General features: G+C 55.2%; 172 protein-coding genes, 5 tRNA genes and 2 pseudogenes (1 of these 179 cut by a window edge). 44 read left to right on the top strand and 135 right to left on the bottom strand.

Going from position 1 to position 230,686, the window contains the following annotated elements:
- Nucleotides 1–1,255 carry the 3' portion of a flippase gene (locus OZX72_RS01695; protein ID WP_277158728.1) on the top strand. It extends 248 nt beyond the left edge of the window, so 1,255 of the gene's 1,503 nt are visible here — the last part of the coding sequence; the start codon falls outside the window, past its left edge; it ends in the stop codon at nucleotides 1,253–1,255.
- Between the two features lie 308 nt (nucleotides 1,256–1,563).
- Here the strand turns inward: OZX72_RS01695 and OZX72_RS01690 are convergent, their stop codons facing one another.
- The 5 genes from OZX72_RS01690 to OZX72_RS01670 all read right to left on the bottom strand — a co-directional run bounded on the left by OZX72_RS01690 (nucleotide 1,564) and on the right by OZX72_RS01670 (nucleotide 8,037).
- Nucleotides 1,564–2,670: an acyltransferase gene (locus OZX72_RS01690; RefSeq protein ID WP_277158727.1), complete on the bottom strand. Its 1,107-nt coding sequence runs from the start codon at nucleotides 2,668–2,670 to the stop codon at nucleotides 1,564–1,566.
- A gap of 25 nt (nucleotides 2,671–2,695) precedes the next feature.
- Nucleotides 2,696–3,679, bottom strand: a complete 984-nt coding sequence (locus OZX72_RS01685) for a glycosyltransferase (RefSeq protein ID WP_277158726.1) — start codon at nucleotides 3,677–3,679, stop codon at nucleotides 2,696–2,698.
- Nucleotides 3,679–4,818, bottom strand: coding sequence for a glycosyltransferase family 4 protein (locus OZX72_RS01680; RefSeq protein ID WP_277158725.1), 1,140 nt, complete (start codon nucleotides 4,816–4,818; stop codon nucleotides 3,679–3,681). Before OZX72_RS01680 ends, OZX72_RS01685 begins: the two co-directional genes overlap by 1 nt.
- 55 nt (nucleotides 4,819–4,873) lie before the next feature.
- The gene (locus OZX72_RS01675) at nucleotides 4,874–6,121 is read right to left on the bottom strand and encodes a hypothetical protein (RefSeq protein WP_277158724.1); all 1,248 of its coding nucleotides are present in this window, start codon (nucleotides 6,119–6,121) and stop codon (nucleotides 4,874–4,876) included.
- An 80-nt stretch (nucleotides 6,122–6,201) separates the two neighbouring features.
- Nucleotides 6,202–8,037, bottom strand: a complete 1,836-nt coding sequence (locus OZX72_RS01670; RefSeq protein ID WP_277158723.1) for a DUF4012 domain-containing protein — start codon at nucleotides 8,035–8,037, stop codon at nucleotides 6,202–6,204.
- A 180-nt stretch (nucleotides 8,038–8,217) separates the two neighbouring features.
- On the opposite strand from OZX72_RS01670, the gene OZX72_RS01665 reads away from it, so the two are divergent.
- Nucleotides 8,218–9,942, top strand: coding sequence for a sugar transferase (locus tag OZX72_RS01665; protein ID WP_277158722.1), 1,725 nt, complete (start codon nucleotides 8,218–8,220; stop codon nucleotides 9,940–9,942).
- A 378-nt stretch (nucleotides 9,943–10,320) separates the two neighbouring features.
- Entirely contained in the window at nucleotides 10,321–12,096 is a 1,776-nt protein-coding gene (locus OZX72_RS01660; RefSeq protein ID WP_277158721.1) for an MFS transporter, read from the top strand.
- Nucleotides 12,097–12,252: 156 nt separating this feature from the next.
- Here the strand turns inward: OZX72_RS01660 and OZX72_RS01655 are convergent, their stop codons facing one another.
- The 13 genes from OZX72_RS01655 to dapE all read right to left on the bottom strand — a co-directional run bounded on the left by OZX72_RS01655 (nucleotide 12,253) and on the right by dapE (nucleotide 26,754).
- The gene (locus tag OZX72_RS01655) at nucleotides 12,253–12,930 is read right to left on the bottom strand and encodes an HNH endonuclease family protein (RefSeq protein ID WP_348519667.1); all 678 of its coding nucleotides are present in this window, start codon (nucleotides 12,928–12,930) and stop codon (nucleotides 12,253–12,255) included.
- A gap of 438 nt (nucleotides 12,931–13,368) precedes the next feature.
- Nucleotides 13,369–14,064, bottom strand: coding sequence for a 50S ribosomal protein L1 (gene rplA / locus OZX72_RS01650; RefSeq protein WP_277143605.1), 696 nt, complete (start codon nucleotides 14,062–14,064; stop codon nucleotides 13,369–13,371).
- A 13-nt stretch (nucleotides 14,065–14,077) separates the two neighbouring features.
- Complete coding sequence (gene rplK, locus OZX72_RS01645; protein WP_277143602.1) at nucleotides 14,078–14,506, bottom strand: 50S ribosomal protein L11; 429 nt, start codon at nucleotides 14,504–14,506, stop codon at nucleotides 14,078–14,080.
- A gap of 660 nt (nucleotides 14,507–15,166) precedes the next feature.
- Nucleotides 15,167–16,072, bottom strand: coding sequence for a transcription termination/antitermination protein NusG (nusG, locus tag OZX72_RS01640; RefSeq protein ID WP_277158720.1), 906 nt, complete (start codon nucleotides 16,070–16,072; stop codon nucleotides 15,167–15,169).
- Nucleotides 16,073–16,102: 30 nt separating this feature from the next.
- Nucleotides 16,103–16,330: a preprotein translocase subunit SecE gene (gene secE / locus OZX72_RS01635; protein WP_277158719.1), complete on the bottom strand. Its 228-nt coding sequence runs from the start codon at nucleotides 16,328–16,330 to the stop codon at nucleotides 16,103–16,105.
- A gap of 29 nt (nucleotides 16,331–16,359) precedes the next feature.
- A tRNA-Trp gene (locus OZX72_RS01630) sits at nucleotides 16,360–16,435 on the bottom strand.
- A gap of 117 nt (nucleotides 16,436–16,552) precedes the next feature.
- Nucleotides 16,553–17,758, bottom strand: a complete 1,206-nt coding sequence (locus tag OZX72_RS01625) for a pyridoxal phosphate-dependent aminotransferase (protein ID WP_277158718.1) — start codon at nucleotides 17,756–17,758, stop codon at nucleotides 16,553–16,555.
- 102 nt (nucleotides 17,759–17,860) lie between these two features.
- Nucleotides 17,861–18,994 (bottom strand): glutamate 5-kinase, encoded by a 1,134-nt coding sequence (proB, locus tag OZX72_RS01620; RefSeq protein WP_277158717.1) that lies wholly within the window; start codon nucleotides 18,992–18,994, stop codon nucleotides 17,861–17,863.
- Nucleotides 18,995–19,382: 388 nt separating this feature from the next.
- The gene (gene obgE, locus OZX72_RS01615; protein WP_277158716.1) at nucleotides 19,383–21,086 is read right to left on the bottom strand and encodes a GTPase ObgE; all 1,704 of its coding nucleotides are present in this window, start codon (nucleotides 21,084–21,086) and stop codon (nucleotides 19,383–19,385) included.
- Between the two features lie 273 nt (nucleotides 21,087–21,359).
- On the bottom strand, nucleotides 21,360–21,611 hold the full coding sequence (gene rpmA / locus OZX72_RS01610) for a 50S ribosomal protein L27 (RefSeq protein ID WP_277158715.1): 252 nt from the start codon (nucleotides 21,609–21,611) through the stop codon (nucleotides 21,360–21,362).
- Between the two features lie 38 nt (nucleotides 21,612–21,649).
- Entirely contained in the window at nucleotides 21,650–21,958 is a 309-nt protein-coding gene (gene rplU / locus OZX72_RS01605) for a 50S ribosomal protein L21 (protein ID WP_277143582.1), read from the bottom strand.
- A 208-nt stretch (nucleotides 21,959–22,166) separates the two neighbouring features.
- On the bottom strand, nucleotides 22,167–25,286 hold the full coding sequence (locus tag OZX72_RS01600) for an Rne/Rng family ribonuclease (RefSeq protein ID WP_277158714.1): 3,120 nt from the start codon (nucleotides 25,284–25,286) through the stop codon (nucleotides 22,167–22,169).
- A gap of 277 nt (nucleotides 25,287–25,563) precedes the next feature.
- Nucleotides 25,564–26,754, bottom strand: a complete 1,191-nt coding sequence (gene dapE / locus OZX72_RS01595) for a succinyl-diaminopimelate desuccinylase (RefSeq protein ID WP_277158713.1) — start codon at nucleotides 26,752–26,754, stop codon at nucleotides 25,564–25,566.
- Nucleotides 26,755–26,874: 120 nt separating this feature from the next.
- Here dapE and OZX72_RS01590 point away from each other — a divergent pair, with 120 nt between their 5' ends.
- Nucleotides 26,875–27,816 (top strand): AEC family transporter, encoded by a 942-nt coding sequence (locus OZX72_RS01590; RefSeq protein ID WP_277158712.1) that lies wholly within the window; start codon nucleotides 26,875–26,877, stop codon nucleotides 27,814–27,816.
- A 20-nt stretch (nucleotides 27,817–27,836) separates the two neighbouring features.
- Here OZX72_RS01590 and OZX72_RS01585 read toward each other — a convergent pair whose 3' ends face one another.
- The 11 genes and pseudogenes from OZX72_RS01585 to OZX72_RS01540 form a co-directional block, all read right to left on the bottom strand.
- Nucleotides 27,837–29,459 carry a Maf family protein gene (locus tag OZX72_RS01585; protein ID WP_277158711.1) on the bottom strand — a complete coding sequence of 541 codons (1,623 nt, stop codon included), beginning with the start codon at nucleotides 29,457–29,459 and terminating at the stop codon, nucleotides 27,837–27,839.
- 166 nt (nucleotides 29,460–29,625) lie between these two features.
- Nucleotides 29,626–29,955, bottom strand: a complete 330-nt coding sequence (locus tag OZX72_RS01580; RefSeq protein ID WP_277158710.1) for a type II toxin-antitoxin system PemK/MazF family toxin — start codon at nucleotides 29,953–29,955, stop codon at nucleotides 29,626–29,628.
- Complete coding sequence (locus OZX72_RS01575) at nucleotides 29,942–30,220, bottom strand: type II toxin-antitoxin system RelB/DinJ family antitoxin (RefSeq protein ID WP_277158709.1); 279 nt, start codon at nucleotides 30,218–30,220, stop codon at nucleotides 29,942–29,944. The genes OZX72_RS01580 and OZX72_RS01575 overlap by 14 nt, the downstream gene beginning before the upstream one ends.
- A 121-nt stretch (nucleotides 30,221–30,341) precedes the next feature.
- Nucleotides 30,342–31,259 (bottom strand): annotated as a pseudogene (locus OZX72_RS01570) (homoserine kinase); the annotation flags it as partial.
- Between the two features lie 153 nt (nucleotides 31,260–31,412).
- Nucleotides 31,413–31,535: pseudogene (locus OZX72_RS09470) on the bottom strand (homoserine kinase); the annotation flags it as partial.
- An 88-nt stretch (nucleotides 31,536–31,623) separates the two neighbouring features.
- Nucleotides 31,624–33,027 (bottom strand): homoserine dehydrogenase, encoded by a 1,404-nt coding sequence (locus OZX72_RS01565; RefSeq protein WP_277158708.1) that lies wholly within the window; start codon nucleotides 33,025–33,027, stop codon nucleotides 31,624–31,626.
- Nucleotides 33,028–33,124: 97 nt separating this feature from the next.
- Nucleotides 33,125–34,741, bottom strand: coding sequence for a diaminopimelate decarboxylase (locus OZX72_RS01560; protein WP_277159325.1), 1,617 nt, complete (start codon nucleotides 34,739–34,741; stop codon nucleotides 33,125–33,127).
- 168 nt (nucleotides 34,742–34,909) lie between these two features.
- Nucleotides 34,910–35,320: a GNAT family N-acetyltransferase gene (locus tag OZX72_RS01555; protein ID WP_277158707.1), complete on the bottom strand. Its 411-nt coding sequence runs from the start codon at nucleotides 35,318–35,320 to the stop codon at nucleotides 34,910–34,912.
- 111 nt (nucleotides 35,321–35,431) lie between these two features.
- Nucleotides 35,432–37,342: an arginine--tRNA ligase gene (gene argS / locus OZX72_RS01550; RefSeq protein WP_277158706.1), complete on the bottom strand. Its 1,911-nt coding sequence runs from the start codon at nucleotides 37,340–37,342 to the stop codon at nucleotides 35,432–35,434.
- Between the two features lie 304 nt (nucleotides 37,343–37,646).
- On the bottom strand, nucleotides 37,647–39,734 hold the full coding sequence (locus OZX72_RS01545; RefSeq protein WP_277158705.1) for a hypothetical protein: 2,088 nt from the start codon (nucleotides 39,732–39,734) through the stop codon (nucleotides 37,647–37,649).
- A 71-nt stretch (nucleotides 39,735–39,805) separates the two neighbouring features.
- Nucleotides 39,806–39,879 (bottom strand) — tRNA-Arg (locus OZX72_RS01540).
- Nucleotides 39,880–40,159: 280 nt separating this feature from the next.
- On the opposite strand from OZX72_RS01540, the gene OZX72_RS01535 reads away from it, so the two are divergent.
- Entirely contained in the window at nucleotides 40,160–40,786 is a 627-nt protein-coding gene (locus OZX72_RS01535; RefSeq protein WP_277158704.1) for a hypothetical protein, read from the top strand.
- 361 nt (nucleotides 40,787–41,147) lie between these two features.
- Here the strand turns inward: OZX72_RS01535 and OZX72_RS01530 are convergent, their stop codons facing one another.
- From OZX72_RS01530 to OZX72_RS01520, 3 genes are all read right to left on the bottom strand, one after another.
- Nucleotides 41,148–42,122, bottom strand: a complete 975-nt coding sequence (locus OZX72_RS01530; RefSeq protein ID WP_277158703.1) for a tetratricopeptide repeat protein — start codon at nucleotides 42,120–42,122, stop codon at nucleotides 41,148–41,150.
- Nucleotides 42,123–42,346: 224 nt separating this feature from the next.
- Entirely contained in the window at nucleotides 42,347–43,363 is a 1,017-nt protein-coding gene (locus OZX72_RS01525; RefSeq protein ID WP_277158702.1) for a hypothetical protein, read from the bottom strand.
- Complete coding sequence (locus OZX72_RS01520; protein WP_277158701.1) at nucleotides 43,360–45,405, bottom strand: hypothetical protein; 2,046 nt, start codon at nucleotides 45,403–45,405, stop codon at nucleotides 43,360–43,362. The genes OZX72_RS01525 and OZX72_RS01520 overlap by 4 nt, the downstream gene beginning before the upstream one ends.
- Before the next feature lie 225 nt (nucleotides 45,406–45,630).
- Between OZX72_RS01520 and OZX72_RS01515 the strand changes: the two genes are divergently transcribed.
- On the top strand, nucleotides 45,631–46,599 hold the full coding sequence (locus OZX72_RS01515) for an FKBP-type peptidyl-prolyl cis-trans isomerase (protein WP_277158700.1): 969 nt from the start codon (nucleotides 45,631–45,633) through the stop codon (nucleotides 46,597–46,599).
- 113 nt (nucleotides 46,600–46,712) lie between these two features.
- Here OZX72_RS01515 and nucS read toward each other — a convergent pair whose 3' ends face one another.
- The 10 genes from nucS to metA all read right to left on the bottom strand — a co-directional run bounded on the left by nucS (nucleotide 46,713) and on the right by metA (nucleotide 56,285).
- Nucleotides 46,713–47,522: an endonuclease NucS gene (nucS, locus tag OZX72_RS01510; RefSeq protein WP_277158699.1), complete on the bottom strand. Its 810-nt coding sequence runs from the start codon at nucleotides 47,520–47,522 to the stop codon at nucleotides 46,713–46,715.
- 197 nt (nucleotides 47,523–47,719) lie between these two features.
- Nucleotides 47,720–48,013 (bottom strand): F0F1 ATP synthase subunit epsilon, encoded by a 294-nt coding sequence (locus OZX72_RS01505; RefSeq protein ID WP_277158698.1) that lies wholly within the window; start codon nucleotides 48,011–48,013, stop codon nucleotides 47,720–47,722.
- On the bottom strand, nucleotides 48,013–49,506 hold the full coding sequence (atpD, locus tag OZX72_RS01500; RefSeq protein WP_277158697.1) for a F0F1 ATP synthase subunit beta: 1,494 nt from the start codon (nucleotides 49,504–49,506) through the stop codon (nucleotides 48,013–48,015). The genes OZX72_RS01505 and atpD overlap by 1 nt, the downstream gene beginning before the upstream one ends.
- Nucleotides 49,507–49,514: 8 nt before the next feature.
- Complete coding sequence (locus OZX72_RS01495) at nucleotides 49,515–50,522, bottom strand: F0F1 ATP synthase subunit gamma (RefSeq protein WP_277158696.1); 1,008 nt, start codon at nucleotides 50,520–50,522, stop codon at nucleotides 49,515–49,517.
- A gap of 3 nt (nucleotides 50,523–50,525) precedes the next feature.
- Complete coding sequence (atpA, locus tag OZX72_RS01490; RefSeq protein ID WP_277158695.1) at nucleotides 50,526–52,154, bottom strand: F0F1 ATP synthase subunit alpha; 1,629 nt, start codon at nucleotides 52,152–52,154, stop codon at nucleotides 50,526–50,528.
- A gap of 86 nt (nucleotides 52,155–52,240) precedes the next feature.
- A complete protein-coding gene (locus OZX72_RS01485) occupies nucleotides 52,241–53,068 on the bottom strand; it encodes a F0F1 ATP synthase subunit delta (protein ID WP_277158694.1) in 828 nt (275 codons plus the stop codon).
- A gap of 63 nt (nucleotides 53,069–53,131) precedes the next feature.
- A complete protein-coding gene (locus OZX72_RS01480; RefSeq protein WP_277158693.1) occupies nucleotides 53,132–53,665 on the bottom strand; it encodes a F0F1 ATP synthase subunit B in 534 nt (177 codons plus the stop codon).
- Between the two features lie 58 nt (nucleotides 53,666–53,723).
- Nucleotides 53,724–53,951: an ATP synthase F0 subunit C gene (gene atpE, locus OZX72_RS01475; protein ID WP_277146158.1), complete on the bottom strand. Its 228-nt coding sequence runs from the start codon at nucleotides 53,949–53,951 to the stop codon at nucleotides 53,724–53,726.
- Between the two features lie 182 nt (nucleotides 53,952–54,133).
- Complete coding sequence (gene atpB, locus OZX72_RS01470) at nucleotides 54,134–54,949, bottom strand: F0F1 ATP synthase subunit A (protein WP_277158692.1); 816 nt, start codon at nucleotides 54,947–54,949, stop codon at nucleotides 54,134–54,136.
- A gap of 289 nt (nucleotides 54,950–55,238) precedes the next feature.
- Nucleotides 55,239–56,285, bottom strand: a complete 1,047-nt coding sequence (metA, locus tag OZX72_RS01465; RefSeq protein ID WP_277158691.1) for a homoserine O-succinyltransferase — start codon at nucleotides 56,283–56,285, stop codon at nucleotides 55,239–55,241.
- 117 nt (nucleotides 56,286–56,402) lie between these two features.
- Between metA and OZX72_RS01460 the strand changes: the two genes are divergently transcribed.
- A tRNA-Met gene (locus OZX72_RS01460) sits at nucleotides 56,403–56,479 on the top strand.
- Nucleotides 56,480–56,649: 170 nt separating this feature from the next.
- On the opposite strand, the gene OZX72_RS01455 is transcribed toward OZX72_RS01460, so the two are convergent.
- The 7 genes from OZX72_RS01455 to OZX72_RS01425 form a co-directional block, all read right to left on the bottom strand.
- A complete protein-coding gene (locus OZX72_RS01455; protein WP_277158690.1) occupies nucleotides 56,650–56,814 on the bottom strand; it encodes a hypothetical protein in 165 nt (54 codons plus the stop codon).
- A gap of 550 nt (nucleotides 56,815–57,364) precedes the next feature.
- Nucleotides 57,365–57,829 carry a hypothetical protein gene (locus OZX72_RS01450; protein ID WP_277158689.1) on the bottom strand — a complete coding sequence of 155 codons (465 nt, stop codon included), beginning with the start codon at nucleotides 57,827–57,829 and terminating at the stop codon, nucleotides 57,365–57,367.
- A gap of 227 nt (nucleotides 57,830–58,056) precedes the next feature.
- Nucleotides 58,057–60,618, bottom strand: a complete 2,562-nt coding sequence (locus OZX72_RS01445) for a glycosyltransferase family 39 protein (protein WP_277158688.1) — start codon at nucleotides 60,616–60,618, stop codon at nucleotides 58,057–58,059.
- Between the two features lie 22 nt (nucleotides 60,619–60,640).
- Nucleotides 60,641–61,534 (bottom strand): glycosyltransferase, encoded by an 894-nt coding sequence (locus OZX72_RS01440; protein ID WP_277158687.1) that lies wholly within the window; start codon nucleotides 61,532–61,534, stop codon nucleotides 60,641–60,643.
- A gap of 233 nt (nucleotides 61,535–61,767) precedes the next feature.
- Nucleotides 61,768–62,556 (bottom strand): hypothetical protein, encoded by a 789-nt coding sequence (locus OZX72_RS01435; RefSeq protein WP_277158686.1) that lies wholly within the window; start codon nucleotides 62,554–62,556, stop codon nucleotides 61,768–61,770.
- 355 nt (nucleotides 62,557–62,911) lie between these two features.
- Nucleotides 62,912–68,428 carry an LPXTG cell wall anchor domain-containing protein gene (locus OZX72_RS01430; protein ID WP_277158685.1) on the bottom strand — a complete coding sequence of 1,839 codons (5,517 nt, stop codon included), beginning with the start codon at nucleotides 68,426–68,428 and terminating at the stop codon, nucleotides 62,912–62,914.
- Between the two features lie 117 nt (nucleotides 68,429–68,545).
- On the bottom strand, nucleotides 68,546–69,610 hold the full coding sequence (locus OZX72_RS01425; RefSeq protein WP_277158684.1) for a hypothetical protein: 1,065 nt from the start codon (nucleotides 69,608–69,610) through the stop codon (nucleotides 68,546–68,548).
- Nucleotides 69,611–69,934: 324 nt separating this feature from the next.
- Here OZX72_RS01425 and OZX72_RS01420 point away from each other — a divergent pair, with 324 nt between their 5' ends.
- The 3 genes from OZX72_RS01420 (at nucleotide 69,935) to OZX72_RS01410 (ending at nucleotide 73,632) form a co-directional block, all read left to right on the top strand.
- Complete coding sequence (locus OZX72_RS01420) at nucleotides 69,935–72,055, top strand: maltotransferase domain-containing protein (RefSeq protein WP_277158683.1); 2,121 nt, start codon at nucleotides 69,935–69,937, stop codon at nucleotides 72,053–72,055.
- A 125-nt stretch (nucleotides 72,056–72,180) separates the two neighbouring features.
- The gene (locus OZX72_RS01415; RefSeq protein ID WP_277158682.1) at nucleotides 72,181–72,675 is read left to right on the top strand and encodes an inorganic diphosphatase; all 495 of its coding nucleotides are present in this window, start codon (nucleotides 72,181–72,183) and stop codon (nucleotides 72,673–72,675) included.
- Nucleotides 72,676–73,062: 387 nt separating this feature from the next.
- Nucleotides 73,063–73,632 carry a manganese efflux pump MntP family protein gene (locus OZX72_RS01410; protein WP_277158681.1) on the top strand — a complete coding sequence of 190 codons (570 nt, stop codon included), beginning with the start codon at nucleotides 73,063–73,065 and terminating at the stop codon, nucleotides 73,630–73,632.
- Nucleotides 73,633–73,640: 8 nt separating this feature from the next.
- Here the strand turns inward: OZX72_RS01410 and OZX72_RS01405 are convergent, their stop codons facing one another.
- Nucleotides 73,641–74,672, bottom strand: coding sequence for a hypothetical protein (locus OZX72_RS01405; RefSeq protein ID WP_277158680.1), 1,032 nt, complete (start codon nucleotides 74,670–74,672; stop codon nucleotides 73,641–73,643).
- A gap of 314 nt (nucleotides 74,673–74,986) precedes the next feature.
- Here OZX72_RS01405 and OZX72_RS01400 point away from each other — a divergent pair, with 314 nt between their 5' ends.
- The 5 genes from OZX72_RS01400 to ppdK all read left to right on the top strand — a co-directional run bounded on the left by OZX72_RS01400 (nucleotide 74,987) and on the right by ppdK (nucleotide 84,193).
- Entirely contained in the window at nucleotides 74,987–75,769 is a 783-nt protein-coding gene (locus OZX72_RS01400; protein ID WP_277158679.1) for a response regulator transcription factor, read from the top strand.
- Nucleotides 75,770–75,928: 159 nt separating this feature from the next.
- The gene (gene nth / locus OZX72_RS01395; RefSeq protein WP_277158678.1) at nucleotides 75,929–76,597 is read left to right on the top strand and encodes an endonuclease III; all 669 of its coding nucleotides are present in this window, start codon (nucleotides 75,929–75,931) and stop codon (nucleotides 76,595–76,597) included.
- 85 nt (nucleotides 76,598–76,682) lie between these two features.
- Nucleotides 76,683–78,209, top strand: a complete 1,527-nt coding sequence (locus OZX72_RS01390; protein ID WP_277158677.1) for an ABC transporter substrate-binding protein — start codon at nucleotides 76,683–76,685, stop codon at nucleotides 78,207–78,209.
- Nucleotides 78,210–78,309: 100 nt separating this feature from the next.
- On the top strand, nucleotides 78,310–81,060 hold the full coding sequence (gene valS, locus OZX72_RS01385) for a valine--tRNA ligase (RefSeq protein WP_277158676.1): 2,751 nt from the start codon (nucleotides 78,310–78,312) through the stop codon (nucleotides 81,058–81,060).
- A 487-nt stretch (nucleotides 81,061–81,547) separates the two neighbouring features.
- A complete protein-coding gene (gene ppdK / locus OZX72_RS01380) occupies nucleotides 81,548–84,193 on the top strand; it encodes a pyruvate, phosphate dikinase (protein ID WP_277158675.1) in 2,646 nt (881 codons plus the stop codon).
- 226 nt (nucleotides 84,194–84,419) lie between these two features.
- On the opposite strand, the gene OZX72_RS01375 is transcribed toward ppdK, so the two are convergent.
- The 12 genes from OZX72_RS01375 to rmuC form a co-directional block, all read right to left on the bottom strand.
- Nucleotides 84,420–85,466 carry a hypothetical protein gene (locus OZX72_RS01375; protein ID WP_277158674.1) on the bottom strand — a complete coding sequence of 349 codons (1,047 nt, stop codon included), beginning with the start codon at nucleotides 85,464–85,466 and terminating at the stop codon, nucleotides 84,420–84,422.
- Nucleotides 85,467–85,553: 87 nt separating this feature from the next.
- Nucleotides 85,554–85,907 carry a chorismate mutase gene (locus OZX72_RS01370; RefSeq protein ID WP_277159324.1) on the bottom strand — a complete coding sequence of 118 codons (354 nt, stop codon included), beginning with the start codon at nucleotides 85,905–85,907 and terminating at the stop codon, nucleotides 85,554–85,556.
- 229 nt (nucleotides 85,908–86,136) lie between these two features.
- Nucleotides 86,137–88,188: a transcription termination factor Rho gene (rho, locus tag OZX72_RS01365; protein ID WP_277158673.1), complete on the bottom strand. Its 2,052-nt coding sequence runs from the start codon at nucleotides 88,186–88,188 to the stop codon at nucleotides 86,137–86,139.
- Nucleotides 88,189–88,435: 247 nt separating this feature from the next.
- On the bottom strand, nucleotides 88,436–90,118 hold the full coding sequence (locus OZX72_RS01360) for an NAD(P)/FAD-dependent oxidoreductase (RefSeq protein ID WP_277158672.1): 1,683 nt from the start codon (nucleotides 90,116–90,118) through the stop codon (nucleotides 88,436–88,438).
- A 308-nt stretch (nucleotides 90,119–90,426) separates the two neighbouring features.
- Entirely contained in the window at nucleotides 90,427–90,741 is a 315-nt protein-coding gene (locus OZX72_RS01355; protein ID WP_277143495.1) for a DUF2469 domain-containing protein, read from the bottom strand.
- Entirely contained in the window at nucleotides 90,738–91,958 is a 1,221-nt protein-coding gene (locus OZX72_RS01350) for a GNAT family N-acetyltransferase (protein ID WP_277158671.1), read from the bottom strand. The genes OZX72_RS01355 and OZX72_RS01350 overlap by 4 nt, the downstream gene beginning before the upstream one ends.
- Nucleotides 91,959–92,114: 156 nt before the next feature.
- Complete coding sequence (gatB, locus tag OZX72_RS01345) at nucleotides 92,115–93,614, bottom strand: Asp-tRNA(Asn)/Glu-tRNA(Gln) amidotransferase subunit GatB (RefSeq protein ID WP_277158670.1); 1,500 nt, start codon at nucleotides 93,612–93,614, stop codon at nucleotides 92,115–92,117.
- Nucleotides 93,615–93,638: 24 nt separating this feature from the next.
- Nucleotides 93,639–95,180 (bottom strand): Asp-tRNA(Asn)/Glu-tRNA(Gln) amidotransferase subunit GatA, encoded by a 1,542-nt coding sequence (gene gatA / locus OZX72_RS01340; RefSeq protein WP_277158669.1) that lies wholly within the window; start codon nucleotides 95,178–95,180, stop codon nucleotides 93,639–93,641.
- Nucleotides 95,177–95,476: an Asp-tRNA(Asn)/Glu-tRNA(Gln) amidotransferase subunit GatC gene (gene gatC, locus OZX72_RS01335; RefSeq protein WP_277143481.1), complete on the bottom strand. Its 300-nt coding sequence runs from the start codon at nucleotides 95,474–95,476 to the stop codon at nucleotides 95,177–95,179. The genes gatA and gatC overlap by 4 nt, the downstream gene beginning before the upstream one ends.
- Nucleotides 95,477–95,707: 231 nt before the next feature.
- Nucleotides 95,708–96,499 (bottom strand): TrmH family RNA methyltransferase, encoded by a 792-nt coding sequence (locus OZX72_RS01330; protein ID WP_277158668.1) that lies wholly within the window; start codon nucleotides 96,497–96,499, stop codon nucleotides 95,708–95,710.
- 1 nt (nucleotide 96,500) lies between these two features.
- Nucleotides 96,501–97,181, bottom strand: coding sequence for an orotate phosphoribosyltransferase (locus OZX72_RS01325; RefSeq protein WP_277158667.1), 681 nt, complete (start codon nucleotides 97,179–97,181; stop codon nucleotides 96,501–96,503).
- Nucleotides 97,178–98,527 carry a DNA recombination protein RmuC gene (gene rmuC, locus OZX72_RS01320; protein ID WP_277158666.1) on the bottom strand — a complete coding sequence of 450 codons (1,350 nt, stop codon included), beginning with the start codon at nucleotides 98,525–98,527 and terminating at the stop codon, nucleotides 97,178–97,180. Before rmuC ends, OZX72_RS01325 begins: the two co-directional genes overlap by 4 nt.
- A 275-nt stretch (nucleotides 98,528–98,802) precedes the next feature.
- Here rmuC and OZX72_RS01315 point away from each other — a divergent pair, with 275 nt between their 5' ends.
- Entirely contained in the window at nucleotides 98,803–99,924 is a 1,122-nt protein-coding gene (locus OZX72_RS01315) for a hypothetical protein (protein WP_277158665.1), read from the top strand.
- A gap of 241 nt (nucleotides 99,925–100,165) precedes the next feature.
- On the opposite strand, the gene clpB is transcribed toward OZX72_RS01315, so the two are convergent.
- From clpB to OZX72_RS01245, 14 genes are all read right to left on the bottom strand, one after another.
- Nucleotides 100,166–102,799 carry an ATP-dependent chaperone ClpB gene (gene clpB, locus OZX72_RS01310; protein WP_277158664.1) on the bottom strand — a complete coding sequence of 878 codons (2,634 nt, stop codon included), beginning with the start codon at nucleotides 102,797–102,799 and terminating at the stop codon, nucleotides 100,166–100,168.
- A gap of 346 nt (nucleotides 102,800–103,145) precedes the next feature.
- Nucleotides 103,146–103,961 carry a fumarylacetoacetate hydrolase family protein gene (locus OZX72_RS01305; protein WP_277158663.1) on the bottom strand — a complete coding sequence of 272 codons (816 nt, stop codon included), beginning with the start codon at nucleotides 103,959–103,961 and terminating at the stop codon, nucleotides 103,146–103,148.
- A 271-nt stretch (nucleotides 103,962–104,232) separates the two neighbouring features.
- Nucleotides 104,233–104,568 (bottom strand): acylphosphatase, encoded by a 336-nt coding sequence (locus OZX72_RS01300; RefSeq protein ID WP_277158662.1) that lies wholly within the window; start codon nucleotides 104,566–104,568, stop codon nucleotides 104,233–104,235.
- A 48-nt stretch (nucleotides 104,569–104,616) separates the two neighbouring features.
- Complete coding sequence (locus OZX72_RS01295) at nucleotides 104,617–105,576, bottom strand: YggS family pyridoxal phosphate-dependent enzyme (protein ID WP_277159323.1); 960 nt, start codon at nucleotides 105,574–105,576, stop codon at nucleotides 104,617–104,619.
- Between the two features lie 294 nt (nucleotides 105,577–105,870).
- Nucleotides 105,871–106,710, bottom strand: a complete 840-nt coding sequence (gene trpA / locus OZX72_RS01290; protein ID WP_277158661.1) for a tryptophan synthase subunit alpha — start codon at nucleotides 106,708–106,710, stop codon at nucleotides 105,871–105,873.
- Nucleotides 106,711–106,811: 101 nt separating this feature from the next.
- A complete protein-coding gene (gene trpB, locus OZX72_RS01285) occupies nucleotides 106,812–108,011 on the bottom strand; it encodes a tryptophan synthase subunit beta (protein WP_277158660.1) in 1,200 nt (399 codons plus the stop codon).
- A gap of 149 nt (nucleotides 108,012–108,160) precedes the next feature.
- Nucleotides 108,161–108,970, bottom strand: coding sequence for a phosphoribosylanthranilate isomerase (locus tag OZX72_RS01280; protein WP_277158659.1), 810 nt, complete (start codon nucleotides 108,968–108,970; stop codon nucleotides 108,161–108,163).
- A gap of 11 nt (nucleotides 108,971–108,981) precedes the next feature.
- On the bottom strand, nucleotides 108,982–109,836 hold the full coding sequence (gene trpC, locus OZX72_RS01275) for an indole-3-glycerol phosphate synthase TrpC (protein ID WP_277158658.1): 855 nt from the start codon (nucleotides 109,834–109,836) through the stop codon (nucleotides 108,982–108,984).
- A gap of 104 nt (nucleotides 109,837–109,940) precedes the next feature.
- Nucleotides 109,941–110,987, bottom strand: a complete 1,047-nt coding sequence (trpD, locus tag OZX72_RS01270) for an anthranilate phosphoribosyltransferase (protein WP_277158657.1) — start codon at nucleotides 110,985–110,987, stop codon at nucleotides 109,941–109,943.
- 85 nt (nucleotides 110,988–111,072) lie between these two features.
- Entirely contained in the window at nucleotides 111,073–111,660 is a 588-nt protein-coding gene (locus OZX72_RS01265; protein ID WP_277158656.1) for an aminodeoxychorismate/anthranilate synthase component II, read from the bottom strand.
- Nucleotides 111,657–113,315 carry an anthranilate synthase component I family protein gene (locus tag OZX72_RS01260; RefSeq protein WP_277158655.1) on the bottom strand — a complete coding sequence of 553 codons (1,659 nt, stop codon included), beginning with the start codon at nucleotides 113,313–113,315 and terminating at the stop codon, nucleotides 111,657–111,659. Before OZX72_RS01260 ends, OZX72_RS01265 begins: the two co-directional genes overlap by 4 nt.
- A 327-nt stretch (nucleotides 113,316–113,642) precedes the next feature.
- Nucleotides 113,643–114,809, bottom strand: coding sequence for a glutamate--tRNA ligase family protein (locus OZX72_RS01255; protein WP_277159322.1), 1,167 nt, complete (start codon nucleotides 114,807–114,809; stop codon nucleotides 113,643–113,645).
- 149 nt (nucleotides 114,810–114,958) lie between these two features.
- The gene (locus OZX72_RS01250) at nucleotides 114,959–115,993 is read right to left on the bottom strand and encodes a DUF3152 domain-containing protein (RefSeq protein ID WP_277158654.1); all 1,035 of its coding nucleotides are present in this window, start codon (nucleotides 115,991–115,993) and stop codon (nucleotides 114,959–114,961) included.
- Nucleotides 115,994–116,644: 651 nt separating this feature from the next.
- Nucleotides 116,645–117,385 carry an MIP/aquaporin family protein gene (locus OZX72_RS01245; RefSeq protein ID WP_277158653.1) on the bottom strand — a complete coding sequence of 247 codons (741 nt, stop codon included), beginning with the start codon at nucleotides 117,383–117,385 and terminating at the stop codon, nucleotides 116,645–116,647.
- 601 nt (nucleotides 117,386–117,986) lie between these two features.
- On the opposite strand from OZX72_RS01245, the gene OZX72_RS01240 reads away from it, so the two are divergent.
- A tRNA-Lys gene (locus tag OZX72_RS01240) sits at nucleotides 117,987–118,060 on the top strand.
- Nucleotides 118,061–118,372: 312 nt separating this feature from the next.
- Here the strand turns inward: OZX72_RS01240 and OZX72_RS01235 are convergent.
- A complete protein-coding gene (locus OZX72_RS01235) occupies nucleotides 118,373–119,836 on the bottom strand; it encodes a family 1 glycosylhydrolase (protein WP_277158652.1) in 1,464 nt (487 codons plus the stop codon).
- Between the two features lie 333 nt (nucleotides 119,837–120,169).
- Here OZX72_RS01235 and OZX72_RS01230 point away from each other — a divergent pair, with 333 nt between their 5' ends.
- Nucleotides 120,170–121,594 carry an MFS transporter gene (locus OZX72_RS01230; protein WP_277158651.1) on the top strand — a complete coding sequence of 475 codons (1,425 nt, stop codon included), beginning with the start codon at nucleotides 120,170–120,172 and terminating at the stop codon, nucleotides 121,592–121,594.
- A gap of 335 nt (nucleotides 121,595–121,929) precedes the next feature.
- Here OZX72_RS01230 and OZX72_RS01225 read toward each other — a convergent pair whose 3' ends face one another.
- The 7 genes from OZX72_RS01225 to rpsF all read right to left on the bottom strand — a co-directional run bounded on the left by OZX72_RS01225 (nucleotide 121,930) and on the right by rpsF (nucleotide 129,274).
- Nucleotides 121,930–123,513, bottom strand: a complete 1,584-nt coding sequence (locus tag OZX72_RS01225; protein ID WP_277158650.1) for an MFS transporter — start codon at nucleotides 123,511–123,513, stop codon at nucleotides 121,930–121,932.
- A gap of 340 nt (nucleotides 123,514–123,853) precedes the next feature.
- Nucleotides 123,854–125,617 (bottom strand): pyruvate oxidase, encoded by a 1,764-nt coding sequence (gene spxB, locus OZX72_RS01220; protein WP_277158649.1) that lies wholly within the window; start codon nucleotides 125,615–125,617, stop codon nucleotides 123,854–123,856.
- Between the two features lie 206 nt (nucleotides 125,618–125,823).
- Nucleotides 125,824–127,242 carry an MFS transporter gene (locus tag OZX72_RS01215; protein ID WP_277158648.1) on the bottom strand — a complete coding sequence of 473 codons (1,419 nt, stop codon included), beginning with the start codon at nucleotides 127,240–127,242 and terminating at the stop codon, nucleotides 125,824–125,826.
- Between the two features lie 212 nt (nucleotides 127,243–127,454).
- Nucleotides 127,455–127,901: a 50S ribosomal protein L9 gene (gene rplI, locus OZX72_RS01210; RefSeq protein ID WP_277158647.1), complete on the bottom strand. Its 447-nt coding sequence runs from the start codon at nucleotides 127,899–127,901 to the stop codon at nucleotides 127,455–127,457.
- Nucleotides 127,902–127,917: 16 nt separating this feature from the next.
- Nucleotides 127,918–128,166, bottom strand: a complete 249-nt coding sequence (gene rpsR, locus OZX72_RS01205; RefSeq protein WP_277143412.1) for a 30S ribosomal protein S18 — start codon at nucleotides 128,164–128,166, stop codon at nucleotides 127,918–127,920.
- A 66-nt stretch (nucleotides 128,167–128,232) separates the two neighbouring features.
- The gene (locus tag OZX72_RS01200) at nucleotides 128,233–128,889 is read right to left on the bottom strand and encodes a single-stranded DNA-binding protein (protein WP_277158646.1); all 657 of its coding nucleotides are present in this window, start codon (nucleotides 128,887–128,889) and stop codon (nucleotides 128,233–128,235) included.
- Between the two features lie 88 nt (nucleotides 128,890–128,977).
- Complete coding sequence (gene rpsF / locus OZX72_RS01195) at nucleotides 128,978–129,274, bottom strand: 30S ribosomal protein S6 (RefSeq protein ID WP_277153481.1); 297 nt, start codon at nucleotides 129,272–129,274, stop codon at nucleotides 128,978–128,980.
- Nucleotides 129,275–129,929: 655 nt separating this feature from the next.
- Between rpsF and OZX72_RS01190 the strand changes: the two genes are divergently transcribed.
- Together OZX72_RS01190 and OZX72_RS01185 are read left to right on the top strand one after the other, a co-directional pair.
- The gene (locus tag OZX72_RS01190; RefSeq protein WP_277158645.1) at nucleotides 129,930–131,846 is read left to right on the top strand and encodes a hypothetical protein; all 1,917 of its coding nucleotides are present in this window, start codon (nucleotides 129,930–129,932) and stop codon (nucleotides 131,844–131,846) included.
- Nucleotides 131,847–132,249: 403 nt separating this feature from the next.
- Nucleotides 132,250–133,263: a ribose-phosphate diphosphokinase gene (locus OZX72_RS01185; RefSeq protein WP_277158644.1), complete on the top strand. Its 1,014-nt coding sequence runs from the start codon at nucleotides 132,250–132,252 to the stop codon at nucleotides 133,261–133,263.
- Nucleotides 133,264–133,631: 368 nt separating this feature from the next.
- Here the strand turns inward: OZX72_RS01185 and OZX72_RS01180 are convergent, their stop codons facing one another.
- Nucleotides 133,632–134,585: a hypothetical protein gene (locus OZX72_RS01180; RefSeq protein ID WP_277158643.1), complete on the bottom strand. Its 954-nt coding sequence runs from the start codon at nucleotides 134,583–134,585 to the stop codon at nucleotides 133,632–133,634.
- Between the two features lie 510 nt (nucleotides 134,586–135,095).
- On the opposite strand from OZX72_RS01180, the gene OZX72_RS01175 reads away from it, so the two are divergent.
- Complete coding sequence (locus OZX72_RS01175) at nucleotides 135,096–136,073, top strand: ribokinase (RefSeq protein ID WP_277158642.1); 978 nt, start codon at nucleotides 135,096–135,098, stop codon at nucleotides 136,071–136,073.
- A gap of 147 nt (nucleotides 136,074–136,220) precedes the next feature.
- Here the strand turns inward: OZX72_RS01175 and OZX72_RS01170 are convergent, their stop codons facing one another.
- Complete coding sequence (locus OZX72_RS01170; RefSeq protein WP_277158641.1) at nucleotides 136,221–137,024, bottom strand: histidine phosphatase family protein; 804 nt, start codon at nucleotides 137,022–137,024, stop codon at nucleotides 136,221–136,223.
- Nucleotides 137,025–137,334: 310 nt separating this feature from the next.
- Between OZX72_RS01170 and OZX72_RS01165 the strand changes: the two genes are divergently transcribed.
- From OZX72_RS01165 to OZX72_RS01150, 4 genes are all read left to right on the top strand, one after another.
- Nucleotides 137,335–138,378 (top strand): LacI family DNA-binding transcriptional regulator, encoded by a 1,044-nt coding sequence (locus OZX72_RS01165; RefSeq protein WP_277158640.1) that lies wholly within the window; start codon nucleotides 137,335–137,337, stop codon nucleotides 138,376–138,378.
- A 285-nt stretch (nucleotides 138,379–138,663) separates the two neighbouring features.
- Nucleotides 138,664–139,623, top strand: coding sequence for a nucleoside hydrolase (locus OZX72_RS01160; RefSeq protein WP_277158639.1), 960 nt, complete (start codon nucleotides 138,664–138,666; stop codon nucleotides 139,621–139,623).
- Between the two features lie 115 nt (nucleotides 139,624–139,738).
- On the top strand, nucleotides 139,739–141,085 hold the full coding sequence (locus OZX72_RS01155) for an MFS transporter (protein WP_277159321.1): 1,347 nt from the start codon (nucleotides 139,739–139,741) through the stop codon (nucleotides 141,083–141,085).
- Nucleotides 141,086–141,538: 453 nt separating this feature from the next.
- Complete coding sequence (locus OZX72_RS01150; protein ID WP_277158638.1) at nucleotides 141,539–142,372, top strand: YwiC-like family protein; 834 nt, start codon at nucleotides 141,539–141,541, stop codon at nucleotides 142,370–142,372.
- A gap of 251 nt (nucleotides 142,373–142,623) precedes the next feature.
- Here OZX72_RS01150 and OZX72_RS01145 read toward each other — a convergent pair whose 3' ends face one another.
- Together OZX72_RS01145 and OZX72_RS01140 are read right to left on the bottom strand one after the other, a co-directional pair.
- Nucleotides 142,624–143,178, bottom strand: coding sequence for a DNA-3-methyladenine glycosylase (locus OZX72_RS01145; RefSeq protein ID WP_277158637.1), 555 nt, complete (start codon nucleotides 143,176–143,178; stop codon nucleotides 142,624–142,626).
- Between the two features lie 148 nt (nucleotides 143,179–143,326).
- Entirely contained in the window at nucleotides 143,327–146,023 is a 2,697-nt protein-coding gene (locus OZX72_RS01140) for a phosphomevalonate kinase (RefSeq protein ID WP_277158636.1), read from the bottom strand.
- 451 nt (nucleotides 146,024–146,474) lie between these two features.
- On the opposite strand from OZX72_RS01140, the gene OZX72_RS01135 reads away from it, so the two are divergent.
- Complete coding sequence (locus OZX72_RS01135; RefSeq protein WP_277158635.1) at nucleotides 146,475–146,828, top strand: phenylpyruvate tautomerase MIF-related protein; 354 nt, start codon at nucleotides 146,475–146,477, stop codon at nucleotides 146,826–146,828.
- 173 nt (nucleotides 146,829–147,001) lie between these two features.
- Here OZX72_RS01135 and OZX72_RS01130 read toward each other — a convergent pair whose 3' ends face one another.
- The 8 genes from OZX72_RS01130 to ptsP form a co-directional block, all read right to left on the bottom strand.
- Nucleotides 147,002–147,763 carry a hypothetical protein gene (locus tag OZX72_RS01130; protein WP_277158634.1) on the bottom strand — a complete coding sequence of 254 codons (762 nt, stop codon included), beginning with the start codon at nucleotides 147,761–147,763 and terminating at the stop codon, nucleotides 147,002–147,004.
- 9 nt (nucleotides 147,764–147,772) lie between these two features.
- Nucleotides 147,773–149,344 carry a formate--tetrahydrofolate ligase gene (locus OZX72_RS01125; protein WP_277158633.1) on the bottom strand — a complete coding sequence of 524 codons (1,572 nt, stop codon included), beginning with the start codon at nucleotides 149,342–149,344 and terminating at the stop codon, nucleotides 147,773–147,775.
- A 276-nt stretch (nucleotides 149,345–149,620) separates the two neighbouring features.
- Nucleotides 149,621–151,237, bottom strand: a complete 1,617-nt coding sequence (locus OZX72_RS01120) for a C69 family dipeptidase (RefSeq protein WP_277158632.1) — start codon at nucleotides 151,235–151,237, stop codon at nucleotides 149,621–149,623.
- A 161-nt stretch (nucleotides 151,238–151,398) separates the two neighbouring features.
- Entirely contained in the window at nucleotides 151,399–151,956 is a 558-nt protein-coding gene (locus tag OZX72_RS01115) for a YbhB/YbcL family Raf kinase inhibitor-like protein (protein ID WP_277158631.1), read from the bottom strand.
- A 107-nt stretch (nucleotides 151,957–152,063) separates the two neighbouring features.
- Nucleotides 152,064–153,488 (bottom strand): PTS ascorbate transporter subunit IIC, encoded by a 1,425-nt coding sequence (locus OZX72_RS01110; protein WP_277158630.1) that lies wholly within the window; start codon nucleotides 153,486–153,488, stop codon nucleotides 152,064–152,066.
- Between the two features lie 119 nt (nucleotides 153,489–153,607).
- Nucleotides 153,608–153,904, bottom strand: a complete 297-nt coding sequence (locus OZX72_RS01105; RefSeq protein WP_277158629.1) for a PTS sugar transporter subunit IIB — start codon at nucleotides 153,902–153,904, stop codon at nucleotides 153,608–153,610.
- A 122-nt stretch (nucleotides 153,905–154,026) separates the two neighbouring features.
- On the bottom strand, nucleotides 154,027–154,467 hold the full coding sequence (locus OZX72_RS01100; protein ID WP_277158628.1) for a PTS sugar transporter subunit IIA: 441 nt from the start codon (nucleotides 154,465–154,467) through the stop codon (nucleotides 154,027–154,029).
- A gap of 80 nt (nucleotides 154,468–154,547) precedes the next feature.
- The gene (gene ptsP / locus OZX72_RS01095; protein WP_277158627.1) at nucleotides 154,548–156,215 is read right to left on the bottom strand and encodes a phosphoenolpyruvate--protein phosphotransferase; all 1,668 of its coding nucleotides are present in this window, start codon (nucleotides 156,213–156,215) and stop codon (nucleotides 154,548–154,550) included.
- A gap of 229 nt (nucleotides 156,216–156,444) precedes the next feature.
- Between ptsP and OZX72_RS01090 the strand changes: the two genes are divergently transcribed.
- Nucleotides 156,445–156,717, top strand: a complete 273-nt coding sequence (locus OZX72_RS01090) for an HPr family phosphocarrier protein (RefSeq protein ID WP_277158626.1) — start codon at nucleotides 156,445–156,447, stop codon at nucleotides 156,715–156,717.
- A gap of 136 nt (nucleotides 156,718–156,853) precedes the next feature.
- Here the strand turns inward: OZX72_RS01090 and OZX72_RS01085 are convergent, their stop codons facing one another.
- The 3 genes from OZX72_RS01085 to OZX72_RS01075 form a co-directional block, all read right to left on the bottom strand.
- A complete protein-coding gene (locus OZX72_RS01085; protein ID WP_277158625.1) occupies nucleotides 156,854–158,269 on the bottom strand; it encodes a PTS ascorbate transporter subunit IIC in 1,416 nt (471 codons plus the stop codon).
- Between the two features lie 85 nt (nucleotides 158,270–158,354).
- A complete protein-coding gene (locus OZX72_RS01080; protein WP_277158624.1) occupies nucleotides 158,355–158,654 on the bottom strand; it encodes a PTS sugar transporter subunit IIB in 300 nt (99 codons plus the stop codon).
- Between the two features lie 344 nt (nucleotides 158,655–158,998).
- Nucleotides 158,999–159,721, bottom strand: coding sequence for a histidine phosphatase family protein (locus OZX72_RS01075; RefSeq protein WP_277158623.1), 723 nt, complete (start codon nucleotides 159,719–159,721; stop codon nucleotides 158,999–159,001).
- Nucleotides 159,722–159,805: 84 nt separating this feature from the next.
- On the opposite strand from OZX72_RS01075, the gene OZX72_RS01070 reads away from it, so the two are divergent.
- Nucleotides 159,806–160,861 carry a LacI family DNA-binding transcriptional regulator gene (locus OZX72_RS01070; protein WP_277158622.1) on the top strand — a complete coding sequence of 352 codons (1,056 nt, stop codon included), beginning with the start codon at nucleotides 159,806–159,808 and terminating at the stop codon, nucleotides 160,859–160,861.
- A gap of 112 nt (nucleotides 160,862–160,973) precedes the next feature.
- On the opposite strand, the gene OZX72_RS01065 is transcribed toward OZX72_RS01070, so the two are convergent.
- The 5 genes from OZX72_RS01065 to topA form a co-directional block, all read right to left on the bottom strand.
- Complete coding sequence (locus OZX72_RS01065; protein WP_277158621.1) at nucleotides 160,974–162,125, bottom strand: DNA polymerase III subunit delta'; 1,152 nt, start codon at nucleotides 162,123–162,125, stop codon at nucleotides 160,974–160,976.
- A gap of 218 nt (nucleotides 162,126–162,343) precedes the next feature.
- Entirely contained in the window at nucleotides 162,344–162,970 is a 627-nt protein-coding gene (gene tmk, locus OZX72_RS01060; RefSeq protein ID WP_277158620.1) for a dTMP kinase, read from the bottom strand.
- A 120-nt stretch (nucleotides 162,971–163,090) separates the two neighbouring features.
- Nucleotides 163,091–163,363: a DUF4160 domain-containing protein gene (locus OZX72_RS01055; RefSeq protein ID WP_277158619.1), complete on the bottom strand. Its 273-nt coding sequence runs from the start codon at nucleotides 163,361–163,363 to the stop codon at nucleotides 163,091–163,093.
- Nucleotides 163,356–163,589, bottom strand: coding sequence for a hypothetical protein (locus OZX72_RS01050; protein ID WP_277158618.1), 234 nt, complete (start codon nucleotides 163,587–163,589; stop codon nucleotides 163,356–163,358). The genes OZX72_RS01055 and OZX72_RS01050 overlap by 8 nt, the downstream gene beginning before the upstream one ends.
- A gap of 551 nt (nucleotides 163,590–164,140) precedes the next feature.
- On the bottom strand, nucleotides 164,141–167,107 hold the full coding sequence (gene topA, locus OZX72_RS01045) for a type I DNA topoisomerase (protein WP_277158617.1): 2,967 nt from the start codon (nucleotides 167,105–167,107) through the stop codon (nucleotides 164,141–164,143).
- Nucleotides 167,108–168,696: 1,589 nt separating this feature from the next.
- Between topA and OZX72_RS01040 the strand changes: the two genes are divergently transcribed.
- The 4 genes from OZX72_RS01040 to OZX72_RS01025 all read left to right on the top strand — a co-directional run bounded on the left by OZX72_RS01040 (nucleotide 168,697) and on the right by OZX72_RS01025 (nucleotide 172,886).
- Entirely contained in the window at nucleotides 168,697–170,007 is a 1,311-nt protein-coding gene (locus tag OZX72_RS01040; protein ID WP_277159320.1) for an MATE family efflux transporter, read from the top strand.
- Between the two features lie 273 nt (nucleotides 170,008–170,280).
- Entirely contained in the window at nucleotides 170,281–170,790 is a 510-nt protein-coding gene (locus OZX72_RS01035; protein ID WP_277158616.1) for a helix-turn-helix transcriptional regulator, read from the top strand.
- Nucleotides 170,791–170,927: 137 nt separating this feature from the next.
- Entirely contained in the window at nucleotides 170,928–171,401 is a 474-nt protein-coding gene (locus OZX72_RS01030) for a MarR family winged helix-turn-helix transcriptional regulator (protein ID WP_277158615.1), read from the top strand.
- A 66-nt stretch (nucleotides 171,402–171,467) separates the two neighbouring features.
- Entirely contained in the window at nucleotides 171,468–172,886 is a 1,419-nt protein-coding gene (locus tag OZX72_RS01025; RefSeq protein ID WP_277158614.1) for an MFS transporter, read from the top strand.
- Nucleotides 172,887–173,055: 169 nt separating this feature from the next.
- Here OZX72_RS01025 and OZX72_RS01020 read toward each other — a convergent pair whose 3' ends face one another.
- Together OZX72_RS01020 and OZX72_RS01015 are read right to left on the bottom strand one after the other, a co-directional pair.
- Nucleotides 173,056–173,613, bottom strand: a complete 558-nt coding sequence (locus tag OZX72_RS01020; protein ID WP_277158613.1) for a type 1 glutamine amidotransferase domain-containing protein — start codon at nucleotides 173,611–173,613, stop codon at nucleotides 173,056–173,058.
- A gap of 121 nt (nucleotides 173,614–173,734) precedes the next feature.
- Nucleotides 173,735–176,182: a DUF6541 family protein gene (locus OZX72_RS01015; protein WP_277158612.1), complete on the bottom strand. Its 2,448-nt coding sequence runs from the start codon at nucleotides 176,180–176,182 to the stop codon at nucleotides 173,735–173,737.
- 293 nt (nucleotides 176,183–176,475) lie between these two features.
- Here OZX72_RS01015 and OZX72_RS01010 point away from each other — a divergent pair, with 293 nt between their 5' ends.
- Nucleotides 176,476–177,915 carry an ABC transporter permease gene (locus OZX72_RS01010; protein WP_277158611.1) on the top strand — a complete coding sequence of 480 codons (1,440 nt, stop codon included), beginning with the start codon at nucleotides 176,476–176,478 and terminating at the stop codon, nucleotides 177,913–177,915.
- Complete coding sequence (locus tag OZX72_RS01005; protein ID WP_277158610.1) at nucleotides 177,912–179,294, top strand: ATP-binding cassette domain-containing protein; 1,383 nt, start codon at nucleotides 177,912–177,914, stop codon at nucleotides 179,292–179,294. Before OZX72_RS01010 ends, OZX72_RS01005 begins: the two co-directional genes overlap by 4 nt.
- Before the next feature lie 223 nt (nucleotides 179,295–179,517).
- Here the strand turns inward: OZX72_RS01005 and OZX72_RS01000 are convergent, their stop codons facing one another.
- From OZX72_RS01000 to OZX72_RS00940, 13 genes are all read right to left on the bottom strand, one after another.
- Complete coding sequence (locus tag OZX72_RS01000) at nucleotides 179,518–180,489, bottom strand: HD domain-containing protein (RefSeq protein WP_277158609.1); 972 nt, start codon at nucleotides 180,487–180,489, stop codon at nucleotides 179,518–179,520.
- Nucleotides 180,490–180,571: 82 nt separating this feature from the next.
- The gene (locus tag OZX72_RS00995; RefSeq protein ID WP_277158608.1) at nucleotides 180,572–181,603 is read right to left on the bottom strand and encodes a LacI family DNA-binding transcriptional regulator; all 1,032 of its coding nucleotides are present in this window, start codon (nucleotides 181,601–181,603) and stop codon (nucleotides 180,572–180,574) included.
- A gap of 245 nt (nucleotides 181,604–181,848) precedes the next feature.
- Nucleotides 181,849–182,733 (bottom strand): carbohydrate ABC transporter permease, encoded by an 885-nt coding sequence (locus OZX72_RS00990; protein ID WP_277158607.1) that lies wholly within the window; start codon nucleotides 182,731–182,733, stop codon nucleotides 181,849–181,851.
- A 3-nt stretch (nucleotides 182,734–182,736) separates the two neighbouring features.
- Nucleotides 182,737–183,663, bottom strand: coding sequence for a sugar ABC transporter permease (locus OZX72_RS00985; RefSeq protein WP_277158606.1), 927 nt, complete (start codon nucleotides 183,661–183,663; stop codon nucleotides 182,737–182,739).
- A gap of 57 nt (nucleotides 183,664–183,720) precedes the next feature.
- Nucleotides 183,721–185,100, bottom strand: coding sequence for an extracellular solute-binding protein (locus OZX72_RS00980; RefSeq protein ID WP_277158605.1), 1,380 nt, complete (start codon nucleotides 185,098–185,100; stop codon nucleotides 183,721–183,723).
- Nucleotides 185,101–185,143: 43 nt separating this feature from the next.
- The gene (locus OZX72_RS00975; protein ID WP_277158604.1) at nucleotides 185,144–186,673 is read right to left on the bottom strand and encodes an alpha-L-arabinofuranosidase C-terminal domain-containing protein; all 1,530 of its coding nucleotides are present in this window, start codon (nucleotides 186,671–186,673) and stop codon (nucleotides 185,144–185,146) included.
- 298 nt (nucleotides 186,674–186,971) lie between these two features.
- The gene (locus OZX72_RS00970; protein ID WP_277158603.1) at nucleotides 186,972–188,516 is read right to left on the bottom strand and encodes an alpha-L-arabinofuranosidase C-terminal domain-containing protein; all 1,545 of its coding nucleotides are present in this window, start codon (nucleotides 188,514–188,516) and stop codon (nucleotides 186,972–186,974) included.
- 144 nt (nucleotides 188,517–188,660) lie between these two features.
- Entirely contained in the window at nucleotides 188,661–191,516 is a 2,856-nt protein-coding gene (locus tag OZX72_RS00965) for a KUP/HAK/KT family potassium transporter (protein WP_277158602.1), read from the bottom strand.
- Nucleotides 191,517–191,960: 444 nt separating this feature from the next.
- Nucleotides 191,961–194,504, bottom strand: coding sequence for a KUP/HAK/KT family potassium transporter (locus tag OZX72_RS00960; protein ID WP_348519671.1), 2,544 nt, complete (start codon nucleotides 194,502–194,504; stop codon nucleotides 191,961–191,963).
- 457 nt (nucleotides 194,505–194,961) lie between these two features.
- A complete protein-coding gene (locus OZX72_RS00955) occupies nucleotides 194,962–195,918 on the bottom strand; it encodes a TatD family hydrolase (RefSeq protein ID WP_277158600.1) in 957 nt (318 codons plus the stop codon).
- Nucleotides 195,919–195,928: 10 nt separating this feature from the next.
- A complete protein-coding gene (locus OZX72_RS00950) occupies nucleotides 195,929–197,242 on the bottom strand; it encodes an AAA family ATPase (RefSeq protein ID WP_277158599.1) in 1,314 nt (437 codons plus the stop codon).
- A gap of 273 nt (nucleotides 197,243–197,515) precedes the next feature.
- Complete coding sequence (locus tag OZX72_RS00945) at nucleotides 197,516–198,796, bottom strand: hypothetical protein (RefSeq protein ID WP_277158598.1); 1,281 nt, start codon at nucleotides 198,794–198,796, stop codon at nucleotides 197,516–197,518.
- A 183-nt stretch (nucleotides 198,797–198,979) separates the two neighbouring features.
- Nucleotides 198,980–199,642 carry a hypothetical protein gene (locus OZX72_RS00940; protein ID WP_277158597.1) on the bottom strand — a complete coding sequence of 221 codons (663 nt, stop codon included), beginning with the start codon at nucleotides 199,640–199,642 and terminating at the stop codon, nucleotides 198,980–198,982.
- A 187-nt stretch (nucleotides 199,643–199,829) separates the two neighbouring features.
- On the opposite strand from OZX72_RS00940, the gene OZX72_RS00935 reads away from it, so the two are divergent.
- Entirely contained in the window at nucleotides 199,830–200,756 is a 927-nt protein-coding gene (locus tag OZX72_RS00935; RefSeq protein ID WP_277158596.1) for a hypothetical protein, read from the top strand.
- Nucleotides 200,757–200,841: 85 nt separating this feature from the next.
- Here OZX72_RS00935 and rsmI read toward each other — a convergent pair whose 3' ends face one another.
- Nucleotides 200,842–201,738: a 16S rRNA (cytidine(1402)-2'-O)-methyltransferase gene (rsmI, locus tag OZX72_RS00930; RefSeq protein ID WP_277159319.1), complete on the bottom strand. Its 897-nt coding sequence runs from the start codon at nucleotides 201,736–201,738 to the stop codon at nucleotides 200,842–200,844.
- A 210-nt stretch (nucleotides 201,739–201,948) separates the two neighbouring features.
- Here rsmI and OZX72_RS00925 point away from each other — a divergent pair, with 210 nt between their 5' ends.
- Nucleotides 201,949–202,773, top strand: a complete 825-nt coding sequence (locus tag OZX72_RS00925; protein ID WP_277158595.1) for an alpha/beta hydrolase — start codon at nucleotides 201,949–201,951, stop codon at nucleotides 202,771–202,773.
- Nucleotides 202,774–202,970: 197 nt separating this feature from the next.
- On the opposite strand, the gene xylA is transcribed toward OZX72_RS00925, so the two are convergent.
- The 10 genes from xylA to OZX72_RS00875 all read right to left on the bottom strand — a co-directional run bounded on the left by xylA (nucleotide 202,971) and on the right by OZX72_RS00875 (nucleotide 220,325).
- Nucleotides 202,971–204,314 (bottom strand): xylose isomerase, encoded by a 1,344-nt coding sequence (gene xylA, locus OZX72_RS00920; RefSeq protein WP_277158594.1) that lies wholly within the window; start codon nucleotides 204,312–204,314, stop codon nucleotides 202,971–202,973.
- 322 nt (nucleotides 204,315–204,636) lie between these two features.
- On the bottom strand, nucleotides 204,637–206,949 hold the full coding sequence (locus OZX72_RS00915) for a glycosyl hydrolase family 65 protein (RefSeq protein WP_277158593.1): 2,313 nt from the start codon (nucleotides 206,947–206,949) through the stop codon (nucleotides 204,637–204,639).
- A gap of 572 nt (nucleotides 206,950–207,521) precedes the next feature.
- On the bottom strand, nucleotides 207,522–208,664 hold the full coding sequence (locus OZX72_RS00910) for a glycoside hydrolase family 172 protein (RefSeq protein ID WP_277159318.1): 1,143 nt from the start codon (nucleotides 208,662–208,664) through the stop codon (nucleotides 207,522–207,524).
- Between the two features lie 318 nt (nucleotides 208,665–208,982).
- Nucleotides 208,983–209,783 carry a carbohydrate ABC transporter permease gene (locus OZX72_RS00905; RefSeq protein ID WP_277159317.1) on the bottom strand — a complete coding sequence of 267 codons (801 nt, stop codon included), beginning with the start codon at nucleotides 209,781–209,783 and terminating at the stop codon, nucleotides 208,983–208,985.
- A 255-nt stretch (nucleotides 209,784–210,038) separates the two neighbouring features.
- Nucleotides 210,039–210,977 carry a sugar ABC transporter permease gene (locus OZX72_RS00900; protein WP_277158592.1) on the bottom strand — a complete coding sequence of 313 codons (939 nt, stop codon included), beginning with the start codon at nucleotides 210,975–210,977 and terminating at the stop codon, nucleotides 210,039–210,041.
- Between the two features lie 135 nt (nucleotides 210,978–211,112).
- Entirely contained in the window at nucleotides 211,113–212,420 is a 1,308-nt protein-coding gene (locus OZX72_RS00895) for an ABC transporter substrate-binding protein (RefSeq protein ID WP_277158591.1), read from the bottom strand.
- Between the two features lie 216 nt (nucleotides 212,421–212,636).
- Nucleotides 212,637–213,731, bottom strand: a complete 1,095-nt coding sequence (locus tag OZX72_RS00890) for a LacI family DNA-binding transcriptional regulator (RefSeq protein WP_277158590.1) — start codon at nucleotides 213,729–213,731, stop codon at nucleotides 212,637–212,639.
- Nucleotides 213,732–213,918: 187 nt separating this feature from the next.
- A complete protein-coding gene (locus OZX72_RS00885) occupies nucleotides 213,919–214,965 on the bottom strand; it encodes a class C sortase (protein WP_277158589.1) in 1,047 nt (348 codons plus the stop codon).
- 332 nt (nucleotides 214,966–215,297) lie between these two features.
- Complete coding sequence (locus OZX72_RS00880; RefSeq protein ID WP_277158588.1) at nucleotides 215,298–217,316, bottom strand: isopeptide-forming domain-containing fimbrial protein; 2,019 nt, start codon at nucleotides 217,314–217,316, stop codon at nucleotides 215,298–215,300.
- A 162-nt stretch (nucleotides 217,317–217,478) separates the two neighbouring features.
- On the bottom strand, nucleotides 217,479–220,325 hold the full coding sequence (locus tag OZX72_RS00875) for a hypothetical protein (protein ID WP_277158587.1): 2,847 nt from the start codon (nucleotides 220,323–220,325) through the stop codon (nucleotides 217,479–217,481).
- A 409-nt stretch (nucleotides 220,326–220,734) separates the two neighbouring features.
- Between OZX72_RS00875 and OZX72_RS00870 the strand changes: the two genes are divergently transcribed.
- The 5 genes from OZX72_RS00870 to OZX72_RS00850 all read left to right on the top strand — a co-directional run bounded on the left by OZX72_RS00870 (nucleotide 220,735) and on the right by OZX72_RS00850 (nucleotide 225,722).
- The gene (locus OZX72_RS00870) at nucleotides 220,735–221,094 is read left to right on the top strand and encodes a hypothetical protein (RefSeq protein WP_277158586.1); all 360 of its coding nucleotides are present in this window, start codon (nucleotides 220,735–220,737) and stop codon (nucleotides 221,092–221,094) included.
- A gap of 34 nt (nucleotides 221,095–221,128) precedes the next feature.
- Nucleotides 221,129–221,845 carry a VTT domain-containing protein gene (locus OZX72_RS00865; protein WP_277158585.1) on the top strand — a complete coding sequence of 239 codons (717 nt, stop codon included), beginning with the start codon at nucleotides 221,129–221,131 and terminating at the stop codon, nucleotides 221,843–221,845.
- 476 nt (nucleotides 221,846–222,321) lie between these two features.
- Nucleotides 222,322–223,146, top strand: coding sequence for a (Fe-S)-binding protein (locus tag OZX72_RS00860; RefSeq protein ID WP_277158584.1), 825 nt, complete (start codon nucleotides 222,322–222,324; stop codon nucleotides 223,144–223,146).
- Nucleotides 223,143–225,017, top strand: a complete 1,875-nt coding sequence (locus OZX72_RS00855) for a LutB/LldF family L-lactate oxidation iron-sulfur protein (protein ID WP_277158583.1) — start codon at nucleotides 223,143–223,145, stop codon at nucleotides 225,015–225,017. The genes OZX72_RS00860 and OZX72_RS00855 overlap by 4 nt, the downstream gene beginning before the upstream one ends.
- A gap of 3 nt (nucleotides 225,018–225,020) precedes the next feature.
- Nucleotides 225,021–225,722 carry a lactate utilization protein C gene (locus OZX72_RS00850; RefSeq protein ID WP_277158582.1) on the top strand — a complete coding sequence of 234 codons (702 nt, stop codon included), beginning with the start codon at nucleotides 225,021–225,023 and terminating at the stop codon, nucleotides 225,720–225,722.
- Nucleotides 225,723–225,952: 230 nt separating this feature from the next.
- Here OZX72_RS00850 and OZX72_RS00845 read toward each other — a convergent pair whose 3' ends face one another.
- A complete protein-coding gene (locus OZX72_RS00845; protein ID WP_277158581.1) occupies nucleotides 225,953–226,645 on the bottom strand; it encodes an L-ribulose-5-phosphate 4-epimerase in 693 nt (230 codons plus the stop codon).
- A gap of 341 nt (nucleotides 226,646–226,986) precedes the next feature.
- Between OZX72_RS00845 and OZX72_RS00840 the strand changes: the two genes are divergently transcribed.
- The 3 genes from OZX72_RS00840 to OZX72_RS00830 all read left to right on the top strand — a co-directional run bounded on the left by OZX72_RS00840 (nucleotide 226,987) and on the right by OZX72_RS00830 (nucleotide 228,417).
- A tRNA-Ala gene (locus OZX72_RS00840) sits at nucleotides 226,987–227,059 on the top strand.
- Nucleotides 227,060–227,221: 162 nt separating this feature from the next.
- Complete coding sequence (locus tag OZX72_RS00835) at nucleotides 227,222–227,539, top strand: hypothetical protein (RefSeq protein ID WP_277158580.1); 318 nt, start codon at nucleotides 227,222–227,224, stop codon at nucleotides 227,537–227,539.
- Nucleotides 227,539–228,417, top strand: a complete 879-nt coding sequence (locus OZX72_RS00830; protein WP_277158579.1) for a zeta toxin family protein — start codon at nucleotides 227,539–227,541, stop codon at nucleotides 228,415–228,417. Before OZX72_RS00835 ends, OZX72_RS00830 begins: the two co-directional genes overlap by 1 nt.
- A gap of 47 nt (nucleotides 228,418–228,464) precedes the next feature.
- Here the strand turns inward: OZX72_RS00830 and OZX72_RS00825 are convergent, their stop codons facing one another.
- From OZX72_RS00825 to OZX72_RS00810, 4 genes are all read right to left on the bottom strand, one after another.
- Entirely contained in the window at nucleotides 228,465–228,635 is a 171-nt protein-coding gene (locus OZX72_RS00825) for a hypothetical protein (RefSeq protein ID WP_277158578.1), read from the bottom strand.
- 29 nt (nucleotides 228,636–228,664) lie between these two features.
- Nucleotides 228,665–228,946 (bottom strand): type II toxin-antitoxin system YafQ family toxin, encoded by a 282-nt coding sequence (locus tag OZX72_RS00820; protein ID WP_277158577.1) that lies wholly within the window; start codon nucleotides 228,944–228,946, stop codon nucleotides 228,665–228,667.
- Nucleotides 228,936–229,196, bottom strand: a complete 261-nt coding sequence (locus OZX72_RS00815; protein WP_277158576.1) for a type II toxin-antitoxin system RelB/DinJ family antitoxin — start codon at nucleotides 229,194–229,196, stop codon at nucleotides 228,936–228,938. Before OZX72_RS00815 ends, OZX72_RS00820 begins: the two co-directional genes overlap by 11 nt.
- A 147-nt stretch (nucleotides 229,197–229,343) precedes the next feature.
- On the bottom strand, nucleotides 229,344–230,201 hold the full coding sequence (locus OZX72_RS00810; RefSeq protein WP_277159316.1) for an HAD family phosphatase: 858 nt from the start codon (nucleotides 230,199–230,201) through the stop codon (nucleotides 229,344–229,346).
- Nucleotides 230,202–230,686 lie beyond the last annotated feature (485 nt).

Below are 230,686 nucleotides of genomic sequence, written 5' to 3'. Positions count from 1 at the left end.
CAGAGAATGCGCAAAGGTTCGAAATGACCCTGAACAGTTAAGTCAGCTTGTTCAAGAACTTCTTACGATTTTATTGTTTTCAACTATCATTGTCTATGCAGCATTTATTATCGCAATTTTTTGTATTCCTCGAATGCGCCAAGATATGCCAACTATGCTCATCTTCAGCATAACCATCTGGCTTTCCGCCTGCGGCGTCGAATGGTTTTACCAGGCCATCGAGCAATATGCGTATATTACCGTCAGAAACCTAATTATGAAAGCCATCAGTCTAGTATTGATGTTTCTGCTTATCCACTCTGCAACAGACTATCGCGCCTATGCAGTCATTCTTGTTATCGGTTCATACGGATCCAATCTCGTCAACGTTTGGAGACTCCGTAAATTTGTCACTTTCAAGATGAATCGGAAGCTCAATCTACGTAAACATTTCAAACCAATGCTTTCATTCGCCGTCTCGAAAATTGCGTCAGGACTATATGCACAAATGGATATTGTCCTTGTCGGCTTCACATGCACGAACGTTGCGGTTGGCCTTTACCAACTTGTAGTAAAAATCAAGGGGCTTTGCGTTGGAGCCGTCAATTCGGTCAGTGATGTTATGCTTCCACGTCTTTCCTATTATAAATCAAATACTGATGGAGAAAAGCTAAAAGACTTAGTGGCAAAAAACCTGAACTTTCTAACGATTTTAGGTTTATCGCTAATGTCAATTATAGCTGTATGCGCTCAGCCAATAGTATTACTAATCGCAGGGACACAGTATGCACGTGCGACACCTGCCTTAATGGCGATCACACCAGTGATACTTTTCTCCGCTCTAAATTCTTTTCTTTCTCAGCTCCTAATTATTCAAGGACAGGAAAAAACTTACGCTTCAATCAACCTCCTCGGATTGATATGCAGCATCATAGTAGGTCTCTTGCTAATTCCTAGGTTTAATATCATGGGAGCTGCACTCAGCATCACGACCTCTGAACTGCTGACGCTTATCATACGAATAATAACAACAAAGGACATGCTTTTCGAAGTTCATTCAAAATTCGACATCGGGAAAATTTTCTTCGCCACGTTATTTTCTTTCGCTGCACTAGTCATCATTCACATCTTCGTAAGGCAATGTAGTAACATCGTTCAACTCATCCTGTGCACAACGACATATTTATGCGTTGATCTATTTATTCTCATCATCACCAAGGAAAAATTCATCACAAATACATTAGAACACGCTAAAAGCCGTCATTCCTGCTTTTAATGTTTGTTCTACGAGTCAATAGACACATCTGAGATGTTATTGTACCCAAAATTTACGTCAACCAATTCTTCGTTCTTAAAGTACGGTCCAATCTTTGATAACACTTGGAGACCTGCCACTTTGTAGATCAGTTCTTAAAGTCGAACGTACTCTTTTCCACGTGCGGTTTTCAAATCCGCCAAAATTCCTGCATACGTAATTTACACTATGCACGACCTACGGATAGAAAAATCGGAAATAGTCAAAGCCTTTTCATAAAACTCCACTACATTTTACATTCCGAATACTTCCATTCCCTATATATGAATTCATTTCATCAACAGCAGCCATTTTCTAAATAGTGGAATATAAGAAAGAACCCATACCGATACGAGAGATCCCAAATAACAAACAAAAACAAGCACGACAAAAAGAAAATATCCTGTATCGAGGCCAAACCAAGAATGAGCCATTGAAGATAGAGCTCGGAAAATCCAAAAATGCAGCATATAAACCCCAAAAGAAAGTTTTGAGACCCTTGCAAGGCAATAAGAGAGACGCGGTAATCCTGTCAAAAGCCCATTCAATTTATGCAATGCAAGAAACAGAAAAGTGGAACATACTATCACAAGAACATTGGTATAGAAAAAAGACTCATCCACTCTACGGCTCCGAGCCCATAGATGGAAAAGCAGCAAAGCGAAAAAGGAGAAGACAAAACCGGTCAAACACCATGGAGTCGAAAGTCTCTTATCAAGCTGCGATGAAAAATGTTGAATTCCAAAGCCAATAAGCAAATACAACATCCACACCGAACCACCCCAGGCATTTACTCCAAAAATATTCATTTCGAGAACACTAGAAAGTCCACTTCTCCCGCTCATTATCATTCTGACATAATTAGTAGTTGGTATTAGCGTACCTGTCAGCAACAAGCAACCCATCAATATATAGAGATATGCATGGCTCTTCATTGCGAGAAAGTGATGTAAAAGATAAGAAGTAAGAGGAATCCCGAGATACAACCCAAAAATCATTGGCAAAAACCAGAATGGGCCTTTAGGCACTTGCAAAAACAGTGCGATCTTAAGATAATATCGCGCCGGTTCAGTGGAATCAAATATCCGATCAAGTATATACCAGATAACATTCCACAACTCCAAACAAATGAACATTGGCAGGAGATTACGCTGAATGAATCGCAATAGATAATCAGAATTATAATCACGATCAACCATAAGATATCCAGTAAGAATAACAAATAGTGGAACTCCCAGTGATCCTATTTCCTGAAATACAGCCAACTGTGGGATTGGCACAGTAGAGGGAGCGATGTGTACCACTATGACGGACAATATCGCCACCACTCGTATACAGTCAAGTGCAGCATCGCGCTTTTGAACAATCAACTTTCCCTCACCTTTAGTCGTATCCAACACCCAACATTGTCAGGAATAAAATTCAAACTCGCCTAATACGCTTGAACACTTTGAAAGCGAGCCTGTAAAGAGGCAGGCTAAACACGAAAATAACGATCTGAAGCTTTTTGCTAGGTGAAGCATAGGATGATTGCATTACAAATCTCATATTGCTTCTCACCACGCGCTTAAAATGTCTCACACGTTCTTTCTCGCACTTTAAGTGATTCGTGATGCATTGATCATATTCAGTCAAGACCGATGATGCATATGCGACATGTCCCACCATCGCCATATCTGGATGCTTAGCCTCAAGAAATTCCAGCTGTTTTCTTGCTGCTTCTTCAAAATCGTAGTTGGCGGTTTTCCCTCTACTGATGCTGCCCGAACGCTGATAGTAGTTGTAGCAGGCTTCAGCAATGAAGGAAATTCTCCGCGCTTTATCAAGAACTTGAGGCATGACAAAAAAGTCTTCACTTAACTTACCGACTGGAAAACGCAAGTCTGAAAATAAATCAGCTCGGAATAGTTTGGTACAAGCACTCATGTCAAAGTAACGATAGATATTCATTTCAATAATCGCCTGATTGAAATCAAACACACAAGATTGCGCATCCTTGGTTTTGACCATAGTCTTTCCATCAGGGAAAACGTATCGGAATTGGCACACCGACAAGGGACAGTCATCCTTTTCCGCAGCCTTCAAAAGAAATTCATACATTTGTGATGTTATAGTATCGTCGCTGTCAACAAAACCGAAATACTCACCGTGCGCGATATCCAAACCGGCATTACGAGCCGAGGCAAGACCTCCATTTGTCTTATGAACAACCTTTATTCGAGAATCTTGCAACGCAAGCAAATCGCAGAGTTCTCCAGACCCATCTGTGGAACCGTCGTCAACGATTATAATCTCCAAATGCCGATAGGTCTGTTCTCTGACACTTTGAATGCAGCTAGCCAGATACGACTTAACGTTATAAACGGGTATAATCACGCTAATTAACGGTTTCCCTGTAGCTTCCATTAGTGTACCGCCTTCTTGTAAAGTGCTATTGTTCGTTCAACGACTTCATTCCAATTATATTTTTGAGTAATATATGAGCTTGCTTGGTTTTTATATTTATTGACAAGAACTGGATTATCGAGCAATTTTTGCAAGTGATCTTTCAAATCTTGGACAGAACCATGTTTAAATAACAAAGCATGGTCGCCAACAACATCAACGCATCCTGGAATATCAGAAACAAGACAACAATTGCCATAACTCATCGCCTCAAGTAAACTCATAGGCATTCCCTCAATATCACTCGGCAAAACATACACATACGCATTACTGTATAATTCTGCAAGAATATTACCATGCACGAAACCAGTGATTATTACGCGCTTATCTTGAGAAGCCAATCTTTCGATTTTTTCAAAGTAATCTTGCGAATCTGACGCGCCACCCGCAATCACCAATTTCACAGGCGTCTTTATTTGTTTAAACGCCCCCAACAAATATTCAATTCCCTTTTCAGGCACGATACGCCCAAGATAAAGTATGTATGATCCCTTTGTTAATCCAAAAGAATCGTATATACGTTGTGAAGGGACCGAGACTTTTGGTTCAATCCCGTTCGGTATTAACTGAGTTTGTCGATGATAACGTTGAATAAAATATTGTTGCGTATCACTGTTGAGAACAATAATCTCATCTGCAAAGTGGGCTATGATTTTTTCGCCTAATTTTATATAAGTTTTAGCGAATCCACCCCACTTTGCTCTTTTCCAATCAAGTCCGTGAACTGTCGCTACAGTGTGCACCCCAGCCAATTTCGCCAGTAAAAGCATTACACTGGGACCTTCTGCATGATAATGAATGACATCTGGTTTGAGCCTAATGGCCTTAAGCGTGGCAAAAAAAGAGGAAGTCAATGCCGCTAATCCCTTGAAATCAAGAGTTGGAACATAAATGACACGAGCTCCTTTGTAGGTAGTTTCTCGAGATTTTCCAGTGCTTTTTGCATCAAATTCACGACCTGCAACATTATGGCCTTTACGGTTAAAAACAACAACATCCTCACCTCGTTGTGCCAGACGAGCTGCAAGTTCTGTGACTACAACCTCGATTCCCCCCTCCCTTGAGGGGATACGCTTATGCCCTATATAACAAATTCGCAATAAAACTCCGACCCTTTAGTAGTCAATAGCATCATAAAGCCAATAGATAACTCCGTTATATCGTATCTTTTGGCACATACGGCAAATCTGTTGAACTACGAACATCAAATTCCTTGCCCTTCGAAAACGCCGCAAGCAGCAAATAACAGAAAACACCAAAAGCCACATGCATATTCACTACATAACTTTCAACGCACGCAGACAAGATAAAGATGCAAAGAACCGACAACATGGGCAAACGCATCGGAAATGTTTCCCTCACAAGAACAATAATCCAATGTAGCAAAATCAAGCAATAGCCAATTATGCCTAATATGCCGTTCTTAATGAGAACATCCAGTAAGGCCAACTCCATGGTACCGTTCCATCCAACGACCGATCTCACTGTCTTAACATATCCCAATTCAGGATTGCCAAATGCCATCTCGGCATTACCGAACCAAAGTCGAAAAGAATCATGAGAAAAATACGACAGATAATTTGTCAGTCCTCTGACTCGATATCCATAATTATCGCTTCGAACAATCAGATAGAGGGAAAAAATGAAAACCACTCCCGCTAAGGAGAAGAATCCTACGCCTAAAACACCATATTTGCCTTTACTTTTTAGAGAAGGAAGACCAAAAAGCAACACACAGAAAATCGGAATCAGCAGAATACAGGTTTTCGAGTAGGCAAGAATTTCCAAAACAACAATTACTGCTATCCAAAAGATATCGACTCTGTTACTTTTGCGATGACGATATTTTTGATAAATGACCAACCCTATAAAACTAGCCAAGAGATCAGCAGCGAAAAAATTCTTATACTGCAACCCACCTGTAAAACCTAGCGGTCCAGTGGAGATAACCTTTCCCCCGAAGGCTTCAACTCTTGATTCAGCCATCGGACTCTTCGTTATCAAAGCTACAAGTATCGATAAACCGCAGCCAGCCAAAATAGAGTAGGACACCAACCGCACATCGTCAAGATTTTTTAATAGGTCTTTACCGGCCGTCACCAGCAATACAATGACAACCATCGAAAAAATTAGACGCCCCTTGATAAGCAAAGGAAGATGTTGTACTGCAATACCAATCAGTAAAAAGATCGATGTCACCAACCCAAACAGTACAGTATTCCATTTAGCAGCAGAACGGCGACTTTTAATAAAACAAAAGCCAATCAATAGACATAACAACATTAAACTGGCATAGAATACAATACCATCGAGATTTCTGTCTTTCAGGAACATAGAATCGCTAAAGACCAAACTCATGAAGGCGAGAAACAGTCCCATCCGATAATTAAACTTGATTTTCACAGTTAACTTCCATCGCTATTTTCGCCATCTTAAAATTCTACCTTTCGCTGATTCTTAAGACAGATACCGGACAGGTATGCTCAATTTATAAATTTCACACCCGGCTCATCCCACCCCATCGGAGTTTGGTCCAAATCCAATTGAGTAGTCGACTTGGATGAAGTCGTCACATCAAAGGTGAATATAGCTGAAGTACCAGGAGCCAAATCCGCCACCGTAGCATAGACTGACTTACTATCCATAGTTTTTCTGCTCAGATTAGATGTGCTCGCCGTGCCTTTGACCTGAAGATTACTTATCAATCCGCCTGCCGGACCATAGATCAATGTCTTTTCCACTCCATGTCCTTGTGATTGACCTGCCTGGCCAAATCCGACGATATACGCAGGCAACGTTGCCAATTGCTCACGGGTAAGCGTATTAGTCATCGTGTATTCAACATGATACGTTTGTTGGCCTGCGGTACCACCACTAATCTTGGTTATCGTACTGGTACGGTGAATATACCAATCCATTTTCGAAGCATTTTGTTGCGTGACATACACGCCCACTTCAGGCTTCATCTCATTGCTAGGGCTCGAAGCAGTGTAACCGTTGGCGTTGAAGTTCTGCTCCATGGTCTGATCAAACGAATAAATGGAAAAATGCCTGTTTTTAGCCATATCGCCGATTATTGTGGAAATTCGTATGAGTTTTTGGAAGTTAAGTCCTTTGAACATACTGCCAACTGCCTGCGTAGATACCTCGTCAAAATAAGCATCTTGCTGCTTAGACGAATAATCTTTATATATAGTATTCAACAAAAATTCCGCAGTATTAGTGCCTGTAAGAACGCGTCCATCTGAAAGTTTCACATTTCCATTAACGGCAATGAGCTTCTGCAGAAATACGGGATCAACCATAACAACCCCGTCAATAGGTTGTTTCTTTCCCCAAGGAGTCCGGTTCCAGATAGCCTGCATAGATTGCGCAGTCCTCGCATTATCGGGATACACAGCTAAATCTCTAATATCAAACGACATGTTCAATGGTCCCCAATCATGGAACATTGCTTGTTCGTCGGCTGTTGGCTCACCATTGCCATAAGGGAAATATGCAGTATTCGGTTGAAAATCACCAATGGAAATCTGCCCGTTATTGGTAGTCATCAACCCAACAGATCCAACAAGCCCACCCGCAGAACGAGCCTCGGAAGTGGTCATGTTCATCATTGCAAAATAATGAGGCTGATTAGCACCAAGGAAGTCGGGAACAATTTGGAAAGTTCCTGAAAGTTGATCTACTTTCTTTGCAAGCGCGTTAAGCTTTATGTTTCCCGCAGCATAAGCATCACGCACTTCCCCGATGCGAGCTTTCTTCCCAGGAAGCTTACGGTAGTTGACGACCTGAGTTTGCATCGATGCGTCAGCTTGTTTCATTGTCTTCTGGGCTTGAATAATCGGTTGGAGATTAATCTTGCCATCGCCGGCACTCAAATTCGCCGACTTCAAAGAAGTGAACACTTGAATGAATTGCGGTACAGAATCATGGACGATCCCGTCTACCGAAGATGTCATACCTTGAACCGTCTTAATGTCATCGCCAACGACCGGAGCTTTAGCGGCGACATTCCATAATATACCGTGTGCAATATCATTGGCCTTCTGCGTCTCATTCTGCACTTGCGGCAACTTTTGGGAAACCTGATCAAGCGCATTCAAATCATTCGAACCAGAGAAGCCGCTGAGCATAGAAATGGCATTCTGTTCGTGCGTTTTCACTTCCTTGGCCTGAGAGTACATGACTTTTGCACAATAGCCGCCGATTCCAGCCACAACCAACAGCAATACGAATATCACCAATAACACCCATGCCCATATATGGTGATGTTGTATAGGCATGCTCGCCCGTATATGTTTACCTCTCGGCTCACGCATAATAAGTACCTCCGCTACAGCAACGAATTACCATTATCCCTCATCCCTATGAAATTCACATCCACACTACAAATTCTGCACATATTTGTTATACCTGTCTGGAAAAGGTGTTCGTCTACCAAACAGAAAACGCGTTAAATATTGAAAATGTGCATATCAAACCATGCATGTATTATATTGATGAAGGAAACAGAAAAGGGGATTATCCTGACGATGAACGATGACGCAAATCGCCTAAATAATGGGCTCATTCCCTCATCTTCTGATGATGCCGTCAAGCAAAGAAATCATTGCAAATCACGCCGTTTGATTTCCTCGTCGCAAAGCCAAAACGAAAAAAAGAAATCAACCGAGTCCGAAGATTTTTTCGACGGTTCGTATTTTTCTGCCAATGAATCGAAATTAAAAGGTAGAGCCTTTTTCGATTACTCACAGCCTTCTTGGGCTTATTTATATACTTCTTGTCTTGTCGCTCTTGATGTTTTGATGACAATTATTGGATCGATAATCACATTCCTTATTTACCCTGACAGCCACTTTTATTTGGAACGCCGTGCACCACACAACAACGCTATTCTGGAATTCATCCTGCTCGCTATATGCGCTTGGATTATCAGTCTGTTGATATGCGAAGCCTATTCACGGCACGTCATGGGCGAAGGATATGAACTATATAGCAAAATTCTCAAAGCGGCTTTGATTGACTTCGTCATGATTTGTACGCTCGGCTATATTCTCAAACTTGATATTCCACGTTCTTTGGCTTTTGGCGTCCCCCTGTTTACCGGTTGCCTGACACTGCTGGAACGCTGGCTCATGCGACGTGCCCTTCACTACAGTCGCAGAAAAGGTGAATTTGTCTATTCGACCATCCTCATCGGCTCACCAAAGGCGATTCATCAAGTTTGCAAACAACTGCAAGAGGATTCAGGCATCGGATACAAACCGATAGCCGTATGTCCCGTGGCTCTTGATAAATCAGAGAAATCCGCACAATCAAATACCCAGCATCTCATTTCGACTCCCTTCATTCCAGAAAATGAAGAGGAAGCCAAATTGAAGGTCCTTTCGGTAAATTCCCATCTTGCGGAAACAGCCAAAATTTTCAAGGCCCATACGGTCCTCATCACCGACGTGCTTTCGCACAATTCGGAAACGACACGCACGTTGTCGTTGGCGGTCGAATCAATGGGCATTGAACTCGCCATCGCTACTTCTGTGGCGGATCTCGGCGGGGCTTCCCTCCATTTCCGCAATGATCCGAACATGCCTATATTAACGGCAAAACTGCCACAATACACGACACGGGCACGCATACTCAAACGCGCAATGGACATTGCTCTTTCAATCGTCGCCATCATCCTCACTGGCATTCCGATGCTTCTTATCGCCTATATGATCCATCGAGAAGATAAGGGACCGGTGATTTTCTCACAAAAACGAATCGGCATTTTAGGCCGGCCCTTTATCATGTATAAGTTCAGATCAATGCGCCCCGACGCAGAGGAACTGAAAGCGAAACTCGCTAAAGAAAACGGATTGCAAGACCGATTCATTTTCAAGATGAAGGACGATCCGCGAATCACCAAATTCGGACATTTCATTCGTAAGACTTCACTTGATGAACTGCCACAGTTCTTCAATGTGCTAAAGGGCAATATGAGTCTGGTCGGTCCACGCCCTCCGCTGCCCGAGGAAGTGGCCAAATACGACACTCTTTATTCTTCTAGACTTTTAGTGAAACCCGGCATAACCGGCCCATGGCAGGTGTCCGGGAGGAGTGCGCTGAACAAAGAACAATCGGAATTCGCCGATGTCTCTTATATCCAGAACTGGTCGTTCACAGGCGACATCGCTATTTTGCTCAAAACTGTGATGGTAATGATACGCGGCACCGGCATGTGATTTTTGCTCGACTGATACAACCAGTTATCAAAATCCGTTGCAATTAAATAGATAAAATCAAATTGCGTTTTCGGGGTTTCATCTAACTGCTAAAGGTTTTCACAGTCATTCTCACTCATGAGCAGAACGCAATACACTTTCTTATTTTCTTCGGTAAACCGCACTATCCGTGCACAGCATATGATGCCATCTATGCAACATGTGACACTGCCATGTTCAACCATCCGGTTAATGGTGTAACCTGAACCGAGTTGACGAGGCGGTAGTGAATTTTTCTTCTACGCTGAAGTCATAATCGAGTGTTTTTGGATATAGTGAAAAACGTATGCAGGTAATAATAATGAAAATTTCAGCGCAACAAAGAAGGAGCGACTGATCGTGTCTGATTCCGTGCAAACACCAGCAAAATCTCCCTCCAGACGACCTTTGTCGCAAGCTCTCACCAAAGAGGAATCGTACATCGATGGACACCTGAGCCATGCGGCTTTCGTCTCTATCGCCATCCTGACTTTTATCACCTTCATTGGCAACTTCACTCAACTGCAACTGAGCGCCGCGCTGCCGACCATCGTCCACGAATTCGGCATCAACGTGACCACCGGCCAGTGGCTCACTTCCGTCATCCAGCTCGTGCAGGGCGTTATGGTGCCGCTCACCGCCTATCTCACCCGCCGTTTCTCAACGCGCCAGATCGTCATTACCTCCATGACCATCTTCACGCTGGGTTCGGTGCTGGCCTGGTTCGGCCCCAGCTTCATCCTCGTACTCGCCGGACGTACACTCGAGGCCATCGGCTCCGGCGTGATGTGGCCAGTGCTACAGATCATCGTCTTCTCGGTCTACCCGATGTCGAAGCGCGGCGTAGCTATGGGCACCGTCGGCGTGGCCATGAGCGTGGCTCCCGCCATCGGCCCGACCTTCGGCGGCTGGCAGACCGATGCCAACGGCTGGCGTTCCATCTTCGTTTCGCTGACCATCGTCGGAGCGATTGCGCTGGTGCTCGCCATCTTCTTCCTCCACAACTTCGGCGAGCGTGACAGCGAAGTCAAGGCCGACTTCTTCTCGGTATGCCTCTCCGTCATCGGTTTCGGCGGGCTGCTTTTCGGCTTCACCAACATCGAAGCCTATGCGTTCACCGCCCCGGTGGTCTGGCTACCGATGGCCGTCGGCCTGATCGGCATCGTCTGGTTCGTCGTCCGCCAGCTCAAAGGCGCCAAGCGCTATAAGGCCCAGCTCAAGGAGCTTCTTGCCGGTCTCGAAGAAAACGAACACCTGCAGGAAGAAGCGGATCGCCCTCAGAACGTGGCCGAGCTGCGCGCCGCCATCAAACGCTTGAAGGCCGATCCGGATTCCGCCGCCAAGCTCGAGGAACATTTCAAGATGCCCAAGGTGCGCGAGCAGCTCGAAAAAATCCGCAGACTGCAGCCGCCGCTGCTTGACCTGACGGTGCTCAAAAACAAAAACTTCCGCGTCGGCACCATCACTGCCGCAATGAGCTTCTTCGCCTTCAGCTCCATCACCGTCATCATTCCGCTCTTCATCCAGAACGACCGCGGCTATTCCGCCACGATTTCCGGCCTGGTGATGCTGCCCGGCGCCCTCGGACAGTGCATCTCTCAGTTCGGCGGCGGGCGTCTCCTCGATCGGTTCGGTGCACGGCCTGTGGCCATGATCGGCTCAATCACGTTGATGACCGGCACCATCATGATGAGTTTCATCGGCATGGGTGTGCCGATTTGGTGGGTCTCCATCTGCCAGTTCATCCGTCAGATCGGTATGGGCTTCGTCTTGATGCCGATTACGACCTGGTCGCTTAACTGCCTGACCCCCGGAAGCGTTTCCGCAGGCTCAGCCGTTACGAATACGGTCCGGCAGATATCTGGTGCCATCGGCGCGCCGGTTCTGGTCATCCTGATGGAAGAGTTCACGAAGGTCTTCAAGCCTTTGATGGGCTCCGGCCATCAAGCTGGCATTCTCGCCAATGTCTGGGGCATCAGGATGTCGCTGATCATCAGCTCGGTCATCGCCTTCGGCATGGTCATGCTTGTGGTCTTCGGTGTGCGTGGCCAAGGCGCCGGTTCCGCTCGCGACCTTGCCAACCGCACACTGCGTCACGTTCGTGTCCCCCGTATTCATCTCCACAAGCAAGCCTGATAAGTCATAGTTCAGCACTGGACTGCGAAATGCCGATGCACTTCATGAAATCGAAGATTGTGTATCGGCATTTTCATACCCGTTTCACTGTTCCACTCACTTCTCGTAGCTTGCAAGGGCTCGCAGCAAATTTGATCAGCATTTAGTTTTCCTTTTTCACTGTTTCGGAATCTGCTGGGCGGGACAGGTTCGCAGGACTTTGGAGATAGCTTGCTTTTCGGAAGTGGTTACCGTCAGATTGTATTTTTGTTTGACACCGACCTGACGGGCAACGTAGGAGCAACGAAATCTGCGATTCGCCGGCAACCAGTAGGCGGCGGAAGCGGAACCCTTCTGCTGGTTGGCAGGACCGTCGACGGCCAACAGGTTATAGGCATCATTGCCGTATCGCTGTTTCGTCGCCGCATCCCACTGGCTTGCTCCAGACTGCCAAGCGTTTTCCAACGCGACGACATGATCGATCTGCACCGCAGCACTGGTCTGCTTGCCGCGCACGAAACGGATCGACTTGCCGGTATATGGCTCCTGCAAAGCACCGGTTTTGACTTGACAGCCGCTCGGAGCCTTGTATCTGACGGCTGTCATGTCGCGTTTGAGGATGTCGTCGCGAATAGTGCAGCCGTCACCGTCGTCGTCGGTGGTGTTGTAAGCGAACGAATCCCTGTCGTAACCGCGGGTGCTTGGGTGATCGTCGACCGGCAACGTAGCCAATGCCTGGGCCACCGGGCCAGTCGCCACATACTGACCAGTCATCTGTGCAAGTGGCTTGCTTACTTTCGGCAGCACCAACCCGGTCGCGATTCCGATAAAGCAAGCGGCTACCAGCAAAATCACGAATCGGACCAGCAGACTGTCAAAGTTAATACGTCTCCGTCTAAAATGGGCACTACCACCGCTTCTGCTGCCATGAATAGCCCAATGGCCATAGTTGTTGGGTCGCGAACGAATCGCCTCTCTATTACACCAAATCATCATGTTTTGCCCTATATCTTTCTTCAATATTCCTTATCACAACATAAAGCGCAACGAAAGAATCACGTCTGTCATGATTTATGAATACAAAAATTCAGGGAAAAAAGCAAAATTCAAAGGACTTTTTAACGAAAAATCAAGATTTCTTGATAACACTCTTTGATGGAAAGAAACGACATAGAAAGATAAAGATTCGGATACAAAATGAAAGTTGCCCGGCACCTCTTTCGGGGTACCGGGCAACTTATCGATTCAACTACGCTTCAAACACTTTCAAGTGTTCCAGGCGATTCACACGCTTCAGGAAAGCGGCGCGAGGTCCAGCGGAACGCCGGGGCCCATCGTCGAGGTAAGTGTCGCTTTGGAGATGTAGCGGCCCTTCACGGTGGAAGGACGCAGGCGCTTGATCTCGTTGGCAACGGCCTGGAAGTTTTCTTCCAGAGCCTTCTGATCGAAGGACTTCTTGCCGATGATGAACGACAGATTGCCGTTCTTGTCGACGCGGAACTCGATCTTGCCGCCCTTGATATCCTTGACAGCCTTGGCCACGTCCATGGTCACGGTGCCGGTCTTCGGGTTCGGCATGAGGCCACGGGGGCCGAGCACGCGGCCCAAACGGCCGACCTTGCCCATCATGTCCGGAGTGGCGACCACGGCATCGAAGTCGAGGAAGCCACCCTGTACCTTGGCGACCATGTCGTCGTCACCGACCATGTCGGCGCCGGCTTCGGCAGCTTCGGTAGCCTTCGGGCCACGTGCGAACACGAGGACCGTTGCGGTCTTACCGGTGCCGTTGGGCAGGTTGACCACGCCACGGACCAGCTGGTCCGCCTTGCGCGGGTCAACACCCAAGCGGTAGGTGGCTTCGATGGTCTCATCGAAACCGCGCTCAGGCATGCTCTTCAGCAGAGCGATAGCTTCGGAAGCGGTGTACAGATTGCTGCCGTCGACCTTTTCGGCCGATTCACGATATTTCTTGGAATGCTTGTTAGCCATCTGTTTTCCTCCCTCAGCCTTCGACCGTGATGCCCATCGAACGGGCGGTGCCCGCGATGATCTTCATTCCGGCCTCGACGTCGCGAGCGGACAGATCGGCCATCTTGGTCTCAGCGATCTCACGGACCTGAGCCGAGGTGACGGAACCGACCTTGTGGGTCAGCGGGTTGTCGGTGCCCTTCTTGATACCGGCGGCCTTGAGCAGAAGCGCTGCGGCCGGCGGGGTCTTAAGGATGTAATCGAAGGAACGATCCTCATAGACGGTGATTTCGACAGGAACAACCTGTCCCATCTTGTCTTTCGTCGCTTCGTTGTAGGACTTGCAGAAGTCCATGATGTTGACGCCGTGCGAACCGAGGGCAGGACCGAGCGGCGGGGCAGGATTGGCCTTGCCGGCCTCGATCTGCAGCTTGATAAGCGCAGTGACCTTTTTCTTAGCCATAGAAATGGCTCCTTTTCGTTGTCCGTGCGGTAATGACGGTCGCCCACGACACCTTGCGATATATCGGATTTCAGCCGTTTTGGTTGTGGCGATCTTTCGATACACACAGACCAACCGCGACCAAACCTCGGACCAGCACACTGTCAATCCTCGGCAAAACCGTTGGTATATCAAGTGTCACGGGTCTCCTCCCGCAACTGATATTGCTGTGCTGTGCTAGCGGGTCTCCCCTCCAGACACAAGCCTTTCTATTATTCCAAGTAAGCACGACAATAAAACCGGCTATGACAACCACCCCGGCGTATCCTTCCACCACTTTTGAGGGCTTCCTTTTACCATGAAAAGTCAAGAAATGCGTCTTTCCCCGCACTCTGCACACATTTATGCGGGAAATGTCGTAAAAATAATTTCTAAATGCGTCTTTTCCCGCACAATAGTGAAAGTTAGTGCGGGAAAAGACGCATTTTGCAACATCGCAGATGAAGTATAACGTACAAAACGTAGCGAGGTAGAGTCATCAACTAGATTTAGTGGTCCAGTCCGTTCGCATGAGCAGAGCGGATCGCGCAAAATCGGAATGACTACTTTACACAGATACGAATGATGCCGCAGACCTTGCGACCTGCGGCATCATTATTTAAAACCTAAACGAAACGAGACTCAGACGATCTTCTCGACCTGGCTGAAACCGAGCTCGACCGGGGTATCGCGGCCGAAGATGGAGACCAGGACGGTGAGCTTCTGCGTGGTGGGCTCGACGTCGGAAACGGCGCCGGCCATCGTGGCGAATGGGCCGTCGATGACGGTGACCTGATCGCCGACTTTGTAGGAGACTTCGACTGTACGCTTCTTGGCTGCAGCAGGCTTGTCGCCGGCTTCCTTGAGTGCCTGAGAGGCAATCATCGGAGCCATCATCTTGACGACATCCTTGCGGCTCAGCGGCGCAGGTTCCTTGGTGGGACCTACGAAACCGGTGACGCCTTCCGTCTCTCGGACAATACGGCGGGCGTTCTCGTCGGGCCACATACGAATGAGCACGTAGCCGGGTACACGCACGCGAGTGACGACCTTCTTGCCCTTGTCGGTATGCTTCTCGACCTCTTCCATCGGCACTTCAATCTGGAAGATTTGATCTTCGAGACCATAGCTCTGGATACGGGACTCGACGTTGGCCTTCACACGCTTCTCATAGCCGGAATAGGTGTGGAGCACGTACCATTTGCCGTCCAAGCCGCGTAAGCTCTTGGAGAATTCCTTGACGGCCTTGGCGCCAGCATCGTCAGCATCTTCGCCTTCGGCGTTCGCTGCGCCATCAGTAGTCGCTTCAGTGGCGGTATCAGCCGTGTCGGAAGTGTTTTCAGACGCCTCATCAGTTGCCTCAGAACTCTCGACGGCAGCACTATCCGCAGAATCGTCGGAAGTGTTATCGGTTTCGCCTGCACTCTCAATGCCTGCAACGGCATCTTGCGCAGCGCTATCGACGCTGGAAGCCTCAGCCGCAGACTGATCGCCATTCGGCAAATCGGGCAATGCATCCAAGCCTTCGAGATTTACTTCATTATCCATGCTGTTAGTCACCTTTAAAATCGTTTATGCTCAGCCGAAGATCCAGAGGGTCAGTTTGCCGAGACCAAAATCCATACCCGAAACAAGCGCCATCAGCACGACCACGAAAATGAACACCGCAACCGACCAGCCGGCCAGTTCCTTGGCGGTCGGGGTGACGACCTTGCGCAGCTCGTCGATAACCTGCTTGATGAACAAGCCGATACGCATGAAAATGTTCGGCTTGACGCTCTCTTCAGCTTCGTGTGCCTTCGCCATATCCGTCCTTCGTTTGGCTTGTGATTACTTGGCAGGGAAGGCGGGACTCGAACCCACAACCTACGGTTTTGGAGACCGTTGCGCTACCAATTGCGCCACTTCCCTAGGTGAACTCTGTCCACGATACTCGAAGCACGAGACCATGCGACATAAACCGCCGAAGGAATAGTTTAGCCCATTTCTGCGGTTTCGTCCACTCCTCGTGTCGCGAAAAGCAGGCTTTCAGTTGACCCATTCCTTGAAACGACGCATGCCCTCGGCCAAATCATCGTCTGCGAGCGCGTACGAGAAACGCAGGAAGCCGGGAGCTCCGAAACCTTCTCCGGGAACAGCTGCAACGTGGGCTTCCTCGAGCAGCAACTTGGCCAATTCGGAAGAGGTCTTGGCGACGGAGCCGTTCTTGCCGAGCGGACGGTTCAACAATGCAGTGACATCGGGAAGAGCATAAAATGCACCTTTAGGAGTGCGGCAGGTGACACCATCGACGGCGTTGAGACCTTCGACGATGGCCTTGCGGCGCTTGTCGAACGCCTTGCGCATCGTGGCGACCGCATCAAGCGAGCCGGAGACCGCAGTAAAGGCCGCTTGCTGGCAAACATCGGCGACATTGGAAGTCATATGTCCTTGCAGTTTGGCCGCGGCTTTGGCAACCGGAACGGAACCGATAAGCCAGCCGACACGCCAGCCGGTCATCGCGTAGGTCTTGGCCACACCGTTCATGACGATAAGCTGGTCACGAACTTCCGGCACCACCGCTCCGATATATGCGGTCTTCTCTCCGTCATAGGTCAGATGTTCGTAAATCTCGTCGCTCAGCACCCAGACGTGATGCTCGACGGCCCACTCGCCTACCGCGCGCACGGTCTGCTCGCTCCATACCGCACCCGTCGGGTTAGAAGGCGTGTTGACGAAAATGGCTTTGGTGCGCGGCGTACGCGCCTTTTCAAGCGCCTCGACGGTCGGCTCGAAACCGTTCTCCGGACCGCTGAAAACCGTGACAGGCTTACCGCCTGCCAGTTTCACAGCCTCGGGATAGGTCGTCCAATAGGGAGCGGGAATGATGACTTCATCACCGGGATTGATCAGAATCTGCAGGGCCTCATAGACGGCCTGTTTGCCGCCGTTGGTGACAACGACCTGATCGGGAGAAATCTCGTAACCTGAGTCGCGCAGCGTCTTTTCGGCGATGGCCTTGCGAAGCTGTGGCAGACCCGGGGTCGGGGTGTAACGATGGTTCTTCGGGTCGCGGCAAGCTGCTGCAGCCGCGTCAACGATGTAATCGGGAGTCGGGAAATTGGGCTCGCCGGCACCGAAACCGATGACGTCGATGCCACTGGCTTTCATCGCCTTCGCCTTGGAATCTACGGCCAGCGTGGCGCTCGGCGCCACGGAATTGATACGGTCACTCAACGTTTGCCACTCTGCCATTTTTATCTCCCGCGTTTAATGGTCATTACTAACTTAAGACTAGACTGCTGTGGCGAATTGACGTATTCAACAAACGAAAACTGAGACGCGGAATAAGAAAGATTACAGCAAGACCAAATTATCCCGGTGAACAAGCGGATGGGCATATTCCTCACCGAGAAGACGCTTGAGCTGGGAAGTGTCGCGGCCCAGGGTGTGCGGAATTTCATCGGAATCGAAACTCGAGAGGCCCTTGGCGATATGGTTACCATCCTCGTCGTCAATCCAGACGGGGTCGCCGGCGGAAAAATCACCGTGAACTTCGAGCACGCCAGCGGCCAACAGGCTTGCCTTACCGCCAAGCACCGCCTTGATGGCACCTTTGTCGCCGACCAGCGAACCGCGCGGGTTTGCTGCAAAACCAATCCATAGACGGCGCGAGGAATCACGGTGAGATATCGGCGAGAAAGCCGTACCCGTCGGTTCGCCGTTCAATGCAACCTCGATATTATTGGCGCTGGTCAGCACGACGGGGATACCGGAATTGACTGCTATACGCGCGGCTTCGAGCTTGGTGACCATGCCGCCGCTACCGACCCCCGACGAACTGCCGCCCACCGAAACTTCGTTCAGAATTTCGTCTACGTTCGGTACGAAACCAACCCGCTTGGCGTTTGGTTTAGAAGGCGGGGCAGTATAAAGGCCATCGACGTCGGTCAGGAGCACTAACGCATCGGCGCGCACCAGATTGGCGACCAGCGTGGAAAGATGGTCGTTGTCGCCGAAACGGATTTCGTTGGTCGCCAGAGCATCGTTTTCGTTGACAATCGGCACCACGTTGAGGTCGAGCAGTCTGCGCAACGTGCGCTGGGCGTTGCGGTAGCGTGAGGCGTGCATCGTGTCATCGGCAGTGAGCAAAATCTGGCCAACATGCACACCATAATGCGCGAAACCTGTCTCGTAATGCTGCATCAAGACGCCCTGACCCACCGAAGCCGCAGCCTGCTGGGTCGAGACGTCGGCCGGCCTCGCGTCGAAACCGAGCGGACCAAAACCAGCAGCGATGGCACCGGACGAGACCAGCACCATGCGGGTGCCATTTTTGGCGTGTTGGGCCAAGACTTCAACCAGCGCGCCCACTTTATCCGTATCCAAATGCCCGGAAGGCTTGGTCAGCGAGCTTGAGCCAACTTTAACCACGACGGTCCGCGCGTCCGCCACCGTTTGACGAACCTGCGACTCACTTGCCTTGCCCATTGACTGCCATCCGTTTCATTTTTCGCTATTGTTCAGCCAGTACCAGCTTACCGGCTGAGATGATATCTCATGCGAGAGCAACCATAGCTATTGCAAAGGAATTCACCAACTTATAGCAAGTTGGTGTGGTGTACCAACGCTTTGCTTTATACGCAATGTCGCGCTTATACAATCGATTTGGTGCCAAACAGGCGCGTGACTGATGGTCAAGCATTATTGCAGCTCGATCACGCCCTGATGTCGTTGAACGCTTATTAGGAATTTAAGCACGTTTTCACTCGATTTTTGCGCTTAAAATGCTTTCGAACTGCACCTCTAGGAATCTAAGCATATTTTAGGTCGTTTTTGTGCTTAAAATCCTATTACAGTTCAACCTCTGTCTTGGCCATCAGACATCGCTCTCGCCCTCATTATCATCGGAATCATGACCGCCGAGAATCGCGTGCTCGTCGTGGCGGTCGTCGTCGATGCTCGGATCGGCCCAATGACCAGCAGTACGCTCCTGACGCATGGCCTCGCGCACGGCGGTTTTGGCATCCATCATTTCGTGATACTGGCGACGGCGCTCGGCGTTGGTACGGCGACGGACACGGTTGCCGTCGGCTCCGTCATCCAGACGCAAATCCTTTCCGCGAGCACCCAGCTGGGCGCCGTCGAGCATTTCCGCACCGGCGGCGATGGTCGGGTCCCAATCGAAGGCGACCGCGTTCTCGCCCTTGCCGATACGCACTTCGTCACCCGGCTTGGCCCCATGGCGACGCAACTCGTCCTCGACGCCCAAACCAGCCAAGCGGTCGGCAAGATAGCCCACGGCTTCGTCGTTGTCGAAATTGGTCTGGCGCACCCAACGCTCCGGCTTCGCGCCGGTGACAGTAAACCACACAGCTCCCCTGCGGTTGCTTTCGCGTTCGACATGGAAATCAAGCGAGGTGCCACGCTCATCATCGACACGACGGCGGCGACGCGCCGGCTGCTCCAACGGCTTGATGACCACACGTTCTTCGTCGCGTTCGGCCTCTTCCTTGGCCAACTTCGCACGCAGCTCGGTGACCATCTTGCCCAAAGCAAAGCCAAGCTCTTTGAGCCCTTCGTGTGAAGCCGTTGAGACGATGAAGGTCTTCAATCCCATCTTCTCGAATTCCGGGCGCACGAATTCCGCCAGTTCTTTAGCTTCGGGCACGTCGGCCTTATTGAGGATGATGACGCGCGGGCGCTCGGGAATCGGGATGACACCGAGCGGCAACTTGAGCTGGGCAGCATACTTCGCCAGCTCGTCTTCCAGCGCGTGGTAATCGGAAATCGGGTCACGATCCGGCTCCAGTGTGGCGCAATCGATGACGTGCGCGATGATTTCGGTGCGCTCGATATGACGCAGGAACTCAAGGCCCAAGCCCTTGCCTTCTGATGCTCCGGGAATGAGCCCCGGGACGTCGGCAATGGTATAGCGATATTCCTCAAGCTTGACCACGCCAAGATTCGGAACCAACGTGGTGAAGGGGTAATCCGCGATTTTCGGCTTAGCAGCACTCATCGCGGCAATCAGGCTGGATTTGCCGGCCGAGGGGAATCCCACCAACGCAACGTCTGCGATGGATTTGAGCTCCAAAATCACGTCGCGTTCCTCGCCCGGTTCGCCAAGCAGTGCGAATCCAGGGGCACGACGTGTCTTGTTGGCCAGCGCGGCGTTGCCCAAGCCGCCCATACCGCCTGCAGCTGCGACGAACTTGTCACCCACATGGCGCAAATCGGCCAGTTCGCGACCTGGATGCTTGGCCTTGCCTTGCGGTCCCTTGGCCTCGAAAATCACCGTTCCCGGCGGGACGGGCAGCACCACGTCGGCGCCTTTCGAACCGTCCTTGGTATCGCCCAAGCCCATCGTGCCGCTTTCGGCCTTGCGATGCGGGACGAAACGATAATCCAAAAGATTGTTGGCGTTGGCATCAGCCACGAAAATGACGGAGCCGCCATCCCCGCCGTTGCCGCCGTTCGGCCCGGCCAACGGCTTGTATTTCTCACGCTTCACGCCTGCGGACCCATTGCCGCCATCTCCGCCCTTGACATGGACGGTCACTCTATCTACAAAGTCTGTCATAGTTCCTTACCTTACCGGTGGGTATTCATCTTCCCATACCCCCACCGACGAGCCCCATAATTATCGTTTTGGGCAAAAGTAATTTCGAGCAATATAAAAATAAATAATGCATTACATTATCAAGTGTCGGTTCTGCCCCCCCCTGAAATCGAGGCAGACCAGCGCTTTAACAACCAGCGCTTTAACAATGATAACGACATTATCAATACACGCAAAAAGGCCGCACCCGCTGGGGTACGACCTTTTGATTAAAAGCTAATTAAACTCGGAATCTCACTCGGAGACTACGTCGACGACCTTGCGATCGCGGCGAACGCCGAACTTCACGTTGCCATCGGACAGCGCGAACAAGGTGTGATCCTTGCCGGTGCCGACGTTCTCGCCTGCGTGGAACTTGGTGCCACGCTGACGAACGATGATATTGCCGGCGACGACAGGCTCGCCACCGAACTTCTTTACGCCGAGGTATTGTGCGCTTGAATCGCGACCGTTGCGGGAAGCGGATGCGCCCTTCTTATGTGCCATTGTCTGTTCCTTTCAGTCTTTATTTACCGTGACTTCAATCAGGCGATTGCCGTGATCTTGATGACGGAAAGCGGCTGACGATGACCCTTGCGACGGGCGACACCAGTCTTGTTCTTGAACTTCTGAATGTTGATCTTCGGACCCTTGGCCTCATCGTCAACGACTTCAGCCTTGACGGAAACCTTGGCAAGATCCTTGGCGGCGAGCGTCACCTTGGCGCCGTCGACCACGAGCGCGACCGGGAACTCCACGGTATCGCCCTTCTTCGCATTGAGACGGTTGACCAGGATGACGTCACCGACCTCGACCTTTTCCTGATGGCCACCGGCCTTCACAATCGCGTACATATCTCGTTCCTTGCTATTTCGAAAGCTAAACTGCCCAGCACGTCTTCGACTTCCACGGCCAGACACCAGTCTTTTAGAGTACACCGACCCACGTACTAACGTCAACCAATATTAACGGCATGTCGGTACGTTATGGCCAGCCTGGGGTGTTGTGTTCCCGATTTCACAAAAGAACAGGTGAAAGCGGAATCAGGAACGTCAGGCTTCTTCAGTCCTTATCAGCTACAGAATCAGAAGACGAATCCGAATCGGAAGCTTCTTCCTTTTCCTCGTCATTGGCCGCCACCGCAGCGGCAGCGATTTGCGCCAACTTGGCCTTAACCGCAGGGCTCGACCCCTTCGGGGCCTGCACCTCAGGAGCGCTGCCGTGGCCGTGCTTGTTGGTGTGGACGAACGGGTCGCCGCCCTTCATCGCGTACGGATCGGCATAATCGGCGGAAATCGTAGGCTCGTCGTGAAGGATGAAGCCACGGCCCTTGCAGGTCGGGCACTCCTCGGAGAACGCCTCGACCAGCCCTTGGCCGATACGCTTGCGGGTCATCTGTACGAGGCCCAGCGAAGTGACCTCGGCCACCTGATGCTTGGTGCGGTCGCGCGCGAGGCATTCGACCAAGCGCCGCAGCACGAGGTCGCGGTTGGCGGGCATCACCATGTCGACGTAATCGATCATGATCATGCCGCCGATGTCGCGCAGACGCAGCTGACGGGCAATTTCCTCGCTCGCCTCGAGATTGCAACGGGTGACCGTCTCCTCAAGTGACTTGCCCTTGCCGATGAACCGGCCGGTATTGACATCGATGGTGGTCATGGCCTCGGTGCGATCGATGACAATCGAGCCGCCGCTGGGCAGGTAGACCTGACGTTCCATGCCCTTGCGCAGCTGGGAATCGATCTGCCACTTGTCGAAGACGTCCTTGCCCTGATGCTCCTCAGGGTCCCACTTTTCGAGGCGATCTTTGAGGTCGGGGGCCATCGTGTCAAGATATTCCTCGATGCGCTCGTAGACCTTGTCGCCTTCGACGATGAGCTTGGAGAAGTCATCGTTGAAGATGTCGCGCACCACGCGGATGGCGACATCGGGCTCGCCCTGCAGGAGCTTGGCACGCTTGCCGTTGTGATAAAGCTTGCGCTTGTCCTCGATCTTGCTCCACTGACGCTTGAGGTTCTCAAGGTCCTTCTTCAGCGCGTCCTCGCTGGCACCATCAGCTGCGGTGCGGATGATGACACCCATGTCCTTCGGCGCGATCTTGGAGACGATGGACTTGAGCCGGCCGCGTTCACGTTCGGGCAGCTTGCGGCTCACGCCGGTCATGCCGCCGGAGGGGACGAGCACGAGGAAACGACCAGCAAGCGTGACCTGCGAGGTCAGGCGGGCGCCCTTGTGGCCGATCGGGTCCTTGGTGACCTGCACCAGAACGGGATCACCGGATTTGAACGCGAGTTCAATACGGCGCGGCTGGCCTTCCAACCTCGTGGCGTCCCAGTTGACTTCGCCGGCGTAGAGCACGCCGTTGCGTGGCTGGCCGATATCGACGAACGCGGCCTCCATGCTGGGCAGCACGTTCTGCACGCGGCCCAAGTAGATATTGCCGACGGTGGCAACTTCCTGAATGTCAGAAACGTAATGCTCGACGAGCACGTTGTCTTCGATCACGGAAATCTGGGTATGCTGGCCCTTTTCGCGCACGACCATCAGACGGTCGACGTTCTCGCGACGAGCGAGAAAGTCCTGCTCGATCAGCTGGTTCTGACGGCTGCGTTCGCGACGATTGTCGCGGCGACGCTGCTTCTTGGCCTCGAGACGTGTAGAGCCCTCGATATCGGTGATTTCATCGATATACTGCTGCTTACGCGAACGACGCGAAGCGGCACGGCCCGAATCACGACCGGTTTCGCCTTCATCGCTCTTGGAACCGCGATGACGGCGACGCCGACGGGTCAGCGGTTGATCGTCGTTGTCCTCATCGGATTCGCGCCTGCGACGGCGACGGGTTTCCGTGCGGCCTTCATCATCGCGATCATTGCGATCACTACTGCTCTTGCGTCCACTACGGGAACCGCGCTCTTCGTTTTCGTCTTCATCATTGAGCTCGACATCGTCTCGATCGGCACGCGAGGAACGACTGCCACGAGTACGACGCGATGTCCGTTCACTTGATGAACGCTCGTTGCCACGTCCGCGACGTGTCCGCGTTCCAGATTGCTCGGCTTCCACATCGTCGATGGGACGATAGGTGATGTCATCGTCTTCGAGGTCTTCCTCAATCTGTTCGATTTCGTCGGCCGCATGGCGTTCTTCGGCATTGAGCCTGCGACGGCGGTGGCTGCGGCGCTCGGTACGCTCGGCGGCTTCCTCATCGTAAATATCATCCTCGTTTGAACGGCGCGAACGACGGACCACGCGAGAGGAGCCCTCGTTGTCATCCTCGTAATCGCGGTCACGGTCATTACCCCTGCTGCGCCTGGAGCTTGACCTGCCACGACGTTCGTCCTGCTCTTCATCCAAACGGTCATCGTCACGTTCGGAACCTCGGCGCGAACGGCTGCCACGCGTCGAACGACGTGATCCACGATCGTCACCCTCGCTATCTTCAACAGAGCGGGAACGGGAACGCCGCCGAGTCGTTTTCGGCTCTTCATCGTCGTCGTCCTCTCCCGGAAGCACTGGCTCCTGGAAAAGCAGCGACGTCATCGGACGAGGTGTGTGATGACTTTCGTGACCTTTGGGAAGGCCCTCAACGGCATCGATAACACGTTCTTCTGCAGTTTCGATGTTGGCTTCCGCCTTGGCTTCACTTGCGGACACCGAATCGGCAGACCTGCTGCGGGACCTTGCGCTACCGGTGCGTCGGCTACGGTTTGAAGAAACGGAGGATTCATTCGAATCCTCATCAGATTTACGGCTTCTTGTGCTCCGTCCATGCGCTGCGGACTCTTCGTTCGAGTCTTCGTCATCGCGAACACGGCTACGAGTACGGGTTCTTCTCGTTGTGTTGGCTGACGAAACGTTCGTACGGCGCGAGGAAGAGGTTGACCTTCTAGTACTTTTTTCATCCGCCTTCGAATCCGTGTCGACTCCGTCTTCTCCGGAGTTTTCCTCAGCCTCTGAGGATTTGGCGCTTTCGCGCTCTTCGACTTTCAACGCGACGTCGGCTCCGGCAGCGCCGGCACCACGCACCACGCGACGGCGAACGGTACGGCGACGCGTTGTAGACTCACTCTCCGCGGATGAGGACAAAGAAGGTAAATTGGTATCGTTTTGTTTGGCGTCGTCGACTTGGCCGACCCCGCCTCGGGTTACTCTGGGCACAATGCTCCTCGTCGACATGCTGCAATCATGTCGGCTTATCTGGCCGTCTACGGCTCTCACACCGCGCTCTCACCGCGGCCACGCAACACTCGCGCTCGTAGCCGGCAATCTAAAAGTCATACGTTCGTCACGGCGGACACCGGCACCCGCGGATAAGCACGCGAGGGGATCAACGCCATCGGAATTCGGCAACTTGCAGAATCACCAAATTTTATTATACGTCTATCACGAGTCAATAAGGAGCCAACTCCGTAAATTAACCGCCAATCCTCCACGTTAATAATCGATTGACTCGCTAACGCAACCATTCCTCAAGGATATCGGCGAGCAGTGTGAGCTGGCTTTCCGGTATCTGTTCGTCAGCCTTATGCGCCAACAGCGGGGAACCCGCGCCAAGATTGACCGCAGGGACTCCAATGGACGAGAAGCGGGCGACGTCGGTCCAGCCGAGCTTGGCCTGGGGTTTCAACCCGGTTTTGTCCTCGACCAACTTCGCCAAAGAACGCGCAAGAGGAGCATCCATGCCAGGGCGAGCTGAAGGCGATTCGTCCTTCATCTCGATATCGAAACCCTCGAACATACCGCCGGTGGCCTTGTGCTCACCGTTGCCCATTTCAGCACCGGCGTCGGCCCCCATCATCAACGCTTTGGCGGCGGTCAGATCCTTATCCGGAGCAAAACGATAGTTGACGTGGATGCGGCATTCATCAGGGATGACGTTGGTGCCCTTGCCCCCGGAAATCAGGGTGGCGTTGACGCCTTCGCGATAAGTCAGACCGTCCACCTCAATATCTTGTGGAACGTAGGCAGCAAGCCGGTCGAGGACTTCGGACGCCTTGTGAATGGCGTTTTCGCCCATCCATGCCCGGGCGGAATGGGCGGCGACGCCATGGGTGACCACGTCGAAACGCATGGTGCCGTTGCAGCCGCCTTCAATGCCGCAATCGGTCGGCTCGCCGATGATGGCGAAATCGCCCTGTATCCAATCGGGATGCGCCTTTGCCACTTTGCCGAGACCGTTCTTTTCCGCCACGACTTCCTCATGATCGTAAAAAACATACGTAAGGTCGTATTTCGGTTCCGTCAGCGTCGCCGCAAGATAGAGCATCACGGCATCGCTGGCCTTCATATCAGTGGCACCGCGACCGAACATCACGCGTTCGTTGGGATCCGCCTTCGCCGCCACATCATTTCGGATACGCTCGTCTCCGGGCTCGAGCCAGACTGGTGGGAAATTGTCGATGACCGGAACCGTGTCAAGATGGCCGGCAAGCACAACCCGCTGCTCACGCCCGAGCGAAGTCGAGGCGACTACCGTGTCGCCCATGCGATGCACCGTCAGATGCGGCTGTTCTCGCAAAAACGCCTCCACATCGTCGGTGAGCATCGTCTCGTCGTCGGAAACGGAATACGACTTCATCAATGTTTCAAATAGTGCGTCAAGCGCGGCCTTGCGCGTGGTTCCCTGCTGTATCGTCAAACTCATGGTTTCATCGTAGCGTGGGCGATACACGTTGTGAGATAAGTCTTCACAAATCATGGATAATGAGGCACTATATTAAGGTAAGCGTGGTTTTTATATTGGCCGCGGCCAAGGGAGAGATTTATGGGTTTGCTGAGCGCGATGCAAGGATTTGTGGTCATCGCCATCATCATCGGCACCGGCTACGTGGCAGCACGTTTCAACATCGGCGGGCCGACCGCTCAGATGGTCCTGAACCGATACGCGTTCTTCGTCACCAACCCGTTTTTGATGTTTGCCATCCTCTCCAAAGAGCCAATCCTGGAGATTTTTCACCCTTCGATCATTGTCGCGTTCTTCTCCGCGCTGGCCGTTGGCGTGCTTTTCCTGATTCTCAATAAGTTCTTCTACCATATGGGGCCCGCGGATGCGACGGTGGGAGCGCTTAATTCGCTGTATCTGAATTCCAACAATATCGGCCTGCCTATCGCCACCTATATTCTCGGAAATCCTGCGCTGGTTGCGCCGATTCTGGTGATGCAGCAAGCAATTTTCACGCCTATCGCGCTGACGGTTCTTGACTATACGACCACCGGTAAGATGTCACTGAAAAAAGCGTTGATGCAACCGTTGCACCAGCCGCTTCTCATTGGCTCGCTTGGCGGGATTCTCGTATCAGCCATAACCGCCTGGATTGGTTTCTATCCGATTCCGAAGTTCATTTATGACCCGGTCAATATGATCGGGCAGGCGGCGGTGCCGATGATTCTGATGGCGTTTGGCATGTCACTGCACGGCACGCGGCCGATGCAGAACAAGAGCTCGCGTTCCGCTGTCATCGGGGTGACGATTCTGAAGAACATCGTCATGCCGTTCATCGCCTTTTTGATCGCTTTCTTCATCATGGGCTTCCGCGGAAAGGTACTCTACGCCTGTGTCGTGCTCGCGGCGTTGCCCGCCGGCCAGAATGTCTACAATTACGCGGCCCGCTACAACGTCGGCATGACCTTCGCCCGCGACGGCGTGCTGATTTCCACGGTTTCCAGCCCGATTGTGATTGCCATTATCGCGGCGCTGTTGAGCTGAAACCGTTAGGAAACGAACTATTACCGATTGCGATAATCGTCGGCCAGAATGTTGAGGCGTTCGACGAAATGCGGCCAGTCGGCGTTCATCGCGGTCAGGAGCTTGCGCTTGGGGACCTCGCTGATCGGAATCCAAGCGATTTCCATACTTTCGTCGTCGTTGGGATGCGGATTGACCTCATGGCCCGGCTTCTCGAAGGCGAAAACCGTGGTATAGGCCCAAGGTCCGTGCTCCTCGCGATGGGTACCGACAACCTCGATATCCTCCGGGGTGATATTGGCTTCCTCATAGCTTTCGCGCAACGCGCCCTCGATCGGGCTCTCACCGTCTGCCAGCGCACCGCCGGGAATGCCCCAAGTGCCACCTTCCGCACTCCACATCGCGCGATGCTGCATGACGACATCGGTCACTTCACCGGTTTCCTTGCTGCGACGGGCGAGCAGGACACCGGCGGCACCGTTCAATCCCCAATGGCGACGGCCACAGGCACACTGCACCCAACCATCACCGGGTTGGTGGACGTTGTCTTTCGGCGGGACGATTGACACGGCTTGTGCCCTAGCCTCAGCTGCTTTGGCGGCAGCAACGACGGCTTTCGCCTTCATACTGGACTTGCTTTTGACAGTATCTACTTGAGATACGCCCATATCCGACAATGCTTTTTCATGAACTCCAATATTTCCAGCATTGACCGATACCGAATCGAAACTATCATTCGTTTCAGCGTTGTTCGCAGTTCGCGACTCGGCCTGCATTTGTAGTTTTGCTGCGGCAACTTTGCCCAGACCGGCGTTCCACAAATCCGTCCACGCAACGCCCATCTTTTCGACCATGCGGCGCAACAGCGGCAAACTCAAGCCGAGTACACCGCTAGGGTCGCCGTCGACGCCGTCGATGAAGGCTCCACCGAGACCTTCCAACGTGAAGCAACCGGCCACTTCCAGCGGCTCACCGGATGCGATATAGGCCTCGATGTCACGATCGGAATAATCACCGAAACGCACCGCGGCATGGCTCGAAGCAAGTTCTTGCCGACCTGTTGCGAAATCAATCAGGCAATGGCCGGTCCACAGCTCCCCCGACTTGCCACGCATCGCGCTCAGACGCTCACGAGCGACTTCCGGAGTATGCGGCTTGCCCAGCGCGACACCGTCGAAAAGGAACATGGAATCGCAGCCGATGATCAGCGGGCCGACTTTGGTATCGGCAAATCCCGGGTGCTCGGCCAAAGCCTCATTCATCGGCTCGGCTTCGACCGGCACGGAGACGCCGGAAAAATCACGAGTCAGTGTCGTCATGTCGCCGTTTGCGGGTTTTGCTGTATTCGGCTTGACCTTGGCTCCATCGTTCTGATCCTCGGCCTCAAGCGGATAGGCGGTCACCTGCTCACCGCTGGCGTCGCGAGCGGCTTGCGCAACGTGTCGATATGCCTGATAGACACTCTGCGCCTTGGCCTGCGCAAGAATCATCACGCGCTGCTCGCAGCTCAAATCTTCAACCACAACCCCACGCGACTTAGCCTCGGCGGCAACAGCGGCCGGCTCATCGACGTGCGAGACGTGGATGGTCGGGCTGATGCCGGCGGCATTGAGCACGTTGCGACGCGAAGGCGACTGCGAAGCGAGAATCAGCGGAATCGACATAACACTCCAAACATTTCGCCGGCAGTAACCGGCATAGAACGTAACTACTGCTACCCTACCCAAATTTTGCGCCGGATGTCAGGGCCAATCATATAAAACAAGAAATTAAAATAATGAATGAGCACAGATGAGCTTGGCAAAAGCCCAACGAATCATGTCACTATATTTAACGCAAAGCCAAGCCCAAAACCTTAGCCAAAGCAATATCTATATCTTTCATGTCCTGGCTGCCGACGACACCTATCTTTTTACCCAGCAATTCGCGATTGACCATGACGATTTTATCGGTCATGGCATAGCTCACCTTGTTGAGACCAGTGCGAGATGACGGATCAATACGCACTCGAGTCGGCATTTCGTCAGAATCGTACGATGTCAGCAGACATGTCACAACCGACTGAAAACCAGTTTCCTTGTCACTTTGCACAATCACTACCGGCCGAGGTTTACTGGCACATCCGTCGGCCCTCACCGTCCAGATTTCACCGCGTTTCATCCATCATCCTTCCCGCCATACGAGAGGCGAAATCCGTGGCCTCGGACTCGGAAACAAAAGGTTCGGCTTCGGCGATATCCCGTTCCAACGGCGTCAGACTTGCGCGGAAGGGAAGGCCACCGTCGCGCACAGATTGCGCCAGAAACATGTTGATTGCCGTTCCCATGTCGAGCCCAAGCTTGTCAAACAACTCAGTGGCCTGATCCTTAAGGCTTTTCCTTGTCCTGATCTGAATGCGAGAGATATCCTGTGCAGCTTGTGCCATTTTGACTCCTTATAACAAATTTATATAAACTATAGACCTAATTATAGTCATATATGAGTCACTTTGGCTCTTAAAAATCAAAACGTTGATTTCCTAATGGAATTTTTCAATCTCTGAGCTTTTATCCCTCAGACTCGAGCTCAACCTGAACACCTTGCGCACTGACGGGGAGATGGAGGACGCGCCAGTGACCGCTGTTGAGCTGGGCGGCGGCGACTTCGTCAATTTGCGCGGAGGCATCGCCGTAGTGAAGGACCAAAACGCACGGGCCGGCTCCCGAGACTGCAGCCGCGAAACCCTTGGCACGCAACGTTTCGATCAATTTCCAAGAAGGTTGCATCAGTCCTTTTCGATAAGGCTGGTGAAGTCTGTCTTGCGTGGCGGCGAAAAGCAGGGCGTTCGCTCTTGATGCAGGATTATTTTGGTTGGCGGCTTCCGCAGGCTCAGCTTTTTCGGATTGAGTTTCACCGACACTTGCCGGATTCATCGCGGCGGGGAGCAGCGCGACGCGCGAGATGTTGAATACCGCATCCTTATATGGCAGCTTCTGGGGCAGGGCCTCACGCGCCTTTTGCGTGGAAAGTTCGAAATCGGGAACAAAGACCGCAGCTGTCATGGCGCGGGAAACCGGATAGTTGACGGTATGAAAACCGGCACGTAATGGCTCGCCGCCGGGAATCCCTACGGAACCGACGCCTTCCGCGGTCTCGAAATTCCACGAAACCGTAAGGCCGCCGTAAACCGCGGGGGCAACATTGTCGGGATGGCCTTCCATCGAGGCAGCCATTTGGAAAATCGTCTCGCGGTTAAAATCGGCGTCGCCTTGGGCGAAAGCGGCTGCAGCGGCGATACCGGCGACGATGGCCTCGGCCGACGAACCCATGCCGCGAGCTTGCGGAATATTGTTTTGAGCCTCCAGAGTGAAGCCGAAACGACGTAGACCGAACGCCTCGCACGCGCGGCGGAATGCCGAAACCACAAGGTGCGTTTCGTCGCGGGGCAAGGTGTCCTCGCCCTCGCCGTGAATAATCACTTTGGCGGTGGTGTCTGAAAAAATGCCGGCGTTGCGGCGGCTATCCTGTCTGCTTGGATTACTTTGGTTGCCGCGACTACCGTGATTGCTCTGGTTACCCTGGTCGTCCTGGTCACCCCGATTACTCTGGTTATTTTGATAATCAACCAGCTCATTTTCATTGAGGGTAAATTTAAGCTCGTCGTGATAATCCAGCGCCAGACCGACGGTGTCGAAACCGGAACCGAGATTCGCACTCGTGGCGGGCACGCGCACCTTGACCTGCCGAACTTTCGGTGTCATCTCTGCCATAACCGTCTCCTCGCCTCGCGCCTACCTGTTATTGCCAAACGATAGCAACAGAATAACGCAGACTTTACGCAACCGAACCTTACATCTCACGCAAAATCGAAGGCTCTCCGATGACGAAATCGAATTTGCAGACATCATCGACCGTCTCACGCAATGTGTTTTCGTTGCACAGGTGGGTCACCACGCGCAAGGTCTGCAGCTCACCGGAATAGCCGGGGTCGTGCGGAGTGGGCTTCAAATCCTGGTTGATGCCGTTGATGGAGACGTTGTGGTCGGCAAAAGTCTTGGAAATCGCGGCGAGGATGCCGGGGCGATCGCAGACGCGGAAACGCACGGCAAACGCGGCGCGAGACACACTCAGCGGGGCCTTGGGCAGCTTCTGATACATCGAGATCTGCGGGCCGGTGCCGCCTTGCACGATATGGCGAGCGACGGTTACGACGTCGCCCATCACGGCCGAAGCGGTGGGAGCACCACCTGCGCCACGGCCATAGAACATCAGGTCGCCAGCAGCTTGGGCGTGTACGAAAGCCGCATTGTAGCTGCTATGGACGCTGGCAAGCGGATGATCATCGGGAATCAGCGCCGGGTAGACGCGCGCGGAAACACCGTCCTCTCCATTGACCACGACGGCAAGCAGCTTGATCACCTTGTGCTCGGCCTGCGCCAGCGCAATGTCGTCAGCAGTAATACTTGCAATACCTTCCATAGTGATATCGTCGATACTTACCGGGGTGTGGAACGCAAGCGAGGCAACGATGGCGGCCTTGTTCGCAGCGTCCTCGCCTTCGACGTCACCGGTCGGATCGGCTTCGGCATAACCTTTGGACTGCGCGTCCTTCAAAGCGACGTCAAAATCGAGGCCCTTGGTGGTCATTTCGTCAAGAATATAATTGGTGGTGCCATTGAGGATGCCGATAACGCTGGTGACTTTGTCGCCGACCAACGACTCACGCAACGGGCGAATCAGCGGAATCGCACCACCCACGGCCGCTTCGAAGTAGATATCGACGCCGTCTTCCTCAGCCGCGCGATAGATTTCCGGACCATATTTCGCCAGCAACGCCTTGTTGGCGGTGACCACGGAAGCGCCGCTGTCGAGCGCCTTCAAAACGAGGCTTCGCGCGGGCTCAAGGCCACCCATCAATTCGACCAGAATATCGCTGTGCGTGGCGACGTATTTGGTATCGGTGGTGAGCAGGGACTTGTCAATCCAAGGGAACGTGACCTTTTCGGGGTCACGGCAGGCGATACCGGAAATCTCAAGCGGCTGACCGATACGCTGCTGGAGTTCCTCTTTCTGCTCGGTCAAGATTCTGGCGACTTCAGAACCGACGGTGCCGACACCCAGCAGGCCCACGCGAATCGGAGTCGCGCTGTTGTGAATGCCTTTGCGCACAACGCCGGCCTCGACTTCACTACCGTCGTCTTCTGCTTGCCGCTGCACCGAACCACTTGCACCCACAACTCTCGCCTGACCCATACCGCTCTCCCGTTTCAACCGCTTTTATTGCATCCCAATTATGTAGACTCACCAATCCTAGGTAATGAATCCGACACCTGACGCAAGACGAATATTTTCAGCTCACGTCGAGGGAAAGGAGGTCATCGATGGTTTGGCGGCGCAGCATGAGATGGGCGTCTTTGTCGCTGACGGCGACCACGGCGGGGATGAGCGCCTGGTTGTAGTTGCTGGCCATCGTGCGGCCGTAGGCGCCGGTGACCGGGACGGCGAGAATGTCGCCACGCTTGAGGTCGCGGGGAAGGCGGCACTCATGGACGAGGATGTCGCCGGATTCGCAGTGCATGCCGACCACCCGGGCAAGCATGGAATCCTTGAGATTGCCGTTTTCGTCTTTCGCCCCGCCGCAATCGCGGTTGGCGAGCAGGGCCGTGTAATCCGCGTCGTAGAGCGCCGGACGGATGTTGTCGCTCATGCCGCCGTCGACCGAAACGTAGGTGCGTTCGTCAATCGGATTGCCGGCTTCATCTTTCGTGCCTTCCGGCAGCGCGACGCGCTTGATGGTGCCGACGCGGTAGAGCGTGACGCCTGCGGGGGCGACGATCCAGCGGCCAGGCTCGAAGGAAATGACTGGAGCCGGCATGCCGAGAGCCTTGTTGATCGAGGTGACGGCTTGTGCGAGACGGCCGAGTTCCGCGTCGATGTCCATGGAATCCTCGGCATCGGTGTAGGCCACGGAATAGCCGCCGCCCAAGTCGACCTCCGGCATCGTGTAGGCATCGGTGGCGTAGAAGGTCTTGCGCAGGAGCATCATGCGGCGCGCGGCCTCGATGAAGGCGTTCGCGTCGTGGATCTGCGAGCCGATATGCGAATGGATGCCAACCAGTTCGAGGTCTTCCTGACGCTTGTAAATGTCTTTGAGCACGGCGAGCGCCGGCCCGTCCGCCACGGCGTTCATGGCTTCGGCAAGTTCGCGGTCTTCGTCGGAGACCTTGACATGGCTGGTATCGTAGGGATATTTGACGGAATAATCGAGCTTGGGCTTGTACGGAGTATTCGCCGATGCTGAGGCCGACGAAGCGGAATCACCGGCAGTTCCAGCGCTCGACTTGTTTTTCTCATTGCCGAGCTTGGCAAGAATATCAAGGATTTCCGCTCCGACACCGGCCGGTAGCAGTGGCACACCGAATTTCTGGTCCTCGTGCGCGGTGGAAATATATTCGTGACCACCGGCGTGGATGCCGGAGGTGACGCGCAGCATCACGCGTGCTCGCTTGCCCAGGCGATGCGCGATGGCGGCGATACGGGCGGGTTCGTCCGGCGAATCGACGACAATCTTTGAGAAGCCCTCTTTGATGGCCAGCTCAATCTCCTCGTCAGATTTGTTGTTGCCGTGCAGCACGAGTCTGCGACCCGGAGCACCGGCCGCGAGCGCAATCTTGATCTCCCCCATCGAACAGGTGTCGACGTGCATGCCGGCCTGCGTGACGATGCGCACGACTTCCTTCGAAAGGAATGCCTTGCCCGCAAAACTGACGTGGGTGGTGTTGGTATTAAAGGCTTTTGCGGCGGCAGCGACGAATTTTTGCGCACGGGCGCGCACTTCGTCGGTATCAATCAGGTAAAGCGGCGAACCGAACTCGTCCAGCAACGAGGCTGCGCTGTGCCCGTGGAACGTCAGTTCGCCATCATTGTTGAACGCCGTCGCTTCCGGCCAAATCGGAGTGATGCCCATAATCCGCCTCTTTTTTTCGTCTGTCACAGTATTTTTAAGCTGTACATAACGATAGCGAGATGCAATGAAAATGCCGGAATTATCTCAATTTGAGGATTCGTTTATGGTGGTCACACAAAAACCGGCACGCAGAAAACGCTAAATAGTACAGGTTCGGCAAACAGGCATTCAGCCATTGCAAATCTGCATGGCGACGCCATCCGGCATGATTTTGAAGCCATGCTTTTGATAGAACGTCGCGTTTTTGCTTTCCTCCGGCATGACCTCGATGTAGAAGTAATCGGCGTAACGCTGCTTGACCATCTCGACCATGTGGCCGGCGATGCCCTGCCCCTGATATTCGGGATCAACCAATACGTAATGCATATAGGCCATCATCGAGGTGTCATCGAGCACACGAACCAAACCGACAAGCCTGTCGCCGTCCCACGCCGAAAAGACCGTGGAGGAACCTATCAGAGCCTTGTATAAACGTTCCGGATATTTCCCGGAAACCCAGTCGACGGAAAGGAAGAGACGCTCGACCTGACCCTGCGTGAAACTTTTTTCGTCTGTGAATTTGATGCCTTCGTTGGCCATCGTTCTCTCCTTTGTTTTGTTCTCCGCACATTCACGATATCCGACACCTACAAAAATCGGTCGCGTTATTCCACAATGGAAAACGTGACCGATTTGCTATATATTTGAGCGTCACATCTTGTCGGGTGCGGTGACACCGAGCATCGCAAGGCCGGAGGCGATGACGCGCTGGACGGCGTCGTTCAACTGCAGACGGGCTGCAGCACGGGCCGGTTCAGGATTCTTGGCGATACGTGCGGCCTCGAGTTTCGCAGCATCCTTTTCACGGGCTTCAAGGTCCGTAAGGTCCATCGGCACCACACGCTCAAGGTTGTACCACTTGTGGTACGTACCGGCGAGTGTTTCAAGATAGTGCGCGATCTTGTGCGGGGCGCGCAGGTCGCCGGCATCCGAAACCACGGACGGCCACTGGGCCAACGCACCGAGCACTTCGCCGTCGGCGGGGGTGTCGAGCAGCGACAGATCGACGAGATTCGCGTCAATCTTGGCGGCTTCGGCATTGCGATCGACATTGCAGCTGCGAGCATGCGCGTACTGCACGTAATACACAGGGTTCTCGTTGGTGTGCGAGGCAAGCACGTCGAGGTCGATGTCGACGCTGGTGTTGTAGTCCGTGCGGGCGAGCGAGTAACGCGCGGCATCCACGCCAACGGCCTCCACCAGATCGTCGATGGTAACGACGTTGCCAGCGCGCTTGGACATGCGCACGGCCTTGCCGTCCTTCATCACGTTGACCATCTGGCCGATAAGAATCTGCATGTTCTCGCCGGGCTTGTCGCCGAATGCGGCGCACATCGCCATCATGCGGCCGATGTAGCCATGGTGGTCAGCACCGAGCATGTAAATCGCAATGTCGGCCGGCGCGGAAGGTTTGCCCGCGCGGTGACGCTTGTTATAGTAGTAGGCGATGTCGGCGGCAAAGTAGGCATACTCGCCGTTGGACTTGATGATGACGCGGTCCTTGTCGTCGCCGTGCTTGGTGGAGGCGAACCAAGTGGCCCCGTCCTTCTCGTAGATGTCACCCTGCTCGCGCAGCTTGGCGATGGCTTCCTTCACGGCACCGTCCTGATACAAACTGTTCTCGTGGAACCACACGTCGAAATTGACGCGGAAATCCTTCATGGACTGCTGGATTTCGGCGAACATCATCGGCACCGCGCGCTTGCGGAACTCCTCGCGCTGCTCAGAATCCCCCTCGCCCAAGTCGTTGCCGTCCTTGTCTTTGCCGCCATCAACGCGCGGCAGGTTCAGCACATCAATATCGTCGACCTTGGCTTCAGCGATCACGCGGTCGGCAATTTCGTTGATATAGGTCCCTTTGTAACCGTCAGACGGAGTTTCCTCACCGTGAGCCGCGGCGACGAGCGACTTGGCAAAGCGGTTAATCTGCTCACCGTGATCGTTGAAGTAGTATTCACGCACCACCTTGGCGCCGTTGGCTTCGAGCACGCGGGCCATGGAATCACCGGTCGCAGCCCAACGTACGCCGCCGATGTGAATCGGGCCGGTCGGATTAGCTGAGACGAATTCGAGGTTGAGCGTCTTGCCACCCAAGTGGTCGTTCAGACCGAACTTGGTGGAATGGACGGTCTTCGCTTCAGTCTCAGTTCCAGCAGCTTCAGTATCGCTGTCCTTGCCCTTCCAAACCTCGACACCTTTATCGACCGGCTCCATCTCAATGCCCTGCTCAAGAATTTGCGAAACCACAGCCGCCGCCGAAGCGGAATCAAGCGTGATGTTAATGAATCCGGGCCCGGCCACCTCAACGGAAGCGATTCCATCCGCGTCCCGCAGCTTCGCCGCAAACGCCTCGGCCAGATTGCGCGGCTTCATCCCGGCCTTCTTCGCCAGCTGCATCGCCACATTCGACGACCAGTCGCCATGCGCACGGTCTTTCGGCCGCATAACCGCCAGCTTTTCAACCGCCGGAATCAGATCAACGGTCAGTTCACCGGCATCTCCCGCCGAAACCAACTCATGTGCAATATCAGAAATAAGTTCACTTAACGCTTCAGGATTCATGTTCCACAGTCTAGCGTGCCGAGTGAACCAACAGAACTTCAACCAAATGGCAGGTGCCAATCCAAGGAATAGAGATTTCGTTGGGAGCCGTTTACTAGGAAATCCTAATATCTTTCATCCCAAAATCTAAAAAGATAACACGAAAAGTTTCACTTATACTTACAACTTTCCATGAAAATCAGAAAAGTTTAAAGTGTGCTGAAAACTTTTGGCGGCAGAACGGATAGTTTAAAGTACAGTTAAAACTTTTCGATAATTGACAGACGGTTGAAAGTATATTGAAAACTTTTCTGCTCGGCGAGCTTTAGGACTTTGCTTGTTTGTCTGACTTCTTGACCATCGAAGAGACGGAGCCAATCGCCATAGGCGCCATAGCTAAGCCAAAAACCGCACAAAGGGCGAATTGGTTGTGCTGAACCAGTAAAAGAACCAAGAAGAGCAGTGAAACAACCATCAACGTAGTTGCCGAAATCCGCAAGAAACGATAGCCGCCCTCACTGAGCCGTTGCACCAATGCAATCAGCGAAATACCGGAAACGACGAACAGCAAGGCCTGAATCGCCAAACAAACCGCAGCAATCGCCCCTGCTCTTTCATCGCGCACATCGATGGCGAATATCAGCGCGAAACCAACTAGGAACAGCGCCGTACCGAAGCAGAGCAAAGCAAACTCGAAAACCACCATGCGCGAGGGCCGGTATTTCGTGCCTCCCGCATTCTGTCCGCAAAGCCCTTCCGAGTTTTCGTCTGTATAGAAAATATCGCTCCAGTCACCATGAGCGAGTGCACCATTGTCGCCGCCAATCGCCGCAACCTTCTTGCCAAGCCTGAAAGTCGGGACATAGAGCGTTGGCAGGCCGTCGTAAGCCGAACGCCTCGACTGCCCGGAAATGAACATTGCCGTGGATTGTTCGGCATCGTATGAATAGGACATGTCCAGTTCTCTGGCCAAGGAAACAGAACGCTGCAACGACCAAGCCATATCCGCCATTCTCTGCAAGGCCTGTGGATAGGTCTTGCAAGGCTGGGTCGGGTAGTAACCGCTTTTGATATTGGATATGGAATCGCAATACACTACATACCAAAGCCCGTCGCTTTTGCCCACGCACACGCGCCCAGGCAGTATTTTGCCGCAGCTGAAATATTCGGACGAGATAACATCCGCCACCCGTTCGGGCACCTTCCATTCCTCGCCACGATAAGTCTCAGCAAGGTTTGATATCGCAGCAGGTCTTGAAGCCCGGGGATCTTCCATCAGCAGCACCATATAAAAGACGGCGCTCGTCGGATTTAGAAAATTAGCAAGTTCTCCCGTTGAGTTGTCGGACTCAGGTCGCAAACGAGCAATGCGATACCTGCCACCCTCGTATAGCAGACGATATGAATCCCGACGTTTGGTGGCAGTTGCGCTTTCAACAGACGGGTTGGTTGGGCCGGTTGGACTGGTTGATCCAACGGAATCAGCCGAACCAGCCGAGGAATCAACTCCCTCGGGAAGACAATCAATAAACTGGTCACCTAGCAAGACGCGATACCCTCTGACTTTCGCTGCACTTTGCAAGGTGGCCAACCAATCTCGTTTGGCATTGAGTTTGGAAAGGATATGGGACTGGCCGGACTCGACGGAGACTCTGGCATTTGGGGAATTTGCGATTTGAGCGAGTTGCGGCGAATCGGCCTTATCCGGCAATTCTGGCGAGTTGGATTCGCTCGCGTCGCCGTTCTTTCGATCCAGCGCTGCAACACCGCCAATAGAAACCGAACCAACTGAAACGCCGTTCCTAGACTTCAAAGCATTTGCGTTATCAATCTGCCGCCCGTTTCCGTGTTCCATAGCGATAACGCTATTAGCCTGATGCTCGTTTCCGTGTTCCCACTGTGTCCCCGCACTCGCGCGATAGTATCCGTTGTGGAGCTTGAAGGACAGGACCACGGCCAGCAATGTAAACACTGCGGGAAGGACGCCAAGCGTTATGCTGAAATTCTCGTTGTCAACGATCCGTAGGTTCTGAGTATGGGACCTGTCGAAAATCGTTGCCGCTAACACTAGGAGCAAACCGAGCAAGATAGCTGGCACGCCGAACGTCTTTACAAGCGCGCTGATTGGTAAGGTAGCCCTGAAAATAGCCATAAATATGGCATAACACAGCAGAAAAACCGACATCACACCAAGAAGAACGAGCATGACTCTAGACAAAATATTCAGCGGACTGACAACAGCAAAAACGAGCGTCATGACGGCGCAAAACAGCCCAAAAACACCGCTCGCCAGTACCAGCAATCGCCGAATCAGTTGAAGTGGCCTTGCAAGAATATCAGCATTTTGAAAATAACGCTTTATTGCGGCTATCCGATTTCCCGACCGCACATCTTTGACACTGCCTGATTTCATTGCTGAAGCCCATCCTGGTATTTTAAAAGACTAAAAATCATTATACAACAGCGTACACTTTGCTGACTTTGTGGGCCCAACGGGATTCGAACCCGCGACCTTTCGCTCCGGAGGCGAACGCTCTATCCAGCTGAGCTACGGACCCAAACAACGGTTTAAAGCATAGCACCTCAGCCGACCAACGGCGTGGCCTCGACGGCATCGCTGATTGGTTTGCCAAGCATGTCACACGCTTTAACGACCTGCTTGCAAGACAGCCAAACAATTGTGTATCAACACCAATGCCGCATGACTTTGCGCCGCCGTACGAATACATATGCACACGAAACACTCGGGAATATTCATTTCCACAAATTTCTGCCGTTCCGAATCGCATATATGCACAAACAAGTGCACAATGCCGCCATCTCGTCTAGACTTGGAATATGTCTCCTGAAATGAACGACTTCGAATTCGACCGGCGGTTCTTCTGCCGGACCATGCCCGCAGAACTCGATGACGGCAGCGCGCCAACGCTTATCGTGCAGAGTTACTACGTTCATTCCGACAACTATGCGCTGCGCGTGCGACTCATCAGCCGGAAAGTCCGCATCGGGATGAACGCCGACACCGATGCGATGGCGGTGCTCGACCAATATCGGGACAGCTTCACCGAGGCATCCGTCGCCATCAAAGGCCCGTCCGTGGGCGGCACACGCTACGAGGCCGAGCGCGAAATCGACGCCAATATCGCAGCCGAGCTCATCAAGCGCGGCGGCCAGGTCATCATCAAGAACCGTTTCGCGGCATGGATCGGTGAGGACGGCTGGGACATCGATGTGTTCGGCGGATCGAACGCGCCGCTCGTGGTAGCTGAAGCCAAGCGTTCGAGGCCGGTGACAAACCTTATTATTCCTGACTTCTGCATCACCGAAATCACCGATCAGGCACGGTTTTCCAACGACGGGCTCGCTGGAAAACCGTTTGCGACCTGGAGCGAGGACTTCGACCACGAGCTGGCCGAACAGGGCCCACACTTCGAGCAGATCTACGGTCGTAATCGACACGAATAGACGACTGCTGGTGCATCATTCTGGCGTGACCGCGAAAAAGTGCATCCTAGCTGAGCCAAAGTGCACTTTTCCTACGCTCGCGCCACAAATGTGCATCCTAGTGAACCTTACTTGCACTCTTCTGATGGCAGCGTCACAAACATGCACTTTAGAGCAAATGCACCTCTGCGACAGTGGCGTCAGATAAGTGCGTTTTACCCAAGCCAGAACGCACTTTTCAGACAGTAGCGTCGGAAAAGTGCACCTTCACAGCAACAGCATCGGGAACATGCATACCACGGAAAGCAAAATGCACTTTTCTGACAGCAATGCCAGAAAAGTGCACTCTTACGGTATGGAAACTATAAGCAAACGGTGAATCTCAGTACATCAGCGTCGAGAGGCGGCGACGAGCGGCCTTGAGGCGCGGGTCGTCGGGCTCTGGGATGACGAAGTACTCGAGCAGACGCTTACGAACCGGCTCCAAGTCGGCCTTGTGGCCGGCGGCAAGGTAATCAAGCAAGCGCGAGAATGCATCCTCGATCTGGCCACCGATCATATCGATATCGGCGACGGCGAGCTGCGCGTCCACGTCGTCGGGATGCTCGGCCGCAGCCGCGCGGACCTCACGCACATCCGCACTGCCTGAACGGGCCAGCAGCAAAGCCTTGGAACGCTCCCGGGCAGCCAAGGTGTCGTTCGGATTCGCTTCGAGTACCTGAGCATAGGCCTCGGCGGCACCGGCGTAGTCGCCGTCGGCCGCAAGCTGATGGGCCTGCTGATGTTCGGGCGGCACCTGCTCGGCCGCGTCGGCTCCGCCCTCGCCGGCAGCAGCGTCGGCATCGGGATCGCCGGAATACGGTGCAGTGCCGGTGACGCCGGCTTGCTGGGCCAGCTGCACAATCTGCGGCAGCAAAGTATCGGTGATCTGCGTCAATTCCTCGTCGCTTGGCAGGCCCTCGAGAATCGGCATCGGCCGTCCGCCGATAAGCGCAAACAACGCCGGAGCGCCCTTAATCTGGAAAGCCTGGGCGATTTCGGGTTCCGCATTGATGTCGACGCGAGCAAGCTGCAGCTGCCCCTTCATCGCGTTGATAGCATCACCAAGCTTCTTGGCCATGGCAAACAGACGATCGTCAGTGGGAATCCACAACAGCAACACCACCGGATACGTGGCGGAGGTCTGCAGAACCGCCTGGAACGTAGCCTCGGTGACGTCGATGACGTAGCCGCCCGCGCTCGGTGCGCCGCCGGCCTGGCCCGGCTCAGCCTGTACCTGATGCTTGATGGAACTTAAATCGACTGCACCCGCCAATGAAATGCCCGGATTCGACTGAGGATTATTCGCTGCTGCCAAAAGTGCCTTCTTTCTCATTCAAGTCTCTGCGCTATTGCAGCACAAGACTCACTATCTGCCGAAACGTATATAACAATGTCTAATCTACCTGTCGCCCGCCACCGCAGAACACCGCTTTACCTGACGGCGGACCTCAAACAAGAGTCAAGAAAACCTACAACATCTCGACAATCCGTAGACAGCCTAAAGAACCTACAGCGACTTGATCTTAATTGGCGTACAGTTTAGACCGCTTCGACCTTGATGGGCTGGCGCTCGGCACCTACCGCGACCACCTTTTTGCCGGACTTGGCAGGTGGAACGTAGAAGGCCAGAACGTTGACATACGTCACTTTCATGGTGGCCGTAGCCTTACCCTGCCCGAACAGCGCACGTTCGGCGTCGCTGGCCGGCTGCGATTCGCGCCCTTCGCCGGCACTGCGCGTCCATTCCGAATTAATCTGTGCGACCACCAAATCGCCGCCCTCGGTGGAGCGCATCACCGAAATCCGGCCTTTGGCCGGTGTGAAGGTCTGCGTCTGCGTGCCGTGGTTGCGTTCCATACCCTGTTGGACGGTGGCGGAGAGCTTGGCGAGATCGTCGCGGAAATAATCGTTGCTGAATTTCGAAGCGAACTTGCTCTGCGTACCGTGCGTCAACACATCCGCGTAGTCGTCCACGGTCTGCTGCGGAGAAATCGGCAGCCCTGAATCGTCAGGAGAGCCCATACTGGCCCCGATCGACGGGATGGCGAACTCCGGCAGCTTTGCGCCTTGGAAAAGCCTGACGACACCCCACAGCTTGTAATTGCTGCGCGGACTGGCCTGGGTCATCACCAGAAGTCGCTTGGACTGCTGGTCCTGCGTGGTGGTGGTGATGGAGAACACGGAACGCGGCCAACCGGACTGGGTTGGAATGATGGTCTGCGCGATGTCTTTGGGGATGATGGCCTTGGGATCCATTGCACCGGTGGCCTGCGCAATCGCCAGTTCGCTGGTACGCACCTCGAGCGCCGGACCGGTGACCCGCGCGGAAAGACCGTCCGGGGTCTTGGCCTTGTCCGAAGTGTTAAGCGCGGCGAGAATATCCTTGCGAATTGTCTTTTCCTGCGCTTCGGTAATGTCGGGTGTCTGGGTGGATGATTCGGTTCCCTGCGGTTGCGGGGTCTGCTCGCCGCATGCAGCGACACCGACAAGAGTGGCCACAGCAAGCGCCGCAGCAGTCACTGTTTTCAACAGTTTTTTCGAATTTTTCGAGCTCATGCGTTTTTCCCGTCCCCTTGTGCATCCGACGTTCCGCTGGCTGTTCCTAAGCCGGGTTTGGCACTCTCGGCCTCGTCATCCGCCGTACCGTCGCCTGACGTTTCAGTAGAGAGACGAGCAAAATACTCACGAAGCGCGTCCTCCGAAATCACATCGGTTTCGGCCTGCTCGTGGGATTTGTCAATCAGTTCATCGGCACTTGAAGCCGTGCGGGCCTCACCATTTTGCGCGCCGGTATGGTGGGTATCACCAGACTCCGCACCGCCTTCCGAGTGGTCGAGTGAGACGGCCACGTTGGCATTGCTGTAATCGGCAGCTTCTTCATGCTCATTGGCATTGCTGTGGCTGTCGTAAGCGGCATTGTTGCCTTGATTATCGGTATTACCGAGACTATCGGTATTGCTGTGATTGCCGAAATCACCGGTATAGCTGAAACTGTCGGCAATGTCGTGATCACTGAGACTGCCCACACCGCCGTGCCTGGCAGCATGCCGCGAATGCCGGCCGAACGAAGTCGCCGATGTCGCGGCATCCGATACGGATTCCTGCTCCGGCTTGCCACGATGACGTGCGAAACGGCTTATGCCGTGATTGGTTTCATCCGTATTTGCAGTTTCAACATTTCCGGTTCCATGCCCAGAAGTTTCATCCATCGCAAACGCGGTTTGGCCAGAACCTTCCGGCTCGGCGTTTTGTGACTGGGCAGCGTCGGTTTCACCGGTTCCAGTTCCCCCGGTCTCATTTTTGCCGCTTTGGCTTTTGTCAAGGTCGCCGCCAATTTGCGTATGGGAGCCAAACGCATCATCGGAAAATACAGAAGCAGTATCCCTCTGAGATGCATCATCAGAAGCGGCATCAACGCCATCCTGCTGCGACGTTTCAGAGAATGTGCCGCTTTCAGGCTCGTCACTTTGGGCAACGCCTGTTTCGTTCCCCACGTTTTCGTTCGTATTATCCGTATTATTTTGCATCTGCATATCGGCCACAAGATTGCGCCTAGTCGGGTCAATGATGCTGGGAGCGGAACCATCCACGTTCGAAAGCACGCCTTCTGTGCCTGAACCGGACAGCAAAGAGCCGTCACTTGAAGAAGCATCCGTACCGTCTTCAGCTAAGCCCATCGCCGAGTCCGAAGCTGAACCCGCCAAATCGGAGGGCTGAATCTTATGCGACGGCCGATGGTTATGACTCGAGTGCGTCAGGCTCGTCTTGAGCACGGCGATGCTCCCCGTCATGGCTTCGGAAATGGAGACCTCTTCGGCCTTCGCCTTCTCGCGCAGCTTACGGCGCTTTTCGCGCTTGCGCCTGAACGATTCGTTGGCCATAATTGCGAAGAACGAGGCGCTCAATATCGTAAAGGCCACGCACACGCCGGCCGCGATGAAGAACGGCAGCGCGTGGTTGGGAACCTTATCGCGCACCCAATGCATGGTGATGTTCACGCTCGGTTGCGTCGACTTTTTGCTCGGCGCCCCCGTATCGATAATTACCACCTGATCGCTTTTCACATCATTGAGATTGAAGGCAATCGCGGAACCACCGCACTTTACGCTCGTCCACATGTCCGAGTTCTTGAACGCGACCTCATCGCTTCCTGATGTCGCGGTGATCTTTGGTCCGTTCGCAAGTTTGGTGGAAAGCTTCTTCCAGTTTTCCAGCCCGGTCACTCTGGTGTAATTTTGGCCTGCCAGCCAGCCAGTAGCGTCTTTGGCGTTGCCTAAAGCCACGCAGGTCTGTGTTGCGTCTTTATCAGATTTGGATGAGGCTTTTGTTGAGTTGCCTTGCGTAATTACTTTGATATTGACGGATTTGCCAAGCAGGTTCAGCATCCCGGAATCGGTGACAATATAACGTGTACCGGAAACCGAAGTGGTGGCGCTCACCTCGCGGGCCGGCTTCCAGACGGTCAGATTCAGCACGCCCAAAACGATGAACAGCACTGCGAGCAGCCCGAAAATCGGCGCGACGACGCCACGCATGATAGTCGCGTGTTTGGTCGGCTTTGCGTTGTGTTTATGCTGTCTATCGTGTGTTGAAGTCATATTGTCTTATATTCTACAGGGCCTATCCGATAGAAAGCTGGGAAAAACGTTGCCTGCCGCGCCCCGATTGGAATAATCCGTGTACACGAATCGTTATCAATCCTTGAAAATCCGGCGATAAGGCTTTCACCGATTCTTTTGTTCACAGATGAAAGCAACCGACATAATCCTTACAAAGCGATAGCACACAAGGTAAATCAGGGTTCAGGGCTAATGTTGTGAACCATGAGCAACAATCACTCGCGAAAATTCGACCGCATTCTCGCAGCGACCTGCGCCATCGCTCTGTCTTTCGGCATGGCCGCCTGCGGATCCGGCAACGACAATAACAACAAAGCCACCGATACCTCGAATGGCACACAAATGGCCGGAGTCAAGGCCACCGGAGAGCTCGGCAAAAAGCCGAAAATCACCTTCCATACCCCGATGAGCGTGGTCAACAATTCCTACGCCGTGCTGCAAAAAGGTAACGGAGCCGCGCTTCAAAAAGATAATCATATCTGCGTTCAGGGCGTCGCACTTAATGCCAAGGACGGCAGCGAGATGATGAGCACTTGGGAGAAGAACACGCCTGACTGCTCGATGGTGATGAACGAGGAAGGCACGGGCAAGACCTATTACAACGTGCTGAAGAACCAGAAAATCAACTCGACCGTGGCCTTCGGCGTCAACGACCACAACAAAGCCAGCACCTCTTACATCATGGCGATCACCATCGTTTCCCAGTCCAAACCGATGACCCGCGCCGAGGGCGACAAGGTTACCGACGTTCCCGCGAACCTGCCCAAGGTGACGCTCAACGAAAAGGGTGCGCCGTCCATTGATTTCAACGGCTACAAGCCCGGCAATGACCTCGTCGTCCAGCCGCTGATCAAAGGCAAGGGCCAGAAAGTGGCCGAGACCGATACCATCGATGCGCATTACACCGGCTGGGTGATGGACAAGGACGGCAAGCCCTCGAAGTTCGATTCCTCTTGGGATCGCGGCAAAGCCGCGCAGTTCTCGTTGCAGCAGGTCGTCAAAGGTTGGACCAAGGGCCTGGCCGGGCAGACTGTCGGTTCACAGGTATTGCTCGTCATTCCGCCGGACCTAGGCTACGGCAATCAGGCACAGTCCAAGATTCCCGCCAATTCGACGCTCTACTTCGTGGTCGACATCCTCTACGATTACGGCCAAATGCAGACCCAGCAGTAAGTCGGCTGATGAATCCAATAGATACATAACGGCAACAAAATTCCCGGACATTCCGCATTGTGTGGTGTCCGGGAATTTTTTATATCTACTTTACGTCTCTGTTTTAGTTTGTTTCAGAACAAACGCAAGCTGTCGTCGTCGGTACCCTTCATATCCTCGTAGTCGAGAATAAGGCAATCGAAGCCGCGCTCCGTGGCCAGGACTTTGGCCTGCGGGGTGATGGTCTGGGCAGCGAACATGCCACGGACCGGGGCGAGCAACGGGTCTTTGTTAAGCAGTTTTACGTAGCGGGTAAGCTGTTCGACGCCGTCAATCCCGCCGTGGCGCTTGATTTCGATGGCGACATGCTGGCCGTTGCCGTCAATGGCCATGATATCGACCGGGCCGACGGGTGTCGGGTATTCGCGGCGTACCAGCTTCGCACCTTTGCCGATGCGCTCGATCTGCTGGGCAAGATAATACTGGAGATGGTCTTCGACGCCGTCCTTGACCAGTCCCGGATCTTCCCCCAAATCGTAGGTTTCATCGGAATAGACGTGCTGCACCGTCACCTCAAGCACGTCGGTCGATTTCTGCGCGGCCACACGGAACACCTTTTCGGGCACCTGTTCGCTACTCTCGTCGATATCCGTGTCCACGGAACTTTGTGCAACGATGTCCCCATCCGTGTTCGCTGTCGCTTCAGTTTCTTCTTCATGATGTTCCGATACGGCCTCATCGTCGCGTTGTGGGTCACGTTCCGGCGTAACTTCCCTGATGGTGCAGGGCGCGGCCATCCAGTTGAGCGGCTTGTAAGAACCGAGTTCGGAGAAAATCAGCAGGCTCTGGTCGGCCTTGATCATGAGCACTCGCTTGGCCATAGGCAACGAGGCGTTGAGCCTCCCAGAATAGACGGCAGAGCAATCAGCAACAATAATTCGCACGTTGGCTACCTTACCCGAGCCTCTGGGCGAAACCCCAAAATCCGACTCATAATAATATATGACAACAATCAGTAACCGTCTGAACGAGCCAATCACTAGACAGCAAATATATATAGAAAAGACGGAGACACCGAATGTATCAGTGTCTCCGTCTTATTGACGAAAGTCGCCAACGGACTTGGCAGGGCTATTACTCGTTACTCGCCGGTTGCCGTCGGATCCTTCTTGGTGTCCACGCCGGTTTCGACGGCGACGGTCAGCGAGTTGGAATCGAAGGACGCGAACCCGTCGGTCACTTCGAAGCTGTGACGATTGCCGTCAACGTCAATGGCTGAAACCGTGCCTTTGTCGATCACCGTGAGAATCGGCTCATGGTCAGGCAGAAGGCCCATGCCACCCTCGCTCGCGGGGATGGAAACGGACTTCGCGACGCCTGTCCAAAGAGGACGGTCGGAAGCGACGATATTCACCTTCATCGTGGAGCCGGCCATCACGCATATTCCTTCTGCATGTCGTGCCACTTGTGCTCAAGGTCATCGATACCACCGATGCCGTTGAACGCCTGCTCAGGCAGTTCGTCGTATTGGCCATCGCAAATGCGCTTGAAGGCCTCGACGGTTTCGTCGGCAGGCACATACGAACCTTCCAAGCCGGTGAATTTCTTCGCGACATAGAAGTTCTGGCCCAGGAACTGCTGAATCTTGCGGGCGCGGTTGACGGTAGTCTTGTCTTCCTCACCGAGCTCGTCGATACCAATCAGGGCAATGATGTCCTGAAGCTCCTTGTTGCGCTGCAGAATCGCCTTGACGCGGTTCGCAGTGTCGTAGTGCTCCTGACCCACGTAACGCGGATCAAGGATTCGCGAAGTGGACGAGAGCGGGTCGACGGCCGGGTAGATGCCCTGGGAGGCGATGTCACGAGAAAGCTCAGTGGTCGCATCCAAGTGGGCGAAGGTCGTGGCCGGGGCCGGGTCGGTGTAATCGTCGGCGGGCACGTAGATGGCCTGCAGCGAGGTAATCGAGTGACCACGGGTCGAGGTGATGCGCTCCTGCAGGGAGCCCATCTCATCGGCCAGGTTCGGCTGGTAGCCCACTGCGGACGGCATACGGCCGAGCAGCGTGGAGACCTCGGAACCCGCCTGCGTGAAGCGGAAGATGTTGTCGATGAAGAGCAACACATCCTGGTTCTCGACGTCGCGGAAGTACTCAGCCATCGTCAGCGCCGTGAGCGGCACGCGAAGACGCGTCCCCGGGGGCTCATCCATCTGGCCGAAGACCAGTGCGGTCTTCTCCAAAACGCCTGCATCGCCCATCTCACCAATCAGATCGTTGCCCTCGCGGGTACGCTCGCCGACGCCGGCGAATACGGAGACGCCGCCGTGGTTCTGTGCCACGCGCTGAATCATCTCCTGAATCAGCACGGTCTTGCCGACGCCTGCACCGCCGAAGAGGCCGATCTTGCCGCCCTCGACGTACGGGGTCAGCAAATCGATGACCTTGATGCCCGTCTCGAACATCTTGGTGCGGCTTTCGAGCTGGTCGAAGGCCGGCGGGTTGCGGTGGATGGACCAACGCTGCTTGATTTCGATATGCTCATCGGGCTTCTTGTTCAGAATGTTGCCCGTGACATCGAACACATGTCCCTTGGTCACGTCGCCGACCGGCACCTCAATGGGGCCGCCCGTATCGGTGACCGTCGCGCCGCGCACGAGGCCATCGGTAGGCTTCAATGCGACCGCGCGCACCGTGGAATCGCCGATCTGCTGCTCGACCTCAAGGGTAATCTCCTTGACGGTCTCGCCTTCGGTGTTGCCCACGTTGCTGATCTTGACTTTCAGGGCATTGTAGATGTCGGGCAGGTGCCCCGCCGGGAATTCGGCATCAATCACCGAACCCTGGACGCGTGTAATGCGTCCAGCGTTCAGATCTTTCGGCTGGTCGGCGGAGGTCGCGCTGGACTGAGCCGTTGACTCGTTTTCTGCCATGTGCGTTCCTACTCTTCCTCTTTATTCAGCGCGTCTGCGCTGCTGATTATCTCAGTAAGTTCCTGGGTGATCGAGGCCTGGCGCGAAGCGTTGAGCTGGCGCGTAAGCGAATCGATCAAGTTATTGGCGTTGTCTGTCGCGGTGTGCATGGCGTTCTGACGGCTTGCCGTTTCGGAGGCGGCAGCGGTCAGCAGGCATTCGTGAATGCGGGACTGCACGTACTTCGGCAGAATCGCGTCGAGCACCTTGTGCACGTTCGGCTCGAAGGTATAGAGCGGTGACATCTGATCGGTTTTCGCCACCGATGTCACATCCCCAGCCACCGTGGCTGCCGCAGAGTCCGCACTACCGTTTTCGGACTTGGCGTTGGTGTCGGCAGGCTGTGCCGCTGCATCGCCATCGGCCTTCTGGTCGGTGTTGCGCACGAGCTCGACCGGCAGCATCCGCAGCACACGAACCTTCTGCACCACCATGTTCACAAATTCCGTGAAGATGATATACAGCTCGGAGACACCGCCTTGCGCAGCCGTTTTCATATAGTCTTCCAACAGCCGGTCGGCGATTTCCCTTGCGGTTTCCGCACCCGGCTGGTCGGTGTTGCCTTCCCACGTCGCCGCAATCTTGCGATTGCGATAATGATAATAGGAAACACCGCGACGGCCATAAACGTAAAGCAGAGGCTCCTTGCCCGCCTTATCAAGGCGCGCAAGCAACGACTCCGTCTCGCGGATGATCGACGAGGTATAGGCACCGGCCATACCGCGGTCCGATGTCAAGGCCAGAACGGCGACCCGAGGGTTCTTTTCCGTGGACTTGACAATCGGATGATCAATATCGGTATGTGCGGCCAGCGCCTGGACGGCATCGAAAATCGCGTCGCTGTATGGCTTCGCATTCAACGCCACGGTGCGTGCCTTGGCGATATGCGAAGAAGCGATCATCTCCTGCGCGTTGAAGATCTTGCCCAACGACGTGGTGGAGGCGATACGTGATTTCAATCCGAGTTGCGAAGCCATGGGTTACTTATCCCCCGCCACAATCTTTTCCTGCTCGATCTTCGTCGGCGTGGTGGCGACAGGCTTCTTCACAACCAACGGCTTACCAGCCTTGGTCACGTAGTTGCCACGATATTCCTCGACGGCCGCGTCCAAAGCCTTCTCCGTATCGTCGGTGAAGTTTTCGGTGTCGCGAATCGTCTTAAGGATATCGGTGTTGTGCTCGAGATAGTCCAACAAACCATGCTCGAACGGCAGCACGTCGGCGATATCCAGATCGTCGAGTTTGCCATGGGTGCCGGCCCACACGGAGACGACCTCCTGCTCCATCGAATACGGGGAGAACTGAGGCTGCTTCAGCAGCTCGGTTAAGCGGGCGCCACGCGTCAGCTGCGCCTTGGAAGCCGCATCCAAATCGGAAGCGAACATCGCAAAGGACTGCAACGAACGATACTGTGCCAGCGAAATCTTCAAAGTGCCGGAAACCTTCTTCAACGCCTTGGTCTGGGCCGCGCCACCGACGCGGGAGACCGAGATGCCGACGTCCACTGCGGGGCGCTGGTTGGCGTTGAACAGATCGGACTGCAGGAAGATCTGACCGTCAGTAATCGAAATGACGTTCGTCGGGATGTAGGCGGACACGTCGTTCGCCTTCGTCTCCACAATCGGCAGACCGGTCATCGAACCGCCGCCAAGGTCATCGGAGAGCTTGGCGCAACGTTCGAGCAGACGGGAATGCAGATAGAAGACGTCTCCCGGGTAAGCCTCGCGCCCCGGCGGGCGACGCAGCAACAGAGAAATCGAACGGTAAGCCTCGGCCTGCTTCGACAAATCATCGAAGACGATGAGGACGTGCTTGCCGTGATACATCCAGTGCTGACCAATGGCCGAACCGGTGTAGGGGGCGATGTACTTGAAACCTGCGGAATCGGAAGCCGGGCTGGCCACGATGGTCGTGTATTCCATCGCGCCTGCCTCTTCAAGGCTCTGACGCACGGAGGCGATGGTGGAGCCCTTCTGACCGACCGCTACATAAATGCAGCGGACCTGCTTCTTCGGGTCGCCGCTCTCCCAGTTGCTCTTCTGGTTCAAAATCGCATCGATCGCAATCGCGGTCTTGCCGGTCTGGCGGTCGCCGATGATGAGCTGTCGCTGACCACGGCCGATCGGTGTCATCGCGTCAATGGCCTTCAAACCAGTGGAGAGTGGCTCCACAACGGGTTGACGATGCATAACGTCCGGGGCCTGCGCCTCGAGAATTCTGCGGCCTTCGCTTTTGATTTCACCCAAGCCATCGATCGGTTTGCCCAGAGGGTCAACCGTACGCCCGAGATAGCCGTCGCCGACCGGCACGGAAAGCACCTCTCCGGTGCGCCGTACCTCCTGGCCTTCCTCGACACCTGCGAAGTCGCCGAGGATAACCACGCCGATCTCACGGGGATCAAGGTTGAAAGCCAGACCGAGCGTGCCGTCTTCGAACGTCAGCAGCTCGTTGGCCATGCAACCAGGCAGTCCCGTTACATGCGCGATGCCATCGCCGGCCGTGGCGACATAGCCCACCTCTTGGGTGGGAGTGTCGCTGGGCGTGTACGAATCGACGAAATCGTCGAGGGCCTTTCGCACATTCGCAGGATCAATGGTAAGTTCTGCCATGATCACTCCTTATTGATTAATTTGTTGACTGATAAGTCTTTGTACAGATGCTTTTTCAAGTATCTTATTTAATGGCGCTGTTCCACTCACATTTCCGTGGTCACTTTGCGGCGCAACTGCAAAAGCTGGGCGGCGACGGTGTTGTCCGTGACATCCGCTCCGATCTGCACACGCATGCCGCCGAGAACCGAGGGATCGACCGATGAATTGATATGCACCGGGCGACCAAGCTTGTTCGTATAGATCTCGGTAAGTCGCTTGATCTGCGTCTTGTTCAACGGTGTGGCCGTCGTGACGGTGACCATCGACTGACCCATATGGCGGGTGAACTTGGCGATAAGCCACTCCAGCGTCTCAAGGAAGCGGCGATGACGCGGATTGGCAACTGCATGTTCGGCCAATCTCATGGTCACTTTGTTGAGCTTCGCATCACCGAAGACCGCATGCAGGAGGTCAAGGCGCGCCTTAGCCGGTGCAAAGTCATCGGAAAGCTTGGAACGCAACACCGACATCTTGAGCAACGCGGAATGCATTTGTGCCAATTCGACGGAAACCGCAAGCGTGCTGTCGGTCGCATCAGCGTAATACATCATCGCGTCGACCGCGAAATCCTCCACGGCGTTGGCGATATCACTGACCCGGCTCCAATTGCGTGAGACCAAATCGTTCAGAATCTCCACCGTCAAGGGATCGGCCTGATCGGCGAGAATGGTCTTGATCAGCGCGACCTTGTCGGCGGTAGGCCGGGACGGGTCTGTGAGCGAACGCTCCACCTGTGCATCGTGGTCGAGCAGATTGGTGACAACGAACAGTTCCTCGCCGATTCGCCACGCGTCCGTTCCCTTCGCCCTCAACTTCGGGGCCAGAGAATCACGCGATGTGCGATCAGCGCTGATTGACGCTTCTCCTCGCATTGTTCACCTCACTTCCCTTGAAATCCTTGTGCTGCAACATATTCCGGCGATTGGCGGAACATGTCACTTCGTATTGTCCGTTTTCTTGTCGAGATCGTCGATCATGTCGTCGAGCATGTTGGTCTGCACGTCGCTGTCCTGAAGCTTGGAGCCCAAGATCTTGCCGGCAAGAGCCGTGGCCAAAGTCCCGACCTCGCTCTTCAACGTCACCATCGCCTGCTGTTGCTGCGAGGCTATGGAACGCTGGGCGTTCGTGGTAATCTGCTCCGCTTCCTTGTCCGCACGGGTGTGGGCGTCGGAAATGATCTTCGTCGCTTCGCTGCGTGCGTTGTCGGTGATCTTAGAAGCATCGACACGGGCATGGTTGAGTTGGTCCTCATACTTCTTCTTGGCCGAGTCCGCATCTTCCTTGGCTTTTTTGGCCTTGTCGATGTTGCCTTGAATCTTTTCGGCGCGCTCGTCGAAAATGGCGTTGAACTTGGGCATGAAGAATTTGTAGAAGAACACAGCGACTATGGCAAGAATGATCAGGGACCATACGATGTCATAGACCTTGGGAATAAACAGGTTGATGCCCTTCGAGGCAGCAAATGTCATCGTGATCTCCTTTCATCGTTCGTTTCTGTCATTGTTTTCGCTTGTTGCTGGTTTGCTTTTAGAGCACCAGAGCGGCGACGAAGCCGAGCAGGCCGAGAACCTCGACCAGAGCCAGGCCGATGAACATGATCATCTGGATCTTGCCGCTGACTTCGGGCTGGCGGGCCGTGGACTCCATGGCCTTGCCGAAGAGAATGCCGAGGCCGAGGCCCGGGCCGAGGGTGGCCAGGCCGTAGCCGATAACGCTCAGGTTGCCAGAAACCGCTGCGAGAGTGATGATATCCATTTGTTTTCCTTTCCAGTGCCGTGTCGGCATTAAAAAAACCGGTACAACTTTGGTTACTGCTTTGTTGCTTTGTTCAATTGTAAAAATTATTGTTTGCGGCTTGTGTCTTGCTTCTCTCGTCTTCACTTCAGGCGAGGCCGCAATGTCGTTTCAATCCGACTATTTATCTGATTATTCGTTGACTATTCGGCCTCCGGATAACTCAGGTTGATATAGACCGTCGCGAGAATCGAGAAGACGTAGGCCTGCAGGAAGGCAACGAAAACTTCGAACAGTGTCATCACGATGCCACCGAGGAACCACGCCGCACCAACAGGCACGCCGACCATCTTGTTGGCCGACTCGATCATCCAGAACTGTGCAAACGCCAGGCATGTGGCGACTGTAAGGTGGCCGGAAATCATGTTGGCGAAAAGTCGAATCGTCAGCGATGCCGGGCGGATGATAACCAACTCGAGCAGCTGAATCGGAGCCAGAAGGATGTAGACAGGCCACGGCACGCCAGGAGTGAAGCATTCGTCACGAATGTAGCCCCAAAGCCCCTTTTCGCGGCATGCGGCGATCCAATACTGCACCAGAACCCAGATGGCGAAGACCAACGGCATGGTGATTGTGGCCGTAGCGGCCATATTCGCTCCGGGGATGACCCCGAAGAGATTGAAGAAGAAGATTGTGAAGAACAGGGTGGTGATCATCGGCACATAACGTTTGCCACGCAACTCGCCCATGGTCTCGTAAACCACGCTGTCGCGTACGAAGTCCATGCCGAATTCGATCAGACCCTGCCAGCGGCCGGGAATGAGCTTGGCACGGGCCGCGGTGATGCCCAAAATGATGAGCAAGAGAATCGTAGCGACGATGCGGATGAGAATGATGCGGTTGATAGCGAATGGTGTGCCCTGGAAAAGAATCTCCGGAGGCAGGAAGTCGTTGACACCCGGCAAATCCGCGCCAGACGCCGACGCCAACAACATATTCGCGCCAACAGCTTCGATCATATGTCCTCCCTGATTTATCTCAGGCTTCCCAGTCTATTCCAATCAACGGAAATGAAGGTGTCGCTTTTCACAAATCGTTGCGAATTGCCAACAATCTCACTTCTTGGGCCTTTCGGGGGCAAGAAATCATGCCGGACTTGACGTACCCGACACGACCCTCGACTTCGAACGGCCGGTGACGATTGTACGTCGTTTCCCCGAAAAAATGTAAATCCTGTCACATTCACTGAAAATATTAGCGTTTACCGATAATCATCAACATCATCAAACAGTTTGATGTCGGAATATTTCAACTTTTGACGGCGTTCGAAATGAGCCCATATCCATCATTTTCGAGCGGTCTGAAGCAATCATTACGCGGTTCCCCCGGCTCATGTCGAATGGAACGGTCGGTGCCCAATTTCTTCTCTGCGCGAAGTTTTGGAACTTCCTTAAGGTCGTAGGGCGTGGTCTCGTAAACCCAGTTGAGCCAGTTGCGCCACAGCAGGTTCGCGTGGGCGCGCCAAGAGAAAAGCGGTTCCATCATGGGATCGTCATGCGGGAAATAGTTGGCTGGGAACGGCACATTGGTAAGGCCCTTGGCCTTGTCACGCTCGTATTCGTCGCGCAGCGTGTACTTGCCGTACTCCCAATGGCCGAGCACGAAAACCTCGGAAAAATCGCGAGCGGCAATCAGGCCGGAACCGGCCTGCGGGCCCCAGGTGAGGACCTGAAGGTCTTGATTTTTGGCGATATCGTCTTCGTTCATGCCCGCGACACGCGAATGCGGCTGCAGCGAGATTTCGTCAAAACCGTTGGTGATGAAGCAGTATTCGTCCTGCAAATATTGTGGGAACACGCCGAAAAGTTTTTCTTTGAAATTTTGTTTGCGGATGCCGTAACGATAGTTGAGACCGGCCATCGCGCCCCAGCACAGGTACATCGTCGAGAAAACGTGGGTCTGCGCCCAATCGAGAATCTGCGTAAGCTCGTCCCAATAATCCACCTGTTCGAAATCAAGCTGCTCCACGGGTGCGCCCGTGACCACCAAGCCGTCATAATAGTTGTCTTTGAACGCGTCGAAATTCTCGTAGAACTTCAGCAGGTGATCAGCACTGACGTGGGTGGACTCATGAGTCGAGGTCTTCATAAAATCGATGTCGACCTGCAGCGGAGATTTGGAGATCAGGCGCAAAAGCTGGGTTTCGGTCTCGATTTTCTTGGGCATCAAGTTGAGGATGACCAACTTCAGCGGGCGGATCTTCTGCTGCTCCGCTTCCGGCTTCTCGATGGCGAAGATCCGCTCGCTCTCGAGTATTTCACGCGCCGGCAGTCCGCTGGCAATCTTGATAGGCATGGTTCCATTATGGACGCACTTCTGGCCAGTTTCTGCCCTAATAGCAAAAAACGCGCCGAAAATTTGACATTTACGCCATTACCCGTAATCTAGATTATTGCTGTCTAAAACAGCCGTCGCGGGGTGGAGCAGTTCGGTAGCTCGCTGGGCTCATAACCCAGAGGTCTCAGGTTCAAATCCTGACCCCGCTACCAAAAGCCCGGAATCTCAACGATTTCCGGGCTTAATCATTTTTTGATAACGTCCCGGTGCGCTTAAACGTACGCTGTAACCCGAGACCTTGGGTTATGGGTCCGGAAAATAACCAGCACATTAGAAGGAAGTGCCCGACGCGGGTCGCCCCGCGCCGAGCTGACTCCAACGATTACTCCCGTCGATGCATCCAATACCTTGCGAGCACGCAACCCGTGAGAGCTACGAGCAGGATGTCAGCCACGGCGTTGTCCGCTCTGGCCGCCAACGCGGCGAGAAGCACTGCGAAGGCTTGGACGACTTCCGGGCCGTCAGAGTCCTTCCTATTTTTCAGCATGGTGATTCTTTCTATCATGCCGCGCCGCGATGGCGCGGCGAGGACGATACGACCGGATAGCCGCACGACCGCTTCCACCTTGGGTAAGAGGTTTCAGCGGTAAGCTCATCCTATCTTGAAAGAGGAATATCCCTATAAAAATATTATCCTGCTAAGGATTGGTTGCCCTGCATCGAACAAGTGAAAGAAAAATATTCCTATAAGGATGGTATACTTACGATGTCAGCTATGGCAACGGGTACCTTGCACGAACCATAAGGCGGGCAAAAAGCTTTTACCGCGCAAGGGTCATGACTGATAAGCATGTGATTCTAATGTTATGCCGCTGGCCCCGATGCTTGGAAACGAGCATCGGGGCCAAGGTGTATCTGCCGGGCGGATGGTCACAACAACCAAGCCAGCTTTTCAAACACTTCTTAAGGGCATAGCGTCACCGAAACATCTTCATAGACGAAGGTCTTAAATTTTCGCCATGGAGCTTGTTGACGCCGCACTTGCAGTTGCAGTCGTCTGCCTTTTAGTGTTGCCCGGCGCCTTTCTTTTCGTCAGCCTACTTATGCTCCTGGCCCGACTCGCCATCGGACTTCTCTGTAGCCTTGCGCGCAATCCTCTCATCCCCCGCCCTTGGCTTAGTCCATATGGAAACGGCCAAATCGACGACTACGACAAACGCAGGAACGAACATGTTGCCGATCGGATAAACCAGATTGATCAGCACCATAACCACCACGAGCACGACGGGATGGAGCAGGGTCGCACCCCATGAAACGGGATAGTCGATGTGAGTTTTGCGGCAAAAGCGACGATTAATAAAGACCTGCGGGAACGCACTGATCACAACGGCCAGAGTCAAGAACCCCACGATGCGATCGACAGAGTACGGAAAACGCATTACTTTCATAATAATCAGCGCAATCACTTCCGCGACAATGCAAGATATCAAATTGGCTATCAGCATCCCCGTAATTTGGTACTTGAACGCGATAGGCTGCCATTCTTCGTTGGAATCGGTCATTGCGCCCTCCCCTATTACCTCTTGGCCTTGCATCATTGCTTTGGCAAATGCGCACCAGCTTGCGCACTGCATTTGTCACCAAGTTTACTGCTTGAATATTCCACAGGCAATTACAAAATTAAAATCAGAGTAACCGCATATTCCGTCCATGACAAAACAGCCGGACCAATGGGTTTTAAAACCTGATGATCCGACTGCTCATTTGATTTTGGATAGGATTGCCTCCTTTACTTCGTGGCCTTGGGGGACGTCAGGTCGTAGAGGGTGACGCCGTCGACGGTTTGGGACTTGAAGTTGGACTTGACCCACGTGGCGATCTCTCTGGAAGCGTTGGAGCCGCCCATCTGCTTGCCGCCCATACCGCCGCCGCGACCATCGCCGTGCCCGTTACCGCCCATTTCGCGGCTGCCGATGTAGTAGTGAATCTTGCCCTCCTTGACATAACGCTTGAACTGCGCGAGCGTCGGGCTCGGATCGGAGCCGTTGAAGCCGCCAATCGGCATGACCGGCTTCTGCGTGGCCAGCTGGTAACCGGACGCGCTCTGCGAACCCGTGGCCGCAGCGATCCACGTGTATTTGTCAGAGTCTTTCATCAGCAGGCTTTTGAGTTTGCTGCCAACCGAGCTCGCGCCATCTCCGCCAAGCAGACCACCTGCACCGCCGTGACCGTTACGGGTGGCGCGCTGACCTCGACCGGACTGGCCGCTGAAACCGGTTTTACCGTTTCCGTTGATACCTTTGATGCCGCTGGTGGACGGGCCAACCTGTGCCGATTGGCCCCGAGTGCTACCCGAAGCGGAAGAACCATTGAATTTGTTCGAACCATTGGTGTTGTTCTGGTTATTCTGGCCGGGCATGCCGGCGCCAAAACCACCTTGGTTACCAGAGCCGCCTGGATTTTGACCCTGCTGGGCACCTTGACTTTGCTGACCACCGCCGGGCATAGCACCTCCCGGGCCGCCTTGACCACCTTGACCGCCAAAACCTCCGCGACCACCATGACCACCGCCAGGGCCGCCCATCGAGCCGGCAACCTCGGGCCCAGCAGTCACTATCGAACCGTGATGACCTGTAGCAACCGTATAGCCAGTCCATGCAGTCGGGCCGGCATAAAGCGCGACCGTGGCCAAAACGATGCCAATCAAACCGATTTTCCTGACTATCTCGCCTCCGTTGCCAGAACGCATGGCGTGCAGCGAACGTATCGGCAGCAGAGCGACGGTGGAAACCAGCAGTGCTAGCGTCGCTAGACCGCCGATGATAAGAACACTCGGGCGCAACCACGGTAGCCACGAAGAGCGCGACAGCAGTTGTGCGGCCCACAACGTATTGACGAGTACCAAAATCGTCGCGAACAGACGCGACCACAAGGCACCGCGCCGCTCCCAAAGATTCGTTACAGCCACGGCGACCATCACAGCAACCGCTGGGGCGAGTGCGACTGTGTAATACTGATGGAAGATACCGCCCATGAAGCTGAACGTCAACCAGGTGACGGCCAGCCAACCGCCCCAAACCATCACGCCAGCGCGCCGCATATCGGTACGACGGACGCGAATCGAAACGACGAGACCGATGAGGATGCCGGCGAAAGCAATGGGCGCAAGCCAGGAAATCTGGGTGCCGTAGACGCCGTCGAAAAGACGCGTGATACCGGTTTGGCCCCACATACCGCCGCCTTGAGTGCGACCGCCGTGACCTTGACCGCCGCCAGCGCCCGGTGCCCCACCAGGGACACCGCCCATACCACCGGTCATGGCGCTGTACGCATTGCCGAGTGTTTCGGAAATCTTGCCGCCAGTGGAACCGGTACCGGCGTGGGTGCCCGCGTGCCCCGCACCTCCGCCCCCAGGAACCACCGAACCTGTTTCGTTGCCGGTCAAGCGACCGAAACCGTTGTAGCCGAAAGTGAGTTCAAGGAACGAATTATTTTGCGAGCCACCAATATACGGGCGAGAACCGGCAGGAACGATGACGGTGAGCAGGACCCACCAGCCGGCGCTGACGACCATTGAGGCGAGTGCGACCACGCTATCGACCAGACGCCGCCAGAATTTCGTCGGGGATGCGATCAGAATCGCGAGCGCAAAGCCGGGAAGGACAAGAAACACCTGCATTTGTTTCGTCAAGAATCCAAAGCCGATGCACACCCCAGCGAGCGCGAGCCACAGGGTACGTTTGCGGTTGCCCTTGCGGTCGGGGTCATATTCCAGCGCCCGCGAGACCGATGCCGAAGCCGCAACCATGAGCAGGACCAGCAGTGCGTCGGGATTATCGAAACGGAACATCAGCGCGGCCACCGGGGTCAACGCGAGGGTGGAACCGGCGATGATGCCAGCCCAGTTGCCCCAATACCGGCGTACCGAGGCGTATAGCAGCCAGACGCTGAGCACCCCGCAGAGCGCTTCGGGCAGGAGCAGGGCGAAGGAGTTCAGGCCGAATGCCCTGATGGAAAGCGCCATCAGCCACAATGCGGCCGGCGGCTTGTCGACGGTGATGGAGTTTGCGGCGTCCGACGATCCCCATAGGAACGCCTCCCAGTTTTTCGAACCGGCTTGGGCAGCGGCCGCGTAGAACTCGTTGGCGAATCCGTTGGCAGTAAGGTTGACGAACATGATCGCCACCGTGGCCGCCATCATGATGCCGAAGGCGAGCCAATCAAACCACTTGCGTTTTTTGGCAATGGAATGACGGACGGTATGTATCGGGTCGGCAGAAACGAAACGGCCTCCGGGGATGCCGGTGAACGCTGATTTGATACGGACGAACTGATTTGATCTTTCATTCATGGATTTGTCCTTTTACATATGACTAAATAAGTGAAGTGGCGAGGGTGCGCCGCATCCGCTTGATGCCCTCAAGGTCTTTGCGGACGGTGTCGGGAATGTCGACGGTCGTGCCCGCGTCCTCGACCCAACGCACCGGGAATATATAAGTAGGCAGATTGCAAGTCTGCGCAAGCGTCAGAAGCTCGGTGTCGAAAAACCACTCGTTGTCTTGTATCTTCGGCAGCAAAAACTTGGCTGCCTCGGCGCTGATTGCTTTGAAACCGCACTGTGCGTCTTCAAAGGTGACGCCCAGCGTCGCGCGCAAGAGCACGTTGTAGCTGCGGGAAATGAATTCGCGCTTGGCGGAGCGGGTGACGTGCGATTCGTCGAGCAGACGACAACCGCTTGCCACTTCGGCTCCCCCGTTCAAGATCGAATTGATGAGCACATCGGTCAGGCGGATGTCGGTAGAGAGGTCGACGTCCATGTACGCACGGACTTTCGCATGAGATTCACCCCACGCCAATTTCAACGCACGACCCCGGCCTTTCGCCGGAATACGAATGGCACGGACGAATTTCGGGTACTGCCGAGCCAAGCTGACCGCAATCGGCCAGGTATCGTCGGTACTCGCATTGTCGGCAATGACGATGTTCCAGCTGTATAGCGGGAAATAAGACGGCTGGGATTGCGACGGAAATCGGCTATGACGCGGAGAACTCAAAAACCGCATCAGGGCGAGAACCGAGTCGGTGAGCTGCTCACGTTCGTTGTAGACGGGGATGACGATGTCGGCATCCACATATGCTGGCTTCCCCACGCGCTCGGCGATGGAGAGGGGTTTGGGAGGATTGGGCGAGTCATGCTTGAAATCCTGCGAAGCGTTGATGGAGTTGGAACTGTGTTGTGCCGTTTGCGGCTGATGTAGCTTTGTCATAATCACAGTACACACGACGATTTTGGATATACGCTCAGGCAATCGTGGGACGAAACCCGAAACCTGTCACCAATACCATGGACGTTTGCTGGATGCTATCTGAATACGATAAAACATGGGTTTCGCCCACAAAAGAGGCCTACGAAACCGGCACAGAAAAATGGCCTCGGTACAAACCGAGGCCATCGTCAAATCGAATTAATTTACTCCCGCTTATGAAAAGCACACGCACATCAGGCTTTCCGCAATGTCGTGCCGGAAATCATTAGGGACGCGCCTGAGCCGCTTGAGGTCGAACCATTAGAAATACTCGAACTTCTGGAACTGGCCGAAGTATTCGTTTGCGATGAGCTTGTTCCGCTGGCACCGCTTCGAGAGGAATCGGACGCACCGCTACGCGACTTTCCGGAGGATCTCGTGCTGCCACCGTTTTGAGAATCTGATCCGCCGAACATGTCCGAACCACCCGTAGAGCCCATTGTGTCGGATTGGCTCGAGTCGTCGGAGGAGCCGGAACCGTCCGACTGACCGGAATTTCCTGACATTCCAGATCCGTCTTGACCGGACTGACCCGACTGACCACTTCCATTCATGGATTCGCCGCTGGCTCCGGGCATCTGCCCCATGCCTCGACGGCCTTGGCCCGAAGGCATCTGGCGTTCCATTTGTTGGCTATGCGAAGGTACGACCGCTTGCGCAGTCGCGAATCCGCCGATTGCACCGCCTGCCAAGCCGCACGCGAGAGCGATGCCGATGATGGCACCCCACATCTTGCCGGAATGCTCCTTCGGTTTTTGTCCAGCGTTGCCCAACGGGTTGACGGCCGCAAAGCCACCGGCACCGCCCGGTTCACCCTTGGCAGCAAAGCTTGCTCCACCTGCCGGCTGACCGCTCGCAGCAAAACCATTTCCTCCCATCGGCTGTGTGTTCGCAGCAAAACCTAAATCGCCAACAGGTTGGCCGTTCCCTGCGTTGTTGTTCGTTGCGTTGATATTCGTGTCGTCGTTCGTGTTCTTGTCCATCTTGATGCTCCTGTTCATATTTCTGCGCGTCTGACCGATATCGGCAGACGAATCGAATGACTATCCATCGTCGATACAGCCGCCTGCACCCCCACAAATCGCAAGTGCCTGTATCGTCTCGGTCGAAAAGCGGGAAACGGGTGGCCGTTTGCCTGCCTTTCTGGGCCGGATAAACATATTGAACAATGTCATCATGGGTGAGCGCTGTGGCGAAACCCAAGAAATCCAACTATTTTCGGCAGATATTATTAAATGTAAGCTGAATGGTTGCTGGATTCGCTCAGCCTGCGAACCTTGCCTCCCGGGGCTCCCAAACATACGAAACCCCGGAAACTAATGATGCCGATGCTTTCAATCACCGATGCCGCGGACAGTACCGGTTGCCTTTGAAGACTTCCAGCAGAATCGCGCCGAAGAGGAACGCACCTGCAACTAGTAGCAACAAGGTGATGGATGCGCCGCTGATGGCCAAAGTCTCCCGTCGGCCGTTCCAATCATCCATATTGGAGGCCACCGGCCGCATCACACTCATGACGTTGCCATCGATTTCGGCGCTTGGCTTGCCCGTCCCCTGAGTAAATGATTTCATGCCCACGAACCCACTTTCTTCAGGCGAGAGCCGCACATCCTGTCGAATGACCCGGCTGGAAGCGGCTTTATCGACGCCCTGCCTTCCAAGCGAAATCCGGGAACCAGAACCCGAACCTGAACCACCCACGGAACTGAGCATAAGCGCAGAACCCGGTACAGAAGTCAGAGATGAGGGTGCAGACACAGACGCGGATCCGGTAGCAGATGCAAGTACCGCAGAGTCAAAACCAGACGCGGCCGTAGAAACAGAACCGCTACCGCGCGTAGCCGCAATGCCTGAGGCATCCCTCTTGGCAATGCCATTGCCGGAATCCTCGCCCCATGGGTTACGGTCCACTGCAGGCAATTCCTCCAGCGGTACGCCCGTGACTTTTGCACGGTCCCGATGCTTGAACGAGACATCCTTCAACGTGCCGATGACATCGACATGGTCACCGGGCCGCAGCACCAAAGACGACCAGTTTCGGGGATATTTGAGACTCGCAATCGCCCCGTCCCCGGAAATGGTGGTGTCGGTGATTTCCAGGTCCTTGGCCCGGAATACCGCACCGTGGCCGTTCTCGCTCTTGCTGGTGTTGGTGACGGTGAAGACGATATCGGCGTCGCCCATCGTCATCAGCAACGAGTCATCGGGCTCGTCGCGGTCGCCTGTCGACCAGCCGCTGGACTTGTCCCACTTTTCGATATGCAGGCTCGGAGTGAGCTCCGGCGTGCGTGTCCACACGACGTTCGATTCGTTGACCTTGTCGTTCATGGTCTCACTGAACTTGTTCTCGTGGCGATCGGTAGCCTTGAGCCTACGCACTTGCAGGTAAGCGCACCACCCTTGCTCGTGCGCAAAATCCGCAGAGACCAGAGCGCGGTAGGCCGGCGTGGCAATGACGCTCAACGTGCCATCGCCCGCCGCCTGCAAAGTGAACATGTCGCCGCCAAGCCGGGAGCTGTCGAATTCGTTGCCTGCAATCCTATGGCCTTTCCCCGCAAGCACGCTGCCATCGCCGGCATGCAGATCCCGCGTGGCATAGACCGCCCATTGGCCGGTGTATTCGTCGTAATCCGGATCAAGCTTGTCGACGATACTCCATTTTTCGACGGAAGTATAGGCTCGATTGGCCGGCAGCACGGAACTGTCGAGGCGATAAAGGAAGGCACCGCCTTTGTAGATACTCGAACCGTTGACCGATTCTCCGCCCACCGTCACAACCACATCCTTTGCCGGATTGATGAGCTTGAGCGGGTTAGAGACCTGGTTGCTCTTCTTGCGCACATTGTTCTCGACCTGCGTGACCTTGTTCTTCACCACATAGCCATCCGTGACCTTCTGCACAACGTACGGCAACGTGATGTGATAGCACTGACCCAGAAGCGTCTGGTCAATCGCCGGATCAGCAAGCGGGTCATGGCTATCCGAAGTCGCATAGGCCTTGAGATCGGTGGGCTGCGGGTCACCGTTGATGGTTTCGCCGGAAGCCGCCACGAACGTATCGACCCGTTTCGCGAAGACGTAGAGCACGCCATCGAGCACTTGAATATTGAATTTCGCGGTGTAGTCGCGTCCGTCGTCGCCGATCACCGTGATGCCGGTGGGGTCGACCTTGAGATATTCCTCGTCGAAATCGTCGACAACGCCGAGCTTCCATACCTTGTAGGCCTGACCGGTCTGTGTGGCGTCCAGGTCGATGACGTAGTTGCCGGTATCGCCTAAAAGCAGCGTCTTTCCATCAATGGAAACGGCGGGGTCGCCCTGCTTCGAACTCTGAAAATCATGTTTGGCGGGGTTCAGCGTAGGCGGAATATTGAATACCTCATTGCTTGGTGTCACCGAGTTGTTCAAAGTGAGCATCCACTGGTTGCCGACCCTGTGGTCCGTGGGAGCATCGGCCGAAACCGTGCCCTCGAACCGCAGCTGCAAACGCGGCGTCCCCCCGGCCTGCCACTGCGAAATGAGCACCATATCGGTGATGGATACGACCACCTCATGCGCCGCATCGTCCCACCTGGTCACGTATTTCGATTTGGGAACCATACGCCCGCTGTTGAGATCCATGAGCTCAAGTGTCTGCTTGTCTGGCTTCAGGTAGCGGTCGTATCGGTCGGTGAATACGATGGTCTTCACGACGTAAGCCAGAGAAGGCAGATGCGGCTGGGTGTCCAAATCGTATTCGAGCTTTTGGCCAGGATAGACCACCTTGCCATCCACCGAATCCTGCGAACCACCTTGCGACGCCTCGCTGACCACGTCCTTTTTCACCGGCGGCAGATAGCCGTAGATCTTCGGCAAGTTGGTGTCCTTGCCCTGCCTGTTGACGAGAATGGAAGCCGAGTTGAGCAGATTCGTGCCAGTGGGATCCGTGCCGAAAGCAAGTTCGTCGCCGGGGTTCTTGTGGAAGTCCTCACGTACTTTCGCAATATCCTCGCCGTTGCCATAGTTGGCGACAAACGGAACGAACATGGTGATTTGCACGGCACCGACATGACGAGAGAAATCGGCAAGCCAATTGGCCTTGGCCGTAGCCGTGATCCTCGTACCGTCCCGGGTAACGTTGAACCGCTTGGTGATATCAGAACCGGCGACATTGTTGATGGCATCGACGCTTGACTGATTGCTCGTGCCAGCAGGCGCCATATAGACGCGCACCTTGGAAATCGCCTGCGGGTCGACAAGATAGTCGGCTTTCGCGTAGTCATCGGTCAGTGAAAGCCTGCTGACACCATATTCCAGCACACTCGGGTCGGTTACCGGAAGATTGACCACCGCTCCCAACTGATCACCGTCAAGGAAGGTAAGATTATCGGCGCCGGTCGCGTTGCTTTTGGCTGGGTCAATCACCAGGTTCCATCTACCCGATTCATTGAGCCGCACCCAGCTTTTGTCGGGATTCGGGCTCCACACATGCACTTGCGGCATGTTCGTGGCGGCCGTTTTTCTATTCCACTGCTCGCTGCCCTTGTTGACGATGGTGGCGGTGGTATGCGCATCGACGTCTTTGAGCATAGCTCCGGTAAGAACGAGTTTTACCCTGCGATCCCGCGCCTGTTTGCCACTGCCGACCAGAATCGCAGGCTTGGCGGTGGCAGTGGTGACGTGGCCGCTGGTCTCGATGCCGAAGTCGGCGCTGCGATCGACGCCATCGACGTAGACCTTAACCCGATCATTGGGAAAGTCGACGTATTGTGCAGCCTGTGACCAGTCATCCACTATGGCATATTGGTTCAAATCCTTGGCAAGGTTCTTGGGCAACGTTCCGTTGACGACCACAACCGCATCGTCGCCGGTCACGTAGGTCTTGTTGTCGGCAGCCACGGCATTGGTGTGGCTGTGGTCACTGGCAGACTGCGCCTCCTGACCATCTTTAACCCACGCCTTGTCGGGGTTCGGGCTGCGAATCAGCACAGGCGGCCTGTTGGTGGCTGTGGTCTGCCCATTCCACTTTTCGTCACCCGAATTGGTCATCGATATTGCATCGGTGGCGGTGGTCTCGAGCTTGAAAGTACCGTCCAGCACGAGTTTCACCGGGCGATCGGCGGGCTGATGAGCACTGCCGGCGAGAATGGAAGGCCGCGCGATGGCGGTGGTCTTCGACCCGCTGGTCGTCACGGTGAAATCAACGGTTCGATCGATACCGTCCACGTACACTTTGGCGTTTTCATTGGGGAAGTTCACGTAACGGGACGCATCCGACCAGTCATCGGTCAACGAATATTGTGAAAGATCTTCCACCAAATCTTTCGGCAACGTGCCGTTGACCACGCTGGAAACCCGGTCTCCCGGCACGAACGTTCTGCCGTCCGAACCGGCATGATTCGTATGGTTCGAATCGGCAGTGGCAAGAGATTCATTGGGATCCGTAGTCCAAGCCTTGTCCGGATTCGGGTTTCTGGTCGGGAACTGGTAATGGGCCGTATCCACGAAAGGTTTCCGATTCCATGCCACTGAAGCCGTGTCCCCCACCATATTCACATTCGGATCGTGCACGGTCACTTTGAATGTGAACCTGAAAACATGGTTGAGAGGCATCTCACCGGCGCTCGGTGAGCGGTCAGCCGTGACGGCATTCGCAGACCGATCCCAATTCATCGTAAATTGGCCTGACACGTCCGAATTCGCGCTAGTATCGGTGACCTTCATATCGGAGACACTGTAGTTGACGCCATGGGGCGCAATCGCATCCTTGAAATGCATCTCATAGCCGCCGCGGCCGGTATCGGATTCAATCGTGGTCGTATTGACCATGTTGTTCGCGCTGGTACCCTCCTGCACGTTCTTTCGCGGTGCTGCGGGAGCGGACGAGGAAACATACCATTGCTCGGAGGCATCAGCGGAACCCATATGCGAAGTGGCCGCGCTCATCTTGCCTTGTTTTCCGACACTCACGTCGAACCAGTACTGGCCCTCCTGCCAATGGGTCATGCCCAGATCCGAGGGCGAGAACGACGGGGACGAGGAATCGCCATTGTTATGAATTCCACCAGTTTTCTGCGACCCTTCGACCGACACATATCCATCGGGCTGACCAGCGTAGTGCAAGGTCACATCCGCATTGACATCCTCAAAAATCGGTGAACCATTGTTGCTCGCATGGATCGTGTCTCGGATGGCATTCGTCGCACCTACGACCAAGCCAGCCGGCGCCTGCTGGGAGGTCGACACCGTCAGGTCATACTCTGGAATCTTCGGCTCGAACCTATTGAGCATGATTACCACAATCGACACATCATCCGAAGCATACTGATCCACCAAAGAATCCACCGACGTACCAGGCTGATCTGCAAAAGGAGTTGAAGTACTATACGCGACTCCGCCGTTGCTATAGGTACCTCCGGCAACCTGGACAGCCCAGTTATCAATCCATATGCTTTTGGGATTATGAACCTGCCCGCTGAACTCTTTGCTTGGCCCAGTCATAGTGCCCACAGCAACCACACGGCAATCACCGTCACCTTGTCCGGGATGAGCCTCGTGGAAACGGTTGGTGCAATTGGTGTTCGCCTCGTCCAGCGCTTGTTGAGCGACGGCAGTGCCGATGCCCATTGTCACACCCATCTGCGAGAACGCTGCAGTAATGGACGACATGGCATGCCCACCAAAGCCGCCATCGTTATTATCTCTGTAAGCCCATTGCTGGGAGACCTCCATGGTTCCTTCGCCGCCACCACCGGCCGAGCCGCCGCCACCACCGGCATAGGCCGTACCGGGAAATAACGTCGCCAAAGCCATGGAACCGGCTATCAAACAAGCCAGTAGTCTAGACACCCTTGATTTCTTTTTTTGCATCCTCATATAGCCCTCCGCTATCATTGAGGAAGAGGACGGTTTGCCCTCTTCCAATTATTGGAGCCGTCGCCCCTGTTCCGATCCGCCAAGAAAGAGACAGGGACGGCGACATGACTTTATTCATTAGCCAATAGGACAAAACTTATTGGGATCGGTACATATAGGCTTCGGCGGATGCTGGGAAAGATATTCCTGATATGCCTGCCATGCGCCTTCATTCGGATGCCGTACCGGTGAATTCAGTGTGGATGGCACGGGCACCTTTGAGCTCTGCCAACCACCACCCCCATTCGATAACTGCTGCTGCGCCGCCTGTGCAGCCTGAGCCGCTTGAGCCGCCGCCTGAGCCTGCGCTGCAGCTTGTGCATCTGCCGCCGCCTTCGCCTGCACACTCGCATTGACTCCGTTCACCGCGTCATCGAGCGCTTGCGAGGTCTGCTGCAAATCAGCAAGTTTCGATTTCTCATTGCCGACCAGCCCGTTGGCAGCATCAATCTGCTGCGAAAGGGCCGTACGGGTAGCGTCGTCAGACACATTGCCGGCCGATGAATCCAACAGCTGCTTCGCCTGTCCCGCTTTCGCGCTCAACCCGTCACGTGCGTCTTTCAAGGTTTTTGCGTCTTTGCTCGCCAACACTGCTTTCGCCGACTTTTCAACGTTCGTGTGCACTGTCTTCAGCGCCTGCAGCGATGAGCTGGCCCTATTTTGTTGGTTTTGGGCGCCTCCCGGAGAAGTGGCGTTACAGATAGGCACGTCCTTGTTCGTCAATCCGGTCAGCTTCTTTTGATCCTTTTGCAGCGCTTCCCAAGTCTTGGCATCGGCGACATCCGTTCTCTCCACTTCCTGCGCCTCGCTGGTATCCTTGCCAAGAGGTGTTTTTGCAAGCCGCCGAATCTGCACTACGGATTGCCTGCAGTCTGAAAGCGCTTGTTCCCTTGCATGAACGCTCCAGGCCAATCCACCGGCAACGCCTGCCACGACGATAACCACTACGGCAATAACGGCAATCCATACCGTTCGACGTTTCCAAAATGGCTGCTCGCCATCACCGAAATCAGCGTCGTCTCCGTCCGGTTCGTCATCACTGACACTGAGCAAATCCGCCTGAACATCCGCTTGGTCGGGAGGTGGAACATCCTTCTCCCCGCGTTCGTCGGCGGTCTGTTCCGATTTCGCTTCGTCGTTCATCTTCTTCTCACTTCCTGTTTGCAAACTGATAATGCCATCGTCGCACAATTTCACAGATTTCCGTGTCGATTTCAGGCACTGTGGTCGAATGATAGGGGTCTCGGCGTGTTGTGGATAACTCGATTTTCGCTATCCACATTTCGCCGTTTTCAGGTCATCTTTGCCCGATCCGTCCACATGGTTATTAACTATTTTCCATACGGGAAAATAGTCATACACAAATCCTACCATTTTGCCCAAAAAATCCGAAGGCCATCAAACCTGCCTTTTACAATGAACAATACAAAACGATTCAATGACTTCAAAAGACAAGGCGGGAAGATCATGGCAGCCAACGCAACCAATCACGAATTCAGCGAGCCGGCAACGCCCAGCCTCCCGGTTAGCGTTCCGGGCCAATTCGGACGAATAGTCATCCTTTCGATCACCCCGTGCGAGGAACGCGGCATATTCCCGGCACGCGTGGAACTCGGTGAGATGTTCGCCGTCACCGCCCAGATTTTCATCGAGGGCCGCAGCCATACCGGCGCCACCGCGATCTTGAGAGATCCGCAGGGAGAGGTCAGGCAGTGCGTGGCCATGAAGTGCATCAATCCCGGCCTTGACCTGTGGAAAGCCGACCTTAGCGCCGGGCAGCCCAGCGATATCAAGCCTTGGGAAAAAGGCTTCGTCGAAGTCCAGCGACAACTCGGCGAATGGACGGTCACGCTGGAAGGCTGGGAGGACACGTATGCCTCGTGGCTGGCCGATACACGAATCAAGGTCGACGTCAATGATGATGCCGAAAACGCTTTGATTTCAGGCTCTCAGCTACTTACTCGTTGGGCGGAAAACCAAGATTCCAAACTCAATGACGCCCAGCGAAATATCTTGCGCAAAGCCTCACAACGACTAGCCGACGAATCGTTGGATTTGAAGGAACGCCTTTCCGCCGCCGATAATCCGACAATCGCAGCCCTTCATCGCTCAAATCCGTTGCGCGACGGACTGACCGCGAGCGCCCCGCAACGTTTCAAAGTCGAACGTCCCGAGTCGAGCTTCATCGCGTGGTACCAGTTCTTCCCACGTTCGGAAGGCGCCACCCGCGATCCACAAACCGGCAAAATCACCCAGGGAACGCTCAAAACCGCACTGTCCGGACTCGACCGAGCAAAGGCCGAAGGCTTCGATGTGGTCTATCTGCCGCCGATTTTCCCCATCGGCGTCACCAACCGCAAGGGACGCAATAACGCTCTGGTCGCCGGGCCAAACGACCCCGGCTCGCCCTTTGGCATCGGCTCGTCGCTTGGCGGACACGATACGGTCGATCCGCTGCTTGGCACGATGGATGATTTCAAGGCATTCTGTGCCTATGCGCACAAGCTGGGCCTGGAAATCGCACTGGACTTCGCGTTGCAGTGCTCGCCCGACCATCCGTGGGTCAAAGAACACCCGAACTGGTTCCGCCACAAGCCCGACGGCTCTATCGCATTCGCCGAAAACCCGCCGAAGAAGTATCAGGACATCTACCCCATCGATTTCAATATCGACATGCCCGGCATCGAACGCGAGACCGAGCGCATCATGGACCTCTGGATTTCCGCCGGCGTCACGATTTTCCGTATCGATAACCCGCATACCAAGCCGGTGCGTTTCTGGCAGGACATCATTGAGGCTGTGCAACGTAAACATCCCGAAATCCTCTTCCTAGCCGAAGCCTTCACCCGCCCAGCCATCATGCGCGCGCTGAGCCTCGCCGGCTTCACCCAGTCGCACAGCTACTTCCCTTGGCGCAACACCAAGGACGAAGTGGCCGAATACCTGCAGACCACCAACAGCGATGAGGCCTACTACCAGCACAATACGTTCTGGCCCACCACGCCCGATATCCTGACCGACTATCTGCGCGACAACGGGCCGGTTGGCCACAAGGTTCGCGCAGTGCTGGCGGCCATGGGCTCGCCTTCTTGGGGCATCTACAACGGCTACGAGCTGGTGGAGAACCGTCAGCAAGAAGATCATGAGGAACAGGCCGACAACGAGAAATACGAAATCAAGGTGCGCGATTGGAACGATGCCGAAGAATATGGCATCGCTGCACTTTTGACCGATCTCAACCGCATCCGCCGAGCTCACCCCGCCTGCCGCAGTTATCACGATTTAGTGATGTTGTGGACCAGCGACCCGAATGTTGTCGCCTTCGCCCGGTACATCCCAGCCAATCTCAATGAATCCGGCACGAACGATACCCTCATCGTCGTGGTCAATCTTGATTGCAAAGCCGCCCACACCTCGGAAGTGAACTTCGACCCGGCGTTGCTCGGTCTGCCCCGCGACCACACCTTCGACGTCCACGACGAGCTTGGCGGCGGCACCTTCACATGGTCCAGCAACAACAAGGTCACCCTCGACCCCAACGAGCGCCCGGCCTATATCTTCACGGTTGCTGAAACCGAATCGGAATAACAACCAATCGCGGCCAACCAAGAAATGAAGCAGATAAACGCATCGGCGAGTATCTGCGCTAGACTTGGTTGCGGTAACAAAACCGTACACATAACGTACGCAAGGCACGTTCAAAAGGAGCAAACATGGCTGAAACGTTCAATGTCCTCGTTGAGATTCCGCGCGGATCGAAGAACAAGTATGAGATGGACGAGGAGACCGGCCGCATCAAGCTCGACCGCACCCTCTTCACCGCAATGGGCTATCCGGATGATTACGGCTACATCGAGGGCACCCTGGGCGAGGACGGCGATCCGCTCGACGCGCTCGTCATGATTCCGAACTCAGTATTCCCGGGCTGCGAGATCAAGTGCCGCGCCGTGGCGCTCTATCACATGGAAGACGAAGAGGGCGGCGACGACAAGGTGCTGTGCGTGCCTGCCGACGTACGCTTCGACGACATCAAGGATGTTGACGACGTCAACGAGTATCACAAGGCCGAAATCAAGCACTTCTTCGAGCAGTACAAGGCTCTGGAGCCCGGCAAGGAAGTCATGCCCGGCGATTATTGGACCGGCGTTGAAGAGGCCGAGAAGCAGATCGTGGCCGCCCGCGAGCGTCTCGCCGCGTCCAAGAAGTGAGTCTCGACTTACTTCGAATGCTTGCCGGCTACTTGATAGCAGTATCAACCAGATAGCCATTTGGCATTCATCATCACTTAAACCGGAACGTGCATCATGCATCGTTCCGGTTTTTGTTTGCGGGATTCGCAGACCGCCAAAACGCCAATCAGCTCATCAGCCAAGTACTATACTTAATTCCAACAATTGTGGCATGCGAACGGTATTCACATCGGGAATTCAAAGCCGGAACAGTAAGGAGTTGCCGGCAGTTCTCAATGCCGAAACACAAGGCGTAGGCGGGCAACCGTCGAGGCCCATCCGCGTGCGACATGCAACGGCAGCGCATCGACGTTACCATTGCCGACATCGTGCTGCGGATGAACACGAAAGTGCAAACGCAAGCTTATGATCGTCGAAATTCTGCTTATCGCAGTGTCTGTCTCAATGGACGCTTTCGCCATAGCCATCGGCAAGGGACTGGCCACCAAACACGTCAAACCGGTCAACGCCATCAAAACAGCCCTATGGTTTGGCGGGTTCCAAGCGTTGTTCCCCATTTTGGGTTATTTCTTCGCCTCCCTGTTCGGAAAGTACGTCGAAGCCGTAGACCATTGGATCATTTTCGGCCTGCTGGCGTTGATCGGCGGCAACATGATCCGCGAGGCGTTCGGCGAACCCGAGGAAGACGCCAAGGAGACCGCACAATTCGACTGGCGTCACATGGCACCGCTCGCTGTCGCCTGCAGTATCGATGCTTTCGCGGTCGGCGTCAGCTTCCAGTTCATGCCGCTCAACATCTGGGGAGCGGCCGCCATCATCGGCGTCATCACGGGCGCCTTCTCCATCACCGGCCTTTACTTGGGCCACACCATCGGCGTACGTTGGCAGCAAACCGCCCAAGTCATCGGCGGCATCGTCCTCATCCTCATCGGCTTGAAAACCCTGCTGGAGCACCTCGGCATCATCGCCTGGTAATCGCCAAATCACCCGACGGAAACAAGCAACGCAACCAATGCCAGAAACACAACGAAACCTGCGAACATCAGCGGGATAAGAGCGATTGCGGCGCAAGACTGACGTTTACGGTCGCGGTTACCGTGATATAAGGACGAAAGGGGCATGCCGGCAGCGGCGTAATCCTTGAACCAACGGGTCGACGCCCAAGACAACCCGGCCAGCACAGCTACAGCTGCAACCACAACAATCGCTACGATCCAAGGCTTCTTCGCGCCCAAGCTCCTAGCACCGAAATAGCGGAACAACAACGGCGAGAATACCCAACCCGAAACTCCCGCCAGCGCGACGTCAAGCAACAGGCTGTGCGATAAGGAAAGTACCATATTGGTGCGCTCACGCCGCAACATCTGATGCAAAAATCCCAAAATGACGAACGCGGTCAGCACGACCAGCAGAGCGACGGCCCATACCGTATACACATGCATCAGAACAGACGCAGGCACGGTGCCGAATCCTGCAAATTGGGGCGCCGTGCGCTGTCCAGCCGCCTGATCATTACGCGGCAGGGCACTCATCAGCAGCGATCCCGTGCCGAAAATCATGACAATCCCACCGACAACCCCGACAATCGCGTCGACAAAGCTGCTATACAAGGGCCACATTCTCATGACCACAAGCATCAAAACCAGCGGAATTGCGCCCGAAAAGCCAAACCCAAGTCGCCGATCGAAGAGGCAAGACACAGTCACCACAACAGCGATGAGAACGTAGATGGCAACCTGCAGCATCACCATCTGCTTTGCACAACCGTCCCCGTCCACCGGTGCGGCAGGCGTGGCAGGCAGTGCTGGAGCAGGGGCAGCAGACTCGCGATTGGCGTCGACAACAGCTGCATAGGAACGTTTCCCGGCCGATGCCGAAGCACCTTCGATCCGCCCGTCAGAGTCATTCGTCGATTCCATAGCCTTTACCGTTCCTGTTCTCGTCGTTCCTGTTTCTCCGCGCGAATCCACGACGCCCGCAGCATTTTCATTGTGGCCATTCGCCGCAGCAGTCATACGTAACCCCGTTCCGTCTCGCGTCATTCACATTTCGCACCATTTTAGCCGCGAAAATTCCGCCATCCAAAACCTTGCTGCCTAACTGTTTACCCGGCTTCAAAACCGTGGAAACTCCGGCGTAACACTGCCGACACAATCAAGGTTTTCTATAAGAAATATGGTAGCTGCCAGTGTCCACAACCAGCAGGTACAATAGAGACAATCGAATAAACCCCAACGACGTCGTGTATACGGCGGCGAGCTATGCGTAGGTTTAGCCGGAAGTGGCACGACTTGCGAAACCTGGGGTAGCGATTGGGAGGGAGGGCTCAATGACCGATTTGACATTGATGACAATGGCCCCCAACCCTGCCAGCGTGCTGCCAAGTTTGGCTCTGCTTTCCTACCGCGTGCGCGTGCTGCCGATGGACGCTGCGAGCCTCGTGAAACTTCCTGAAAACACTATTCTTTTCCTTGATGCACGTGACGACCTCGCCAACGCCAAGACGCTGTGCAATCTGATTCACGCTTCCGGACTTTCGATTCCAATTATTCCTATTATTACGGAAGGCGGCTTCACCGCCATCAACATCCAGTGGGGTGTGGCCGACGTCATCGTAAGCAACGCCTCCCCCGCCGAGGTGGAAGGCCGGCTGCGGCTGGTCTGCGAACGCGGCAAAGCTGCTCCGACCATGCCCCGTACGTCCGTGGAACAGGACAATTACCGCGAGGACGGGCAGATTCGTTCCGGCGATCTGGTGGTGGACACCAAGGGCTATACGGCAACGCTCAACGGCGAACCGGTCAACCTGGCCTACAAGGAATTCGAGCTGCTCAAGTACCTCGTCCAACATCCGCACCGCGTTTTCACACGCGCCCAGCTCCTGCAGGAAGTGTGGGGTTACGACTATTACGGCGGCACGCGAACCGTGGACGTCCATGTCCGTCGTCTGCGTGCGAAGCTCGGCGGCGAATACGAGCATATGATCGGCACCGTGCGCAACGTCGGCTATCGCTTCGATCCACCGGACGACGACGGCAACGGCAATGATAGTGACCACAACGCAGCTGACGACAACAGCGATACCGATACCGGCGATACCGGCAATCTCTAAGTCATCACAGAAGAGACGACATCCGCCAAAAGCAAACCGGGTGACAACAGCGAAACCCATGCCTATAGTTGAGCAGAAGATTCACCTCGCATTCGATATAATCCGATAACAAGGAAACATATCGAAATATCTAACATCTGTAATAAGGAGCGGAAGCCGATGCCCAGGGAAACTAAAGCGCAACGCAGCCAGCGCATTCACGCCGAATACGACGTGCTGTGTCAGATGTTTCCCGAGGCGATGTGCACGCTCGATTACGAGACGCCGTTCCACCTGCTCGTCGCCACTGTGCTGAGCGCGCAGACCACGGACGTTCGAGTCAACAGCGTCACACCCGAGCTGTTCCGTGACTACGGCACGCCCGAAACGCTGGCAGTGGCCGACCCGGAGCGCATCGAGGACATCATCCATCCGCTCGGCTTCTACCATACAAAATCCGCGCATATCATCGAACTCGCCGCGCAAATCGTCCGCGACTTCGACGGCGTGGTGCCGCAGACAATGGAAGAGCTGACCACACTTTCGGGTGTGGGCCGCAAAACCGCGAACGTCGTCTTGGGCGATGCGTTCGGCGTGCCCGGCTTCCCTGTGGACACCCACGTCATCCGCGTCACCGGCCGCTTGCGCTGGCGCACTGACTGGCGCAACAAGCATCCCGACCCGGTCAAGGTCGAAAAGGAAATCACGCAATATTTCGAGCCGGAGGAATGGTCGAATCTTTCCCATCGCCTCATTCTTTTCGGACGCAGCGTTTGCACCGCACGCAACCCCGACTGCGAATCCTGCCTGCTGAACGACACATGCCCTTCCGCATTCCATCCGCTCTGATTCCTCTTTTGTCTAAATTCCTTATATTCCAAGGCTTTCCGCGTTTTCAGGAATCATTCAGCACCAGATAGTAGACTTTTGAGACATGTCACGGCATAAGCAGCAAACGGGCGGGCCAATGAGGGGTCTCGTCTTCCTCGGCGCTGCTGTCGTGCTCTTCGCTCTCGTAGGCGCCGGCTGGTCTCATTTCGGCAACCACGCCGGCGATGCCACCTTGCTTCATTCCGGTTCGGAAGTCACCGTCGGCCTGGACGCCACCGCCCCGCAATCCCTTGATATTCGTACGGTTCAAGGCAAGGAACTCGACCAAGCGCTGATCGGCAATGTCTACGAAACGCTCGTCGGTCGCGACCAGAACAACAAGCTCGTCCCATCCATCGCCAAAAGCTGGGACGTTTCCAAAGACGGCCTCAGCTATACATTCACGCTTAATCCCGATATGCGTTTCGCCAATGGCGACGCGCTGGACTCCACCGACGTCGTCTATTCCTTGCAACAAATCATCAACAAAAACTACGTCGGTGCCGAAGACCTTACCGGTCTCAAATCCGTCAAAAACCCTGACACCTCAACGGTGCAGATAAGCCTTGCCTCGCCCAACCCGCGCTTGCTGCGTGCACTTTCCTCACGGGCCGGCATCGTCTATGACTCGGCATCGAACGTCAACTACGCCAAGCAAGCCGGCGGCAGCGGACCCTTTACGATTCACAGTTTCGACCCCGGCAATTCCATCGTTTTTACGCGCAACCCGCTGTATTGGAAGCAGCAGGCAGCCAGTTCGCAGATGACCCTTCGCTATTTCGATTCCGCGGATGCACTCAACAAAGCCATGAAAAGCGGCGAAATCCAGCTTGCCATGCTAAGCCCTTCGGACTCTCCGAAACCCTTCCAAAACAACAAAAAATATGATGTTTCCAAAGGGCTGACGACCTCGAAAGTAGTGCTCGCGCTCAACAACAATCCCGATTCGATCTTTTCCGACGTCCGCGCCCGCATGGCCGTGCGCTATACGCTTGACAACCAGGCGATAGTCAAAAACCAACCCAACGCGGCCGCTACGCTGAACGGACCAATCAGCCCGCTCGAGCCCGGTTACGATGACCTTTCCGCGAATTTCCCGCACAACGCCGACGAGGGCAGGAACGATTTCAACTACTTCGGCCCGGATTATATCGGCGATGTCACCTTCTTGGTGCCCACCGAATACACTTCGCTGGGCAAGCAAATCGTCAACCAATTCCAAGGCACACGGCTCAATGTGGTGATGCAGGTGGTCGACGACGACACGCTTTCCCGGCGCATCGCCAACGGTGATTACAAAATGGCCATCACCACCATGCAGGGCTCCAACGATGTGGGAGCGTTCGCAAACGGCACCTTCGGCTACCAAAACAGCGAAGCACAGCAGGACTACCGCAACGCCCTCACTTCGCCCAACGATATCGATTACCAGCAGAATCTTCGCTCCTACGCCAAGACGGCCAGCTCCGACGCCGCGAGCGCTTGGCTTTACACCGAAAGCAGCATGGTGGCGGCTGACAACAACGTCACCGGCTACCCGCGCAACATGACCGATGAACTGCTGCCGTTGCGCGATGTGAGGACGAAGTAGCCGGCCGAGGCCACGCGCGAACCACCGGCTTGAACAGCCGACGTTCACATGCCAACCCGCGCCGCCCCTATGTCACCATTCCTTTCTAAAATTGGACGTTATGACTGATCAGGACAATAGCATTATCAATGCAAGCCTTTCGCCCCTTCCCGACAGGGTCGGCGTCGACGGCTTGGAAGACAAATGGCGCGCCGAATGGGACAACGACGGCACCTATAATTTCGACATTCCGCGTGACGGCAACGGCGAGCCCGACCGCAAGGCCGTTTACTCCATCGACACCCCACCACCCACCGTTTCGGGCAGCCTTCACGTGGGCCACGTTTTCTCGTATACCCACACCGACGTCATCGCCCGCTACGAGCGTATGAAGGGCAAGCACGTCTTCTACCCGATGGGCTGGGACGACAATGGCCTGCCCACTGAGCGCCGCGTGCAGAACTATTATGGTGTGCGCGTCGACACGTCGCTCAAGTACGATCCTGATTTCAAGCCGCCGTTCGAGGGCACGCAGGGCAAGAAGCTCGAGGCCCGCGACCAGGTTCCGATCAGCCGCAAGAACTTCGTGGAGCTGTGCGAGAAGCTCACCGCCCAGGACGAGAAGCAGTTCGAGGCACTGTGGCGCTCGCTCGGCATGTCCATCGACTGGCGCCAGACCTACCACACCATCGGCGAGCACCCGCAGCGCGTGGCACAGAAGGCGTTCCTGCGCAATCTCGCCCGCGGCGAAGCATACCAGAAAGACGCCCCCGGCCTCTGGGATGTCACCTTCCAGACCGCGGTAGCGCAGGCCGAGCTGGAAAGCCGTGAATACGACGGCTTCTACCACCGCGTCGCCTTCCGCTTCGAGGACGGGACACCGATTTACATCGAGACTACCCGTCCGGAGTTGCTTGCCGCGTGCGGCGCGTTAATCGCCAACCCCGACGACGAACGCTACCAGAAGTACTTCGGCCAGTATGTCTACTCCCCGCTGTTCAAGGTGAAGGTGCCGATTCTCGCGCACCCCGCCGCCGAGATGGACAAGGGCGCCGGCATCGCGATGTGCTGCACCTTCGGCGATCAGACCGATATCGAGTGGTGGCGTGACCTGAACCTGCCGACCCGACCGATCATCCAGCGCAACGGCCGCATCATCATGAGCGTGCCCGATTGGATCGAAGACGAAGGCGGCAAGAAGGTCTTCGAGGAAACCGAAGGCAAGACCACTTTCACGGCCCGCAAGATCATCGTCGAGCATCTGCGCGAATCCGGCGATCTCGACGGCGAGCCGAAGCCGACCAAACGTATGACAAACTTCTACGAGAAGGGCGACAAGCCGCTCGAAATCGTCACCTCCCGCCAGTGGTATTTGAAGAACGGCGGCACCGACATGAAACTGCGCGCCGAGCTGCTTGAGCGAGGCAAGGAACTTCAGTTCCACCCTGACTTCATGCGCGTGCGTTATGAGAACTGGGTCAACGGCTTGAACGGCGACTGGCTCATCTCCCGCCAGCGCTTCTTCGGCGTCCCGTTCCCGCTGTGGTACCCGGTCAAAGCCGACGGCGAGCCGGATTACGACCATCCGATCACTCCGAGCGAGGATCAGCTGCCGATTGATCCGACCAACGATGTGCCTGAGGGCTATAGCGAGGACCAGCGCGACGTGCCCGGCGGCTTCACGGCCGAAAAGGACATCATGGACACCTGGGCCACCTCATCGCTGACCCCGCAGATCGTGACCCACTGGGCCGAACCTGATCAGGAGAGCAAGGACCTCTTTGCGGCCACCTTCCCAATGGATCTGCGCCCGCAGGGTCAGGACATCATCCGCACCTGGCTCTTCAGCACCATGGACCGCGCACACCTCGAGAACCATTGCCTGCCGTGGGCGCACACCGCGCTTTCTGGCTGGATTCTCGACCCGGATCACAAGAAGATGTCGAAGTCCAAGGGCAACGTCGTCGTTCCGAAGGAGCCGGTCGACAAGTACGGTGCCGACGCGGTGCGCTATTGGGCCGCTTCCGCCAAGCTCGGCCTCGATGCGACCTATGACGAAGGCCAGATGAAGATCGGCCGCCGTCTGGCGATCAAGCTATTGAATGCCACCAAGTTCGCGCTGGCCATCGGCCGCGAGGACGACAACCATCACGTCGGTGCCGCCGCTACCGCTTCCTGGAACCCAGCCGACGTCACCGAACCGCTTGACCGCGCGGTGATGGCACGCATGGCTTCCGTAATCCGCGAAGCTACCAAGTCGATGGATTCCTATGAGCACTCCAAGGCGCTCGAAATCATCGAGGCGTTCTTCTGGCAGTTTTGCGACGACTATATCGAACTGGTGAAGAACCGTGCTTACGGCACCGCCGATGCGACAGGACAAACGCCATCGGTCGCCGCCGTGAAGTCCGCACGCACCACGCTGGGCCTGGGCCTTGAGGCGTTCGCGCGCCTCTTCGCCCCCTACATGCCGTTCGCCACCGAAGAGGTCTGGCACTGGATGCACGTAGGCGAAGGTTCCGTGCACACCGCCACCTGGCCGAAGGCCGAGCCTTATGAGGCCGCCGCTGGCGACGCCGACGCCGACATGCTCATCTGGGCTGGCAAGGCGCTGGCCGAGCTGCGTGGCTTGAAGTCGCAGGCCAAGGTCTCCATGAAGACCCCGATTCTGAAGGCAACGCTCAACGTGCCTTCAGCCGGCAAGAAGGCCATCGACGAAAGTCTCATCGACATCGCCGAAGCCGGCAAGGTCACCGGTCCGTTGACGGTCGCGGTCGACGATTCGGCCGACGTTCCCGACAACGAGATTGTGGTGAAGGTCAGCGACGCCGAGCTCGGCGAGCCGCCGGCCAAGAAGCCCAAGAAGAAGTAACCTTCCGATTTTCGACACAAAAGGCCTGATACGCTTCATACAGCGTGTCGGGCCTTTTCTGTATCCCGATATTTGTATCTTGCTTGCACATCTGCTCTGCATATTTGTTCCATATCCCTGTTCCGTATATCCGTTTCGTGTATCCACGCTGTATATCTGTTCCATATACCCACTTTCTGCGTACCCGTTTCGCACATCTGTTCAGCGTGTCCGTAAAACACGAATTTCAGTACTTTTAGCGACCAAAATGAGCGAAATCCTCATATCTCCATTTTGTATCAATCGTTTGCATATTATTCCGCTTCGCGATACACCTCTAGAAGTCTCATAAACCGGACAAATCACCTAAAAAACGTCAATCGATTTGACAACGCTCATTTTCCGACTATTTTGAATTAAACGCTGCAAAGTTTCGTCACATCTCAGGTTTCGTATTCACCATGTGGCAGCCGTCCGAAATTTACCATATCCAATGAGGGAAAGATAGATGCACAGTAGCACACAATACGTATACCAATTCTCGGAAGGCGACGCCTCGATGCGGGACCTTCTGGGCGGCAAGGGAGCCGGCGTGGCCGAAATGACCAAGCTGGGAATGCCGGTGCCGGAAGGCTTTACCATCACCACCGAAGCCTGCCGAAGCTATATGAAAAATCCGGACGGCATCGATGCACAAATCCGCCAACCGGTACTCGACGCCTTGGCGCAACTTGAGCAGCGCACCGGCAAGACCTTGGGCGACCCCGAAAACCCGCTGCTGGTTTCCGTGCGCTCCGGCGCACAGGTCTCGATGCCCGGAATGATGGACACCATCCTCAACCTGGGATTGAACCGCGAAGTGGTCGAGGCGCTGGGCGAAAAGTCCGGCAACGAGCGCTGGGCTTGGGATTCGTACCGTCGCTTTATTCAGATGTATGGCAACGTGGTCATGGGCATCAATGAAAACATTTTCGAGCATCGTATCGATGAGCGCAAGGCCGAACGCGGCGTGGAATCGGACGTCGACCTGGACGCGGATGACATGCAGTGGCTGGCCGACCGATTCCTCGAGGACTACCGGCAAGCCAAGGGCGAGAACTTCCCCACCGAACCGACCACGCAGCTCTTCGAGGCCATCAAGGCCGTCTTCCGTTCCTGGAACAACCCGCGTGCCGTCTATTTCAGGCAGATGAATAATATCCCCGACGATTGGGGCACTGCAGTCACAGTGCAGCGCATGGTCTTCGGCAACCTTTCCGAAGATTCCGGCACCGGCGTGGCCTTCTCTCGCAACCCGGTCAACGGCGAAAAGGGGCTGTTCGGCGAATATCTGATGAATGCGCAGGGCGAGGATGTCGTCTCCGGCGTGCGCACCCCCGAACCCATCGAGACGCTCAAAACCCGCAACCCGGCGCTCTACGAGACCTTCGACCAGATCGTGCACAAACTCGAGCTGCACTACCGCGACATGCAGGATATGGAGTTCACCATCGAGGACGGTCATCTCTTTATGCTTCAGACGCGCAACGGCAAGCGCACCCCGCAGGCCGCTTTCCAAATCGCCAGCGACCTGGTGGACGAAGGCGTGCTGACCCAGGAGGACGCCGTCTGCTCGATCGATCCGACCTATATCACCGCCATGCTCCACCCCCGTTTCACCGACGAGGCGCTGAAAACCGGCACCATGCTGGGCACCGGCCTGGCGGCATCGCCGGGGGCGGCGGCGGGCCGAGCCGTCTTCTCCTCCGACGATGCCGAGGCTTGGTCAACTCGTGGTGAACGGGTCATTCTCATTCGACGCGACACCACTCCTGAAGACATCGTGGGCATGCACCATGCTGAAGGCATCATGACCGCGCGCGGCGGCATGACCAGTCATGCGGCCGTGGTGGCCCGCGGTATCGGCAAATGCTGCGTTTCCGGGGTTTCGGCGCTGCAATTCGGCGACGACGGAAGCTGCACCATCGGCGACCATCAGCTCAACGAAGGCGACTGGATCTCGCTCGATGGCGGCTCCGGTTCCGTCTATGAGGGCAAGCTTGAAACCGAACCAGCGTCCATGACCGGCGCGTTCGGCCGCGTGATGTCGTGGGCCGACCGCTTCCGCAGGATGGAAGTACGCGCCAATGCTGATACCCCCGAGGACGCATGCCGTTCGCGTGAGCTGGGCGCCGAAGGCATCGGCCTATGCCGCACCGAGCACATGTTCTTCCGCCCGGAACGCATCGACGCCATCAGACGGATGATCGTGGCCCGCGACGAGGACGAACGCCAAGCCGCGCTCGACGTGCTGCTGCCGATGCAACGCGAGGACTTCAAGTCGATGTATGAGGCGATGGAAGGCGAGCCGATGACGGTACGCCTTATCGATCCGCCACTGCACGAGTTTCTGCCCAAGACCCCGGAGGCCGTGGCCTCGCTGGCCGAAACAACCGGCCAAAGCGTCGAGGACATCAACCGCGCCACCGCCGAGCTCACCGAAGTCAACCCGATGCTCGGCCACCGCGGATGCCGGCTCGCTGTCACCTATCCCTCGATCGCCCGCATGCAGACAAGAGCCGTGCTCGAGGCCGCGGTAGAAGTCAAACGCGAGCACCCGGATTGGACGGTGGCCCCGGAGATCATGATTCCGTTGGTGAGCGAAACTGCCGAATTCGAGTATGTAAAGTCAATCGTCGAAACCACCGCCAAAGAGGTCATATCCAGTTCCGGCATCTCGCTCTACTGCTCAGTGGGCACGATGATCGAGACGCCGCGCGCCGCGCTGACTGCCGGAGACATCGCCGCCAGAGCTGAGTTCTTCTCCTTTGGCACCAACGATCTGACGCAGATGACCTTCGGCCTAAGCCGTGACGACGCCGGTTCGTTCCTGCAGGATTACTACGACAAGGGCCTCTTGAAGGAAGACCCGTTCTCGCACTTGGACCGCAAGGGCGTGGGCAGGCTTATCAAGATGGCCGTCGACTCCGGTCGGCGTGTCCACCCGAACCTGCGCGTCGGCATCTGCGGCGAGCACGGTGGCGACCCGGAATCGATCGAGTTCTGCGAAGATGTGGGGCTGGATTACGTTTCGTGCTCCACTTACCGCGTGCCCGTAGCCCGTCTCGCCGCCGCGCAAGCCACGTTGGGACGTCACGCGCCCGAACGCAGGTAAGTCCTAACGTTGGCTACGCAGGTAACGTCAGATATAAAGAGCCTGGATAGAAGATATAGCGAGGTGGGCAGATAACGCGCACACAGCCGATAAACCGAGATGCATCGGTAGAACCCTGACGAGCTGTGAACTTCCCAGCTACCAACGTCCACCAACAACAATGGCCTTCGACCGGAAACGCTACCGGTCGAAGGCCATTGTCATCTCAATCATTCACTGTTAACCGTCATCTGTTTTTGCCCAGATTCAGCCTTTTCAGCTCGGGAGGAACATCGGCAAACGGATCATCGCTATCGCGAGAGGCGGCATTCCTGTTGTTGCCATTCCAATCTTCGCTGGAGTCTGCTGAATGAGTTGAACCGGTTACGTCCGTTGCACCCATTACCTCCATGGTGTCTATGTCGTCTGTCGCGTCTACTGCATTCGTTGCGCCATCGGTTTCGATGTCGGATTCGGTTTCCGCAACAGCATCACTTCCCGACAATCCCTCTGCCGTAGCGGATTCGTTCAGCGGTCCGGTTTCTCCCAAAACCCCGACATCCTCGTCATCGTCAGGTGCTTCGGAATCCGCTTCTTCGTCGGCAACCGCATCAATATCAATACCGACTTCGGTGTGGTCATCAATATCATAGTCATTATCGCCGCCGATATTATCGTCAATATCGCCACCGTCATCAACATCGTTGACGTCATCCAGTGCGTCGGGATCGGCGTATTCCTTGGCATCCTCAAACGCCACGGCACCAGGCGAGTCCGGCCCATCCTTGCGGTCGGCTTTCGCCTCACGTTCCTCTTCACGCGCCGCGATGTCCTGCAACGTACGGGCGAAACGCAACACCTGTTCGTCGGTAAAGCTGGCCAGCTTCTCCTTGGTCATCACCGAACGCATGACCATGCGGATATGCTTGATGTCGAACGCCGGCCCCTTCTCACGCTTCGACTTCTGCTTCTTGCCGTAAATTTTCAGGCCATGCTTGCCCTGATGGGCGTGCACGTACGGTGCCCACTTGTGGCCGGTCTGGGAGGCATCGAGCAACGTGGCGAGCCGCGCAATCAGAATCGCACTTTGCATACTCGAAAGTCCATGCCACGAACACATCAAATACCACGAAACGGAGCGATCCAGCGTTCCCCCCAGAAACTCATCGTATTCGTCCATCGCCAACTGCAGCAAAAACAGCCGGTCTTCAAGCCGCTTTTCCGGGGTATCGAGATTATCGACCACCCTAAATTTTTTTCTTACTGTAAGACTCTTGTTGTGCTTCTTTCCCATACCAGCCTCCTTACTACGATATGTTAAAATTCATTATAAAGCAATACTATCATTCGCAGCAGGTTTGGTTCTTCGCGCAAATATCTTTCATGCATAAATATCGAGAACGCCAGGATCGCCGCCGGCTTCGGCGATGCGCTGGTGGCGCTTTTTGGCTTCGGTGACCACGAATTCGCGGTAGTTTTCTTCGATGCTCGGATCAAGACCGGCGCTGATGGCGACCTCTTTGAGCCGCTCGGCCTGCCGGTTTTCACGTGCGCGATCCTCAGGGGCGAAGCCGGCCTGCGCCTTCAAGACGCCGACTTCAGCGGTGTATTTGAAGCGTTCCGCAAGTAGTGAGACGATAGCCGTATCGACGTTATCGATGGATTGACGCAACTGCTTGATGCGCTCGACGGCCGCTGCGGTCTGCGGATTGGACTGCTCCTGCGCGTCGTCGATAGTAGTGTCTTGCCAGCCATGGCTTTGCGAAGCGCTGTGCGAAACATGGTTGGCTTGCAAAACACTTTCGGTTTGTATAGCTCCATTGGTTTCGGTTGCATCGTTGGTCGTAGAAGCGTCCTTGGTTTTAGCGGCGTCATTGGTCTCGGAAAAATCAGTCATGTACTCACCATACGACAAGAGCCCCACCACTTGAGTAGGGCTCTTAAGCAAATCCGCAAACAGAAAATCAGTTGTTCATATTGGCGTTCTGTTTGATGATGGCCTGCAGGAAGTCACGGTTCGTCGCCGTCTTCTTCAAACGCGGAACGATGGTCTGGTAGGCCTTTTCCGGCTCCATGCCACCAAGCAGGCGACGCAGACTGTAGATGACTGCCAACTCGTCCTTCGGCGTGATGAGCTCCTCGCGGCGGGTGCCGGAGGCGTTGATGTCGATGGCCGGGAAGAGGCGCTTGTTGGCCAGGTCGCGCGAAAGACGCAGCTCCATATTGCCGGTGCCCTTGAACTCCTCGAAGATGACCTCATCCATCTTGGAACCGGTTTCCACCAGCGCCGAAGAAATAATCGTGAGCGATCCGCCGTTTTCGATGTTGCGGGCCGCGCCGAAGAACTTCTTGGGCGGGTAGAGCGCCTGCGCGTCAACGCCGCCGGAAAGCACACGGCCGGAAGCCGGAGCGGCAATGTTGTAGGCACGGGCCAAACGGGTCATGGAATCGAGCAGCACCACCACGTCCTGACCGAGCTCCACCAAGCGCTTGGCGCGTTCGATGGCGAGTTCGGCGACGGTAGTGTGGTCGGAAGCCGGGCGGTCGAAGGTCGAGGAAATGACCTCGCCCTGCACGGTGCGCTCCATATCGGTGACTTCCTCGGGGCGTTCGTCCACGAGCACCACCATGAGGTGCACTTCGGGGTTGTTCGTGGTAATCGCATTGGCGATGTTCTGCAAAGTGATGGTTTTGCCGGCCTTCGGCGGGGAGACAATCAGGCCACGCTGGCCCTTGCCAATCGGCGCTACAAGGTCGATCAGACGACCGATGATGTTGCCCGGAGTGGTCTCCTGCTTGAGCCTTTCCTGCGGATAGAGCGGGGTGAGCTTGGAGAACTGCGCACGGTTGGAGGCATCCTCGATGCTCATGCCGTTGATGGTTTCGATGGACTGCAGCGGCACGAACTTCTGACGTTGGTTGCGCCGTTCGCCTTCACGTGGCTCGCGGATGAAGCCCTGTACGCCGTCGCCCTTGCGCAAGCCGTACTTGCGAATCTGGCCCATGGAAACGTAGACGTCATTCGGCCCCGGCAGATAGCCGGAAGTGCGAATGAAGGCATAAGAATCGAGCACGTCGACGATGCCTGCGACAGGAACTAGCCCTTCTTTGGAATCGTTGCCACGGCGGTCGCGCACATCGTCTTCGTTCACCGCGTCGTTGTTGTAACGTTCGTTGCGATTATCGCGATCCTTATAATCGTAATTATTGTTGCGATCGCGCCCGCGCATCCTGCGCTGATGACGCTCACTGCCACGTTCCTCGCGGTTGTAACGATCGTTACGACGCGTGTGGCGGGTGAACTCGCGACGGGGCTCTTCCTCTTTGCCGTCCTTGGAGCTGCCCTCGTCATTGCCGACGACAGGCAATGTGGCGAGAATGTCGTCCAAATCACGAACTTCGTTGGAAGCGGTATCGTGACGGGACTGCTGCTCCGCACGATAGTTGCGACGACGGATGTGTTCCTCGCCGCCCTCTTCCATTTCACGCTCACCACGGCGGTGGGCCACAAACGACCTGTTCCGGCGGTGCAGCGGCTCGTCGTCATCAAAAAGCCTGGGCTCTTGCGACTCACGTTCTTCCTGGTTTTCCTGCTTTTGCGAACGCTTGGCGTTCATACTGGCAGAGGAATGACGGATGGCATTGACCGGAGCCTTTTCGTGCTTCTCAGCATTGGTCGACATGCCATTGCCGAATTTGCGCGCGTCAGCGGATTCTTTGCCTTCACCGCTTGCCGATTGACTGGCATGCTCAGTTCCAGAGCTTTGCCTTTGCACAGCTTTGGACTCATTGGACGTATCGTTATCGTCGCTGCTCTTTTTCAGAGCAGCTTTAGGAGCGGCCTTTGGCGCACGAACCGTGACACCGCTGGGCGCTTGACCACCTGTTCTCGCGGCTTGAAGGGTGGCGAGCAATTCCGGCTTACGCATCGTTGACGTACCGCGAAGTCCCATCTGCTTGGCGAGCGTCTTCAGCTCAGGCAGCTTCATATCCTCAATATTCTGGCTAGTTGCCACTATAATGTTGCCTTTCCTTGACTTCCTACGGCAGTGCCCGGAAGCGTAATGAAAAAGATGCGGCATCTTTAAAAACCGCGTGTGAATATTCGACACCAACTTGTGGTTTTCGAACTTCCCTTTAGCGTACAACCGATGTGCGACCTTCGCCACGCCTGAAGCGGAAGCGTGTCGGAAAACGCAAAAGACGAACGCCCCGTCAGGAGCATTCGCCTTGTATACGATAAAAGTTAAAACTGGCTAACGGCTACTTTTCTTCGTGGTAGGACTTTTCGGTGTTGACCGACCAGACGTTCTTCTTGTCGGCACGGCCGGACTTGATGTTGCCCACGGCCTCCATCGCGCTGGCCATGGAATGGTCCTGGTTGTTGTAGCGGTGCTGGCCGTTGCGACCGACGCAGTAGAGATTGCCGAACGAATCAAGGTAATCGATAAGCTGAGGCATCTCGTCGTAGGTGTCGAAGTAGGCGGGGTACGCCTTCTTGACATGCTCGCGGTGCGAATCCAGAACGTCCTCGGGACCGTTGATCACGCGCATGCGCGTGAGTTCCTTGATGGCGAACGCAGTGGCTTCTTCATCTGAAAGATTCCAGAAATCATCGCCTTCCTCGCAGAAGTACTCGAGGCCGACCCAAACCGTATTGTCGACATCCTTGACCAGATACGGGCTCCAGTTGTTGAAAATCTGCACGCGGCCGACCTTGTAGCCCGGGTCCTGCACGTAGATCCAGCAGTCCGGCACAATCGGCGGGTTGCCAAGCGTCTTCATATCCGTCGTGTTCTTCAAACGCAGGTGCTTGACCAAGAGGCCGACAGTGACGAAATCACGGTAGGGCAGGCCGTTGGCGATACGCTTCATATCGGCGGGCACATCCTCGGAGGTCGTGGCGACTTCCTTGGAAGCAGACTTATTAGCGCTGTCGTTGCTGTCAGCGGGTTTTCCGGCTTCGTCGTCTTTCGCGGCCTTATCGATGGCGTTGACCAAGTCCTTGACCGGCATAGAAGAAATGAACTGATCTCCGCCGAGCTCGACGCGCTTGCCGTCAGCATCGAGATACACGACCGAAGCGATGCTACCGTCGTCCTTCTGGCGCAGCTCAACCACGTTCGCATCCGTCAATACCTTGCCGCCGTTGTCAACAACCTGGCCTTCGACGATCTCCCAGAGCTGGCCCGGGCCAAGCTTCGGGTACCAGAACTCCTCGATCAGCGAGGTCTCGACGTCCTTGGAATCCCGCTTCTTCGGCATCATCTTCTGGATGGCGTTCTTGAGCACGGAAATGACGCTCAAGCCACGCACGCGCTGGGCGCCCCAATCTGCCGAAATCTCAGCAGGAGTACGACCCCAAACCTTCGTGGTGTAGCCCTCGAAGAACATTGAATAGAGTTGGCGGCCGAAACGGTTGATATAGAAGTTCTCGAGATTGTCTTCCGGCAGCTTGTGAATCATCGACCAGAGATAGCTGAACCCGGCCTTCAACGTCAGCTTCAGGCCCAGTGCCTTGAACAAGCCCGGGGAAAGCGAAATCGGATAGTCCAGGAAATGTTGGTTCCAGAAGATACGAGAGACACGGTGGCGCTTCAACATCACCACATCCGTCTTCTCCGGATCCGGGCCGCCGGGCTCGAGGTCGTGGTGACGACCGAGTTTCTTGTCGTCGTATGAAGGCGCACCCTGCAGCGGCATGATGTTCTTCCACCAGTCCATCACACGGTCGTCCTTGGAGAAGAAACGATGCCCGCCGATATCCATGCGGTTGCCGTTGTGCTTCACTGTACGGCTGATGCCGCCGAACTCTTTCGTCGCTTCCAAAACGGTCACATCATACTTGCTGGCGCCGCCGTCCTTCAACAGCTCCCAAGCGGCGGTCAGGCCCGCAGGCCCGCCACCAATAATCACCACAGATTTCTTATCCGCATCCTCAGCCACAACTGCCTCCCGAAAAATACATACCTTTGAAGCCAATACGCCCCATTACACAAATCATCCTCAGCCTACACGAAAGCGCAAACCAGACCAATGAATGCCTCACAACATACACGAACATTCTTCAAATTTGCTTAAAAGTGCCCCTCAGAACTTCGACATCGCCCCAGTCGTTCTCTTGGCGATTTGTAAGGTTGAGGTCTGGGAGGCAGAGGCATGCGTTGCTCGACCGTAAAGACTTGGCCTGAGCGGCCCGGAGCGTGTCGAGCAATGTATGCCTCTGCCTCCCAGACCGCCAGTTGTAGCTGTTCCTACGCCAAAGAATCAGGAATATCGATGTCGGACTTCTGCACTTCCTCTACGTTGACATCCTTAAACGTAACAATTCTCACGTTCTTGACGAATCGCGAGGACCGGTACACGTCCCAGACCCACGCGTCGGTGAGTTGCACGTCGAAGTAGACGTCCTGCCCGGCGGAACGCACGTTGAAATCGACCTTGTTGGCCAAGTAGAAGCGTCGTTCCGTCTCTACGACGTAGGTGAAAAGCTTGATGACGTCGCGGTACTCCTTGTAGAGCGCCAGCTCGGCGTTCATCTCGTAATCGTCGAGATCTTCAGCGCTCACTGAACGCTACCCCCTGACTTATCTGAATTGTCGGTTGAAGCAATCTTGCTGTCGGCCTTGGCCTTGTTTTGACCATTATGGCCGATATTACGCCACCAAGCCTTCTTCGATTTCTTGCTTTGCGTTGCCGAATAGGGCCATGACGTTTCGGAATCGTCGTCGGCATCGTGTTTGCGGCCTGAGCCGTCTGCCGAGGACGATACGAAATCATTCGAACGAGTTTTGTCGGTGATGTCAGCACCTGTTGAAGTGGCTTCGCGAACAGATTGTTTTCCGGAATCTTTGCTGCCGCCTTGCCCATCACGCTTGCCTGCTTGGCCATTGACCTTTTGTCCGAAGGCTGCGCGGCCAGATTCGTTTCCAGCGCTTTCGCCACAACTGGCGTCGGCACCTGCAACGTCGGCCTTGTCATTGCTGTGCTTGTGCTGCTTGATTTCAATGGAATGCTCGCGTGCGGCCATAGCCTCTTTAACGCCAGGGTTACCCTCAATGACGTGCATGCCGAAGGCGTCAAGTGAGCGAATCGGATCGTATTCGTCGGCAAGAGTATCGAGAACTATCAAATCCTGATACTTGCCGATAGAGGCGTCCCACAGCGAATCTCGGGAGGTTCCGGACTTGATGAAGCCCAAGGACTGATAGACCGAAAGCGTGCGCGAGCTCTTTTCTGGCACGGCCACCCAGATGCGGTGCATGCCGAGCCCGACCGGCGAGGCGGCGAAACCATAGGTCATCACGCGGGGCATGGCGTCGCGGGAATAGCCGCGACCGCGATAATCCTTGCCCAACATCACCTGGATACGCGCGGAACGGGCCCAGCCGTCGATATCGATAAGGAAAATCATACCGATGACATTATCGGTGGCACCGGCGTCGACTTTGCCGTCAATATCATGGTCAGCATCGGTCAAAATCGCCCAAGCCATCGTGCGGCGGGCTTCAGGGTCTCCTACTCCTGAATCGGAGGCAGCTATGCCATTGACCCACGCCACGGAACGCTTGACCCAAGCCTGAACCACGGCACGTTCGGATTGCTTGTCTTTGCCGGTATCGCCGGAAGCGTTGAAATAGACCTCAAGCTGGTCGAGCTTCGGGATATCGTCAAGAGTGGCAGGGCGCAGATGCACCATTTCGCCACGAATCTCCGGGATGACAATACTCTTGGGCAGCTGACGCGGACTAACCTCTGCACTGGGGTTTTCGGAGTTTCCAGACATTTGCTTTCATTCCTCCAACACACTTGAAATCTTTAACAAGATTATCGTGTTCGCCTGACTATTCGCTGAAAGCTATTGTGCTCTCGCTTCATAGAAAATGGGACGAACACATTTTTGCATTCGTCCCATAAATTCTTCGGCTTCTATAAAGAAGACTCAGTTCTTCATCTTCTTGATGACCAAAGCGCTCACGGCCTTGGCATCGGCTTGACCGTGGGTGGCGCGCATGACGGCACCGATGATGGCGCCCATCGGCTTCATGTTGCCGCTCTTGAGCTTTTCAGCCACGTCCGGGTTGGCGGCAAGAGCCTCGTCAATCGCCTTGTCGAGTGCACCGTCGTCGGAGACGACCTGATAGCCGTGCTTCTTCACGACTTCGTCAGGTGTGCCTTCGCCGGCGAGAACGCCAGTGACGGTCTGCTTGGCGAGCTTGTCGTTCAGTTTGCCGTCGGCAACAAGCTTCTCAACCTCAGCCACATCGGCCGGGGTGATCGGCAGCTCTTCAAGCGAAAGGCTGCGCTCGTTGGCGACGCGGGAAATCTCGCCGAGCCACCACTTGCGGGCGCCGGCTGCACTCGCGCCATCCTTGACGGTCTCTTCGACCAAGTCGAGCGCATCGGCGTTGATGATGTCGCGCATCTCGAGATCACTGAGCTTCCATTCGGACTGCAGACGGGCGCGGTGCTCGCGAGGCATCTCCGGCATGGTCTTGGCGATTTCGTCGATGTGATCCTGCGTGATGTGCAGCATCACCAGGTCCGGATCGGGGAAGTAACGGTAATCGTTCGCGTCGGACTTCACACGACCGCCGGCCGTGGTCTGCGTGGCTTCGTCCCAGTGACGAGTCTCCTGCAGGATCTCGCCGCCCTCGTCGAGGATAGCCGCCTGACGGCGAATCTCGTACTGCAGGGTCTTCTTGATGCCGCGGAAGGTGTTGACGTTCTTGGTCTCGCTACGGGTGCCGAGCTTGGTCTCACCCTTCTTGCGCAACGAAATGTTGACGTCGGCACGCATGTTGCCCTGTTCCATGCGGCCATGGGAAATACCCAGGGCACGCACGATGTCGCGAATGGCACGCATGTAGGCGTCCGCAATCTCTGGGACGCGGTCGCCGCCGCCTTCGACAGGCTTGGTGACGATTTCGATCAGCGGGACGCCGGCGCGGTTGTAGTCGACCAGCGAATGGTCGGCACCTTCAATACGGCCGTCGGCACCGCCCACGTGGGTGTTCTTGCCGGCGTCGTCCTCGATGTGCGCGCGCTCAATCGGCACGCGGAAGGGGGTGCCGTCGTCGAGCTCGATGTCGAGGTAGCCGTTACCATTGGTCGGTTTGTCGAACTGGGAGATCTGATAGTCGCGAGGCATGTCCGGGTAGAAATAGTTCTTACGCGCGAACTGGCTCCACTCGTTGATCTGGCAGTGCAGCGCCAGACCCAGCTTGATCGCGAAATCGACGGCGGTCTTGTTGACCACCGGGAGCGATCCGGGCAGGCCGAGGCTTACCGGGGTCAACTCCGTGTTCGGTTCCGCGCCGAACTCTTCGTGCGCCGGGCAGAACAGCTTGGTCTGCGTGCACAGCTCGACGTGGGTTTCCAGACCGAATACCGGGTCAAATTCCTTGACGGCATCGGAATACTTCATCAATTTTTCAGCCATGATTTTATGCTCCTTGCCGTCCGATTACTTTGCGTTCCCGAGCCACGGGGTCTTGAGGGACTGCCAGATTGGGCCGCCCCACTGCTCCTCGAGCGCGGCCTCGAGCGCGGCTGCGGGCTTGTACATCTGCTCGTCGTGCTTCTGCGGGGCCATGAACTGGAAGCCGACCGGCAGGCCGTCGTCCGAAAGTCCTGCGGGAATGCTCATTGCGGGGGTTCCGGCCATGTTCGCCGGAATCGTGGCGACATCGCTCATATACATGGTCAGCGGGTCGTTCATCTTCTCGCCGAACTTGAACGCGGTGGTCGGGGAAGTGGGCGCGACCAACACGTCGGCCTTCTCGAACGCCTTGTTGAAGTCGTCGATGATCAGGGTACGGACCTTCTGTGCCGAGCCGTACCACGCGTCGTAGTAACCGGCGGAAAGTGCGTAGATGCCGAGGATGATACGGCGCTTGACTTCGTCACCGAAGCCGGCTTCACGGGTGTAGGCCATCATGTTGGCGGCGGTCTGCGGCACGCCTTCTGGCGGCATGACGCGCAGGCCGTAACGCATGCCATCGTAACGGGCCAGGTTGGAGCTGACTTCGGAGGGCATGATGATGTAATATGCAGCAAGCGCGTAATCGAAGTGCGGGCAATCGACCTCGACCACTTCGGCACCCATGTCTTGCAAAAGCTTGACCGCTTCGTTGAAACGGGCTTCAACGCCGGGCTGGTAGCCGTCGCCGCTCAGCTGACGCACCAGGCCGACGCGCACACCCTTGAGGTCGCGCTTGTAGCCTTCACGGGCAGCCTTGGAAATCGGGGGCACATCCATCGGGATGGACGTGGAATCACGCACGTCGTGGCCGCCGATGATTTCCTGCAGCAGTGCGGAATCGAGCACGTTGCGGGAGACGGGGCCGATCTGGTCGAGCGAGCTCGCCATGGCGATTGCGCCGAAACGGGAGACGCCGCCGTAGGTGGGCTTGACGCCGACCGTACCGGTCAACGAACCAGGCTGACGAATCGAGCCACCGGTATCGGTGCCAAGGGCAAGCGGGGCCTCAAACGCGGCGACCGCGGATGCGGAACCACCACCGGAACCACCGGGGACGCGCTCGGTATCCCAAGGATTGTGGGTCGGGCCATACGCGGAATGCTCCGTGGAGGAACCCTGCGCAAACTCATCGAGGTTGGTCTTGCCCAGCAACGGCATGCCAGCGGCCTTGAGCTTCTTGATGACCGTGGCATCGTAGGGCGGCACCCAGCCCTCGAGAATCTTCGAGGCGGCCGTCGTAGGGATGCCCTTGGTGACGATCATGTCCTTGATGGCGATCGGCACACCGGCAAGCTCCGGCAGGCCTTCGGTCTCCCCTGCGGTGTTCTTCTTGTCGAATTCGTCGGCCTGGGCGCGAGCCTCGTCGGCGGAAACGTGAAGGAAGGCGTGCAATTCCGGTTCGGCGGCATCGATGACGTTGAGCTCAGCGTCGACCAGCTCGCGGCTGGAGACTTCCTTGTTGCGAATCTTCTCCGCCATCTGTGCGGCGGTCAGCTTCACCAGTTCGTTTGTTTCGGCCATCATTCGTCACCTCCAAGGATTCGCGGTGCCACGAACATACCGTCTTCGGTGGCGGGGGCGCCGGAAAGCGCCTCTTCGCGGGTCAGCGGCTTTTCGGGAACGTCGGGGCGCAGATAGGCCTCGAGCGGGACCGGGTTGGCAGTGGGTTCAACGTCGTCGGACGCGACTTCCTGCACCTTGTTGATGGAATCGGCGATGACGTTCAACTCGCCTTGCATGCGGGTCGCTTCCTCGTCGGTGAGCGCAATCTGGGCGAGATGGCCCAGATGCTCGACTGTTTCTCTTGTGAAAGTAGGCATAACCTTAACTATATGAGTCGTCTGTGACGTTCAGATAACGGGATTCATCCGCAAAAATCCGATTCCGATGACGAATAAACCGATATTCCGACAACTTCTGCTAGAAACAAGACAATCCTGTTAGAAAACGCACACTTTGAACCTTTGAAACGTACATTTTCTCGCAGGATTGTCTTGTTGCAAGCAGAATCATCCATTGGATCCTGCACAATTTAACAAGCGGTAAACACTTTATCGAGTCAGGTGCTGGGAGATCCAGCAGTGCATCGAGACAGCGGCGGCGGCACCGGCGTTGATGGAACGTACCGAGCCGAATTGGGAAATATAGACCACATCATCGGCCAGTTCCAGCGCTTTTTGGGAAAGGCCCGGGCCTTCGGCGCCAAACAGCATCAGGCAACGATTCGGGAAACGATAGGTTTCGATGGGAACCGCGCCGGGGATGATATCGAGCGCGATGATGCGGGAGGCTTTGGCCTCCTCGGCGATGCGATGATAACGAGCCTTGTCCACACGAAATTCGGCTTTGGCTTCATCGGCTTCAGCCTGCCTGATTTCCTCGGCGATTTCCTTCTTCCAGCTCACCACCAGCTCCTCGATGGAGGGATGATGGTCGACATGCTGGTAGAGCTCGGTCATCAGTGCACCCTTGCGGTTCCACTTGTGCGGACCGACGATATGCACTTTGCGGGCGGCGAAGGCGTTGGCCGTGCGCACCATCGAACCAATGTTGAAATCGTGCGTCCAGTTTTCGACGGCCACTTCGAAGTCGTGCCGGCCCTGCTTGTCAAGATCTGCCTTAATCGCGGCTACTGACCAGTAACGGAACCTGTCGAGCACGTTGCGGCGGTCGCCGTTGTCGAGCAATTCCGGGTCGTAACGTTCATCGAAATTCGGGGATTGCGGGTCGTCAGGACGAGGTTCGTCTGGGTGGGTATCCGACCACGGACCGACGCCGATTTCACGGAAAACCGGCTCGCCGGAAGCCTGAGCAGCTGCGGTTATCGGATTGGGTTCGCGCATATCAGTCGGCCTTCTTTGCCATAGCTGTGCTATCACGCAATTCATCCTCGTCAAAAGCCATTATGAACGGAAGATTGCATTCCTCACCAGAAACGGGATTGATGACCTTAATGCTGTTGGAATCCGCATCACCGCTGACTCCGCCGATCAGCGAAGCGATAGCCACGACCTTCGCGCCCTCGTGCTCGACGACGCTGAAATCAAGGCTCAGCTCGTTGCCGTTACGCAAGGTGACCAGTGACGAAGTCTGTACATACGACTTTTCAGAAAGCCAGGAATCCAGCAATACCACACGTTTACTGGCAATAGAAGGGCCTTTGATTGAAGGATAGACAAAATCCATCACGAAGCCATCAAGCTCACGACCACGCGCATAGGCGGCATGCATCACTGCCGTCACCATCGGCACAGCGGCAGCGGTCAGCGCACCGACCGCGTCGAAATTATTAAGCGTAAAACCACGCTTCTCAAGCGCGTCGAGCAGAGCGTCGCCAATCAGCGCCGCACCACGATAGTCAAGGCTCACATCGAACAGCTCGCTGAAGGGTTTCTTCTCAACCGCTGCCTGCAGAAGCGCCTGCAATTTGTTTTTGCCCTGCTTGCTGCTCTCACCTTCACTCCCGCTTCTGGCTTTAGCTTCAGCTCCCGAGTCAGCCGCGAATCCACCGTTTTCTGCACTCATTCCTTCTCCTCAGAATCAAGATCCAGCTCGGGCGCGGTCAGTTCATGCACGTCGGTCTTGTCGGAATCGACCATCTCGACCGGCTCGATGACCTTGCTCGAATCAATCTTCTGCATCTTACGCGCGGTGACCAACACACGCGATTCCAATGATGCAGCGAAAGCGTTATAGGCCGAAACCGTGCGGGTGATGGAATGGCCGAGTTTGTTGGCCTTGTCACCCAGAACCGCGAAGCGCTCGTAGAGTTCGCGCGAAAGGTCGAAGAGCATCTTGGCGTCGTCGGTGAGGCTCTGCTGCTGCCATGCGAAGGCGACCGACTTCAGCACGGCCCACAACGTGACCGGCGAAGTCAACGCGACCTTTTTGGCAAAGGCATCATCCATCAGCGTTGGATCGACTTTTAATGCTGCCTCAAGCAAAGCATCGTTGGGAATGAAAGCGATGACAAAATCGGGAGTGGTATCAAAAGCGTTCCAATAAGCCTTGTCGCCCAAGGTCTTGACATGCTCACGCAATGCCTTGGCATGGGCCTGCAGCAGTTGGTCACGTCGTTTGAGCTCATCTTCCGAGGCGGTATCGGGAATCTCGCAGGCACGCTGATAATCGGAATACGGGGCCTTGGCATCGATGGGAATGGTCTTGCCGCCGGGCAGATAAACCACCATATCCGGCCGCTGCACACGACCTTCCGGATCCGTGACCACTACCTGCGTATCAAAATCGACGTGTTCCAGAAGTCCCGCGGATTCGACAATGTTGCGCAGCTGCGCCTCGCCCCACGCACCACGAACCTTGTTGTTACGCAACGCGGCCGAAAGCGAGCTGGTCTCCTTGTCCAAACGCGTCTGCTGGTCGTTCAAACCCTTGAGCTGCTGGCCCAAGGAACCCATCTCCTGCTTGCGTCCTTCTTCGATCTGGGTGACCTTCTGCTGCAAGGCATCGAGGTTCTTCTGCACGGGCGCGAGCGCCGAAAGCACCTTGCTCTGCTCGGCCATCGCCTTGGCCTGCTCCTGCCGCTTGCGCTCGGCCGCCTCACGCTCCTGTTCCTGCTGCCGTTGCACGCGCAACTGTTCGGCCTGCTGGGCCTGCGCCAACTGGGATTTAACGAAAGCGAGCTGCCGATTGAGCCCATCGCACTGTGTACGATATTGCGCGGACTGGGTAGTCAGCTCTCCCACCTGACGACGAAGCTGGTCGTTCTGCGCCTGCGCTTCCTCGGCATCCGTGTTTTTCACGTTTCGCGCAGTTTCCTGCCCTTTGGATTTGCCCAACACGAAACCGGCCACCAGCCCCAGCGCCGCTGCGAAGATGACCAATACGATTGCCACTACAGGATTTTCGAACATATGTTCTATTACACAGGACGCCATGGACGAAATCAGACACGCAATCCTGTTAAAATATCGATTCCCCAATTCGCGCTTCACGGTGCCAAATATTCCGCTTCACACTTCAATAAACATGCCTGCCTTACACCCTCGAAACCCACGAAATACGAATCGGAGCACCGTCCGTGCCCAATTACCCTTTAATGTGTGCGTATATCTCGTGTCAATCAACGCGGTAACGCAGATATCAGCACAACTTACTGGAATGATAAAAGGGTAATCAAGGAGGAACCGTGGGATTCGACTTATTTATGGGCGGTTTGGCGGTGGTAGCCGCAGCGCTGGCCACATGGCTCATCATCCTCTATTTCCGCTCCCCCACTTCGGCGCAATCGTCGGTCGAGACCGCGCTGCAAGGGCTTCGCAACCCCAATTCGTCATCCGCCGAGCGCTCGGGACTGGCAGCAAACAGCAGCCCGGAGAGCGGTCAAGCACAATCCCGGCAAACCCGAACGGCGGAAACCGATGGGACCGAAGTTCAGATTTCACGCATTTCCCGGATGCTGATTCTCGCGATCGTACTCACCGTCATCGTTTTCATTCCTTCACTGGTCAGCCGTTTCAGCGCATCCTTTGCATCTACTTGGCTGGTCAACCCTTGGCTGCAAGCCATTCTGACCACCCCGACGATGTTCTGGTGCGGCGCTCCGATTCACCGCGAAGGCTGGCACGCGCTCAGGCGTCGCACCCCGGACGTCAATTCGCTGATTTCATTGGGAGCCACGGGAGCTTTTATCTACAGCCTCGCGATTTGCGTGGCCGGCAACCAGTTCCCGGAAGGCTCGCGGCGCGCTTATTTCGGCGGCGTCAATGTCATCATCGCCTTGGCGCTGGCCATCGAACTCGTCGAACTTTTGATTCTTCGTGATGTTGGAGAATCACAGGATATGGTAAATGCGGCAACAGCATCGCAAGCCACATCCGCAATAGAGAAAGCTTCTACTGTCAACAACAGCTCGACTGCAGCCATAAACAAAAACAATAAAAGTAGCGAAAGTTCGTCCTCACCGTCTCAAACTTCAGGTGTCGGCTCTGGCTCCAACGCCCGTACGATTGGCGCAAACGCCAATATGGCAGCCCATGGCATCGCCGACCGTGCGTTCAACACGCTCATTGCAGGCATCAGAAAACTCGCGCATTTCACCCGCATTTTCGTCATCACCGTCATCATCATCGCGGTCTGGGCGTTCGCGCTGTTGGTGGTGTTCGGCCCGCAGCCGCGCCTGACATTCGCACTGTTCGGCGGCGTCGGCGTGCTGGTCATCGCCGGTTTCATCCTTGCAATTCTCGCGCTCGTCCTTATTGTCAATGGACGTAGAAAAGCACAGCGCGGCAATATCAAAGCCGCTGAATAATCAATGGAACCAATAAATAATAAATCTGTATTTTTCTATTTGCGCTAGAGCAAACCAAGATAACATTGCAGGCGCCAAACGGGATCGACACACAAGCCTGATACATACAGCGAAGAGCCGAGCCATCGCATTGCTGCAACAGCTCGGCTCTTCGCCAGATACTAATAACTATCAGCTATCTATAAGCCCTCTGCGGAACGCTTTATCATTTGCGCTCCGCAACCGGCTTCACACCGTCAAATCACTTGTCCTCGTGATCCTCGCTCAGCGGATCTTCGGGCATCGTGCTCAGCTCAAGGTGATCGCCGCCGGTCTGGTCGACCAAGACGGTGTCGCCGTCGTGAACCTTGCCGGCGAGCAACATCTTCGCCATCTGGTCGCCGACCTCCGTCTGCACCAGGCGACGCAACGGACGGGCGCCGTAAGCCGGGTCGTAACCGGCGTTGGCGAGCCATTCCTTTGCGGCCTTGGTGACGTCGAGCGTGATGCGGCGGTCGGTGAGACGCGACGCGACCTGCTTGACTTGGATGTCCACGATCTCGCCCAACTCCTCGCGTGTGAGCGGATGGAAGATGACCAGCTCGTCAAGACGGTTGATGAATTCCGGCTTGAAGTGCGAGTGAACCGCGTCCATAACGGCCTTGCGCTTCGCCTCATCATCCAAATCAGGCTGCACCAGGAACTGCGAACCCAAGTTCGAGGTCATGATGAGAATCGTGTTCTTGAAGTCCACGGTCCGGCCCTGGCCATCGGTCAGGCGACCGTCGTCAAGCACCTGCAGAAGGATGTCGAAGACCTCGGGGTTCGCCTTCTCCACCTCGTCGAACAGCACGACAGAGTAAGGACGACGCCGCACGGCCTCGGTCAACTGACCGCCCTCTTCGTAGCCGACATAGCCAGGGGCCGCACCAATCAGACGGGTCACGGAACCCTTGTCCATGTACTCGCTCATGTCGATACGCACCATGGCCTTCTCGTCGTCGAAGAGGAAGTCCGCCAACGCCTTGGCGAGCTCCGTCTTGCCCACGCCGGTCGGGCCCAGGAAGAGGAACGATCCTGTCGGACGGTTCGGGTCGGAGATACCGGCACGCGAGCGCCGCACAGCGTCCGAAACCGCCTGAATGGCTTCTTTCTGGCCGATGACGCGCTTGCCGAGGAACTTCTCCATATTCAGAAGCTTCTCGTTCTCGCCCTGCATCAAGCGGCCGACGGGGATGCCGGTCCATTCGGAGACGATGCCCGCCACCGAATCGGCGTCCACGTGGTCGGGGACCATCGGTTCGGTCTCCTGACCGTTCGCATTCTCCTCGTCCGCGGCCTGCTCAGCCAAATCGAGCTGCTTGCGAATCGCCGGAATCTCGCCGTACAGAATCTTGCTGGCCTTCTCCAAATCACCCTCACGGGTGTACTTGTCGGCCTGCACCTTCTTGGCATCGAGCTGGGCACGCAGGTCGCCGACCTTGTTGTGGCCGGCCTTCTCGGCGTCCCAGCGGGTCTTCAAGCCCGAAAGCTTCTCGCGAGTGTCCGCCAAGTCGCTTTGCAGCTTCTTCAGGCGGTCCTTGCTGGCCGGATCTTCGGCCTTCTTAAGCTGCATCTCCTCCATCTCGAGACGGGTCTCGCGACGCTGCAGCTCATCGATTTCCTCGGGCTGGCTATCCAACTCCATGCGCAGGTGCGCAGCGGCCTCATCGACCAAGTCGATGGCCTTATCGGGCAGCTGACGACCGGAAATGTACCGGTTCGAAAGCGTCGCCGCGGCCACGAGCGCATCGTCGCCAATGGTCACCTTGTGGTGCGCCTCGTAACGCTGCTTCAAGCCACGCAGAATCGCGATGGTGTCTTCAACGCTAGGCTCACCGACGAAGACCTGCTGGAAACGACGCTCCAGCGCCGGATCCTTCTCGATGTTCTCACGGTATTCGTCGAGCGTGGTCGCGCCGATCAGACGGAGCTCGCCACGGGCCAGCATGGGCTTTAACATATTGCCAGCGTCCATTGATCCTTCGGCCGCACCTGCGCCGACAATGGTGTGAATCTCGTCAATGAAGGTGATAATCTCGCCGTTCGCGCTCTTAATCTCGTTCAAGACGGACTTCAGGCGTTCCTCGAATTCGCCACGGTACTTCGAACCGGCCACCATCGAACCCAAATCAAGGCTGATGAGCTTCTTGTTCTGCAAGGTCGTGGGCACGTCGCCCGCCACGATGCGTTCCGCCAATCCTTCGACGACGGCGGTCTTGCCGACGCCGGGTTCGCCAATCAGCACCGGGTTGTTCTTGGTACGGCGGGAAAGAATCTGGATGACGCGACGAATCTCCTGATCGCGGCCGATGACCGGGTCAAGCTTGCCTTCCTTCGCCTGCGCCGTCAAGTCGGTGGAGTACTTCTCCAGCGCCTTGTAGCTGCCTTCGGCGTCCGGGCTGGTCACTTTCGCGCCGCCACGCACGCTCGGCACGGCCTTGCGCAAGGCTTCCGGGGTCACACCGTTGTTCTTCAAAATCGTCGCACTCTCGTTGGGTGCTGCGTCGGCGATCCCGATGAGCAGATGCTCGGTGGAGACGTATTCGTCGCCCATCTTCTGCATTTCCTTCTCGGCCTGGGCCAGCGCGGCCGTCAGCTGGCGGCTCGCCTGAGGCTGCGAGGTCGAAGAACCGCTCGCGCTGGGCAGCGCGACCAACGCGTTGCGCACCGCGGCGCCAATCGCCTTCGGGTCCCCGCCCGCGGCGCTGATGAGCCCCGTGACCACGCTGTTTTCCTGACGCAGCAACGCATCCATCAGATGCAGAGTGTCAACCTGCGGGTTGCCCGCAGCCGACGCGCTTTGAATCGCGTCTCCAATAGCTTCCTGAGCCATGGTCGTAAATTGTTGTTCCATGTGTTCCTCCGTTTGTTCGCCCTGTTCCTCCGTGAATCGTTGGAATTCAAGGCATTATTCAATCTCTGCTTATTACAACCGCAAACGGAGGAATTCTATTCCCAAAACTTGAGTCTATTCGACTCAACTTTTAGACGCCATTGTCTAGTTTTGTAATTCAAATACCGGGTAATCGCCGTTCTTATAGCACTGTATATATCTCAATAACTACTATCGGATAAAAGCGAACTGGGTAAAACAAACCGGCCAACGGAACTTGGATTCCGCTAGCCGGCCTATTTAATACCTATACCTTATGTACTGATGAAACTTCAATACCAAACCGAGGTTAAATCCGCGATTCAGCTCAGCCCTTGACCACCACGTTGCGCAGGGAACCGATGCCGTCGATGTTGACGATGGCCTCATCGCGCGGCTTCAGCGTGCCGGAAGCGTTCGGGGTGCCGGTCATAATGACGTCGCCGGGCAGAAGCGTGGCAAAACTTGAAATCTCGGCAATCTGCTCGGGAATAGAATGAATCAGATCGGCGGTGGTGCCGGAAGCGGCGGGCACGTCCTCGCCGTTCAGGGTGAAAGAAATCTTCGCGTCTTTCCAGTTGAGGTCGGTCTCAACCCACGGGCCCAGCGGGCAGGAGGTGTCGAAGCCCTTGGCACGCGTCCACATCGGGTCGTCGCCCTGCAGGTCGCGCAACGTCACGTCATTGACGCAGGTGAAGCCGAGTACGTAATCCATAGCTTTCTCGACGGAAACGTTCTTGGCGATACGACCCATGACCACGGCCACTTCCGGCTCGAAGTTCATATCGTTCGAAAAATCAGGAATGACGATTGGATCGTCAGGGCCGATGACGGAGGTCGACGGTTTCATGAAAATGACCATCTCGCTGGGGGCATGCTCGGCGGCCGACTGGCCCTTGGAGTGCATATATTCGGCGTGGGCCTCGTAGTTCTTAGCCAGGCCATAAACCTTGGAAGGGATGACGGGCGCAAGCAGGCGGATGCCCTCTTCGTCAATCAGGTGACGCTCGCCGGTGGGCTGCACCGGCTGGGAGCCGAAGGGATAGCCGTCAAGCTCGACGAGATAATCCTTCTTGTCGTTGCTGTCGGTCTGCACGAAGGCATAGTGCGGAATATCGTTATAGGAATAGCGTGCAATTCTCATGCCTTCAGCCTACGCCACTTCCCCGTCATGCGTAGGTCAAAAGCCGAAATAGGCCAGAAAATAATCCCGAATACTGCCGCTGCGATGGACACTTACCCGTGCCTCATCCCTAGACGGACTCACCTGTACTGGAAACACCTAAACCGACCAGCTAAATGCGACTTTCCCCGCACTAACCCCGGCACATGTGCGGGAAAAAACGCAATCTGAATCGCTAAATGCGACTTTCCCCGCACACCAACCCCACTTAGTGCGGGAAAAGACACAAATCTCAGATAGCGTCGCGACGGACGCGGAATTCGAAGCCTTCATTGCCAGAAAGCGGGATTTCCGTGGTTTCGACGTTATCGACACGACCCCATTGCGGACCATGGCCGAGCCGTTGGACGAACGCGGCGACCACGCTCTGCTCGCCTTGCACCTCAACCTCCACCGAACCGTCGAGACGGTTGCGCACCCAGCCCGCTACACCGCAACGACGGGCCTCATTGACCGCAAAATAGCGGTAGCCGACGCCTTGCACCATGCCGGTGACCACCGCGCGCACACGGATGACACGACCTTCGGTTTTATTTCTGGCTTTGACTTTGCCTACGCCACTTTTCATTGTTGTCTGTTCTCTCATCGTCTCCCCCAAAACGTTGAAATCAGTAGCTTAGATAAACGCACGCTCGCCGAAAATCGCGGTGCCGACGCGCACGATGGTCGAGCCTTCGGCCACCGCGTAGTCCATATCGTGGGTCATGCCCATCGAAAGTTCGCGGCATTGTGCCGTTCCGGGCTCACCGGACTTCAAAATCGTATCGCGGGTGCCGCGCAGGTGCGCAAAACCGTTGCGTATCGTCTTTTCGTCGTCAACGTGGGCGCCGATGGTCATCAAACCTTGCAATTGCAGGCCTTCAAGTGAAGCAATCTGATAGGCCAAATCCACGGCCTCGTCAGGTTCGCAACCGGACTTCGAAGCCTCTCCGGATTCGTTGACTTCCATCAACACGCCGACGACGATGTGGCGGGCGACGGCGCGACGCGCGATTTTTTGCGCTTCCTCAAGCGAGCCGACGGATTCGATGGTGTCAACGTACGGGAGCACCTTCCCAATTTTGTTGGATTGCAGCTGGCCGATTAGATGGAACGGGATGTGGCCGTTCGAGGCGGTTTGAGAAGCTGCAGAAGCGCTGGCATTCCGCACGTTCGTAGTAGCAGAATCGTTGGAACCATTGTCATTCTGTGCACTTGCAGAAGCATCATTGGAACCATTACCATTCAAGACATTCGCAGAAGCAGAACCATTGGCACTTTGCCCGTTTACAGCGGCACCCAGCGAAAAGCCGCGCTGCGCACATTGACGAATCAAGCCCTCGGCCTTGGCAGAAATTTCCTGCGGGCGGTTCTCACCGATCATACGTACGCCAGCGTCGATGGCCGCCATGATTTCGCCGACATCACGGGTTTTCGTAGCCGCGAGCAGACGAACGGAACCAGTCTCACGCCCGGATGAAACCTCGGCTTTTGCGATATCGTCGAGTACTCGATGCACGCCGTCCGTGATTTCCTTGATACGCGCCTCGTCGATGACCTCATTGGCGAGATCCTTGTGATCCATATAAGCAGTCATCATTCCTCGCTTCCCACTTCGATTGTCCGCATCCATATTATGCATGCCCATGTCATCGCGACTCGGCCCAAATCGCACTTTTATAGCATTGAGATGAAAAACACGCAAAATACAATCTCTAAAACACACTTTTCTGACGGTCATGTAAAAAACATGCAAAATAGCGACCGCATCTTGCACATTTTCCACAGTTACGTGAAAAACATACGAGATGCGGTCGCTAAAATGCACTTTTACGCGCTCACTTCATGCGCGCGACACCACTTACGCATCATGTGTATACGCAAGGCCTGCTCAGTTCAGCCCGTGAACGGCCTCGGCCAGCGAACGGACGTAGTCGGTGACGTAAGGCACCGCGTCCTCACCGTATTTGCCGACCATGCGCACGATGGCGGAACCGACAATAGCACCGTCGGAATCGGCGGCCATCGTAGCAGCCTGCTCGGGCGTGGAGATGCCGAAACCGATGGCGGCTGGCACATCGGTGACGGAGCGCACTTCGCGCACCATGCCCTTCACATCGCTGGTGATCTCCTCGCGAACGCCGGTGACGCCAAGCGAGCTCACGCAATAGATGAAGCCTTTGGCGTCGGAGGCGATGCTGTGGATGCGCTCGTGCGAGGTCGGGGCGATAAGGCTGACCAAATCAAGCCCCTCGTCGGCCAGCGGCTCGTCGAATTCCGGCTTTTCCTCGTGCGGCACGTCCGGCAGAATCACGCCGTCAAGCCCGACTTCCGCAGCGCGGTGTGCAAAACGCTCGAGGCCGTAGGAATAGAGCACGTTGGCGTAGGTCATGAAGACCATCGGCGTATCGATATGATGGTCATTGTGCAGGCGCTCGACCAGTGCAAACGCATCGTCGGTCGTCGTTCCAGCGGAAAGCGCGCGGTTGCTGGCTTCCTGAATGACAGGACCTTCCGCGGTCGGGTCAGAGAACGGAACACCCAGCTCGATCAAATCGGCACCGGCATCAATCATGGCCGGCACCAGTTTTTCGGTCAGCTCAATCGAAGGATCACCAACGGTGACGAACGGGATAAAAGCCTTGCGGCGGCTGCCGTCGGGGGCCGTGAACGCTTCCAAAATGCGGGAGCGGCGTGCGCCCTGCTGGGCCTGTGTTGTTGTCTCAGTCATATCAGTTGCATCCTTTCACACCGTTTTCGCCACTCCGTCTGTTTTCGTGAATCGTGCCATTCACACCAGTTGCGCTATTCGCACCGTTGGCCTTGGTTGTCTCAGTCATGAAGATCCTCCCCACGATAGCGGGCCATTGCCGCCACATCCTTGTCGCCACGACCGGAAAGGGTGACGATGATACTTTCGTCCTTGGGCAGCGTCGGCGCGAGTTTCATGGCATAAGCCACGGCGTGCGCGCTTTCGATGGCCGGAATGATGCCCTCGGTACGGCTCAGGTATTCGAAGGCGTCGGCCGCCTCGTCGTCGTTGATTGGCACGTATTGGGCGCGTCCGGAATCCTTCAGCGCCGCGTGTTCGGGACCGACGCCCGGGTAGTCGAGGCCGGCGGAAATCGTATAGACCGGCGCGATCTGGCCGTATTCGTTCTGGCAGAAGTAGCTTTTCATGCCGTGGAAGATGCCAAGTGATCCAGTGTTCATGGTCGCCGCCGTCTCCTTGGTGTCGATGCCGCGGCCGGCCGCCTCGCAGCCGATGAGCTTCACGTCCTTGTCGTTGATGAAGTTGTAGAAGCTGCCGATGGCGTTGGAACCGCCGCCGACGCACGCGATCACCGCGGCCGGAAGCTTGCCCTCGTCCTCAAGAATCTGCTCGCGGGCCTCCTTGGAGATGACGGCCTGGAAGTCGCGCACCATGGTCGGGAAGGGGTGCGGGCCCATGCAGGAGCCGAGGCAGTAATGGGTATCGGAAATGCGGCGCGTCCATTCGCGGAAGGTTTCGGAAACCGCGTCTTTGAGCGTTCCAGTGCCACTGGTGACGCCGCGCACTTCCGCGCCGAGCAGACGCATGCGATAGACGTTCAAGGCCTGGCGTTCCATATCGACCTGGCCCATATAGACCACACACTCCATACCGAAAAGCGCCGCGACGGTGGCCGTGGCCACGCCGTGCTGTCCCGCGCCGGTTTCGGCGATCAGGCGGGTTTTGCCCATCCGCTTGGCGAGCAGCGCCTGGCCGAGCACGTTGTTAATCTTGTGCGCGCCGGTATGGTTGAGGTCCTCGCGCTTAAGGTACACTTTCGCGCCGCCGAGGTCCTTGGTCATATTATCTGCGTAATACAAAAGCGACGGACGGCCGGCGTACTTCTTCTCGAGGTCGTCGAGCTCGGCGATGAAGTCCGGATCATTTTTGTAATGATTGTAGGCCTCCTCCAGCTCGTTGACGGCGCCCATCAGCGTCTCGGGGATGTACTGGCCCCCGTGGATGCCGAAGCGCCCCTTCGAATTGGGCGAATTGGTCATGAGATTGCTCCTTAATATATACAGTTGGTTTTTGAATTATTGATTATTGGTTTTGGGCTATCAGATTTCGTTATTTTTATATCGTTTATATTATCTAGATTCGATAGATGAGGTATCGAAACATCTACCCTGTAAACCTTGCTACAGTATTACGTTTCATTGCTATCGCCAGCTTCCGGATTATCCGAAACCTCACGTACCGCTTTGACCGCAGCAAACATCTTGGATGGGTCCTTGAGACGGTCAGTTTCGACCCCCGAGCTCATATCGACGCCGAACGGATGCGTGGCGAGAATGGCTTCGGCCACATTCTCTGCAGTGAGTCCACCGGCCAACATGAACGGACGATTGACATCACGAACCAATGACCAGTCGAAGGTCCTGCCATCGCCCGCACCGGCATCGAGCAGCACCATGTCAGCCGACGATTCGATGGCCTGCGCCACGTCCATCGCCTCACGCACCTTGAACGCTTGCATGATCGGCAGGGTTACGAGCTCACGCAGTTCGGCGAGATAATCCTCGTCCTCGTGACCATGAAGTTGAATCACATCCAGGTCAGCGTCGCCCGCGATTTCCGCCACTCGCTCGGCCGGCTGATCAACAAACACCCCTACCGCAGCTGGCGGGTTTACGCCAGTTTCGCTGGCTTTCGCTTTCATATACCTGACCAGCTCCGCCACGCGCTCGGGAGAAATCGAGCGATGCGATTTTGGAAAATCAATAATGAATCCGACGGCATCGGTACCGGCCGCCAACGCGGCGTCCAGATCCTGCTCGCGTTTCAGTCCGCAGAGCTTGACTTTGTAGGCGCTTACGGCATCGACGTTTACGGCATCTTTATTTGAAGACTCACGTTCTTCAATTGCATTAGCAATAGTTGCGTCGTCTTCAAACGGTACGTCAATATCGTTCGATTCCTCAAACACAGGCCGAGTCGATGCTGCCGAATTATTCATCTTCGAGCCTCTTACTTTTCCGCCGCTGGCGTTGGCTTATTAGCCGGACCGCCACGAAGTTCCGCGAGCGCTGCGGTTTTGTCGGGTGAACGCATCAGCGTCTCGCCGATGAGGACCGCGTCGACACCGACAGCTTCGAGTTCCTCGACATCGGCACGCGTACGCACGCCGGATTCCGAAACGAACACGCGGTCCGGGCCAACGGTCGGACGCAACTTGATGCTGTGGTCAAAGTCCACGTCAAAGGTGCGCAAGTCGCGGTTGTTGACGCCAACCACGCGGGCTCCGGCAGCAATCGCACGCGGCACCTCGTCGGGCTGGTAGGCCTCCACCAGCGCACTCATGCCAAGTTCGTGCGCGAGCGCGGTGTAATCAGCCAACTGCTTGTCGTCCAAAATCGTGCAGATCAGCAGTACCGCCGAAGCGCCACAGGCACGGGCCTGATAAATCATGTATTCGTCAACAATGAAGTCCTTGCGCAGAACCGGAATATCGACTGCCGCCGCGACCTGACGCAGGTGTTCGTCAGAGCCCTTGAACCACGTCGGCTCGGTGAGGCAACTGATGGCCGCCGCTCCCGCCTTTTCGTAGTCGCGGGCGATGTCGAGGTAGGGATAGTCCTGCGCGATGATGCCCTTGCTTGGCGAAGCCTGCTTGAGTTCGCAGATGAAGCTCATACCCGGAACCTTCAGCGCACGTTCGAACGGAAACGCCGCCCCGCCGGTCTCCCCTGCCGCAACCTTCCGCGAGTTGACTTCACGAGCCTGCGCCTCCACCACGCTCTGCGGGGTTTGCACCTTTTCCTCGGCCACGCGCTCGCGGGTTTTCGCAGCGATGCGCTGCAGGATATTTTCGGAATCAGCCATTACCTTTGCACTTTCCTCTCGTTGGTTTCAACGGCCACAAGCTTGCGGAATATTGTCATACAGACAATGAAACATTCGTAAACTTTCGGCCATGTCTTCAGTCCTTACTTCTCAGCGTCGGCCTCAGCGAATGCCTGAGAACCAGCGACGAACGTGTCGAGCGTCTTCATCGCGGCACCAGAAGCAATCTGTTCGCGGGCGATTTCGACGCCTTGTCCGATGGACGAGGCGACGCCCGCAACATACAGCGCGCAAGCGGCGTTGAAGAGCGCGGCTTCGAGCTTCGGGCCGGTCTCCTTGCCACCCAGAATGGCGCGGGTGATCGCCGCGTTCTCCGGCGGGGTGCCACCCAGCAGATCTTTCTTCTCGCAGCGGGTCAGGCCGAATTCCTCAGGCGTCAGCGTCATCGGGAGGTATTCACCGTCGCGCAGCTCGCAGGCCGCTGTTTCGGCGGAAAGCGAGACTTCGTCCATCTTGTCGCGGCCGTAGACGACCAGCGCGCGCTTGACGCCAAGGCTTTCGAGCACATGAGCGATGGGCTCCACGAGATATTCGTCGTAGACGCCGAGCAGGAAGTACTCAGGGCGGGCCGGATTGGTCAGCGGCCCGAGGATGTTAAAGACGGTGCGGAAGCCGAGTTCCTTGCGAATCGGGCCGACGTAGCGCATCGCGGTGTGGTAGCGCTGGGCGAAAAGGAAGGTGAAGTTGTCTTTCTTGAGCAGGTCGACTGCTTCTTCCGGCGACAGCGAAATATTCGCGCCGAGGGCTTCGAGGCAATCGGCAGTACCACATTGCGAGCTGGCCGCGCGGTTGCCGTGCTTGGTCACCTTAGCTCCGGCGGCCGCCGAAATCAGGGCTGCCGTGGTCGAGATGTTGAAGGTGTTGGCGCCGTCGCCGCCGGTGCCGACGATGTCGAGCGTTTCGATGCCAGGGTGCGGAACCGGCGTGGCCAGTTCGCGCATGGCGGCCGCGCAGCCCGCGATCTCGTCGATGGTCTCAGCCTTGGTCGACTTGGTGGAAAGCGCCGCGAGGAAGGCCGCGTTCTGGGTCGGCGTCGACTTGCCGCCCATGATCTCCTTCATCGCCTGATAGGCCTCGTCATAGGTGAGGTCGTGCTTGTTGACGATTTTGACGATTGCTTCACTGATCATTTTGATTGCTTCCTTGTGTTTGATTAGCTAATAACTTTTATTTCGATTTGATAATTACCTGATATTGAAATTTAAAGATTTATGTTCAATTGCCGAACCTTTCGACAACATCAATGAAATTCTTGAGAATATCCTTGCCAAGCGGCGTCAGGATGCTTTCGGGATGGAACTGAACGCCGAACATCGGATCCGTAACGTGCTGGACGGCCATGATCTCGTCCGAATCAGCCGTGCGGGCCACGACGCGCAAGGTAGAAGGCAACGTGGCTTTATCGGCTTCAAGCGAGTGGTAACGCGCGGCCTGAATCCGCGAAGGCATTCCAGCGAAGAGCGGGCAATCATTATCGAGCTCGACCGGAGAGGCCTTGCCGTGCATGAGTTCGGCGGCGGGAACGACTTTGCCGCCCAGCGCCTCGCAGATGGCCTGATGGCCAAGGCAGACGCCCAGAATCGGTACCGTTCCGGAAAGCTCACACACCACGTCCTCGCAAATTCCGGCGTCGGCAGGTTTGCCCGGCCCCGGTGAAAGCACGATGCCATCGGAACCCAGCGCGGCCAGGCCAGCGACATCGAGGTCGTCGTTGCGCACCACACGCACGTCCGGTTCGATGGAGCCGATGAGCTGGTACAGGTTGTAGGAGAAGCTGTCGTAGTTATCGACGATGGTGATCATGCGATACCTCCGTTCGCTTGATTGATGGCGTCCACGACGGCGAGCGCCTTGTTGCGGCACTCATCGAATTCCTTGTCGGGGCTGGAATCGGCGACGATGCCCGCGCCGGACTGCACACAGACCTTGCCGTTGTGCTTGAAAGCCAAGCGGATACCGATGCAGGTGTCAAGGTTGCCGGAGAAGTCGAGGTAACCGATGGCCCCGCCGTAGATGTCGCGCGGGGAATCCTCAAGTTCCGCGATGATCTGGCAGGCGCGGATTTTGGGTGCTCCGGAAAGCGTGCCGGCCGGCAGCACCGCATCGATGACATCCAGCGCATCCTTGCCGTCTGCGAGCTGCCCGGCGACCGTGGAACCGATATGCATGACATGGGAGAATCGCAGAATATCGTGCAGCCGCTCTACTTCGACACTGCCAAGCTTGGAAACGCGGCCGATATCATTGCGTCCGAGGTCGACCAGCATGTTGTGCTCGGCCAGTTCCTTTTCGTCGCTGAGCAAATCCTGCTCGATGAGCTTGTCCTCTTCCGGAGTTGCACCGCGCGGGCGGGTTCCGGCGAGCGGATAGGTCAGGAGCTTGCCATCTTCCAGCCGCACCAGCGTCTCGGGCGAAGCAGCGGCGATTTCGATGTCGTCGCTGGACATGAAGACCATGTAGGGGCTCGGGTTTTCGGCCCGCATCAAGCGGTAGGCATCGAAGAGGCTGCCAGAAGCCGAGGCAACGCTAGGATTGGAAAGCACGACCTGGAAGATGTCGCCGGCGTAGATGTGTTCCTTCGCCTTCTTGATCATCGAACCGTATTGTTCGCAGTTAAGCGTCAGTTCCAGAGATCCGTCAAGTTCCAACGGCTTGAAGTCGTAACGCTTGCCATGGTCCAAAATCGCTTGCATTTCCTCGATTTGGTTCACTGCACGCTCGTAGGAGGCATCCACATCGCTGGTATCGACGCCGGCGATGAGCTGCAAACGCTGGCGGTAGGAATCGAAGGAAATGAGCTGGTCAAAGAGCATCAGATCGACATCGGGCAGCGCCTTCGGATCGTGGGTCGCCTGTCGCAACGTCGGCTCGGCGTAAGCGAAATAGCCAAAGGAGAAATAACCGACCAAGCCGCCGGCGAACGGCGGGAAGCCCTCGAGCCGCGGGCTGGAATATTGGGCGAGCACCTTGCGAATCGCCTCGCTTGGATGGTCGACGTGCTTGTGTTCAACGACCACATCTTCAGCGTTCGAACCCGCAGGAGCAACGCGCTTGATGGTCAAGTCCCCGGCTTTGCAAGTCAGTTCCAGCGTCGGCGCGAATCCGAGGAAGCTGTAACGCCCCATGCGCTGATCGGCTTCGGCGCTTTCCAGAAGGAAGCAATGATTGGAAGCGGCACGTACCCGACGCATCGCCTCGATGGTGGTCAGGCGATCGGCAAGCAGCTCACGCATCACGGGAATACGGCGGTATTTGCCGGATTTGGCCAGCTCGCGAACCTCATTAAGCGTGGGTCGAATACCCGCGTATCGGCTTTCCCGGCCCACAAAACTCTGATTCGCGGCAATGTTGCTCTCACCCATACCGTTCTTATCGGCAGCATCACTTTGACCGGCAGCATTCCGCACGGCCGCGCCGCCGTTCGAACCTGCCGTAGCATCCGCACTCATGGTCACCATGGGCACCTCCCAGAGGCCCTCGCCTCATTTTGGGACTAAAAAGCCCGTCCCAGCTGTCAATTACAGCCAAGGACGAGCGAATATTGCCCGCGGTGCCACCTTGGTTCACGGTTTCCCGTGCCCTTATCAGACGCCAACACGTCTTTGGCAACTAACGTATGCCTTACGTCGCAGCCTCATGTTCGGAACTTTGAAATCCGGCCAATCGGTGCGCCCTCAGCGGCCCACTCAACGGTTCGCATCTCGTCCCGGCTCTCACCATCCCGGGCTCGCTCCTCGCGCGTTTCCGTCTACTTCCCCGCTTCATCGGTTTGTAGTATTTTTTAATTATTGTTGTTTAGAGTACACTGCCGTTTTTGCGCCTGTCAATTCGCTTGCCCAATTGGCAGGGAGAATACGGTCGGATTTGTCCACACGAATATCGTCCCAAGTGAAGCGCTCCAAGGCCTCCCGTGCGCTCATGGCAACCGGTCCGGTAGCGTCCGGCATGTGGACACCTTGGGATTCGGAGGCTCGAACGCCAAGCAGCCACGCGCAATATCCGATAATCTGCTCCGGCTTGACTCCATCCGCTCGCAAGGAGCTGATATCCAGCGAACGTTTGCGTTTGGCCAAGCGCACCCCAGCTGGGTCATCGATCAAAGGCAGGTGAGCATAGGCCGGGTCTTCCGCCGTTACGTTGGTCCGATAATTCGTGGAATTATTTGATTTTAAGGTATTATGATCATTGCTTTGGTTTGAATCATCATTGCCAGCAATAACATATTTCGTTGCAAAACCGGACGCCACCAACGCCCGTCTAATCCAGATCTGCAAAGCCGTGGAACGCAGCAAATCGCGGCCACGCACGATATCGTTGACACCCATCAGAAGGTCGTCGACCACCACTGCCAGCTGGTACGAAAAGATGCTATCGGAGCGGCGGATCACGGTGTCGCCGACTTCGCGAGACAAATCGAAACGCTGTCGGCCAAATACCCGGTCATCAAACGTGACGATACTTTCAGACGAACTTTCTTCAGGCACTGCTATACGCAACGAATGACGCTGCCCGGCTTCCAGCCGCGAACGCACTTCGTCGGGATGCCAGGACAGCAACTTCCGACACGTTCCAGGATAGATCAAGAACCGGTCGCCCTCCTGCGGGGCCGAGGCCGCACGCAAATCGGCACGTGAGCAGAAACACGGATAGACCAACGGAAAATCATCCAAGCTCACCGATTCCAGCGAGCGCAACGCATCCTCATAGATTTCCGCGCGCTGCGACTGATAAACCGGCTCGCCGTCCCAATCCAGCCCGAGCCAATGCAAGTCGTCCATGATCCACTTGTCGGCGTCCTTCATTGCGCGAGGCCCGTCAACGTCCTCGATGCGAAGCAGAACTTTGCCTCGTTGCCTTTCCGAACCAGCTTGGGAATCACCGTCGCCCGAACCATCCCCGGCATGCGCCGAAAGCCAAGCGGCCAGCATCGCGTAGACGTTGCCGATGTGCATCCGGCCTGAAGGCGTGGGCGCAAAACGGCCGACTTTAAGACTTTGCCCGGCCACAGGCGTTTCGGCAACCGACGATTCACCAGCAGAGGCAATTTCGTCATTCCGCACGGCACGCAACGGCTCAAGCCGTTCATCCGCACCCCGCCCGCTCATTGAATCCAGAGCTCGGAATCCGTCGGCCATTCGTTGGGCTTGCAGCCGCGCAGACTCATCGACTGCTCCTGCATCAGCGGCGCGAGAGCGTTCGACGCGGGGCACGAAGGTTCGTTGTCGATATGCCCGAGCCGGTGGCCGACCTCATGGTTGATGACCATGACGCGGTAACGGTCGAGCGACATCCCGGCCTTCAGCATCTGCGGCGTCGCGCCGTTCCAACGGTCTTCGTTGATGATGACGTCGTCGCCCACCCGGCAACTGTATTCGTCGGAGCAATCGCCCGAGAACGTCGTCATCAGAGAAGGCTGCGAAAGATAAATGACGAAATCGCAATTGCTCGAGTCGACGCTATACGTGAAGCTCGCGCCGGCACGCGGCCATCCGCGCGGATCGTTGAGGGTGCGGAAAATACTGTTTTCGAATTCCTGTTGGACTTTAGTACCGCCCACGTCACCCTTGGTGCTCACACAATAGGAATATTGGTGCGCCGGCTTACCGCTTGCTGCGGCGGTTTTCTGCGCGGTCGCGAGAATTGAGGCACGATTTTGGTCAGTCAGCGGCTTACGGACGGTTGCCTTTTTGAGGTCAGGTTTCGGAGGTTTGCTCTTGCCGTTGCGCCCCGTTTGCTTCGCCTGCCAAGAAGCAGAGGACGCTCCTTGCCGCGTTGCGGAATCGTTATGATGTCCAACGGCTGAAATCACCGCTCTGCAGCCGAAAACGATGGCGATGACTACCACCAGCGCCACAGCCACCACAGCGACACGACGAACAAGATATATGGATTTTATCGCGCGTCGCGTCCTCGAAGCGCTGCCGGCTCTATCTCTCGAGCCGTCACTTCGCTGAGAATCTTGGGTATCATCGTCTTTCAACACAGTACCTATGAAACCTTGCGAAATCGCGGGATCCTGCAAGGGACTGGTTGCGTGCGAATTCTGAAAGCCGTGGGCCGCCTTGCGCGGGGACGAGGAATCCTCAGCCGCCCGGGTATGTGTGTTATGAGCGGTTTTCGGCCCATTCAATCCCAAAAAATGACGAAACGCACGCAATCCACGCCGCACGCCGTGGTTGAACCCGCGAACGGCAGCAAGCAGAATTTGGCCGAGTCGACGTATGAAAGCCCGAACCACTTTGCCGATTCGGCGGCCTGCAGCGTTCGACGACGACTTCCCCGCCGGCTTTTTGCCGCGCGAAGACCCCGAGTCTGGCCGTCCCCCACGTTTCACATTGTCTCCCGCCTCAGGTTTCAATCGTTACGGCTCAATAATAGAGATTCTTAATGACGAGCAAAATTCGCAGGCCTCAATGTTCATCATCATCGTAAATTTTCGATATGAGATTTCCGCATATCAGCACTTTGCAATAAAGCGATTTCCGTTTTCCCGCACTTTCCTATAGACCGATTTCCGTTATTCACAGGTCTGAAGCTGGACACGGAACCGGAGAGAAAAACGGAACACAAAGCTCGATGAAGAGTTGAGCACAAGCCAGGCAAAAGCTTGATGTAACCCTGCACCCAAAATCATAAAAATGGCGCGACCTGCGAAATCACAGACCGCGCCATCACTGTTGGTAACGGGAGCAACGCTAGAAACTCGGCAATCAGCAGAAGCGAGCATTCAGCCACTTCAATGTCTCCGACAAAAGCCCATTATTGCAATTCGATAAATTCGCACATACTATGCCAGATAGCCGAAGCAGAACTTGAAAATCCATGCACCGATGATGGCACCGACAATCGGAGCCACAACCGGAATCCAAGCCTCGCCCCAGCGGGAGGTACCCTTGTTGGGAATCGGAAGGATCCAGTGCAGGAAGCGAGGCACGAGGTCACGGGCCGGGTTCAGGCCAGGGCCAGTGGAGCCGCCCATGGACGTCACGAGGCCCCAGACGATAAGACCGACGACGATGGCCGCGGCAGCTGGGTCCTTCTTACCCCAAGGCAGGGAAAGCATGCACAGCGCGCCAAGCACAAGGACGAGGGTGCCGAAGAGCTCGTTAAGGAAGTAGACGATTTTATTGTTGGAAGCCTCAGTGGTGCTGAACGTTGCAAAGATGGCGTCAGGACTGGTTTCCATTTTGTAATATGGAAGGTAGGTGAAATAGATAATCAGCTGACCGACGGCCGCACCAAGCAGCTGTGCGACGATATAGGGCGCGACTTCGTTCCACGGGAAAAGGCCATTGACAGCCTGGCCGATGGTCATGGCCGGGTTGATGTGCGCGCCTGAAACGGAACCGATCATCATAACCGGGAACATGACGCCGAAACCGTAGCCCATCGCTATGTTGAGCCAGCCGGTACCATGGCCTTTCGTGCCCTTGAGTTCGGTGTTGGCCACCGCTCCATTGCCGAAAACCATCAGGAACGCCGTTCCTATGAATTCAGCCGCTAACTTTGTCCATAGAGTGGGATCCATTATTCTTCCTCCTCAAGTACGACGAACGTGCCTTCACACAGCCATGTGGCTCAGGCACAGAACATCTATCGTTCTTAGTCATCTCTCGAAAAGAATAAGTTCGAAACGTTGAACTTATTCATATCCGATAACTAGAAGTGTAACCCACCGAAGGATGAAGACATTCCGATTTCGATAATTTTTTGCGTTTCAAAATATTTTGTTACTAAAATCACGTTTTTAAATAGATAATTTTATTATTTTTGTTGCAATAAATAGCTATTTTTTACCAATGAACCCGTTAGGGAAATTCTGAATACTGCTGACATTGTTCCCGAATCAGAAAAAGAAGCACTGTACGTTCAAGAAAACGCTCTATCCAACCACCATAAAACTAGCCAGAAGCGAAATCATTGCACAACTTACGGCAAACGTTCTTATAACGAATAATAGCCGATTTTGAGACTTCATGCACTGGCCAGAAACCAGCAAAACAAGGGCTCAAATTCGAAGAGTCAGGACCGGCGCGACAGGCCTGCCACCTAACAGGCGACACACCGCCTTGCGCAATGTGGCAAGCATCTGTATACTATTCTCTTGGCTCTTGTAGTTTTAGACCAGCGCCCCTATAGCTCAGCTGGTTAGAGCAGCTGACTCTTAATCAGCGTGTCCGGGGTTCGAATCCCCGTGGGGGCACAGACGATATCCTCAGAATCGCAAGGTTCTGAGGATTTTCGATTTTCGAGAAACAGCGCCGGCAACGGAGCAATGTATCCCAAACGTATTCCTGCGTGCTGAAAACGGCACGATTTCTTACAGTTATATTGCTGCAACTGAATTACATGGTCAAGATAAATACCAAAAGTGCGGTTATGACGAACAGCCATTAAAGCTGAACACCACAACCGCACTTTTACATGAGACCCATGAAAACGACCGATCTACAGAATAATTTTTAACTATCCCGCAAATCAGCGCATTTTGTCGGAATCAATACTCTCGAATATCTCAGTACGACAGATCTTCGCCGTTGCTGGCGATGCACTTGCGATACCATTCGAACGAATCCTTCTTGATTCGCTTACCGGAACCGTTGCCCGCGTCGTCGAGATCGACGTAGATGACGCCGTAACGCTTGCTCATCTCCATGCCGCTGCAGGAGACAATGTCGATGATGCCCCAAGCGGTGTAGCCAAGAAGCTCCACACCGTCATTGATAGCCTCCCTCATTTGCTCGAGGTGCTTGGACATGTATTCGATGCGGTAGGAATCGTGAACTTTGCCGTCTTCGGAAAGCACGTCGTGCGCGCCGATGCCGTTCTCAGCGATGAACAACGGAAGACCGTACCTATCATACATGACGTTGAGGCTGATGCGCAGGCCCTCGGGATCAATCTGCCAGCCCCAATCGCTGGATTCCAGATACGGGTTCTTGCTGCCCATAAGCAGGTTGCCATCGGTCTTCTGCCAGTTCGGATCGGTCGCGGAGACCATGCTCATGTAGTAGCTGTAGGAAAGGAAGTCCACGGTGTTGTTCTTCAGAAGCTCGTCGTCACCGGGCTCCTTCTCGATCTTGATGCCCTTTTCCTCGAAGTAGCGCTTGATGTAGCCGGGATATGCGCCGCGTGCCATGACGTCGGTGATGAAGAAGTCCTCTTGTTGGGTATCCTGAATGGCTTTCATCACGTCCGCAGGCCTGCACGTAGCCGGATAGGTGACCAGTCCGGCGAGCATGCCACCGACCGGAACGCCCGGGATGATCTCGTGGGCCTTCTTGACCGCAATCGCGTTGGCGACAAGCTCGTGGTGCATGCTCTGGTAAATAGCCTGCTGATAGTTGTCCTCGTAGTCCTCGATGAGGCCGACGCCGTTGTACGGCATCATGATTCCGCCGTTGAACTCGTTGAACGGCAGCCAATAATCCACCAAGCCGCCGAGACGATGGAAGAGCACATCGACGTAACGCTCGAAGAACTTGACGGTTTCACGCGAACGCCAGCCATGGTACTTCAGCACCAGATGGGCTGGAATGCTGTAATGCTGAATGGTGGCGAAGACCTTCATGCCGCGTTTGTGGCATTCGGTGAAAAGGTCGATATAGTACTGGATGCCCTCCTCGTTGGGTTCCTCGTCGTCGCCGTTCGGGAAGATGCGGGACCAGCAGATCGAGGTGCGGAAAAGCCTCATGCCCATTTCCTGCATCAGCGCAAGATCGTCGGGGTAGGTGTGATAGAAATCGATGCCGCGACGGAACGGATAATGCGTGGTATCGGGGTCGGCCATGGCCTTTTTGAACTTTTCGGTGGTCATCTTGAGGCCTTCGCTGGAACGCGTCTCAGCGTCCCAATTCGGGTCGAAGTAACGCATATCCTGGGTGTCCATACCTCTGCCGCCCTCATTGTATGCGCCGTCGGCCTGTGAGCCCGCTATAGCTCCGCCGAAAAGAAAGTTGTCGGGAAATCCCTTTTTCATCTGTATCTTCTCGATTCTTTGTAGTAATCAACTATGACTGTGAGTCTCAGTCTCCAACAGCATTGTCTGTTGCCAGAAGGATCACATTCCTTTGAAGACGAAACATCCTGAATAGTATAAGGTTAATTTATCTAAATAGGCAATTTAGGTCTGCGTGTTACAAAGAAAAACACTAAATTCAAAAAATTTGTTAGACAAGTGTATACTATTCTGTGTGCATTCAACGTTGGATGCACGAGAAGAGAACGGTGCATTACATTTTGCCTATAGATGGGTAATTTCGTCCTTATTCGGGAAGTAATGCGTCGCAACTATTAACGAAGGAGTTGTATAGTGGCTGAAACCAAACAGAAAGTACTGGAGCCGACGACGCCCGGCACCTCAGCGAAGATAGTGGGCGGAGCGCCTCTCGTAAAGTACGTCATCGCCTACACCATTGGCGCTTTAGCCCTGTTTGCCTGCTATTCGGCACTGAGCAGCATCTTGCTGCCGAACCAGATTCAGGGAATCGAGTTCAACCAATTCTTCAAGGGAACCAAAATCGGTTCGGTCAACGATCTGAACGCACTTGCCGACCTGGTCAATTCAAAGGCCTCTCTGACAGGAAGCCAGAAGCATCTCGCCGATATCTACAATCAGTACAGCGCGGCACGTGCGAAGAACCTTTCCTACGTTCACGCCATCGCATCGCTCTTCACGATGTTCGTCCAGCCTATCGTCGGCGTGGTTTCCGACCGCTGGCGTTCGCGTTGGGGCCGTAGGTCCTTCTGGATCGTCGCGGGCGCAACCTTCGGCGCTGTCCTCATGCTCGGCCTGCGTTTCTCCACGACCATCATCCTCGTGGGCGTCTTCTTCGTGGCCACCTCCATCAGCTTGAACTGCATGCAGGGCCCGTTCACGACCACCATCGCCGACCGCATCACCGACGAAAAGCTCGGCCTGCTCTCCAGCTTCTCCGGCATGGGCATGATGATCGGTGGCCTTTGCGGCTCCTTCATCGCCGGTACGTTCTTTGCGGTACTCGGCCTGAACGTGTTCTTCGTCTTTGCAGTCCTCATCATCGTGGGCGCGCTGGTGTTTGTCCTTCTCGCTCCCGATAGGTCCTCCAAGGAACTCAAGACCAAGCCGATCGATTGGAAGACGTTCTTCAAGAACTTCATCATCCCGCTCAAGGACCACGATTATCGCTGGACCTGGCTGGCTCGTTTCAGCTTCATGATCGGCTATCAGGCGATCAACGTCTATACGCTCTTCATTCTGCAGTCCTACATCCACCCGGCATTCAGCGCGAACCAAGCCAACAAGTGGGCTCCTATCCTGAGCATGATCGGCATGCCTGGCATGATCATCGCGATGCTTGTGGGCGGCGCACTCTCCGACAAGTTCCACAACCGTAAGTTCTTCGTGTTCCTCGGTGCCCTCATCATGGCCATCGGTCTGTTCATTCCGATCGTTTCCCCGACCTTCCCGGCAATCATCTGCTATGCGGTTCTTGGCAACATGGGCATGGGTCTCTACACCGCTGTCGATCAGGCGCTCTTCATCGACGTTCTGCCCGACAAGCAGGATGCAGGACGCGACCTTGGTACCGCGAACGTGGCTACCAACCTCGGCCAGATGCTCGCTCCGGTTATCGGCGGCCAGCTCGTCTCCGCGACGATCACCTGGGGATCCGGCTACCGTGCGATCTACATCCTGTCTTGCGTCTGCGTACTCATCGGTGGTATCGCCGTTTACAAGATCCGCAACGTCAAGTGACTGCAATGATCAATCTGTAAGAAGATAATCTTTCTACCTTTTTACAGACCTTAAGGCTATTTTGGATTAAATCTTATGCAATGTGTTTAACGCATAAGATTTAATCCGATAATACCCGACAAGCCATCGGTTGGAAATTTTCCAGCCGACGGCTTTTCTATTTATCATTGCGAGATTGTGCCAAAACGAAGGATACCGGCACGTTGCGGGGCACTGACATGCTGCAGAGTGATGAAACTCCGCGATAAGCCAATCATTTTGCAGGCTAGCTTTATATATAACCAGATATATCGAAACGGATATATCTGAATACCCGAACCGGATTTGCCAATCAATTAGCGAGCGTAAGGTTGGCCGGTCAAGTCCTCAATGGTGGCACGGACCGACGAATCAACGTCGTGCGGATCGCCGCCGGAAGCGACGCGGGCCGTCTCGGCAAGGGCGATGCCGTCCGTTTGTTTGTCAAGATTGAAGCGACGCACGACGATGATGCAAACCACGATTGATAGCGCGTACCAGCCAATCATCAAGGCTCCCAAGCCGTTACACGCCAACGATGTCTGCACGCGACGCGAGGAATCGAAACCGACGAATCCCAGAATGGCACCGACCGCTATTGCCGAAAATCCTGAAACCAGCTGGCGGAACCCAGCCTGAATACCGCTGAATGTGGAGGCACGGTATTTGCCGGAAACCACCTGATCGACATCGGCGATGAACGGGAACACGGCCCAAGGCAGGTAGCCGGAGGGAGCCTTGGCGATGAAGAAGAACAATGCGCCTGCCACCGCGAATACCGTCCACCACGGTTCGGGCATCACCCCGACCAAACGCCACGCGGCGAAGAGCCAAAGCAGGCCGACGATACTTGCCAAGAAACTGGCCTGATACATGCGTTTTGGTCCGATCTTGGTCATGGCCACGCCAAAAAGCGGGGTGAGCGGCACGGTGATGATGCCGGCGCTTAAAAGCAGCGAGGCGAACGCGGCGGTTTTGTTCCAGTTGTAGATGACGAAGAACACGAAGGTCTGGCTGAACACGTCGCCGGCGGTGAGCATCAACAGATAAAGCGCCAGGTGGCGGCGGAAAATGGCGATACGCAGCGTGCTCGCGTATTCACGGAACATGACGGCCAGACGATGGCTCCAAAGCCCAACTTCATCATGGAATGAAAGATGACTTTCGGAGCCTGATTGCTCGGCGGCACTTTTAACATACTGCCCGAATCCCGCTTCCTCGGGCGACATCTCCCAAGTGCTTTTCCAACATGCGAAAACCGCAACGGCGAAACAAATCGTGACAGCGATGGTGAAAATCATGTAGCCCAGCGGCCTATGCTCGCCAAAAAGCGACAGTGTGCCTCCTCCGATCAGAAGAATCAACGTGCCGGAAGCCCCGGAAATCAGGAGGCGGACAGTCGAAAGCTTGGTGCGGTCGTCGAAGCCTAACGCCATTTCGCCGGGCAGCGTGTTGTAGGCCGAGGCAAAGAGCTGTGCGACGGTGACCCAGAGCACGTAGACCAGGAAATAGAGCACGAACGGCAAACCGGGAATCCACAGGAAAATGCCCACCAAAATAAGCGGCGGCACAACCATCAGCAGCAGATGGCGACGACCGAAACGACGGCCAATCGGGAAGCGATAGAGATTATCTCCGAGGATGCCGAACGAAAGGGCTGCAACTCCGCTGATGATGGCGCTCAAGCCGACCACCGACTGCGCCAGGGAGATGGACATGCCGCAGAATCGAGTCCAGAAGAGGACCAGATAGGTGCCGATAAGCGTGAGCTGGCCGCCGCCATAGACATCACCGATACCGTAACCGATGGCATTGCCCAGAGTAATCGGGTCGTGGCGGGAGTGGTGGCGCGGATGACGCTGCCGGCCAGATTGTGCCGCTGAATTCCCGGACTCATCCACTTCGACAGAATGCGTTGAAGAAGGTTGCGATTGCGGCTGTGAAGTCGAATGGTTGTCTCCACATCGAGACCGAATCAAGATCGCACACTCCTCATGTCGGATGTCGTCAAACAGTCAATATTCATCATAGACAACCGGTATGGCAACGCGCGACGGCAAATGACATTTCAACGATTTGTGTCACAAAACGGCCTGCAGGTTTTCCCAAGATTGTGGCTTGAATATTTCGACGTTTACTGCCGAAATCGATTTGAAAACCTGCGATCCGTTTGCGTTTCTTTGTATTCCTTTGCTGTTTTAGTCTGATCTCCTTATTTTGTACGTAACCGAACAAGGTCAACTAATCGATACAGCGACTCAAGCCATGCTTCTCGAGCAGTTGGTCAACCGGCACCAAACCCTCGGAATGATAGGTACGAGCGAAGGCATCCACATCGGCCTGGGTATGATTGTCGTCCGGCTCAAGCACCAATTGCTCGACCGGCAACGGGCGTTCATCGCTGATCTTCACATCGATGACCACCGGTCCGTCCTGCGGTTTCGCCGCTTCGGCAAATGCCACGTCAAGCTCGTCGAGCGTATGGACCTCGAAACCCTTGGCCCCAAGCCCAGCGGCGGCATCCGCATAATTGCCGTCAATCAGGTCGACACCAGAATGAGGCTGGTGATTGTCATCCTGCTCCCCCTCGATGAAGCCCAGCGCCTCGTTGGTCAGCACGATGTTGATAATCGGCTCATGATACTTCACCTGCGTCAAGATATCCTGCATATTCATCGCGAAACCACCGTCGCCACTGATCGAAAAAACCTGACGGCCGGGATAGCTTTCCTGTGCGCCGATGGCCGACGGCAGGGCGTTGCCCATGGTGGCGTACCACGCTGAAGTCGCGATCTTCTGTGTGGGCTTGACCTTGAGCAGACGGAAGGAATCGATGGTCACATTGCCGACGTCTACCGAGAAGATGGCATCGTCCTTGGCGATGCGGTTGATGCGGACGAAAACCGTGTCGACATCGAGCGGGGTGTGGTCAAGGTCCTCGCGGGCGGCGAGCCATTCAACCCAATTGGCCCGGTCTTCAATCAGTGTATCGTAATACGGACGGGAATCGACCTGCGGCGCAACTTCGAGCATCGCCTTCAGCGTTTCCTTGGCATCAGCCACAATCCCCAGATCGACGCGATGACGCTTACCGATGTCGGTCTGCTTGTTCGTAACTTGGATGAATTGCGTTTCAGGATGAATAAAGAAAGGCGCGAACGGCATATTGGTGCCGATGAACAGCACGACGTCTGCAGTGGAGGCCGCGTCGACGCCCGGCTTGGAGGCCACGCGTCCGGCACTGAGCATATACGCCTTTTCAGCTTCCGGCATTACCCCGATGCCCAGAACGGACGACATCATCGGAATCTTCATACGATCAGAAAGCGCCTTGAGCTCTGCGGCAGCATCTCTGGCACCGGCACCGAAGTAAATCAATGGTTTCTTGGCGTTGCCCAGCATCTCGACAGCCTTGGCCACGTCTTTGGCATCCGGCTTGAGGCAGGTCTTGCCAAGGGTAAAGTCGTGTGCTGTGGAATAGACGACGTCTTTAATCGGCATCCAGCCCAAGTCCTTGGGAATGACGACCACGGCGACACCGGAATGTTCGTAAGCCTGACGGATGGCCTGGTCGACCACACTCGGCAGCTGTTCGGCAGTCATCACCGTACGGTCGTAGACAGCGACATCCTCGAAAATCGGACCTTCGTCAATCTCTTGGAAATAATCGGTGTTCATCATCGAAGTCGGCACCTGTGCCACGAGCGCGAGCACCGGAACGTGGTCGTGCTTGGCATCGTAAAGTCCGTTCAGGAGATGGACAGCTCCGGGGCCCGCGGAACCGAAGCACACGCCAATCTTGCCGGTGAACTTGGCTTCTCCGGCAGCCGCGAGCGCACCCGCTTCCTCGTGACGCACCTGTATATATTTCATGGTCTCACGCCTGTCGTAGAGCGCGTTCATGGTCGAGTCGAACGACCCTCCTGGAAGCCCGAAGATATGGTTCACGCCCCAGTCTTCAAGTACTTTGATCATCGCGTTGGATGCATTGATTTTGTCAGCCATCGTCGGCCCCTTTCGCATCGGTTGACTTAAACAATAATCCAGCCATCTGCGATTTACGTATTACAATCATGCTTTCCAGCCGTAGGCGAATATGACAGACCCGACCTTGTGATGTTCCTTGCATTGTGCTTGCATTGCGAAAACGTACCAATTACAAGAGCCGTAGCATCACACAAAGAGCACAGACGAATAAGAGTGGAATCCGATTACACCTCGACCTTCCGCATTTCGACGGACGGGTCCTTGCGCACCTTGATGGAAACCAGCGTGATGCACAGCGCCACCAGCGCCAAGACGATCAGCAGGGCGAAGGCGTTTGTAGCTCCGGCCGCCGACGCAGCCTTGACGTTGTGCGGGACGTGGGCCTCACTCAAGGAAAGCGACGCGGAAAGCACGGTGGTGCCAAACGAGCCGGCATACTGCTGCAGCACGTTGAACAGCGAGTTGAAATCGGTCTGCTGAGCGCCGGAGACGAACTTGCTCGCATCCGACATCGTATTGCCATAGCCAAAGTTGAAACCGGCACGCAGGAACATATAAAGCAGCGTGAGAATCACTACCGTCGCCTTGCCGGTCATCACCCACAACGCGGTAGCGCCGATGATTAGCGAAATGTTGGAAATCAACAGGACCAGCGTCGGACCGCGGCGGTCATAGAGCTTGCCGACGAACGGGGCGATGAAAGCGCCAAGCAACGAACCCGGCAGGAGCATCAGGCCGGCGGCCAGCGAATCGATGCCGAGGAAGTTCTCGGCGAAAACCGGCAGTAGGAAGGAGCTGCCGATATTAATGAACTGGAGGATGGCATAGTTCGCGCCGCGCAAGCTCACAATCGGCTTCTTGAAAAGACGCAGGTTGAGCAGCGGAGACTTGAACGTGAAGCAACGCCAGATGAAGAGACCGAGCAGAACCACTGCCGCACAGATGGCGATGGCGACCTTATACGACCAACCGCCGCCGGCCCCGAACTGGTCGAAAATCTCGGTGAAGCTAATCATGAAGAAGCTCAGCAGCACCAGGCCGATGCCATCGAAGGATTCGTTGGCCCCCTCGGCCTTGAGCCTCAGGTTGCTTTCGCCCAGAATCCAGGCGACGACGAGCAGCGGCAAGGTGAATATAAAGATGACGCGCCAGGAGAAGTAATAATTGATAAGCCCGCCGTAAGTGGGGCCGAGCGCAGGCGCGAAGGATGTAACCATGTTGGCGACGCCGACGTAAGTGCCACGCCTACTGACCGGCACCAGCGCGAGGATGACATTGATCATCAGAGGTGTGGAGATGCCCGTGGCCGCGGCCTGAAGCAGGCGGCCGAGCAACAGAAGCCAATAGTTCAGCGGCAGGCAGCACAGAATCGTACCGACGATGCTCACGACGACGGCGCAACGGAAAAGCGAACGCGCATCGAAACGCTTGAGCAGGAACGAAGAGGTACTCATCACGATGGTTACCATCAGCAGGTAGCCGGAAGTCAAAAGCTGGATGGTCGAAAGCGGTAGACCAAATTCCCGTGTCATCGTCGGGAAAGTGACGTTCAACGAAGTCTCGGTCAGAATGCCGGTGAAGGAAAGCAGGGCGGCTGCCGCGATGGATAGTTTTGTCTGTGTGGATACACGTTCTTCTTGCAAGTTGTAAACCTCAATATACTTTTGCCATATCAGGCACTTGAGGGGTGTGGCAATGGCTGGCGCGCTCCGACCCCCCGAGCACGCAACTTATCTAGTATACGCCGTCCACTGCGATAGCTTCAAAGATGAAAAATCCCGCCTGCACGATTGACGTGTGGCGGGATTTTTCTGCTTAAGCTTACGGTTTTAAACCGTTATAAACACAAACCGAGTTACTCGGCGACGACCTTCACGGTGAAGTTCGCGGAGATTTCGGGATGCAGGGCCACGGTGGCGGGGAACTCGCCGGTGGTCTTGATGGTCTCGACCTTGATCGCCTTCGGATCGACGGCGGCCTTGGATTCCAGCGCGGAAGCGATGTCCATGGCGGAGATGCCGCCGAACAGCTTGCCGGACTCGGAAACCTTGGCGCTCAATTCGACGACGGTGCCGTCGATGGCGGTCTTGGCGGCCACGGCGTCTTCACGGGTGGCCACAGACTTGGCCAGGCGCGCGCGCTTCATCGCTTCGATTTGCGTTGCGGCGCCCTTGCTCCAAGCAAAAGCAAGGCCCTGCGGGATGAGATAGTTGCGTGCATAGCCGGGCTTGACCTCGACGACGTCACCGGAGTGACCGAGGTTGGAGACGGACTTGGTAAGAATAACCTTAGTTTCAGCCATTGTTCGTATCCTCCTATCAGCGACCGTTGGTGGCGTAAGGCAGCAGAGCCATCTCGCGCGCGTTCTTGATGGCGCGGGAAATCTCACGCTGTTCCTGGATGGTCACGCCGGTGATGCGACGCGAACGGATCTTGCCACGATCGGAGATGAACTTACGCAGCAGCGCAGTGTCCTTGTAATCGATCTCGGTAATCTTCGCAGCCTTCAGCGGGTTCGGCTTTTTCTTGAACGGCTTGACTGGTGGTTTTGGCCTTTTACGTGACATATCAATGTCTCCTTAACACTTATAAACGTCTATTGCTTGTTGCTTCTCGCGCTTTCGCGACTGTCGCTAGAACTCCGGCTCGTCGGAATCCCCGCCGAAATCGGAGCTGCCCCCGAAACTCGAGAACCCGTCACCGGAATTGCTGGAACTGCCCCACGGATCGGCCGCGGGAGCCTGGGACTGGCCGCCCTGCTGGGACTGCCCAGCCGAGGCACCGCCCGAGTAGCCTGCGCCACCCTGGTATCCGCCGTTGCCGCCGGCATTGTAACCGCCGTTATAACCGCCGCCATTGTTGCCGGCACCGCCGTTATAGCCTCCGTTATTGCGGGAACCACCCTGGAACCCGCCGTTCGAAGAGGACTGACGCTGCACCTGAGCGGTGGCGTAGCGCAGGGACGGGCCGATCTCGTCGACCGTCATCTCCACAACCGTGCGGTTCGTACCGTCATTGGCGGTGTACGAACGCTGCTGCAGGCGGCCCTGGGCGATCACGCGCATGCCCTTGGAAAGCGAGGACGCGCAATGGTCGGCCATATCCCGCCACGCGGAGCAGCGCATGAAGAGGGCATTGCCGTCCTCCCACTGATTCGTGTTGCGGTTATAGGTTCGCGGCGTAGAAGCGATGGTAAAACTCGCGACCGAAGCCCCGCTGCCGATAGTGCGCAGCTCCGGGTCAGCCGTAAGGTTGCCGATAATCGTGATGACCGTATCTCCTGCTGCCATGACGTGCCTTCCTCACCAGCTTTTGGCTTTTGTCGATAACGATGAAGCAAAAAGCAAATAGACTAAAATTTAATATTCCTAAACGGAATTACTTGACATCCTTACGAAGAATCTTCGTGCGGATTACGGACTCGTTCAGGTTCAGGACGCGGTCCAGCTCATCGTTCGTTGCCGGCTCGCAGCTGTAGTTGACCACGACGTAGTTGCCTTCGGTCTTGCCATCGATTTCATAGGCAAGCTTGCGGCGTCCCCAGATATCGGGGTCGGAAACGGAACCGCCCTCTTTGGTGACGATTTCCATATACTCATCGGTCAGCTTCTTCAGGGCTCTTTCGTCAAGCTCCGGATCGGCGATGAACATCAGTTCATACTTGTGTGCAGACATCACCCACCTCCTTCGGACTAAAGTCGGCCGCGGTCTTTCCGCGACAGGAGTGTGTATGCGTTGCCATATCAAGACGCAAACCCGCGTCAGACATAGCTTTTCTATATTACGGGCTGTGGGCGACTTATCATTGTTATAGCCTTGGTCATTATCTATCATAATATGATTGAGATTACTCGATGATAAAATGAGATATCTTTGGATTTTGTCGCGATGTTGAGAGAAAAGAGAAAGTATGAAGTGCCCGTATTGTGGTGCGATTTTACCTGCCGACGCACGGTTCTGTTCAAATTGCGGCAAGACAGTGACAACAACGACGGCTGCGGACTTGGCGCCTTCGTCGCAAAACGCAACACCTATCCCAGCCCCAACTTCGACTCAGGCACCGACTCCGATTCAAGGTTCGGTTCCATCTCAGTCCCCACAACCAATTCAGGGCCCAATTCCGACTTTACAATATCCTTCCGGCCAACCGAAGGGCAGAACCCAATATCGCCCCGCCAATATCGGCAACGCAAACAGCGTTTATCCGTCTGCGCCGCCGAACCAATACATGCAAACACCCGCCGTTAACCGGAATAGAACCTCAGCCAAGGCCGCGAAACCGGTAAAACGCACGCCGGCTGGTTTCGCGAGCGCCGCCAACATCAAGGCCATGCTGGTTTCGCTTGGTATCGGCATTGCCGCGGCGCTTTTGGCCACGCTCCTAATCACTGCGTTGGTCTGTCTCAACGCTCACTTGTACTCACAGGGACAAGAAAGAGCCAAAAACATGATGGCCGCTCAGTTCTCGAACATAGCGGCAGGCGGTTCCACGACCCAATTCACCTCGGGTTCCATTATCGCCACCTTCGTCAATATACTTACCAATGCGACGGGCGGCGCCAATTCCATTTCATTGCTGCATGGGTCCACACCGGAAGCCGCGGTTTTTGCCAGAGGAACCTTCGGACTGCCTGGCCTGGCGCTGTTGTTTGGCACGGCTTTTGGCGCGTATATGGTTTCGCGGCACATCATTTCACAAAAGAAATGGGAACCATTGGCCAGCTCTGTGATTGTGGGCGTCGGGGTCGGGCTGATCTATCTTCTGCTGGCTGCGTGTTTCCCCATCCGCTGCGAAATCAGAAGCGACGAACTGCATATACTTTTGCCGTACTTCCCCCTAAATGACCCGGAGAAGACATCTACATTATCGCTTGTCAATAGTTCATTGACTTGGGTCACTTTCGTCATGCCGTTGCTGACCGCGGCAATCGGCGCGCTGATAGGATACGCCCTTAGCCGGCGCTACTTTGAAAACGGCAATGTCTTTTCTGCCTGCTGGGCATGGGTTCATCGAGCACGAGGGGCGGTGCGAACCGGCGTTGAAGCGCTCGGCATCTATTCCCTCGTTTTCTTCGTCTACAGTCTCATCATGCAAGTGCTGAATGTCATCATGTACACAATCTCATACCACTGCGGAACCGCGCCGATAATGGTCTTTCTCAGAAATATTCCAAGCAATCAATTGGCAGGGTGGCAAGAGGGATCATTGGGCGGAATTTTGATGTACGTTTCGCCAACCTCGCCGAAGACACAACGACTATCTGCCCTATATGGCCCTGGGCTTTTCGGCAGCGACAAGTTGTATGCCTTCTCTGCTCTCACTCCAGAACGGTATATGCGGAATAACCCACCGACCATGTTCCTGAATTATCTGCTTCCGCTGGTCCTGTTCCTGTTGAGCACGTCCTACATCATGCTGCGGGCCTCGGCACGGTCTTTGCAGGATCGGGCGAACGCCGGGTGGGCCAAGACCTGGCAGACACCGGCTATCGCCGCAATCTTCTGGGCCGTGGCAGCAGTGGCGATCAATCTGAGCTGCGTGACGATGAAAGTGACGCAACCGCATCCGCAGGACCCATACCTCCTTGCGATGTACCATCAATTCTCCGGCGACAGCTATACCTATATCAACGACGTGCAGCCTTGGTATACCCTTATCGGGGCGTTGTGGATGTTTGCCATCGAAGCGCTGGCGCTGAGCCTAGGACCTGCGATGATTAAATCGATGCCGGGTCTGATGGGCATTCTCAAAGGAGGGCTGGTGCAGCCGTCCTCTGCCTTGGTAGGCGCGGAAAATGGGAGACAAAATAATTTCACCGGCAAAACCAGTAAGCCTTTTACCAATCCCGACGTCTTCATCGCTCTGCTTAAGGCCGGACGGATGCAAACCGCATACGGACAATATGGAATGCAGACTGCGATGAACGGCAGGCCGGGGATGGCTCCGACTGACGCGATACCGTCAATGCAAGGTAGCGCACCAGGCTATTATGGGCAGCCGCAAGTGAATCCTTATGCCCGTCCCAATCCCTATTCGGCAAACCCGCCGACGGGAAATCCGGGGATGCCCAATCCGTATCCCGAGCATCGCGTTTCTGCCGCGGCCCCAGCCAATACGCAAGACGGTAATTCTGCCGCCGACGCAAACTGGCAACAGCCGAATACATGGCAGCAACGGCAGTACCGGCAACCGGGCTCTCAATCTACAGGACAGATTCCGCCGCAAAACGGCCAACCGAACCAATAATCATATTTTCCGCTTTGATATCGGAAACCGTTCGCGGCGGCGAGCACGACTGCCGATATCAGCTACTGTCAACAGCCGCAAAATGGCTAAATCTGAACTATTTGTTGGCCCTGCAGACAAATCCTTGATTTCGTTTGCAATACACTATAGACGCGGCCAGAAAGAAAATAGCTGACTGCGCCTCGTCCACGGATGCCGACGTTCCACTAAAAGCCTTCGGTATGATCCATAGTTACGTCAAAAATTCGTTGCGACCCCGCGCAACCCGCCTCTCGACGATTTGCGCGGGGTTGGCGCTATATTAGAAGAGGTTTCTTGTGATCCATCCTTGCTCCGCCGCGCCCGGTATCTTCGATGTCGGGTTGGTGATACGGACGCAGGATGATAAAGCGGAAGGCGAGATATGTCGGCGATTCTCGAAGGAAAGCCCAAAAAACGACTGGCACTGGTGACAGGTCGAGCGTATCCGGAGCAGGCTCGAGCCACAGCCGAGTGCCTGGGCACTGTGCCGCTGGAGACCACAGCTTACGACTTCGCGAACGGCGAGATGTACGTGCGCTATACCGAACCGGTGCGAGGCGCGGACGTCTTCGTGCTGCAATCGCACACCGATCCCATCAACAAATGGATTATGGAGCAGTTGCTGATGATCGACGCGCTGAAGCGCGCCTCCGCCCGTTCCATCACCGTCGTCGCCCCGTTCCTCGGCTATTCGCGTCAGGACAAGAAGGGCCTCGGCCGCGAGCCCATCACTGCCCGCCTGATGTTCGATCTTTTCCAGACCGCCGGTGCCGACCGCATCATGACCGTCGACCTGCATGCCTCACAGGAGCAGGGCTTCTTCGACGGGCCGGTCGACCATCTGACCGCGATGCCAGTACTGCTCGATTACGTCAAGAACTCGATGCCGCTTGAAAACGCGACCATCGTCTCCCCCGATGCCGGACGTATCAAGGTTTCCGAGCGCTGGGCCGCCAAGCTCGGCGGACTGCCGCTTGCTTTTATTCATAAGACCCGCGACGTCACGCGCCCGAACCACGCCGTGGCCCACGGCATCATCGGCGAGGTGCGCGAACGCGACTGCGTGGTGGTCGACGACATGATCGATACCGCCGGCACGATTTGCGAGGCCGTGCGCACGCTGCGCGAGGCCGGCGCCAAATCGGTGACGTTGGTCGCCACCCACGGGCTTCTGTCCGGCCCGGCCGTCGAACGGCTCAAGAACTGCGGCGCACGTGAAATCGTTCTGATGGATACCGTTCCGGTGCCGGAAGAAAAGCGCCTTCCCAATATGACCGTGCTCTCCATCGCCCCGCTGCTGGCCGCTGGTATCCGCTCGGTCTTCGAGTCCGGTTCGGTCTCTGGCCTGATGGACGGTCTGCCCGAAGACATGCACCCGCGCAACATGTACGCGTAACAGTTCTTCTCTCACTTTGGTCTATCGATTCCCCGCCGACTTTCCCGTTCCTGCTCACCATGACGTTGTCGACTGAACCATAGCCAGTCTCCGCTTCCTCTGCAGACCCTTCCGTCTACCTTTCCGATTCCTCCTAGCTCTCCAACTCATCTTCTAGCGTCGCGAATCACCCATCAACTCCCACTGTCGGGTGATTTGCGACGCTATAATACGATTTATCGTCGCAGATCGCCCACTAATCTTCATTAAGAGTGAACTTGCGACGCAAAATGATGCTTGAGCGTCGTAATCCACCTACTAGGAATCAATCCCAGAACTCAGCTAGCTAATTTTGGCCACTTCTCGCCCCGTTGATATCGATTCTCGCCCTAACCTGCCAACTTCATACAAGGAACGCCGGCATCCGCCAGCTTACGCACCAGTTCGCTACGCCCCACGACATCGCGGTAGGTAAGACGCACTATCCGCGAGATGCCACTATGAAAGAGGAATCGTTCACGCTCTTGCTCCTGACGCACAACCTCCTCTATTGCAGCTCCATGGGTCATCAACGGATTGACATACTTCTCCATGCCATCAAACTCGACGACAATAACCTCCCCGCCGCGTAACCGGTACTGGAAATCGACACGATACGTTGAGCCAGCATCATTAGCATATTCTACTTGAAGCTGCGGGATCGGAAATCCTTCCTCGATCATCGTGGCCCTGCAGAACGATTCGCCGCCACTTTCGCTCTTGGCGTCCGCGCAACGAATCAGGCGATCTATCGAAGCCCGACCACGACGCAGGGTCTGCCGTTCGGCGGCAATATCGTCCAAAGAGACCAACCCAGCACGTAAAGCCGAGTCATAAAGCGGCAAGGCATCCCTGAATGCACAGCGCAGGCCACAATCCACGAGTGTTCTGGCGACCGAAGTCACCGGGATTCCATCGACATAGCAAACTTCAGCATGCGGCATCGAAACACGGCGCAGCAATCGGCTGTTTGAAGAGCTCGAACTATCAGCCACATATACGATGCCATCATAAAGATTTAAGCGTAAATCCAAGCCATAAATCACAGCCGCAGTGAAAGCGGCAAACCCCCAATCTGGATACTTGAGGTGAAGGGCGCGCGCCACATACAACGTCCGATGGCGACAATCAAGCTGCTTCCAATCCTTGGCGGGGAAAAACAATCCTGGATATGGTTTTACAAGTTCACCGGCAACACTGCGACGGTACAACGCCCGGCTTTCAGCAGCGTTTGATGAAACACAGCAGCGTTTCTTTCGCTTCGCCTGCGCGATCAATGCGTTGACTTTTTGATGGTTTCTCATATTGTCACCATACGGCGAACAGGCAAAATTCCGCGAGAAAACAAGGTACTGTGGTCGAACGCTATCACTTATCCACAGGCCCGGGCGTGTCGCAGGAAGCTATCCACATACTCGGAAGAGTTACCCACAATTTACCTTGCTCATCTGCACTCAGCTTCCGAACAACCCAGCCTGCAGAACAATACTAATGGAGAAATCACGACGCTTAGGTCTAATCCAGCGTCGCAAATCACGAACTAACGCCCACTCGTAGAGGAATTACGACGCACAACACCCGATTTACCGACGCAAATTATCCGCTAAATCTCATTAGTAGAGGATTCACGACGGTAAATCCCTGACGACGATGACACTGGCGGCAATCCCAGCTGCTCATTCTTTGTGACCCTCGACAACGCCCTCCGTAAAATTTGACTTTTTTGATAAAGCGTTTTATCTTATAAGCAAGTTAGTAATAACGCACTAATTTTAATGTGCGTTGCAAATAGCCAAGAACCAATCGAGGATGAAATGAACGCAAAGACGCTTTCCCTGCTAGATGGCATTTCCGGATCAATCAGCATTGTCGGGTCGATGAACGCGGATTATACCGTCACCGCCAAGCGTCTACCGAAGCCGGGTGAAACCATCGCCGGAGGCCCGTTGCGCATCCTGCCCGGCGGCAAATCCGGCAACCAGGCTGCGGCCGCTGCACGAATCGGCGCGAACGTCAATATGTTCGGGGCCGTGGGAAGCGACAAAAACGCGGATTTCCTGCTTGAACAGCTCAACAACGCCGGCGTCGACACCTCCCACGTCCGCCACACCAACGGAGCCAGCGGCACCACCGTGATCACCGTCGACGGCAACGGCGAGAACACCATCGTCTACTCGGCCGGTTCCAACGCCACGGTCAGCATCGACTATATCGAAAGCCAGAAGGACGTGCTGCTGAAATCGTCGGTGCTCGGCCTGTGCCTGGAAAGCCCGATCGAAACCGTCACCGCTACGGCGAAAATGTGCCATGACGCGGGCATCAAAGTGCTTCTGAACGACTCCCCCTTCACCGACAAACTTCCGGATGAACTCATCAAATATTCGGACATCCTGCTGGTCAATGAACACGAGATGGCGCAGCTGCTCAACATCGCCGAGCCCAAGAACGGCGACTGGCTGGGGATGGATTGGAACTATATCGGCCAGACCATGCACGATTTCGGCTTCAGGCAAGCAGTCGTCACTCTGGGCGGCAACGGGGCTATGGTGCTCGACCATGATCGCACATACCACGTCGACGCGGCCAAGATCGACGCCGTCGACACCACCGGCTGCGGCGACTCTTTCATGGGCACGCTTCTGGCCGGTCTGGCTTCTAACTTCCCGCTAAGCGACTCCGCTTCACTGGCCTCGTACGTGGCCGCCTACGCCGCCACCGGTTACGGTGCCCAGGCCTCGTACGGCAACGCAGACCAAATTCGCGATTTCTTCAAGCGCCAAGCCAAGCAATAAACTGATTCGCGATTATCGTGTCGACACGATAATCGCGAAAGCGATATGGTAAATACGCAAACGTGCCGGTCATCATCCAGATGGCCGGCACATTGCTATTGTTGGGCTTTATACGAAGGTAGGAAACCTTCAAATCGACCCTTAGCTTTAAAGCTTTTCACCTTCCTTGAGATAGGAAGTGTCACCGATGCTGAGAACCTGAAGCTTCCCATCCTTGTACTTGATCTTGGTCACGCTAGCATTCTCCAAGGGAGCGCTTTTGTATTTGTCTGTCATACCGGCAAGCATCACGTTGATGGCCATACCATGACTGACGACCAAAACATTGCCACCACCATTCTTGCTCTGATCGGCCCCGATTTTCTTCACCGTGCGTAGCATGCGCTTGCGAACAGTCTGCGAACTTTCGGCATAGCCGGACTTATCCGCAAAATAATGTGCATCATCAAGCCACGACCATTGGTCATCGGTTTTAGGACGTTTGGCCGCCTCGTACGCCTCATACGAGGGGAAACCCGCTGATTTTGCTTGCTCGGCACCGATGGTGTCCAGCGACGCTCCCTCGAATTGGCCCGAACATGCCTCGCGCAGACCTTTCAGCTCTTTAATGGGCTCCTTCTGGTCAGACCCCTGTAGCACAGCCGAAGCAGTGTCGTGCGCACGCTTCAAATCACTGGAATAAACGGCATTGAACTTGACATCGTGCTTTTTCAGCCCCTTGCCAAGATCCACAGCGACTTTCTCTCCGTCTTTGGTAAGAGGGGTGTCGGACCAGCCCTGGACCTTATTGAGTTCATTGAACATCGTCTTGCCGTGTCGCGTCAGGTAAATAGTCACTTCCGCAGGCTTTGCATCAGGCTGTTCCTGCTTGCCCGAAGCTCCCGCGGAACCGCATCCGCTGAACATCAACGTACTTAGCGCAAGCAATCCAGCCAGCCATTTCTTACTCATAATTTGATTCCTCCTTGAACAACAGAAAGGGTCCATATATTCTTTCGAATATCTTCGTTAAATCTCAATTTAACGAAGATATATAAAAAATGAAATACAAACCAACAATCTTCATTGTTACGGATAGATAAAGCGCTTTATCGTATCAAAATGAATAATAACCATAAAAGACGAAATATGTCAAATCTGGGCATGCTCTGCCTTGCCAACGTTCCAACCGGAATAAGGTTATGGCATACCGGCTAACGACTAGACTTGTTGAAGCCGGCAATCGGCAATCACCATCAGAGGTATCCAGGGACGGGGCGACATGAACCATAAAGCGACATTGAAGGACATCGCCAAAGCCTGCGACGTCTCGGTTACGGCGGTTTCTCTGGTTCTCAACGACCGACCAACCCGTATGTCGCAGAAAAAGCGCGGACTCATCGTCGAAACGGCCAAACGCCTGCGCTACGTGCCTAACCAGGCGGCTCGCAGCCTTGCCACCAACAAATCGATGCTGCTGGCTCTGCTCATCCCCGATATCGAAAACATGTTCTTTGCCTCCTTGGCGAAGGAACTAGAGGACGTGAGCAGCAGCAACGGCTACTCCCTGCTAATCGCGAATTCGGACGACTCGCAACACGCCGAGCACAAATTGCTACGACAATTCGCTTCCCGTGGCGTTGACGGACTGTTTCTCATTCCCTCCCGCGAGTCGGTGAACAATTCCAAGACACTCAAAAAAGACGTCAGCACCCTTGATTTCCCGGTGGTACTCACCGACAGACTTGTCAGTGATGACTGGTGCGATGCCGTCGGCTCCGATAATTATGTCGGCGGCCAGCTTGCGGCCCAAGCGCTGCTTTCAAAAGGGCACAAACGCATCGCCTGTATCTCGGGAGACGCCCGAACTGGAAACATGAACAGACGCGTCGCCGGCTTTTCCAGCGTTCTTGAAAAGGCCGGATTGCCACTCGATCCGAATCTCAACTGCTCCGGAAACTACCGCTATACCGGGGGCTACCACGCCGCCGACCACATCATCGACGCCGGCGCGACCGCCGTTTTCTGCACCAACGACCTGATGGCCTTGGGCTTCATCCAGCGTCTTGAGGAACGTGGCCTTTCCTGCCCACAGGATTGCTCCGTGATCGGCTACGACAACATCTCGGAACGGTTGGGCTTCAACCATCGCCTGACCACGCTTGACCAGAACATCAGTGCCATGGCTGCCGCCTGCAACGACGTCATTTCCTCGCGGATCAAGGATATGGGATCGGAATCGAGCCGCAGACCGTGGATTACGCAGCCCAAGCAGCAATTCATCCGGCCAACACTCGTCAACCGGGCGACGATATCGGAACTTTAGATATCGTAAATGGAGAAACACCGTCTTACGTTTCCTTGCAATTAAACGCCTTCAAGCCGATGAACGTATTATGATTATAAAAATCGGAGACAACCATTTATCTAACAAGGAATCCGTCTCGATTTGACTCATTAAATTAAACGCTTTATCATGGATAGCAGTATTGATAAAGCGTTTTATCGATACGATAAAACAACACCTGCAACGGCGCTGTCTGATTGTTGTTGATTGTCACTGTTGAGTAACATCTCAAATCAGATGCTGCAAAGGCGAAAGGCAGAAGTTATGAAGAAAAAGATTATCCTCGATTTGGATACCGGTATCGACGATACCCTTGCCATCTCCTACGTATTGGGAAGTCCTGAAGTCGAGCTTATCGGCATCACCAGTACGTTCGGCAACGTGCTCGTTGACCAAGGCATCCGCAACGACCTGGCCATCACCGATCTGCTCGGTCATCCCGAAGTGCCGGTGTATCGCGGCGAAAGTCACGCCCTGAAATCGGATTCGTTCGCCGTTTCCGAAGTCTCGGCCTTCATCCATGGCAAGAATGGCATCGGCGACGTCGAGATCCCCGACTCTCCTCGCAAAGCGGAGACGGAAAGCGCGGCTGATTTCATCATCGAATCGGTGAAGAAGTATGGCAAAGACCTTACCTTCGTGCCCACCGGCGCGGAGACCAACATTGCCACGGCACTTAAGAAAGCTCCGGAAATCAAGGACGAAATCGGCAACATCGTCATCATGGGCGGCGCGCTGACCGTTTGCGGCAACGTCAGCCCCTGCGCTGAGGCCAACATCTCGCAAGACCCCGAGGCCTGCGACATGCTCTTCCGTTCCGGCGCGCCGGTGACCATGGTCGGCCTCGACGTGACGCTGCAAACCCTTATGACCTATAAGGATTCCCAGCAGTGGCGCGAAATCGGAACCCCTGCGGCGAAGTTCCTCGCCGATATGGTCGATTTCTATATCAAGGCCTATGAGACCACTTCCCCGAACCTCAACGGATGCGGTCTGCACGACCCGCTGGCCGCCGCGGTCGCCATCGACCCGACGCTGGTCACCACGCTTCCAATCAATATGAAGGTGGACACCGAGGGCGAACTGCGCGGACGCACCATCGGCGACAACGACCGCTTGAACGACCCGAACAAGACCATGAAGGTCGCCGTCGGCGTCGACAAGGAACGCTTCCTGCATGAATTCATGACCCGCATCGGCAACGTTGCAGCTGCAGCCAAGTAAGTAAATCAAACGAATCTTCCAAGGACGGAAAAATATGGCAGAATCAACCAAAGAGGGCACAGTAAGCCCTCAAAATCCAACAGCGAAAGGTAATGAGCCGGAAATCACCAGTGACATGGCGGTCAAGGCCCTCATCCCGCTGCTGATCACCTTCATCCTCGGCACACTGTGCTTGCAGGGATTCAATCTGGTCTTCACTCAGGTGGGCAAGGACGTGGGCGCTCCGGCGCAGGCTTCGCTGATTACAGCACTGCCCAGCATCGTGCTCGGCATCGTCTGCTTCGTCTACGGCTCACTCGGTGACTTCGTCTCCCTGAAGAAGCTTGTGATCGTCGGTATCACACTGCTGCTGGCGGGCTCCGTTTTCGGCTTCGTCGCAAACTTCTGGTTCAAGGCCAATATCTGGACCGTGATCATCGCGCGCGTGATTCAGACCGCAGGCGAACAGGTCGCAGGATCCGTCTACCTCGTAGTGGCCAGCAAGTACCTCAAGGATTCGTTGAAGGTCATCTTCTTCGGTATCTTCACCGCAGGCTATCAGGTCTCCGCCGCCATCGGCGTCTTCGCCGCAGGCTGGCTGACTTCCATCCACTGGCAGTACCTCTTCCTGATCCCAATCGTCACCGTCCTCTTCCTGCCGCTGCTGCTGCACAACCTGCCCAACAAGTCGGGCACCGGCGAGAGCGTCGACGTCTGGGGCTTCGTGATTTTCGGTACCGCTACGGCGTTCTTGACCCTCTTCTTCTCCTACAGTGCATGGTGGATGCTCCTGGTCTCCGCAGCGCTCTACGTTGTCTTCGCCGTTTACATTCACAAGGCGAAGAACCCGTTCATCACCCCGGACTTCTTCCACAACAAGCGCTGGATTATGGCCATCAGCCTCATCCTGCTCTTCTACCTGCCGAACTATTCCTTCTCCCCGATTTTCAACGCAATCGGCAGTGAGATCTATCATCTCGGCACGCAGACCGTCTCGCTCTACATCGTATGGGCCTTCATCGTGGCGGCCATCTTCGGCACCTGCTCCGGTTGGATCATCGACAAGATCGGCAAGAAGACGGGCATCATCACCGCTGCCTGCCTGCAGCTTGCCGGCCTGATCATCGCCTCGTTCTGCGTCAAGGTAAGCCCCGGTGCCCTTGCGGCCGCCGGTTGCCTCTACTATGCGGGCGTCGGCCTGCTTTATTCCCCAGTGGTCGACACCGTGCTGGGCACGCTGACCAAGGACGAATCCGGACGTGGCGTGGGCATGAACGATCTGGCGATGAACGTCGCCGGCTCAATCGGCATCGCCATCATTGGCGGACTGATGACGTCGAAGCCCATGACCGGTTTCAGCCTCGCTGGTCTGACCGGCTCCGCAGCAAACTACGGGAACCTGTTCCTCGTGGCTTCGATTGCGACTATCGTCGGCCTTGCCGTCTTCCTTATCTTCAACAAGAAGATCTATGCGGATAAGTAGAAATCGACAGTAGAGAATCCCTTATCGTGATTTTCTACTGCGAGATTGATGAAACGGTGTCATGCGTAAAACATGACACCGTTTCTTTTTGCGTTTGAGGGGATTATCGACAACATTATCGAGAAGAAAGAATAAATAGATACCAGAGCATAACCTAAAGATATGAATGAGACAAAAACCGGTATATTAGTCGCAAAAAATGAGAATAGGAGGGAAACAGGTAATGCCGCCGGTGCGCGGTCTCGCAACCCTCGCAAAAACCAACACAGTGGAATCTGGCTGCCGAACCAGCCGGGAGCTTGGACCATGGCGCTCTTCCCTACGCTCGGAGGAATATTCATCGGCGGAATCTCATGGCGCAATATTTGGCTGCTTGCGGCTTGGACATTGTGCTATTGCCTACAATTCAGCGCGTCCCGATGGCTCGGCGTTCGCTCACACGAACGCGACTCCGTGCAGAGACATCAGGCCGAAACCGGCAAGCCCAACAAAGCGAAAACATCGAATTCGACGACATCAGGGGCATCTGAAGACAACTTGGATCATACGGCTTCCAGGAAGACCACGGAAACAGGACGCCATTCGGACGCCTACATCGCCCCGGTCACGACTTACTTCATTGCCACCGCCATCGTCGGAATCCCGGTTTTCGTATTCGCGCCGAGACTGATCTGGTGGCTTCCGGCCTACCTCGTTTTGGCCACCCTCTCGTTCCTCTCGGCCTGGCTGCATCAGGAACGCTCATTATGGGGCAACGCTGTCGCGGTCATCGCCGCCGGAACCATGAGTCTATTGGCCGTGTCACTGGGTTCGCGCTTTTTCACGCCTATCATCGCAACAGATAGCTTCACCTCAAAACTATCGCTCAGATCTGTTGCCCCGGCAAACACGACCGAATACTATCTCGCTTCGCCGTTGCTGCCGAAAACCGGCGTCGTCGCCGCATTTGCCTTCATTCTAAGCGAATACGCAACCGTGCTCTTCGTCAAAACAATGATTCGCAAACACGGGCATATCGGATATTACGCACTTTCCGCCAGTTATCACGTTATGCTTATCGCCCTCGCTTTCGCAACTCCTCTGCTCCTGCAAGACGTAGGCGGGCTCGCCCTGCCACGTGGTGCCATTGCATCGGCTTTGCTTTGGGGAATTCCTGCGGTCATTCTGCTAATGCGGGCCACAATCTTCCCGCTACGACACAAACGCATGCAGCCCATGCACATCGGCATCATCGAAGCCGTCACAAGCCTAATGAACATCATCGTCATCATCATCGTGTTGGCATAAGCCGGTATTTCACGGCAACCGATCAGCCGACAAACCGCCCGGACCATTATGCGACGGAACTCGAGATACACGCAGCGACATATTGTTGCCGGCACACAGCGTCCAACGAACCATGAAGATCGGTGCGACGACAGCACTATGCATTGGTGCGCGGAAAACGCGCTTTGCCTCTCTTGAACATTTGTTTGACGGCAGCAATACACCGAGCGAAAATCAGCAGAATCCGACATGTCAGACCCAGCCTGCCAGCCTTACCGCGAGAGATACGGATTGCCGGCAATGATGAAACGGCGTGGGCGGTCTTTAGCCTTGCTGATGCCGATGCGTTGCGTGGCTTCGATACGTTCGCCGGGGCGCAACGAACCGGTTTCGAGGCTCAGCGGCGGCTTGCGCAGATTATGACCATAGAGATCCATCGTGATGCCCAGCGACTTGCATATCTTGCCTGGACCATTCAAACAATCTTTGATACGGCGACCGCCACGGCGTTTTTCGATAATTTCAACGGTTCGCGTATCCATCGGTTCGGCGGCACGAATCAGCGCACCCGCACCGAAGCCCTCCTCGAACGCGGTGACGTTCATACACAGATTCATGCCGTAAATCAGGTAAATGTAGGCATGGCCGGACGGGCCGAACATCGCACGGTTGCGTTCACTTTTGCCGTGGAAGGTGTGGCTCGCGGGGTCAAGCTCATCGTAGGCTTCGGTTTCCACGATGCGCACCGTCAGCGTCTCGCCGTCGATGACGCGCGTCAACGTGCAGCCGAGCAGCCCTTTCGCCACGGTTTCGGCATCTTCACTCAAAAAGTCAGGAAACATGATTCCATTGAAGTCCGCAAGCGGGATTTGTGCAAGGGCATTTCCTCGACGTGGTTTCTGCGATGCTTCGTCAGAGCAGTCAAATCAACGATTATTCAACGATGTTTAGCGAACGGCGACAGACACCGATTACTCAGCAACGTTTCGCAAGCGTCGACAGGTCGACACCAAGTAAACGGGCTTCTTCGGCGGTTTTGCCGGTGACCAACAGGTCTGTGCGGCGCAAGTCGACGACGGTTTTCGCGCCGAGCAAGGCCATCAGCGAGCGGACCTGACTCTTCCAGCTGTTGATTTCGGCGATCAGGCCGTCTTCGCCAGAGGCGTTCAACACCTGCAGGAAGTGGCCGGAAATGCCGACGGCTTTAGCACCCAGTGCGAGCGCCTTCACTACGTCGAGCGGATTGCGCACGCCGCCCGAAGCCAGCACGGCCACGTTGGTTTCGCCGCAACCAATCACTTTGTTCCCGGTCTTATTCGTGCCATTGGCGGGTAAGTTGGCATCGGTTGTAACGTTACCGGAATTTGAGGAGAATTCACTAGCACTATCATTATTTAGTGCATTACATTTATTCGGCAACAACGCAAGCAGACACAACGCCGTGGACTGGCCCCAGCCGGCCATATAGCCGTATTCATGAGCCTGTCGTCGAGCGTTTTCGATACGGGCAAAATCAGTGCCACCGCGGCCGCTGACATCGACAGTGCACACGCCGAGCTCAGCCAGTTGCCGCACGGTTCGCGCACTCATGCCGAAGCCGACTTCCTTGACCATCACTGGCACCGGCGAAGCCTTCACGATCGCTGCTATACGCTCTGGCCACGCGTCGAAATCGCGCGAGCCTTCCGGCATCACGAGCTCTTGGGCAGCGTTGATATGAATCTGAAGGGCGTCGGCATGAATCATCTTGACGGCATGCAAGGCCTGCTCGACACTCACGGAAAGCCCGACGTTGGCAAAGACGAAACCAGACGGGTCATACTCACGAATCGTGGTGAACGTCGGCTCGAGTTTCGAGTCGCGAATGGCTGCGTGCTGCGAACCGGAGGCCATAGCTAAGCCGGTCGCGGCGGCGACGCGCGCGAATGAAGCGTTGATTGCGCCGGTTTTGGCCGATCCACCGGTCATCGCGTTGATATAAAACGGCACGTCCCACGTTGCACCGCAAACCTGCGTGGTCATATCAACGTCGTTGACGTCAACACTGCCCAGGCTGTGATGAACGAACGCAATATCATCAAATGCATTACGCTGCATATCCGCATGTTCAGCGAGCGCGAGACGAACGTGGTCGTCTTTGCGGTTCGTCCCGGCAGCAGGGAACTGCGAATTTAGGCCAAGTACATGACCTGCCGATACGTTCGGAGCCGACATATTCGACATCCCGGAACTGGCGATGCCGGCACCGCTATTACCGGCAATTCCAGCTCCAGCGGCACCTGTGACACCGTTAACACCAAAAGTACCGTTAGCACCTCCGGCGCCTGCACCGCTGACGCCATCGACACCACGTGAGACACCAGCAATATCAGCTATACCGGCAACACCTGCGATACCACCGACTCCAGAGCCTTCACTACCGCCGGTCCTTTCGAAAAAATTTTCTTCTGCACGAGCGCTTCCAGCAATTCCACCAGACATACCGGCGGAAACACCACCCGCCCAATCGGTGAGCTCGACTTGCGGGGCATGCACCGAAAGATTCAGCGGAACGATGCTCTTCTCCTGCCAGCCACGTGTGATGGCAGCGCAATCGGCACTCGGTCCGGCAATCGCGATGCCACAGTCGCCGCCACCCGCACCGGAGCTTTTCGCTGCTGCTCCATGATTTTCCGCGACCTCGACCAGAGCACGCAAGGCTGGGGTTTCGATGGTCACACCGGTAAACGAAGAAAGAGTTTGCAACAGCTTTCGGGCCTCGCGCACGCATGCAATGACGGCCTGTTCGTCGTTGCGAATCAACGCCGAAGCCAACGCGTCGACGCAGGCATCGCTACCGCTCAAAAAGTCCTGATACGTCCGCTCGTGTTCGGCGGCGCTCTGCTGCTGGACGTGGCCGACGAGCGAAGGCGTGGACGCGGGATTACCGGTCCATCCAACCATCAGACGCAAGCTGCTGTCGGGCTCAAATGCACGAAGCCGTGCAATGCTCAGCCCCGGCCATGGCATGTCGATCAAATCGCTCAGCGCGGTGTCCTGCAAACGATTGGTAACCCACTGCCGGTCGACAGCCGTGAAACGGATACAGCCGCCGAACAGGCTTGCCGCCAGGTCTCCTCCGGAGCCGACCTTCTGGGCGCGGCTTGCCGAAACGAACGCGAGTTTGTACTGCTGAATCGGGTCAAGTTCGAGGCCGTAAAACGCAGTGAGCGCCTTCATCATGGCCACAGTCACCGCTGCAGACGAGCCGAGGCCATACTTGCGGCCGGAAGCATCGTCAAGTTCGCTTTCGATATTGACATCGTAGATTTTGAGGGCTCTGCCCTGCTGCTGCGCCAATTCCTCGACCGCGTGGATGACGGAAAGCACGAACGCCGCGCCCGGCTGCTCCACGTCAGGCACCGCACGTCCCGCGCGACGTCGCCAGGTAACCGATGCCTCGGGATGGCCTGCGGAATGGATACGGCCGACCGGATCGACGCCGAAAGACTGGAGTTGAGCGACCGCGGAAGTGGCGTCATGCTCGGTGATGCGGGCGGTCAAAAGTCGATTGACAGCGATGAGAATCGCGGGATGGCCGTGCTCGACCACGGCATATTCACCAGCGATATACAGTTTCCCGGGGGCCGTCGCTACGCTGCTACTCGGTTCCTGGGCTTGCCTACCGCTCATCGTTTGCCGTTCCTTCCCCTCATATTTCGTCAACCACATTCGCGCGTTGCGATTGGCTTTAAAATCCTTAGGTATCATGTATTGATACTTTTTAATACATCGCGTCATACCGCTTTGTGTCAACATTCTTAATGTACGCACAACTGAAGCGATAAGGGCCCTAGCGGGCATACTCTGCACCAAATACCCCGATAATCTGCGCACCACCGCCACATTAAGGCACTGACGAGCTGACATACAAACGCATTCATCGATTGCAAACGGAAAGAAACCGAGACACGAATGCGGCGAACAGAATGCCGGATTGCGGACACAACACCAGAACAGACGCGAGCATCACGAACGCAAGCAACCAGCAGGCCAGAAATGGAATCAACGTGGTGCTATACACAACGCTTGTCATAAAATATCAGTGACGATAACGATTCACCGCAAAACGCAAGGAACTATCATGCCAGTCATCCATACCCACGTTTCCGTTTCCACCACGCAGGCGCAGCGCGAGGCGCTCAAGGCCGCGTACGGCAAGGCCATCACCGCCGTTCCCGGCAAGACCGAGAGCTGGCTGATGTGCCCGTTCGAGGACAATATGCCGATTTACTTCGGCGGCACCGACGCCAAGCCGGCGGCCTATGTCGAGGTCAATGTCATGGGCGCGCCCGGCAGCATCGACCGCTCCGTCTGGGAGTCGATGACGAAGCAAATCATGACCGCGCTTCACGACGAACTCGGCGTGCCAGAAGACCGCACCTACATCCGCTATACGGCTACCGGCGACTGGGGCTGGAACGGCGGCAACTTCTGATTTCTGTCTGCCGCGGCGCTAAATAGCAACGAACAGCACCTTATAGTAATTATTAAAAGGCGATAAACAAACCAAGAATTTTCATTGGTCTGTTTGTCGCCTTTTGTTGTCGCTGTTGGCCAACATCCATTTCGGCTTCCGCAGCTTAGGCGCCGATAATTTTCAACACCGCTTTATTTGAAATCCAGATAGCGCACGAAGGCGCGAGGATGATCCTTGCCGCTCTTGACGTTGCTGAAACCAAACAGCGCATCGCTCGGCAGACCCTTGGCCTTCCAGGTCTGCGAACGGGAAAGATCGAAGGCGATGGCGTCTTTTGCACTCGTGGCCGGATTACCTTTCGCGTCAACCAGAACGCCCATATCCAAGTACCGCTTGAGCTCCGAGCCTGCGAGCACTTCTGAGGGCTTGTTGACAAGGCCGCGTTTGTTCAGCGTTGCTATCGTCTTTTTGTCAGAGGCCATGGCGTTAATCTGACCGGCCGCAACCTGAGTCATGATTTTCGGGGAATCATCGGTGTAACTGTTTTTGCCGATGTTGAGGCTGCTGCCAAAGCTCACTCGACGCGCGTCCTTGACGTTATCATATTTGACGAATCCGTCTTTCAACGCACTGATCTGCTCGGAATCCTGGTGCATATTCACCGCTTCCAGCGTGAAAACCGGCGTGGGCGGCTTGGTCAGATACGTGACCACCAGCGAAATGACGATAACGAGAGCGACGACAACCACGACCGTGCCCAGCAGAAAGTTCTGGACGAAATACGTCCCTTTTTGGCCGGCGGGGAGCTCACGGAACGTGGTCCACTTGGACTGTTTGACATAGACATTGTCTTTGGCAAGGCCGGAAATGGCCGCACGCTGGTCAGTACTCAGCTGGGTGCTGTCGACTCCACCGTGGGTATCGCTCTCGTCGCCCTTGTCGTCTTCAGCCATACGGCATCCTCAGACGATCTTGGGCATCGGGGTAGTGAGCGATGTGGTGAGGTTGACCTGCACCACACCGGCGCCAAGGTGCGGCTCGACTTTCTTAAGCGTTACTGTGCGCTCGTCGGTGGCAGCAGAATCATCGTCGGTCATCGTGGCCGGGGACTTCACCGCCACCACGGCGAGGTCATCAATACTCGTTCCGACACCGTTGCACAAATCGGTCGCAGCGGCCAGGGACTCGGCGAAACCGAGTTTGGTCAGCACGCGGTCGGCCGGAACGCCGTACGCGTTGTCAGCAATCCACTTCACGTCTTCGACCAGGCCCATGCCCTTGTGGCTGGCGCGGTTGTCGGCGGCTTCCGGATCGTCGGAATCGGCAGGAGCATTGGTCGCGTTGGCATTGTCGGCGTTATTCGCATCGTCAAGTGCCTCCACGAACGCGTCAAGCTGCGGAGCCAAAGCCTCGCCGCCGTCACGGAAGAGGTTGCCGATAATCGGGTTGCGGAAGTCCAATGATTTCGCGGTGTCACGCAGGGAATCGATCTGGTCGTCCTCGCCGTCCCAGAGATTGACCAGCGGGAAGGTCGGAATACCAAGGTTTTCGAGACGATGAACATGGAACGGGTAACGCCAGGCCAACTTCGGGTCGTCGCGCCAGGTCGAAGCACGGGTGACCACCACGGCGGCGGCCGGCCATTCGGCGCCGTACTCGCGACAGGCGATGTCGAGCCATTTCTGGGCACCGGCATCGGCGCCGTATCCGGCTTCGACCACCACGACGTCGTGCAGCGCGCAGGCCATCTCCACGGAAATCAGGCTCGGGATGCCCAGCGACACGTTGGCGAACGGGCCGCAGTGCACATAGACCGGCGAACCGTTGACGGTCTCGGTCTGCGCCGGCTTCACCGCATCGCCGAGGATGCCGGTGATGCGCCAAAGGTCAATGAAATCGCCGAAAGCGACAGGGTTGCCATCCTTGGTGCCAGCGACCATCTTCGAGACACGCTCGGCAATCTCGTCCATGGAATGGGAAAGTACGACAATCTGCATCAGCTCGCAGGTCGGGGTCAGCACGACGCGCTCGGGCACATTGCCCTTACCACGGTCGACGGCAATCTGACGCAGCGAGCGCGACGGCACTTCGGAGACGCGCGGCACGAGGATAGTGTCGATAACGCCATCATCAATGGCCTTCTCTGCGAAGGAAACCAGCAGGTTCTGCGCGTTCTCGATGGCAGCCATTTCGCCGCACAGGCCCCAGTCAATCAATTCGGGATGGGAAAGCGAGGATTTGCCACCGCCCGAAGCGCCACCCTTGGAGCCAGCCGCGGTGATGCCCATGCTCGGCTGGCGCAGTACTGCGGTCGCGTCAATGCCACGGGCACGCAGCGCGTCGATTAGCGCGATGGTGGTGGTGGTCTTTCCTTCGCCACGCGAAGCCTTCAGCGGCGTATCGGCGGTGACGAGCACAACCTGCCCGTGCTTGCGCGGCTCATCGGCGTGGTTTTTCAGGTAATCGAGATATCCGAATGCGTCGATTTTTTTGACCAGTCCATACTGGGTGGTGAATTGATCGATCAGAGCCATGCCGTACCTGCTTTCAACGCGCGTAAGAATCATCCGAAATTACGGAATTATATCGTTACTAGATATAATCTAACCTACGAATCAACCGTACCGATAAACCCGCAACCAATACCAAAAGCCTATCAGTACGCGTCGCCGCGAAGGATAAAACGCTCAGAAACAGTTTCCATAATGGTCGATATCAAAAAGGCCGATCGACATGAAACCCGGGACGGCAAAACACTGCCATTCTTTGATTTCCATCGACCGACCTTTTGACTGAGGAAACCAGCCACTTTAGTTGTCGGAGCGGTTGAAGCCGTTGGCCATCTTCATCGAAGCCGTGTAGAGCACGGTGTCGAGTAGCGAATCGGTTTCCTTCTTGATTTGGTCGGCCATCGATTGGTTGGCAGTGCGCAAAATCTCGCGCACTTCAGCGTTGCGAGTGGCAGCGATGATCTGGTCCGGTTTCATCGGCTCGACATCGCCTTCGGGATTGCCTGCGTTGAGTTCGGCCTGTGCCATGGATTCGGCGCTGGCCTCCTTGTCGCCGCCGAGCCGGGCGATCTGCTCATCGGTGGCTGCGACCATGCGATGGCCCATGCCGCCGGTCAGCTCCTGATAGCGCTCAATGGCGTTGGAGGTTTCAGCGAATGCGGAGTTGCACAGCGCCGCGATGATACGGTTCTCCCAGTAAAGGTTCTCGCTGGTCACGCGGGTGGTGGTCGCTTCGAGATAGGCCGGCGTGGCGTCGACATTCGGGTAGAACGGCACCAGTGCGTTGAAGGGATTCGAACCATAGGAAATCCACTGGATGGCGCGGTCGGACTGCGGACGATACGGACGAATCTGCATCACCGCAAGCTGGCTTTGGCGGTTGATGCCGATGCAGCGGTACATGTGACGGGTGTGCTCGTCGCCGCGATGGCCGTACGGATCGTAAGGCGTGCCCTGATAGTGCGAGCTCAGCACGTATTTGACATCCTCGATGGTAACCTTGCGCTCAGGCTGCCGCGCCCACGGAATGTCATCGGATTCAGGAGTATGGTCGGCGTCCGGCCCGTCCCACACCTCGTCGTAAGGGTTCAGCGTACGCTGCATGTACCAGGCGCGCGGGGTGTTGTAGACGTGGTCGGAATCTGAGTGGGAACCGAACGCGTCGCGCGGGTTGAACGGAGTGGTCGCTTCGACGGCGAGGTCGAGATGATTGGCCTCGATGAACTCGTTCAGGTCGGCGGAGCACATGTGATTCTCCTGCTCGCCGAATGCGTCTTCAAGGTCGAATTCGTCGATGCCCAGCTGGTTCGGCATGGTGACGTAGGCCTCGTCGGGCACGCGCTTGGCAATCCAATGATGACCGCCGACGGTCTCGAGCCACCAGATTTCGTTGACATCGCTGAAGGCGACACCGTTCATCTCATTGGTGCCGTACTGCTCGAGCAACGAGCCCAGGCGCTGAACGCCTTCACGCGCGGTCTTGATATATGGCAGCACGATGGAAAGGAAATCCTCTTCGCTGATACCGCCAGCCACTTCGGGCACATAGTCCGGCTCGCCCTTCTTGCACTTGGCCGGCTCGAACTCGACGAACGGGTCGGCGCCGATGACGCGCTCATTGGTCGTCAGGGTCTCCGTGGCGCTCATTGCCACGTTGGCCTCGTTGACACCCGCCTCGCCCCAGACACCGTCTTTGAGGTCCGCGTTGGGCAACGAAGTGTATTGCATCGGATTATCTGGCAGTTCGATGTCGAGATGATTCAGCACGCTGCGATAATGCCGCGGCTGATCGGCGGGCTTGACCACGACGAAACGCTTGGGGTTAAACTCCCCGTTTGCCGAATCCTCGTTGCGCGCGATGATGGTCGAGCCGTCATAGCTCGCATCCTTACCGACCAGAATGGTGGTGCATGCCATGGTTGTTGTTCCTTTCGTTAAAATGCAATAATTATGATTTACGAGATGAAGCCGTGCACTTTTCTACCAAGAAGAAAAAAGTACACGAATTCTAAGCTGGAATTACCTAAAAATACCTGAAAATCGACGCACTTTACCAATCGACTGGCAAAAGTGCACAATCATACAGCCGGATTGCCGATGAACGTAATCTCGGCGTCGTCAATCGGACCGGAATAATCAAGAATCTTATGGTACAAATCGTTGAGCCAGAAGCCCTGGCGCATCTCCGACAGCGGATCGACGGTGGCCCAGACGTGCAAGACGTAGCCATGAGGCTTGTCAGGCGGAGTCGGGCCGTTGTAGCGCATGGTCACTGACGGGTTGCTTGAGCCGACGAACTTGCTGGCGGCACTCGTGCGGCCTTGCGCGGCCTCAGGAATCATCGTCGGCAGTTGGCGCGAGAAGTCCGGCGGAATCTGCAGGGCGTGGGAATCGTTGAAATCGAACATCAACGCGTCAATCGGCACGTTGACGGCCGACCAATGAATCCACTCGAAACCGCAGACCGGAATCGAATCGGGATCGGTCAGCTGCCAGTGCAGATAATGCATGTTGGCCTGCACCTCGTCGATGTAGAACGGGAACGAGACGATGGGCGTGCCGTCGACCTTGTATTCGGGCACCGCTGCCCCGGTGAAATCGTCGGGAATGGTGGTGAAATCTGCTGAAATCTTCATGATTCAAGTATCTCTCAGACTTGTGACGAAATGCACCCAAAACATAAAAATCCCAACCCTCGGCAGGGAGGATTGGGATTGGATGAAACGGAAATCAGAGCCTTATATCAGGCTTCGGTCTTCGCGTCACTGTCGGCCGTCGACGGGGCAGCGGCCACAGCAGCTGCAGCCTTCTTCTTATCGCGCTGGGTCAGCAGAACAGAGGCGATGTAGAAAATCACGACGCAGATGATGACCGCGGCGATCAGAGCAATCTGGCCACCAGCCTTATTCGCATAGCCGAAAATCAGACCGGCGACACCGAAATCAGCATCGGAGTAAGTCGCGCTGCCAAGGCCAACGCTGCCAAGCACTGGCAGGAGGAACAAAGGCAGGAAGCTGATGGCGAGGCCGTTGACGAAAGAGCTGGTGATGGCGCCACGGATACCGCCGACGCCATTGCCGATGACGCCTGCAGCAGCACCGGTCATGAAGCAAGCCACCACGCCGGGGATAATAACGGTGGTGTGGCAAAGAATCATGATGATCATGCCGACGATGCCGCCAACAAAGCTGCCAAGGAAGCCGATAAGAACGGCGTTGGGGGCGAAGGTGAAGGTGACGGGAACGTCAAGCGCGGGCTTGGCGTTCTTCACGAGCTTCTCGCTGATACCCTTGAACGCAGGAACGATCTCACCCAGGACGACACGGACGCCGGCCAGGATGATGAACACACCTGCGGAGAAGGTGGCGGCCTGAAGGATGGAGAAGACGATGAAGTTCTGGCCGTTGCTGAGCTTGGTCTGGATGTAGGTCGGGCCGGCGCACAGCGCGACGACGATGTAAATCACTGCCATGGAAAGCGCCACGATGACGGTGGTGTCACGAAGGAAGCCAAGGCCGGAGGGGAACTTGATGTCCTCGGTGGACTTGGAAGGATGCTTCTTCGAACGGGTGAGCTTGGCGACCAAGCCACCGAGCGCGATGCCGGAACCGCCGGTGTGGCCGAGGGCGACCTCGTCGCTGCCAGTAACGTCACGCATGAACGGCTGCACCAACGCAGGCGAAATGGTGACGATCAGGCCCTGGGCGATGGAGCCCCAGAGGATGACACCCCAGGTCGGCAGGCCGGAGACCTCGAAGATCACGGCAATCATCGTGGCCATATAGAAGGCCACGTGGCCGGAAAGATAGATGTATTTGAAGCGCGAAGTCATCGATAGAAGAACATTGACGATCATGCCGAAGAAGAAGATCAACGCCGCTTCGGAACCGAATTTCACCAGCACGGTGCCGACAATGGCCTCGTTGTTCGGCACTACGCCCTGCACGTGGAAGGCGTGCTCGAACATGTCGCCGAACGGGGTCAATGAGTTGCTTACGACGCTGGCGCCGGAAGACAGTACCAGGAAGCCGACCATCGTACGGATGGTGCCCTGCATGATATCGGTGCCCTTCTTACGCTGCAAGGCCAGGCCAATCAGTGAAATCAGCGCGACAATAACCGATGGCTGTCGGAAAATGTCAAGTAAAACGGAAACAAAACCGTTCATGGTATATAGCCACTCCTTTGTGATGTAGCAGTGCTGCATCATTGGTGTTATCAATTACTGAAAACGAATAAAATTCTTTGCAAACCCAGAGGACTTCCGAAAATCGGAATCCTTCGTCATCACTTGTTGGGTACCTCCACTCCGTGTCGTTCGAGGGCCGCAGCGACCTTCTCCTTGATCTCTTTCATGTCGATAAGGCTGTTGAGCACCACGACATCGGGATTCTTCCCCTGTGCCGTTTCCGCCAAATCTCGACCCACGAAAACCGTATCCGCGGACTCGGGAGTGACCGAAGCAATGTCGGTATGATCGGTTTCCACACCTTGCACACCGAGCTCTTTCAACGCCTTGTCGATATTGAGCTGGGTCATGAAACTCGACCCGAGACCGGTACTGCACGCTGTGAGAATCTTCATTGTTATGCCTTTCTATGAACGGGACATCTTTTAAAAAACAAAAATCAACTATCGCTTATCCAAGGGCTGTCTAATAGGCACCCGATATCAAGCGAGTCGTAAACGAATAAATATCGGAAATATCAGGAAAGAACTTTCTTGAGATCATCCACATTCTTCGCCTCGCCCAACGCTTTGAGCTTGTCGGCATCAGTCAGCAACCCCGCAAGGCTCTGCATCAGTTCGATATGCGTGTTCGAATCCTTGGCGGCTAGGCAGAACATCGTCGTAATGGGATGATCCGGAGAATCCGCCAAGAGGAAAGGCTCAGCTACATGCAGCACCGAAAGTGCGGTGGCATTGACGCCCGCTTCCGGCCTGGCATGAGCCAAGGCCACCTGCCCGCCCAAGTCGATATAGGTGCCGCCAGGCGATGAAATGGATTTCTTGATGGCTTCGACATAGCCTTCTCTAATCGCGCCGTTCTTGAGCAGCGGGGCGGCCACTTTGTCAACCGCCTCATTCCACCCCGAGACCTCGGGAGCGAAAAGAATGACATCATCCTTGAAATATTCGCTAAGCATTCGTTCTCCTGATTTATCGTTCTTGTTTTTCTGATGTTCAATCGTTGCCTCAGAGCGTTGCCCCGAAACAGTAATCGGAATCATTGCTGTTCAAAATCCCAACGGGTCGGGTGGTAGAAAGCGCCGTCCAAGGCCTGAGCCGCCTTGTCTTTCGCCTCGTCCATCGTGTATTTGGCAAGCTCGGCGCGAACGTCGTCCAACGCCACAGGCGTCATCGACAGGGAGTTGACGCCGATACCAGCCAGCACCACCGCCAAATCCGGGTCGGCGGCCGCTTCTCCGCACACTCCGACCGGCATGCCATTGGCGTTTCCGGCGTCGGCGATCATCTTGATGGCGCGAAGCACCGCCGGGTGCCATGCGGTTTGATAGTCAGCCACGGACCCTAACGTACGGTCGGCGGCCAAAGTATACTGCGTCAGATCATTGGTACCAATGGAGACGAAATCAGCTACTTTAGCCACTTTGTCGGCCATGAAAGCGATAGAAGGCACTTCGGCCATCACACCCACTTTCTTAAGACCTTTCGACTTGCCGAGACGGACGAAATACTCGGCTTCATGCTCGTCTGTGACCATCGGCATCATCACCCACAAATCGGCATCCGTCTGCGCGTCCGCCGCCACCAGCGCGTCCAACTGGGCGTTCATCACGTCCATGTGCTGCCGCAGCGAGCGCAGGCCACGCAGGCCCAATGCGGGATTGGGCTCGTCGCCGGGTGTCAGGAACGGCAACGGCTTATCCGCGCCGGCATCGAGCATACGAATGACGACTTTCTTACCGGGGAAACGGCTCAGCAACTTGATATAAGCTGCGGTCTGCACTTCGACGCTCGGCGGTTGCTCGTTGCCCAAAAACAGGAATTCAGAACGGAAAAGCCCCACACCTTCCGCACCGTATTCAAGGGCGGGATCGGCATCTTCCGGCTTGCCGACATTCGCCAGCAGCGGCAGAAGCGTGCCGTCCTTCAACGCACCGGGCTTACCCCGCAGTTCCTTGGCCTTGTCGGCCTGGGCTTTGGCGGCATTGGCGGCAGCGATCTCATCGTCACTCGGGTCGATGGTCACACTGCCCTCGGCGGCATTGACGATAACCGTCTGGCCTGTGCTCAAATCGTCGGCACCGGCGGCGGAAACGACCGCGACAAGGCCACGCGCGCGGGCAAGAATCGCCGTATGGCTGGTCGGTCCACCTTGGCTGGTGACAATGGCGAGGGTCTTTTCCATGTCGAGACCGGCGGTGTCGGCCGGCGACAGATCCTCGGCAACCAGCACAAACGGCTTGTCGCTTTGCGGAAGTCCCGGAGCGGGGACACCTTCCAAATCTGCGATTACACGCTGGCCGACATCATGCAGATCACCCGCACGCTCAGCCATATAACCCCCCAAAGCGGAAAGCGTCTGCTCAAAACTTGCGAATCCTTCGAATACCGCTCTTTGCGCGGTCTTTCCGTCATCGACGCCCTTTTTGATGGTATCGAGCAACGCAGGATCAGCAGCCATTTGCGCAAGGGCCTGAAGAATCGGAGCAGCTTGCTGGGTGCCTTTGTCGCCGTTCTCGGCCGCTTCGGCACGCCGTTGTAAGTCTGCATTGATAGTTTTCATTGACTCCTGAACACGAGCCATTTCCTCGTCCGCGCTGACGCCAACAGCGCGAGGAGCTTTCGACGGCTCTTGCAAAGGCGCCGCCATACGAATCACCGGACCAACCGCAACATTACGACCAACGCCGATTCCTGAGATGTCCATTCAGTCTCCTTAGTCCAAACAGTAAGACAACGGAAAATCGCCTTGAATCCCCTTGTCTTGATTTGCTGTGCACCATCACTGCAAACCTTTTTCAGCTCTTATTCACTATACACCTTAAAAATGGCTTAGTAAAGTCGGTAATCGATTTCTCAAATTCTTCTTTTACTGATAGAATATGTGGTACGTATTCACATCGTTTGGTGTGCCAGATAATACTAAGGAGTGTTCCATGGCCGTAGCAGTTCGAACTATTTCCATTACCGATCCCGTTGGCATCCATGCCCGCCCAGCTTCTCAGCTGGTGCAGGCAGTCAATGCTTCAGGTTGCAAGGTTACCATTTCCAAAGAGCCCGGCGCTGCTGGCGTCAACGCCGGCAGCATTCTTTCGATCATGGGCCTTGGCATCAAGCAGGGCGACACCACCGAGATCACAGTTGATGGCGACAACGCGGAATCCGTGGCGGACCAGCTGGTTACAGCACTTGACCAGCCTGGCGAATAATCGTTAATCGTGCAAAAGATTACTGCAATATAAAAGGTGCGGCCCCGACTTATCGACGGGACCGCACCTTTTTTATTTCTATACCGAGCCGCCGGGCCTTGTCAATCAAGACTCAGCGGCATTCGTTCAATTGCATTCAGGCGTTCGTAACCGCAGCACCATCGGCGTCAGCGGAATCGACGCCAGCCTTCTTCGCCTTCTCGCGACGAGTGAGCAGCACCGAGGCGATGTAGAAAAGTACTACGGAGAGGATCACGGTGACAATCAGCGCTACCTGCCCGCCGAACTTGTTGGCATAGCCGAAGATCAGGCCGGCGACGCCGAAGTCAGGGCCGGAGTACGTCACATTGGCCAAGCCGACGCTGCCGAGCACCGGAAGAAGGAACAGTGGGATGAAGCTGATCGCGATGCCTGAGACGAAGGAGCTAATAACAGCTCCACGCACACCGCTCTGGCTGTTGCCGATAACAGCGGCGGCCGCGCCGGTCATGAAGCAGGAGACGACACCCGGGATGACGATGGTGGTATGGCAGGCGATCATAATCAGCATACCGACGATGGCGCCGATGAAACAGCTGATAAAGCCAATCATCACCGCGTTCGGGGCGAAGGTGAAGGTGACAGGGACATCGAGCGCAGGCTTGGCGTTCTTCACGAGCTTCTCGCTGATGCCCTTGAACGCAGGAACGATCTCATTGAGGACGACGCGGACGCCGGCCAGGATGATGAACACGCCAGCGGAGAAGGTGGCACCTTGCAGAAGCGCGAAGACGATGAAGTTCTGGCCGTTGCTCAGCTTGGCCTGAATGTAGGTCGGGCCGGCGCACAGCGCGACGACGACGTAAATAAGCATCATGGAAAGCGCGACGATGACGGTGGTGTCACGAAGGAAGCTCAAACCCTTGGGGAACTTGATGTCCTCGGTGGACTTGGAAGGATGCTTCTTCGAACGGGTGAGGCGAGCGATAAGACCGCCCAACGCAACCGAAGAACCACTGGTGTGACCGAAGGCGACCTCGTCGCTGCCGGTGACATCACGCATGAACGGCTGCACCAACGCAGGCGACACCGTCACAATCAATCCTTGGGCTATGGAACCCCAGACCAATACGCCCCAGGTCGGCAGGCCGGAGACCTCGAAGATCACGGCGATCATCGTGGCCATATAGAACGCAACATGGCCGGAAAGATAGATGTATTTGAAGCGCGAAGTCATCGACAGCAGGATGTTGACGATCATACCGAAGAAGAAGATCAACGCCGCTTCGGAACCATACTTGACAAGAACCATGCCGACGACGGCCTCATTGCTGGGGACAACACCCTGAACATGGAAAGCGTGCTTGAACATATCACCGAATGGCGCCAGCGAATTGCTGATGACCGTCGTGCCGCTGGTAAGCACCAGGAAGCCGACCATCGTGCGGATGGTGCCTTGCATGATGTCGGTGGCCTTCTTATGCTGAACCCACAGACCGATCAGCGAGATCAGCGCGACAATAACCGACGGCTGTCGGAAAATGTCAAGCAGAACAGACATAAAACCGTTCATTTTCTATACCTTCTTATAGTCTTCTCATTTTTTTTATTACGATTTATCGATGATGCAACGATACGATCGGCATCGCCAGCATGTATTACTGCTGGGTGGGGAGGGCCACACCATGACGCTTCAACGCGTCAGAAACTTTTGCGGTAATCTCATTCATGTCGATCAAACTGTCAAGCACTACCACATCATCGCATTTCCCCTGCGCCGCTTCCGCCATGTCACGTCCGACGAATAATACATCCGCCGAACGAGGTGTGACCGAAGCGATATCCATGTGTCCGGTCTCAACATCCTCGACACCGAGCTGCTTCAACGCTTTTTCGATATTGAGCTGAGTCATGAAACTCGAGCCCAATCCCGTACTGCATGCTGTCAGTATTTTCATATTCGTTTCCTTCTTCGGTAAACCATTGCAACGGCCACCCTATTCGGAGCAACCGGTACAGAGCACAAGATTTATAACCTGCCGTAGGTAAATCTTTTTCTCAAAATCTGATTATATACACTAAATATTGGCTTGACAAGTTAAGTAAACGTTTTCTAAAAATCTGACATATATCAGTAATGCCGATAGGCCCGTCCATACCCAACGACTACGTACCAGCCCGACGCGCAGACGCTCCTCCACCAACGCCCCATATACACCATCAGGCCGCGGTCGAAACGAAAACTCGCTCGGCCACGGCCTGATATCACTGTCCTTGTCTTCTGAAATCGCAGACCTTGACGCTAAAGGTTCCAACCATCGATGACACGATAGCCCTTGTAAAGATCCAAAACCGAATAATGGGCGGTCCCCATACGAATGAGCTTGGCGAAATGAGGGTCAAGCCCGAGCCACTGAGAAGCAAGGATGCGGATAATATGCGCATGCGCAACCAACAGGACATCATGGCCAGCCTTGGCCATCGGCTCTATCTGTGCAATGACTCCACGAGCCCGTTGGGCCACTTCATCCAGCGTTTCTCCTCGTCCGTTGTGCACGTTGACGATCTCTCCGTCCGGCAACTGCTCCTCGCGGTCCCCTTCGTACGCTTCGCCAAGAATCAAAGACCCCTCATCCCACAGACTCCATTCACGTCCGAGCATGGTGTTGATTTGCTGCGGCGAGCGCCCCTCGGCTCGGCCATAATCCCATTCCATGATATCGGGCAACAGGTGATACTGCGTAAACCCTGCGAGCTCAGCGGTTTTACGCGACCGCTGCAGAGGACTGCTGAACACATAGTCGCTTTCAAAACCATTCGGGAACTGCCTGCGCAATCTCTCCCCAGCGTCTCGCGCCTGCTGTTCACCCTCTTGAGTAAGAGGTATATCCGTCCTGCCGGTATATTGACCAGTTTCAGCCCATACCGTCTGGCCGTGACGCAGCAACACTACTTTACCTGTACGATTTGTATCTTTCTGCAATGATGTCTCCCAACTCACACGAAGCAGAATAGCAGACACCATTCACCAGAAAAGCACAGCATCAATTACAATGAATACAGTAGAAAATGAAATAAACCGATATACGTAAGGTTTTGGGGTGAGAACATGAGGTCATCGGAGGACTTCGAAGCGGACGCACCTAACAATTCCATCGTTGAAGTGGCCGCCTTGGCGGAGGTCTCAACGGCAACGGTTTCACGAGTGTTGTCTGGCCGGCGAAGGAAGAACGACGATATCGCCAAAAAGGTTCGCCGTGCAGCGGCCACGTTGCATTATTCCGGGAATTCTGCAGCCAAAGCCTTGCGTAGCAAAATCAGCAATATCCTGGCAATCGTGATGCCAAAGCCCATCGACTTTTTTTCTTCACAAATTATCTCGGAACTCGAACCTGCCGCAAAGAACATTGGCAAAGACCTGCTTGTTGCTTTGGCAGCGAATCAGCAAGAATTGGATGAACAAATCCTAACGTTGGCGACCCGAGGTATCGACGGACTCATTGTCATTCCTCCCGCACAGTGCAGCCTGGAGGAATCTTTGTGCAAGCTTTCCGCTCCCATGCCAATAGTTCAGTTGACAGGGCAAAGTCCCAAACCTCCTGTTGATCTGATTGGCATCGACGTAACTGCCGCAATGCACGAAGCCGTGACGCATCTGGCTGATCGCAATGCAACATCGATTGCCTTCCTCAGCCCAAACCTGGATTCAGACGGCGTTTCCAACGCACTGATCGAATTTCAATCCTCGGATCAAATCACCAAGCTTATCCGCGAACCCGAATGGACGACATTCGGTGCCCGCACCATCAAACGCGGATATGAAGACGCGTTGCGGATATTCAACACGGAAACGAACAGGCCGGACGGCATTATTTGCGGCAATGATCAGATTGCGCTCGGTGCTCTCGAAGCATTACAGCAATTGCACATAACCGTTCCACAAGAGGTTGGAATCGTCAGTTTCGGCGATTCCCCCTTAGCCACGATGGCGGATCCTCCGATTACTTCCGTCAAACCGCCATATCAAGCCATGGTCACGGAAGCCATGCGCCTTATTCTTCAAAGCACTCATCACTTTCATCCGCATACAACATTTCCACCGGAAATCGTGGCCAGGGAATCGACATCATCACCTCGTATTGGCGTCAGCGACATAGCCGATTAAAGCTGAAAACTGGCCGAACGGCGTTGGAAAGTGCAAACGGCTCATAACGCGGAGCACCAAATCAGCAACTCACAACATGACATGGGCATCAACGTATTAAACGCAAATGCATTCACGCCAACAGCGCACAGAACAGCGCTTCGAAAAGGAGCGTCTGGTTGCCGTTACCATTGAGACGACGACGGGCGACGGAGATCGATTCGAGACGGTCAACCACACCTTGGCGAGTCAGGTGCTCGGCAAGATTGACGAGGGACGAACGCTTCTCCTTGTTGATCAGTCCAGCAGAATCTTCAGCGTTGTTCTGCAACACGGAGACATCGCGGTAAACGCTGGAGATGGTGTTCAAGTCACGGTCGAGCACATCGCGGCTGCGTCTGGTGGCCCTGCGCTTGATATCAGCCTTCTTGCCAATCTGATTGAAGGCACCGCGCAGTTGCGGCGGAATCCGGTCCTTCTCGCCCAAGCCGTTGATGCGCCGGAACTCAGCTTCCTGCTCGCCCGCCTTCTCTTCGACGTCGGCCTGCGCCTGGGCTTTGGCATTGTCGATGAGCTGACCTGCAAGTAACACGGCATCCGAGGCCTTGCCCATATTGAGCACGCCCGACACCAGTTCGGCCCGGTCGCTTCGCACCCGCTCATCAGTGGCATAGAGTTTGGCGACACCGATATGGCCTTCAGCCAGACGCGCACATTGTGCGGCAAGTTTCGGCTCGATATGTTCCTGCGTTTCCAAGAACTTGGCTACCGATTGCGTTGACGGCACAGCAAGATTGATGACGCGCGTACGGGAGCGGATGGTCGGCAACACATCCTCTGCACTCGGGGCACATAGCAGCCAAATGGTGTGAGGACTGGGTTCCTCAATCTCTTTCAAGAGCACGTTAGTGGTACGTTCGAGCATGCGATCGACATCTTCGATAATGATGATTCGCCATGGGGCGATGCTCGGTGTCTGTTCGGAAGTCTCGATCAGATCGCGGACCTCGTCGATGCCAATGGTGACCTTGTTCGTCGCCAATATGGTGACGTCAGGATGAGTTCCTGCCAGCACTTGCTCGCTGGAACGTTCGGGTTCGTCACTCAATCCATGATTGGGACTTTCAAGCGCAGCTGCGAACGCGCGCGCGACGTTGGAACGTCCGGATCCGGGAGGACCGCAAATCAGCCACGACTGAGCGATGGCTTTGGGGTCACCGGAAGCGGCGGCTCGCAGCCGCGCCACGACCTGATCCTGGCCGACGATTGAGTCCCATACGCTCATTGTTCCTCCACTGGTTTCGTTAAACCCACCTTATTGCCCGCCACCGATAGGCAATTACTTACATTCTTTCAACGTTCCATTTGGCCTTTTGAAATCGCTACATTCTTCTATGCCATATCGTGATATGCAGTAAATCGCAAAATACCAATCGGCTTTATTCAGCTACCGATAGCATACTATACGTATTACATTCTTGCCAACCAATCTGCGCCGCTACTTTACAGTCCACACGACCAATCTGCCAGCAGATCGTCGGCATCGGCACGAATCTGGTTCCACACCTCGCCAATCGGTTTCGAGGCATCGATGACCTTGAAACGAGATTTCTCGTGAGCCGCCAAATCAAGGAACGCCTGACGCGTACGCTCCTGAAAACCGTCACCGGCCGATTCCATACGGTCTTCGCTGTGGTCAAGTCTGCTATGCGAAGCAGCGGGATCCATATCCAGCAAGTACGTGCGTTCCGGTAACAGATTGTTTGTTGCCCAAAGACTCAGATTTCGCACTTCTTCCTGCGTGAGCTCCCGTCCACCAGCCTGATACGCCAACGACGAATCAATGTAACGATCGGAAATGACCACGGCCCCACGCGCGAGCGCCGGACGGATGACTTCGGCAACGTGCTGAGCCCGATCGGCAGCAAAGAGCAGCGCCTCAGTGCGCGGCGCAATCTCTCCCCCATGCAGCAGCAACTGCCGCAAGGCCACACCCAACTTCGTGCCTCCAGGCTCGCGGGTAACAACAACCTCACGCCCCAGCTCTTCGACATAGCGCTTCAGACGCTCAACCTGCGTGGTCTTCCCCACTCCGTCGACGCCCTCAAACGAAATAAACACCCCGCTCATAATCCTCAATCCCATCTAAAGCGATATACGATATATACCTAGAGAACAAACAGCACTCTCCAATATCGTCATTTTTAAAAGCAACAAATCAACACAACATTTTAATAAAGTTACCGTGCTTTATTTATCGAAATGATGGGCACCATCAAACATAGAATCCCAATCATTAACAATAATGTCGTATTTAAGTTGGAGACCAGATCGGATTTTTTCTATCTCGGTTCGTGAAAGACCCGCTTTGTTGCGCGCAAGTACGACTTTCCCGCTGCTCGTCAAGATGAATTTGGCCATGTCACGATAATTTCCACGCGAAATGTGAACATGGACTCCATGAAGCCTATCTCCTGAAAGGAAGGATACAGAATAACCGGAAACTTTGAATAAATCAGGCATTCGCATACTTCCGATCAATAGCGCGTGAATTTTTTACCATTGTGTAATTTTCTTTATAGTAATTCAACAGAAACGGCATAAAATCTTCAGGAAAATTCGACGAAAGCAAGTTGCCCTTATTATCGAACACCGCCTTGCGGTCATAGTCCACTTCGGTAATCGTTATAGTGTCTTCGGTATAGCCAAGACGCACGCCATCCATCTCAAAGAGATCATCACACTCCATATTGCACCTCCTTTCCTCCTGCAATACCGCCAATTGTAGCGGAAATGCAGGAGGACGAGAAGTAGCGCGAGAACGAGGAACGGGGCTCGGAATCTTGACATTTCGAGGTCTTCGTCTGTTGTTGCCCAAAGTTGATCGACCCGGCATCTTTACTCCTTTCGCTTGCCTGAAATCTCCATTGATTCCATCGAAGCACAAAAAGCAAAATCATCGAGGCAAAAACGGGCACTGTGGTCGAATGATAGGGGTTATCCACATTTGAGGCGTGTCGCGGGCTACGCCCGTCAGTTGTCCACAATCAGCAATCATGGCCGTTGATTATCCACAATGACATTTCTCAATAACATAAATCACGATAAATGCATCACCATTTTCCGATACTGTGAGAAACCAAGTAACTTTGCGACAGACGAATCACCAATCCTCACGTTGGCACCTGTCGGAACAAACCATTCACAGTATTAAAAACGCATTACACAATAATTTATCCCGCTTCTATATCAATAAATACGAGATAAACACAACGTTGACCAGTTATACGGATTGGTCTTTTACTTCTTGGTAGCCGACTTGCGGGTCGCGGTCTTCTTCGTAGTCGATTTACGCGTGCTGGCCTTGCGGGTAGTCGTCTTGCGACGGGTACGACGCTTGGAGGGGCCGGCGGCACGCTTTTCGGCGAGCAGCTGGAAAGCAGTGGCGGGGTCGATGGACTCCGGGGTGTACTGCTTCGGGAGCGTGCGGTTGGTCTCGCCGTCGGTGATGTAGGCACCGTAGAAACCATCCTTTATGGTCACGTTCTTGCCGTTCTCCGGATCGGCACCCAAATCACGCAGCGGCGGTTTTGCTGCTCCTCTGCCACGCCCGCGGCCATACTTCGGTTGGGCGAACAATGCCTTGGCCTTGTCAAGATCGACCGTGAAAATCTCGTCCTCACTGCCGAGCGAACGCGTCTCGGACTTGTCGTCTGCGCTCTTCTTCGTGAGGTAGGGGCCGTAACGCCCGTTGCTCGCGGTAACCACAACCTCGCTGGTTTCGCCTGTCTTCGTGTCGGTCTCGTCGTATTTGCCGACTTCGCGCGGCAGACTCAGCAGTTTCAACGCATCTTCAAGCGTGACCGTGTTCGGGCTCATCGTCTTAAACAACGACGCCATCTTGGGCTTGGGGACCGTGGACTTGGCGGTTTTCTTGGCACGGGTCTTCGTGACCTTGGTCGACTTTGCAGAAGTCTTTCCATCGGTAGTATCAGCGGTTTCAACAGCCTTTGCCGCCTCTGCCTTAGCTTCGCGTTCGGCTTTCATTTCAGCTTCGGCTTCAGGAGAAATCAACGCAACGTACGGCCCGAACCGCCCACTACGGACTTCCACCGTGCCGTCGGTCGCAGGGTCTTTACCCAGCACGCGCGGTCCGCCTGCATTGTTCTTGATAAGCTCATGACCGGCTTCGACAGTCAGCTCGTCGGGTGCCATCGTTTCGGGAATCGAGGCGCGCTTCGGGTTGCCCTCGGCATCCAGGTTCTTCGTATCTTCAAGGTAGGGACCGTAACGGCCGACGCGCACCTGCAGCCCGTCGCCGATTTCGATGGTGTTGATGGCTCGGGCATCGATGTCACCGAGCTGCGCGACCTGCTGCTGCAGGCCTTCATGCGCCTCGTCTTGCGATTTCGCCGCATCCTTGCCGTCGCCGAAGTAGAAGCGGGTGAGCAATTCCTTGCTGGTCTCCTTGCCCTGGGCGATCTTGTCGAGCCCGTTTTCCATATCGGCGGTGAACTGGTAATCCACATATTTCGGGAAGTTCGTTTCGAGCAGCTTGGTCACTGCAAATGCGAGCCAGGAAGGAATCAGCGCCCGGCCACGCTCGTAGACATAGCCGCGGTCGATAATCGTGGAAATGATGCTGGCATACGTTGACGGACGGCCGATTTCCTTGGCCTCGAGCGTCTTGACCAGCGATGCCTCGGTATAGCGGGCCGGGGGCTGGGTCTCGTGACCGTCAGCGGCAACCGAAGTTGCCTTGATTACTTCACCGGTTTTCATCGGAGGTAGCGCCGCATTTTCTTCGGAATTACTGGATTTAGCGGTTGCCTTGGCGCCCTTCGTCTTGGCAGCAGACGAACCGGACGCAGATGCTGATCCAGACGAATGACGCGGCCAACCGGAGGCCTTGAGGAATCCCGGGAATTCGATGACGGTGCCGGAAGCTTGGAAAATGGCCTCGCCTTTATCTCCGGCAGGTGCGGAAAGCCGTACAGTAGCGGTAAACCCGGTAGCGTCAGCCATCTGAGAGGCCAACGTGCGCTGCCAAATCAGAGTGTAAAGCTTCAGCTGGTCCGGCGGCACTTTGGTCGCCAGTTCGGCCGGATCGTGGAATTTCGAGCCTGCAGGACGAATGCATTCGTGCGCTTCCTGCGCGCCCGCAGTCTTCGTGGCATACTGCTTGGGCTTGTCGGAGAGATATTCCTTGCCAAAGTTCTTCGTGACGGACTCGCGGGCCGCGGCGATGGCTTCCTGCGAAAGCGTCACGGAATCGGTACGCATATAGGTAATGAAGCCGTTTTCGTACAGGCCCTGCGCGGCACGCATGGTCTGACGTGAGCTCATCGAGAGCCGGTTGCCCGCGGCCTGCTGCATGGTCGAGGTGGTGAACGGTGGCACCGGACGGCGATGGTATGGCTTGGATTCCATCGACACGACGGTGAACGGCGCGTGTTCCAAAGCCTGCGCAATCACCTTGGTCTGCGCTTCGTCAAGCTGGCAGACATTATCTTTCTGCGCAGCAGCAGTCAAAGCACCAGTGGAAGTGAAATCGCGGGAATTAGCCAGACGCGAGCCGCCCAATGACACCATACGGGATTCGAAATCGACGTTCTCGCCCTGCGCGTCAGGCGCGGAGAGCTCGGCGATGACATCCCAATACGGAGAGCGCACGAATGCCATGCGTTCCCGTTCGCGCTCGACAATCAAACGCGTGGCGACGGACTGCACGCGACCCGCGGAAAGTCCCGGGCCGACCTTGCGCCACAGCACCGGCGAAAGCTCATAACCGTAAAGTCGGTCAAGCACACGCCGCGTCTCCTGCGCGTCGACCATGTTGGCATCCACATCGCGCGTCTTGCCAACGGCAGCCTTGATGGCGGCCGGCGTGATCTCGTGGAAGACCATGCGGTGCACCGGCACCTTGGGCTTGAGCGTCTGTACCAGATGCCACGCAATGGCCTCGCCTTCGCGATCCTCATCAGTCGCGAGATAAAGTTCACTGGCGTCTTTTAAAGCGCTTTTGAGCTGCGCTACGGTTTTCTTCTTCTCGGGACCGACGATGTAATACGGCTCGAAACCGTCGTCGACATCCACGCCGAACCGCCCGAACTTCGCCTTCTTGGAAGCGGGAACCTGGCTGGGCTGTGCCAAATCACGGATATGGCCGACGGAGGCCATGACCCTATAGTCCTTGCCGAGGTAGCCGCCAATCTTCTTCGCCTTAGTCGGAGACTCCACGATGACAAGTTTCTTACCAGTCGCCATCACCGCTCCTTACTTAATCGTTTGCGGAACTCTATGGTGTCCTTATATTACTCATAACACATTGCGCTGAACTATTCCAAATACACGCCGATGCCACGACAACCATTATTATCGGTGCCGGAAAAGCGCAGACACCACCTTCACCAACGCGAGATGAATCCGGTATGCAACCTTGAACTGAGGCCATGCGAGCAACAAGCCAAATGTCGAGCAAATCGGTCTCACCACAATGCCTACCATCAAGGCACAAGGCCGCATTACGCATCTGAAGTAGAGTTTTCCACTTCAGTTCGCCTATGGCGAAAAATATTTGACATTTTTGCGATACAAAATCAATTGTAAACAAACACCCGCTAACAAGCTCACTAGACCAGAAATGTGGCAACAATCGTTCATAAAACCGACAAAAGGAACGGGTATCCATTAACATCGGACTCCAAAATCGGCGAAATAAAATACTTCCTCAACGAAGAGCGTTCCAGCTGTCATCCGAAAACCCAATCGAGTATCGACATACCGAATTTCGGTTTTCTACGTCAAGATTCGGCATTTTAGGCTAAGCGGTCGAAAATCACGGGTGAAATGGTGTTTACCGATGGTTAAATCCTTTATTTGTCCGTCCAATGTGCGAATTATTGTCTTTGTTTTGGGGGATAAATACGGCATTTATATATGTATTGCCGTATTTTTTACTTACTCCAAAATGAAGGGGAATGAGGATGCGCAAGGACACGAAAACTGCGCTCGGCACCGCCGCGGTAACGACGATGCCGACGGCGCCGGGATCCATCTACGCCAGAGACACAGGCGAAGGATAAACCGCGGCAACTTCAGATTTCAAAGTCCCGCTCCCCGTCGTCCACAAGTGCGACACCCAGTCAAAGGCCATACCGAAAATCACCACTCATTTAGCGCGGTGAAATATATTTCGGCTGGCCACCCATCCTGCCGGTCTGCGCTTGTTACTTGCGCTTTTGACTTCGGCCACAGTCGCAGGCCAACAACACAGTCGGCTCGCAACAGGTACCAACCAATAAAGGAGCTGCCAATAAGCGCCATAACTCAATAATCCGAGAGAGAAGGGCTGCACAACGTCTGCCGTTGCGCGGTCCTTCTTTTTGCGCCTGAAAAAGCGGCACGAGACGATTACTCCCACAAGCCGAGTTTCGGTTATCAAGCAAATATTCCGACCTCAAACCGCACAATTTTGACCCAGTGACGCAAAGAACAGATTTACACTGGTGCTCAATCATCGACGCCGTTACAATGGCAAGCGCAACGCCCGAAACCCAAGAATCCAAAGAATTAAGATAGTGACCAAAACGCCAGCGACAAACCAGAATGACCAGACCCGCCAAGCCGCGGACAAGATAACGAACGACAAGCGAATCGGCGACCAAACCGACGATTGGGCTGAGAGCCAAGAGGCCGACAACACGAAAGCTCACGCGCAATCCAAAGAGAGCGGACAACCCGGGAATACCAGACACTTTGGAGGTCCCGCGCAATCCGCAGAAACCGCACGATCCGCAAACGGCACACCATCCTCAGACGTCGCACAAACCTATGATCATGCCGAGCGCAAGCGTATCAACCGGCAGATCCTCGCGCTGGCGATTCCTACCTTTGGCCAGCTCATTGCCGACCCACTGTTCGTCCTCATCGACACAGCCATCGTCGGGCATATCGGCGACACCGCGTTGGCTGGGCTTTCCATCGGCTCCACAGTTCTGCTCACCGTCGCCGGGCTCTGCAACTTCCTCGCCTACGGCACCACCTCGCGCGTCGGGCAGCTCATGGGTGCCGGGCGCAAACGCGAGGGGCTTGAGACCGGCGTCGACGGACTTTGGCTGGCGCTGATCATTGGCGTCGTCATTTCGGCGGCGTTCTTCGTCGGGGCTCGACCTCTGTGCTCGCTGATGGGAGCGCGCGGCGAGGTGCTCGACAACGCGACGATTTACTTGCAGGCCGTCATTTTCGGACTTCCGGGAATGTTGCTGGTCTACGCGGCCAATGGCATTTTCCGCGGGCTCAAGAAAGTGCGCATCACGCTTGTCGCTGCCGTCTTGGGCGCGGCACTCAATACTGCGCTTGACTTTCTGTTCGTCTTCGGGCTTGACATGGGCATCATGGGTTCCGGGCTGGCGACGCTGATTGCGCAGTGGTTCATGGGCATTTACTTGGTTATTCCGTCACTCAAGTGGTCTCATAACGCAGGCGCTTCGCTCGCCCCACGCATTTCCGGCATCACCGCCACAGCAGCTGATGGGCTGCCACTGTTCATCCGTACACTCGCCTTGCGCATCTGCCTGGTGGCCACCGTCGTGCTCGCTACGCACATGGGCACGCAGGTGCTCGCCGCGTACCAAGCCGTCAATTCCAGCTGGAACTTCGTGCTGAACATCCTCGACGCCATCGGCATTTCCGGTCAGGCGCTGGTCGCCACGGAAATCGGCGCGAAACGCTACGGTCGCGCACGCGAGATGACTCGAATCTCAGCACGAGCGGGACTTTACGGCGGCATCGGCATCGGGGTTACGCTCATCGCTTTAAGCTTTATTGCCGCGCCCCTATTCAGCACGAACGTAAGTATCCAACACCTCACCACCGTCGGTATGATTGTTGCAGCTGTTTTCATGCCGCTCGCAGGTTGGATGTGGGCGCTCGACGGTATCCTCATCGGCGCCGGCGACTACAAATATCTCGCCGTCACCTGCTCGATCGTCACCATCGTTTATCTGCCGCTCGTCCTCGTGCTCAACTTCATCGACGGCACTTACAACCCCAGCTCCACCGTCCGTATGATCCTGCTCTGGGCCGTCTTCAATGTCATCTTCATCGGCGGGCGTTCGATTTTCAACGGCCTGCGCGCCCGCGGCGACAAGTGGCTCAAGAAGTAAGATTACACAGGCTCATTCGCCATTGCAATAAATCAGTTGTTCGATAAAACGAACAATGTAAAAATGTTCGGAATATCGAACAATTCTCCAACGTTTCGATCTCCAAACATTTCAACGATGTGCTGAATTCAACACATTTAACAAATGTAGCAATTCTGTTACTTTTGCAAAATGTGTTTATTTTGCTACTTTTTTAAAATGTAGCAGTTTTGCGACATTTATAATGTATCCTAGAAATCTAGAAATAGTTTCAGGATTAATCGGAGGCAACAAATGCGGAAGTTCACTACTCCGATTCAAACCGTGCAACAACTTGCCATCAATATCCACGATGTCAGAAAAGCAGCCGGTCTTAGCCAAGAAGAATTAGCCAACAAAACCGGGCTGTCCCGCTCATGGATCAATCGGCTAGAAAACGGGAAAACCACCAACCCCGGATTCAACGACATCCTTTCCATCTATAAAGCGCTAGGCATATCCAACACTATCGCTTACCAAGCTCTTGACCTAGAAGACGAAAAGATCACACCTACAGCCAAATCAAAGAACAATAATAGCGAAACCCAGTTCACTCACGACACGATAAATGCTCCACGACACAGACACCAGAACAACTCAATTGCCAATCATTCCGTCGATGACATTGAAACTTCGAAATCCGTTCTCAAGAATTTCAAGCTATCTGAAGATAAACAAAAAATCTTAAATGCATTCTTAGAAACACTGAGCCAACGAGCCGAAGAAACCGAACGCCAGGCTCAACAACTTGATAATCAGATTTAAATCAATTCCCAAGAATCATTGATTAGCCGCTAATTGTCATCAATGTCCGGACCCTCGATATTATTTGTTAGTTAGCTAACGAATTAATTTTGTCGGGTCGATATCTCCGACTCGACTGTCGAGAAGGCAAGAAGAATATGACCGATACGCCGGATGGACGGCCGGAGAACTACGGGCGTCTGCTGCAGCAGTCCTCGAGCGCGATGTCACAGCAACTCGGGCGCTTCGCGGCACGCTACGGGCTCACTGAAGTGCAGATGTCCGTCATCAACTTCATGAGTTCACAGCCAAACGGCGAAGTGGCCCAGCACGCCATCGAAGAGGAGTTCCATATCCAACGCTCCACCGTCACCGTCACCCTGCAACGCATGGAGGCCCGCGGTTTGCTCACCCGCGAACAAGCTGCTGATGACGCACGGTGTAAGAAGGTAAAGCTTACTTCGCGCGCCAAGCAAAGCGTTGAAGCCATCCACGGTTATATCGACAACGAGCAGCGTGAGTTCGAACGCCGCTTCTCCCCCGCGCAAATCATCGAATTCAAGGAAATGCTGGCGTTTTTCGGTCGCGACCACGATGATGACCCCGGCATCAAGCAACAACCGCCACGATAATTCTTGAAATGATTAAAAACACACCTAACACTTACAACAAAAGAAAATAAAGGATCAAAACAAGTAATGACCTCTCAAACAACACAACCAACGGCTGCCACGCAATCGCAGCCGCAGCCGGCGAAAATTCCCGGGAAAGTATTCGGCGCCATCATCGCGGCCGGCCTGCTCTCGCTGAGCGGCGTGACCGTCGAAACCGCCATGAACGTCACTTTCCCGACGCTGATGAAAGAGTTCGGCATCAACACCGAAACCGTGCAGTGGGTGACGACGGCCAACCTGCTCACCATCGCCATCGTCGTGCCGCTGAGCGCCATGCTCAAGGCGCGTTTCCGCACCAAGTCGCTCTTCATCGTCGCGAACCTTTCGTTCCTGGCCGGTCTGATTCTTGAAATCGTCACGCCGAACTTCCCGCTGCTGGTCACCGGCCGCGTCATTCAGGGCATCGGCGCCGGTATTGCGCTACCGCTGATGTTCAACATCATTCTGGAAACGGTGCCCCCACAGCGAATCGGCCTGATGATGGGCTTCGGTACCCTGCTCACCGCTGTCGCTCCAGCCATTGGCCCGACTTTCGGCGGCATCGTCGTCTCTAACACCAGCTGGCGCGTCATCTTCGCCTGCCTGCTGCCGGTCGTTCTCATTTCGCTTGGACTCGGCATCGCCTGCATCGAGCAGAAGAGCAAGATCCGCAACGTCGACTTCGACATCCTGAGCATCGCCCTGATCGCCATCACGTTCGCCGGACTCATCTTCGGCTTCAGCTCCATGACCACCAAGCCGATCCTCAGCATCCAAGTTGCCGGCACCATCGTCGTCGGCATCATCGCGCTCGTAATCTTCTGCATGCGTCAGCTCAAAATCGATGCCCCGATCATCGACATCCGTACCTTAAAGAACCTGCGCTTCTCAGGCTTTGTGCTCGCGTTCTTCCTGTTGCAGGCCATCTCGCTGGGTCTGGCGTTCATCCTGCCGAACTATCTGCAGCTCACCGACCATTCTTCGCCGCTTATCGCGGGCCTCACTTTGCTGCCGGGAGCAGCACTCGGCGCGGCTCTCGCCTTGCTCGGCGGTCGTGTCTATGACGCCGTCGGCCCCAAGCCACCGCTCATTTTCGGTGGAGCCTGCGCCATCATCGCGATGGTCTGTTTCTTCGCTTTCGGCCACCATCTTTCGAGCGTCGATGCGGCCGGCTTCTACCTGCTCTACATGCTGGGTATCGGCCTGAGCTCCGGCAACATCATGACCACTGGCCTTTCCCACCTCAACGCCCACGAGCAGAGCATGGGTAACGCCATCTTCAACACCGCCCAGCAGTTCGCAGGCGCGGTCGGCACCTCTATCGCATCCGCCATTCTCGCCGCCGGGCAAGCCGGTGCCGCCAACATGGCCACGGGCACGGCGATCGGCGCAACGATGACCTTCGGAGTGCTGCTCGTCGCCCTCATCATCGAGTTCGCCGACATTCTCCGCTCGCTCTTCTAGAGACAGCAATCAGTTAATAAATACGAAAAATGGCTGTAACGATGGTCCTTTACCCGTCGTCACAGCCATTTTTATGTTGCGAATCCGCACAAGTCGCTAGATACGTTTTTAGAAACGTTGATATTCCAACATTCTTAAAAACCTATTTACCAACTTGTGTATTCACCGTTCACTTCCCGAGTGCTTCCTTGATGGCACCAACGAAAGCATCGAGATCGGCGGGCTTACGGGAGGTGATGAGCTTGAAGCCGTTGGCTTCGTCGACGTGCACCTCTTCATCAACGTACTTGCCGCCAGCGTTTTCGATATCCGCGGCGATATAACGGCAAGCGGTCAGCGTCTTGCCCTTGAGCAGGTCGGAGTTGACCAGCAACCACGCGCCATGGCAGATCGAGGCAACCGGCTTGCCCGCGGCGGCGAAGTCCTTGGCAAGCTTTTGCGCGGCAGGATCGACGCGCAGGCGATCGACGTTGCAGGTGCCGCCGGGCACGACGAGCATGTCGAAATCATCGGCGGAAACCTCGGAATAGACGGTGTCTGGCTCCACGATTTCGCCGACATAGCGGTCGTGCCGCACCGTCTCGATAGGCGCGAGTTCCGCCGCTGCCAGCGTCACAGAAGCCCCCGCGGCCCGCAAATCGCGCAGCGGCCGGGTCATCTCGGTCTCCTCAATGCCCCAGTTGCGTACGATAATAAGCACTTTCGCGTCGCTTACCGATGTAGCCATAATGCCGTCTCCTTATATATACCGAATATCAAACACCTTCATTGTATATAAGAGAGCCGTGAACCTGAACCGTACAGCCTGAACGAACTCGTTACCTGCCGCACATTGCGCGAGCTTCGCGTTACTGCCCACACTTGATGCTGTAGAGTGCCCAGTCCTTGGCGTACGGGCCCAAATAGCTGAAATCGACGATCTTGACCAGGACGCCGGCGCGTACGTAGCCATCAATCAGGTCCTGGCGATGGAACGTGTCATACTGCTGACGGAATGAGAACATCTGCAAGCTCGGCGCCTGCGGGCCCATCGAAAGGAAGTACTTCGGTACATTGCCTTCAATCGGGCAAGTGGTCGCGGTCAGTTTCGCGGGGTCACCGGAGGCAAATGCGTTCTCGGTCTGCCCGAAGATCGCGCCGTTCTTTTCGTGCATGGGGTTATAAACCGGATACAACATATTGGCGTCGAACATAGCGGAACCGTACATGGAGCCGTTGAGCGGGTCGGAAATAATCACCGGACCGTTGCCCACCATCTTGACGGTTTGCTTCAATACATCAACCTTTGCCAGGGTAAGCTGCTCATTGACCGGCTTGCCGTCCAATACGACGTTGGAAGCGATCATCGTCCCCAAATTCTGACGGTTCACATTGCCAAACTGGCAGGAAACCGCGAGCGCGGCCAGTACGACGATCGAGACGGCCTTGCCTCCATTACGCGAGAACCAGTCGCCGACAGCGCTGCCCGCCGGATGCTTCGGCGCCATCGCATGCCGCCCGGAACTGTGCGGGGTGCCGAGATGGGCACGCTGCTGCAAATAGCGGACGTAGGATTCGTCGACGCCATCGAAGGAATAGACCACCGAGCAGGCCGCAAAGACCAGCAACGGGATGATGGCGAACGGAATCATCGTCAGCGGTCGGATCTCGGCGCGGTACCAAGCGGCTGTCACGATATTCGGGAACCAGCCGGTCAGCGAGGTCGAGCAGACATAGACCAGGCACACCAACGCAAACGCGAGCAACAAAGACACGGCGTCCTTGGCCATCGTGGGCGTCGCCGTGGCGAATCGTGATGTCTTCACAGAACGATGCGTAGCGCGATGAGCGGAGTTATGACTGCGTTTGGAACCGGCAACGGAGGCGGCCGATGTATTCGACGTGCCTGCCACACCCGAAGCAACCGAAGCGTCAGTCGTATCAGTCGCAACCGAAGCGGGCACGTTTTCTTCGTCGCTCTGAGATTGTGAACCGTCCGATACCTCGGAATCCGCAAGACGGCTATCGTCCGAAACCACAACAGAGTCCGTGGATTCTACCGAAACAGCTTTGGCTTCTTTATCACCTTTGGAGCTTTTATCGCCTTTGCCGCCTTTATTACCAGAGCGTCCGTCGAACCTGATAATCACCAGTCTCGATTTCAAATACCCGAATACCACCACAATCGCAACCACCAACGCGACAATGACGACGACGCTCATGAACCCGCTGAAAGCACCGCTGATATTATCACTGAAGAATATTTGCAGCGCCTGCGGGACGGTGCGGTTGGGCTTGTAGGTATGGAACCAGCTAGACGGGTCGCCGTAGCGGGACGAATGATAGTGTCCGGTCATGTAGAAGAAGAAGGCGACGGCGCAGACCACCACGGCCACGAGCACACCGAGCATGGCTTTCCATGGCAAGCGCATGAGCATGAACGGCGCCATCAGCAGCAACCAGGTGAATGCAATACGCGGATGTGCAAAGACGCAGAGCAGCGCGAGCAGCACAGTCAAAATCAGCCAACGTAGAATTTGATAACGGTCGGCGATCGCATCGAAAAGGCGCAGCGTGACGTAAAGCCAGAACGGCAGAATGCTGGTGGCCAGGCCGAAGGCGATCAGCGGGCCGGAGGCGAGCATTTGGAAGGGATGGCTGGCCGAAGCGACCGAAAGCAGTGGCACAATCAGCATCATCGCACACGAGAAAGGCCGCCAGAACATCGAATTGGAATCGACGATCGCGTCCCAATTCCCTTCCTTTTTTCCTTGAGTTTTGGCAGACCCGCCTTGAGCGCCCGCAGCCGAAGACATGTTGCGCGACCGCCGTCTGTCTGATTTCGCCTTGCGTTTCTGCTCGCTCAAAGCGACATGCACCGCGGATTCGAGGCCACGCCATCCTTCGATGAATTTACCATCGATCTTGCGCGTGAAATAGCTGGCCCAGAGCGATACCCCGGCCGGCCATACGAGCCCGGATGTCACCAACCAGACGATATTGAAGGCTGCGTAGATATTGATTTTGACGTGGATGACGTTGCCAAAGGAAATGACCGCGGCCGCGAGGATATGAAAGAGCGGCGGGTAGTAAGCGTCATTGGGCCACAGCTTCATGGCGGCGCCAACTCCCTGCCGTAGCAACTTGCGAATGAAATAGTAATGAGCCGGCGCGTCAATCTCTTGCAATGGCAGATTCCAGGCGTCCCACGTCTTTGGGAACCATGTCAGAACGATGCCGAATGCCGCCAGTACGCCAAGAACCGAGCAAATCGGCAATGCGGCATGGCCTATCCGTTGTTTCCATTTTATATTCATTATTGATAATTCTACCTGCCATGTGAGCAATTTACCGTCATATTCTACGATACCGTCAAATAATTCCCTCATATTGCCTATAAAACGAAAATTCTCAGAAAACTTTCAACATTTCCTGAGGTTTTGTTCGTCTCATTCAAGCTAAGGCACATATACTTGAATCTGTTGCCTATGCTGCGGCCTAGCATCGAAAAGGTGCAAGCCTAACGGCGGGAAACATGTGATGCCTGTAGTCCGCTCGACGAAAAGCTTTCAACGTGGCAAACTACAGGCCTGAACAGCGGGAGAAACAGATGTTCGTGCTAACCAATGCCTGGTCTACGGTGATACGTCATAAATGGCGCAGCATCATGATGCTCCTTGTCGCCGGAGTCATGATATTCGGCGTCGTTTTCGCCACCGCGGTGTCTAGCGCAAGCGACAAGGCACATGGCGAGACCTACCAGGTACAGTCGCCAATCGCCGTCATCCGGCCGAACGCCGCAACCGAAAAAACGCTCAAAGGCGACGACGTCTCAAGCGTGAAAAAGTACATGACCTTCGATCAGTACGGCACGTACGCCATGTCGCTGCAACAGATCGGTGTGCAACAGCCGCAATTCTCAATCGGTATCTCCCTGCCGATGCGTCAAACCGACACGGCCAAAGCCATCGCCGGTAAAAGCGACGAAAGCAGCAAGAAAACAGGCGGCGAGACCACGCTTTACAGCTACTACGACAAAGACGGCATCGCCATCAACCCTTTGGGCGCCTACAAGATAGCCCAAGGAAAATCCTTGGATTACCAAGGTAAGGACGGCAAGAATGTACTGGTCTCCGAGGCTTTCGCTCGCAAGAACAACCTGAAAGTGGGCAGCACACTCAAGCTCGGCAACCCCATGACCGCGGACACCTACCAGCTTAAAGTGCGCGGCATTTACACTTACACCGACCCTGCCCCCGCCGGACACGGCAACGACGCCAAACTGGCCAAGGAAAACCGCGACAACGCGATTTATGCCGAACCGATGGTTCTCACCAAAAACAAACTGCTCAGCGACAACCCCCAAGGCTGGCTGAACCCACGTTTCGACGTCGGTTTCAAACTGCAAGGCACCGACCAGTACAATGCCTTCGTACAAGCGGCCAAGGCGATGAAGCTGCCGAAAGGCTACGAGGTCAGCTCGCCTACGCTCGATCGTTACAACGATTCACTCAAGCCGTTGGATTCGCTTAATGCCGTCATGACCAAAGTGCGTATCGGCCTCTACGCGGGCAGCGGGGTCATTCTGCTGCTGCTCTTGGGGCTTGCGCTGCGTCGACGCACCGACGAAATCGCGATGGACACCATCATCGGCGTCACTCATTCCCGCATCGGCTGGCAGTTCTCTTTGGAAACGCTGATACCCACCATTCCGGGACTTCTTATCGGCGGTATCGCCGGAGCACTGTCTGCCAAACCGTTGGGAAAGGCACTTGCCGGAGGAATCGCCACGCCGGTCGTATCCGCTTGCTGGATGCCGATGTGGTATTCCATCGCCATTGTGGCGGCACTGGCCGTCATCGCCTTCCTGAGGCCTTTGTTCGCCGGAACTTCGCGTCTCTTCGATACACGCGACGATATGACCGGCAGCGCAACGCTGTATGCTGTTGGCAACGCCAGTGCGTCCGCACAAACCGCTGAAAACAAGGATGACACGAACAACGACAACGATGACAACGCATCCGAAGACGATACGGAGGCTCAAGCATGAGCAAGAACAGCGATTCGAAAGATCAAGCCAAAAGCTACGAGCCCGGCAATAAGGACGACCAGATCGACCAGAAAAGCATCGACGATCAGAACAACCCGGCCGAAAACGCGGAAAACACCTCGGCGGTGAAGTATGATGTCGTCTTCGACGATGACGATGATGCCTTGGATCTCAGTCTTGCGGCTTCCGGCCAAGTGCCATATGGCGGCTCGGCTGATGACCAAACCGATGACGACGAAACCGAAGATTCGGACAAAAAACAGGCCGAAGCCGATAATACCGAAAATACTGATACCAAGGATTCAAGGAAAGCTTCCAAGGCGAAAACCGGAAATAAAACCGGAGCTCAAACGAAGGAATCCGAGAAAACCGCCGATAGTGAAGATATTGACGACAACAGCGATGACAGCGATGCCGACGAAACCAGCGAAAACGGCGACAAAGCAAGCCCTGACAATGTAGCGGCCTCGAATGCGAAACGCGTCAATGAAACGCTGGGACTGGCGGTAGAGGAAGAGGACGAGCTAAGCGCCCACGAGGCGAAATCCCCCGTTATCGAACCAGCCACCGCCGTTTCGACACGCCTTGACAAGGAGACCGTCGCCGAAGCCGACATCCTGTTGAAGCCGAACCCGACCTTCGCGCTCGACCACGTCACCTTCACCAATCGCAAATCCGGACGCAATGTGCTGGACAATATCGACTGGGGATTCTTCGCCGGATCGCTATACGCTATCACCGGTGCCGACGACGAGCAACGCCGGGGTCTGTTGGCGGTGGCATCGGGCCTCTATCGGCCCGACAGCGGCCAAGTGATGGTGAAAAGCCAGAGCCTTCTGGAGCTTGAGACCAACGAAATCCGCGGCCACCGCATCGGCTTGGTCACGCAACGTTACAGCTTGCGCAACGACCTGGACGCGCTGACCAATCTGACCTTCACCATGCGCGCTTCCGGACGTACGTTCCTGAAGCCGATACCCGTTGTCGCTCGCGATGTGCTGAAATATATCGATTTCGACGAAGCCGCCACCGGTGTGAAGGTATCAGACCTCAAACCGTTGAATCAGCGCCGTCTAGCCATCGCACGGGCCATCTGCTGCGAGGCGACCGTCATTCTTGCCGACGACCCGGTTGGCGGACTTGATGCCGGCGACCGTAAAATCATCCTCGACCTACTTTCGCGCATCGCGCACGCCCAAGACCCGAAGCGCTGCGTTATCGTTCTGGTTCCTGGCTTTGGAACTGATACGGATGCAAACAGTTCTGTAGATAGCGCTGCCAGCGATGCCGAATCCGAAGCTGATACCGCTACGGATTCGGACGAATACACCAGTGCAACCGATTACGAAGCCAAGGCCGATAAGATTTATTCGTTCTGACTGAAATTGTGAACCTGCCTTGCCAGGATACGTCCGCAAGTCATACTTAGGAATTTAAACACATTTCAAGGCTATTTTTGCGCTTACAATGCTGCCGAAAGCCTGCAGTAGGAATTTAAGCATAAAATCTTGCCGTTTTTGTGCTTAAATTCCTATTTCTCACTTGGCCGGCTCATCCCCCGACCGGATGATGCCTGAACGAAGGAGAGCCGAACGATACCGCCTACTCGTCCAGCTTCATGTCGAACTTCTTGGCGAGCGCGGGGATATCGGGGACGCCGTATTTCTTGACCAGATCGAGCCACTGCCGTTCGTTGTCGGCCCCGAAACGGCGTGCCTTGCGCGCGTAAGCCTCGGCTGTGAGGAAGCGCGGCGGGATAGACTTGCTGTTGTATTTGTCGGCCACCATCACTACTTCCTGCTCCAGGTTCATCGGCACGTAGTCGGCCGGCGGCAACGGCAATCCCTGCGCCACGACCTGTTCACGGGTCAGCCCTACTCCGGTATGGTTACGCGCAAATTGCGCAATGGACTCATCCACTCCCTGCTCAAGCAACCAGTCGTAGCCACGAAGCCCATGCAGGATATAGTTTGGCCCGTCGAATTGCAATTTTTCACCATCCGACCCGTCGTGCTTCAAGACGAGGTAGGTGCCGATGTCATGGAGCATGGCCCCCACCACCGCCAGGTTTTCGTCGAGCAGACGCGGCGGCACCATACCGCCAACCACACCATCGGTCGGCGGAACCGTTGCATTGATGCCATCTAACACATTGGAATTGTTGCGTTTCTGCGCCAACACAGCAGGCGTGACATGTGCTGAGACATCGCCGGCATCAGCATTCATCTGAGCCCGAGTATCGCCGGCACCGCCATCCGTATCAGCGTTGATGCCGTTCGTTTCGACATTGCCATCGCCCGAATGAGCACCAAAGGCAGAGCCGTTCGCGGAATCGGCGGCACGATCAGAAGCGGAGACATCACCCTTGCCACCGCACTTCCCCGTGAGCTCAGGAGCATCCTTAGGCAAAGTACAGCGCCGCACAAACAGCGCGTTCTGCCGGCGTACCAGCTGACGGGTGATGGTTGCGATGATGACGCAATGCGTATGAATAAGGCCGTAAGCGGCCTGCGATGGCGCGATTTTATGATGCAGCTCGTCCGCCTGTGCAAGTGTAGGAATATATCCGGTCATGATTCCATTGTAGAGGTCATCACAACCGTCTAAGCTCTTGGCCATTGCGACAACCAGCCCGCAAATAACACCAAATACAACGCTAAACTCTGGTCGAATCCCGTTCAATCAGCGAAAAACCAGAAACGAACGTACGCGGGTCACCGTTATATCCCTCGATGCGTTCGATAAGCATTTCAACGGCTTTGCGAGCATATTCATCCGTATGCGGGTCGATCGTGGTCAACCGAGGCGTCGAAAAAGTCCCTTCCGGAACGTTATCGAACCCCACCACCGCTATATCCTCCGGAATTCTGCATCCATGTCTCTGCAACTCATTCATCACGCCGAACGCAAGAGCATCGTCCAAACAGACTACGGCATCGGGGCGTTCGCCGTCCAGTAATTTATCGCCAGCCTCTACGCCCGAAACGCTATTGAGCGGATAAACCGATATGACTTTTGACCAGTCGACTTCAAGACCGCGCTTCTCAAACGCACGAACATAACCTTGAATTCTCAGCTCTTGAGTGCCTTCCTTCGCGTCAAGTACGCGCTTCCAGTCGCGATCGGCAGGGGCTCCGACCAATGCCACGGAACGATAGCCGCGATCAAGCAAGTCCCCGGTCGTTTTTTCCAATGCATCAACATTGGGCATCGTCACCAGATCAGCTTTGCCATAAGCGCTGTAATCGCCGGCCAGCACCGTGGGATAAGGTTGGGAAAGAATCGCCGCTTTATCGGCCAGTGCGGTATCAGTAAAGAAAATCCAACCATCCGCACCCAACCGATAGGTCTCCTCAATGATGGAGGGAATGCCTGCGCCGCCTGACGCATAGGTGCTGACGATGACGCCATAGCCACGTTCGCGGGCGACATCGATAATCTGATTGGCAAGATATGAGGAGAAGGGCTGCAAAAAGTCGAATACGGCCAATCCGATGAGTTTTGAGCTTCCGGTTTTCAGCGACCTTGCCGACACATTGACGGTATAGCCTAGATTGTGCATCGCTTTCAAGACACGCTCGCGCGTTGAAGGACGCATGCTTCCTGTTCCGTTAAGTGCGTTGGAAACGGTTTTGATTGATACGTCTGCTTCCCTTGCCACGTCTTTAATCGTCACTCTGGAACGCATAAAACAATCCTTTTCACAGCTGCATTACTCAGGCAAGCATCGCCCAAATGCCCTAACGCATATCAGTTAGACAACATCGTAACCCAGCATACAGCCACCCCCGAGGCAAAATCTATAAAGGAAAACCGTGTCTGTGTAGTCTCGAGCTGCACGGACACGGTATGGCATCTAATGACACTCAACCGACGTTCAACAGAGATTCGTCGGATACGTCATTTCAGTTGTCTTGCTGTTTTACTGTATGATTACTGCTTCACAGCTCCGGCGGTGATGCCGCCGACCCAGTAACGCTGCAGGAAGAGGAACGCCAGAACCAGCGGAATCACGGAAATGAAGGCACCGCAGGTGATGAGGTTCCATACCTGCTCCACACCGGCACCGGCGTTGGACTTGGCCTGCCATTGGGTCAGGCCCACCGTGATCGGGAATAGCTTGGTATTGGCGAGCACGACTTGGGGCAGGAAGTAGTTGTTCCAGCAATTGACCACGGAAAGCAGGAACACCGTGGTGATGGCCGGGGTCATAATCGGCAGGGAGACCTGGAAGAAGGTCCTGAGCTCGCCGGCACCATCGACTCGCGCCGCCTCCATCATTTCGTCAGGCAGGGAAGACTGGCAATACACGCGCATCAGGTAGGTGCCAAACGGGGAAAGCAAGGAAGGCAGGATAACGGCCCAAATCGTATCGTTCATTCCGATCTTCGTCATGATGATGAAGGTGGGGATGACCAGCGCGGTGGTCGGAATCATCAAAGCACCGAGAACGATGTTGAAGTACACCTTGCGACCGCGGAAGCGGAACTTGGCGAATCCGTAGCCCGCCATCACCGACAACGCCGTCGCGCCGACGCCGCCAACCAACGCGTAAAGCAGCGAATTGAACAGCCAACGCCAGTAGATGCCATCCTGATATGTGGTGAGCTCCTTGATGTTGTCCCACAAGGCGAAATGCTTGTCAAACCACATCGGGCCGCCGGTGCCCATGAACAGTCCGGCGTTGTTCTTGGTCGCAGCGACGATAAGCCACCAGACCGGCAGGATGAAGTAGAGAATGCAGATCACCATGAAGATCTTGGCAGGGATTTGGTGACCTTTGTTGATCTTCTGACCTTTATCGATATTCTGTTTCATCGCTCAGTCCTCCAATCCAGACTGCTTGCGCGTCAACGTCATGAACAGGACGCTGAAGATGACCACCAAAAGGCCGAGTGCAAACGAGACCGTTGCGGCATAGTTCATTTGGTTGTAGTTGAATTCCAAAGCCTGCGCATACATGTTCGGCGTGTATTCGGGAGGTATCGCGGAATTCGCGTTGTTTCTCAAAACCATAGGTTCGGTGTAGAACTGCAGCGTTCCAATCAACGCGAAGATGGTGACCATGACCATCGAGCTGGTGATCATCGGGACCTTAATCTTCAAAGCAATCTTGACTTCCGAGGCCCCGTCGATTCGAGCCGACTCATAAAGATCAGTGGGAATCGACTGCAACGCGGAATAAAGAATGACCATATAGTAGCCGGTCCATTGCCAAGTGACCATATTGACCAAGGAACCGAAAATGCTGCCCGGGGCAAGGAAGTCAGGGGCTTTCATACCGAACAGTTGGAAAAGCGAAGTGAAAGGCCCCATATCCTTTGAATACAGGAAGCCCCACATCAGGGCGCCGATAACCACCGGGATGGCATACGGCAAAAAGTAAAGCAAACGGGAGACCGAAGCAAACTTGGACTTCATAGAGTCAAGCACCAGCGCCAGCAGAAGCGCAAACAGAAGCTGAATCGGCACCATCACAATCGTGTAGAGCACGACCAGTTTCAGACCATTCAGGAAAATCGGATCGGTAAATACCCTTTTATAATTGGCAAGTCCGGTGAATATTGTGCCACGGACCTGCGTATAGCTGTATAGCGAAACAAAGAACGCATAGACAAGCGGAACGACAAGGAACAGGATAAACACGATGCCGAAAGGAGCGGTGAATAACCAACCCCAGCGGTTCGCCCTTGTCGTCGACAACGACTTGGTACCATGCGGCACAACATTATTTTTCTTTTTCGACATGAGCTTCTCCTCATTGAAGGGAAGGCGGGCAGGACCCACCTCCCCTAAAGCCACTTGTTACTCGACTGTGAAGCCCTGCTGCTTGGCATAGGTGCTGAGTGTCTTCTCCCATGCATCAAGCTTGGTGTCCACATTGGCGCCATCGCGCAGAATCGCAGCCAAGGTCTTGGTCTGCTCATCATTGGCGTAGGTCTGGAAGGGCAGGAACTGATAACCCTTGTAGTTCTGAGCCACCGGAGCGATGATCTTGTTGATCTGCTGGTTGTTGAAGAACTTCTCGCCACGGTTGAGGAATGCCTCAGACTTCAGCTTCTTCTGCCAGGTCGGATACAGACCGGAATCGTTGACGGCAATGTCCTGAGCCTGATCGTCACCGAAGAACTCCATGGCCACCTTCGCAGCCTGCTTGGTGTCCTTGGCCTGATCGGTCACGGTAAGAGCGGAACCACCGCAGTTGATAGCCGGATCGTTCGCAGTCCAACCCGGGGCCTTGGCGACCTGCCAGATCGAACCATCCTGAACACCGGAAAGGCCGTTGAGATAACCGACCATCCACGAAGCGTGGATGATGGTGGCATAGGAACCATCGACGTTCTTCTTGTTCCAAGCCGCGGTATCGGTATCGTCAGTGGCGACGATGCCTTCCTTGGCCATCTTCTGCCAGAAGGTGACAACCTTCTTGACGGAATCAGAATTAACGTTGATGCCGACCTTCTCGGGATCGTTCGCGGAATACTTGAAGACCTTGCCGCCAGCCTGATCGTAATAAGCGTAGTTGAACAACGTGCCGTTAGGCTGCCAGTTGCCGATATGGCCCTGATATCCCTTGGCCTTCAGCTCGAGGCCGGCCTTCTCATATTCGTCCCAAGTCGTGGGAAGCTGGACGCCGTACTTGTCGAAGATGTCCTTGCGATAATACATCACAACCGGGCCGACATCCACCGGAACGCCGTAGACGCTCTTGTTGCCGCCCAACTGGACGTCCTTCCAAGCGCCGGGAGTGTAGTTGTCCTTGATCTTGCCGACGCCGTACTTGTTGAGATCGACGAGATGCTTTTCGACGCCCGAAGCATACTGCGGCATCATGGCATATTCGAGCTGCACGATGTCGGCAGCGCCGGACTTGGCCTTGATGGCCGTGCTGAAGCGCGAATACGCCTTCGCGGACTGATCAGAGCTGGTCCAGCAGACCTGCACGTCGTTATGAGTCTCGTTGAAATGATCAATCAGCTTTTCAACCTGAGGATACCAAGACCAAAGGGTGACCTTCTCGGCCTTCGGATTCTTCACCTTGTTGATGCACTTGGCCGAATCATTGGCGTGGGCATCGCTGCCGGCCGCCTTCGAACCGTCGTTGGAGCCCGAACCGCATGCTCCAACCGAGAGGGCCATAGCGCCTGCAAGGACGATGCCCAGAACCTTGTTGATACTTCTCATTTTTCCTCCTTATCGTTGCACCAACATTGGCACAATTGGATAATCAACAAACATGAATCAACGTCCAAGAAACCGGCGCAAGATTCACAGATATGGTGTCGCCATCGATGGTGACGTTGTCGGTGACCTGCGGGGTCACCCTATCGGGATGTTCAAGTGTGTTTGAGGCCGAGCCATCTTCATCGTGCAACGTCCACGACCGGGCCGCAGAGAATCGGCGGCGGGCCGGCAAAGCAATCTCGAGTTTCGTATCGTCGCGCAAAGAGCGGTTCACCAAGAAAATGGCCAATGAGCCATCTTTGCAACGCACGGCAGTATGTCCGATTGCGCTTACTTCACCGTACGCTTGTGTATCAATGGACGGGCCGTCGAGCACAGTCTCAAGGGCCGTGCCATTCTTAGCGAAACGTGCGGAAAGCGAGAAAGGATAGAAAATGGTCTGGCGCCAAGCCGGGCCGCCGGGCTCGGTCATGATGGGCGCGATGACGTTGACCAACTGGGCCAGCGAAGCCGAATGAACGGTGTCTGCATTGCGCATCAACGAAATGAGCAAATCTCCGACCACCGCTGCGTCCGTTACGGAGTAAATCTGCTCCAAAAGCCTCGGGGCAGTGGGCCAGTTGCCGATTCCCGACGGATTGTTGGCCGGATCGTTGGCCTTGTACCACACATTCCATTCATCGAAGGAGAGATAAATCTGATGCGAAGTCTTGTGGCGGGCCTTCACGGATTGGACGATGGCGGCGATTTCGTGGATGAACGCCTCCATATCGGCGCCAGAGGCCAGGAAGCTCTGCATATCGCCATTCCAAGGACGCGAATACGAATGGCAGGACACAAAATCGACCAAATCGTAGGTAGCGTCGAGAACAGTCTCTTCCCACGCACCATAGGTTTCCATATCATGTGTGGACGAGCCACAGACCACCAACTCAAGGTTCGGATCGATCTGGCGCATACCCGCAGCAACCTTCGCCGCGAGACGTCCATATTCTTCGGCCGTTTTATGCCCCAGCTGCCACGGGCCGTCCATCTCATTGCCCAGGCACCACATGCGGATGTCAAAAGGTTTGTCGGCGCCATTGGCGCGACGTTCTTCGGAAAGCTTCGTACCACCAGGAACGTTGGCGTATTCCAGCAAATCCATTGCGTTGCCGAGGCCGCGCGTTCCCAGATTCACTGCTTCCATCAGCTCGTTCCCATTGACTTTGCCTAGCCACTTAACCATCTCATGAAGACCGAACTGGTTGGTCTCGGTGGAATGCCAAGCAGTGTCAAGACGACGCGGGCGCTGATCCTTCGGTCCGACACCATCTTCCCAACGGTAGCCGGAAACGAAGTTACCGCCCGGATAGCGGATGGTGGTAGCCCCCAGCTCTCGCACCAGATCGATGACATCCTGACGGAAACCGTCTGCATCGGCAGTCGGATGACCCGGCTCATAGATGCCCGTGTACACACAGCGTCCAAGATGCTCGACAAACGAGCCAAACAGCCTATCGTCGATAGGAGCGATCTCGAATTCATCATCAACGATAAGTCGCGCTTTGTTGGTTGCGGCACCTTCTGGCATGTTCTCCTCTTTCAATCTCGCCAATTTAGTACAACGTTGTCTTGACAAGCAAATATCGACCTCACGATTCAAAATCTATGAGGTTAATACAACCTTGTACTTGCTGTATTTATTAACATACACCGCCATAACTTCTCTGGCAAACTCCCCTTACATACAAGGTTGTACTTAATGGCTTTTTCCTTTGCAACACGCCGTAGAAATAATTGGTTATTTTCAGCAGGAATCAAAAACAAAAGCCGGGCGTCCGCTGCGGACAACAGCGAACACCCGGCTTGTAAACTTCTCTATCGTTACCTTACTTCACGTGAATAGCCGTCCACGACACAGCGGGCAAAGTAAGCTTCGTGCTACCGGATTGAGGATCGAACACAACAGTCTCGTTGAATTTCGGCATTACGCGGCTTTGATTCTCCAGCGTATTTTTCGCATTGATGTCATCGTCGTGCAGACTCCACGCCTCGATGCTCAGGTCCGACTTGGCGCGCATATTTTCATCTAGCCGCACTTCGAACTCCGCCGGTGTATCAAGGGACCTGTTAACCGCAAAAACGGATACCGATCCATCAGCTCCACGTACGGCCACGGCGTTGACGCCATCCACATCGCCATACTTTGGTGTGTAGATCTGCGAGGAATCAAGCTTCGGCTCAAGCACCGTGCCGCCCTTGGAAAGTGCAGCAATAATCGAGAAGGGATAAAAAGTGGTCTGCCGCCAGGCAGGGCCACCCGGCTCCGTCATAATCGGCGCAATGACGTTGACCAACTGTGCCAGGCTCGCGGAATGGACACGATCGGCATTCTTGAGCAACGTAATCATCAAGTCGCCGAATACCACGGCATCGGCCACGGAATAGACATCTTCCAAGAGACGTGGGGCCACCGGCCAGTTGTCGATGCCTTCCGGGTTCCGGCTTGCCTCGGCGTCCGCATACCAAATGTTCCATTCATCAAAGGAAATGAACACATCATGCTTGCTCTTGAGCCTTGCCTTGGTGGCATCGATAGCGGCGGCGACATCACGAATGAACCCGTCCATATCCACACCAGAAGCGAGGAAACTGGCCATGTCCCCGTTTTTGGGCTGGTAATAGGCATGGCAGGAAACGAAATCAACCAAGTCATAGGCCTTGGAAAGCACCGTCTCCTCCCACGCACCGAACGTCGGCATGTCGTGCGCTGAAGAGCCACAGGCCACCAACTCGAGGTCAGGGTCCAGTTGCTTCATTCCGCGTGCCACCGAAGCTGCCAGCGTGCCGTAGTCTTCTGCCGACTTGTGACCGAGCTGCCACGGCCCATCCATCTCGTTGCCCAAGCACCACATGCGAATGTTGAACGGCTTGTCGGCACCGTTGACACGACGTTCTTCGGAAAGTTTCGTGCCACCGGGGATGTTGGCATATTCGAGCAGATCCATCGCGTCCTCAAGACCACGCGTACCAAGGTTCACCGCCTCCATCAGCTCGTTGCCGCCAACCCTGTCGAGCCACTTGGCCATTTCATGCAGGCCGAATTCGTTGGTCTCAGTGGAATGCCAAGCTAGGTCGAGACGGCGTGGACGCTCATCTTTCGGCCCGACACCATCCTCCCAGCGATAGCCGGAGACAAAGTTGCCGCCTGGGTAACGGATGGTGGTGGCCCCCAGCTCACGAACCAAATCAATCACATCTTGACGAAATCCATCGGAATCGGCAGTCTGATGGCTCGGTTCATAGATACCGGTATATACGCAACGGCCAAGATGTTCGACAAATGAGCCGAACAGCCGATTATCGACCTTCCCCACTTCGAAATCGTCGTCAACAATTAGTTGGGCTGAAATGGCGGATGACATCTGAGTCATATCACTCCCTTGTTAATAGGCTGAACTGTCGCAGATGCCATGCTAGCGGAACCTTTCGAAATACAACAGCCAATGCCTACCTGCCTGTGTCGCGAATGAACCAGCCGACTTCGGCGTAAATTCCGAAACTGCCAGAATAGCTCGTCAGCCCTTCTTTGGTACAGCAGAATCGAGCTTGGGCTTATCGGTATGCGCTTTGGCAGCGGAAGAATCCGCAACACTAGCGGCAGCCGAAAGATTACTCGCGGTCTTAGGGGAAGCCACCCGATGCGAGGCGCCGCGAGACAGTTTCGCACTTCCATCGTCGGGTTGCGGGGAAACAGCGGCCTTACGACGAGTGGCGGCTCGGAACGCGACGCGCTTGAGGCGCGGAGGACGGCGGGTGGAGAGGAAGAGCGGCTGCACCTCGACCACCGGGTTGTAAGGTGCCAGGCCGAACCACTTGACCGGCGAACCGGCCACACGGCGAATGGCGTACTTCATCTTGAGGCTCAACGCCTCGCGGCCGGTAATCTTGGACTCCGGCATCAATGCCTTGTGCACCAACACATAGCGCACCGTGCCGATGTCGGGGTCGGCATCCACCTTCGGATAAACCGACTTCTGTTCCGGCAGCTCGCCCGAAGCGGAAAGGTCGTGCATGATCTGATGAATATAGGCAGGAATCGATTGCGAAACCTTGAAACCAAGCTTGATCCGCACACGGAAGATATAGTCCGTGCCGAAATCCTCGACGGAGTATTCGCGCGTGAACGGCTCGTCAGTCGTAACCACGGAAACGGCCCACCAAGCACGCGCACGCTTCGGATGATCGGCGAAGATCGAGAAGAAGATGTCGGTGTCAAGCCGGCGCAACTCGGAGTCGGAAGTCAGGTAGACGATGTTGTCCGCGAAATAAGGAATGCGGAAATCGTCATGCAATTTCGCAAGTGTGGGCTTGAAATCGCGCGGCTTCATATGACGACGTTGCGAACGCTCGATCTTGGTGCCGTCATTCCACGTAATCATGATGAGCAAGATTACGGCCGTCAGCAGCATCGTGAACCAGCCGCCACGTAGGAACTTCGACATCGAGGAAATGAAGAACAACGAATCAGTGGTGATGAACAGTGCGAAGAAGCACACGGAGCCCACACGATGATGATGGTGCCAGACGTAGGTGGTCAAGAGAATCGTCGTCGCCAACATCGTAATGGTCAACGCCAGGCCGTACGCGGCGGAAATGTGTTCGGAATCCTTGAAAATAGCCAGTACCGTAAGCGTTGCTATACATAGCACGACATTGACGGTCGGGATATAAAGCTGGCCACGGGTGCGCGAGGGGTAACGCACCTGAAGATGCGGCATCCAGTTCAGGCCGGTGGCCTCGGAGACCATCGTGAACGCGCCGGTAATCAAGGCCTGGGAGGCGATGACACCAGCAGCGACGGAAAGGATGACGCCGATATAACGGACGTTCGGGCTCATCATCTGGAAGAACGGGTTGACGGTCATGCCGGCCAGCGATTTGTCGCCGCGGTTGTTGAGCATCCACGCGCCCTGGCCGAAGTAGTTGAGCACCAGCGCGACGTTGATGAAGGGCCAGGTGAAGTAAATGTTGCCACGGCCGACGTGACCCATGTCGGAGTAGAGCGCCTCGGCACCGGTGGTCGCGAGGAACACCGTGCCCATGAGCGAAAGGCCAGCGACGTTGTGCGAGCTGAAAAGGAATTCGACACCGTAAACCGGATTGATGGCCTCGAAAATCGTCCAATCACCGCTCAGGTTGACGATGCCGACCAACGCGAGGAACGCGAACCAGACCAGCACGACCGAGCCGAAGACCTTGCCGATGCTTTCGGTGCCGCGTGCCTGGACGGAGAAAAGTACCACGATAATGATGATGGTGATCATCAGGGTGAGGTTGGTGTTTTCTTCGAACGCGTGGGTGAAGGCGGGAATGGTCTTGAGACCTTCGACTGCCGAGGAAATCGAAACGGCCGGAGTCAGCACGGAATCGGCCAGGAAGGCCGCGCCCCCGATCATCGCGGGCACAACCAGCCATTTGCCGTAGTGCCGTACCAGCGAAAACAGCGCGAAAATGCCGCCCTCGCCCTTGTTATCGGCATGCATGGCGACCAGCACATATTTCACGGTCGTAATCAGCAGCAGCGTCCAGAAAATCAGGGAAAGCATACCCAGAACCGCAGGCCGGTCGATTTTCGCAAGCCCGCCTTGCCCGGCCAGAAACGTCTGGACCGTGTATAGCGGAGAGGTACCAATGTCGCCATAGACGACACCAAGCGTGACGATGGCCATCGCAAGCGTCACCTTATCTGGGCTGGACTGCACCTTGCGCCACCAGCGACCGATCGGACTGCGTGAGGTCTTGGTCAGCTTCTTGGCTTCCTCACGTTCCTCCTTGGCATGCTTGGCGATTTCCTCGCGTTCTTCACGGGTCAACGTATCGCGCGAGACCTTGGGTGCGTTGGTGAAGGTATCAGCACGAAGTAGGGCTTTCTTTTCGGCTGCCGCAGCCCGTTGCTCGGCGGTCAGTGCCTTCTTTTCCGCACTCGCCACCTTGCGTTCGGCGACTTTGGCCTTGCGCTCGACATTGGCGACCTTCTTTTCAGCTCCGGCCGCTTTCTTTTCGGCATGGACGGCGGTTTTCTTGGCTTTCGTCGTTTTGGTCGAAACTTTGCGCGTATGCAGGGACGTTTCGGCAATGTCTTCTGCCGCTTCAGCCTTGGCTTTGGCTTTGCCAGCAACTTTGGCTGCACTCTTGCGCGCGCGAGAAGATGCTTCGTCAGCGGCGTTTACGGCTTTTGCTTTGGCAGCCACTTCCAATGGAGTTTTGGCCCGCGTTCTTTTGCCGGCATTATCGGCAGTTTTGTCAGCCGCACCGGTGCCCTCGGTTTTTTTACCGCCGCGAACGCGCCTGCGGGCCTCCTGATTTTGTGGATTCTGCTCCTGCTGACGATTTTGAGGTTCACTTGACCCATGATGTTGCGATTGCGCCATGATTTGTCCTCCAGAAACGGAAACTTTTACGCGCTTGTCTTCTTGTCAAATCCACTTGCCGAGCGCTCTCGTTTACAAACCAACGGGCAAGTCTAGCCATCTATTTGTGAAAACCAAAATCGAAATTGAATATCTTCATACAAATATATTTATTACTAGATAACAGCTGCGGGAATCGATAGAAAATAGGCGATTTTACACCGTTTTGAGGCAAAAACAGCAATGCCGACACGCTTCATTATTCAAGGTTCCGACACCTGAAATTATGCCGTGAGAACACGTCATTTACCGACATCCTGCTTTTGCCGGAACCGGGACATACAAAAAGTGCGCCATCCGTACCTGACGGTTGACGCACTTCGATGCTGATATTCGGCTAATCACCCAACTATCCGTTTATTTGATTGTCGGATTGCCAAATTACCCAATTATTTGATTATCGGATTATGACACTTTTCCAGATTTTCCGCTATCGGTATCGGAACGCGGCATAACCTTGGTCTGCTCGCCGGTATCGGCCTTCTTACGTTTGGCCGCGGCGCTCTGCCCGGTGTCTTCGGCAGAAGTGCCAGTCTTGCCCTCGGCATCCTTCATTTTCTGCAATTTGACGGATTTGGCAAGATTACCAAGGCCCTTGCGACCCTTGGCCAGTTCCGCGACCCCAATGCCGCTGCCAGTCTTCTTGACAACACGCTCAGAATCCGCCTGCGCCTTGGAACGCGTACGTTCCGTCTCCGACTTGCGGGCAGCACCGGCCGCCTTCGGTTCATGGGACTCGACGCGGCGCTTGCCGATGCTGGACCGAAGCGCAACGCGCTTCAGACGCGGAGGACGACGGGTGGAAACGAAGAGCGGCTGGACCTCAACCACCGGGTTGTATGGGGCCAAGCCGAACCACTTGACCGGCGAACCGGCCACGCGACGAATCGAGTACTTCATCTTGAGCGACAGCGACTCGCGGGCCGTCAGCTTTGATTCCGGCATCAGGGCCTTGTGCACCAACACGTAACGCACCGTGCCGATATCCGGGTCGGCGTCCACCTTCGGATAGACCGACTTCTGCTCCGGCAAATCACCGGAAGCGGAAAGGTCGTGCATAATCTGATGAATATAAGCCGGGATGGACTGCGAAACCTTGAAACCAAGCTTAATCCGCACACGGAAAATATAGTCCGTACCAAAATCCTCGACCGAGTATTCGCGAGTAAACGGCTCGTCCGTGGTGACCACCGAAACAGCCCACCAAGCACGCGCACGTTTGGGATGGTCGGCGAAAATCGAGAAGAAGATATCCGTATCAAGGCGGTGCATCTCCCAATCGGAAGTCAGGTAGACGATGTTGTCCGCGAAATAAGGAACACGGAAATCGTCATGCAGCTTGGCGAGCGCGGGCTTGAAATCGCGCGGTTTCATATGACGACGTTGGCTCCGCTCGATCTTGGTCGCATCGTTCCAGGTAATCATAATCAAGAGGATCAATGCCGTCAAAAGCATCGTGAACCAGCCACCGTGGAGGAACTTCGCCATGGAAGCGACGAAGAACAGCGTCTGGATGGCGATGAACACCACGAAGAAGATGATGGCAAACACGCGATTGTGCTTGAACCAGAGATAGACGGTCAAGAGAATCGTCGTCGTGATCATCGTGACGGTCAGCGCCAGGCCGTAGGCGGCGGAAATATGCTCGGAATCCTTGAACAGCGCCAGCACCGAAAGCGTCGCCACGCACAGCACGACGTTGACCACGGGGATATAGAGCTGACCGCGGGTACGGGCCGGGTAGCGCACCTGAAGATGCGGCATCCAGTTCAGGCCGGTGGCCTCCGAGACCATCGTGAACGCGCCGGTAATCAAGGCCTGTGAGGCGATGACACCTGCAGCCACGGAAAGGATGACACCCACGTAACGCACGTTCGGGCTCATCATTTCGAAGAACGGGTTGACGTTGCCGAGCGCGGTGTTGCCTTGGTTCCTGAGCATCCATGCGCCCTGGCCGAAGTAATTGAAGACCAACGCCACGAAAATGAAGGGCCAAGTGAAATAGATATTGCCACGGCCGACGTGACCCATATCGGAGTAAAGCGCCTCAGCGCCGGTGGTGGAAAGAAAGACCGTGCCCATGATGGCCAGGCCCGCAAGATTGTGCTTGCTAAAGAGGAATTGGATGCCGTAAACCGGGTTGATAGCGGCGAAAATGCTCCAGTCGCCGCTGATGTTGACGATGCCGGTGATGGCAAGGAACGCGAACCAGACCATGACCACCGAGCCGAAGACCTTGCCGATCCGTTCGGTACCGCGCGATTGTACGCAGAAAAGGATGATGATAATCACGACGGTGATTACGAGAGTCAGGCTGGTGTTCTCGTGGAACACCGGTTCGAAGAGCGGAATGGTCTTGAGACCTTCCACTGCTGAGGAAATCGAGACGGCCGGGGTTAACACGGAATCCGCGAGGAACGCCGCGCCGCCGAGCATTGCGGGAATCACCAGCCATTTGCCGTGGTGACGAATCAGAGAGAACAGCGCGAAGATGCCGCCTTCACCCTTGTTGTCAATGCGCATGGCCACGAGCACATATTTGACGGTCGTAATCAGCGTGATTGACCAGAATACCAACGAAAGCAAACCGAGGACCGCTGGACGATCGATATTGCCGAGCCCACCTTGGCCGGCGATAAAGGTCTGCGAGGTGTATAGCGGGGACGTACCGATGTCGCCGTAGACCACGCCGAGCGCGACGATGGCCATACCAAGGGTGACCTTGTCTTGGCTGGACTGCATCTTGCGCCACCAGCGGCCGATCGGGCCGTGCGCGGAAGCCTTGGTCAGCTTCTGGGCCTCTTCCTTTTCCTCCTGCTCGTGCTGGGCGATGACCTTGCGCTCCTCGCGGGTCAACGTGTCACGCGAAACTTTGGGAGCATTGGTGAAGGTGTCGGCCCGCAGCAACGCTTTCTTTTCGGCATTTACCGCTCGCTTCTCGGCCCTCAGTGCCTTCTCTTCAGCGCTGACCGCCTGTTTTTGCGCCTTTGACGCAGCCTTGGTCGCCTTGTCGGTTTCCCGGACGAGCTTACGAACGGCCTTCTTCTCTGTCGGCTGTTTACCCTCGTGTTTGCTTTCGCTTCTATTTTCGGTTTTGCGCTCATTGTGACGCCGATTTCTTTGATTTTGAGGCTGCTTCGACTCGCGATCCTGCGATTGCGCCATGACCTGCCCTCCAAAACGGAAAAGACGAGACTTCCCCGTACATACTTTCTTCTCATGGCCCGGCTACCGGGCGCTCTCGTTTATCAACCAAAGCGTCAGTTTAGCGTTGCAAACTCAATAAACCAAAATGAACCACAGTGGCAGGATATATGGAAACTTTCAAAATCCGGCTAAATTCATATAAATATTGAAAATTGTACGTTTTTCACCAAAGACTCGCAAAAATCGTCATAACTGAGCTTTATACGCCGTACACAGCCCTCGTCGTTTCGCGCGTCGCCTTCGCAACTTCACCTATCGGCAAATCAAGGGTGTCTGCGAGCGCCTTCAAGGTATAAGGAATCATATACGGGGCATTCGTCCGGCCACGGTACGGCATCGGGGTGAGATAAGGAGCATCCGTCTCAACCATGATGTGGTCGAGCCCCACGATGGCCACAGATCTGCGAATCTCTTCATTGCCCTTGAAACTGGAAGCGCCGGAAAAGCTCAGGTACCAGCCCTGCTGCTTCGCGATCTGCGCAAGTTCGGTGTCGCCGGACCAGCTGTGGAAGACGGTGCGATCGGGGCTGCCGTCTTTGAGCAGCGTTTCGATGACCTCTTTGTGGGCATCGCGGTCGTGAATCTGCATCGGCAGGTTCAATTCCTTGGCCAGCGCGATATGGGCACGGAAGGCGTCGCGCTGGATTTCCATCGCGGCCTCTCCGGTGCGGAAAAGGTCCATGCCAGTCTCGCCGATGGCGACGACCTGCTCAGGGTACTTCGTGGCCAGCCGATGGACCTCGGCGAGTGCGTCCTCGAAACTCACGTCGTGCCACGGCTGGTATTTAAGCGGCAGTCCGTCGGGGCCGGGCACTCCCCGATGGCCGTGCAAAACGGCCTCGTTCGGGTGGATCGCAAGGCCTGCGTGGACGGTTTTGGGATGATCGAGCGCCATCTGCACCGCGACTTTGAGATTCGGCAGCTCGCAGCCCACGTCGATAACGCCTTCGACGCCGACGGCTTTCGCCTGCGCGAGAATCTCGTCGACGCTATAGACCGGCACCGGCGGCTGGTCGCGCTCAATGGCCTGCCGGTTCATCTCGCGTGCGAACGGCACGACGCTCGCCACATGCGTATGGTCATCGACCACATGCACCCCGTCCGGCAGCGCCTCCGGTGCCGGCGCCCAGCTTCGATCCCGATGTTTCTTGCTCATGCCGCCCAGTCTATTCCGCAAAGTCCACAAAATCCTCAACCGCAAAATACGGACCTACTGCCCACAGCGGGACGTTCGTCATCCAATCCTGCTCGCGGTAGCCCGACATGGAAGTGCGGTAACCATGCAGACCGGTTTTCGCGCAAAGCGACTTGAGGCTTTTCGCCTGCAGATTTTCCTCGGCTTTCGCTTCCAAAGGCGCGACCGTACCTGCGTGCTCGACTACGAAATCCACTTCGGCCGGGCGGCCCTCACCCGCCGTCCAGTAATATGGAACGTTGCCGCCGGCGCCCAGCTGCTGGCAAACATATTGTTCGGTCATCGCGCCTTTATACTCCGTCAGTGCCTTGTCAGAAAGCAAAACATCCCTGGCCTCGATCCCCATCGTCGCGCCCAGCAAGCCGACATCGTGAAGATAGAGTTTGAAAGCCGACAAGTCCCGGTAGAACTTCAGTGGTTTCGCCACTTTATCGACGCGATAGACGCGGTTGGCCAATCCCGAATCGACAATCCACTGAATGGCCGTCTCGAATTGCCGCGCCCGAGCGCCCTTGGCGATATGGCCGAAGACGAACTTGTGATTCTCTCTGCCAAGATGCGCCGGAATGGAATCGAACGTCAAACGAACGCGCTCCGCTTCGACGCTGGCCGGAATATGTTTGGAGAAATCGGCACTGTAGTCGCGCAACAATCTGCGTTGCACCGAACGGGCTGCAGCATAATCCTCGTGGCCATCCCCTTCAACGAACAGCTTGACCGCTTCCGGCATACCACCGACATAGTAGTATTCGCGCAAGTAACGTTCCAGACGTTCCGAAAACGCTGAAGCCGTTTTGAAATCCAAACACTCAACGACCTTGGCAAGGGGCTCCTGACCATTCGCCCACAGGAATTCGATAAACGTCATCGGATACATATCGAGCATTTCGACTTTTCCGACTGGGAACGAAATACCCGCGTGCAAAGTAATCCCCAGATAAGAGCCGGCAGCAACGATATCCTGCTCGGGCGTATCTTCCTTGAACGCCTTCATCAGGGTCATGGCCGACGGGACTTCCTGAATCTCGTCGATGATTACCAGCGTTTTGCCAGGTACGATGTTTTGCCCGGCATAGATTCCGATATTGGCCAGCACCTGTTTGGCGTCATATCCGGCGGCGAACACCCTTTTGGCTTCGTCGTTCATCAGGTTGATATACACGCAAGATTCATATTCCTGCTGCCCGAACTCTTTCAAAACATACGTCTTGCCTACCTGTCGCGCCCCGCACAACACCAGAGGATTATGATCTTTCAAGCCTTTCCATTGCTTCAATTGAGCCATAATCGAACGCTTCATAACCACATCCTGCCAGTTTTACCCTAGGAAATTTCTGTCGATTTGCCAATTTTACCATAGGAACTTTTTGACATTTCTGCCAGTTTTACCATAGATAAGAAATACTACTTTTACCAGTTTGTCACAGTTAAACCTTTTTTGATTGTTGGTATTTCAACAACACCTCGCGAGCGAACTCAACAGCTTCGTCACAGATGCATACTGACGATTCGGGCAAACCCACCTCAATACAACCCTAAAAACATCTGCAAGCTCATCTCATTTTTCGAAAGACCCAAGCTTTTCTATTATCCTCGGCATAGCTTGTGGATATTCCTGTTTATACAACTCAATCTTCTTTCTCATTCGGTCATCAATATGCGCTGACTTATTCCCACAAAAAAGCTTATCTAACTGGTCACAGACTTCCCACTCACTTTGCACGCATGATTTCAACATCAACAAATAAAGTGGGTCAAATTGGCCATTTTGTTCAGAATCAAGAAGGTCCTGATTAATCAAGGGATCGAATAACTCATCAATAACCTTGTCTACTTCTTCCTGAGAACACCAAGAATCAACAGAATACGAAGCACCATTCAAATCTTCCCAAACCATAGCCTTTAGGGCGTTTCTGGCTATCGTTCTGCCTCCTTGCGACTCACAGACCCCATCGTCAATCAGCGGACTATCTTTCTGCAATCCGCCTTCATACAACTCGTAATGTTGAGCAGCTACTAGCTTCAACCGGTCATCGGAATAATCATATGCGCCAAGCCATATCAAATGACTGATTCTTTTCTCAAACGGCAATATATCGTAAACACTTTTCAACGACCATTCAGAAATCGCTGCCAGATTGGGGACAGAGATAAAAGACCAGAGCCCGTCAAGTAAGGTCTGACTTTTTGATTGGTTGAATACTGAATCAAGACACACATTTCTAAGCCAAAGCTCCTGTCGATCCTGATTATCCCATCGCGTTTGAACCTTAGAGTCCCCGAGCGTTTGCACCAGAAATGCCACAGCCTGCTCAAAAAGATAATCTTCGGTATTTTTTTGCACATCACGCTGCGAAGACTTGTCAGTAAACGTCTCTTCCCCGATATGCCCGTGCAACATTTCGGATAGCCATGCCTCGGAACTTTCCTCATCCTCAGCGCGACAAACTAAATCACCGTAGCACTGTTCAATCATCGCTCGTACCACATCAAGTTTCGGCGCGTTTTTATCTTCAGGCCAAAGAGACATCGATTCCGACAAATCCACACGAGTATCGTTAAAATAGTTTGCATACGAATCAGGCCATAAAGTTGATATCCTGTCGAGGAGCCCTTTATCTACCCATCTTTGCCGAGCAAGCACCTCACTAAAATCAGATGAATTTTCCAAGCCAGAATTGTACAGAAACCTCCACTTTCGTTTCAGATATAAAGCTACTTCAAATACTCGCTTATCGAGATTCACTGCCTTTCGAGTAAAATCATTGAATTTATTGCGTTCCCCGCTATACGTAAGATGCAACGCCGCATAAATAGGCTCCTCAGCATCTAATCCCAACCAATCACCAAACGCGTACTTAATATAGGTAATCTTGGACTGGTCGCCATCTAATTCATCGATTTCAGATTTAAGACGTCCAATTGGATCGGCATTAAACCCATCCTTAATATCTGCATTGAGATAGCCATGAAATCTGCGAGTGATATCCTGCTCGATAATGTTTTTCCCTTGCCCCTCTATTCATTGAGATGAATGGTTGAAACGCAAAGCTACGTAAACAGTAAAAGCCAAAATCAATAACGCAGCACAGTAAACTGAAAGCCATATATCAAATAAAATGGAATCTTCAGAAAATTGAGTAAACCATTGTTTCGCATTTCCATAGAAGGCACAAAGTGCAGCAGAAACAAGCGGAAGCGCATACAAACCAATCACATACAGACCAAAAATCTGACTCGTTACCAGTTTAAAAGGCCATTGTTTCTGTAAATATACGTTGTATGGGTTCCTTTCCAAATATACGCTGTCCTCATGTGCAGACCGCAAAGAATGCAAAAAAGTAATAGCCAAAGACAGCAATGCAGTTAATCCGATATCTGCTGAAATCGCCAGTGTAAATAACGATTTTTCGACGGAAGTATCATCATGAAACTGTATAAAACCGGATAGTTTATTTTCTTGAAGAAACCAGACCGCAAAAACCGTTAACAGGACCAATAGAAAATCAGGAATTTTAAAGAACGCCAAAACCGAAGCTGCTCGAGGATAGTAAACGATTTTATCTTCAACAGCTTTTACAAATCCTCGGATTCCAATGCGACACAACGCGGCAACTACCTCGACAGCAAGAAAAATGAACGCCACAAGGAAAGTCACTACAACTATTTGATATATAAAACCCATACTTGTTCCCTCTTTGTTCCCTCCCAGCCATTTCTAACATTATAAATAGTCGTATTTCAATACAGCGAACAACAAAAGCAATATGAACAACGCTCTTCGCTCATTGTCAATATTCTTGACCATTAGAATGAGATAATAAAAAGTAAGCCACCCAAAACCTCAATAAACGCAATGAACGGAGGCGCACATGCTGAAACTGGTGAATTTTGAGCCATGCTCCGATTCCGGACGATTCTACGGCGGCGACGCAGGGCGCAAAGTGGGCGTGAGCTGGGAGGGCGAAGACTGGATGCTCAAATTCCCTGGCCCCACAAAAGAACTAGCTGGCTCTGTGCCGTCTTATACATCAGCCCCGCTTTCCGAATTTCTGGGTTCCCAGATATATGCGATGCACGACATCGACGTACACGAGACGAAACTCGGTATCCGCGAGGGGAAACTGGTCTGCGCCTGTAAGGATTTCGAAGCAGGCCACGGCAGACTCGTTGAATTCCGCGAACTCAAGAACTCCATGTCGGACGATGAGACCGGCTTCTCTGGCTCTCCTTCAGACGGACGCAATGTCGTACTGGCCGATGTGAGAGCCACCATTTACCGCCACCCTTGGCTTAACCGAATTCCCGGCACCATCGAACGGTTCTGGGATATGTTCATTGTCGATTCGTTTATACGCAACGTTGACCGCAACAACACGAATTGGGGTATTCTCATCGACGGCGAGCACACAGAACTCGCCCCCGTCTACGACAATGGCAGCTCGCTTTATAACAAGCGCACACCGAAGCAGATTCACCAACATTTGCACGACGAAAAACTACTCAATCAAGACGTCCTGGACGTACGTTCCTGTTATCTCGACGACAGGGGACACCATATCGCGCCACTGAAATACATTGCCTCTGGACAGGACGAGGAATGCAACAAGGCGCTGGCACGGTTCATATCTAGCTATGATCAAGATCGGCTCGACGCACTGTTTGACAGCTTGCCAAACGAGTACGCAGGCGTGCATGTGGCTGACGACGAATACCGCGAATATCACAAGCGCATCTTGACCCAGCGATACGAACAGATATTACTGCCGGCGTACCACAAAATCGACGTACAAAGGTAAGTTCCACTATCCATTACTTACGTTTTATCGTGCATATTATATTGCAATATGCACGATAAAACGACCTCGCCTATACTCGCTACCTTTATTTCAGCTTGAGGGCGGCGGCGTAGACGGCCTTACGGTTCGGGAGAGAACCGTCGGGAAGCGGGTGGGCTTTGACGACTTCGGCGATGGCGTCTTTGATGCGCTCGTTGGTTTTGGCGGCATGTTCGACGGCGAGCGCGGCAAGATCATCGACGCTTAGGACCGCTGCCGTGGCCTCGCCTGCTTTGAGCGCTTCGTCTTCGCTCGCGCCCGCGATAACCAGCACGATTTCACCGCGCGGCGGGTCGTCGACAACGGACTGATGGATTTCTTCGACGGTGCCACGGCGGATTTGCTCATAGTCTTTGGTGAGCTCGCGGCACAAGGCCATCGGACGGTTCGGGCCGAACATTTCCAGCAAATCGTCCATCGTTTCAGCAATGCGGTGCAACGTCTCGTAAAAAACAATGGTGCGCCGCTCCCCCTTGAGCGAGCGGAAGCGCTGGATGCGCTCGTTGTGCTTGCGCGGCACGAAGCCCTCGTAGCAGAAACGGTCGGTCGGCAGGCCGGAAAGCGCGAGCGCGTCGAGCACGGCGGACGGGCCGGGAGCGCAGGTCACGGGCAAATCGCGCTCGATGGCGCGACGAACGATGGCCACGCCCGGGTCGTTGACGGTGGGCATGCCCGCGTCCGAAACCACCAGCACGGTCGCACCACGTTCGACCTCATCGAGCAGGCCGTCGGCCTTCGCGCGCTCGTTGTGGTCGTGGTTGGCGACGACGCGCCCGCCGACATGAACGCCGAGCCGGTTCGCCAAATCGTAAAGCCGCCGCGTGTCCTCCGCCGCAACGATATCGGCACGTTCCAGCAGCGCTTTGAGTCTGGCCGAAGCATCCCCGACATTGCCGATCGGCGTGGCCGCCAATACCACCGTTCCCCGCGGAATGTCGACCATCACGCCATCTTCTGGCACCTCGCGTTCACCAGTCTCGTTTTCCGCGGATTCCATATCACTTGTTCCCATACTTCAAGTATCCATCACCACAATGACGCATAAAGCAAACCGTCGGGCAACCTTCCTAGAATCCGAAAGTAGACACCAACTGGCTTGACATCATTATCGATTAGACGCGAAACGGCCACTGGCCACGAAAAGGGGCACAATATGCAATACATTACTAAGACCATCAAAGGTATCGACGGCAGCGAGGCAACGCTGACTGGCTATATCATCGACAATTCCAAGGAAATCGACCCGGACCGTCGCCGCCCGGCGGTACTCATCTTCCCCGGCGGCGGGTTCAACAAGGTGACCGACCGCGAAGCCGAACCCATCGCCATGATGGCCGTAGGTGCGGGCGTGCAGGCGTTCGTGCTGCGCTATTCCATCACCCCTTCACGCTATCCGGTGCAGATGCTCGAAGGTGCCGAAGCCATGAAGATCATCCGCGAGAACGCCGAGGCCTGGCACATCGACCCCAAGGCCGTCACGGTCATCGGCTTCTCCTGCGGCGGCCAGCTTGCCGCCTCGATGGCCACAACCACTGGCGATGACGTGATGCGCGAAAACGGTTACGACCCCGACGAAGTGCGCGCCAACGGCCTTGCGCTGGGCTACTCCGTGCTCACCGCCGGCAAGTACACGCACGCGGGCACGGTCGACAAGCTGCTCGGCGAAAAGAAAACCGACCAGAAGATGCTCGACGAAATCTCCTGCGAAAAGCATGTGGATGCCAAGACGCCGACCACGTTCATCTGGCAGACCGTCACCGACGCCGTGGTTCCAGTGCAGAACTCGCTGCTCTTCATCAACGCCTGCATCGACGCCGGAGTACCCGTCGAAGCGCACATCTTCCCGCACGGCCCACACAGCCTGGCCCTCGCCACCGCCGAGACCGCCGCTGCCGGCAACGCCGCGCAGATCGAGCCAAGCGCCCAGGTCTGGCCGAGCCTCTGGGCCGCTTGGATCAAGCGCAACTTCGTAAAGTAATAGCGTAGACTTCAATCACGGAAAAGCCGGTCGCCAGATATTCCGTTTGGTGACCAGCTTTTTGTATATCATGAGTCCTCTTCACACGACCCATTTGACCTCAAAACGTGAGTTTGGCCGGTCACCCGTTTGGAGCGACCGGCCAAACTCACGAAGGAAGGAATATGAAACTATAAACGAGTTTGCTACTGTCAGCTTTACTCGCTCAGTGCCTCGATCATGTAGTTATTGATCGTAGCCTTAACGCTCTCGAGGTGATCGGAGTGCGTGGAGGCGATGAGTTCGCTCTGCGGCTTATCGATCGCATAATCCTCGAGGGTGGCCAGCGTGGCGGTGCCGTCTTCGACGGTCTTGCCGATGCCAGAATCGTAGGAGCTATAACGCTTAGAGACGAGATCCTCGATGTACTTGTCCTCGTGCATCTTGGCGGCGACCAGAAGGCCAGCGGCGAAAGAATCCATGCCCGCGATGTGGGTACGGAAGAGGTCTTCGGCTTCGAAGGAGCTGCGGCGCGGCTTGGCGTCAAAGTTCAGGCCACCGTGAGGGCCGATCTGGCCTTCGGCGAGGACTTCCCACATCACTGCGGTGGTCTCGTAGAGGTCGGTCGGGAACTCGTCCATATCCCAGCCGATGAGCTTGTCGCCCTGGTTGGCGTCCAGCGAGCCGAGCTCGCCGGCGTCACGCACGATGCGGATCTCGTGCTGGTAGGTGTGGGTGGCGAGGTTGGCGTGGTTGCCTTCGAGGTTGAGCTTGAAGGTGCCCATCAGGTCGTACTTCTGCAGGAACGAAATGGCGGTGGAAGCATCGAAGTCATACTGCAGGCTGCAGGGCTCCTTGGCCTTCGGCTCAATCAGGAACTGCGCGTTCATGCCGATTTCCTTGGCATAGTCCACGCACATGTGGAAGAACTCGGCCATATGGTCCTTTTCGCGGCCCATGTCGGTGTTCCAAAGGTTTTCGTAGCCTTCGCGACCACCCCAGAAGACGTAGTTTTCACCGCCGAGGCGCTTGCCGATCTCCAGGCTGTGCTTCAACTGCGCGGCCGAATAGGCGAAGATGTCAGCGAACGGCGAAGTCGAAGCGCCGTCGACGAAGCGCGGGTTGGTGAAAAGCGAAGAGGTGTTCCACAGCAGCTTGATGCCGGTGGACTTCATGTTCTCTTCAATCTTGTCAACCACACGATCGAGGTTGGCGTTGGTCTCGCGCAGGGTGTCGCCTTCCGGCGCAAGGTCGCGATCATGGAAGCAGAAATACTTCACGCCGAGCTTTTCGAACAGTTCGAAGGCATAATCGACCTTGGCAAGCGACTGATCCATCGGATCGGTGTACTTGTAATAAGGACGATGTGCAGTGCCATCGCCGAACGGATCGACGAGCTGCTGGTCGAAGGTGTGCCACCAAGCCACGGCGAAGCGCAGCCAATCCTTCATTGGCTTGCCGGCGACCACGCGATCAGCATCGTAATAGTGGAAACCAAGCTCTTCCTTGACTCCCTTGTCGTGTCCGACATATTGAATCTTGTCAACATCCCACAACCCCATAGGTTGCTCCTTTGCACACGTGCCGTCATCGCAGACGACATTGGTTAATTCGTTTCACTAATACCATATGACGATTTGTTCAATATGTCAAATCATTTAATTATTGAAATAATGCGATTTTCTCTTTATTCAGAACACTATTTTCAAATAATTATCCCTACGTTCAAATAGTACATGCCTATCAGCAAAAACGAAACCCGCCGCCTGCAATCACTCTTGCAAGTGGCGGATTTCATTTCCTATGAACAAGTTTGCTTCCCCAGCTATTCAACAATCCGGGAACGCAGTAGCGTCTTTCTACCGACTAAATACAGCCGCAGGTTCAGACCGTGCGAAGCTCGCCTTTGACCTGGAGCGTTACCGGGTCGCCGGAGACACGACGAACCGTAACGTCGCCATGGGTGACGGTGATGACCAAGCGCGAGCCATGAATGGTGAGCCGGTAGGTGAGGCTCTCCCACTCATTGGGCAAGTGCGGGTCAATCGAAAGCTCCTCGCCGCCCGAATCGCGCAAACCTCCGAAGCCGGCGACCACCGACATCCACACCCCGCCGGCCGAAGCCAGATGGATGCCGTCGGAGGTGTTGCTGTGTAGGTTGGCGACGTCGGCGTAAAGCGATTCCATAAAATACTGCATGGCCAGATCGCCATAGCCGACCTCGGCGGCCAGTATGCACTGCGAGGCCGCGGAAAGCGAAGAATCCCCGGTGGTCAGCGGGTCGTAGAAGTCGAAATCGCGGCGCTTGACGTCCAAACCGAAATTCGAGGAAAGCAGATAAAGCGCCAAGACCGTGTCCGTCTGCTTCAGCACACGACGACGGTAGATCACGATCGGATGATAATGAAGCAGCAGCGGGCGCTGTGTGTCATGTTCGAAATCCCAGGGCTCACGACGCAAGATGTCATCGTCCTGGAGGTGGACGCCAAGCTTTTTGTCATACGGAAGCTTCATCAGCTCGGCGACCTCGCGCCAATGCATCGATTCGCCGGGCTTGACGCCGAGGCGCTGAACCACGGCATTGAGTTCTTCGCCATCAAGCGACTCCAAAGCGTCCGCGGCCTTGCGCAGGTTGAATTGGGCCATGACGTTGGTGTAATAATTGTCGTCGACCAAAGCGGTGTATTCGTCGGGGCCGGTGACGGTGTTGATGTGGAAAGTGCCGTCCCAGCCCATGTAGCCGAGGCTTGCCCACATTCGCGCGGTCTCGACCAGAATGTCAATGCCCTCCGTGGCCAAGAACTCGTGGTCGCCGGTCACCGAAACGTACTGGTTGACGGCGTAGGCGATGTCCGCGTCGATATGGCATTGCGCGGTGCCGGCCTCGAAGAAGGCCGAAGCCTCCTCGCCGTTGATGCCGCGCCACGGGAAGAGCGCCCCTTCCACGCTCATCATACGGGCGCGCTTGCGGGCTGCCGGCAACATGCGGAAACGATAGGAAAGGATATCGCGGGCGCGCGCGGGGTTCGTATAGATAAGGAACGGGACGATATACGTTTCCGTGTCCCAGAAGTAGTGGCCGGAATAACCGGTGCCGCTCAAGCCCTTGGCCGACACGCCGTTGGCAACGGTCGCGGTGGCCTGCGCAAGCTCGAAAAGCTCCCAATGCATCGTCTGCTGGAGCCGTCCGTCGCCGCCATCGTCGATAGAGACATCCGATTCCTGCCAGAAACGCTCCAGCCACGCGCGCTGCTGATCCTGCAAACGTTCAAGCCCCTGGGCAACGGCCCAGTTCAAGGTTTCCGCGCAAAGTCTGATAAGCTCGGCGGAATTCTGCGTACCGATAGTGGAGACCTCAAGGCCTTTATCAACACCGATGGGATTGATGCGATATGTGTTATATGCGGCGTAACGCAGCACTTGTTTCTCGCCGCCGTCCGGCACTTTGACGTCGAATACTTCACGGATCATTTCGCCGTCAAGCTGCTGACAGAAGCCGACGCCCATCGTTAGGCCCGAATGCAGGCAGTGGAAGGCGCCGAAACTTTCGTTGGCCACGCCGCGGGAAATGGCGTCGACCTCGAGCTTGCGCAGACCGCCGTCGGCAATCAGATCGGCCTTGCGCGGGTCGACATCGCGGGAAACCACGGGGTGATCGGTGTTCATCTTGCCTTCGACGTGAACGTTCATGGCGCGTCCGTGGGCTTTGAATGTCAAGGTTGTGGCCATCAAATCGGCACGGAAAAGGCAGACCATCGTGACGATATCGATCTCAAGGCTCGCCCCGTCGCCAACCTCGTATGTGTAGGAACGGGTGGCAGTGCCCTCTTTGAAATCAAGACTCTGGCAGACTTGTCGCGGATCCGTGAGCTGTTTGCCGTTTACGGAAAATTGGAAATCCACGGTATCCGGCACGCCTTGCACGACCTGACCCACACGAGCGAAACCGTAAGCCTCCTCAGCATGGCGGATGGCGAAGGTCTCGTGGAAACCGCTCAGGAACGTGCCCGCACCGAGATTTCGGGGCGCACTGGCTTCGCCGCGTACGCCGATGGTGCCATTGGAAAGCGAAAACAGCGTCGCGCTCTCGGCGGTCGGCTTGCCATATTCGGTGAATTTCCACGGATCAATGGGATAACGGTCTGCATCCAGCGGGTCGTCTTGCAAGTCCAATTGCCGAATCTCGTTACTGTCCAACTCTTTCCTCCAACATAATGTCGCCTACCTGATGCCGTCTGACGACATTGCTCACGGTTGGCAGGGTCACGCACTTGGCCGCCCGCGATCTCAGCATCGCAAGAACGGCCAGCGCACGTTTACTGTTGGCAAGCATACTCCACACGGCGTAATGCTGCGGCCTACGAAACACCATGAGAACGTTAACGCAAAACCTTTGGCAGGATTGGGGCTTTGCCGCCGTCACTTCGGTCCGTCAACTTTCCGACCATTATCAAGGTGCATTATTCTGACGCTAGCGTCAAAAAAGCGCACTTTAGCACCCGCAAAACGCACTACCGAAGCACTACCGTCAGAAAAATGCACTCTGCTGTCACCCACCAAAGCGCACTTTCCTGACAACGTCCGCAAAAACACGCATCTTAGCACTTACAAAACGCACCATCCCGACACCACTGTACAAAAAGCGCACTTTGACACCGACAAAATGCACTATTCAGACACCACTGCCTAAGAGGTGCACTTTAGCACCCGCAAAACGCACTTTTAGGACAGTTAGGACAGTAGGGTAAAAGAGCGGATACAGGCCCCGCTCACCGAGGCTGACGGAAGTGGCGATCGCCGAGCGACGGGAATGGGGCGTGCGGCTCACGCTGGTACCAGTAAGCGACGCTGGCCACGTCGTCGGAACGCTCGAAAAGACCGGCTTCCTGGCTGCCGATCTGCTGGACGGTCACTCGCAAATCGCGTTCGAAATAAATCGGATCCGGGATATGCCAGCGATACATTCCGCGCATCACCGGCGTGGACTTGTCCCAGTAATCGCTTTCGCGGTTGCCGAGACTTTGCGAACGGAACGGGAAGCCGACGAACGGGGCGCAATAGGTCTGCTCGCGCATGTGATGATTTTCATCAAAAGTCGCGAAACTCCAGGCCCCTCCGAAATAATCCTCGGTGCCGGTGCTGGTGACGGTCGGGTAATCGGTGTCGCCATCGAGGTAGAACTTAACCTCGCCCTCGCCCCACCAACGGCTTTCTAGCGCCGTCAGCGCGAGGTAGGTGCCGACGTAAGTGCCTTGGCCGCGAACGCCGTCGAGAATCGTGTAATCCTGCTGTTCTTTAGTGACCCGTTCGCGGCGCCACTGGGCGTGGAAGCGCATCGCATCGGCCGGCAGTGCATCGTATTCGGTGTAATCAATCTGGTAGAAGAACGCCGGTACGTCCTCGTTGTGGTCGCTGCGCAACACGATTTTGGCATGTTCGAAAGGCATGGCGAAGTAGCAGTTGAAGCCACGGTTGGGGGCTACGACGATGGGCAAGGAATCGACGAAGCAATCCTGGGCGTGACCACAGCAGAAGAAGTCGCCAATCGGGCAGACCACAGACGGATTTTCCTCGCCATCCCAATAGAACTCAAGGATGAGGTTACGCAAAACGTTCGGGCCGGTGGGGCCGGTTTTGTCGGTTACGGTCATCCAGATATGGCGAATGACGCCGGGGCCGTCCACGTCCATCAACGTCACGGATTCACCGGCCGGCACAGTGCCCAAGCAGGGCGTTCCCTTGCGCGAAGGGCCAAGCTTGCCGGCACTCATCGCCGCCACGCCTTTGCCTCCCGTCGGATTTTCCGCGTTGACGCACCGCGAGCGCCCGCGTGAAGCCGTCGCCAACCCGTCAAGCATGCCGCCGCCGAAATCCCCGCACACGCTTAATCCTGCGCCCGGCTTTACCGACATTCCATTCATCTTTAAACCTTTCCTATTCCGCTATTCTCATTGGCGCTCAATTGATTAGGCCGCTTTACCAATATGACACTCTATCGCACCTTATTCCTGTCATGATTCGTACACAGTATGGTGGGGGTAAACGGACCAGTACTTGAACTCAGAGTCCGTTTACCTGCATCAAACGCATAAATCCACACAGTGCTGCTGGGAAACGGACCATAAAACTTTCCCGGAGTCCGTTTGCCAGCAGGAGCCCCCAAATGATCGCCAATACCAACGGCATATGCGCGGGACAGGCAATCGCTTAGCGGCAATCTCACTTCACTTTCACTTCACCGCGCCGGCAACGATGCCCTGGTTGAGCTTGCGCTGGAAGATGATGAAGAAGATGATGGTCGGGATGATGCTCAACAGCGATGCCGCAGCCAGGGTGGTCGCATCCATCGTGTGCTGGCCTTGCAGGGTGGCGAGCGCCAGCGGCACGGTCTGCACGTTGTCGTCCATCAGGAACGCCATCGGAATCATGTATTCGTTCCAGGTCCACACAAAGAAGAAGACGAACAGAACACTTATGGTGGACCACGAAATCGGCAGCACGACCTTGATCAGCGTCTCCCAACGGGTGGCGCCGTCAAGCGTGGCCGCCTCGAGAATGGCCTCCGGGAATGTGCCATAAACCGACGAAAGCAGATAGGTGCCGTACGCGCTTTGAATGATGGTGAAGATGACGACGATCGCCCATTGCGTGTTGTAGAGGCCGATGTGCTTGAACATGGTGTAAAGCGGGAAGAGCAGCGCTTCCTGCGGCATCATGTTGGCAAGCATGATCGCCAGGATGATCCAGCGATTGCCCTTGACCTTGCCGATGCCCAGCGCGAAGGAGTTGAGCACGGAAAGTACCACGCCCAAAACCGCGACAATCAGCGAGATCAGCAGAGAGTTGCCGAGTTTTACCGGGAAGTCGCTCATCTTCCAGAAGCCGACGATGCCACTCATCGTGGGATGCGCCGGCAGGGAAAGCGGGCCGGTGGCATTGTAATCGCCGATGGTCTTGAACGCGTTCATCGTCAGGATGATGATCGGGAAGAGCATGATCAGGGCACCGACGATCAGCAGAATCAGCGCCATCCAATCGCCCCACGACCTGATGTGCTTGGCCTTGTGGCTGACCTGTGCGGTTTGGCCTTGGCTTTGTTCCTGAGAGCCGTTCACAGCGGTTTTTACATTACTTTGAACGGCAGGTGCGCTGGCTTGCGCCATCCGCACGTAGCGCAAGCCGCGCGCGTTGCGTCGCACCGTTTTGATGGCCGCCGACTTGGCATTTGATTTGGCGGAGCTCATAGCGGCCGCCGATATTGTTGCTTCAGACATGTTGCACTCCCCTCAGTCGTCCATATTCTTCTCGACATGACCTTGGAAAATCGTGAACACCACGGAGAACACGATGATGACCAAGGTCAGCGAAGTCGAGATGGCGGCGCCGTAGCCGACCTGATGGATTTGGAAGAATTGGTTGTAGGAATAGTAGGACGGCACGATCGTCGTGGTGCCGGGGCCGCCTTTGGTCAGCAGGTAGACCGGGCCGAAGGTCTTCAACGCGCCGATGGTGGCGGTGAGGATGACGACCATCAGTTCCGGCATGATCGAAGGTAGGGTGACCACGCGGAACTTCTGCCACCAGTTCGCACCGTCAAGCCCTGCGGCTTCGTAAAGCTCCGGGTCGACGCGCTGCAGGCCGGACATGAAAATCACAATCGGATAGCCCAGCTGAATCCAAATAAGGATGAACATCAGGCTTGGCAGGGCGAGTTTCGGGTTGCCGAGCCAGTTGATGGCCACCGAACCGCTGGTGAATTTGGCGATGAGGGCATTAATCGCGCCGTCGTCCGGGCGGAAGATCCAGCCCATGATGATGGCGGCCACAGCGACCGGCAGCAGCTGCGGAAGATAATAGAGCGCGCGGATGAACGAGGCCGTTTTGGAACCGAACTTCTTCTGGATGACGTCGGTCAGCACAGAGGAAATAAGCAGGCCGAGGATGGTCGGGATGACCACGATGGCCACGATGATCCAGAACGAATTGAGGAACGATTTCCAGAACGTGGCATCGCCCATCAGCCTGATCCAGTTCTTGGGTCCGATGAACTTCATCGGCCCGACACCGCGCCAACGCGTGAAACTCAGGCAAACGTTCCACAGGAACGGCACGATGATAATGACCGCAAGCCCCAGCACGCCGGGGATGAGGTAGGGAATGAATTTCGAGGATTTATTGCCGGGAAGGCGCGACATCGCAGGCCTCTTGGCTTTGTCTTTTTGCATTACAACCTCCTTGGAAGTAATGAAATTGAATTTACGATTGGATGATTGAGACGAACGGAACGCTCAGGCTAATCGGAGTAACCAGAACATTCGAGACGGAACGCATGAAACTCGGACCGAAAGCGCAACCGCCGCTCAGTCCTTAAAGCCCATGTCGACCACGCCGGTGTCGTAGGACTTGTGGAGCGAGGCGAGCACCTGCTTGGGCGTCTCGGTGCCGTTGACCAGCTCCTGGAACTGCGCGGAGATGTCGTCGGTCAGGTTCGAGGCCGGATAATCCGGGTAGTAGGAAAGGGCGCCTTTCTTGGAATACTGGGAATATTCCTTAATCATCTCCTGGTTCTTCACGTTGGTGATCTTGCTCATGTCGGCGGCCAGCGGGATGCCACCGGCGTTGCCGATACCGTCCTGGTTTTCCACGGAAAGTACGTTGTTGAGCAACTTCGCGGCGAGGTCCTTATGATGCGACTTGGTGGGGATGGTCAGAAGGTTGCCGGTGCAGCCCTGCAGCATCTTGGTGCCCGGCAGCGCGGCCGCGGTCCATTCGAAGTTCTTGACCTGGTCAATGAAACGGCTTTGGTTCCACGTACCGGTCTGGTAAATCGGATATTGCCCGCCTTTGATGAAGGAGTTCGTGGTGTCTTCGGCCTTGAGGCCGGTGGCGCTGCGCGAGATATAGCCTTCCTTGACCCAGTCATTGATGGTGTTGGTGGCGTAGGTCAGCGGTTCGGCGTTCCAATTGACATCATGCTTGTACATCTGCCAATCGTCGATGAACCCCTTGTCGGCCTTCGTGCCCACCAGCGACCACCAAAGCCACATCACGCCGTATTCCTGCGCGTCTGCGGCAATCGGGGTGATGCCATGTGATTTGAACTGTTTGCATGCCTGCTCGAACTCGGCCATCGTGGTGGGAATCTTGATACCGTATTTGTCGAACATCGTCTTGTTGTAATACACACGCTGGTATTCGGCGTAGCTCGGCAGACCGACCCACTTGGTGCCATCCATGATGCCCATCGCATCGTACTTGGCGATCGAGGCATCGGCCTTGGTGATCTTCTTGTCCCAGCCGTATTTCTTGACGTAGGGCTTCAGGTCGCTCAAAAGCTCCATCGAGGAAAGCATCCCCGCCGAACCGTTGCCGCGGTTGGATTCCATGATATCGGGAGCCTGGTTCGAGTCGAGGAACTGGCTGGAGTTCTGCGCGATCTGGGTAAAGGACTTGACCTCGAATCTCACCTTGACGCCGGTCTGCTTGGTGAACTGGTCGGCCGCCTTCTTCCACGCCTCGGTCTGGGCCGCGGTCGGCAGGTCATAATACCAGAACGAAATGCTTTGCGGATGCGCGTCGTCCTGGGCGTTGCTCGACCCACAGGCCGAAAGCGCCGTCAACGAAAGCACCGCCGCGAGCGCTGTCGCGACAATCTTCCTTATCTTCATCTTTCCTCCTTGAAAATTTATAGACGAATGGAATTATGTAACTAATAATCGAAACGTTTCGATTCATGGGACGATGAAACACGCTTTATTTTTTTCACGTATTCCTTGCCCCATTGAAAGGCGGAATCAAAGCTCACAGCCGTACCGAGCCCTCATCCCTGAAAAGCTCGTCGGCCGAGCGCCGATTCTTTACTCACCTCGACGTTTGGTATCGATTCAATCCATAAGTTCCCCTTCCAGGTCCCTGCTTTTGCGAGCAGAAGCGATTGGTCTCGAAGTTGAAATTTCAGCGTCCGTCGGCGCTGCGGCAAGCGAGCCACGATTGATGAATTTCGGATCGATTAGCGTCACTTCCCCGGCGATGTTCTGCCGGTGCTCGATGGCAGAAATCAGCGAGCCCATGGCTATTGAGCAAAGCCGTTCCGGTTCGAACGGCTCCTCGCTGACCGGCCGACGCATCGGTTCGTCGCGCAGGAACGTGCCGCAGGAAAGTACGGAAATATCGTCGGGAATCTTCAGACCGGCAGCCATCAGAGCCGTAACCGCGAGGTTCAGGATATTGACTCCTGACTGACTGACCAAAGCTGTCGGCCGGGGGCTTTGGGCGAGCATGTCACCCACGAATTTTCTGGCGTCGAATGTCGCGTTGTCGACCGGACCGGATTCGAAGACCTTGAGACCGATTTCGTCGGCGCGAGCAAGGAACGCGTTGCGGAAGAGCAGCACATAACCGGCGTGACGCGCATAATCGATTTCCTGGGCCCGCAGGAAGGCGACCTGCCGATGCCCCAGCCCAAAAAGCCTGTCGGCGCTGCGAGCGCCCATCTTGGCAAAATCGATGTCGATGCACGCGCAATCCTTGTGGTTCTCGGGCAGCCCGATGGCCACGCACGGCTTGTGGTAGCGGAAGGCCTGCGCCGCACGCGCGTCGCGTTCCTCGACGTCGAGCAGGAGCACTCCGTCAACGAGATTGCTGTGCGTCACGCGTTCGATGTCGGAGACGGCATCGGCGCCGGTGAGCAGCAACACGTCATACCCGGCAGCCCTGGCCTGCCAAGCAGACTGCATGAAGTACGCGTTGTATTGCATCTGGTTCATGCCCTCGTGCATCGGCTCGCTGATGGCGATGATGTGGTTCAACTGCCCGCGCATCTTCTGCGCGCTGGCGTCGGGAATGTAACCGAGCTCGTCGATGGCCTTCAGGACCTTGTCGGTGGTTTTCGAGGAGATGGAGCGCTTACCGGAAAGCACGTAGGAAACGGTGGAAACGGATACTCCCGCGGCTTTCGCAACGTCCTTGATGCCAGCCATGCGCCGCCTCCTTTACCGTGCACGTAGCGCCGGGCTTTACCCGGCTCATGTTTCAACGTTCGTGATTTCAGATAATTTTCGTCGAAACGTTTCGAAACTATTCGTTAGTTTAAACAAAGTCCATCACAATGTCAATTCTGGTTGCTTGAACGTTTCTCGCCGTTCTACCCAATTTCAAGAGCCTGCATCAATCGCTGTGAGGCTCCGTCGGATGCAAAGCGGCGCGACGGCGACGCTGCCAGAAGCGCGGTGGCTGGCCAGCGATAAGCGCGTGGCGAATCGGGCGCGGCTTCTTATGACGCACTCTCGTCACGGTCACCCCGATGAGAAATATGGTCAGGCCGGTGACGATGCCGTTCAAAATACCGTCGTTCTGGGTGTGGTCGAGGTCGGGAATCGGCTCAGGAATGGAACGCCGGCTTCCGGTGATGATCAGCCGCTCAGTGTTGATGCCGTACGGCGTGCAGGTCATAAGCGTCACCAAGTCCTGACCCGGCACGATTTTGTAGAGGTGGGTGTCGGTCGGTTGGATGATATGGATGCCGGTAACCAGGTAGCCCATGGTGCGGTGCAGTGTCTGGATATAAAAGAAATCGCCCTTTTTGAGCTCGTCGAGCCGGGTGAACAGCAGCGCTCCCGGCAAGCCGCTGTGCCCGCTCAGGACGGCATTGGTCGAAGCGCCGCCGACCGGCAGGCTGGTGTTGTAAAGGTGGCCGGCCCCGTGACGCAGGACTTCATCGGAGGTGCCGTGGAAAATCGGCATTCGTATCGAGACCTTGGGGATGCGGATGGTGCCCATCATCCCGGTGCCGTCGTTGAGCAGTGAATTATAGGTCGCGTCCCTTTCACTTAGCGGCTTGCCGAGGTCCGCGCCTTTGGCGAAGGGATCGGTGTATTCGCCGAGCGTCGCCTGCCCGCCCGCCGCGATCTTGCGGTTATAGGCCTGCGCCTTGGCATATTCATCGGCGATCTTGCCTTGTGGCCAGGAATCTATACGCGCGTTGCTGCTCTCGGTCATCTCGCGTTCGAGATTCATGTCGGAAAGCCAGCGCACCGGGAACCATGCCAAGGCCACGAGAAGCGCCACGACGAAAATGGCGATGAGGGCATCGACGGTAAGAATCACCGTGTGGCGAAGCCGGTCCTTCTGCTCTTCCGGCTTGTTCAGAACGGCATCGAAAGAGGTGTCCGGCAACGACGACCGGCCCGCTTCCTCTCCGTTCGACGGCACCATGGATAACCTCCTTTTAGGCAAGGGTAGCGCGGGGTTGACGAGCCGCAAGAAGGCTCAACAATTGGCATAACGACAGTATTATCGGCAGATTGATTAAAAAATTTATTGACAAGATTACTGGCAGGTTATTGGCAGGTCCGCGCAAACTCGAATCGACGGAACAATCCGACGAACCAAGACATGGCAATGGCAAGAAAAACGCAACCACATCGGGTCACGCCTTTCTTGCCATTACTTCAGTGAACCATCACTTTCGAGCAAGTTTCAATGAAACGTAATTTTGCGATTCACGAAACCAGCCGCGAAAGCAATGCCCTATCGGGCTGATTGGCTCACTCGTCTGACTTATTGAGCTTGCGACGGGTCATCACGAGCGCTGCGACGATCATGGCGAGCACCACGATCAACAGAAGCATCATCAGGATGCCCACACCACCGGTCAAAGGCAGCTGCGAAATCGAGTTGATGTTCTTGACGACCACAGCACCATCGGTGCCAGTCATGGAGACTGCCTTCAGGTCCGCAGCGACAGGCGGGGTGGCGGAGTTATCCGCAAGCGTTCCGATCGGATCGATGAGCCCGAAGACGCTGTCCTTCGTGTTGGCAAATTTCGCGATTGAGGCATCGTTGCTATCCCCGCCGATCTGCACATCCGTGGACGGCATGAACGTGGAGGAATAGCCATTCGGGGCACCGGTTTCCTTAAGCGTATAGACGCCATCGCCGAGGCCATCGATCGCCAACTCGCCGTTGGTGGTCGGCACATCGGTAAGGGTCGTCGTCGAAGTGACGCTGGCACTGGAATCATAAACCTTCAGATCGGCGCTTGCGCTACTCGTCGAGCTCTGATCGGCGGCCTTCTTGTAAACGCCGTTGCCTTGGTTGATGAACTTGATCGCAGTGTTTTCGCCCTTCTTGGTCAACTGGAAGGTCGCGCCCACCAGACCCGTGCCATCGGACTTCTTCTGCTTTTTAACATCGAAATGATAGAAGTAGGTTTTGGCATCGGTCGAACCGTTGGTGCCATCCAAGCTGTTGTCGCTGGTGACAGCGCCATTACCGCAAGAAACCGTTGTAGGCACGCAGCTCGTAACATTGCCGGAGGTGGTGTCGGTAGCCGGGGTATTGCTCGTCGTAGGCTGCTTTCCAGGGGTGTTGTCGCTGGAATACGCGAGCGTCACACCGTTCTTCAGAGGCTGTCCGCTCACCGCGTGGTCGTTGACCTTCAACGCATAGGTGATGTCGATTGCTTTCTGATAGGTCTGATTCATGATGGAAGGCGTCAAATCGAAGATGATATGGGTCGTGTTTCCATCACCGTCTTCAGAATGGGCCACCGTGTAATCCCCAGGTGAATGCAGCGTAGTGCCACCAACGGTTACCACGGGATCGACGTCGGAGTCATAGGTCAGGCCAACGCCCGGGTGATCGGTCATGGTGAAGATGTAGTGATCGTAGCCGGTGGTCAGAGGAACCGTACTGGTCAGCTCATAGTGCACCACACCGCCGATCGAAGTGTCGTTGGTGGCGTGCGTATCGATGGCCTTCTTGACCGTAGGCACGTCGTTCTTCATCTCGACTTGGCCCAAAGTCTGGCTTCCGAGCAAGGTGTAGTCCTTGCTGTTGTAGGTGATTCCGGTGCTCACGAGCATCGGGATGGCGTTCCTCAAAGCCGTACCGCTCGAGGCCGGCTGCGGCGTCGTATCCACGACGACGTAGATACCTGGAGAACTCACCGGAATGGTCGCCGAATAAGCGGGGTCCGTGCCTGCAACGGCGGTCACCGCACTGCCGGCTGCCACCATATCGATGAACTTCTGATGCGAGCCGTTCTCGGTAGTGCTCTTCATCAGAGCGGTGACGAAGGCACGTAATTTGCCGTTCCAGCCTTGCTTGTCAGGCGAGACCGCAGAGCCGGTATTCGACGTGGTATCAGAGGAACCGGTGGCAGCGTAGCCGAGCCATTTCGAAGCGACTTCACCGACCGGGTTGCCGTCATAGCCGGTATCCGCAGCGCTGCTGCCCTTTGCAACGCTCAAAGCGTCGGTGGCAGCGGCCTTGACGTCGGAGGTGGTACCTACGGAAACCGAGGTCAACGTGCCTGGCGTGGAACCACTGGGTGTGGTGTCATCATACTGGGCGGTGAGATAATCGCCGATTTTCACGGCGACGAACTGGTGGCCGGCCATATTGGTTTTATTGCCGTTGATGACGATGCTCGGCGCAGTGGCACCGGACATGTTCATGGTCTGCGTCGCCGCATTGGCGACACCGCTTAACGGCGAGAACGCCAACAACGTGGCCGCCGCAATCGCGCCTGCTGCCAGCGCGCGAAGTTTTTTGCTACTCATAATTGGGTTAGCCCTTTCTTTCTTGTTCAATCCCCTTTACAAGATTGAAATATTGCTTTTTGTTCGGTTAAGTTATGAAATCCTATGTTCCGTAGCCTTTCGGGCTCGGTCTGCAACGCGGTACTACAAGCATCACCCCTTTGGAACCTGGAGTGCTATACGTCATTTCGCATGCGCCCCCTTATGTATCAAATTGGAACGAAGGTGCCGGAAGGCGAAGTAACCGCTGACGGCTGCCACCGCCACAATGAACGCCAACAGGAAGGCCAGCCATGGGCGTCTGCCTGTGAACGGCAAATTGCTAAGGAGGGGATAGCCGGTGAGCTGAGCCGTAACCGTCGCCGACTGATTGCCTTGATCTGTCGGGGCCGCGCCGAAATTATGGTCTATCTCATGAGCGCTAGCGTTATCGGTGGCGGATACGCTGACCGCACCGGACGGCATGGTGGCAGGTATATCGGCCAGCCAGTTGCCCGAACTGTCGGTGGTGACGGTTTTGGTGCTGCCGTCAGGCCAAGTGACCAACACCTTGACGCTGCTCATGGTTTCGCCTGTTTTCGGCTTGGTCACAGTGCCTTGGGCCAGACCTGTTGTGCGATCGACGGAACTGATGGTGACAACGGGTGGATACATGTCTATGACTTGGTTGTTGACCTCACCGTAGTTCGAAGAACCACCAGGGGTGGTGAGCACAGCGATAACCGTGTACCAGATATATGGAGTGCCGTCGCTCTTCGTATGATTGGCATCACTGAACTTGCTCGCATCGATAACGCAGTTCCAGCCAATCGAAGAGCCGATCTGGCCCTCGTCACACACCTTCCACTTGTCATCGGGAATGGTGCCTGGCGGAACTGGCGAAGATACCTGCTCATTGTTTTGCGGTATCGCGTAGACCCGCAAGGTCGAGCGGCTAGAGCCGTGGTAGCTGATAGGAATCGTCACTTGGGCGGGCGTTGAAAGGGTTCCAGAGGAGCCGGTATGCGGCACTACGATGGACGAAATCTGCGGATTTGAGTTTAGCCTCGACTGAAAGTTTTCCCGTACGATATTCGAGAACAGGGAGCTGAGCTCGTAGCCACTCATCTCTTCCGTCTGCCAAGCGTGATAGCGAACGTGATTCTGAAGCTGCGGATTGATTGATGTGTTGTCGTCGATGCTCCAGGTACCGTCCTCTCCCACCGTGGCGGTGCCGACACGGTCGCCTCTGGTCGAGCTATTGTCCGGATCACTGTCACTAATCAAAGAGTTAGGATTCTCGCGGTAGAGCGTCACCTTGTAGCCCGGAGTGCCGGTACCGGTGATGGTTCTGCTGTCAGGATCGACATACGGTAAAGGCGACTGATCAATGGTGGGCGGATCAGGCCGATCGATGGCATACTTGGCATAAGCAGTATCGATGGTCCAGCCTTTGGCAATGGCATCGTTGATCTGGGCTTGCGGCGTATGGATGTTGATATCGACGGGATTGCTGGGATCCGCATCGTTGTAAAGCGGGTTGTAGGCGTCACGAACGCTGAACGAGGAATTGCCCGTCGGCGCGGCCGTTGAGATGCAGCCATCATAGGACTGGGGTCCGTTCGGGTCACTCGTGGTCGGCGTGGTGGTGATCGGCCAGGTGACCAGCTTGAAATAACCGTCAAGTTCAGGCTGGATCGCTCTTGCCTTGCCGAAGTTGATGCTGCCATCGGTATTCTGCGCGATGTTGGCAGTGCCAGCATTGGGAACAATCAACTTGCCGTTGGGGGTGCTGTTGCCCCACCCATATCCCCTGTTGGTGGCGTTGAAGGCAGGCGCGTTCCCGTCGTAACTGCTGAGCGCAGGCGCTCCGGTGAACTTCACAGGATCCGGGGTCAGCGAAGTCACCGGTTCCCACGTATGCCCGTCAAGTCCGAACCATTGGTAGTAGAACGATGTGTTCTGTGAACACGGGTAAGGCATCGTCTGGGACCTTCCGCTCGAGTCCCTGTAGCTATAGGTCCTGCTCTGCGCCTTGTTGTACCACTCGACGAAGAAGGAATTGGCCGGGGCCACCATGGTGCTTCCCGACGGCTGTCCGGTGAATCCGTAATCGGTCACCAACCCCCAGTTGGCCTGACCGCCGCTGAAAAGATTGGTATTATTGTCCCAGCCAATATAGGAAATAGGCCCGTTGTTGGCGTAAGGCAACCTGGCATTGGCATCAGCCACACTGCTCACGGACGGAGTGTCCACGCCGTCGGCATACATGTAGGCAGGGCGTTGCGCCGCGATATTGGTGATATAACTGATGGCGCCAAAATCGCCAAACTGATAATCCGACGAATTGCGCGACCCTCTGCCGGTCGAAGCGAGGATGTAGACGTATTGCGGCAGAAACTTCACACCACCAACGTTGCCATAGGCGATTTGGTTGCCCACACTATAGGCAATGTCGCCTTCCAACGACATGGTGATGAAGTCGTAATCACCGGAAACCATCACATTGTGGATGGTGTAAAACTCATCACGGTTGGAAGCCCAAGCCGCTGCCGCGCCTCGACCCGTGGACTCATTGACGTTCGAGCCATCACCGCCATAGGTATTGAGATATTTCGCGGCGCGCAGATCTCGAGTCCCACCTGATGCCCTCCCGTCGGAATTGGTACGGGAGAAGATGACTTGCATGCCGCAATCGCGGCCGTTGCCCTGCCCCATATTGCCCGTATAATCCGAAGAGCTCCCCAAAGGCACGCAATTGGGGTTTACGATGCCGTGAGGCAGGCGCACTACGAAATCCATGCGGAGCTCGTCGGCGACGTTGGCGCCCTGCATCTTGTTGTTCTCCCCCAGGAACTGGAAGAGCTTAGGCTTGCAGTCGACCTTCTGATCAGTCGGAACGGCGGTAGAAGAACTTTGTATACATGCAGCAGGGAAGTCGGACTGCGTGAAATCGCGCGTCAAGGATGAAGACGAACTTTCGCCGCCGCGCAAAAGTGGGTTGGAGGCAGCACTCCCTTCAGCGTCCGCGATAACGAAATTCGCAGGCAACGCACCTATGAGCGTAATTGCGATAATTGCAAGTGCACATAGTAGCTTTTTACTGAGCACTACACGTTTCAAAAAGCACTCCCCAGTCTGCCTGTAACTCCTTAGGCAAAAAATAAAATATGCACAATAAATAACGTTTGACGTACAAATGCTAAATATTGTCTAATTTTCTGTTTTCTATGTATTTCAACTTGACTTCTTTTTAAATATTACAGAAAGAAAGATTGCCGAGAGCCTAATAATTAAAGGAACAAAACGGCTTTATTTGACCAGATACAAGGATTTTTGGAAGTTTTCCTAAATAGTCAATTCTGATAATTTTAAATATTAATTATGTTAAACTGCCTCTCGCAGTTGGTCTTACAAAAAATTAATCAAACGTTTTATAAAACTTTAAAATAATTATATTATGATATTAACTATCCTTTTCACAATTTTGCTATTTTTACTTGTTTGGGGATTTTTACATTTTCTTTACATAAGGCACTGGTTGTCGATTCCCCAAACCACTGCCAAACAGATTCCGGCAGAAATCGAGCGCAGTTTTGCAGTTTGCGGCAAGACGATTTGTGAGATTCATATGGGGGTCAGGCATTTGGCAGTCAATTGCCAGAATGTTGCTGGTAAAGTGGCGAAGTTGGAACAATTCGGCCGCTGCCGGAACGCCGCATCCGTTGGCGCTTGCAGACCAGCCGACTACCCACACGGCCAAGACACCAAGCCGTTAAACAACACGCAGCGGCCTGCGGGCTTGCGACCACGGGCTTGAGCATTGCAATTAATAGGACTATAGACGGGACACCATGGGTTTCATTCACTTCCTCATTGAGCTTCTGAAAGACCCGCGCACCATTATCGCCGGCTGGATCTCGATGGGGGTGGCGCCGACGCTCGGCTTCATCTTCCTCATCGTCTTCATCGAGACCGGCGCGGTCTTCTTCCCGTTCCTGCCTGGCGATTCGCTGCTCTTCGCGGCCGGCTTCTTCGCCGCACCCGACGCGGTGACCGGCAAATCCGCGCTCCCCCTGATTGCTCTGCTGCCGGTGGTGTGGATCGCACCTATCGTGGGCGATCAGTGCAACTACTTCATCGGCCACTTCTTCGGCCGCAAGATCATCGAAAGCGGCAGAGTCAAGGCCATGACCCCAGAGCGCCTCGCCAAAACCGAAGCCATGATTGACAAGTGGGGTCCGCTCGCTGTCTTCCTCGGCCGCTTCTTCCCGTTCATCCGCACGTTCATGCCGTTCATCTCCGGACTTTCTGGCATGCGCTGGCGCCGGTTTACGCCGTTCTCCATGCTCGGGGGGCTCACCTGGTCCACTTTGTTTACTTTGCTCGGCTACTTCTTCGGTGGCATTCCCATCGTGCAGGAGAACTTTGAGTTGGTCATCGTCGCCATCCTCCTCATCTCACTGCTGCCCACCATCATCGGCTTGCTCAAGGCCAAGTTCGGCAAGAAGAAAACGGCGGAAAGCGTGGAGGAAACCTCGGCGGTCGAAGAAAGCGAAATCGCCGATTGAGCTTTTGAAAACTCCACAATTAGAGTAATATTGAATTGCAAAAATAGATGTCAAACGTTATTCTCGTCCCAACAACAACTAATCACCTGTTAACCGGTAATGCGAAAAATCATCAATAAATATAAGCAAAATAGCGCAAACGGCTCATTTCGCAACTTTACGGCACGAAGCGTCGCAATAATTTACAGACTTGGAATATAATTATCGAAAACGGTAATTCATTTGTTTTATCAACATTTTTGATTAATTTATTGCAACAAAGATGACAGTAAAATCTAATTTAACCATTAAATGTGAGAAAGCTCACATTGACAATCTTGAATTTATGGTAATTTGCGGCTTTTTTTCATTCTAGCCGTATATCGTTATATGTTAAAGGTTGTTTTTGATGGGACATTGAACGTTGGATTTACGTGCAAGGAAGCATCGATAGAAGCCTAAAGTAATAACATCTAAGGCCACTCGAAGGAGTCAAGATGAAGGTAGTGATTTTCTCCACCTGCCTGGTCGACCTGATATTTCCCAATGTTGGGAAAGCCATGGTTGAAGTTCTGGAAAGATTCGGCTGCGAAACTTACATGCCGATGCAACAGATCTGCTGCGGACAGATTACATTCAATAGCGGATATGTCAAGGAATCCACAAAGGTGATGCACAACGAGATCGACGCCCTGATGAGCGTCGACGCCGATTACATCGTCGGACCTGCCGGTTCCTGCGTCAATATGCTCAAGGAACTGCAGTTCCACCTGCCCAAGGGCGATGACGCGTACAAGGCCAAGGCCCACAAAATGGCCGACAAGACCTACGAGTTCTCGCAGTTCCTCTACCGCGTGCTCGGCGTGCTCGATGCCGGCGCGGAACTGGACGCGGTGGCCACCTATCACCGTTCCTGCCATATGACCCGCCTGCTCGGCGAACGTGAGAGTCCTTATATTCTTATGGACCACGTCAAGGGCCTTACGGTCAAGGAACTGCCGCACATCGAAAACTGCTGCGGCTTCGGCGGCATGTTCTCCATGAAGATGCCCGAGGTCTCCCAGGAAATGGTCAACGAGAAGGTTTCGGACGTCGAAAGCACCGGCGCACAGGTCTTGATTTCCTGTGACCCCGGCTGCCTGATGAACATCGGCGGACGTTTCAACCGCCTCGGCAAGAAGATCACCATCATGCATCTGGCGGAAGTACTCAACAGCAATGTCGACATGAGCCGTGTGAAGTACGTCGATGCCACTCAACGCAGGGCCATCGACCAACAGACTTTGGAACATTCCAACGCGCACGAGGAGGCCTTGGTATGAGCGACACCCAGATGGACGACACCATGTTCAAGCGCACCGGCAAGAAGACCGGCACGATGCTGCAATATGGCGATCCCAATTTCGTCACCCGCGTCAAAATCAACGAGAAGGACAAGTTCGCACACAAGGCCATTTCCAATGCGCAGGACGCGCAGTGGGTCAAGCGTGAGACCGCCCGTGCCGAGCTCGGCAACTGGGAAGGCTGGCGCGACCTTGGCGAGCAGATTCGCCAGCAGTGCATCCGTTACCTGCCCGACTACCTCGAGGAATTCTCCGACAACGTCGAAAAGCGGGGCGGGCACGTCTTCTTCGCGCAGACCGACGTGGAGGCGCGTGATTTCATCACCGATCTGGTGAAGAAAAAGCAGGCGCACAAGATCGTCAAGCCGAAGTCCATGGTCACCTCCGAAATCGGGCTTGACAAGGCACTGCTGAAGATACCGGATGTCAAGGTCACCGAAACCGACTTGGCCGAGTTCATTCTTGAGCTCGACAACTGGGACGAACCTTCCCACTTGGTCTTCCCGGCGCTGCACAAGAACCGCGACCAAGTGCTCGAGCTCTTCCGCAAGATCGGCTATACCGGCGACAACGATCCGCAGCACGAAGCCCGTTTCTCCCGCAAGGTGCTGCGCGAGCGCTTCCTCGAAGCCGACATGTCCATCACCGGCTGCAATTTCGCCGTCGCTGACCAAGGCATGGTCAACATCGTCACCAACGAAGGCAACGCCGATCTTTCGATGTCCATCGCCCCCACGCAGGTGGTCGTCATGGGTATGGAGCGTATCGTCCCGACGCTGCGCGAAGCGGAAACAATGGACAATATGCTGGTCCGTTCCGCCGTCGGTTCCAAGCTCACCTCCTACTGCAGCTTCGTTTCGCCGAAGCTTCCCGACGAAGCCGACGGACCCGAGGACTTCTACGTGGTCATCGTCGACAACGGGCGTTCCAATGCACTCGGCACCGAGTTCGAACCGATTCTGCAGTGCATCCGCTGCGCTTCCTGCCTCAACGTCTGCCCGATCTACCGCAACATCGGCGGCAAGGGCTACGGCTCCATCTATCCGGGGCCCATCGGCGTCGTGCTCTCCCCGTTGCTGCAAGGCGACTACGACGAGTTCCACGATTTGCCGTATGCGTGCTCGCTGTGTTCGGCCTGCACCGCGACCTGCCCGGTCAAGATTCCGCTGCACGAGATGATTCTGAAACACCGCGAGATCGAGATGAACGACAAGCACATGGGCGACCTGATCGCCGACACCGTGATGAAGGTCGTCGGTATTGGCACCGGCCATTCCTCGCTCTTCCACACCGCGCTCACCTTCGATCACGTCGCGATGAACACCATCGCCAAGAAGGGCATCAAGGATCCGGCCACCGGACGACGCGTTCCCGACACCGCCAAGAACTTGGACGAAAACGGCAAGCATGAGGAATGGATGCCGTTCGTCTTCGGCGGGTGGACCAAGGTCCGCGACCTGCCGGAACCGCCGGCCCATTCCAAGAACTTCCGCACGTGGTTCAACGACCGCAAGACCAAGCAGTACAAGGCCGCAGGCAACAACGAGGAGTTCAACAAGGCACAGCGGCAGATTCTGGCGCAGAATCCCAACACCCCCGACTTCGGCTCGTACGACAACAGCGTTTCGGCGCGCAAATCCGCAAAGGACGGCCTCTTGGAGAGGGCGCCATTGAGCGACGCAACCGTGCCGGTGGCTTTGGGATCGATCGAGGAGGCCGGAACCGGCAATTACGGCAAGAAGGCTGCTTCTGCAGCTGCCACCAACCCGGTGCTGAAACAAGCCGTGGCGAACAATCCGACGAATCCGGCCGCGCCGAGCGATGCCGCAACAGATGGAAAGAAGGACTGAGCAATGACCGACCGCGAAGTATTTCTTGATTATCTAGCAGCGAAGAGCGGGCGTCCGCGCCATCAGCTCAAGAATCATCCCATGACCCCGGTCAACGACCTTCCGGAGAGCACGCTTTCCGGGCATAGCCAGGATGAGCTGCTTGAAATCGCGCGACAGAACGCGCCTGCCGTGCATGTCGATTTCCAGACCACCACCAAGGCGGAGCTCCCCACGGCGCTCAACAAGTTCATCGCGGCGAAAGCCGACGGCAGGCTGCTGCTGCCGACCTACGACGAGAACTATCAGGCCTTCGGACTTGAAGAGTGGCGCGATGGGCTCGATCCGAAGCCCTCGTTCTGGGTCCCGGGTGCCGGACGCGAAGTCAACATCGACACCGCGAACCACTCGGAGGCGGCCATCGGTTTCGCCGACTTCCTGTGTGCGGAATCCTGCACCATCACCGCTCCGACCACACCCGGCCAGGGCCGCGCCTTCCACTTCCTGCCGGTGCACTACCTGAGTATCATCCGCAAATCGAAGATCGTCGCACGCACCCGTCAGGCGATGGACTACTACGAACCGGCTTTGAAGTCGGGCGAGCTCAAGACCTCGAACATCAACTTCATCACCGGCACCTCATCTACCGGCGATATCGAAATGGTTCTGGTCGTCGGCGTCCACGGCCCGCTGGATATGACCTATCTGGTCGTCGAAGACATGTAATTGGCGTCAGTTTATCTGCCGCCTGACTAGTCACAGGCGATGGATTACAGCTGAAATAATAAATTGGGCACTCCCTAGAATTCTTAGGGAGTGCCCAATTGTTATCCTATTGAGGCTTAGCGGTCCATTAACATAAAAACCGAAATATGTGTGTGGCATCGTGTCGCCGTCGACGAAGGCGTACTTAAGGTACGTCAAAGTCGTCGGCGGCGCGATGACGCTCCATATTTTCAGTGCTGGCCGTAGACGTTCTGGTAACGGTCGTTCAGCTTATCGATGTCTTCCTGCGCGATCGGAATGATGTCGCCGATCTGACGGGCGGCCCACATCGTGTGCGCCACTTCTTCAGTCATCGCAGCAGCCTTGACGGCAGCCTCGCCGTCCTTGCCGATGGTGAAGGGGCCATGGTTCTGCATCAGCACTGCCGGGGAATGAGGATACTTCTTCAGCGTATCCACCACGCCCTTGCCGATGGCTTCCGAGCCAATGAGCTCGAAGGGGCCGACCGGAACCGGACCGCCGAACTCGTCGCCCATCATCGTCAGGCCGCACGGAATGTTCTGGCCAGTGGCCGCCCAAGCCGTGGCGTAGGTGGAATGGGTGTGCACAACTCCGTAGACGTCAGGCATATTGCGATAAATATAAGCATGAGACTTGGTGTCGGAGCTAGGGCCAGCCAAGCCGTCAACCGGATCGCCGTTCAAGTCACAGACCACCATCGACTCCGGAGTCAGGCTCTCATAGCGCATTCCGGAAGGCTTAATGACCATCAAATCAGCCGTACGCAAACGCTGCGAAACGTTGCCGGCGGTCCACACGACGAGGTTCCACTTAATCAGCTGCTCATGCAACGAAGCGACGACCTCGCGCACCTGCTTGACCTCGGCGCGGACCTCAGGCCCAAAATCATCCAAAGTAGTCATATTTATTCCTTTCAATCACGATTACCGCAAACGCGACTTCCACGTCACTGGCAGTCATTCATATCCTTTTTGTTAATTCCACCTTACAACATCCATGTTACCGCTCACATAAATTCAATCACAAACAGTTACCCAACGATGCCATGTCAAAAATCCGGCCATATCGAGCCGGTCACTTATCGGGAACACGCTGGAAATGACCGACTAAGCAAGGATCTTAGCGGCCTTTGTCATTTCGCTCGATCATTGCCGTTCATTGCCGTCAACCCGCCGAATTGTGCTTGGGATTGGGTTGTACTAGAATATGTAACGTTGTCTTGAGTGATGAACTTGGGCGGCATGGGGCTGTAGCTCAGTTGGTAGAGCGCTTCGTTCGCATCGAAGAGGTCGTGGTTTCGATTACCATCAGCTCCACTTTGCGGGTTTTCGAGATTTTCTTGGAAGCCCTTTTATTATTTCAAGATATTCCAAATATTAGAAGCCTCGAACCGCTTTTATTCCCCCTGCGCTCAATTGAAACGCAAAAGTGATAGCTTAGACTGTAACAACGAATAACGGCTAACCGGTAGAGGCGAAATGAGTACCGAGACATATGATCCTATGATTTACGACACCATGCGTGAAACCGCGAACCGGCTCGTCGGAAAGTACTCGCGCAGACTCAAGCAATCCTCTAACACGAACCAACGCGAAGCCTTGCTCAAAAACATCAGTGGCGTACGACGCTGGGTATCCGGCATCGACGCGAACGACAAGCAGTCTGTGCTTGATACGACCAATCAATTGCGTCAATTGTGCGACGACCAATCCGTGCTGTTACAGGTTGAGGAACTTGCGATGCGTCTCACCGGCAAACGCGACAATAAATCCGACCGACAAGTTGCCTATGTCTGATGAACAGGATTCTTTCTGACTCAACCTTACAAGCTATTTTCGATACAGAAATAGCGCCCATTCTCGATTCGGAAATTGCAGGCAGAACCAAAATCGAACAGCCTGTTTTATTCATGGTCGGTGCCCAGCCTGGAGCCGGAAAAACCAAAGCCATTGCGAGCATAGCTTCCCGGAACAATGCTATAGAAATAAACGGAGATGATTTAAGAACCCATCATCCTGATTACGACCAGCTAATGGATGCTGACCCCTTACTGATGCCCTCGGCAACGAGTCAGGCTTCAGGCGCTTGGGTTAGCATGTCCCTTGATTATCTCAGACACCGACGCGTAAGCACTATCATCGAAACGACTTTCAATCATCCGGATTCCAACGCCAAGACACTACGCGACTTTCATCAGGTAGGATTCCAGACTCGTCTCATTGCCCTTGTCGTTCCTCCGATACTCTCCCTCGCCGGTATTGTTATGCGCTACATACGCCAAGTTGAAACCAACGGAAGCGGACGGTGGACCGATCCCGCGTACCACGATAAAGCCATGCAGCAGATTCCCCAGACCCTACGTCTACTTTTGAAGACCGGTAACGTTGACATGGCAAGTATTGCGAATCGCGACGGCGATATAATCGAAACCGTTCACGCCGGCACAGCCGGAGTGGACGACCAGCCCATTGAAAAGTTACTGAACACATTCGCTAACTCCGCGAATATCGACACCATAACTTCTGGCCAAAAACAAATCTTCAATAACAGCCTTGCAGGGATTCAGACATTCCTTGAATCACATCCCGATGAATCCGCGTTGATTCAACCTGTATTTGAAAGACTTCAACACATTACCGGTAAACCATCCAAAGAACCGAAAAATACGTTTTAGGTGCACATACAGGTACACAAAATTCAATAAGGCCGTTAATCAGCAGATTATGCAATTACCGTCGGTTCCTCATACAGCGGCGGATGCTCCAGCGGCTTGTTAACAACAAGCTTACCGGGAGTGCCATGGTAGATGCCGTTATCGGCATCCTTGTCCCACTGGTCAATCATCTCGTCGGTGACCTCGACCCCGCCTTTTGCCCTGTAGTTCTCCCGCAAAACACCCTCCTTCTTTGGAGAAATCTTCCTTAGAACAGCTGGTCGTGCGTACCAGTACGCATAAGCACAATAGTTACTGTTGATTTCTGTTTCTTATAGACCAACAACCAGTCGCCTTCGATATGTAGCTCACGGTAACCCGAAAGTCCACCAGTGAGCTTGTGGTCACGATAACTTCCAGCAAGCAGATCCGTGTCGTTGACGGCCAACGCTCCAATAGCCTCTTTGAGAGGAGTCATATCTCGGTGCCGGCGTTTCATCACCTTCACATCACGCTTGAACTGCGGGCTGACCTTGAAGTTATAGGGCATCAATCATGTCCCTCACGTTTTGCGCGCTGCCTACATATTCCGCAGGTTCAGCCTCGGCTTTTCGCACAGCCGCCATCAGCGGATCCGCAACCGGACGGAACGGCATACCTCCGTCGTGAACAGCCTGCGCCACAAACATGCTGACCGCGCTCGATAAATCGATACCCAACGAATGGAACAACTTCTCACCCTGTTCCTTGAGAGTCGGGTCGATACGAATCTGCATTCGAGTTTTTGCTATAGTTGCCATATTTGTCACCTCTATAGTTACAATAGTACCCATTTGGGCAATATTTTGCAATTATAGTTAATGACAAAATTCAGCAATTGATATTGAGATAATCAAGATATAGCGAAATCGGCCTTGAACCAATACACCTTCTCACGCCACCCTCTTCTATATCGCCGCCAGCCGCCGCTCGACGTAACGCTCTAGGGATTCGGCGGTCAAGTTGTCGTAGCTGTTGATTGAGGCGAACTGGGGGCCGGCAGAGGTATCCGTTCCGATGAAACCGGTCTGGGCGATGGTCGTCGCACCGGAAGCAGCCGCAGACTCGATGCCAGTCATGGAATCTTCGAGAGCTACACATCTCGCCATTTCGTGACGGAAAATAGCCAATTGCGTATCGTCCGCAAATTCCGCCGAATGCTCGGAGGCAGGAACATTTCGGTTGCCCTGATTACCGAGACTATCGGAATCCGGTGCCTGAGACGAAACACCGGTACGGTCGTTGGCACTGCTGCCCAGCTGATTTGTCATCCCGTTTGCTACAAGTATCTCCCGTGGAACCTCAATACCCACGACTTCTGCGGCGGCAAGGTACGGCGCGGGATTCGGCTTCTTGGGCAGGTCGTCTTCACCACAAACGTAGCCGACGAACGCGCCTTCAGGAGCCTGACGCACCAGGTTCTCGGCCATGCGTCGCGGCGACGCCGTCACCAAAACCGACGGGATCCCGGCGGCTACCAGCGAGCGCAACACGTCTTCCACGCCCTCGATCCACGGCATGTGTTCCGCTTCCTTACGAGCCACGCCTTCAATCATGAGCCGCTGTATTTCAGAGACCGGCAATTTGGTGCCGTTGTCCACCATTTTTTGTGCGACTTGCGGAACCGGCTTGCCAGAACAAGTCCAGCCAATGTCCTCGCTCCAATAACCGCCGTGTTCGCTGGCGATGCCCATTTCGACCTGATGCCAGTAAGGCTCCGAGTCGATCAACGTGCCGTCCATATCCCAGAGCACAGCCTTCAGCATCCGTCCAGAACCCGTTCCATTATTTTGCCGTTGCAAAGCCAAAAGGAATCCACCTCGTCATATCCGTCCATGCCAGCTTGTTCACTCATACAATCGCTGCGATACATGGTGCTGGCACCATTCAACGTTTTGTACACCTCTATCATGCCATAAGCACTCGCTTTAATTCTGCCGCTCGCAGCCCGGCCCACATAAAACAAAACGCAATGCATACCACTATCGAAGAATCGGCAGCCGGCCATTTTCTAGAATTCCTCTATCATCATGTGAGAAATCGGTCACTCAACGTCAATAAATGACTGTTTTCTAGCATTCTCTCGCAACAATGCAAGAAAATGGCCACTTACAAGAGCTCAACAGCTGATTTCTTGCATTCACCTTCGAATATGCAAGAAAGCGCCCACTAGGTATCCCCTAGTGAACGCTTTTTAACATCTATTAAAAGTCTCGTCGAAAACCAACCGTCAATAACCGGTCAATCAATG

The sequence above is a fragment of the Bifidobacterium sp. ESL0769 genome, from assembly GCF_029395495.1.
GTDB lineage: Bacteria > Actinomycetota > Actinomycetes > Actinomycetales > Bifidobacteriaceae > Bifidobacterium.
The sequence above is the reverse complement of the archived record's forward strand: the minus strand, read 5'-3'. Positions and strand labels throughout refer to the sequence as shown.

Bases quoted from the DNA above. Each gene is read 5' to 3' on its own strand.
- OZX72_RS01685 (WP_277158726.1), bottom strand. From the start codon at position 3,679: ATGGAAGCTACAGGGAAACCGTTAATTAGCGTGATTATACCCGTTTAT.
- OZX72_RS01670 (WP_277158723.1), bottom strand. From the start codon at position 8,037: ATGCGTGAGCCGAGAGGTAAACATATACGGGCGAGCATGCCTATACAA.
- OZX72_RS01665 (WP_277158722.1), top strand. From the start codon at position 8,218: ATGAAGGAAACAGAAAAGGGGATTATCCTGACGATGAACGATGACGCA.
- rplA (WP_277143605.1), bottom strand. From the start codon at position 14,064: ATGGCTAACAAGCATTCCAAGAAATATCGTGAATCGGCCGAAAAGGTC.
- rplK (WP_277143602.1), bottom strand. From the start codon at position 14,506: ATGGCTAAGAAAAAGGTCACTGCGCTTATCAAGCTGCAGATCGAGGCC.
- nusG (WP_277158720.1), bottom strand. From the start codon at position 16,072: ATGGATAATGAAGTAAATCTCGAAGGCTTGGATGCATTGCCCGATTTG.
- secE (WP_277158719.1), bottom strand. From the start codon at position 16,330: ATGGCGAAGGCACACGAAGCTGAAGAGAGCGTCAAGCCGAACATTTTC.
- OZX72_RS01625 (WP_277158718.1), bottom strand. From the start codon at position 17,758: ATGGCAGAGTGGCAAACGTTGAGTGACCGTATCAATTCCGTGGCGCCG.
- proB (WP_277158717.1), bottom strand. From the start codon at position 18,994: ATGGGCAAGGCAAGTGAGTCGCAGGTTCGTCAAACGGTGGCGGACGCG.
- obgE (WP_277158716.1), bottom strand. From the start codon at position 21,086: ATGACAGACTTTGTAGATAGAGTGACCGTCCATGTCAAGGGCGGAGAT.
- rpmA (WP_277158715.1), bottom strand. From the start codon at position 21,611: ATGGCACATAAGAAGGGCGCATCCGCTTCCCGCAACGGTCGCGATTCA.
- rplU (WP_277143582.1), bottom strand. From the start codon at position 21,958: ATGTACGCGATTGTGAAGGCCGGTGGCCATCAGGAAAAGGTCGAGGTC.
- OZX72_RS01600 (WP_277158714.1), bottom strand. From the start codon at position 25,286: ATGTCGACGAGGAGCATTGTGCCCAGAGTAACCCGAGGCGGGGTCGGC.
- dapE (WP_277158713.1), bottom strand. From the start codon at position 26,754: ATGAGTTTGACGATACAGCAGGGAACCACGCGCAAGGCCGCGCTTGAC.
- OZX72_RS01590 (WP_277158712.1), top strand. From the start codon at position 26,875: ATGGGTTTGCTGAGCGCGATGCAAGGATTTGTGGTCATCGCCATCATC.
- OZX72_RS01585 (WP_277158711.1), bottom strand. From the start codon at position 29,459: ATGTCGATTCCGCTGATTCTCGCTTCGCAGTCGCCTTCGCGTCGCAAC.
- OZX72_RS01580 (WP_277158710.1), bottom strand. From the start codon at position 29,955: ATGAAACGCGGTGAAATCTGGACGGTGAGGGCCGACGGATGTGCCAGT.
- OZX72_RS01575 (WP_277158709.1), bottom strand. From the start codon at position 30,220: ATGGCACAAGCTGCACAGGATATCTCTCGCATTCAGATCAGGACAAGG.
- OZX72_RS01565 (WP_277158708.1), bottom strand. From the start codon at position 33,027: ATGGGTCAGGCGAGAGTTGTGGGTGCAAGTGGTTCGGTGCAGCGGCAA.
- OZX72_RS01560 (WP_277159325.1), bottom strand. From the start codon at position 34,741: ATGGGCATCACTCCGATTTGGCCGGAAGCGACGGCGTTCAACAATGAT.
- OZX72_RS01555 (WP_277158707.1), bottom strand. From the start codon at position 35,320: ATGGCCAACGAAGGCATCAAATTCACAGACGAAAAAAGTTTCACGCAG.
- argS (WP_277158706.1), bottom strand. From the start codon at position 37,342: ATGAATCCTGAAGCGTTAAGTGAACTTATTTCTGATATTGCACATGAG.
- OZX72_RS01545 (WP_277158705.1), bottom strand. From the start codon at position 39,734: ATGAAATCAGGCAGTGTCAAAGATGTGCGGTCGGGAAATCGGATAGCC.
- OZX72_RS01535 (WP_277158704.1), top strand. From the start codon at position 40,160: ATGTCTCCTGAAATGAACGACTTCGAATTCGACCGGCGGTTCTTCTGC.
- OZX72_RS01525 (WP_277158702.1), bottom strand. From the start codon at position 43,363: ATGAGCTCGAAAAATTCGAAAAAACTGTTGAAAACAGTGACTGCTGCG.
- OZX72_RS01520 (WP_277158701.1), bottom strand. From the start codon at position 45,405: ATGACTTCAACACACGATAGACAGCATAAACACAACGCAAAGCCGACC.
- OZX72_RS01515 (WP_277158700.1), top strand. From the start codon at position 45,631: ATGAGCAACAATCACTCGCGAAAATTCGACCGCATTCTCGCAGCGACC.
- OZX72_RS01505 (WP_277158698.1), bottom strand. From the start codon at position 48,013: ATGGCCGGCTCCACGATGAAGGTGAATATCGTCGCTTCCGACCGTCCT.
- atpD (WP_277158697.1), bottom strand. From the start codon at position 49,506: ATGGCAGAAAACGAGTCAACGGCTCAGTCCAGCGCGACCTCCGCCGAC.
- OZX72_RS01495 (WP_277158696.1), bottom strand. From the start codon at position 50,522: ATGGCTTCGCAACTCGGATTGAAATCACGTATCGCCTCCACCACGTCG.
- atpA (WP_277158695.1), bottom strand. From the start codon at position 52,154: ATGGCAGAACTTACCATTGATCCTGCGAATGTGCGAAAGGCCCTCGAC.
- OZX72_RS01485 (WP_277158694.1), bottom strand. From the start codon at position 53,068: ATGCGAGGAGAAGCGTCAATCAGCGCTGATCGCACATCGCGTGATTCT.
- OZX72_RS01480 (WP_277158693.1), bottom strand. From the start codon at position 53,665: ATGACATTTGCTGCCTCGAAGGGCATCAACCTGTTTATTCCCAAGGTC.
- atpE (WP_277146158.1), bottom strand. From the start codon at position 53,951: ATGGATATCATCACTCTCGCAGCGGTTTCTGGCAACCTGAGCGTTATC.
- atpB (WP_277158692.1), bottom strand. From the start codon at position 54,949: ATGATCGAAGCTGTTGGCGCGAATATGTTGTTGGCGTCGGCGTCTGGC.
- metA (WP_277158691.1), bottom strand. From the start codon at position 56,285: ATGCCTATCAAGATTGCCAGCGGACTGCCGGCGCGTGAAATACTCGAG.
- OZX72_RS01455 (WP_277158690.1), bottom strand. From the start codon at position 56,814: ATGCTGAAAAATAGGAAGGACTCTGACGGCCCGGAAGTCGTCCAAGCC.
- OZX72_RS01450 (WP_277158689.1), bottom strand. From the start codon at position 57,829: ATGACCGATTCCAACGAAGAATGGCAGCCTATCGCGTTCAAGTACCAA.
- OZX72_RS01445 (WP_277158688.1), bottom strand. From the start codon at position 60,618: ATGAATGAAAGATCAAATCAGTTCGTCCGTATCAAATCAGCGTTCACC.
- OZX72_RS01440 (WP_277158687.1), bottom strand. From the start codon at position 61,534: ATGACAAAGCTACATCAGCCGCAAACGGCACAACACAGTTCCAACTCC.
- OZX72_RS01435 (WP_277158686.1), bottom strand. From the start codon at position 62,556: ATGGACAAGAACACGAACGACGACACGAATATCAACGCAACGAACAAC.
- OZX72_RS01430 (WP_277158685.1), bottom strand. From the start codon at position 68,428: ATGAGGATGCAAAAAAAGAAATCAAGGGTGTCTAGACTACTGGCTTGT.
- OZX72_RS01425 (WP_277158684.1), bottom strand. From the start codon at position 69,610: ATGAACGACGAAGCGAAATCGGAACAGACCGCCGACGAACGCGGGGAG.
- OZX72_RS01420 (WP_277158683.1), top strand. From the start codon at position 69,935: ATGGCAGCCAACGCAACCAATCACGAATTCAGCGAGCCGGCAACGCCC.
- OZX72_RS01415 (WP_277158682.1), top strand. From the start codon at position 72,181: ATGGCTGAAACGTTCAATGTCCTCGTTGAGATTCCGCGCGGATCGAAG.
- OZX72_RS01410 (WP_277158681.1), top strand. From the start codon at position 73,063: ATGATCGTCGAAATTCTGCTTATCGCAGTGTCTGTCTCAATGGACGCT.
- OZX72_RS01405 (WP_277158680.1), bottom strand. From the start codon at position 74,672: ATGACTGCTGCGGCGAATGGCCACAATGAAAATGCTGCGGGCGTCGTG.
- OZX72_RS01400 (WP_277158679.1), top strand. From the start codon at position 74,987: ATGACCGATTTGACATTGATGACAATGGCCCCCAACCCTGCCAGCGTG.
- nth (WP_277158678.1), top strand. From the start codon at position 75,929: ATGCCCAGGGAAACTAAAGCGCAACGCAGCCAGCGCATTCACGCCGAA.
- OZX72_RS01390 (WP_277158677.1), top strand. From the start codon at position 76,683: ATGTCACGGCATAAGCAGCAAACGGGCGGGCCAATGAGGGGTCTCGTC.
- valS (WP_277158676.1), top strand. From the start codon at position 78,310: ATGACTGATCAGGACAATAGCATTATCAATGCAAGCCTTTCGCCCCTT.
- ppdK (WP_277158675.1), top strand. From the start codon at position 81,548: ATGCACAGTAGCACACAATACGTATACCAATTCTCGGAAGGCGACGCC.
- OZX72_RS01375 (WP_277158674.1), bottom strand. From the start codon at position 85,466: ATGGGAAAGAAGCACAACAAGAGTCTTACAGTAAGAAAAAAATTTAGG.
- OZX72_RS01350 (WP_277158671.1), bottom strand. From the start codon at position 91,958: ATGTCTGGAAACTCCGAAAACCCCAGTGCAGAGGTTAGTCCGCGTCAG.
- gatB (WP_277158670.1), bottom strand. From the start codon at position 93,614: ATGGCTGAAAAATTGATGAAGTATTCCGATGCCGTCAAGGAATTTGAC.
- gatA (WP_277158669.1), bottom strand. From the start codon at position 95,180: ATGATGGCCGAAACAAACGAACTGGTGAAGCTGACCGCCGCACAGATG.
- gatC (WP_277143481.1), bottom strand. From the start codon at position 95,476: ATGCCTACTTTCACAAGAGAAACAGTCGAGCATCTGGGCCATCTCGCC.
- OZX72_RS01330 (WP_277158668.1), bottom strand. From the start codon at position 96,499: ATGCGCGAACCCAATCCGATAACCGCAGCTGCTCAGGCTTCCGGCGAG.
- OZX72_RS01325 (WP_277158667.1), bottom strand. From the start codon at position 97,181: ATGAGTGCAGAAAACGGTGGATTCGCGGCTGACTCGGGAGCTGAAGCT.
- rmuC (WP_277158666.1), bottom strand. From the start codon at position 98,527: ATGTTCGAAAATCCTGTAGTGGCAATCGTATTGGTCATCTTCGCAGCG.
- clpB (WP_277158664.1), bottom strand. From the start codon at position 102,799: ATGGAACAACAATTTACGACCATGGCTCAGGAAGCTATTGGAGACGCG.
- OZX72_RS01305 (WP_277158663.1), bottom strand. From the start codon at position 103,961: ATGAGAATTGCACGCTATTCCTATAACGATATTCCGCACTATGCCTTC.
- OZX72_RS01300 (WP_277158662.1), bottom strand. From the start codon at position 104,568: ATGAAAAGTGGCGTAGGCAAAGTCAAAGCCAGAAATAAAACCGAAGGT.
- OZX72_RS01295 (WP_277159323.1), bottom strand. From the start codon at position 105,576: ATGACTGCTTATATGGATCACAAGGATCTCGCCAATGAGGTCATCGAC.
- trpA (WP_277158661.1), bottom strand. From the start codon at position 106,710: ATGACTGAGACAACAACACAGGCCCAGCAGGGCGCACGCCGCTCCCGC.
- trpB (WP_277158660.1), bottom strand. From the start codon at position 108,011: ATGACCAATTCGCCCAATTCGAAGGGGCGCTTCGGCATCCACGGGGGC.
- OZX72_RS01280 (WP_277158659.1), bottom strand. From the start codon at position 108,970: ATGAATAATTCGGCAGCATCGACTCGGCCTGTGTTTGAGGAATCGAAC.
- trpC (WP_277158658.1), bottom strand. From the start codon at position 109,836: ATGGCTGATTCCGAAAATATCCTGCAGCGCATCGCTGCGAAAACCCGC.
- trpD (WP_277158657.1), bottom strand. From the start codon at position 110,987: ATGATCAGTGAAGCAATCGTCAAAATCGTCAACAAGCACGACCTCACC.
- OZX72_RS01265 (WP_277158656.1), bottom strand. From the start codon at position 111,660: ATGATCACCATCGTCGATAACTACGACAGCTTCTCCTACAACCTGTAC.
- OZX72_RS01260 (WP_277158655.1), bottom strand. From the start codon at position 113,315: ATGGTGACCATGAGTGCGGATGCTACGGCAGGTTCGAACGGCGGCGCG.
- OZX72_RS01255 (WP_277159322.1), bottom strand. From the start codon at position 114,809: ATGCACATCGGCAACGTCTACGCGATGCTGGCCGCTTGGCTTTCGGCG.
- OZX72_RS01245 (WP_277158653.1), bottom strand. From the start codon at position 117,385: ATGGATCCCACTCTATGGACAAAGTTAGCGGCTGAATTCATAGGAACG.
- OZX72_RS01235 (WP_277158652.1), bottom strand. From the start codon at position 119,836: ATGAAAAAGGGATTTCCCGACAACTTTCTTTTCGGCGGAGCTATAGCG.
- spxB (WP_277158649.1), bottom strand. From the start codon at position 125,617: ATGGCTGACAAAATCAATGCATCCAACGCGATGATCAAAGTACTTGAA.
- rplI (WP_277158647.1), bottom strand. From the start codon at position 127,901: ATGGCTGAAACTAAGGTTATTCTTACCAAGTCCGTCTCCAACCTCGGT.
- rpsR (WP_277143412.1), bottom strand. From the start codon at position 128,166: ATGTCACGTAAAAGGCCAAAACCACCAGTCAAGCCGTTCAAGAAAAAG.
- OZX72_RS01200 (WP_277158646.1), bottom strand. From the start codon at position 128,889: ATGGCAGCAGGAGATACGGTCATCACGATTATCGGCAACCTTACGGCT.
- rpsF (WP_277153481.1), bottom strand. From the start codon at position 129,274: ATGTCTGCACACAAGTATGAACTGATGTTCATCGCCGATCCGGAGCTT.
- OZX72_RS01190 (WP_277158645.1), top strand. From the start codon at position 129,930: ATGCTGGTTTCGCTTGGTATCGGCATTGCCGCGGCGCTTTTGGCCACG.
- OZX72_RS01185 (WP_277158644.1), top strand. From the start codon at position 132,250: ATGTCGGCGATTCTCGAAGGAAAGCCCAAAAAACGACTGGCACTGGTG.
- OZX72_RS01180 (WP_277158643.1), bottom strand. From the start codon at position 134,585: ATGAGAAACCATCAAAAAGTCAACGCATTGATCGCGCAGGCGAAGCGA.
- OZX72_RS01175 (WP_277158642.1), top strand. From the start codon at position 135,096: ATGAACGCAAAGACGCTTTCCCTGCTAGATGGCATTTCCGGATCAATC.
- OZX72_RS01170 (WP_277158641.1), bottom strand. From the start codon at position 137,024: ATGAGTAAGAAATGGCTGGCTGGATTGCTTGCGCTAAGTACGTTGATG.
- OZX72_RS01165 (WP_277158640.1), top strand. From the start codon at position 137,335: ATGAACCATAAAGCGACATTGAAGGACATCGCCAAAGCCTGCGACGTC.
- OZX72_RS01160 (WP_277158639.1), top strand. From the start codon at position 138,664: ATGAAGAAAAAGATTATCCTCGATTTGGATACCGGTATCGACGATACC.
- OZX72_RS01155 (WP_277159321.1), top strand. From the start codon at position 139,739: ATGGCGGTCAAGGCCCTCATCCCGCTGCTGATCACCTTCATCCTCGGC.
- OZX72_RS01140 (WP_277158636.1), bottom strand. From the start codon at position 146,023: ATGAGCGGTAGGCAAGCCCAGGAACCGAGTAGCAGCGTAGCGACGGCC.
- OZX72_RS01135 (WP_277158635.1), top strand. From the start codon at position 146,475: ATGCCAGTCATCCATACCCACGTTTCCGTTTCCACCACGCAGGCGCAG.
- OZX72_RS01130 (WP_277158634.1), bottom strand. From the start codon at position 147,763: ATGGCTGAAGACGACAAGGGCGACGAGAGCGATACCCACGGTGGAGTC.
- OZX72_RS01125 (WP_277158633.1), bottom strand. From the start codon at position 149,344: ATGGCTCTGATCGATCAATTCACCACCCAGTATGGACTGGTCAAAAAA.
- OZX72_RS01120 (WP_277158632.1), bottom strand. From the start codon at position 151,237: ATGGCATGCACCACCATTCTGGTCGGTAAGGATGCGAGCTATGACGGC.
- OZX72_RS01115 (WP_277158631.1), bottom strand. From the start codon at position 151,956: ATGAAGATTTCAGCAGATTTCACCACCATTCCCGACGATTTCACCGGG.
- OZX72_RS01110 (WP_277158630.1), bottom strand. From the start codon at position 153,488: ATGAACGGTTTTGTTTCCGTTTTACTTGACATTTTCCGACAGCCATCG.
- OZX72_RS01105 (WP_277158629.1), bottom strand. From the start codon at position 153,904: ATGAAGATTCTCACAGCGTGCAGTACCGGTCTCGGGTCGAGTTTCATG.
- OZX72_RS01100 (WP_277158628.1), bottom strand. From the start codon at position 154,467: ATGCTTAGCGAATATTTCAAGGATGATGTCATTCTTTTCGCTCCCGAG.
- ptsP (WP_277158627.1), bottom strand. From the start codon at position 156,215: ATGGACATCTCAGGAATCGGCGTTGGTCGTAATGTTGCGGTTGGTCCG.
- OZX72_RS01090 (WP_277158626.1), top strand. From the start codon at position 156,445: ATGGCCGTAGCAGTTCGAACTATTTCCATTACCGATCCCGTTGGCATC.
- OZX72_RS01085 (WP_277158625.1), bottom strand. From the start codon at position 158,269: ATGAACGGTTTTATGTCTGTTCTGCTTGACATTTTCCGACAGCCGTCG.
- OZX72_RS01080 (WP_277158624.1), bottom strand. From the start codon at position 158,654: ATGAAAATACTGACAGCATGCAGTACGGGATTGGGCTCGAGTTTCATG.
- OZX72_RS01075 (WP_277158623.1), bottom strand. From the start codon at position 159,721: ATGGTGTCTGCTATTCTGCTTCGTGTGAGTTGGGAGACATCATTGCAG.
- OZX72_RS01070 (WP_277158622.1), top strand. From the start codon at position 159,806: ATGAGGTCATCGGAGGACTTCGAAGCGGACGCACCTAACAATTCCATC.
- OZX72_RS01065 (WP_277158621.1), bottom strand. From the start codon at position 162,125: ATGAGCGTATGGGACTCAATCGTCGGCCAGGATCAGGTCGTGGCGCGG.
- tmk (WP_277158620.1), bottom strand. From the start codon at position 162,970: ATGAGCGGGGTGTTTATTTCGTTTGAGGGCGTCGACGGAGTGGGGAAG.
- OZX72_RS01055 (WP_277158619.1), bottom strand. From the start codon at position 163,363: ATGCCTGATTTATTCAAAGTTTCCGGTTATTCTGTATCCTTCCTTTCA.
- OZX72_RS01050 (WP_277158618.1), bottom strand. From the start codon at position 163,589: ATGGAGTGTGATGATCTCTTTGAGATGGATGGCGTGCGTCTTGGCTAT.
- topA (WP_277158617.1), bottom strand. From the start codon at position 167,107: ATGGCGACTGGTAAGAAACTTGTCATCGTGGAGTCTCCGACTAAGGCG.
- OZX72_RS01035 (WP_277158616.1), top strand. From the start codon at position 170,281: ATGCGGAAGTTCACTACTCCGATTCAAACCGTGCAACAACTTGCCATC.
- OZX72_RS01030 (WP_277158615.1), top strand. From the start codon at position 170,928: ATGACCGATACGCCGGATGGACGGCCGGAGAACTACGGGCGTCTGCTG.
- OZX72_RS01025 (WP_277158614.1), top strand. From the start codon at position 171,468: ATGACCTCTCAAACAACACAACCAACGGCTGCCACGCAATCGCAGCCG.
- OZX72_RS01020 (WP_277158613.1), bottom strand. From the start codon at position 173,613: ATGGCTACATCGGTAAGCGACGCGAAAGTGCTTATTATCGTACGCAAC.
- OZX72_RS01015 (WP_277158612.1), bottom strand. From the start codon at position 176,182: ATGAATATAAAATGGAAACAACGGATAGGCCATGCCGCATTGCCGATT.
- OZX72_RS01010 (WP_277158611.1), top strand. From the start codon at position 176,476: ATGTTCGTGCTAACCAATGCCTGGTCTACGGTGATACGTCATAAATGG.
- OZX72_RS01005 (WP_277158610.1), top strand. From the start codon at position 177,912: ATGAGCAAGAACAGCGATTCGAAAGATCAAGCCAAAAGCTACGAGCCC.
- OZX72_RS01000 (WP_277158609.1), bottom strand. From the start codon at position 180,489: ATGACCGGATATATTCCTACACTTGCACAGGCGGACGAGCTGCATCAT.
- OZX72_RS00995 (WP_277158608.1), bottom strand. From the start codon at position 181,603: ATGCGTTCCAGAGTGACGATTAAAGACGTGGCAAGGGAAGCAGACGTA.
- OZX72_RS00990 (WP_277158607.1), bottom strand. From the start codon at position 182,733: ATGAAACAGAATATCGATAAAGGTCAGAAGATCAACAAAGGTCACCAA.
- OZX72_RS00985 (WP_277158606.1), bottom strand. From the start codon at position 183,663: ATGTCGAAAAAGAAAAATAATGTTGTGCCGCATGGTACCAAGTCGTTG.
- OZX72_RS00980 (WP_277158605.1), bottom strand. From the start codon at position 185,100: ATGAGAAGTATCAACAAGGTTCTGGGCATCGTCCTTGCAGGCGCTATG.
- OZX72_RS00975 (WP_277158604.1), bottom strand. From the start codon at position 186,673: ATGCCAGAAGGTGCCGCAACCAACAAAGCGCGACTTATCGTTGATGAT.
- OZX72_RS00970 (WP_277158603.1), bottom strand. From the start codon at position 188,516: ATGACTCAGATGTCATCCGCCATTTCAGCCCAACTAATTGTTGACGAC.
- OZX72_RS00965 (WP_277158602.1), bottom strand. From the start codon at position 191,516: ATGGCGCAATCGCAACATCATGGGTCAAGTGAACCTCAAAATCGTCAG.
- OZX72_RS00955 (WP_277158600.1), bottom strand. From the start codon at position 195,918: ATGAGCAAGAAACATCGGGATCGAAGCTGGGCGCCGGCACCGGAGGCG.
- OZX72_RS00950 (WP_277158599.1), bottom strand. From the start codon at position 197,242: ATGGCTCAATTGAAGCAATGGAAAGGCTTGAAAGATCATAATCCTCTG.
- OZX72_RS00940 (WP_277158597.1), bottom strand. From the start codon at position 199,642: ATGGGTTTTATATATCAAATAGTTGTAGTGACTTTCCTTGTGGCGTTC.
- OZX72_RS00935 (WP_277158596.1), top strand. From the start codon at position 199,830: ATGCTGAAACTGGTGAATTTTGAGCCATGCTCCGATTCCGGACGATTC.
- rsmI (WP_277159319.1), bottom strand. From the start codon at position 201,738: ATGGTCGACATTCCGCGGGGAACGGTGGTATTGGCGGCCACGCCGATC.
- OZX72_RS00925 (WP_277158595.1), top strand. From the start codon at position 201,949: ATGCAATACATTACTAAGACCATCAAAGGTATCGACGGCAGCGAGGCA.
- xylA (WP_277158594.1), bottom strand. From the start codon at position 204,314: ATGGGGTTGTGGGATGTTGACAAGATTCAATATGTCGGACACGACAAG.
- OZX72_RS00910 (WP_277159318.1), bottom strand. From the start codon at position 208,664: ATGTCGGTAAAGCCGGGCGCAGGATTAAGCGTGTGCGGGGATTTCGGC.
- OZX72_RS00905 (WP_277159317.1), bottom strand. From the start codon at position 209,783: ATGGCGCTGATTCTGCTGATCGTCGGTGCCCTGATCATGCTCTTCCCG.
- OZX72_RS00900 (WP_277158592.1), bottom strand. From the start codon at position 210,977: ATGCAAAAAGACAAAGCCAAGAGGCCTGCGATGTCGCGCCTTCCCGGC.
- OZX72_RS00895 (WP_277158591.1), bottom strand. From the start codon at position 212,420: ATGAAGATAAGGAAGATTGTCGCGACAGCGCTCGCGGCGGTGCTTTCG.
- OZX72_RS00890 (WP_277158590.1), bottom strand. From the start codon at position 213,731: ATGGCTGGCATCAAGGACGTTGCGAAAGCCGCGGGAGTATCCGTTTCC.
- OZX72_RS00885 (WP_277158589.1), bottom strand. From the start codon at position 214,965: ATGGTGCCGTCGAACGGAGAGGAAGCGGGCCGGTCGTCGTTGCCGGAC.
- OZX72_RS00880 (WP_277158588.1), bottom strand. From the start codon at position 217,316: ATGAGTAGCAAAAAACTTCGCGCGCTGGCAGCAGGCGCGATTGCGGCG.
- OZX72_RS00870 (WP_277158586.1), top strand. From the start codon at position 220,735: ATGATATTAACTATCCTTTTCACAATTTTGCTATTTTTACTTGTTTGG.
- OZX72_RS00865 (WP_277158585.1), top strand. From the start codon at position 221,129: ATGGGTTTCATTCACTTCCTCATTGAGCTTCTGAAAGACCCGCGCACC.
- OZX72_RS00860 (WP_277158584.1), top strand. From the start codon at position 222,322: ATGAAGGTAGTGATTTTCTCCACCTGCCTGGTCGACCTGATATTTCCC.
- OZX72_RS00855 (WP_277158583.1), top strand. From the start codon at position 223,143: ATGAGCGACACCCAGATGGACGACACCATGTTCAAGCGCACCGGCAAG.
- OZX72_RS00850 (WP_277158582.1), top strand. From the start codon at position 225,021: ATGACCGACCGCGAAGTATTTCTTGATTATCTAGCAGCGAAGAGCGGG.
- OZX72_RS00845 (WP_277158581.1), bottom strand. From the start codon at position 226,645: ATGACTACTTTGGATGATTTTGGGCCTGAGGTCCGCGCCGAGGTCAAG.
- OZX72_RS00835 (WP_277158580.1), top strand. From the start codon at position 227,222: ATGAGTACCGAGACATATGATCCTATGATTTACGACACCATGCGTGAA.
- OZX72_RS00830 (WP_277158579.1), top strand. From the start codon at position 227,539: ATGAACAGGATTCTTTCTGACTCAACCTTACAAGCTATTTTCGATACA.
- OZX72_RS00820 (WP_277158577.1), bottom strand. From the start codon at position 228,946: ATGCCCTATAACTTCAAGGTCAGCCCGCAGTTCAAGCGTGATGTGAAG.
- OZX72_RS00815 (WP_277158576.1), bottom strand. From the start codon at position 229,196: ATGGCAACTATAGCAAAAACTCGAATGCAGATTCGTATCGACCCGACT.
- OZX72_RS00810 (WP_277159316.1), bottom strand. From the start codon at position 230,201: ATGCTGAAGGCTGTGCTCTGGGATATGGACGGCACGTTGATCGACTCG.